Genomic DNA, 192,265 nt, shown 5'->3' with positions numbered 1-192,265 from the left:
ACCAGTGACCTTTTCGTCACACTACGCCGCCGTTCCGGCAAGCAGGGAGGATGCCGAACACTATTGGCATCTTGCCCCAGTTTGTTGTGGGGGCGTCTCGCCCCCACTCTCGAAGCACCTGGGCGAGACGCACCGGCAACGGACTGGAGCGAAACGCTCCGGCCACGATTAGCCTCACCGCTTCCTTGCCGCCGCACTGATCTCCGCCACCAGCCGATGCAAGATCAGCCGGTGATCCAGCCCCGTCGTCACCAACGAGCGGTCCGCCTTCAACGCCGACTCCATCGCACCGCGCAGGCCATCCAAGGTAAACTGCTCGGCCCCGCGCAAGCACAGGAACAGCGGGTAAACATTCACCCCGCCGGCCTTCTTCTGCGGCAGCCACAGCCGCTCCATCTCCGGCAAGCGATCGATCGCAGAGGCAAAGTCACGGTAGTTCCGCGTCGGCAGCTTCTTGTCCGATAGCACCTTCGCCATGAAAAGATTCCGCACCGTCGGAATGATCGACGCGCGCATCAGGCCGATAGCGTTCTCCCCGCGCTCGAGCTGCTGGTCGATCAACTCGATCGCCCGCGCGGCATGGCCGTTTTGCAGGGCATTGCCGATCTCGAAAACCACCCCGGCACGGCTGAGTGGGACCATCCGGCGGACATCGTCGGGGGTCACGTCGCGGCGGTCGGGACCGAGGTAAAGGTCGATCTTCTCCAGCTCGTTGCCGATCTGCCGCGTCGCCTCGCCAGCGAGCATCACGAACAACTCCAGCGCGTCCCCCTCGAATCGCAGGCCGAGTTCCTTGGCCTTCTTTTCGACCACCGCAGCGACTTCCTCCTGCCACCCTTCGCGGGACGTATCGATCTTGTCGAAAGCCTTCACCTGGGCCCCCTTCTCGAGGAACTTCCAGAAGGCGCGGCGCTTGTCGATGCCGGTCGCGCTCAGCAGGAAGGTAATGCCGTTGGGAAGGCCCGACTCCAGGCAGCTCTTGAGCGACTCCACGCCGGACAAGGTCCGCTCGGAGCGGCCGGTCACATCGTCCAGCAGGAAGCTCGCGTTCTTCAGCCAGACGACCTTCTCCCCGAAGAAGGGCAAGGTCAGCAGCGCCTCCACGACCGAGCGGCAGATCTGGAAAGCCCCTTCGGAATTGTCCGCGGTGCCCTCGATCGTCTCGTGTGTAAAGCCATCGTCATTGCCGCCCGTGAGTTCGCGGTGGAGGCGCAGGGCCTCCTCTTTCACGCGCCCGTCGTCGCTGCCGACGATGGCGTAGATGTTCGTGCTCGCTTTGACGGCCACGCCGGAGGTGTAGGCGGCCGGCGCGGGGGCGGGAAACAAAAAGTGCGCCTCAAAGGTCGCGCGAAAACCCTGGCGGACGCGGCTTTTCCTCCCCGGCTTTCTTGCGTTCCCGGGCCTCGCGGAAGAAGCCCTGCACCAGCGCCAGGCACTCGTCTCCCATCACTCCGGCGACGATTTCGCAGCGGTGATTCAGCGGCGGACACGCATCCAACAGATTGATCCAGCCACCGGCGGCCCCGGCTTTCGGATCGGCGCAGCCGAAGACGACGCGCTCCGGCCGACAGTGCACGATCGCACCGGCACACATCGGGCACGGCTCCTTGGTCACATAGAGCGTACACTTCTCCAGCCGCCAGTCGCCGATCGAGTTCTGGGCAGCGGTGAGGGCGAGCATCTCCGCGTGCGCCGTGGCATCGCGGAGCGTCTCGACCTGATTCCACGCGCGGGACAGGATCTTCCCTTCGCGGACGATCACGCAGCCGATCGGCACTTCGGTGGCGGCGTAGGCCTTGCGTGCCTCCCGCAGCGCTTGGCCCATGAAGTATTCGTCGCTGCCGAGGTCGATGATCCCGCTCACCGCGCGAGCAATAGATCCCGGGCGAAAAGTTCCAAGCGCCAAGAAGACACCGCCCTCAGCCCTGCCACGTCTGATCAATGAACGAAATAATCGTCGGAATCGCCAGGTCCAGCGTCTTGCCGGTGTCCTCGTAGGCCTTGCGGCCCATGCCGATGGGGTCCGGCACATCCGCTGCCACGCCGCGGCCGGGGATCTCCACAAACTCGCAGACGAGGTAAAATTTGTCCGAGTATTCGGGGAAGAGATTCTCCAAAGCCTCAAGGTGCCCCGAGGTCATGGCGAAGACGTGGGTCGCGGCTTCCAGCAGCTCCGGCGAGACCGGCTGGCTGGAAAAGCCGTCGAGGGTGATCCCGCGGGCAGCGAGGAATTTCACCGTCTCCGGATTTGCCTGATCGCCGGGGTAGGCGGCCACGCCGGCGGAGGCCACCTCGAAGTCGCCGCGTTTCTCGATCGCCTTGCGGAACAGGCCTTCGGCCATCGGGCTGCGGCAGGTATTTCCCGTGCAGACGAACAGAACCGATTTGCTAGCGGACATCGCGCGCACCCTGCCGCCTCGGCGGCGTGCGGTCAAGACAGGGCCTCCATTCGGACGGGCGCGCTGCACTGTTAGTCGTTTTCCCGGAAAGTGCCCTTCCCCCGCCGCCGCCTGACTGCTACAGCGCCGGTGGCATGACCTTGGAGGAAGCACGGCGCACACTCGGATTGTCCGCGGAAGAAGACGTGAAGAACCGCCTGGGGGAATTCGCCGCCGCGCGGAACCAGATCGCGGAACTGGTCCGCAGCGCTCCGAATGAGACGCTGGCGCTGCGCTACCAGGACGGCCTCATCGAGTTCGACAAGGCCCTCGCCGTCCTCCGCGAGGAGTCCGAAAAGGAGCCGGAGCACGTCGTGAGAGCCCGTGAATGGATGGTCGCGGCGCGCGGATCCCCGCCCGAGGAACCCAAGGCCGAAACTCCGCCCCCTGCGCTTACCCCGCCTCCCCCTTCGCCGACCCCGCCACCCCCTCCACCGGTCGCGACGACGCCCGCCCCCGCTCCGTCCCCCGCTCCCGCAGTGGAGCCGCTGGACGAGGACGAAGATTTCCCCGAGGAACCCAGGCGCGGCCTCGCCGCCCGCGTCGCAGCGGTTTTCCTGATCCTGCTGGTAGCGGTCGCCGGTGGCGGCGCGATTTACCTGAAGCACCTGGCCGATCAGAAACTGCGGGTGAACGAGCGGCTGGCCTTTCTGGAGCGACTCGGCGCGATGATGATCGAGGCCCGCCGCTGGCCCGAGGCCACCTCGGCCTACAACGAGATCGACCAGATCCGGCCCGGCACGAAGACCTCCGAGATCGGCCGGCGCAGCATTGAGGCCGGGATGGAGGAAGAGCAGCGGCAATTCGTCGGCTACTGGTCCGGCGAGGCGACCAATGCCTTCGAACTCGGCCGCCTCGAGGATGCGATCAGCGCGGCCCGCAAGGTGCTGGAGAAGTATCCGAACCAGAAGGAAATCGCCGAGCTGCTCCAAAAGGCCGAGCAGGCACGCAGTACCCAGGCGCGCGAGGAACTGGTCACCGCCACCTCCGCCGCCATCCAGAAGCGCCGCTGGGACGAGGCCGACTTCAAGGCGAAGCAGCTCGCCGACTCCTTTCCCGGCGATCCGGAGGGGAATGCCCTGCTCGCCGAGATTCGCGCCGGCCGGGACAAGGAAGCGAAGGACCGCCAGCGCGCCCGCCAGCTCTTCGATGCCGCCAAGCAGCGCGACACCGGCGCCTTCGACCGGAACGCCTACGAGTGGCTGCGGGAAGCCGCCGCCCTTGCCCCGGAAGACGCCGAAATCGCCACGCTCTACCAAAAGATCGCCGCCTACACCCGCACCATCCAGGTGCCGGCCGACTACCCGAAGCTGGCCGACGCCATCGCCTCGGCGCGCGACCGCGACCGCATCGTGGTCGCCGAGGGAACCTTCACGGGCCCCTTGATCATCGACAAGGCGATCTCCCTTGAGGGCGCGGGCCGCGACAAAACCTTCGTGGAAGTGGAGGCCTCCGAAAGCACCGCCGCCACCTTCGGACGCCATTCCGGCGGCACCCGGGTCAGCGGCATCACCTTCCGCCACCGCGGCTTCGAGGCCGGGAATGACCGCTTCTCCGCCGTGCTGGTCCGCGGCGCGGAAATCTCGCTCAGCGATTGCCGGGCCGCCGATGCCGCCGGCCACGGGCTCGCAGTCGTCGAGGCCGGCCGGGTGACTGCCACCCGCTGCCTGTTTGAGAACAATGGCTGGGACGGCGTGGCCGTCCGCGGGGCCGGCAGCCGCATCGAACTCTCCGAATGCGAGGCCACGAGCAACATCGGCCACGGTTTTGACCTGTGGGACGGTGGCTCCGCGGCCATCCACCAGAGCGTCGCCCGCGACAACAGCGGCAATGGCATCGTGGTCGGCACCACCGCCGACAACGTGGTCATCGGCAACTGCGACCTGCGCGCCAACCGCGAGTACGGCATCGTGGTGGCCGCCGCCGGCTCCGGCCGCGTCCACGCCAACCGCTGCCGGGAAAACCTGCTCGGCGGCATGGCCGTCCGCACCGCCGCCGCCCGCCTGATCTTCGAGAACAACATCCTCGAAAAGAACCTCGGCCCCGGCCTGGCGCTGGAGAAAGGCCTGCTGCCTACCGCCTTCTCCACCAACACCGCCACCGGCAACGCCGCCGGCCAGAACGTCGTGGCCAATGGCGACTTTTCGAGCGGTGATTGAGACGACTCCTACAACTCTCCCCTTTCCGTGAATATCATCCTCCGGTTGCTGTTGTGCCTGTCATTCCTCACCCCGCTCCGGGCCGAGTTCGAGTTGAAGACGTGGATTGAGGACCTTGAAAAAACCGCTGCCCAGATGGAAGAGATGGCAGCCGATGATGGCACCATCGAGATCCTCTCCCTCTACCCATCGCAGCTTTCCAAACCGCCAGCCGGAGAGGGAGAGAAGGACGCCAAGGAGGCGCCGCCGAAGTTTCACCGCTATCCCATCTTGGGCCGCGCGAAGGTGACCGATGCCATAGCGAGGAAGGAGCTTCTCACGGAACTCGCAAAGTCCATCCGCGCGAGCATTCGCAAGGACGGAGCCGTCGAGGCCTTCCTTTGCTTCAATCCACGGCACGGCATCATCTACACCAAGGGCGACAAGAAACTGGAACTCCTCATCTGCTTCGAATGCGAGAGTGTTCATTCCTATGATGGGAAACAAGAGCGGCCCGTAGCAACATTCTCGGTGAAGTCGTCGATCGGACCCGACGTTTTTAACGCCTTCCTCGACAAGAATAGGGTCGAGCGGAACGTTCCGAAGCAGTGACCGCGGCAAGCGGTCCCGACTCCCCCCGTCCGGAGATTTTCACAAAACCGCGGTCCCCCCGCTTGACCCCCGCCCGGCGTCTCCATACCTCTCCCCCATGGAACCGCTCTACGAGGGAAAGGCGAAGCGTCTCTGGGCCACGGAGGACCCGAACGTCCTGCGCATGGAGTTCAAGAATGATGCCACCGCCTTCAACGGCGAGAAGAAGGCGCAGTTCGAGGACAAGGGCCGCCTCAACAACGCCATCAGCACCCTCATCTACGGTTTCCTCGAGAAGGAAGGCGTGCCGACGCACTTCGTCCGCCAGATCGACGACACCAACGTGGAAGTCCGCAAGGTGGACATCCTGATGGTCGAGGTGATCATCCGCAACCTCGCCGCCGGCAGCTTCTGCAAGCGCACCGGCGTCGCCGAGGGCACCCCGTTTTCCCAGCCGATCATCGAGTTCTGCATCAAGAGCGACGAACTCGGCGACCCGCTCATCAATGACGACTACATCCGCGAGCTGAAGCTGGCCACCCCGGAGGAGCTAGCCTTCCTTCGCACCTCGGCGCTCAAGGTGAACGACATCCTCGGCAAGTTCTTCGCCGAATGCGGTCTCAAGCTGGTCGACTTCAAGCTCGAGTTCGGCCGCCTCGCCACCGATCCGACGACCGTGGTGCTGGCCGACGAGATCAGCCCGGACGGCTGCCGCCTGTGGGACCTCAAGACCGGCGAGAAGATGGACAAGGACCGCTTCCGCCGCGACCTCGGAGGCGTCATGGAAGCCTACGCCGAAGTGCTGGAACGGGTGAAAGCCGCGACCGCGGGCTGAAGCTTCCGCACAAGACAGGATGCAGGCGCTCGCGATCATCGGCCTTTCGATTCTCGCGGCCGTCCTCTACGGGATCGTCCATGATCAGATCACGGCGCGTATCTGCGTGGAGTACTTCACGATCGGCCACGCCCGCCTGATCGACAGCGATTCCCCGACTGTCCTCGGGTTCTTCTGGGGCGTCGTGGCCACTTGGTGGGTCGGCCTGTTTCTCGGCATCGGCCTGGCCATCGCGGCAAGAGCGGGTCGCCGAAGGAAGCTTATGGTGAAGGACTTGATTCCTTCGCTCCGGAAGCTGCTCATCGCCATGTTCGCCGTGGCACTAATCGCCGGGTGCATCGGCTATTTTGGGGGGAAGGCCGGAGTCTTTATCCTGATTGAGGAGCTTGCGTCACGCATGCCCGCCTACCGGCACGTCGCCTTCCTCACCTGCGGCTGGGCCCATTCCGCCTCTTATCTGGCGGGCCTTGTCGGGGGAATCACGCTGTGGATCCGCACTTGGCGGCGGAGGGGGGCCGCAAGTGCCGGTTGACTCGAACGGCTCGGGGTTAAGCCTGCCTTCTAACATCGGCTGTAACCGCAGAGCCGCAAAGGTTGCAGAGGAACGCGGAGTTCCGGAAGGCATGGATCAAGGGTGATTGCGGGATCGTTACAATCCCCCCTCTGCGTCCCTCTGCGACCTCAGCGCCTCTGCGGTAAACTCCACCGAGCCGGGAGATGACGAGCCGGGCCTCCGAATGAGGCCTGATCCTTGTACTCACCGCCCCATCTTGCTCTTCGTCTCCTCGAGCGTCACCCCGTTCTGCTGCTGCCATGGGATAACGTCGGGGTCGGAGAACATATTGTCCCGGCGGGTATTCTCGGCACTCGCGGCCTTGGAAAGGCGCTCCGAGCCAGCCTCGCGCGCTCCGCCGGCCGCATAGGCACCGGTGTCGTAGGTCTTGCCGGCATCGCGGGCGACCTGAACGCTTTCACCCGCTGCATTTCCTTCGAAGCGGGAAGCCTTGCGCAGGTTGTTGGCGTCGGTGTCGCCGCCGTAAACCTTCCTCGCGTAATCGCGATCGCCCCAAAACGACTTCTTCTTGAACTCCCCCGCCTGGTACTGCTTGCCCTGATAGCCTCGGTCGAACTGGGTATTCGCCCGGTCGAACTCGGACGCGACCTTGAACTCGCCCATCGGCTTGCCCTTGTCGTCGGTCATGAAGGGACTGCGGGAACCGTATTTCTCCAGCAATTTGCCCTCGTCGTGATCGCCCGTCATCGGATCGCCCGACTTCATGCGGAAGCCTTCCGCCGCCGGAGTCGCCGCAGGCGTCGGCACCGCGGACGCCGACTCGCCGCCAGTACCCGAGCACGCCCCCAGCCACAGGGCCGGAAGCAGCAGGAAAAGTCGGGTAAAGCTCCTCATCAGGGCGCGCACGCTGGCAAATCCCCGTGGGCAGGGCAACCCGTAAACTCTAACGAGCCCCCGCCGGCTCGACGAATTCCTCCACCGCGCGGTAGTCGACCCGGTCCGTACCCGGCTTGTTGAAGAAGAACATGTAGGTCCGGAGATTGGGATCGACCGGCCAGTTGGTCTCGCTCAGCACGCGCTCGCGTTTTTCCTCACGGACTTTGAAGGACACGGCGTAGAGCTTCTCCTGCGACGCTCCCGCGGGCGTCACGACGCTCCCCTTGCCGGGATTCAGGGTGAATTCAGAAGTGCCGACCTTGCCGAGGATCGTCTTCGTCGAGCTATTGTGGAAATACACGTCGCCCGGCTTGAAGGCCTTGCCATCGGCGGCGATCACCACCGGTTGGAAGACCTTCTCGGAGGAAAGCAACAGGACGAGAAACGAGTCTCCGACCTCCGGCAACACCACCTTCGCCAGCGCCGCATCGCCTGCCGCCGCCTTCACCTCGAAGGCCCGGGCCGGTGCCGGCAGTCGTTCGGAGGGCGCATTCAGCGGCAGCGCAATCGGCGCAGAGCGTTTGTCGCCGGCCACCAGCATGATCTCACCGGTGCCCTCCGGCGCGCGGTCGGCCAGGAGCCGGACGGTGGCATCACCGGCCAAGGACAAGGACGGAGCGGCAAGCAGCAGGGAAAGAACCAAGGGTCGGATCATGGCGGAAGCTGCCGCTGGGACGGAAACAGTGGCACTATCCTTTCTCTCAGGCCCCGTCCGCCGCGTCAACTACGCCAAACGCCGGGAGCGCCCTACACCCGGAACAGCCCTCCCCGTTTCCCCGCCAGCGCGGCCGCCCCGGCGATGGCGATCGTCAAAAACACCATCGCCCAGGTGCCGAGGGCCGCGGCCAGTTCGTGGCCGTTGCCGAGCGAGGAGAGCAGCGCGTAGATCGTCTTGGTGATCGGGTAATACTCCACCTGCTGCGCGAGGATCAGGCTGTCACTCACCTCCAGCATCGCGAAGGCGAAGGCGAGGATGCAGCCGGCGGCAAGATTGGCGCCGATTAGCGGGAGCGAGATCTTGCGCAGCGTATTGAACCAACCCGCGCCCAGCGAACGCGCCGCTTCTTCCAACGCCGGATTGCTTTGCTGGAGGCCCGCGACCGCCGAGCGCACCACGTACGGCAAACGTCGTACTGCATACGCCACGATCAATAGCAGCGCGGGATTGCCTCCGGAGCCGATGAGGAAGTGCAGCGGCCGGCCTTCCTGCGACAGCGCGAGGTAGCCAAAGGCGAGCACCAGCCCAGGCACCGCCAGCGGCAGCATCACCAGACCATCCAGCAAGGCCCGCCCCCGGATGGTGCTGCGCACGATCACCCAGGCGATGGCCACGCCGAGCACCAGATCCACGAGCGTGGCGCAGGAGGCGTAGAACAGGCTGTTCTTGATCGAGGGCACCACGAAGGGATCGCCTAAGGCTTCGAGGTAATGATCGAACTTCAGCGCGACGGGAAAGACCGTCTTGTACCAATCATCCGACAGCGAAAGCAGCACCACGCCGAGGTGTGGCAGCGACGCGACCAGAAACACCGTGCCGAAGATCATCGCGCAGCCAAGCGAGCGGAGGCCGGTCAATTTCACTTCCGCTCCCCTGCCCTTCGGCCGCGGCTGGGCACTCGAGGTCTGGCGGCCAAACAGCGCCTTGGTGATGCCGAAGACCAGCGCCGAGATCACGAGGATGACAGCCACCAGCGCATACGGCGCCGGGTTGCCGGAAAGGTCCTTGATGCCATCGAAGACCTGCACCGGCGCGACCCGCGTGTAGTCGAACACCAGCGGCACCCCGAGCTCGGTGAAGGCCCACACGAAGACGATGGCGGACCCGGCGAAGATGCCGGGCATCGCCAGCGGAAGCGTGATCCGCCACAGGCGCCGCGCCGGCGGGCAACCGAGGTTCTCCGCCGCCTGCTCCATCGCGGGGTCGAGATTCGACAGCGCCGCGGTGATATTCATATAGAGGATCGGGTAGAGGTGCAGCGCATTCATCGCCACGATCCCCCAGAAGCGTCCCTTCGCCAGCCAATCGACCGGAGCCTGCGGGTTCATCAGGCCGATCTCTGTTAGAAGCGCGTTCAGCGAGCCTTCCACCCCCAGCATGTGCTTGATGCCGATGGCCCCGACGAAGGGCGGCAGCACCAGCGGGATCAGGATGAGAATGCCTAACAGCCCGCGGCCGGCGAAGTCATAACGGTGCGACAGCAGCGCCAGCGGAAACGCGAGCATGAAGGTGGCAAGCGTGCTGGTCAGACCGAGTGCGAGCGCATTCCTCAAGCCCTCGAGGTAGATTGGGTTGCGGAAAACATCGCCGATGAAATCCAGCGTGAAGCCGCCACCCGGCGCGCGGAACGCCTCGCCGATGACCGAGAACGCCGGGTAAAGGAAGAACATCGCGAACAGCGCGGTGACGATGGCCGTCACGGTGATGGCGGTGCCGCGGTTCATGGCGCACCTCCTTCCTCCGCGAGCACCGCGGCTTTCTGATAGTTCGCACGGAAGATCGCGGAAATGCGGGCCATTTCGCGCGCAGTCACCAGCGGATCCTTCCTGCCGATCAGCGGGACGACCTCATCCATCAGCCGGCGATAGGAAAGGTGGGAGACATCGAAGAAGACCGCGCCCGCCGCGGTCTCCCCCAGCGGCTGCTCGCCCATGTTGTCTCGCATCGCCAGCCAGGCGCCCCTCATTTCCTGATGCGGGTCGATCGCCATGGAGCGGAAGATTTGCGCGAGCGCCCTGAATGCGGGCCCGGTCAGCTCGCGCTGATACTGGAAGCCGCCGCTGCGCTCGTAGGGCAGCGCGTCCGGATCGGCAAAGCGCGCCAGATTCTCCGTGGAGTAAACGTCGCGCCGCAACGGCAGCCGCCGCGGCGAAGTTTCGCGCGGTCCTCCGGCCAGGCCGGCCTTCACGTTCCACAGGAGCTGGCCCTCCATGCTGAGCACAAACGAAACGAACTCCTGCGCGATCGCTTCATTCGGCGCACCGCGGAAGATCGCAATGGGATCCACGCTGATCGAGGTGCCACCGAGCGGCGCGATCCAGACCAACCGCGAGGCATGGCCCGCACGGGCGAGCTTCTCCTCGTAGGACCGGCCGTAGAAGTCGATGCACGTGCCCGCCGCGGCATCGCCCTGTGCCACATCATGTGGCACCTTGCTCGCGGAGTCGGTGAAGTAGCGCGCGTTCGCCGCCATCGCCTGCAGCAGGTTGAGCCCGCGCTTCCAGCCTTCCTCCCTGGCTTCGGGCGTATCGCCTTTTTCGCGGATGACCTGCTGCATCTGCTCCTGGATCATCATCTCGAAGGCGCGGCCCACCGAGCCGCTCTTGGTGGGATCCGCCAATGCCACATAGCCGGCGAAGGCCGGATCACCCAGATCCTCCCAGCGCCGCGGCGGCGGAACTCCGAGCCGTTTCACCGAGTCCACGTTGTAGCAAATGCCCATCTGCGAGAGACAGGTGCCCACCCACCTACGATGTTCCTCGTAGAAGGTCTCGCCGGTGAAGCGCTGTGGGATCACATCCTCGGCAAACCACTCCGGGTGATCCTTGAACACCGTCAGCTCGATGAAGCGTCCCTTGGTCGTCTGACCGACGAACTCCGGCTCTCCCCCACCGAAGAAAATGTCGATTCCCACGCCCGGCTTGCCGATTTCCTCCGCCGCCTTGAAGCCGCTGTCGAGCACCCGCACGATGTCGGAGGTGCCACCGGGAAATTGCCAGTTGATGTTTAGCGTGCGGCCGGTCTTTTCCTTCCAGTGCTTCGCGAAGGCCTCGCCGAATTCCGAGCGGATGGTCTGGTTGTGCGGGGTGATGATCACCAGCCGGTCATCTCCCTGACCGACTTCCGCGAGTTCCGACCGCTCGCGCAGCAGGATCGGCGCGGCGATCACCGCGGCAAGCAGCAGCAGGATGGGCAGGAAGCGGCGCATGGAAGGTGTGATCAGCTCAGGCTTGCAATACCGCCACGTCGCCATGACGGGCAGACAGCTTCACCGCGGTCTCGCCGGGATCCCGCACGACATTCGGATTGAGCTCCACCACCTGTTGGGGCCCGGCCGGGGTCTCCACGACATACTGGATGCGCTGGCCCAGGTAAGAACGCTCGGTGATCTTTCCCACCAAGCCGTTTTCGCCGGTGCCAGCATCCACCTGCCAAGCCTCCGGCCGCACGGAAAGGATCACCTCCTCGCCGCCCGTGGGCAGCCACTCGGTCTTTGTCACGCGGCCGACCAGGGGACCCGAGGCGGTCTCCACCATCGCGAATTCGCCGCGCACCTCGATCACCCGGCCCTTGAGCAGATTCGTCTCGCCGATGAAGCCGGACACGAAGGCCGTGTGCGGGTTCCGATAGACATCCTCCGCTGTGCCGACTTGCTCGATCCGGCCGCGGTTCATCACCGCCATGCGGTCAGCCATGGAAAGCGCTTCCTCCTGGTCGTGGGTGACATAGACCGCCGTCAGCCCCCCCTCCTTCACGATCCGCCGGATCTCCCGCCGCATCTCGATCCGCAGCTTCGCGTCCAGGTTCGACAGCGGTTCATCCAGCAGCAGGCACTTTGGCCGCACCACCAGTGCACGGGCCAGGGCGACGCGCTGCTGCTGGCCGCCGGAAAGCTGGTCGATCCCGCGGTCGCCGAGGCCGGCGAGGTGGACCAGCTCAAGCGCCTCGCCGACGCGCCGCTTGATCTCCCCCTTGTCGATTTTCCGTTCCTCTAGGCCGAAGGCGACGTTCTTTTCCACACTGAGGTGCGGCCACAGCGCGTAGCTTTGGAATACCATCGCCGCTTCGCGCTTGTGGGGCGGCAGCTTGGTCACGTCCCGGTCGCCAAAGGAAATCGTGCCGGAAGTCGGCGTCTCCAGCCCCGCGATGCAGCGCAGCAGCGTGGTTTTCCCGCAGCCGGACGCGCCGAGCAGGAAGAAAAGCTCACCCGCCGCGACTTCCAGGGTCACCCCGTCGAGCGCCCTGACATTGCCGAATTGTTTGACGATCGAATCGGCTCTGATGGCATCCATGAGACAGGGGACAAACGCTTTCCTCGGAGAGCCGCCATGAAAGCGGGAAGCATGCCCGGAAGGAAATCGAATTTCGGGCAAAGATTCGCTTGCCAACCCGCGGCCCGCCCCATAAATCCGCGGCCCACCAATCACAACCTGCTCGGGTGGCGGAATTGGTAGACGCGCTAGACTAAGGATCTAGTGGAGTAATCCGTGGGGGTTCGAGTCCCCCCTCGAGCACCATCCCTTTACGAACAAGGCCCGGAGCAATCCGGGCCTTTTTCGTGGGTGGGTTTCAGACCGGACCAAGTACCAACCGGTCCCAATTTTCGGCACCCCTTCAATCCGGCAGTCACGGAGCCTTGATTTCGCCACCTAGTCCGACCTGATCCAACAACCTCTGGCGAATCCCGGCATATTCTGCGGCAACAGATTCGACTTTCGCGGGAAAGGCCACGGCATCGAACAGCTCATACCAGTTCCCCGCTTCGGAAAGCGCCGCGATGTTCTTCGGACCCCCTCCCTGCTCTGGCTTGAAATCCGCGAGGTCGAGGTCGTTACGCCGATCGATCTTTACTTTAACGGAGTTCTTCTTTTCGCCACTGAAGCAGCTTAGAACCCATTCATACTCGACTCCGGCTTCCAGCCGGATCTTCTGGCCCTTCCCCACTTGCGCCAAGTCGATCGCGTTGAACCCGGCTGGCAAAGCACCCAGCTTGATGGAAATAACGTTCTTGGCCGGTTCCTCGGTCCTTTCCAGCTCGAACAACATTTCTTGTGGCTCCGTGGCTGCCGATTGCCACCACCAGATCCGGGGGCTTTCCAGATGAGTCACTCCCACTGCTTCCGGCGCGATGGCCACCAATTTGATCATCGGTTTCCCCTCACCACGGGTGACCCCGCGGGTTCGCTGGCCGCCCGGCTTTCCCGACCGCTTGGCCATGAAGCGGTACATCGCCGCGCGCTCCGGCGAGACCTGCGGTGCCGCTGGCACGGGTTCGGGTTTCGGCTTGGCCGGAGGCGCTGCCGGCTCCGCGAGGACGGCGGTCGCGAGTGCCGCCATGCAGGCGACCGAGGCAAAGAAGGATCCGGGGGCATTCATGGTGGATTGCAAACAAGCTCAAGGTTCTGACGCGCCGGATCCAGCTTCTTGCAAAAGATCCGGCGGAAAAACCTGCCAAACCCGCTCCGGCGGCAAGCGCTTGTCGAGCTCGACCGGTCCGTCCCCAAAGGCGACTGCCAATCCAGGCTCCGCCAGCAAGCTTCTCGTCGTGTCGCCTATCAGGATTCGCACGGGATGTTCCTCGGGGTTGAAGGTCTCCTTGCGCAAGGCCTGCAAGCGCGCGGCCTTGTTGATCGTCGGTCCCAGGAACGAGTAGTCGGCATGTCGCCCGCCTCCCACCGCACTCGCGTGAACCTCGCCGGTGTAGATGCCCACCCGCATGTGGTAGCGTGGCTGTTCCTCCGGCAAGCTCTCGTTGAGACGGGGCACCAGGGCCGCCAACTCCAAGGCGCACTCCACTGCCCGCCGCGCGTGGCCGCCGTCCGACTCGGCCGGAAATCCAAAGACCACATAGATTTCGTCGCCCACGAATTGTTTGACGAATCCGCCGTGCCTGCCGGTGATTTCCACCGCGGGCCGCAACAGGTTGTTGAGCCAGGTGAAGAACTCCTCGACCTGATGACGCTCGTCGAACCACTGCGAGGCGGCGGAATAGCCGCGAAGGTCTCCGAACATCGCCGTGGCCACGAAGGACTCCGGCGGATTGCTCATGCCCGCGATGAGAAGGTCGTTCCGTGCGAGCACCCGCGCCGTCACCTCGGGGCCGAGATGGGATGACATGACCCGAAGATACGTCGCCCGCTCTCGCACGCTGGTCCGCCATGCCAGCACCATGCCTCCTAGACCCGTGGCGGTGCCGGCCACCCAAGGTGCCGCGATGGGCAACCAAAGCCCCTCTTTCAAGGCGAGCGCTCCCACGGCGACCATCAGCGCAGGCCATGCGACCAACACGACAAGCGCTCGTCCGACCTGGCCGATCCGCGGCAGTGCCAGCGCCAAGGCGGCCAGCAACGACGCCGCCCAGACGACGGCGTCCTCCTTGCCGTCCTCCCAATAGCGGATCGGCGCTTCGCCCTCCAGTTCCCGCAGGAGCTGCGCGGTGGCCAGCGCGTGGACCTTGAGACCACGTAGCGCGACATCGCCCACGACCGTCATCTCATCCGCCGCGAGATTTTTATCATCGACTCCGACCAATACGATTTTCCCCGCGAAAGCCCGCCGGAGCGCCTCCGGATCGTCCGATCGCCGCAAAACGTCCGACAACGCGAGCACCGGGATGTTATCGTCGCTTCCGGATTCGGCGAGCCCATCCACCGTGGTCTCGCGAAAGCGCGAGGCCGGTGCCTTGACGGGCTTGAGGAGAAAGTCCGGGAGGGGCTCCATCTTGCCCGACAGCTCGTCCGGCAGCCAATAGCCTCCGGCGGACGGGGATAGCCACAGGGAATCCAAATCCGCCAACGCTCGCTCAAGGCCTTCGACCGACGCCCCTCCGACATGACGCCAACTCAACAGCGCGGGAAGCGAGTACTGACCTATGAGCCCGTCATCTTCCCAGGTCAAGACGCCACCGCGCCGGATCACAATGCCCCCCGCTGTTTCATCGTCCGGAAAGGTCGATGAGGCGACCTTTCGCAGCCACGGATCCTTCTTGCGGAGTTCCATCATGAACTTGGGCGGATCGAAGGATTCCAGCCGTGGGGTTTTTTCTCCCATCATCCAGATCACCCGGTCATCGAGCCCGACCTCGCGAAGCCTTGTTCCGCCGCTCAAGTCCTTGCCCCGCTCCTCCTGATCCCGGATCAAGTCGACACATACCAGACTGGGATCGGCGGAGAGCAGCGTCGTCAGCGTTTCAGCCAGCGCGTCATCCGGCAGCGGCCAACCGGAGCGGATCTTGTCTTCCACCCGGATGCAGACGAGGACCACATCGGGATGCCCTGCTTTCCACGGCCAGGTGAGCCGCGTGACCATGTCGTAAGCGGGTAGTTCCGCATGGGCACTGAACCAAGCGGTGCGGCGCAGCCCGCAAGTTGCAGCGGCCACGATCAGCGCGAGACAAGCCGTCTGAGCCACGGGATGCCGGAAGAACTTGGAAAACGTCAGCCGGTTCATGAGAGTCATCGCCAAGAACCCACCAATACGAAGGGCGCCCATCGCGAGGGATGGACGTCACGGTCCCGTCGCAAGACTTCGAGTTGCGCGTGCCTGAGCGCATCTGCCTTCGCCCGGCCTTTCGGGTGATCGCGCAGGTATCGATGGAATCCCGTCATGACCTCCGCCGCAGACTGGTCTTCCACATACCACAGGGTGGCCAGCACGCTTCGCGCACCGGACTTCACGCTCGCGCCCGCCAAGCCGAGCGCGGCCCGGTCGTCCCCGGCGGCGGTACGGCACGCGCTCAGGCATAGTAGATTCACCGGCGTTCCAACAAACTTGCGCGGGCGGATCATCACCTCCAGATCGTCGAGGGTGATTCGACCGTCATGGGTCAGCAGGAAGCAGCCCCCGGCACGGCCGAGAAATTCGCCATGGGACGCGAGATGGACGATGTCCGCAGGCGTGTCCACCAGGCTGGCACGGATCGCTTCCGAAGTGAACTCACCGTTCATCAGCACCCGCCGTGTCGCATACATGTCCGACACCCGCTCAAGTTCCCCCGTCACTCCGGGGATGGCAGGGAACCCTTGGACCGCCTCGCTGAGACCGCCGGCGAACAATGGCGAAACCTCCGCGCTCGCCTCCGAGGGTTCAAGCAGCGACAAGTTCGGCGCCACCGACACCGAGAACTCTTCCAGCAGGAAGCGCTTGTTCCGCATGTCGTAAAGCGCCCCCAAAGGCACGTTGCCCAAGGCCCCGTCCGGCACGAACACGAGATGGCGCACCCCGCGCTCGCGCAGCAGGTCCACCACCGGATCGATCAATTGCCGGTACAGCCATCCCGCTTCCTGGAAGAGCCGGGACTTGGCACCATCGTTCTCAAGATGATACCGGAAGCGACGGGCGGAGGCGTGCAATTCCTCGCCGGCCACCGGCGAGGTGAAGCGCCGCAAGCCGCGGTCGTGACCAATCAACAGCTCGATCCGATCTTCCAGCGGGATCACATAGACCACCGCCACCTCCTCATCCCCGATCCGGTCGAGATCGCGTGCCTTGGAGAGCGCGAGGTTCACGCAGTCGTCCCGGTAAAAGTCGTTCACCTCCCATGTTCGGAATGATTCCATCGCGTCGCGGGCCTCGCGCAACGCCTTGCCCTCCGCCTCCGCGCTACCATACGGCCCTCGCAACAGATGATCGGCCAGGAGCAGATAAGGCCGGCCTGCGAATTCCCTGAAGCCTCGTCCGAGATCGGACACCAATTGCGATCGAGCAAGATCGCTGCGGATATTTTCGACGGACGAAACTGCCCGGCGGATCGCGTCGCCCGTGACTTGGGCACCGGGTTCGATGGCGTGACGGCTGATGGCCGTCAGGACTTCCAGCTTGGCGACGTCGGCCTCGTCGAGTTCACCCTCCAGTGCTCGCGTCGCGTCGAGCAGTCGCAGCGTCTCGGCGAATCGACGGTCACCCACATACTGCTCGGCCAGTCCTAACAGAGCCGACGCCTCGAGCTGCGGGTTGCCAGCCTCGCGCGCCAACGAGAGTGCCCCGGCATACAACTGGTTCGCCGTGGCAACCTTGCCGCAGCGGTGCGCCGCCATGGCGGTGGTCAAGCGGGAGTGGAGCGCGAGATTACCGAAGGCATTACCGTCGATGATTCCGATCGACGCCTGCAGACTCTCTTCGAGGACCTTCAAGGAAGCCGCAGCACGCACCGCGTCGGCCCCGGGCCACCCGTCGACCTCTTCGATCTTCCGCACCGCTTCCACGCACTCCTGCCAAAGTTGAAACGACGCCACCAGATGGTTCTGGCGGGCCTTTAGCAGCCCAGCTCCCCCGCCCTGCTGCCGAGCAATCTCAGCCGCCTGCGCGAATTGTTGGAGCGCTGCCTCATGCGCGCCGCCGGATGACAGCGCGATGCCGAGGTCGTTGCGAATGTCGACCACCAGGGAAGGATCGGAGTTCGCATCGACCAAGTCCAGTGCCTGGGTTAATGGCACGATCGCTCCTGCCGGGCGCTTGCCCAGCGACAGGACCGAGCCCTTCAAGGCCCACCACTCGAGCAACACTTCGCGCCGGGGTTCCTTGCCAAGCAAAGGCCTGGCGCGTTCGACATGCAGCGCCGCAGCGCTGACATCTCCGCTCATCTTCAGACACGTGGCGGCATTCATCAATGAGGCCGCCGCTGCCATCCCGCGATCTCCCTTCATGGAAGCCTCCGCCGTTTCCAAATAAAGGTCGGCCGCCTTCCGGAATTCGCCACGCGCCGCCAGTTCATCGGCCTCGCCGGCTAGCAACCGGCCGGCAATCGCCACCAAGATGACCCATCGTGTCAGCATATGCTAGAATCGGGCAAGGCCGACCCGGAAGTGAATCCCGTGGTCCTGAAGATCGGAGTCTTGGTCGCTGCGGTTCCGCAAGGGAAGCCCGAAATACAACTCTCCCTCGAACCAATCCGACACGGTTCCTCGCAGGCCGACGCCACAGGACAGGAGCGCCTCCCTGTCGGATTCCTTCCGGTCCCATCCCATGCCGCCATCGACAAACGGTGCCAGCCACAAGCTCCAGTTCGATTCCGCCGTGCCGGTCCGCAATGGAATCTGATACTCTACGCCGGCAAAGAATCCCTGGTCCCGCACCATGTAGTTCTCCCGATATCCACGCACCGTGTAACGTCCTCCCATCCGGAACTGCGCGGGCGGCGGCAAGGCGTCATTCGTCATCTGGAAGCCGGCTTGGACCACCAAGACATCGTCCCTCTTCGAGAGCCGCTTCGAATACTGCACGCCCGCCGACCAAAGCAGAAATTCACTATCGGGCTCGCTGGGTTGCTGCGTCGCGCCCAAGGCATCGATGCCTGCCGTCACCGCGGTTCGCGCCGCCAAGACCGAGCTCTGCGTCCGCCGGGTCCACTCGGCCCCCAGCGACAGCCGGGTCAGGTCGAGCTCTCCATCGACCGACCCGGGCGAGACCGTGAACGGCCTGCCGAGCACGAACGTCTTGTCCTCGCTCTTTTCTAACAGCAACGACAGCCACACCTCGTCGTTGAGCGACCGGTAGAGCGGATGCCGCAGTCCTCCCGTCACGGTCCAGCTCTCGCCATCGATCGCCAGGCCGCGGAACGGTTCCTCAAGGATCGAATAGTCCTCCCTCGATCCGCCAATCACCAGGCTGGTATCGTCGGCTAGAATCGGACGCTGGTAGTAGAGCGACGTATTCCCCAGCCCGGCGAAGTCGAGTTCCTCCGGCTCCCCCGAAAACAGTCCGAGCCGCACCCGCAGGTTGTCGCTGAATCCGGTCAAGCTGCGGTCCTCGAACCACACCTCCGCTTGTTCCCCGCCGACCGAGGGACTGCGCTGGTTATGGAAGTCCATCCCATATCCCCACCGCGGCAGCTCCTCCAGGTCCATCACCATCAGGGCCTCGCCCGGCGCCAACCCCGGCTTCAATTCCGCATTGATGCGCGCGATGTTGGGGTTCTCCTGGAGAACCTGGAGCTGGCGCTGCAGCGTCGGGAAATGCAGCGGCACGCCGCCGCTGCCGATCATCTTCATCGCGAGATAGCCGTCGGACAGCGAGTGGTTTCCCTCCACGATCAGGTCCGTGACCTTCCCCTCCGTGATCTGCACCGTTAGGGTTCCATCCGGTGCAGCACGATCGGGAACCGTCGCGCCGGAGTTGATATATCCGCGATCGACATGAAGGCTCGTCAAGCCATGGCAGAGGCGGTCGAGATCCTCCGGGCTGAGCTCCCCTCCCATGAATGGGGCGACCTCGGCCGCGAGCTCGCGATCCGCGATCGCCGTATTTCCTTCGAAGCGCACACGGTCGACACGCACCAGGGGAACGACCGTCGCGCGGGCAGGCAAATACTCGTCCACCGGCGGCAACACGTAGGCCTCCTTGGGCACCAGCGACACCGAGGGAGCCGAAGGCGGATCCACAGGCTGCGCGAGGAAATCCAACGAACCCGGCGGCGGCAGTACCGGCTCAGCCACTCCTTCACCAGCCGGGACGACCTCCGGGGAATCCGGTTCTTGCCCGAGCATCGCCATTGCCAGCGCCAGCGGAATGCCGGCCAAGACAAGCCGGCCAAGGGGGACGAAACCGGCAAATGACGGTCGAGGGAGGATCACGGGGAGGGGGACTGCGCGGGCAACATTGATGCCACCACATTGGCGGAATCATGACAAGCTCGCGGCGAGCATCCGCACCGGACTTTGTGACATCGATCGCCCTCACGCATGTCGCTCGCGTTTCCACATTCGATTCATGTCACCGCACTTCGTTTGACATTGCCCTGACTTCACCGTTCTGGGAGCCTGCGGACTATGGCGCTCGAAAACATGGACGGGCTGGGCCGGCTGGCGATTCTCGCACTCGCGGCGACCACCGTCCCCCTCACCGCCGACGTGACGTTCGACGGGACCATGACCCCGGGAAACATCAAGCCCCCCGTCCCCATCAACGGGAAGAACTATCAGATTCCCCACACGCTCGGCACCACCGCCGGCAAGAACCTCTTCCACAGCTTCGACCAGTTCAGCCTCGACTCCGGCTATTCGGCCACCTTCACCGGCCCCGCCGGCTTGAAGAATGTCATTGCCCGCGTTACCGGCGGCCACACTTCGCAGATCAATGGCGCCATCCTCTCGGACATCCAGGGCGCGGACGTCTATCTGATCAATCCCAGCGGGATCATGTTCGGCCAAGGTGCGAGCGTCAACGTGAAGGGAGCCTTCACCGCCACCACCGCCGACTACCTTTCCTTCTGCGATCCGAAAACCGGTGCCGAACTCTGCCGCTTCTGGGCCTCGCGCGACCGGGCCCTCACCCTGTCGTGCGCGGCGCCGTCGCGCTTCGGCTTCCTGCCTTCGACCTCGCCAGGGGCCATCGAGTTCCGGCTCGCGAACTACGGGACTGGAAGCGCGTTCTCGCAGAATTCCTTCTCCGCTGTCGGCAAGTCCATTGAAGCCATCGACTCACGGTTCCGACGGGGAACAGACGTATCGTTGCAAGCCTTGAACTGCGGCGAAGTCGCCTTGAACGGCACCATCCATCCCATCGGGGCCCAGCACCCGCAGGCAGGAGACATCACCTTCAGCCATGTGTTTGTCTCGAATGCCTCCGGTAGCACCCTCTCCCTGCGGGCCGGAGGAAACTTGAAGATCCATTCCGACAGCGTCTTCACCGCTGGATCCGGAGACGGGAGCAAACCGGGCGGCGTTTTCCTGCAATCCGGGGGCGACATCTCGATCTCCGACTCCGAGATTGCCTATGCCCATCGTGGCAGCGACCTTGCGGGAAGGGTCGAAGTCACCGCCGGGGGCAACCTGACGCTCGAAGACTCCTCGACGATATCGAGCTTCATTGAGGGTCTTGGATCGGGCCCCAAGATCAACCTTTCCGCTGGCAGCGACTTGCTAATCCAAGGGGGTAGCGCGGTGATTTCAGACGCTTCATCGGGGGCCACGGGCGGGGACATTTCGATTTGCGCAGCCGGCCGAATTCATCTCAGCGGATCTGGTTCGGTCGTGAGCTTTGCCGGCGATTCCCGCGGAGGCGATATCCACGTGGACGCCCGAAAAGGCCTGTGGCTCTCCGACTCCGGCTTGTTACAGAGTTCGGCCACCGGCGATGCCACCGGCGGCGATCTCATCATCGAATCCGGGGGCACCACCCGGATCGAAGGATTCAGCCTGATCCAAAGCTTCGCCGGTCCTTTCGCCCAAGGCGGCTTGATCGATCTCAAGACGAAACACCTGTGGATCGACGGGCCGCAGCAAGCGGTCAATGCGAAGGAAGACCGGTCGGTGGGCCTTGAATCCGTGATCGACGCCAAGCCGGGCAACGCGCCCCCCAATGACAACGTTCCTTCGCCGGGAAAGGGAGGCAAAATCCTGGTGCATGCGTCCGGCGACATCTCGATCTCCAACAGCGGAGGGATCTTCTCCTCCACGAATGGACCGGGCACGAGCGGCTCGATCCAAGTGACCTCATCCTCGCTGAAAATCACCGGCGGCAGGAACTATCTGCCCGGCGAGGAAGCGATCCGGCCACGGAACTTCTTCATCACCGGCATCTCTAACAAAAGTTCTCCGAACTCCACCGGTGATGTCGGTGCTATCGACGTCCAGGTGGATGGCGAGATCCGCTTGCTCCGCGGCGGATTCATTGACGCGACCACCTTCTCAGACTCCGACTCCGGAGACGTCACCGTCACGGCTAAATCGATCGAGGCACACCGGGGCGGGTCCGATTATTTCACCGGCATCGGTGCCGGAACCGTCGCTGATGACGACGAGGAGACCGACAACGGCGGCAGGGGTGCCAACGTGAAGGTCAACGCCGGTTCGATCCGGCTCTTGAACGGCGCGCAAATCACGGCAAGCAGCCGTGGCAGTGGCGATGCCGGATCCGTCCGCGTCAACGTTCGCCAGCTATATGCCTCCGGCGTCGGAACGGAGACGCCATTCCTGTTCACCGGTGAATCTGGAATTGCCGCCGCCACCATCGGAGCCGGCAGCGGGACAGGCGGCGATGTCTACGTCAGCGGGCGGAACATCCGCATCCTCAATGGAGCTTCCATCAGCAGCACCAACCGCTCCCCCGCCCCCAACGGTGGATTTGCAGGCAGCGTGATCCTGGATCCGACTCGTCTCATCGTGGATGGCGGTCGCATCGAAGTTTCGTCCGCGGCGGGTAACGCCGGCGAGCTGCGAATCGAGGGCGGAAGTTTGCTGGACTTCCGGAATGCCGAAATCGTCGCGGAGGCCGACAACGAAGGCGGCGACATCGTCATCAGCAAGGCGTGGAACGTGCTATTGGACCACTCCCGCGTCAGCGCCAATGCCGAAAGAGGCGATGGCGGGAGTATCCAGATCGGTTCCGCAAGCTTCCTCTCCAACCAGTCGACCGTGACCGCGTCGTCACAGTTCGCCGCGGATGGACAAGTTAGCATTGACTCACAGGCCGCACTCTCCGGTGCCGAGGGTCAGTTGGAAATCGCACCCATCGATGTGACCGATTCCTTGCAGCCCGAGTGTACCGATTGGATCGACGCCAATGGCGGTAGCGCGCCCGGCAGCTTCATACGCTCCGGACGCGGTGGAGCTGCCAGACTACCGGGAGGCTATCTTCCCTCGCTGCGACTTCATCGCACCGATTAGTTGTCGAACTCGACCCTGACCCGGAAAAACCCGCGGGCGGCACCCGGCCCGAGTTCGTCCAGCGGAATCCGGACATGCTGCCAGGGATCCGACGAATCGCCGGTCAGGATCGAAGTCCCAACATGAGGCCACCCGGCTTCAAAAGTCCATGGCCATGGCCACGGCCCCGAGAGGTTCTCGCAGGATTCCACAATGTAGCGCAGGCTGTCATCCTTCCGCCGCAGGAACTCCATATAGTTCCGGCCGTCGGCCCCGCGGCGCAGGATGGGATACCCCGGCTTCAGGCCGCTGGGATCGCACGCCCACGTCAACTGCTCGCCCGGATCGAAGCCAAACGCATAGGCCATCACGTTCTCCACCCCCAGGAAGGTGCTTCGTGAATTGGGAGCCGTCACCGCCGGATCCTCCTGCTCGGCATCACGGAAGTAGGTGGCTACCCAATTGGTGTATTTCGCCGCCGGCTCGCGAACGTATACCTCCGGCAGATACCACTCGTCGTCCCGGCCCACCCAGGACTCCAGCTTGCGCCATTCATCCGGATCGTCGGCATTCTCCGAATCGAACTCGATCTCCTCATTGAACACGAAGCCTTCCGGCGGCCTCCTGAAGGTCACAACAAATTCCCCCCCAGGTACGCTCGCCGTATCCAAGCCGGACAAAACCAGCGGAGGATCGTTGCTGTAGCGTCCATTGACCACCTCCCATTTGGCCTCTCGCGGAAGCGACTCCGAAAAGATGTGCCCGCGGTTCGCGTCCAGCGTACCCGCCAGCTTTGACTCGATATAATACACGCCCCCCTTGATCAGCTCCTGGGTGCTGCTCAGTAGGCGCTGGAACTCATTGGCCTGATAGATAGCGCTCGCCACCGACTCGTCGATCGCACGGAACCGGGGCTGGCCGGAGGCCGCTCCCACACAAATCGCCGCCGGCACATAACTCAAGTCTGCCTGCCGCACGAACAGCGGTGCCCCCTCCGATCCCGGCGGCACCTCCAGCCCGCTCGCCACCTGCCGCAGCGTCGTCGAAAGCGTGCTGAAGGTCGGCGAGGACACATCCCTCCGGTGCAGCCGCCCGTGATTCTCCTTCGCTACCCCCGCCATCGGGAAGGACGTCAGCACCCGCGTCTGCCCCGGGCCCGCCCACGTCGCCGTCCCCAGATCCACCGCGAAGCCACTGTATCCCCCCTGCCCAGGCGCATTGTCATGATCCGGCAGCGTCATCGGCCGGAAAGCCAGCACCGCCAGATCCACCTCATCCGCCGCCGGCGTCCCCGCACTCGCTTCTAACAGCACCGGCGCATAGCCCGTCAGCAGCAGGATGCTCGCCGGCTCATTGATGTCCGGCACCGCCGTGCCACCGCCCCCCGGGAGCCGCCACACCACCTTCGGCACGAAGGCCAGCTTCGCCGGATCGAAGACCAGCCGCGCCGTCGTCAGCACCGCATGATCCGCCACCACCACCCCGCTGCCAAATCCCAGGTCGCTCTCGATCTGCCCCGTGAAGGCCAGCGGTGCATCATCCGGATGCGGCAGTGGCCCGCGGATATTGGAAACCGCCAATCGCCCCTGCACATTTCGCAGGATCAGATAGCGGATCTCCGTCACCCCGGCCTTCCGGAAAGGCGCATCCTCCGTCATCACCACCGGCGGACCGTTCTCCGGCTGCACCGTGGCCCTGAACCGCTTCGTCGTCATATCCACCACGAACTTCAGACGATAGCTCCGCCCATCTACCACCGGCGCTGACCCCTGCGCGCTGAAGGTGCTCGAGCCCGGGCCACCCGTGTGTGCGTCCCACACCCCCACGCCCGAGGAAGACAGCTTCGCCCGCAAGGTCACCGGCACATTCGGCCAGCCATTCGCGATCGTCACCCGCGCATCGCCCAGCCCGACGATGCTGTCGATCAGGTCCCCCGTGCCCACCCTCTCCCCGTTCGTCGTCACATCGCACTCGAAGGAAAATCGCGACGTCTCCCCCTGTGGATCGATCGGGATGTGCAGCCAATTCTCCGGCACATAATTCGCACTCACATTCCCCGACGGCGCCACCGCATGCGGCGGCAGGGACATGTCGATCACCGCCTCGATCGGCTCCCCGTCATCATAGCTGGCCCGCACATGCAAGCGATCCGCCCGCGTAAATGACGCGGGCAAGGTCCCGCTCACCGATTCATCCCCTTTCAAGTTTGAAATCGTATACGTGTGATTCGCCAGATCCACCTGCAGCGAGAGCTCGACCTTGCTCAGGTAGATATCGCCAGAAAGCGGAAGCTTGATCTCGATCTGTTCAAGCTCCACGTCCGGGGCGATCTTTCCATCCGACAGCCCCAGATCCGCGTAGAAATAGCCCACGTCATCCTCCACGCTGAAAAGCCCGTTGACCGTCAGTGCCAGATTGAAGTCCCCGGTCTGGGCCGGAAACTCACGCGTCCACCACGAAGGCTTCGTCGGAGTCCAGGGCTCCACCCGCAGGTTCCGCAACCGGTGGCTGCCATCCTCCGAGTGCGTCACCAGGTACCGCAGCTCGCTCGCCGGCGTGGCACCGGCCGATGCCACGCGAAAGCTCGCCGAACTCAGCACCGTCACCGCCGGACCATCCGGCGGCGTCACCACCAGATCGTACTTCGCGCCCGCCACATCCACCAGGAATTCCACGAAGTACCACTTCCCCGACTCGACCGTCAGCCTCGGAGTCGCCGCCGTGAATTTCGGGCTCGTGCCCAGCGCCTCCTCCCATCCCTCGAAGTAGTTCTGGTCGGAATGCGTCCTCATCACCGCGGACATCTGGCTGAAGTTCGTCACCTTGTTCGCCGACAGGCCCACCAGCGTGTCCAGGTCGCCGCTCGAATCCGCCTGCGGCGAAAACTCAAAGGACACCGAAAAAGTCCCCCGCTGCTCCTGGATCGGGATGGCCTGGAAATCCGGGATCGAAGTCGTCGAGGTCTTCAGGCTCGCATCTGCCACCACCGTCGGCAGCGCCGCAGTCCCAGGCCGCGTGCGATACGCGGTCGTCACGCTCGCCGTCTCCCCGCCCAGCACCTCCACCGGACGCAGGGCCGGTGCCATATAGCCGGACAGTCCGTCCTTGAATTCGATCAAGTGCTTCCCTTCCGGCAGCGTCGCCGTAGCCCCCGAGATCCGCCAATCACCATCATCCTCACCCAGCAAGCGCCACCGCCCGGTCGCGGGTGCCGCCGGACTGAAGGTCACCTTCAGGAAGCCATCGGGCGACACCGGCAGGTCCCCATCCTCCCATTGATACATCTCCGGAAAGAAATCCTGCCAAGCGACATCCAGCGCATACAAGGGGCTGGACATCCCTTGGTCCACATAAAACGGCGGCGCCATGAACACGTCGAACCCCTGCCTGAACTCAGGATTCGAATCCTCGAATTGCTCGACTCCAATGCCCGCGGGTGCCCGGAATTGGACGCGGTGCAGCCCCTTGCGGACGTTCCACGCATTGGTCCCGCTGGCACGCCACGCCGGCTCCCCGGTGAAGCGCCAGACCTTGCCAAGATGCTCCTCCCCGAATTCCTCCGGATCCAGTGCCAACCGCAAGCTCTTCCCGGACGGAGTCATCGTCACGAAGCGCTGCGTCAGCGGCGTCCGCATCGGCCCCGTCGCATCCGCGATCCTTACCTTCGCCACCGAGGCAGGCCCCAGCACCGCACCCGACGACGGATTCACAAGCAGCACCTCGAATTCCTCGATCCCATTCGTCCCCTCCTTCATCCCGTCCGCCAGGATCGGAATGGCAATCGACGCCCGGCCCTCGTGGAACTGCAACGTCTGCCGCCGGAACAAATAATCCGCAGGCCCCGCCGCAGAACCGGTTGTCACGCTCGCCACCTCGCACGCCACCGTCGCCCCCGGCTGGGTGGCCGTCACCACCAGTTGGGCGATCTCCCCTTCCTTCACGTCCACGGTCTGCCGGGAAAACCCGATCACCGGGCCGCTTGCATTCCCATCCAGATCCATCGTCGTGGACCCCAGCGTCGTCCCCGTGCCCGTGACCGCCTCCACCTTCACCTTCATCCCCGGCGAGGACGCCATCAGACCCGCCGCACCCGTAGGCAGCGTAATGATCGCGCCCGGTGCCAATACCGTCCCCGATCCCGGCACGGACAGCGTCCCGCCCTCGATCGACACGATCCGGAATCCCGTGATCCCCGCCGCGCTCCCTCCCGGCGGCGTGATCTTCAGGCGATTGCCCGCCAGGCTCACCCGCGGCACCCCTCCCGGCTGCGCCGCCGTCGCATCCGTGATCCACACCCGCGCCTCGCCCAGCACCCACTCCGGCTGCCCCACTGCCGCCACCCGCAGCGTGAAGTATTCTTCGCTCTCCGCCATCGCATCCGCGATCAGCGGAATGGTCACCGACACCGTGGTGCTCCCCGCCGGAATCACCGCCACCTCCGCAGGCGCGGAAAAATCCGAGCCCGCGATCGCGCTCCCACCGATCGCTGTCACCCGCAGCTCCAGCGCCGTTCCCGCCGTCGCCGGACGCCGCGCCTGCAACACCGCATTGCCCGCATTCTCCGCCACCACCACATCCTTCATCACCAGTTGCGACGCCGAGAAATCCCTCTCGTCGTCCGGCTCATAGCCATTGAAAAGCCCCACCTTACCCCCCTTGAAGGTCGTCCCTAGGTAGGAAAGGCGGATCCAGCCGTTTGCAAACAACTCCACTTGGCAGATCCCGTCATGCCCTCCGGAGCCGCTCTCGACACTTCGCCCGAGGCCGTAGTCGAACTGCACCGTGGTCTTTCCCGGCACGGTCTTCACCCGGGTCCGGCTGATGGAATTATTGAGCTCGAAGCCGCCCAGCACCCGGATCTCCGGCACCAGGAGATCGCCCCCGCTGCTCCGGAAGCGAATGACCGCTACTTCCTCATCAGGATCCACCTGGGCAGGGACCTCGCCAAAAATCTTGAAGCCCGCCGGTAGCGTCTTTAGGGCATCCGTATTACCGGAGTAATCTTCCAGCGGCTTGACCTTCGACAGATCCTCCGGAAGTTCCCGCATCCGCGCCGTGGTATAGCGATAGTGGGTTTCCGGAAATCCGCCCACCTGCACCTGATACGGCATGAAAAGCACCGAACACCCATCCAGGTCGAAGGCATCCGCGCCCCCTTCGAACATCTCCATCGGAGTCGGGCTGCTCGCCGGAAACACCCCCGCCGGCGAACCATTCACCGTCGACTGGTGCGGAGTCGCGGCCAGGTACATCGTCGCCGTCCCCGTCTCCCCCATGTAGCCATCCACCGCCAGGTAGTAGTCCTGCGCCGGTCCCGCCGGCACCACAAAGCTCACTTCCTCCTGGTGCCACCCCGCCACCGGCACCAGCTGCGCAAATCCCGCCCCAGCCGGCCCGCGGAACACCGACACCATCGGAGCGTAGCTGTCTTCAGTGCAGCCGATCGTGAATGGCGTCCCCGCCGCTGGCGCGGGTATGCGATACCACACTGAAGCCGTCGGCGACGGCAAGGACGCATGGGAAGACTCGCCCCCTTCGATCGACGCCAGCGCATTCGACACCTGGAAGCTGCCATAGCCTGCCAACCTGCTCGCGTTTCTAAGATGGTCATTCGAAGGAGAACTCGCCAGGGACAATTCGAAGTTCAGGGCCATCCCCTGGTAACCGTCCACCGCGATGAAATAATCGAGGGTGTTGGATGCCGGGACACTGAAGGTCACGCGGCTATTCCAGATGGAACCGTAATCGTCATTCCCAGCGACCGGTTGCAATGTGGCGACTCCTCCGGCGGCGGTCCCCCGGTAAACCGAAAGGATCAGATTGTCCGACGTCCAATACCCCCTCACATCCACCGTGTGATAACTGTTCCCCGGGGGCGCCTGGATCCGGTACCACACCGACTTGTTAGGCCCCTTTGAAGCCAGTACCGCCGGCACGAATTCACCCGGCTCCTTGGTCGCGGAGTAATTGTTCCCGCTCACCTCCATTCCCGCACCGCCGGGCCCCAGCAATATCGCTTCCGCAAGCCGGTTGTTCCAAGGAGAATTCCTCCGGAACTCGCATTGCAATGACCCCGACCTCCCGTCGGCGGAGTCCACCGCAAAGTAGTAGTCGAGAGTGTTCCCCTCGGGGACCATGAAGCTAACACGACTATCCGTCCCATCGCCCGAGTCATTGTCACCCGTCACCGGCACGAGTTGCGATACCGTCGCGCTTGCGCTGCCTCGGTAAACCGACAGGTTCGTGTCGAACGCGTCGGATTCAGCATCCACCTGGATGGTCATTCCGCCCGGTGCGGCCGGGATGCGATACCACACCGACCGCGTCGCCGATCCCAGCCCGGAATAGGGGGATTCTCCAGCCTGCCACGTCGCCAAGGTATTGTTTGAAGAGAAGGAGTCATATCCATCCTTGAGATCGACGACCGAGGCCGCGGCGAGATGGTCGTTCTCAGGCGTTGCAACGAGATTCAAATTGAAGGACCCCGACGCACCTCCCACGCCTCCGACCGCAATGAAGTAGTCGACATTGCCGGCGCCGGTCACCACGAACTCCACGCGGCTTTCCAAGCCGTCGCCCGAGTCATTGTCGCCCGTCACCGGCACCAGTTGTCCCACGCCTCCCACCGCGCTGCCCCTATAAGCTGATACCACGGGATCGAATTCGCTGCCGGAAGTGGTCAGCCGGAAACGCCTCGCAGTTGCTGGCGCCGGCAACCGGTACCACACCGTCCGGGCCGCTGCCGGGAGCCCCGCAGGGGAAAGCTCCCCCGCTTCCACCGTCGCCTCGATATTGCGGCCCTCTACCGTCAAGTCTAGCTGCTCGAGCGTTTGGGCCGCCGCCAGATTGTCGTTCTCCGGCGCAGAGAAAACATCCAGATACACCCACCCCGCGGTCGCGACCTTGGTGCTCACGGCGATGAAGTAGTCCTGCCCACTCGGCCCGGAGACGGCAAAGCTGGCGCGGCTCCACACGTTCCCCTGCCAGTTGTCATTCCCCGTCACGGGCGTCAGCGATGCCACTCCCGCGCTCGCATTCCCTCGGTACACCGAAATCACCGCATCGGCCAGGCTGTAACGTTTGCCGGCCACCACCGTGTAAGATGCTCCCTGCGGCGGCGATGGAATCCGGTACCACACCGACCTCACCGGCGCCGGCAATCCCGGATTGGCAAACTCGCCCGTCTCGACCGTGGCATACGGATGGTATCCCGAATCATACGCATAGCCGTCCTGGAACGACAGGCTGAAAGCATCCGCCAGACGATCATTCTCCGGCGGCGAGTCAGGCTCCTCGGTTCCCACCGGATTCAGGTTCAGCCTGAAATTCCCCATGTCCCCGTCCTTGCCATCGATCGCGATGAAATAGTCCGAGAGATCTCCCGCTGGAATGGTGTACACCAACTCGCTGCAGAATCCCTCCCCACCATCATCATCGCCAATCACAGCCCCCACCCCCGCAACGCCTGCCGTCGCAGTTCCGCGGTAGAGGCTGATCTTCGTGTCGAAGTCACTGCCGTTCGTGTTCAGCTCGATCCTCGTGCCTCCCGCCGGAGAGACGAAGCGATACCACACCGACCGCGCCGGCGAGCCCATGTCCTCCGGGCAAAACTCCCCCTCCTCCACCGTGCCCAGGAAGTTGTTCGAAGTGATCGTCACCCCCTGCGCCGTCGGGTTGAGCGTCACTGCGCTCGTGAATTTGTCATTCGCCGGGGCCGCGCACAATACGCCTCCCACCATCACGGGCATCATCAGGAAGAGCGCAAGCCGCAAGATCCGGGACAGCAGGCCGCGCCGGATTTCACGCGGGGCTTGAGGAGTGGGGGGGGGCATGGGCGGGGGGGGCATGGGCGCACGCGCGCCGTCTCGGCCATGGGCCGATTTTTCGGGGAGGGCAGTCATGACTAGGGAGGTGTGCGGTTCTTTTCTTCAGCGCGGCATGGTGCTGGAAATACCTGCTCCTTCTCTGTGAAGGCTTCACTGGATTAGTACCCAAGAAAAGCGGCATTTCACACCATCTCCGGCCTTGTTTGGAATAAGGTTTGTTGACGATCAAATTTCCGGAAGTCCGCTTGGCGACCTTGGGGCGAGTAGCCTTCCAGTTGCCGGGGGCGGGTTTCCGAGGCGGTGAAGAAGTGCCCTGATCCGGCACCCTGATCTACAGACGCGAAGCTTCGGCATTCTTGCGAAGGCTGGAGAAATTTTTTCGCGCTAACGGGACGGGAGATTCCCACTGACTTGACGCCCTCCTCCCGATTTGATCGGATAGGCTATGAAGATGGTATCCTCCCTGCATACACTGACCAATACCGGCTAACATGCTCTCCAAGCGCCAGCGTGTTGGAACCACGGGATGACCTTCAAGGCATCGGTTCCTTCCCGGATTCAGGCGTGAGCTGAATTTCCTCCGGTCCAATCCTCCTCCTCCGGTCCAATCCTCCCAGACCAAGACGGTGACCCGCCAAGCATTCTTCGAATTTGCCCAATCAAGTCCTCTCCTCACGGTGGGAGTGGTGGGGGGAGTGGTCATGACCGGTTACCTCGCCACCCAGTGGTGGGCGCTCCTTAGCCGCCAGCGCTTTGAGGCGCGGCGCAATCGACTCGAACTGGCGGCCTTGAGCAAGCGGATCGAAATCCTCAATCGCCAGGCGCAGGCAGCTCCCGAGACCGCATGGAACGGCTACCGGAAGTTCTCCGTCGCGAAGAAGGTCCAGGAGTGCCCGGACACCTATTCCTTCTACCTCACTCCCCACAACAGCCGGCCCCTGCCGCCATTCAAGCCCGGCCAGTATCTGACCTTCCAACTTCATCCGCCCGACGCGGAGAAGCCGTTGGTCCGGTGTTACTCGCTCTCGGACGGCTTCGTCACCGATAGCCACTACCGGGTGACCATCAAGCGCGCCCTGCCCCCCGGCAACGAACCGGGTGCCCGTCCCGGAGTCATTTCGAGTTTCTTCTGCGACCAAGTGTCGGAAGGCGACATCCTCGACGTCAAGGCACCGACCGGGCACTTCTATCTGGACGTGGACGAGGACCGGCCGGCGGTCCTGATTTCCGGCGGCATCGGCGTCACCCCCATGCTCGCGATGGCCCGGGCGCTGACCCACCTCGGCGACACGCGGGAGATATACTTTTTCTTCGGTTGCCGGAATGGCGAGGACCACATGTTCCGCGAGGAGATGCTCGCGCTTCAGAAGGCCAACCCGAACCTGCGGCTCCATGTCTGCTACAGCCGCCCCGCGAATGGCGACGTACCTGGCAAGTCTTACAACCACGAGGGGCGGGTCACCATAGACCTCATGAAGCAAGTCCTGCCCTCGTCGAACTATATCTTCTACCTGTGCGGACCCGGACCCTTCATGGACACCCTCGTCCACGGGCTGTACGAATGGGGAGCTCCGAAGAAGGACGTGAAGTTTGAGGCCTTTGGTCCGGCGACGGTCAAGACCGGTCCGAAGGAAACCCCGGAGCCGAAGGGCAACCAGCCGGCGATCGAAATCGAATTCGCCAAGACCGGCAAACGTCTCGTTTGGGATCCCGCCCTAGGCAACCTGCTGGCTTTCGCGGAAAACAACGGGATCCGATCGATCGAAGGGGGATGCCGTGCGGGCAGTTGCGGATCATGTCTCGTGGCCATCAAGGAGGGCGGGGTCGACTACGAAATCGCACCGGGCGATCCGCCGGAAGAAGGCAGTTGCCTGACGTGCATCTGCCGCCCCAAGGGAAACCTCGTGATCGACGCCTGAACCGAACACCATGGCCGACTCCGATAGCACTCTTGACAGTCTCACCCGCAAGGCCACCCGCCCGAAGCGCTGGGACGACCCTCTCGATCCGGCGATGAGTGACGCCACGGTGGACATGCTGATGAAGGAGGAGCCCTTCGCCAGCATGAACGAGGCTGGCTTCCCCAAAGGGACGCCCCTGCGTGGCATCCTGAAGGCAGACTCGGCCGTGCGCAGCTTCGATGCGGGTGAGATCGTCTTGCGACGCGGCGACTACGGCACCTCGGCCTATCTCGTCCTCTCGGGCGAGGTCCAGGTAGTCCTGAAGCCGCACCTCGATCCCAAGATCCTGGGGCGCTCCCCGAGCGAGAAGCGGAAGAACCTCTTCAGCCGCTTCGCCCAACTGTGGACCAACCGCAGCGAAGCGGAAGAATGGAGCCAGAATTCCCTGCGCGTGAGCGATGACTTCAGGGAGTCGGTCGATGCCTCACGCAACGCGGTTTATCTTCAGGATTTCCCCCAGACGATTTCCGGGGTCCAGACCGACCCGGTCCGGAAAGGCCAGATGTTCGGCGAAATTTCCGCGCTCAGCCGGATGCCGAGAACCGCCACGGTGATCGCCACGGAACCCGGCACGCAGCTGCTGGAGTTCAGTTGGGAAGGGCTGCGGGACTTGATGAAATATGACGCCGCACTCGGCCGGCAAATCGATGCGAACTACCGGAAGTACTCGCTGCGCGCCTTCATGCGGGACATCCCGCTGTTCGCCCACCTCGACGCGAACAGCCCCGAGTTCGAAGCCCTCTGCAACGAAGCCCGCTTTGAAACCTTCGGTGCCTACAACTGGTCGGGGGACTATCGCAGTATGGCCTCCCGCGACCGGGCTACCTTGGCGAGCCAGGAACCGGTGGTGGTCAAGGAAGGCGATTACCTCAATGGCGTCCATTTCGTGCGCGCCGGCTTCTGCCGGGTCAGCCAGCGCCACGGCAATGGCGAGCGCACCTTGAAGTACATCGGTGCGGGCAGCATGTTCGGATTCGACGAGATCGCCGCGCATTGGAACGACCCCAGCCAGGAGATGACTGCCCAGCATTCGCTCCGAACGTTGGGCTATGCACACTTGATCTTCATTCCGACCGCCGTGATCGAAAAGCACGCTCGCCGGGAGATCAAACGGTCCGCAAAGACGAATGCCCCGCGACCGCCCGGGGGCCGTTCCGCTGGTAATGGCGTCCTCCCTCCAGCCAACCTGATGGAGTTCATGGCCGAGCGCCGGTTCTTCAATGGTACCCAATCCATGGTAATCGACATGGACCGTTGCACCCGCTGCGACGATTGCGTTCGCGCCTGCGCGGCCACCCATGACGGCAACCCGCGCTTCCTGCGACATGGCCCGATGGTCGACAACCTGATGGTCGCGAACGCCTGCATGCACTGCGTCGATCCCGTGTGCATGATCGGCTGCCCCACCGGCGCCATCCACCGGGTGAGCGTCGGCGGCGAGGTGGTCATCAACCCCTCCACATGCATCGGCTGCGGCATCTGCGCCGCCAACTGCCCCTACGACGCGATCCGCATGGTCGAAGTCCGCTCCAAGGGCGGAAGATTCTGGGTCGATGATCAACAGCAGCCGATTCTGAAGGCGACGAAGTGCGACCTGTGCATCGAGCAGACGGGAGGCCCCGCCTGCCAGCGCGCCTGTCCGCACGATGCCCTCGTCCGTACCGACCTCACCCGGGAAACCTCGCTCATGCAATGGCTGAAGGAACGTTAGGCTCCCCGCGGAGAAAGCTCGGTGGCGTGCTGGTGACCGCAGTGGTGATCGCCGCCCTTCTGGCGGCTGCCATCGTGCTGATTCCGCAGTATCCGCGCCATGCCTACCTGAGCGGCTGGGTGCTGTTCGCGCTGATGCTAATCCTGACGTTTTTCAACCTGCGCAAGCGGGTTCCATTCCTGCGCCTCGGCAGTGCCAGTTTCTGGCTGAAAATGCACCTGTTCCTCGGGGTCGTCTCCGGCCCTCTCTTCTTCGCCCACATGGGATGGACCTGGCCCGCGGGCATCTTCCATCAGCTCCTCGCCTGGTGCTTCGTGGTGGTCTTCGTTTCAGGTCTGGTCGGCTGGTGGATGAGCCGCACCTTCCCGAGGAAGCTCACCATCTCCGGATACGAGACTCCCTACGAACGCATCCCCCACGCCCGGGCGCATCTGCGCGAGGCGGCCGAGGCGCTGATGCTGGCGAGCACCGACGGCCAGACCTCCCCCGTTACCACCGGCTTCTACACCGAAGACCTGGGCCTGTTCTTCACCAAGCCCTGCAATTGGTGGGCTCATCTGAGACAGTCCAAGGCACCGCTGGCGGCCCATGCCTCGCGTTTCGATGAGGTCGAACGCTACGCCAAGGGAAGCGAACGCGAGATGCTCGGCCGCTTGCGGGAACTCGTCAGCCGCAAGCACCTGCTCGACTACCAATACTCGCTTCAGTCCGCCCTGCGGCTCTGGCTGTTCGTGCACATTCCTCTCAGCTACGCCCTTCTGGTCTTTTCCGTGCTGCACATCGTGCTTGTCCACGCCTTCTCCGCCGCCGTGTTATGAGTGACCCCCACCCCACCCCGGAGTTTCCTGAAAAGGACTACATCCGGCCGAACCATGACTGGGCCTGCGGTCGCACCTGCCAGGGAGGAAGCTGCTCGGTCGGACCCTCGCCGCGAGGGAAATGCCGGGCCACCTACGAGTGCGCGCCCCGCTTGGAAACCAAGCCCGGCGAATCGAAGGGGCATTGGATGTGCACCCGTGCGAAGTCCGCCGGCGGCACGTGTGACAAAGGTCCCTTCCCCGACGGCACCTGCTGCAACGCAGTTCCCAAGTGCCAGCCGCGCCTGACGCTCCGCGGCATCCGCAAGCGGGTCACGCTCGTCACCATCCTCGCCAGCCTCATCGCGCTCTACATCGGCATCGGGGGCTCGCGACGCGATGACTTCATCAACCCGGGACCGATTTCCAGCGTGCATGCCAGCGATCACTTCACGAAGCGGCACGCCGCGATGTCGGGCGATCAGAGTAGCTGCGCCGCCTGTCACGCCAGCGCCGGCAAGGATGGCGGGCAATGGCACGTCCAGGCAGTCGAGGCGTTCAAGCAAGGATTGGCTCCCCACGACTGGACCCGCAAGGGCCCGCTCGAAGCTTCCCCGATGGATCAGAGCTGTCTCGCCTGCCATCAGGGGATGGACTTCCACCAGGCGAACATGCCTTCCCAGTTCGCCTGTCATGCCTGTCACAAGGAGCACGTCACCGATGGCGCCATGCCCGAGGTCGACAGCGGCCTCTGCATCTCCTGTCACGGCGATGCCACGCTCATGGCCAAGGCCCGCGAACAGGCAAAGGGTGCCCACTCCACTCCGGCGGAGGACTCCGGCTCCGTGGCCCCACCACGGCAACGACCGGCAACCGGCTACACGGAAGTGATCAACAGCTTTCACACCGATCACCCGGAGTTCCGGCAGCTCCGTGACCTCGAGCCCGGACAAGTGCGCGACACGAATCCGCTGAAGTTCAACCATGCCTACCATTTGAAGGACGGAGGCCTTCCCTTTCCACCGCCCAGTACCGAGCAACTCGACTGCCGCCACTGTCACGAGCGCGACGCCCGCGGCGAGTATCAAAGGCCGATCACCTACTCCCAGCATTGCGCCACTTGCCACCCGCTGAAGTTTGATCCCGGCACCAGCGATGAAACCCACCTTGGCCTCCTCCTGCCACACGGCGATCCCTATTATGTCCGCGCATTCGTGCGAAGCCTCCCCATCCAGTATGCGGAGTACGCCCGTACCCAGGAAGGAATCACGCAGGCTGAAGCTCTCAAGAAATATGTGGATTCGAAGGTGGCCAACCTGGAAGGCAGCTATCAACAAAGCGGCGAATTCCTCGAACGGGCGGTGTTCTTCGCGGACCACGAAAGCAAGTTGCCCGATGGGCGCCAGACTCCATTCAATGGCTGCGCCACCTGCCATGAAGTCACCGACCCCAAGGACACGAACGGCACCCCTGGCATCGCCAAGCCTGCAACTCCCGAGCGCTGGATGACCCTCGGGAGCTTCAATCACGACCTCCATAGCAAGGGCTTCAAATGCGCCGACTGCCACAATGTGACCGTCAGCGAGAAGACCAGCGATCTCAACCTCCCGTCGATCAAGCGGTGCGTCGATTGTCACAGCCCCAAGGGTGGCATTGATCACCGCTGCACCAGTTGTCACACCTATCACCACGCCAAGGGCTCCCTGTTCGGGGACCCTGTGAAAGCCGCGCCCGCCAAGTGATTGCCTCGTCGCTGATGATCCACCACCGGTTACCCGTTCTCAGCCTTGCCACGCTTTGTCTCGTGCTGGCTTCCTGTTCCGAAGAAAAGATCCGCACCTACCGGGTCGCGGTCGTCGACTTCGATGAGAAGCCGGCACCATCCGCTCCGGCCGAATCTCCGAAGTCGATCCGTTGGCAGGTCCCGGAGAACTGGGGCGCGCAAGAACCGGGACAATTCCAGCAGGCCCGTTATCGCCTCCGCCCGGAGTGCGAGGTGTCGATTTCCGCTCTGCCGGGAGACGCCGGTGGTGCCGATGCCAACGTGAACCGATGGCGCGAGCAGATTGGGCTTCCCGCGGTGACGAAACCGGAGGGCGAACGCATCGAGATTAAGACCCTCGCCGCCCACGCCACCCTCTATGAGTTGCGCGGCGCGTCCAAAGGAATCCTCGCAGCGATCCTTTCCCACGGCGATCAGACGTGGTTCTTCAAGCTCAACTCACCGGTCGCAGAGCTCGATTCATGCCGGGGCGAGTTCCTCACTTTCCTGACGGGGATCCAGGGTGGGCCAGCGACTCCGCCCCCGCCGCCGAAACTCCCTCCGACCCCCGAGAAACCCCGGATCAACCTCGACGTTCCCGACGGCTGGGTGAAGAGCGAGGGTAGCTCGATGAGGGTCGCGAGCTTCAGCATTCCGGGATCCGGCGGCGTGGACGGCGATGTTTCGGTCATCCCCTTGATGGGTGACGGGGGCAACACGCTCGACAATGTGAACCGCTGGCGCCAACAACTCAAACTGCCAGAATTGAAAGCGGACGACGATCCGGCGACATGGCCAACCCTTGAGACTCCCTCCGGCCCAGCGATCATCACCCACATGGTCAGCGAAGAAGCGATCTCCGAGGGCAATCGGCCGGGCGCCACCAGCGCCGCGATCCTCCGCGCAGGCGGCGTCACCTGGTTCTTCAAGCTGACTGGCGATGCGGAGCTCGTCCGCCAGAACAAGGAAAAGTTCGAGGCCTTCGTCCGATCGGCCATCCTCCCATGACGTTGGATTCCACGATGGTCCATACCGTTCGCTCCATCACCCGTGCGCTCAGCTCGCTGCGTCTCACCGTGGTGCTCCTGGCGCTGTGCATGATCCTGGTGTTCGCCGCTACCTTGGCGCAGGTCGAATTGGGAATCCATGAGGTCCAGCAACGTCATCTCCGCGCCTGGATCGCGTGGTTCGATCTCGCTCCCGGCGAGGGCAAGACATCCATTCCATTTCCTGGAGGAATGCTGCTGGGCTCGCTTCTCCTGCTCAATCTGGTGGCTGCCCACGCCACCCGCTTCGAGTTCCATCGGAAGAAGGCGGGTATTGTCTTGGTCCACCTCGGGATCATCCTGCTGCTGCTCGGGGAACTGTTCACTGCTGTCCTCGCGGAAGAGTCGCAGATGACTCTCGATGAAGGCCAGGCCCGCAACTATTCGACGGCGTCCCGAGAGATCGAGCTGGCGATCGTGGACGCGAGCGAGCCCGGGGTGGAAGTCGTCACGGCCATCCCCATGAGCCGCCTGCGCGACGGTGAGCGGTTCGACCTCGAGGGCTTCTCACTGAGGATCGTCCGCTTCTTCCGCAACAGCGAGGTCGTCGCCGAAAGCTCGGCTGGCCCCAACTTCGGTCCAACCCGGGCCGACCGCGGCCCAGGAACCGGCCACGCGGTGCGTGAGCTGCCACACGAGACCGCCATGGACCGGATCGATCACAGTTCCGCCTTCGTCGAGGTCTTCGGTGCCGACGGGAAATCACTCGGCACCTGGCTTCTCTCCAGCGGCTTTCCGACGACCCAAAACTTCGGCCCCGAGGGGCGCCCGCGGGGCATGGCGCTCCGCCAGCGCCGGCACTACTACCCGTTTTCCATCCGCCTGCTCGACTTCACCCATGACCGTTATCTCGGCACCCAGATCCCCAAGAATTTTTCCAGCCGGATCCGCTTGGAAAACCCCGCGGCTGGTGAAAACCGCGAAACGCTCGTCTACATGAATCATCCCCTGCGCTATCAGGGCCTCACCTTCTATCAGTCCGGCTTCGCGAACAATGACCGGACCAGCATCCTCCATGTCGTGCGCAACCCGGTGTGGACCTTGCCCTACCTCGCCTGCAGCATGGTCGGCTTGGGCCTCCTCTGGATCTTCTCCCAGCATCTGGCCAAGGCCGTGACCCGCAAGCGCCCCGCACCTTCCCCTTCCCCATGACATTCCCGATGCGCCGCCTGGGTTGGCTGCTCCCGTTCCTCTGCCTGCTCGTGCTGGGGACCGGGGCGTGGCGTGGTTTAAAGAAACCGCCGGGACCGGATCTCCGTGCCTTCGGCAGCCTGCCCGTGGTCGCCAATGGCCGGGTCCAACCGATCGATTCCCTCGCTCGCAACGCGCTCCTTTCCATCCGCGGCAAGCAGCGGGTTTCCGGCAAGGATGCCCCCCCCTCCCCCACCGCCTGGCTGGCCGAACTCGCCTTCCAACCCGATGCCGCGGACCGGCGGATGGTCTTTCCGGTGCTGCACGACGAAGCCCTCGGGCTGATGGGTCTGACGGTCGATGAGGAGAAATACTTCTCCTTCGAAAGCCTGGTCCCCCGGCTCGGGAAATTGTCGGAAGAAGCCTCACGGATCGCCGCCAAGGAACCTCAAACCTGGAGCACCTATGAAAAGGCGGTGATGAAACTGTGGCGGGATCTCGAGCGCTACCAACAGCTGAAGTTCGCATTCGGCCATCCGGCGACGAAGCAACTTGAGTTCGACTTGGACCAGCTCGTGGCGGGAGCCAAGAGCGCCGCCGAGGCAACTGCCAAACGCGAGCGCGGCGAGGACTACGATGCCACCGTCATTGAGGCTGCCGAGGCACGCCTGCGAGTGCTTGGCGAGTGGTCCGCACAAACCAATGTTCTAACGGAGCCACCCTCACCGGCGGCGAGCCCTGGCGTGTGGCGCACCTTGGCCGACTCGGCTCTGGCAGCGGCCTCGGACGGCCGACTGAATCCATCCACCTCGGCCTATGCCCGGCTCGGCACCGCATGGCGAGCCGGAGACACCACCACCTTCGATTCCACCGTCGGGAACTTGCGCAACCAACTGCAGGAGGAGCGCCCGGGCGACCTGCGAAAATCACGCGCCGAATGGATTTTCAATCAGCTCGCGCCGTTCACTTCCTGCATGCCGGTCTACATCGCCAGCTTCGTGTGCGCGTTCCTTTCGTGGCTATGGCCGCAGGGCGGGTTGCGAACCACGGCGTTCCGCGTGCTCCTCCTCGGCTTCGTGATTCACACGGTCGGGTTGATCACGCGGATGATGTTAGAAGGCCGGCCTCCGGTCACCAACCTCTATTCCTCCGCCATTTTCATCGGCTGGGGTGCCATCGTGCTGAGCATCGTGCTCGAGCTCTTCCACAAGAACGCGATCGGGACCGCCGTCGCGGCCCTCACGGGCTTTGCCACCCTGCTCATCGCCCATCACCTGTCGCTCGGCGGCGACACGCTCGAGATGATGCGTGCGGTGCTCGATAGCAACTTCTGGCTCGCCACCCATGTCATCGTCATCACGCTTGGCTACTCGGCGACCTTCCTGGCGGGAGCCATTGCCATCCTCTTCCTGGTGCGTCACGCCCTGGTGGGCGTTCCGAAGACGGAGGCCGTTTCGATGCGGGGCATGGTTTACGGAACCCTCTGCTTTGCCACCCTGGCGAGTTTCGTCGGCACGGTCCTCGGTGGCATCTGGGCCGACCAATCCTGGGGGAGGTTCTGGGGCTGGGATCCGAAGGAGAATGGGGCCCTTTTGATCGTGATCTGGAACGCGCTCATCCTGCACGCCCGGTGGGGGGGCATGATCCGCGAAAAGGGCATGATGGTGATGGCGGTGTTCGGGAACATCGTCACCAGTTGGTCGTGGTTTGGCACTAACATGTTGGGCATTGGCCTGCACTCCTACGGCTTCACCGACCGCGCGTTCGTGTGGCTTTCCGCGTTCGTCGCGAGCCAGCTTCTCGTGATGGCGCTGGCCATGATCCCGCGACGCGTGGCCGCCTGACGGGAAACTTGCCCTGCGGGTGAACATAGCGCATCGCAAGTTGTCCGATGAATTGTTAACCTCTTGGCCAAGTAAAATGGCTCAAGGGATGCTTCAGCTAACAGCCATTCGGGGCCTCTGGCGCCGAGAATCGCCTTGCCAGCAAGCATGCCCGCAATTCAGAGTAACAGATGAATGAGACTAGGCTCCCCCCTACTTGTTGTCTCGGTCGCAGCCTTGTTCCTGAGGGTCGTACTCGCGGAGCCGGAGGCGCCATCCAAGGTGCTCGCGCCCCAGTCCTGCAGCACCAGCGGTTGTCACGGCGGAGCGGGCTTGAATCGCGGTGCCTACCTGATCTGGCGTGACTACGATCCTCATCACAATTCCGCCGCCACTCTCGACAATGGGCAGTCGCGCGCGCTCGCCGGAAGACTAGGCATCGCGGATGCCGCCCAATCTTCCAGTTGCACGGCATGCCATGCCCCGATGCGGCAAGTGGACCCCGCGGTCTTCGCCTCGACAGTCAAAGAGCAGGACAAGCTGGACTGCGGCAAGCACGTCTCCTGTGCCAACTGCCACGGTGGAGCCGAGAACTGGCTGCTTTCCCACACCCGGCCTCGCTCGGAGTTCCCCAAGGATGCCCTCGCCCGGCTTGGCATGAGGCCTCTGGAAACCGCCTACGAGCGGGCCAACAACTGCGTCGCTTGCCATCAGAACCTCGCCAACAACCTGCTGGAAGCGAATCATCCCCCCTTGGTTTTCGAACTCGACGGCCTCTTGGTTGCACAGCCGAAACACTGGCAAGAGGCGGATGGTTTTTCCCATGGCCGGACCTGGCTCGTGGGCCAAGCGGTCGCCTTGCGCGAAGCCGCCGCCCAAGACCGCCGCGAACCAGCCGAGCGTCGCCGCGCCGAGATCGTGGCGATCCAGGCCCTGCTCCAGGCAACCGGCACCAACTGGCCTGACTCCCCGGAAGACCTGGTCCGCCGCGCGGATGAATACGCCAAGCGGATCTCCAGCGAACCGATGAGCGTGGAGAAGGAACGGGCCATCTTGGAGAAACTTCTCAACGACCGGACGCCATTCCAACCCGCTGCCTTCGGCGAGGTGACCCCGGAAATCCGTTTCCTCGCGATCGGACACTATGCCGAGCGCCTCGCCCTGGCGATCGATCGACTGAATGAATCCACCGCCGGGCCGAAAAAGCCGAGGCCGATCACGGACGGCGCGATCGAGGGCCTCTTCGCCGCAGCCAAGCCGCCAAGGAGCTTCGATCAAGCGGCGATCGACCGCTTCCTGCAGAAGCTCGACTCGGTCGCCGCCGCGGCGCTCCCTGAGAAATAACGGCTCACCAGGTTTCCCGACCGATTGAAGTTTTGGAGAAGATGAATCGCAGACGATCCAGACCAAGAGGGCGAATTCCGAGCGCCTGTCTGTGTGTCGTGCTGGCCACATGCTATCATCCGCCTCACCGGCGCACCCCGGAAGCCGATCTATCACCCGGCGAGAAACGACCGGACCGCCTGACCCTTCACCAGAAGCCCGCTGAGGGGGAGCCGGCGAGCCCGGAACTCTTCTCGCCGGACTCGGGAACCCCGCTCCCGATCGAGGCCGGCAGGCCGGTGGTGGAAATCCGCGAGGAGATCATCCGTACCGAAGAGATCCCGCTGCCGCCGGCGCAATTCAATCCCGATACCGGGGACCTGACGACCGGACTTCTTCCCGCGCGCAAGGAAGATGCCGATGCCGGAAGCGCACGGCCCGACGGTGAACGCGCCCCCGGGACCGGAGAAATCAAGCCAGGCGGTGATGGGTTTTTCAGGGATCTCGGCGGGGCAGGAGACGAGGACTTCTTCAAGCGCGATGCGGGCGCGCTGAAAGCAGGGCCAAGTTACGCGCCGATGATTCCCGAGGACTTGCAATTGCCGCGTGCGGATGTGGAGCAGCGCGTGCTCGAGGCCCAGGTGCTGCCAGCACGGGATGAGTGGGAACCCTTCGAGCCGGAAATCGCCGGGGAATTCCAGCTTCCCCGCGACGAGGTCCGCTATGAGGAACACATCTACGAACACTGGCATGCCGGCCACTATCAGGACGTCGAATACCCGCCATTCACCAAAGCCGTCGCGGACCGCTGGCGCATACCGCCCGGAAAATGGGATCGCTATCCGGACGATCGCACCGCCGAGACTCCCTACGAAGAACCCACGCCGTATCTCTGGCATCCCTATTTCCAGAGCACGCTCAAGGGCGACGTCCCCATCATCGGACAAGACATCTTCGCATCGCTGACGCTGCAGAACACCACCGATGTCGAAGTGCGCGACCTTCCCACGCCGTCGGGCGTCAGCACCGCGCGCCCTTTCAGCTCCGAGTTCTATGGCCGCGGCGACCAGACCGTCATCAACTCAAACACCGGCATCACTTTCGAAATCTTCCGCGGTGAGACCTCGTTCCGGCCCGTGGATTGGCTCTTCCGGATCCAGCCGGTCTTCAACGTAAACTATATCTCCGCGCATGAAACCACGCTGGTCGCGGCGGATCCGCGCGGCCTCGGCCAATCCTCCAACCCTGCGCCCGACTTTTTTGATCCCGACCTGATCGGCGACCTGGACCCGAGCGATATCGATGACTTCCTCGATCCGCTGTTGATGCCCTCGCTGACCGATCTCTATCAGACCCGGGCCACCGAGCGGACGGAGACCCGCGTGGCCCTGCAGCAGTTCTTCTTCGAATCCCACCTGCTCGACCTCTCGGAGAACTACGACTTCGCGGCCGCGCGGATCGGAACCCAGATCTTCAACGCGGACTTCCGTGGCCATGTCTTCTTCGACGCCAACTGGGGGTATCGGCTCTTCGGCAATCTCGGCAAGAACCGCCTGCAGTATAACCTCGCCTTCTTCGACCTCTTCGAGAAGGAGTCCTTCTCGGAATTGAATACCTGGGACGACCGGAACCAAAACGTCTTCATCGCCAACCTCTACTGGCAGGACTTCCTCTTCAAGGGCTACACCACCCAGTTCAACTTCCTGGCCAACTGGGACCGCGGCAGCGACCTGATCTTCGACAGTGCCGGCAACATCGTCCGTCCTTCACCCATCGGCACCATCGCGCCCCACGACGTCAGTGCCTACTACCTCGGCTGGAATGGCGAGGGACACATCGGGCGGGCGAATATCAGCCATTCGCTCTACCACGTTTTCGGTGAGGATGATTTGAACGGCATCGCAGGACGAGAGGTCGATATCAGCGCGTGGATGGCAGCCCTCGAACTATCGGTCGATATCGACTGGATGCGTCACAAGCTGGTGCTCTTCTATGCTTCGGGCGACGAGGATGCGACCGATGGGAAGGCGGAGGGGTGGGACTCGATCATCGACAATCCGAACTTCATCGGAGGCCCCTTCAGCTACTGGCAGCGGCAGGGGCCGAATCTGGGCGGCACCGCGGTCTTGCTCACCCAACGCCTGAGCCTGCTCCCCAATCTTCGCTCTAACAAGTTCCTCGGCCAGTCGAACTTCGTGAACCCCGGCATCTTCATCGCCGGCCTTGGCGAGGAGTGGGAAGTCACGCCGAAGACGCGCTTCTTCGCCAACCTCAACTACCTCATGTTCATGGAGACGGACGCAATCGCCACCGCGCTGGTGACGGAGGACATCGACCGTGAGATCGGCTGGGACCTGAGCTTCGGGGTCGAATACCGGCCCTTTCTCACGGAGAACCTGAAGCTGAATGCCGGCGTCGGCCTGCTGTTCACCGGCGCGGCCTTCGAGGACATCTACCGGAAATCAACGCCGGCCGTGCCCGGATTCACCCCGTTCCCGGATGGCGGGGATGATGACCTTCTTTACAGCGGCTTCATCACCGCCACGTCGACCTTCTGACCTTCTGAAAATGGACAATTATTCTCCACGCCTGCGGATCGTCACCACGCTCATCGTCAGCCTGTGGGTACCGCTGGCGCTTGCCCAGCAACCTCCGGAGGGCAAAGTGGAAGGCGGCTTGTTTGGTCCCGCGATCGCCGTGCCCCAAGTGGGCGGAAAATCAAACGCGCCGATTCCCGCGGCAAGCAAGGTCGATCAATCCACGATCACCGTCATGGCAAACAGCCGCGGCTGCCTGGAATGCCACACCGGATCCCACGACCCGCACGACAGCCCGAATGTGCGGCTCGGATGCATCGACTGTCACGGCGGAGATCCGACACCGGGATTGACCATGCGGCAGGCCCACGTTGCCCCGCGGAATCCGGTCTTCTTCGAGAGTTCGGCCAATCCGAGCGGCAGTGACGTCCTGCTCAATCACGAGTCGCCAGAGTTCATCCGCTTCGTCAATCCCGGCGACCTCCGGGTGGCGAAGACGACGTGTGGCGACTGTCATGCGGAATCCGTGGACCACGTCAATCACAGCATGATGCGGCATGGCGCGATGCTGTGGGGTGCGGCGGCCTACAACAACGGAGCCTATCCGCTGAAGGACTCGATCTTCGGGCAGGCCTACGGAGCCAATGGCGTGCCTTTGGCCCTGCGCAGCCCGATCAATGTGACCGACGAAATGAAGAGGAAGATGGCGATCGTGCCGGAGATCATGCCGCTGCCGCGCTTCCATATCGGGCAAACCGGCAACGTGTTCCGGATCTTCGAAAAGGGCGGAGCCAAGCCCCTTGACCTCGGCAATCCCGATCCATTCGAGCCCCCCGGCCGTCCGCTCCGGCGACTGTCGGAGCGTGGCCTCGGCACGCTGTCGCGGATCGACCCCGTCATCATCGGCGCCCACAAGACGCGGCTTCACGATCCGTTGTTAGACTTCTTCGGATCGAACGATCGGCCCGGCGACTACCGCTCCAGCGGCTGCACTTCCTGTCACGTCGTCTATGCGAACGACCGCTCGCCCTCGAATTCGGGATGGTACAGCGCCTACGGGAACCAAGGCTTGTCCTTCAATCCGGATCCCATGATCTCCAAGAAGGAAAAGGGTCACCCGATCGCCCACAAGTTCACCCGCAGCATCCCCTCCAGCCAATGCATGACCTGCCACATGCACCAGGGGAACCTGTTCGTGAATCCTTATCTCGGATACACTTGGTGGGATCAGGAGTCGGATGGCGAGCACCTCTATCCGAAGGAGCAGAAGGACCCGAGCGACGAGGAGATGGCGAAGTCGCTGCGAAACAATCCCGAGGCCGCCGCCGCGAGAGGGCTCTGGGGAGACATCAATTTCCTGGAGAAATCCGCGGAACTGAATCCCAAGCTGAAGCACACCCAGTTCGCCGATTACCATGGCCATGGCTGGATGTTCCGCGGGGTGTTCAAGAAGGACCGTGAGGGAACCCTCCTGACCCGTGCGGGCGATCCCATTGCCCACGACGACAAGGACAAGTTCAAGAAGGCGGTCCACTTGAAGGATGTCCACCTCGAGCGCGGGATGCAGTGCGTCGACTGCCACTTCCTCGACGATGTCCATGGGAACGGGCTGCTCTACGTCGAGCCGCGAGCGGCCACCTCGGTCACCTGCGTGGATTGCCACGGCACCGTCAGCCAGCGCCCCTCCTTGATCACCTCAGGCAAAGGCGGCACGCTGTCGAAGGCCGGCAAGGTCGAACCGGTTGACCTGCTGCGCGCGAGCAACACTTCCTTCGGACCGCGCTTCCGGTGGAGTGCCGATGGCAAGCAGCTCTTCCAGCAGTCGGCGATGGAGGAGAAACTCGAGTGGGAGATCCCGCAGACGATCGACACGGTCAATCCGGACTCCGAACACTACAACGCCATGAGCGCCTACGCGAAGACCCTGAAGCGCGACGGGCGCAACTGGGGAACCGTCCCCGACGACCCGGCGAAGTGTGGGAAGGAACTCGCGCACAGCAATCAGGAAATGGACTGCCAGACCTGCCACACGTCCTGGGCCACCTCCTGCTTCGGCTGTCACCTGCCCATGGAGGCGAACTACAAGATGGCGACTAACAAGTTCGAAGGCACCACCTCCCGGAACTACACCTCTTACAATCCCCAGGTAGTGCGCGACGACGTCTTCATGCTCGGCAAGGACAGCACCGCCAAGGACAACCGGATGGCCGTCTTGCGCTCCTCAAGCGCGGTGGTCGTCGGTTCGCAGGGGCCGAATCGCGAGTGGTTCTATTCCCAGCAGCAGACGGTTGCCTCGGAAGGTCATTCGGGGCAGGCCTTCAACCCTCACTTCGCCCACACCACCAGTGGCAAAGGCACGACCAAGAACTGCAGCGACTGCCACCTCTCGGAGGACAATGACAACAACGCGATCATGACGCAGTTGCTCGGCTTTGGCACGGGAACGGTCAATTTCTTCGGGCGCTATGCCTATGTGGGCACCGATGATCACGGGCTCGAGGCAGTCGCCTGGACGGAGCAAAGCGAGCCACAGGCCGCGATCGGAAGCCACCTCCACCGCATCGCCTATCCCGACAACCATCGCCAGCACGAGGCGAACAAGAACCTTCTCAAGACCGCCTACCATCACCACGCTAAGGGAGGCGCCCTCGATCTCCAGGCTCGTGGCGAATACCTTTACGCCGCACTCGGGAAAAAGGGCTTCGGCGTCTTCGACATCGCCAATGTCGACAACAAGAACTTCTCGGAGCGGATCGTGACCGCGCCGGTCTCGCCCCTGGGACAAGACACCTTCTTCGACACTCCCTTTGCCACCTCGGTGGCGCTTCCCAGCACCTTGATCAACGATCCCGCGCGGACACGACTTCCCCAGAACGAAGAACCGCCGATCGAGAAGTATCATGGCTACGCTTTCGTGACCGACCTCGAGGAGGGGCTGGTCGTGGCGGATGTGGTCACCTTGCTCGACGGCAATCCGGCAAACAACTTCGTCAAGAAGGTGGCCACCTTCAATCCGAACGGAGCACTCACCGGCGCACGCCATGCATGGATGGCCGGCCAGTGGATCTACATCACGACGGCGAATGGGCTGTCTGTGGTCGATGCCTCGGAACCCACCGCTCCACGGCTGGCGGGAGGATATTCGGGCCCGAAGCTTCGCGGGGCTCGTCAGTTCACCTTGCAGTGGCGCTATGGTTTCGTGACCGATGAGGAAGGGTTGAAGGTGTTCGACACCTCCGATCCCACCGCTCCGCGTTTCGTTGCCTCCGTCCCCTTGAATCACGCGGAGGGCTTGTACGCGGCACGGACCTATCTCTATGTCGCCAATGGAGCGGACGGCCTCGCCATCATCGACATCGAGAATCCGGAGAAGCCCAAGCTACTGGATCACATCACCGCCGGGGGGCAGCTCAACGATGTCAGGGACGTGCAGGTCGGCTCGGTCAATGCCTCGATGTTTGCCTTGGTCGCTGACGGCCACAATGGCATGCGGGTGCTGCAGTTGATTTCGCCCGAGAACGTGCCGGGGCACATGGGCTTCTCGCCGCTGCCCCAGCCCAGGTTGATCGCCGGATATCCGACCAAGGGCATCGCCGTGACGGTGTCCCGTGGACTCGATCGGGACCGGGTGGTTGACGAGAGCGGCAACCAGACCGTGGTCTTCGGCCGGCGCGGCTCACGGCCGTTCAATCTGGAGGAAATGAGGGCCTTTTTCCGACACAGCTCCCCCGCACCGGAGGACGCGAAGAGTTCCCCCCATGACGGTCCGGTCTACAAGGTCTCCGACGTTCGCCATGGCGAGGCAGGCGCGCTCCTCAATGCCAGCAAGCAGGCACTTGCCCCCACCGGGGCATTCAAGGTCCCGGCTTCCGCCGCAGGCAAGGAGGTCGAGATCCAACGTGACGAGCGGAGAAGAAGAGCTCCGGAGGGGGTAGAACGATGAAATGGCTTTCTTACATCACCTTGCTGCTCGCCACCTGCCCGCTTGCCTTTGGGGTGGATCCGGTCTCGCCGGTTTCGGGAGTGAATGGCGAAGCCGGACATCGGGACGGAATGGGAGGCCAGTCGCTTTTCAACGATCCCTTGGGAATGGCGCGGGACGCCGCGGGCAACCTGTTCGTCTGCGACGGCCGCAACCATGTGATCCGCAAGATCTCGGCGGCCGGGGTGGTCACCACGCTGGCCGGTGCGGCGGGAGAGCCGGGAGCCGTCGACGGCGTCGGATCTGCCGCGCGATTTCGTTTCCCCACCGACATTGCCCTGTCAACGACGAGCGGCACCCTCTACGTGACCGACAGCGGGAATCACTGCATCCGCAAGATCACACCGGATGGCACGGTGACCACGATGGCCGGAGATCTCGGCGACGCTGATGACATCACGCTGAACTATGGAACGACCGCCTACACGACCGTGCCCGTGAGTATCGACGGCAAGGGCAAAAACGCCCGCTTCAATAGCCCGGGCGGGATCGCCTATTCACCAGCGGGATACCTGTATGTCAGCGATACCGGCAATCAAGTCATCCGCAGGATCGACGGTAGCGCGAACGTCGTCACGATCGCAGGTTCACCCGGAGCCTGGGGAAAGACGGATGGAAGCGGCTCGGCCGCACGGTTCTGCTCGCCCCAGGGACTCTGTGTGGGAGCGGATGGCAGCATCTACATCGCGGACACTCTCAATCACTCGATCCGCCGCATGACTTCCGCGGGCGTCGTCACCACCTTCTCAGGAAACAGCTCCGAGTCTGGCACCGCGATGGGACCTCGTCTCGAAGCGCGCTATGGCGAGCCGACGGACATCACTCCCCACCCCGACGGAGGCTTCATCATTTGCGACTCCCTTCGCAACTCGCTGTTCCGGCTCGACGCGACTGGCGTGGTGTCCCGATTCGCGGGAAACGACCAGATCGAGTCCCCGCCCGCGCCCAACGAGTTGTCCGGTCCTACATCGGCCGTCAGCGATCCTCAGGGAAATGTGTATGTGGCGGACACCTTCAATCAAGAGGTCCGGCTGATCCTTGCGAAGTTCGACATCTTCATTTCCATGAACGGTCCCACCCGGGAAATAACCCTCACCTGGGACAGCCTGCCGGGTCGCGACTACGAGCTTCAGACCTTGGGAGCGCAAGGCTGGGAAAGCGGACCGCATGCCCCGGTCCGGGCGATCGGCGAGCTGACATTCATCAAGTTCTTTGTCCCCGCGCACCAAGCCAACGGCATCTATCGAATCGTGCTCCTCGGCTTTTAAAGGAGAGCGCCCTTGAGGGAAAAGCCTGCGGCTCCAAGCAACCCGCGTCAGAAGCCTGAGGCCACGCGCGGGAACCTCGCATAAGGAATGCGCGCGCGCTCATAGACCATGTTGTCTGCGCGAGCCGCCGGCGGAGGAAGGAAGTCCCGCGCACCGCTGGCCGCGATGATGTCGTCTTGCTCGATCCCGTCTCCGGAAACCCCGATGGCACCGATCAGCACCCCATTCCGATAGAGCGGAAAGCCCCCCGGGAAAATCGTGATGCCGTTTGGGACGTTGTAATTGGGCGGCTCGAAGGGGTCATTCCCGGTCGGTGTGGAGAGGAGTTTCTGAAGCCCCTCAAGCGGGCCCGCGGCTGTCCCAACAATGCCAGGAGGATACATCGTCTGGGCAAGAAATCCCACCGAGCGACAGGAGAACGCTCGCGGTTCGCCCCGTTCCCGGCCCCTGGAAAAGAAGATCGCAGTTCGCGCCTTCTGAATGGACACGTCCCAACTGAAAAACGTGGCTTCCGGAGTTCGATAGGTGCCAAGAACGGGCGGCTCTATTCCGGGCGAGTTGGGATTGCCCACCACCGTGATCCACACCCGCGCGACCTGGCCTCGTGGCAGGCGGATTCCAGCCCGCGTAATCTTCGAACGCTCGACGGCGAGCCGGAGAATCGACTGCACTTCGGCCGCCGAAAGGCGGGCTTCGGAGTGGATCATACCACCCATGGGATCCGCGCGGATCGCCGTGCGAAGCTCGCCGGGAATACCATTCCGATCGGTAAGCCCGAATGGATTCGGATAGGTCACCGGAACGGGCGAACCTTTAGGCGAATAATCGACGGGGCCATCATCCAGAGTTCCAGCAACGCCATCGATGTCAGTTAAAACCACCGCATGCCCGGCGGCCACGTTCATTAGATAGTCCGCCGGGTTGAGAATGGTCGAGCTGGAGCCATTGCCGACCTGATAGGCGAGGCGGATGCCATCGATGAGAACATTGCTCCCGGCGAACAGGGGGTTGGGGCGAAAGCCCGCTTGCCCGCTCAGGGCGATTTGTTCCCTTACGCTCGGTGCGAAGGCGATCTCAAAATCCTCCAGCGGGACTTCGTTGAAGCCAGCGACTCCGATCCCGCCAATCAGCACCCCTTCCTTGAACAAGGGAACGCCGCCGGGATCGCCCGCGAGACTGACATAGGGCACACTTCGGAACTCCTTCGCCGGCCGTGCGCTCCGAATGTCCTGGGCGGCATTGATCCCAGGAACCGCGGGCAAAGGGAAGCTGCCGCCAACCTCCGGAGCCTTGAAGGTATTCGTGTCGGTGAATGAGAGATTCGAAAAACCCACGCCTACCAGCGGCCCGTTCGGCCTGTTAGCCACTCCCGGAGGGAAATTCTGCTGGATGATGAAGCCGGCGGTTCGCGTGGTGAAAGCATTCTGATTGCTGCTGAGATACGCTGCCGTCCCGGCCCGGGAAACCGCGGCACCTACGGTTACGGCGAGTGTCTTTTCGCTGATCGTGGAAGTCGCCCCCACATCAGCAAACCAAACCGCCAACGTATGCCCCTCCCGGTCCACCACCGCGATCACGCGGTCGCCCGTCGAAGTTACCGATGACGCTTGGACTCCTTGGGCCAAGACCGTCTCGACTTCGCTCTGAGTCATCCGTTGAGCCCATAGCGGGGCGAACGGAAGCAGGAAAAGTGCGGCAAGAACGCGGCCCATCGACATGTTCTCCTATCTTGAATCCAAGGCGGTTGGCAAGAGAATAGGCCCCTCCATGCTCGCTGGAACGGGAACCTCAATCGGAAGGGTTCCCATGAAAATGGAGGGCATCTGGAGAATCCGTGCAAGATCCGGACCCTCGCTCGTCATGGTTCCATGAAGGCAAAGATCCTCACCTGGAGCATCCTATTCGGACTGTTTCTCATCGATCTGCTCATGCCGTCCCCGACCTCGGCCTCCACGGGCTTCGCGACAGCGCTCGATGACATCTTCACTCGGCTCGTTTCAGGAGGCCCCTAGCGGGACTTGAGGCATCCCCCCCCGGCCCGCGGACTACACGACGAACCTCCTGTGAAGCGCGCGGATCCGGCGCGATAGGTCGCGAGCCAGATTCACCACCAGAATTCCATGCTGGTCGGGTCGAGCACTGTGCAGCCGGTAGAATGCCATCGACTTCACTCCCACGAGTTCGCAGTCACCGACCGCTTGCACGGTGGCGGCGCGTGGCAGCGTCTCCAGAATGCACATCTCGCCAAAAAAATCGTTCTTCTTAAGTAGGTCGAGTTCCATCTGCTGGGGGGTGCCGAAACCCTTCCAAATCCGTACCGACCCTTCGGCAATCACGAACATCTCATTGCTCGACTCGCCCTCGCGCACGATCACGTCGCCCGCCTGGCAACTGAAGCTCCGCGCGCCCTCCATGAGCAACTCCAGCGCCGAGTCATCCAGCCCGGCGAAAATCGGAACGCCCGTGGGAATCTTTTCCACTCGTCCCGTCTAGCATGTCCATCATGCCTAGGCAAGTTGACCCTTACATTCCCAGGCCACGCGGCCTTGTCTGGGCCGCGTTCAAGCCCCGCTCTTGAGCAGGCTGGCGAGCAGCTCGATGGCATTTTCATTGGTGGCGAGCACCGGCAGCAGCGAACTCCGTTGCTCGGGAGTGAGCTGACCTTGGGCGAGTCCTTCGATCTCGCGCTTTTCCTCGTCGGTCAGGTCCGCGCGGGCATGGGCCAGGGCGGATTGATCGAAGGCTCCGAGGAAATCGTGAAGGACCTTCAAGTCGTCGTTGGGTGGGTGTTCAGCATTCATACACGGGATTACGCGGGACTTGCGGGATCTTGTGAAATGAGTCGGAAAAACTCCATTCACGCGCAGTTGCGAAGGTAGCGAAAACCTCTCTCCCCGGCAATCCGGAAGAACTTCCGGAGACGTCGATCAATCGCGCCGGCGCGGCTCTCGAAAAAAGTTTCCGCGATTTCCGCAAGTCACCCGGCGGACCGCGTCTTGGCCATGTCTGCAAGCGATCACCCCGGATCGCCCGGACTTCAACCAGCCAACAACTCCCCGTTCCACTTCGATGAAAACAAAGTCCCTCCTGGTCCCCCTCGCCGCCCTCGCTTTCACCACGCTGCCGTCGTGCGACATGATCACGCCCGAAACCATCACCGCCGTTACCAAGGGGTACAGCGAATACCGGCAGCAAGAGATCGAGCAGGAGCAGATCCGTTACCAACAGTATCGCGAAAGACTGGAGGAAAAGCGGGCGCTCGAATCGAACCAAGCGCCGACCTACACGCCGGCGACCTACGCTCCGCCGACTTATGCTCCGCCGGCCTACGCGCCGTTGACCTACGCTCCGTCGCCTTATCCCTATGGTGGGATGAACTGAAGCCTTCCCTCCCCGAGAAGAAAAGATGTCCGCCGGGGTTCCTCCTGACCCGGCGGGCATCGACTTTTGTCACGAGGCGAAAAGATCGATCGACTCGCCACAGAGCGAGAGGAAGTCGTCCCATTCAAGTTGTAGCCACGGATCCGCGCGGCGGATTTCAGCGATGATCGATGTCTTCAGATCCTCGCGCAACGCATCCAGCGCCCGGCTGGTTTTCGACTCATGCCATCCCCAGACCGCACCCACGCGCTTCTGCGGGACGCCATACGAGTGCACCAGCCGGAACACGACCATCCTTTCCACATCGACCGCTTGAAAGGCCCGCACCACCGCGTCACGCAGCAGAGGGATAAGGGTCTCATCCGCCGCGTTCCCGGAGGCGGGAGACGGCACGCGATCGATCGGATCCTCATCGTCGTCGGTTCCCTTGCTCGCCTCCGGGCGCAGCGCTTGCTTGCGCTTGAGAGTGATCAGCCGGTTGACGGCCACGTGGCGGAAAAAGGCAGGCAGCGGGCAGGCGCCATTGTAGCGTCCGAGCAAGCGATGAAGGCCACCCTTGGCACGCTCGCCGCCGAAACAATCGCCCGCGAGATCCCCGAGAATATCCGCGGCCTCCGTCTCACTGGCACCGCGAGAACGCAACGCGGCGACCAAGTCGTCGGAGCGCAACATCTTCATGACGGCTTCGGTCGCTGTTGGATCGCCCTCAAGCGCGAGCTCCGCCCATTCAAGGTGCTCGATCAGTTCATCCGAAATCGCGGGGGAACGATTCATAGTTCTTCAGTCTTGCCGGATGCTAACTGCCACGGTGAGATGGAGGCAATGCGAAAACCGGTCTGATGCCGCGTGATCCCGCAGTCATAAGATGGAAACCCTTTCGCATGTCGCCAAGGAACGGGTGGAAGCCCGGATGCTCGAGTTCGCGCGCGAGATTGGCGCCAATGGCATCACCCTGTGGATCGCGGAGGACGATCATCTTGTGGCCATCGCCAATCCGATGGAGCCCGGTATGATCGGTATGCGCCAACCCTTGGACCGCGGCCTGATCTCGAAAGTTCATCTCACCGGCCAGGCGATCCTGGAAGATTCGCTCAAGGACCAGCCAGGCCATGATCCCGCGATCGACGCGAGACTTGGCACCCATGGCGTGGCGATGATGGCCGTCCCCGTGCGGGACAGCCTGAACGAGGCTCATGAAGGAGTGCTCTCCACCGTGGTCTTTCACGGCAACCTGGAACCGAGGGATTTCTCGCTGGCCAGCTTGTCGCGACTTTCCGCCTTGGCACGGGAACTTGCAAACGCATGGAACGATCTCTGACGCGAATGCACCGGCCCTGGCCGATCCGGGAAGACTGCCTGCGTGCGTTTGACGAAGGGGATGGAGCTGGTGTCACCGTAGCGATTCTCGACACCGGTGTGGATCCCCGACATCCGGACTTCGCGCGGCTGGAGCCAATGGAATCTTGGCGGGTGGCCATGGACGGAACCTCGCCCTCCGTCGTACCAGCGCACGATCACGATCCGGTGGGGCACGGCACGGCGATCGCCGGCATCATTCACGGTCTGGCACCCGCCGCGCGGATTCTCGGTGTGGCGGTCCTCGGTGCCAACCAGCGGCAAAACCGCCATGAGGTCATCCGCGCGGGAGCGGACTTCGCGATCGATCGAGGAGCGGCGATCCTCAATTGTTCCTTTGGGGTGCCCGGCATGAACTACACCCTCCCGTTCTACAAGAGTTGGACCGACGAGGCATTTCATCGCGACCGGATCGTCGTGGCGGCCTCATCGAACCTGGCGGCTGACGTGGCGGAATGGCCCGCGTTCTTCGCCCAGGTGCTCGGCGTGACGGCGTGTGAAGGGACCGGCTGCATGGCGATCCAGGCGGAGCCCCGGCACCATGTCACGATCGCGGCTCCGGGCTCGCGCATCCGCGTTCCGGAGCCGCGGGGCGGACACGCGAGCGTCTCCGGCAGCAGCTTCGCCGCCGCGCATGTCACGGGCCTGCTGGCGCGGCTGCTCTCACGATTTCCCGCAATGACCCCCTCGATGGCGAGGGAAGCACTGGAACATCTCACGGATAGGGAATCGTGAAACATCTCGCCGATGCCCCTCAAGGGAAGATCGCGCGGTAGAACCGCTTCTCCGGAAGAGGGACCGAGTCGATCAGTTCAAAGCGTCCTTCTTCATCCGCTTGGATCGTCTCGCGGTCCGCCCAGCTTTCCGGATCGCTCATCGTTTCACTGGACTGGACACGGTAGATGCGGCCGGGGATGCCAATGAAGGCGACGCGGCGCGATCCATCCACCAGGGAGCCAAAGGACTCGACCTTCTGCACCGGTGCATCCGCGGGAATGATCCCGACATTCACGGTGAAGCTGCGGATGCCGCCCTCGGAATCGCGCACGGTGTAGGCGAAGGTGTCCGGTCCTTCGTTGCCGGATTGGGGAGTGTAGGAAATCCAGCCGTCGATCACCGCGAGTGAGGCTCCGTTCACACTGAGCTCGTCCACGGAGAGGAATTCGAGACCGCTGCCGTCATTCGCCATCAGGGTCGAGATCCGCATCTTCAGCGGGGCCTGTGGATCCCGGGCAGAGGTATCGCTGCCGGGAGCCGGGGTGCCGGTGGAGAAGCGGTAGCGACCGGAGACCACGTCGAAGACCGCGGCCCCACTCTCCATGCGCAGGAAGGTGACCCCGGCAACGCTGTTGGCGAGCAGCCCCGACTCCATCACGTCGGCAGCGCTGGCGGCGGGCACATGGACCTCCGCGGTGGTGTTGGTGGGAATCGTGACGTTCAGCGCGAAGCCACCCGCATGCGCGCTCCACGAACTGGCGATCTCGCCGTGAATGGAGTCCAGCGTGCCGCTCGCATCGGTCAGCGCGGCACCGGGACGGGGACGGATCAGGATCTTCTTGTAGGCCGGGACGGAGGGATGGAGATCGATGCCGGCGACCGTGCCGTAGAGCCACTCACCGCAGGAACCGAGCGAGTAGTGGTTGAAGGAATTCATGATGGTGCTCTGGAAGCCGTTCTGCGGCGTCCATCCGTCCCAACGCTCCCAGATGGTTGTGGCGCCCAGCTTCACGGAGAAGAGCCAGGAGGGAAAGGTGTCCTGCATGAGCAGGTTGTAGGCGGTGTTATTCTTGCCGCCTTCCGTAAGGACCGGCAGCAGGTAGCTCACGCCGACGAAGCCGGTGGAGAGATGGTTGCCCTTCGCGATCACGTCGTTTTCCAACAGCTCGGTCACCTCATCGCGAAGCGAGAGCGGGAGCAGGTCGAACTTCAGCGCCAAGGCATAGGCGCACTGGGTGCTCGAGCCGGTGCCGATGAAAGCCCCGGTGCCCTGATTCACATACTTGTTGTTAAAGGCGATCTTGATGGTCTGGAAGAGCGCCTCATAGGTCGCGGCATCGGCCGTCTTGCCGAGGACGGCGGCGGCCCTGCCGAGGAGCCTGGCGGAATAGGCGTAGTAGGCCGTTCCGATCAGTTCCTTGTTGGTGTCGGCATTGATTGAAAGCCAATCGCCGTAGTCTGCCCCGCGGCCACGGTCGCGGATCGAGCCGGTGCTATTCGTCCGGCAGTATTCCACCCACGCTCTCATGGCGGGGTAGCTCTTCTCCAGGATCCGCTTGTCGCCATAGGCCTGATAGATGGTCCACGGACAGATCACCACCGCATCGCTCCACGCTGGCGTCCCCGAGCTCGGCGCGGCATTCGGTGCCACGTCGGGCAAACGGCCGTCGACCAACTGGCTGTCGGTCACGTCCGTCATCCACTTGGTGAAGAAAGCGGCGATGTCCGCATTGTAGGTGGCGGTGCGGACGAAGACCTGCGCGTCACCCAGCCAGCCGAGACGCTCGTCCCGTTGCGGGCAATCCGTCGGCACGCTCAGGTAGTTCCCGCGCTGTCCCCACACGATGTTCGACTGGAGCTGGTTGATGAAACCGTCCGAACATGTGAACTCGCCGGCCTGCGGCGTGTCGGACGCGAACACGATGCCGGTGATCGCATCCAGCGGCGGTTGGCTGCTCACCCCCGTGAGCTCGACATAGCGGAAGCCATGGAAGGTGAACCTGGGCGTCCACGTCTCCTCCCCTCCCCCCTTGCAAGTGTAGGAATCAATCGAAGGAGCGCCGCGCAGGTTGTCGGTGTAGAGCGTGCCATTGGGGTTCAGCATTTCGCCGTGGCGGAGGATGACCTTCGTGCCGGCGGGAGCCGTGATTCTGAGACGCAGCACCCCGACCATGTTCTGGCCGAGGTCGTAGGTCCACTTGCCGGGAGCAGGTTGGCCAAGCGACTTCGGCGTCATCTCCATCAGCTTGCGCACAGGCTCCATCACCTGGCTATCGATCGGACGCTCCGGTTCGATACGGAGCAGGACGCTCTTCCACCCGGAGGCATCAAAGCCCGGCGCACTCCAGTCACCCACCTCACGGCGGGCATCGTAATCCTCGCCGAACATGAAGTCGGTATAGGTCGTCGGGCTCGGGGCCATTTTCCAGGAGCCATCGGTGCCAATCGTCTGGCGGGTGCCATCGGTGAAGGTGATCTCCATCTGCGCGAGGAGCGCCGGACTGGATCCCCAGTAGGTGAAGCCGCCATTGCCGATGTGACCCGAATACCATCCCGGCGCGACTTGCGCTCCCCACACATTCTCGCCAGCGACAAGCTGGGCGGTTACATCGTAGGCTTGGCAGCGCAGGCGCTTGGAGTAGTCGGTCCACTCGGGCGCGAGAATGGAATCGCCGACACGCTGGCCGTTCAGCATGAGTTCATAGATGCCGAGCGCGGTGGCGTGGAGCGTGGCCTTCCTCACCGTCTTCTCCAGCGTGAAGGACCTGCGCAGCAGCGGAACGTTGGTCGGCGCAGTGAGATCGCCGGGGTAGTTCAGAGTGGCCCGCTCATCGATGTATTTGACCAGCGACTCCCCGCCAAAGGCATATTCCAAGCGCAGACGCTTCACCTTGTTGGGTGCCGGATCGCCGCCAAAGGCGGCATTGTTCACCACCAGTGAGAAAGGTCCGCTGGAGGCGCGGCTATTCAGATTCCCCAGGACATTGGCAGAGCCGGTGCCGTCAATGGCAGCGTAGGTCGCTGCCGTGAGTGTTACCGCGATCGGCTTTGGAAGGTCGGCCGGATAATTGAAGGTGGCATTCTCATTGATCAGCCGCACGGAGCTGACGCCGTCAATCTGGTAAACCACACGGAGTTGCTTGACCTGCCCCGGTGAGGGGTCGCCACCGAGGTTGCCGTTGTTCACCACCACGCTGAAGTCCCCTCCCTGCGCGCTGCCTTGCAGCGACGCCGTGACATCGCGGAAGGTCGAGGGATTCGCCACCGATTCGTAGCGGGCGCTTGTGATGGTCGGGAATACGATGGCGGGCAGATCCGCTGGAAATCTAACAGCCTTATTCTCGGCGTAGGTTCTCGTGATGGTCTGTGTTCCCCGTTGGTACTGGATCCTTAGTTGTTTCAGGTGATTGTAGGAAGGGTCGCCACCGAAGGTCTCGTTGGTCACCTCCACGACGAAGCCTCCTTCGGCAGCCATCCCCGCAAGCAGATCCGTCGCGTCGATGGGAGTGCCGGTGCCATCGACTGCGCGGTAGGAAGCGGAAAGGATCGTCGGCGCCGGGCCGCTCTCCTCGGAGCCGAAGTTTGTGCCGTCGATCCACTTGGCGGTCCAATCGGAGTTTTCGAGCAGGCCGACACTCCACTTCCCCGGGGCGCTCCATGGCGATGCCTGGTTGTCCTTGTCCCAAGCACGGATCTTCCAGTGGCACTCGCTGCGGGAGCCGAGAGTGGCACCTTGGTAGGCAATCTGACTGGTGGCATCGCCCACGACCTTCCCGCTGTCCCAGAGATCGCCTTGGCTAGCGGCGAGGGCCTCCGGGGTGGACGCGACCAACACTTGCCAGGCCGTTTGCTTCTCGCCCCGTTCGGGTGACGATACTACCCAGGAAAGACGCGGCTGGACCTCATCGATGCCGATGGGATCAACGAGATACTCGCAGCGGAGCTTCGACACCGCCAGATCGGCCCGACTGTGGGCCGACGAGAGGACGCCGAGAACGAGGATGGCCAGGAGATCTCTCACGCCCGAAAATTAGCGCGCCGCGAATCGGGAGCGATTCCAACCCATTCCCAGATCGTGCCACTATTTGACGGTAAAGTGTCACAATCCAGGCGGTTTACTTTGCGAAGATGTCAACGTTCGGCAAGTCGTTGCTGGCGAAAGCCTCGTCTTGGCACGCTGCGAGCGAACGACTCCGTCATGGAAGCATTGGAGGGAAAGGGAGTCCTGATCGCTGGCGGGACGACGGGGGTGGGGCGTGCGACTGCCTTGATGTTCGCCGCCCAAGGTTGCCGCGTCTTCGTCTGCGGGCGGGATCCGCAGCGCTTGGCAGAGGCAATCGAAACCGGCCGGCAGCAAGGAGCGGAGATCGGTGGCGTTGCCGCCGACATCGGCAAGGTCGAGGGCGTCGAGGCGCTCTTCAAGGGCGCCGAAGAGTGGCTGGGAGAGATCGACATCGCCATCCTCAACGCCGGCCTTGGCGCCCACGGTGAACTCACCACGATGTCCCATGAGGAGTGCCGCGAAGTGGTCAATGTAAACCTCCTCTCCTACATCGCGTGCTCGCTGGAATCGATCAAGCGAATGCGGGAACGCGGCGGCCAGATCATCATGACCGGTTCCATGAGTGCGGCCGTCTTCGACAAGAACGCAGCGGTCTATACGGCGACGAAAGCCGGCGTCCGCGGCTTCGCCCGGTCCCTGCGCAAGGAGGCGAATCCCCTCGGCATTCGCGTCTGTCTCATCGAGCCCGGCTCCATTGCGACGGATATGGTGGACGAGACCGAAGAAGAGCAACGCGCCATGCAAGCAACTTTCAGAATGCTCCATGCCGACGACGTGGCCCGCGCGATTCTCTTCGTCGCGAGCCAGCCGAAGCGCAGCGACGTGATCGAACTGCAAGTCCGCCCTCACCTGCAAGTCGTCTAGCTCGTTGACCATGGTGGGATGTCTCCAATCCCAGGCGCAAGTCCCCGCCATCGATCAAAGAGTATCGTCGGAGCGACGCCTAGCCGTTAATGATCTCGCCGCCATTGGGATGGAGGACTTGGCCGGTCATGTAGTTCGCTGCTTCGCTGGCGAGGAAGACGTAGCATTCCGCGCACTCCCACGGCTCTCCCGCGCGGCCCAGCGGCGAGTCGGAGCCGAAGGTGGCGACTTCATCCGCAGGAAAGGTAGCCGGGATCAATGGCGTCCAGATCGGACCGGGTGCCACTGCATTCACGCGGATCTTGCGATCGGCCAGTTGTCCCGCGAGCGACCGGGTGAAACTTACGATCGCCCCTTTCGACGCAGAGTAGTCGAGCAGCTTCGGACTTCCCCGATACGCGGTCACCGAAGTTGTGTTGATGATCGCCGGGCAAGGTGAGGCCTCCAAGTGTGGCAAGGCCGCCGCCGTGAGGAAGAACATCGAGAAAAGGTTCGTGCGAAAGGTGCGCTCCAGCTGCTCCTCGCTGATGTCCACGATCGACGGCTTCGGGTGCTGCTCTGCGGCGTTGTTGACCAGGATGTCGAGGGGTCCGAAGACACCGATCGCCGCTTCGATGGTTTCCTCACACTCCCCTTTCCTGCCGATGTCACCGCAGTGGAGCAGGCAGCGCCTTCCCTTCTCCTCGATCAGCCGTGAGGTCTCCCGGGCGTCTTCCTCCTCCTCAAGATAGACGATCACGACATCCGCGCCCTCCCGCGCGAACGCCACCGCCACCGCTCGGCCGATGCCGGAGTCACCTCCCGTGACAATAGCGACCCGGCCCTCAAGACGACCGCTCCCTTTGAAGTCCGCATTCTCATACTTGGGCAACGGCGTCATCTCGCTTTCACGGCCCGGCTGATGGGACTGCGATTGTTCCGGGCGCTGCGGCTTCTCATCGCTCTCGTGTTTCGATTTGTTTCCCATGGGGACACTCCTCGCAGGCATCACGCCACGCGGAGTTTGCCGCGGATCCTTTGCTTGGCTTCAGGGATTCCATGCAGATTGCCCGTGAAGCCAGCGCAGCTTGCACAGGCGACGCCATTTCACGCGATCTCGTCGCGCACGCCGTTGAAGTATTCCACGTCCGAAACCAACCCGCGGGGAATAATCATGGGATCGCCGTAGTTCACCCCGTGCATCTGGGTACAGATGAAGAACGCCACGTCGGACGCCAGGATACAAATCACCACCTCCGGCTCGCCGGGAGGATGCGGGATCCCGATTTGCGCGAGGTATTCGCTTTCGCGGAAACGATAGCGGAGGGCAAAGACTCGATCCAAATTCAGGTCGATGCCACTGCTCTCCACGCAGCGCCTGGCCACCTTGCGGTAGATCAGCTCCGCAGCGGAATCGTCTTGGGCAAAGGGGACGAAGAACTTCATGACAATTTCTCCCGGCAACCTGCGTGCCAGTTTGGAGGCACTCTCCGCAGCCTCACTGGCACGCTCCACGCGAAGGGATCCCATGCATCCACCCCTGCGCTACGGACTCATCGGCTGCGGAGGATTCGGCCGGTTTTGCTTGAAGGAGTACTCGCAGATGGAGGAAGTCGTCTGCGTCGCCGTGGCCGATGACCAGCCGGACCTGGCGGCGAAAACCGGGGAGGCCTTCCAACTGCACGCCTGCGCCACGCCCCAAGAACTGCTTGATCGCACCGACATCGACCTCATCCACCTCGCCACGCCGCCATTCACCCACGCGAGCCTTGCCACCGCCGCGCTGGAGGCGGGCTTTCACGTGCTCTGTGAAAAGCCACTGGCCACCACCATGGTCGACGCGGAGAAGCTCGTCCGGCTCGCGGCCGAGAGAGGACGCATTCTGGCGGTGAATCTGATCATGCGCTACAACCCACTCTGCCAAGCCGTGAAGGCATTGGTGGAGTCCCGCATCCTTGGCGATCCGCTGCACGCCCAGCTCGTCAATGCCGCCCAAGACGAGACTCTCGGTGCCGGCCACTGGTTCTGGGATCCGGAAAAGAGCGGCGGCATCTTCATCGAGCACGGCGTGCATTTCTTCGACCTCTTCGAATGGTGGTTCGGAGCAGGTGAAGTGCTGTCCGCCCAGCAAATGACCCGTCCCGGGACGGACATCATCGACCAGGTCCAATGCGCCGTGAAATACGGCGACACCACGCTGGCGAACTTTTACCACGGCTTCCACCAGATGCTTCGCCGCGACCAGCAGGCGTGGCTGATCCTCTTCGAGCAAGGCACCCTCCGCATGCGCGAGTGGGTGCCGACCCAGCTTGAACTCGATGCCACCTTGAGCGAGGCGGGGCTGGAGGCTTTGGTCGCCCTGCTTCCCGGCGCGAAGGTCGAGATTGTCGAGCGCTACGGCGAGTCCGAGCGACAGGCCACAAGTCGCCATCGCTCGCGCACCGTCGATGTGCGCATCAATCTCGTCGATCAGCCCGGCTTGGCGAAGCACGACCTCTACGGGCAGATGCTCCGCGATTTGCTGCGCGACCAGATCGAAGCGATCCGGGATGCGACCCATCGGCGTACGGTCAGCGAGGCGAATGGGCTCTCCTCCCTCGCCTACGCCACCGCGGCGCAGGCCTTGGCGGATCGCCGGTAGCCCGCCATCTCAAGAGTCCTTCAGGCATTCCATGAAGGTCCGCGAGGATAATGAGCGCGCTTTCAGCCGCGTCTTCATGTGCTCGATCGCCGCCCGGTTCCCCGCCGCGCTTTCCGACGCCACGCAGTCATGAATAAAGATCAACTCGAAGGCGCGCATGTAGGCGTCATTCGCCGTATAGAGCACGCAGATGTCACCGGCGAAGCCCGTGAGCACGATCGTGCGGACCTTCAGGAAGCCCAGCAGCACTTCCAGCGAGGTGGAGTAGAAGCCGGAGTGAAGGGGCTTCAGCACGAAGTAGTCGTCCTTCTCCGGCGGCAGCAAGCTCGCCATCGGATGCCCGGGACAATCGGCCGCCATGCAGCGCTCGATCTGTTCTTGGAAAGTCGACTGCCACCGGCCGAAGTTGTCGTTCACGTAAATGACCGGCAGGCCCGCGTCCTTGGCAGCATGCTTCAGCCCGGCCAGCCGCCGCGCCGCCGGGATGGCGTGGCGAAGCAGTTGCTTACTGTCGGGGAACTCGAAGTCGTTGATAACGTCGATCAGCAGCAAGGCGGAGTGAGGTGGCAGCCGCGACATGTTAGCGGTCTTTGACGAGGATCTGGAAGAAGAGCAGCAGCGCTCCAGCCGCGGCCAAGAGGAACAGCACCATCGCGAAGCCGGGGTAACCGAAGAGCCGGAAGGTGGTATCCACCCGCGCGAGCATCGAGCTGCCGACGATCAAGGCCGCCAGGATCAAGCCCATGGTGATGCGGTTGGCCACCTTCTGCAGACCTTGGATCAAGGACTTCTCATCGATCGAATCGACTTTCACCTTCAGCTTGTTGTCAGCCACCAGATCGAAGATCCGGTTCAGCCGCAAAGGTAGCTGCCCCACGAATTGCTTCGTTTCGGTCAGCATTCCCATCAGGTTGGCGGAGGTCAGCGTTTCCCGGATGCGCGCCTGGCTGATGCCCGTCAGATTCCGGCGAATCGACTGCTGGGGATCGAAGCTGGGACTGAGCACGGCACCCACGCGGTCGAGATTCAGCAGCGCTTTCCCGATCATGTTCATCTCCTGCGGAATTCGCAGGCCCGCTTCAGCGGAGGCGCGGGTCACTTGCAGGACGATCATCCCCATGTTGATGTCGCCCAGGCTCCGCGACTTCGCCGTGCCTACGATTTCTTCCACCGCGTTCGTGAAGCCCGCCCGATCAATCGACTCTTCCCGGGCCGAAGCGATGCCCATGGCGGCCTCCGCCGTCTGCACGCCATTGCCTTCGCTGATGCCGGCCAGCAGATGCACCAGTTGATCGCGCATGCGTTGCTGGATCCGGCTGGTCATGCCCAGGTCGAGAATCGCGATCCGGCGATCATGGGTCAGCAGCAAGTTGCCCGGATGGGGATCGGCGTGGAAGAAGCCATCGACCAGGATTTGCTTCAGGTAGGCATCGAAGAGTTCCTCCGCGAGCACGCCACCGTCCAAGTCGGTCATCACCGCGCCCGACAGCGAAGTGATCTTCGTGCCGGGCAGGTAGTCCATCGTCAGGACCCGGCCGGTCGAGTAATCCGCCACTACTCCCGGCACAACCAGCCGCGTGAAGCCCGCGAGATTGCGTTGCAGCTCTGCCAAGTTGGCGGCTTCGCGCAGGTAGTCGAGCTCGTGGAGAAGGCTGCCGCGGAAATGCTCCACCAGCCGCGCCAGCTCGTACTTCCTCCCGAAGTCGGTATGCGCGTCAAGGAATCCGGCAACTTCTCCCAAGCTATCGAGATCCGCCGCGATCTCTTTCCGGATGTCCGGGCGCTGGACTTTCACCGCCACGCGCCTGCCGCCGCGCAAAACCGCGACGTGCACCTGACCCAAGGACGCCGCCGCCAAGGGCTTGTCATCGAACTCATCGAAGGCCTTGGAAATCCTCACCCCGAGTTCCTCCTCGACGACCGCCCGGATCTGCTCCGTCGGCACCGGCTCCACCTGATCCTGCAAGCGCCCGAGTGCCTCGAGAAACGGGGGCGGCAACAGGTCCGCCCGCGTTGAAAGCAATTGCCCGATTTTCACGAAGGCCGGACCTAGGCGCTCGAGATCCGCCGCGAGCTGGGTCGCATCCTCGGCTGCCGCCGGGGCGTCGCCGTCGAATGCCTCGGAGAACCTCGCCTCGGCCGCGAGACCGCGACCTCCATACTTCATGAAAAGCCACGCAACATCCTTGTATCGTCTCAGGTTCGCCGGCGCGATCTTCATACCTAACAATTCGCAATTCGCATGCCACACCCTTATGGGCGGACCACCCTGCAAGTTGCAAAAGGCTTGATCCGGAAACGGCGTCCCTTGGAGAGGCTCTTCGATTTGCATTCTGCAAGCGCTCCACGCCCGGACCCTGCCGATTGCAAGCCGAAGTATTACCCGCAGGACGGCCCGGGGGATCGAGACCCAGTAGCCGTTGCGGAACCCGTGGATGCGGCATGCCGCCTGCGATGGAGCCTCCACGCCACCGAAACCACCACCATGGACCACAACCTGCAACGCTACCTCAATGACCACCTCGCCGGCTCGGCCGGTGCGATCCGATTGATCGACGAACTCGCCACCCGCCAGGATGATCCCGCTGAAACCGCCTTCTTCGAGTCTCTCAAAGCAGAGGTGGAAGGGGATCAAGAGCGGCTCCGCCACCTGCTGGCCAGCGCGGGCTTGGAGGAAAGCGCCGCCTTGCAAGCGACCGGAAAGCTCACCGCCAGCGCGAGCAAGTTGAAGCTGCTGTGGGAAGGCCTCAAGCCCGGCGAACTCGGCATGTTCGAGGCGCTCGAAATGCTGACGCTGGGCATCCAAGGCAAACGCCTGCTGTGGGTCATGTTGATGGAGATCGCACCGGCCTATCCTGAATGGGACGAAATCGACTTCGCCGAGCTGGAACTCGAAGCCATCCGTCAACGTGACGCGATGGAAGAGCGGCGGATCCTCCACGGCCGCGAGTCCTTGATCGATTCGGAGCGACGCACTGCCACAACCTCGGTCGCCCGATAAAAGCCAAATGCGAGATCCTGCAGGAGAAGACTACGCCGGTTGCCATCGATACGTCGCGGTACCGCGCTCGACACGGCCCAAACAGTAGCGCCCCAACAACACCGGAACCGGCCGTCGCGTCGATGGTGAACTCTCATCCACGTAGAGGCTGATATCGTCCGTGATCTCACCTTCACTCGCACACAGCTCGTCCAACATCGGGCGCGTCAAAACGCGACCGTCCTCCGGACCATCCTCCAGTCGAATGCGGCTGATGAATTTCATAGGGCTGAGAGAGAATGAACGTTTGGCGGTGAAGGGAAACCCGCGGCCGGCCTGGGTTTGGCATTCCGGCCACGGGCTCTTGCTACCATGATGCACACTACTCCTGGAAAGGGGCGAACGCATGCTAAGCGTTGCCCCACTGATCCTCCTTCCGGCTGTAAAAGCAAACCACAGCACGGTCGGGAAATTACGAGCGTCGCCGCAACTCTGACATCACCCACACCGCTTCGTAATTTCCGCACCTAGTATCACTTGCGGCACACCAACTCCGGCGTATGTTCTCCTCAACAGCGCTAGCTGGGTGCCCGTAGCTTTGGGAGGAGTTGCGGGCACCTCCTTTTTCCAGGTGCGTATCGTGAAATGGTATGCCCGCGGCTGAAACCCAAGTAAGCCGCGGGCAGTTCACTGCCTCACTTGGCACTGACCGAGGCATTCAGCGCCACCGCCAAGGCGGCCTCGCCGCTCGTCAGATCCTCCCACGACAATTCCACTCCGTTGCGATGCCCCTTCTCGGTGAGCTTCAGGCCGTTTGGGTCGATCCGGAGCACGTAGGGCTTCTTCGAGATCTGGATCTCCCGCTTCAGTTCCTTCTCAAGCTTCGTCGGCATCCCGCCAATCTCGCTGGGGCAGAATCCCCTGTCGAACGAAAGCTGCCTAGGCCGACCCCGGTATCATCTGGCGGTGCCGTGCCAGGTCTCACGATCACGGATGATCGCGCTCGCGGCGGCCAACAGTGCGGCGAGATTGAAGGTCTGCTGCATCGAATCTGCAGATCGCTTCAAGGCATTGACGATACGGTCCTCGGCTTCCTGCGGGAACTGCGTCTTGAGCTGCTTTACAAGCGACTCCTCCACCCACCTTGGAAGCTGATTGGGAGAGTTCGTTGGAATATCCTGAGGCATTGTCGGGGAAGAGGATGGGAGCCGGTAGTGGCCACTTCAATCACCCCCCCCGGCATGGGGAGGGGCTCACGAAACTTGAATTAAAGCATACGCCTCCGCGCTCAAAATTCTCCCGTAACCTGGCGTACGTGATCCGCTTAGTCCGAAGCGATGAGTCGCCCGAAAGTCTCTCGAGTCCATAGCCGCGGCAGAGAAGCCTTCAGACCTCTTCCAGCCCCTCAAGGAGCTTGTCCAGCTTCACCGGATAGTCCCTCACCCGCACGCCGGTGGCGTTGTAGACTGCGTTCGCAACCGCGGCGGCCACGCCGCAGATCCCGAGCTCTCCCACCCCCTTCGCCTTCATCGGCGATGAAATGGGATCGGTTTCATCAAGGAACACCACCTCTTGCTGGGGGATGTCCGCATGCACCGGCACCTCGTATCCGGCGAGGTCGTGATTCACAAAGAACCCAAGCCGCGTATCCACCGCTAGTTCTTCCATCAGGGCGGCACCCACGCCCATGGTCATCGCGCCGATCACCTGGCTGCGTGCCGTCTTGGGATTGAGGATGCGACCCGCTGCACAGACGGCGAGCATCCGGCGCACCCGCGTCTCGCCGGTAAAGGCATCCACAGCGACCTCTACAAAGTGCGCGGCGAAGGTCGATTGCTGGTACTTCTTGTCGAGGTCTCCATACTCGATCCCGTCTTCCGCGACCAAGCCCTCCTCGCCAGCGGCCTTGGCGAGCGCCACGCTCTTGCCGCCTTGTCGCACCTCGCCGTCTGCGAACTCCAGATCGTCTCCATCGAAGCCGGCCTTCTTCGCGATCAGCTCGCGCAACTTCACGCACGCCGCATACACGCCGGAGGTCGAGTTATTGCCGCCCCACTGGCCCCCGGAACCGCAGGATACCGGAAAACTCGAATCGCCCAGCTTCACCACCACCTTTTCCAACGGCACGCCTAACATCTCTGCCGCGGTCTGGGCGATGATGGTGTAGCTGCCGGTGCCGATGTCGGTCATGTCGGTCTCCACCGTGACCACGCCCTTGTCATCGAGGCGCACCCGCGCTGCGGAGGGCATGAGAAGACTGTTGCGAAACGCCGCAGCCACGCCGTAGCCGATTAACCAATTCCCTTCGCGCGTCTGGCCAGGCTTGGCCTTGCGTTTCTCCCAACCGAACCGCTCCGCGCCGTCGCGGAGGCACCGGACGAGTTGACGTTGGGAAAAGGGCGGATGTTCCGGCGGTTTGGCTTCCCCTTCTTTCTTTGGCGGGGCGTCGGCAGATGCCGGCGGGGCGGGCTTGTCCGGCACCACCTGGGTGTCGTTGAGAATGCGGAACTCGATCGGATCCATGCCGACCTTTTCTGCCGTCTCGTCGATCGCGATCTCCAGAGCGGCCAGGCCTGGGGCTTCGCCCGGTGCCCGCATCGCATTCGCTTCCGGCAGATCCAGCACGGCCAGCCGATGAGAGGTGAGCCGGTGATCCCCGGCATAGAGCGCTCTCGTTTGCATCGCTGCCGCCTCGGGCCCGCCGCCGGGCTGGTCGCCCGACCAAACTTCATGCCCTATTGCAGTGATCTTGCCGTCCCGTGCGGTCCCGATGCGGATGCGCTGGATGGTGGCACTGCGGTGGGTCGTGTTGTTCGGCATCATCGCACGCGGCAAGGTCACCTTCACCGGTCGCTTGGCCGCCCGCGCTCCCAGCGCTGCCAGCAGTGCATCCGCCCGCAGGAACAACTTCCCGCCAAAGCCGCCGCCAATGTAGGGCGACATCACCCGCACGTTTTCCTTCGGGATACCGAGCGTTTCGGCCATGTCCGCCACGTTCCACGCGATCATCTGATTGGAGGTCCACAACGTGAGCCGGTCGCCCTCCCACGCCGCGATCGTCGCGTGCGGTTCCATCATCGAGTGAGACTCATGCGCCGTGGTGTAGGTCGCATCGTGCTGCACGGGTGCCGCGGCGAAAGCACCGGCGAAATCGCCGACCTTGCTAGCCGCAGCCTCGCCATTGACTTCGCTGGCCATCGGCGCTCCATCCTTCACCGCCGCCAGATCAAACGATCCTTTTTCCTTCGCGTAATCCACGCGCACCAGATTCGCCGCCGCCCGGGCTTGCTCGAACGACTCTGCCACCACCAATGCGATCGCCTGGTGGTAGTGCCGGATCTCCGGCCCGCCCAGCAGCGGCGCAGTATTGCGCTTCGCCTTCTTGAGCTTGCCAGCCGTCTCCGCAGTCACCACCGCGATTACTCCGGGAGCGGCCTTCGCCGCGGCCAAGTCGATGGAAACGATGCTGCCCTTGGCAATCGCCGAGCCCACGACCCAGCCATAGGCCTGGTTCGCGACCACGTCGTGGCGCTCATAGGCATAGGGGGCGGTACCGGATACCTTGAGCGGTCCGTCTATGCGGTCCACCGGTTTGCCGACGATCTTTCCCTGGTCGATCGGATTCTCCTTGGCGGGTGTGTCGAATTTCATGGCTCAGGCTCCTTTCGCTTCTGCCAGCACCGCCGCCAGCGTGCGCTCGATGAGTTTCAGTTTGAATTTGTTTTCGGCAGTGGGCTTCGCGCCTTCCAGCAAGCGCGCCGCAACCGCCTTCGCACCCTCCGGCAAGAGCGCCTCGGCTGCCTCCACACGCCACGGCTTGGCTGCCACACCGCCCAGGGCCACGCGGCCGCTGCCATCACGCTGGATCACCGCCGCCACCGAAATCAGAGCGAAGGCATACGAGGCGCGGTCGCGCACCTTCCGGTAAAGGTGGATGCCACCCAGCGACTTCGGCAAGGTCACCGCCGTGATCAGTTCGCCCGGTGCCAGCACCGTCTCGATCTGCGGCTCATCACCTGGCAGTCGGTGAAACTCCGCGATCGGGATGGCGCGCGTCTTGCCATCGGCTCGAATCGTTTCGACCGTGGCGTCGAGCACCCTCAACGCCACCGCCATGTCGCTGGGATGGGTCGCGATGCAGGCGTCGCTCACGCCGAGGATCGCGAGTTGCCGGCTGACCCCGCCGATCGCCGCGCATCCGCTACCCGGCTGGCGTTTGTTGCAGGCCTGGTTCGTGTCGTAGAAATAGGGACAGCGCGTCCGCTGCAGGAGATTGCCCGCGGTGGTCGCCATGTTGCGGAGCTGCCCGGAGGCCCCTGCTAACAACGCCCGCGACAGCACGCCGTAGTCACGGCGCACCCGTGGGTCCGCGGCGAGGTCGGTATTGCGCACCAGCGCGCCGATGCGCAGCCCGCCGTCGTCGGTGGTCTCGATGGTGTCGAGCTTCAGGCCGTTCACATCGATCAGATGGGGCGGCGTTTCGATCTCAAGCTTCATCAGGTCGAGCAGGTTGGTCCCCCCCGCCACGAAGCGGGCACCGGGATGCTTGGCTGCTGCGGCCGCTGCCTCCGCCGGCGTGCTGGCGCGTTCGAAAGTGAAAGGTTTCATGATCGGGCGTTCGCAACCTCGGTGATCGCTTCGGCGATGTTCGAATAAGCTCCACAACGGCAGAGATTGCCGCTCATGCGCTCTTTTAATTCGGCGATATTGAACTCTGGTGCCGCCGTCAGGTCGGCGGTCACGTGGCTGGGAATGCCGTCCTTGATCTCATCCAGCATCGCCACGGCGGAACAAATCTGGCCTGGCGTGCAGTAGCCGCATTGAAAGCCGTCGCATTTTACGAAGGCACGCTGCAGCGGGTGCAGTTTCTCCGGCGTGCCCAAGCCCTCGATCGTCGTGACTTCATCGCCCTGATGCATCACCGCCAGGGTCAGGCAGGAATTGATCCGCCGTCCGCCCACCAGCACGGTGCATGCGCCGCACTGTCCCTGGTCGCAGCCTTTTTTGGTGCCGGTCAGGTGCAGGTGCTCGCGCAAGGCATCCAGCAAGGTAGTGCGGGTGTCCACCTCTAGTTCCACGGCCTTTCCGTTCACGGTCAGGGAAACCTTCGCCATCACCGGCTGTGGTCGCGGCTCATGCGGACTTTTCGTCGGCGTTTGCGCGGCGACCTGCCAGGACAAGCCGCCCGCAGCCACTCCGGCAGTGCCGGCGATCATGAACTTCCGCCGGGTGAAGTCACCGCGCGAAGCTCCGGCCTCTTCGGATTCATTCATGTCCGCGACATCTCGCAGAAAAAGTGCCAGCGCTCGAATCGCCTAACCCTTACGTGAAGCCGTTGGTGTCTTCGCAAACGCCCGCGAGGCATCACGGCAAATTGCAAGCGTCTCGCGCAATCGGCACACAGCCAAATCCTGCCCGTCGGATGAGCTCGGCCCAAAACTGCGTCAAGAACCGCGATCCGGCCGCTGCTTCCTCCCGGAACACGAATTGCGGTGAAAATTCAAATACCTGACCACCCACCACCATGAAACCATTGCCATCCTTGCTCGTCGTGACCGATCGCGGTCGATTGCTCGCCTATCTCACCGACGAAGCCGGCCGGCCTCGCCTGCTCTCCACCACCGAGTTCAAGGAGGGCAACAAGAAGATCTCCGAACTGGTGACCGACCAAGCGGGTGCCTTTCCGAACACGGGCAGCGTCGGCACAAGCTCAGCCGAGCGCATGCCGCTGGTGGCGGAAATGGAAGTCCGCTGCTTCCGCAAGATCGCCGAGGAAGTCGACAAACTGCTGAAGAGGGAGGGCGTCACGACTTGGGGCCTCTGTGCTCCGTCGGAGATCCACGGTGCGCTCCTCGACTTCGTCTCCCGTGACGCGCTGGAACGGCTGGGCTCTCAGGTGCGGCGCGATCTGGTGAACTCCTCGCCGCAAGACGTGAAGGAAGCGTTTGAGAACGCGACAGGCTGATCAAGGAGGCGGGCACGATGGATTGGCACGGCATCCGCGAAAGCGGGTTAGCCATGAAGTCACATTACCGCTTATTGCCACCGTCCGTCCGCCTGCTGACCACCGCCATGATGGTGGGAGCGTCGATCGCTCAGACCGAGGAACTCGTGCCCGATTCCGAGAGCGCCGCGCGAAAGCTCGAACGCGAAACCGAAATCATCGAACCATCTCCCGGCGCGGCAGCAGCCCGCCCCGTGGGCAAACCCGATGCCCAGATGCAGGCCGTGCTCGATGAGCTCGCCGCGCTGGGAGGGAAGCCCCTTGTTTCCCTGAAACCCGAAGACGCCCGCGAACAACCGACGCCGGCCAACGCAGTCAGGAAAGTGATGGGAAAGCAGGACAAGAAGGGGCCGGAAGAGGTCGCCAAGGTCGACGACATCGACCTCGAACTCACCGGCCACGATGTGAAAGGACGCATCTACAAGCCGGAAGGCGACGGCCCGCATCCCGTCATCCTCTACATCCACGGCGGCGGTTGGGTGATCGCCGATCTGGACACCTACGACGCCACTCCTCGCGCCCTATGCAATGCCACCAACGCGCTGGTGATTTCCACCCACTATCGCCAAGCACCCGAGCACAAGTTCCCGGCGGCGCATGAGGACGTCTTCGGCGCCTACCAGTGGGCGATGAAGAACGCTGGGCGCTGGGGCGGCGACGCCTCACGCATTGCCGTCGTTGGAGAAAGCGCGGGTGGCAACATGGCCGTCGCGCTTTCCATGATGGCTCAGGACAAGGGCATGCAGATGCCGGTGCACCAAGTCCTCGTCTATCCGGTGGCGGACACCTCGATGTCCTCCGAATCCTACCGGCAGCATGCCGACGCCAAGCCGCTGAATGCCGCGCTGATGAAGTGGTTCTTCGACCACACCCTATCGAAGCAGGAAGATTGGAAGAACCACCAGATCAACCTGCTGGCCGCGGAGAGTCTGAAAGGTCTGCCATCCACCACGGTGATCACTGCAGACATCGACCCGCTGCGATCAGAAGGAGAAGCCTTGGCCAACAAGCTTGAAAAGGACGGCGTCCCGGTGGAGCGCCGTAACTTCGAAGGCGTCACCCATGAATTCTTCGGCATGGGCGCGGTCGTGGACAAGGCAGGCGAAGCCATGGGATTCGCTGCGGAGAATTTGAAGGAAGCGTTTGCCGGCAAGCAACCCGGCGTCGCCGCTCCCAAGCCCGCTGCCGAGGCACCCCCGGTGGATTAAGGCAACAAACCTGCCTCTCTTCCCGGGGTCACTGTCGTGGCCTCGGGAATGCCTTTGTGGCAGACTCGTCCGGATTCGAATCCTCCACCACATGCACCGGCGACGGACCATCAGCGGTCTCCTCAATGTGGCAGTGGACACCTTTCCTCCTCAACTCCGCAACCTCGTTCGCGGCCTCTTCGTGAGCGACGAGATTGCGATCATCCGTGGCGGGCTTGGCCTTCATGCTCACCTTCCTAGCAGGCGGCATTCCGGCTTTGCCATTTTTCCCCGCACATTCCGTTTGCGCCATCGAGCTTCAGTGCGAATGTCTTTCCAGAGCCGGACGATTCCGAGTCCTACATGATCGAACTTCTCACGACTTCGATCAGGACAAAGTTTTTCGCCCGGCTCACTTCTTTGCTCACGGAGAGCCTTCGGTCGCGCCATTCCTCCCGCTTTCATCGATCCAGGCGGCGACCCGCGCGATCCGAGGACCATAGACCGGATGGCGGACGAGTTCCGCGAGCGGCTGCTCCAGGCGATCGCTCCACGTTCCACGACCGTAGCTGCCCGGCAGATTGAATCGCAGTGGCACGCCGAGGAGATCGCTCGCCATCAAGACCGCCAGACGCCCCCGCGTCTCTAACAGGCCCTTCTGCAGTTTCCCGAGCAACTCGTCATCCAACGCCGCGGGCCACGGGCCGTTCCATCCCGCGAATTCAAGCAATGCCCCGACATCCTCCGCCGTGCGGCTGTCCGGCTCTGCCTGGGCCTGCACATAGAGGGATGCCAGCGGCGCGTTGTCGTGATTGGCGTAAGTCACCAGGCTCAGCTCGCGGAATTGCGATGGCGGGATGATCGCACCATCGGGATTCCTCAGCAGTTGGGGAAACGAGAGATTGGCGAGCTGGAGATCCTCGAGCGTGCGGTGCATGTAGTCCGGCATTTCCCCCATGATCTCGGCGACCAAGTCCATCTCGCCGGCAGCCTCGATCAAGTGACCGATGATTTCCCGTCCCTGGAGTTCGTTCATGCCGGCGGCAGCAGGCTCGTCGTCCGGTCCCGGCACGAAGCGTGGCAGCAAGCCCCCGGTGCGTTCCGCGGCCTGTTGCTCGGTGAGCGCGGAGAATTCGACATGACGTGCGCCGCCAGGCCAAGGGAACATGTAGGCGCGGAAGTAGCCACGCAGGTGATCGAGCCGGCAGGCGTGGAAGAACTCCCTTTGCCATGCAATACGACCGCGCAGCCACGCGAAGCCGCTTGAGCGATGGTTCTCCCATCGGTAGGCGGGAAGTCCCCAGTTCTGGCCCCACTGGCGGGCATCCTGCGTGGTGTCGAAGTGAGCAAGCGGGCGGGTGCCGAGGCTCCAGTCGGTGTCGAAGAGCGACGGGTTTGCCCAGACGTCGGCGCTGTTGAGGCCCACGCCGAAGGACATCTCGGCCATAATCCTCACGCCTTTGATTTCTGCGTGAGCGCGCACCGCCTTCCATTGCCGCCATGCGATCCATTGGATGAAGGCGAAGCCCGCGCGCAGGGACTCCAAGCTTTCCCGCGCAGGGTGCTGGAGCAACCACGCTGCCGCACTTTCGTAGCTGCGGTGCTCCGGCCGCCAATCCGCCCACTCCGTGTTTCCTTCATACTCGCGGACCAGCAGGCGGAACAGCGTGTAGCCATCGAGCCAGCTTGCCTGCCTCTGGCGAAACTCCGCGAACTCCGCCTGAGACTCCGGTGATTCCAGCTCCCGGAATTGAAAGTACGCATCCAGCAGGATGTGGGTTTTGAGCGCGTGCACCGCCTGCTGGCGGACATTCCCGCTGCGGAGCTGCAGCAGCCAGGACTCCGGCGCGGCCTGCTCCAGCATCGCGTGCGTCAAGCCCGGCACCTCATTGGGCGCGAGCGTGAGCAGCGCCGGCGAGAGTGCCCGTGAGCTGATCGGATTGTAAGGACTATGGTCGCCGAAGGTTTCGTGAACCGGCAGCAACTGCAGCACGGAGAAGCCGTGCGCGGCGGCAAAGTCGATCGCTTCCACCACCGCCGCGGTGTCGCCGATGCCGAGGTCGTGGCTGCGCCGCAGTGCGTAAACCGGAACCAGCAGCCCGGCTCTTGGTTTATCCAATACCGTGGTATTCATGCTTGGAGTTACTCGGAAGCGTTCATGCCTGGCGGACCCAAACCGTCACCTCCGACCCCGAGTCGCCGGGCACGCGCTCGCGGTGAAAGGTCCAGCTCATGAGGGGCACCGTCGCCGGCAGTTGCTGCATGGGCTGCACCATCACTTGGCCGGGCAGGACATAGGCGTGGATCTCGGCGTCTTCAGGCCAGTCCGGCACGTCCTGCGGCTCGACCCAATCTCCCGGTTCGCATTCCGAAGGCTGGGAACAATGTTTCGGTGGTTGATCGATCGCATTCATGATGAAGAGGAGTGGGTGGGGAAGATTCCGGCACAGTCGCGCGCGACGCCCGGACAGCAATAGCGGAAGACGTGCCGCCGCTTTGCCTGCCCTCCCCCCGGCCCGCCACGCATTCCCCGGGACGGGAACCTTCACCGGCATGCAGAAGTCGGCAGGGATGATTGCATTTTGCTTCCACAAGAAGCCATCCCGCCGCCTCCTTTCCTCATCACACCGGGGAAAAGTCCCGGGCATGCGATTTGCAAAATGGCGGGCACCTTATGCCTGAATCAACTATCGACCTCGGGGTGCTCGCCGGCTCCGACGTGGAATTCCGAGCTGAAACCATCTACTTTTTGGTGCTCGATCGTTTCGCCGAGGGAAATCCCGGCAAGGACCGCGAAGACGATGAAATGTTCGACGCCTCTCGCCAGGATTGGCACAAGTACTGGGGCGGGGATCTCCAGGGACTGATGGACAGGCTCGACTACCTGCACTCCTTCGGAATCTCGTCCGTCTGGACCACTCCGCTCTTCGACCAAGTCGAGGCGATGGCCCTCGGCGACGTGCCCCGGGCTCCTATCCACGGATACTGGACGCGCGACTTCAAGCGCATCAACCCGCGCTGGATGAATCATCCCAACGAAAAGCGCCTCTTCACCCGCGACGACACCACCTTCGACAAGCTGCTGAAGAACCTGCACGCACGCGATATGAAGTTCGTGCTCGATATCGTTTGCAATCACAGCTCCCCCGCCACCGAGCGCGGCAAGGGAAAGCTCTACGACGATGGCAAGCTCATCGCCGACTTCGACAACGATCAGGCCCACTGGTACCACCACTATGGCGAGGTCACCGACTGGAGCGATGACTGGCAGGTGCAGAACTGCGAACTCGCCGGGCTAGCCACGTTCAACGAAAACAACATCCTCTACCGCAACCACATCAAGGAAGCGATTAAGCTCTGGATTGGCAAGGGAATCGACGCGATCCGCATCGATACCGTGAAGCACATGCCCTTGTGGTTCTGGCAGGAATTCACCTCCGACATCAGCGTGGCCAATCCAAACGTGTTCCGCTTCGGCGAATGGATTTACAACAGCCCCGATAACGCAACCTCGGTCGAGTTCGCCAACAAAGCCGGCATGTCGCTCCTCGACTTCGGCTTCTGCCAGGCCGTCCGCGAGTGCTTCACGGGTGCCGGGGACGGCTTCACCTGCGTCCAGAGGATCTTCGATCTCGACGGTCACTACGCCGGAGCCACCGAGTTGGTGACGTTCTTCGAGAATCACGACATGCCCCGCCTGCAATCGCTCGGGGTATCCGACCGGCTGCTGGAACTCGCGCTCGTCCTGCTCCTCACCACCCGCGGCATTCCCTGCCTCTACTATGGCTGCGAGCAGTATCTTCACGATGACACCGATGGCGGGGACGACCCCTACAACCGCCCGATGATGAATGCGTGGGAGCCGACGGAAGCGACCCGCATCATCGGCATTCTTGCCGGGGAGCGCCGGAATAACCAAGCCGTGCAACTCGGTAACAACTGGCCGAAATGGGTGGATGCCGACTCCTACGTTTTCACGCGCTGCTACCGGGATTCGCGTTGCCTGGTGATGTTGAATAAAGGTCCGGCGCGCCAGCTTGACTTGGAGGGGCTGGAGCTGCCCGACGGCGACCACACCTGCCTGCTTTCCGGCGAGACACTCCATTTGCAAGACGGCCGCGCAACCGTGGAGCTTCCCGAGCAATCCGCGCGGGTCTTCGCCATCCGCGGAAATCCAGTGGAAGCGAAGGCTGTGATCCGACTCCAGATCAATGGTGCTCCGACGAAACCCGGCGATCGGCTCGCCGTGATCGGCGATTGCGAGGAATTGGGGCAATGGGATCTCCGAGGAGCCTATCACCTCGACTGCATTAATTCGAACACGTGGTTCGGCGAGATCCCCTTCGAGGCCTCAGCAGGCTCTGCAATCGGCTACAAATACGTGATCTTCCCCGGGGGCGAGATTGAAACCCCGCAGCGCGAGAACCGCGTGGTGCGCCGCCGGCTGGTGACACCGGAAGGCGCGGCCAAGTGGCGCGACCGCTGGGAGGAATAAGAGCCGACCATGACCCGGGAATGACCAGCACCTTGAGAGGGCACGGGTTCTGCAAGACTGCAAACCGATGAGCAAAAACGTCAGCTTCGATTTTCGCGACAAGTCAGCGGTGATCACCGGTGGAGGCTCGGGAATTGGCAAGGCCGCCGCGGCCTTGTTCGCCCAAGCGGGAGCGCGAGTCGCGATCATTGGTCGAGACCTCAGTGATCTGGAGAAAGCGGCTGAGGAGATGTCCTTCGGCGCCGAGCACAAGGTCTACTGTGTGGCCGCCGACGTAAGCGATGCCACCGAAATGGCGGACGCCATCCAAGCTATCGGGGGGAAATTCGGCGGCATCGACATCGTGGTGGCCAATGCTGGCATCAACGGCGTGTGGGCGCCGCTCGAGGAGCTGGAAGTCGATGAGTGGAACACCACCATCGGCATCAATCTCCGCGGCACCTTCCTCACCGTGAAGCTCGCCCTGCCCTTCCTGAAACGCCGCGGCGGCTCCGTGATCGTGATCTCCTCCATCAATGGCACCCGCGTCTTCAGCAACTCCGGGGCCACGGCCTACTCGTGCTCGAAGGCCGCGCAGGTGGCCTTCTGCAAAATGACCGCCCTCGAACTCGCCAAGGACAAGATCCGCGTCAACGCGGTGTGTCCCGGTGCGATCGAGACCAACATCGACGACAGCACCGAGCGACGCGGCCTACAAGACTTGCATCTCCCGGTGGAATTCCCGGATGGCGATGTGCCACTGACGGGCGGCGGACCGGGCCGGCCGGAACAAGTCGCCCAGTTGATTGCCTTCCTTGCCTCCGACGCGTCAGCCCACATCACCGGCACCGAAATTTACATCGAGGGAGCCCAATCCCTTCTTCAGGGATAAGGCACCGCGACTTCAAGTGTCCATCGTCGCAGCGCAACTCCCCGCCACGATGCCGAGCCCGAAGGCAAGGCCGACGGAGAGGACAGGATGCTCCTTCACAAAGCGGGTCATCGATTGGCAAACAGGAGGCACGCTAGGATCGCGGCCTTCCCTCACGCTGGCAATTCGGGCGGAAGTATCCGCGCGTGCAGCAGCTTCTCCGGGCGATTCGCGCTCCACCGAGCCCGCCTGATCGAACAGGGGCGGCACGGGTGCTTGAGATGGATTCGAAGGAAAGGGATCGTTCATGCTAACACCCCCCTCGCAGCAAAGGTGCCAAGCGCCATAAACGAACCCTGGTCATCCCATTGCTCGCCGGAAGCCATCTGGATCACGTGGGAGGCGATGCAGTTTGAGTCCAACCCCTGCAAATCGCGCGGTAGGATGACGATCTCACCGGTCAAATCGGAACGCCTTGGCCCACGGGTGCACCTTCCCCACCAAGTCGTCGCAGATGATCTCCGCCGCGATCACGGAGAAGACGATGCCGTTTCCGCCGAACCCCAGCGCGAAGTAGCACAAGGGATGATCCCGGCAGCTCCCGATATACGCCAAGCCATCGCGGGTCTCCGCAAAGGTGCCGGCCCACGAGAAGGCCGGTTCCCACTCCAGCGCTGGCATCATCCTGCGGAAACGCCGCTCCAAGCGGCTCGCCTTCGCCTTAATCATCGCGTCGCGGGCTGCCGGCGTGCGGAATGGGACGTCGTCCCCGCCCACCAAAATCCTCCCGTCGCTGACCTCGCGGCAGTAGAGATACGGTCGCGAACTCTCCCAGATCATGGCGCCGCGCCACCATCCGGCGCCCGCTGCCAAAGGTTCGCTGGCGATCGCAAAGCTGCTGTTGAGATCCACCCGCCCCCGCAGGTCGATGAATTTCCCGGCCTCGTAGCCCGCCGCGACCACCAATCGCTTGGCCCGCACCACCGGCCCGCGGTCGGTGCGCAGGGTGACCCCGCTGCGGGTGACCTCCACCGAACTGACGGCGGTGCGGTCGTAAACGCCGCTGCCACGCTTCACCACCTCCTCCAGAAGCCCATGCGCCAGCAGGTAGGGATCGACCTGCGCCCCGCGGGTGGAGTGCAGGGCACAAGACCGGTCCACGGCCAGTCGATCCAGCAGATCCGCCCGGTGCCAGATCTCCACGGGAATCCCGGCACGCTCGCGAGCCGCCGCCTCCGCCTCCAACACCTTGGCGTCACGCGGGCGCGAGGCGAGATAGATGCTGTCCCGGCTCACGAAGCCAGAGTCATCGAGCCCCAGCCGCTTCACCCGCTCCTCCAGCAGGGAGACGCTCTCGTAGCACGCGAGGTAGGCGGTGCGGGCGAGTTCTTCGCCATACTGCTCCTCAAGCTCGATCAGGTGGCGATCGATCTCATACTGAAGCAGCGCCGTGCTCGCGCTGGTGCTCCCCGTCGCCACGTCCCGGCGATCGAGCACGATCACCTTGTGCCCCGCGCTGGTCAGCTTTTCCGCCATCAGCGCCCCCGTGATCCCCGCGCCGATCACCGCCACATCGCAGCGTTCGTCCCTTTCCAAAGGAGGGTAGAGTTCCGGCAGGCCATTTTTGAGAAGCCAGAAGGGCTGCGAGGAAACCAGATCCATGCGCCAGCATCCGCCAGAAGCGGCGGATTTCCAACAAGACCAAGGGATTCGCGCTTACTCCTAGCGCGCGGTAGGGCTCAGTATCTCGTCATTTCAGGCGTAAAGGCATCCCATCCGCAGGACTAACATCCTTCGTCGGACACCCGGTAGTGGTGTCGATCGATTCAAACGAAAGGCCCTGTAAAAAAGGAAGAAAATGCGATGGCCGGATCTTCAATGCAGTGCTATCCAGCATTTCCGAATGCGATTTTTAGTCTTTCTCGTCTCCTTTGTTGTCATAGGAGCCTGCAAGCGGCCCCAGCCCCCGCCCTCAGCCTCCGAAATCACAGCCGCCGATCGGGAAATTAGGGACGCGGCATACGAATATGCACAAGCTGAGATTGCCTTGGGCGAAGCAACTGCCGCTGGCGAAGTCGCGGTTCGCACCGAAACTCTGCGTGAGCAAAAAGACAAGCTGGAGAAAGTGAAGGCCCGCCACGCCGCAATTTTTCCGGCCGCCGCCGCCGATGCGCTCGCCGAAGAGTCTATCGAAATGATGAGAGGCACAATGAAAGAGGAAGAGCGGCGTGCAAATGAATTCTTAAGGAGCCTTGAGAAGCGATAAATCTTTTGAGGCTTCCCTCGAAGCTGCGATTCAGTGCGGTCTCGCACTCTCCCGGTAAAAAAATGCCGATGATTGCAGGAGCCATTCTTGGCAAAGGTCTCGGGAGAGATCCAGAAGATCATGCCGGAGCGTCAAAGCCAGCTACCATGCCCATCCCATCGCGGAAAGCAACGCGCCGTTACGCGGGTTTTCCCAAAGTCTTACAGGCCGTCCCACAACCGCGGATTGACAGAAACCCGCGACCGGATATCCGCTGGCTTGTGCTTCAACGCATAACCCATCTAACGGCCGCGCTGATCCTGGCCCCGCTCGCCTCCGGGCAGGATTGGGAGCGCGAGGATATCACCTTCGAGAAGATCGACCAGCGCGCCCGCGAACTGGCCGCCCAGCCGTACGCCGCTCCGAACAAGGAAGCGCTGCCGGACTGGATGAAGAACCTCTCCTACGACCAGTATCGCGACATCCGCTTCGTGCCGGAGCGGGCGCTGTGGGCGGCGGAGAACCTGCCTTTCCGGGCCATGCTGTTCCATCCCGGCTACCTGTTCCGCGAGCCGGTGGGGGTGCATGAATACACCGATACCCACGTTCAGCGGATCCGGCTGACCGACGCCTTTTTCAATTACGGCTCGCTGGTCGGCCAGCGCGGCGACCTGCCGCCGGACGCGGGCTACGCCGGGGTGCGGCTCCACCACCCGCTCAACCGGCCGGACTACTTCGACGAGCTGGCCGTCTTCCAGGGCGCCAGCTATTGGCGGGCGCTCGGCAAGAACCAGCACTATGGGATCTCCGCCCGCGGCATCGCGGTGAACACGGGGATTGAAGGCACACAGGAGGAATTCCCGCGCTTCCGCGACTTCTGGATGCGCAAGCCGGTCCCGGAGGACAAGGCGTCGATGCTATTCGCGGTGCTCGACGGGCCATCGTACACCGGGGCCTACGGGTTCATCATCCAGCCCGGCGACAATACGGTCGTGACGGTCCGTGCCGCGCTCTACGCGCGGCAGGCGGTGAAGCGCCTCGCCCTCGCCCCCATGTCCAGCATGTTCTGGTTTGGCGAGAATTCGCGCCGCCGCTTCGATGACTTCCGCCCGGAAGTCCACGATTCGGACGGGCTGGCGATCCGGATGGGCAGCGGCGAGCGCATCTGGCGACCGATTTCCAACGACACCGGCCGGCTCGAGTTCAGCGTCTTCCCGATGGAAAAGTGCGGCGGCTTCGGCCTGCTCCAGCGCGACCGCCGGTTCGCCGCCTACGAGGATGGCGAAGCGGCTTACGAAAAACGGCCTTCCCTGTGGATCGAGCCGACCAGCGATTGGGGCTCGGGAAAAGTGGTCCTGATGGAAATCCCCACCCACAATGAGCTCGCCGACAACACCGTGGCGATGTGGGAGCCCTCGCACATCCCGGAGCCCGGCGAGCGCATCGAATTCACCTACAAGCAGCACTGGACCATGGCGGAAGATCCCGCTGACGCGGGTGGCCGCGTGGTGGCGACCCGCACCGGCCTGCACGACTGGCAGCCGGAGCAGCGGACCATGGCGATCGAGTTCGCTGGCGGCCCTCTGGAGAAATGGGAAGGCGATCCGCCCGTGGCCGTCATCACCGCGCTCGGCGAGGCCGGCACCAAGATCAAGATCCAAGGCACCGCAGTTCAGCCGCTACCTGAAGGCCGCTGGAGGGTTGCCTTCCAGATCGCCCCCGCCGCGGAGGGCGGAAAACTCGCGGACGTGGGGCCGCAGGAGTTGCGTTGCAGCCTGAAAAAAGGCGAGGATTTCCTGACAGAGACATGGGCCTACCGCATCATCCCCTAGAAACGCTGCGGCCGCTGAGCGAATCCGAGCTTTCGGAGTGGGAAGAAGCCTACGCGGCGGTGGAGGCCTATCTGCAGGCGCTGCGGCTGCGCAACCGCCTGCTGGTCGCCGAATTGGTGCGCGCGATCCTGTGGCGTGCCTCCGCCCGCGGTGCGAGGGAACCCGGCGTCCCGGCCCGCGTGCTGGCGATGGAGGAGACCCTCACAGAAATCGCGAGCTGGACCCAGGAAGTGCTGGAGGAGCCGCTGGAACACCGCCGCCTCGCCGCCCGCGGTCGTCTCGCGCTGCTGCTCGCCGACATGCCGGGAAAGTGGCAGGGCGTCTTCCTCACCCCGCAGCCATGGCCGCCGGCATTCACCGAGGCGATGCGCAAGTCCTACCTCGCCGCCGGTCCCCAGTTCGCCCAGCTTACCATGCTGCCCCAGCCGCTTGAATTGAATGTGATCGGCGAGGGTGCCGCCCAGTGGTGGGAAACCATGGACCGCCGTCCGATCGTGCGGAGAATGTTCGCCCTATTCCTGCTGGCGCTGGTCGGGGCCACCCTGTGGTTCTTCTTTTTTGAGTGATGGCCGAGACCTCCCCAGATTCGCCCAAGCAGGTCCGCCCGTTTTTCAACCCGTTCCGGGCGGGGCTGCGGCGGCTGGTGTTCTTCGGTAGCGTGGTCGTGGTCAATATCGCCGCGACCTACTGGCTCTACACCATCTTCGAGCGGATGGGACTGCACCGCGCCCACGGGCTGCTGCTGATCGTCTTCTTCATCCTGAATGGGCTGCTCGTGCTTGGTTCGTTCCATGCCATCTTCGGCGCTTGGGACATCCTGCTAGGAAAGAAGCAGGCGGTGCGCATCACCAAGCTCGCCGAGGAGGCGGGCGACGCTCCCCTCACCCGCCGCTACGCGGTGGTGATGCCGGTTTACAACGAGGACAGCAGCCGCTTCTGCGCCCGCATCGAGGCAATCTACCGGTCGATCGAGGCCACCGGCCATCTGGAGTCCTTCGACTTTTTCATCCTCAGCGATACCCGCGACCTCGACCTGTGGGTGCTGGAGGAAACCGCGTGGACGAACCTCTGCCGCAAGCTCGGCGGCTTCGGCCGCATCTACTACAGGCGTCGTAAGATCAACTCGAACCGCAAGGCCGGCAACATCGGCGACTTCGTCCGCACCTGGGGGGGCGGTTACGAAGCCATGGTGGTGCTGGATGCGGACAGCCTCATGGACGGCGGGGACATCCTCAAGATGACCCGCGTGATGGAAGCGTATCCGAATCTCGGCATCCTACAGACCCCGCCCAAGCTGATCCGCGGCTCCTCGATCTTCACCCGCCTCCAACAGTTCGCGATGCGGCTCTACGGTCCGCTCTTCATCCGCGGGCTGAACTGGTGGCAGCTCGGCGGTGGCAGCTACTGGGGTCACAACGCGCTGATCCGCGTGAAGCCCTTCTCGGATTTCTGCGAGCTGCCCGACCTTCCCGGTCGCGAACCCTTCGGCGGCAAGATCCTCAGCCACGACTTCGTGGAGTCCGCGCTGATGGTCTCGCAGGGCTGGGAAGTCTGGCTCGCCTGGGACATCGAGGGCACCTACGAGGAAGCCCCGCCGACCCTGATCGACCACCTCAAGCGCGACCGCCGCTGGTGCCAGGGCAATCTCCAGCACCTGTGGCTGATCTTCGCCCGCAAGCTGCCGCTGACCGTTCGCGCCCACCTTTTCATGGGCATCATGGCCTACCTCGGCAGCCCGCTGTGGTTCCTGTTCCTCATCTTCGGCACTTGGATCGCCTGGGACCGCGCCGGGAGCCAACTGAGCAACCTGCCCTTCGACGGCACCCCGGTGGACCGCTGGCTGAAGATCGATGGGAATACCCAGAGCCTGATCCTTACCGTCTTCATTTTCTCGCTGCTCTTCCTGCCGAAGATCCTCGCGGTCATCGGGGCCATCCTCGTCCCGCGGGTGCGGCGATCATTCGGCGGCATGTTCCCGCTGGTGATCGGCTCGCTGCTGGAAACGATCCTTTCCATGCTGCTCGCGCCTTGCGTGATGGTCGCTCACACCATGATCGTCGCCAGCATCGTGCTCGGCCACGCCGTCGGCTGGGGCAGCCAGAACCGCGAGACCGACGGCACCTCTTGGAGCGAGGCGGCCACCGTCCATGCCATGCCCACGATCCTCGGCCTCTGTTGGGCGGCACTCGCCTGGTACATCAGCCCGGTCTTCGCCGCGTGGATGTCGCCCATCCTGCTAGGCTTGATCCTCAGCATCCCGGTCTCCGTGTGGACCAGCCGGGCGCGTTGGGGAAAGGCCCTGCTCAGGAACAAGATCCTCGCCACGCCGGAAGAACTCAACCCGCCGGACGTCCTCAAGCTCGCCGATGTAGCGAAGGCCTCGGTCGATCCCGCGCTGGATGCCACGGCTCCCGGACGCCACGGTGTGATCGCCGCAGTGGTGGACCCCTACGTCAATGGCGTCCACGTTTCCCTGCTAGAGCCCGGCGAGATGACGTCCGGGCAAGAAGCCGTCGTCGAGCGCTGCCTGATGGATGGCTGGCAGACACTGTCCAAGCCGGAGCAAAGCGAACTCCTCTACGACGCGCCCGGCATGCTGATGCTCCACCGCGCCGTCTGGCTGCGCCCGGCGGAAGGCATCCACGCGACCTGGACCCAAGCAGTCGAAAGCTATCGCCACCGCCTCGACGCGGGATACGATGGCGAGTAGCGGAACGAAGGCTTCGCTTGCTTCCTCTTCCTCCTCAGGCTTCTTGATGCTATGAGCGTTTTGCTGCGCGTCTTCAAACTCGCCCTCGCCTACCCGTGGCGAGCGCTCATCTCCCTCCTGATGGCGGTCGTCTGCACGGTGCTGGTGCTGGTGCTGCCAACGGTCACCAAAGTGCTGGTGGACGAGGTGATGGACAAGGGCCGCCGCGACCTGCTCTTCCAGACCGGGGCCTTTGGCATCGGGGCCATCTTCCTGCGTCAGGTTCTTTTCACGCTGCGCACCTACGGCAACAACGCCATGGAGCAGCGCCTGATCCACGATCTGCGCACCGCGCTCTACAACAAGCTCCAGCGGCTGCCGATCAAGTGGTTCGATACGAACTCGTCAGGCGAAATCATGTCGCGCGTGGCGAGCGACGTGCCGACCACCGACCGCGTGATCGTGGAGACGATCGACCAGGCCATTCCCGCCGTCCTCCAGTTCGCCATCATGGCCGGCTGGATGTTTTATAACAGTTGGCAGCTCACCTTGGTCACGCTTGCACCGCTGCCAATCATCGGACTCATCACCACGATCTACTCGCGGCGCGCCGAGCCCCGCTGGCGTGAATCGTCCGAAGCCTCCGCCGATCTGAATGCGCTGCTCCACGACAACCTCGCCGGCATTCGCCAGATCAAGGCCTACACCGTGGAACCCGAGGCGCTCAACCGCTTCGATGCCGCCAGCCGCCGCGTGGGCGAGAAGCACATGCGCGTCATGAAAGGCCAGGCCATCGTTTGGCCCGGCGTCTCGCTGCTGGCCGAGTCAGGCATCATCCTCATGCTCGGCTGCGGTGCCCTATGGTTTCTCGACGGCTCGGTCAGCAAGGGCACGGTGATGGCCTTCCTCATGGCGTGGCCGTTCCTGTTCGATCCCATTTCGCGGATCAACAATCTCACCCAGATCTTCCTCGGTGGCAAGGTGGCGGCGAAGCGCGTCTTCGACATCCTCGACCTGCCGGATGAGATGAACCTCACCGAAGGCGAACGCCCGGCCAAGTTCGCCGGACGCGTCGAGTTCAGGAACGCCGGCTTTTCCTACGACACCGATTCGACCGCGGTGCAGGGCATCTCCCTGATCGCCGAGCCCGGCATGACCGTAGCTTTGGTCGGCCCCACCGGTGCGGGCAAATCCACGGTGCTCAACCTGCTCACCCGCTTCTACGAAACCGACCGCGGCAAGATCCTGCTCGATGGCCACGAGATCGAATCGCTCTCCAAGGAATGGCTCCGCGACCACACCGGCTACGTCACCCAGGAGAGCTTCCTCTTCAACAGCAGCCTCCGTGAGAACCTGCTTCTTGCGAAGCCGGATGCCACCGACGACGAGATCTGGTTTGCGCTGGAGAATGCGAATGCCGCCCGCTTCGTCCGCGAGCTGCCGGAGCAACTCGACACGGTCGCCGGCGAACGCGGTGTGCGCTTCTCCGGCGGTGAGAAGCAACGGCTCTCCATCGCGCGCGCCCTCCTCAAGAACCCTCCGCTCCTTTTGTTAGACGAGGCCACCTCCGCGCTCGATAACGAAACCGAACGCCTCGTCCAGCAAGCGCTCGAGACCCTGCGCGCCGACCGCACCTCCTTCGTCATCGCGCACCGCCTCTCCACCGTGCGCAAGGCGGACCTCATCTGCGTGCTCCAGGACGGCGCCCTCGTCGAGAAAGGCCGCCACGATGAACTGCTAGCCCAAGGCGGTCTCTATGCGCGTCTCTGCGAAGCCTCGATCCGCGAGTAGATCGCCGAAGTAACGAGGCCACTGGGAGCGCGGAATTCATTCCGCCCGAATGGTCCCCCGAGCCGGCCACACCAAATAGAGGCGGAATAAATTCCGCGCTCCCAGTTTCTCGCTCAGTTGCTTGCCCTGACGTGCCACACGCGGAGCAACCCGGCGCACACCAACACCGCAACAATCGCTATCCCCGTGTCGCCAGCCGCGGGCGAATCCTTCCAACGCTCAAACGAAGACCTCCTGTCCCAGGACGACTCGTCCCATGAACTATAATCGTCCGGGTCGTTCCCTTTCGAATTCGAGATGCCATCCGGACCGAATGAGTAGAGGCCCATGCCATCGAATGTCCACGAAGGTGGCCGATCTATTTTCGTTGAATCGCCAATCGCCGCGTATTGGTAGGGACGATTCCAAGGATCATGCGGCACCCGGTCCATGATCCTCTGCCATCGCTTGTTCTCCGGATAGGTCGCGGGCTTCTCGATCAGCGCCATCAGGCCCTCCTCTTCCGTCGGATACCTCCCGGCATTCAGCTTGAACATCTTGAGGGCTGATGAAGTGGACCCCATGTCGCCGATGAAGAAACTTCCGCTTGCCACAGCAGGGCTACTCAGAATCGCCGCAAGCAAGAGCAACGTTAAGAACTTACCCATTGCATCTTGAACACCGGCCCCCCGGTACTTTGTCGGTGGCAATCTCAAAGTGACGCCAACGAAAAGCCGCCCGCATTTTCACCAGAAAGACCCGGCTTGTATTCGCGACAATGTGAAGCTTCCATTCCCAAACAATCCTGTCCACGCTCGCTGCCCGCACATGGAAACCGTCCTGCAACTGCCCGAGTCCGAAGAACCCTGCACGATCAAGGAAGTCGTCGATGCGCTCCGCAAGGAGAAGCTCTACCCGCGCCACGAGTCAAAGAACTGGGGCGATTGGATTCACTTCGAAGGGTCACGCACGGTCATCAGCATCGAGTCGATGCGCGGGCTGACCAGCTCCGCCACCGTCGAACACGCGGAAGATGAAGACGAGGAACTCGCCCCCGCGATCCTGCGCGCCTTCGGCCGGCTGAAGTGGGTAGGCATTGGCGAAGACGGCGAGTTTCCGTTGGATTAAATCGTTCCTGCCTTGGCGATCCGGCCAATCAAGGTTGAGCGACCCCCACGCACAGGCGGAAGAAGGCCGCGGGAGATTCGCCCGGCGGGATATCCACGGCGAAGACATCCACCTCGTCATCGCTGTCGAGGATCACAGGCTCACCTTCCAGGGCAGCCCAATCGTCCAGCTCGCGGCCGGATTGCGGCGTCACGGTCAGACCCGTGAGCTCGATTTCCTTGCGCCGTGAGAAGATCAGGCTCCATCCCCCCGCCGTCCGGACCAGGTCCGGCGCGCCGCGGGTGACGCCGCCTTCCACACCAGCGCGAGCCGACTGCGGCACCAGTGGATTTGTCCCCACCACGTATTCCAGCACGTTGGCCAGCCCGTCTTCATCGGCATCCGCTTCCGCGCCGCTGATGAATTCGTTGCCAAGCTGCTCCGGGGGAAAGACCGCTTGCCGCCACAGCTCGAAGGTCAGGTGCGGGGGCTCCACCGTCGGCGGAGGGTCCGCGCCACCAGGCGAACCATGGACATTTGAACTCGGCCGCCAGCCTTCGGCGGACTCGAATGCGGAAAGAGCGGCCAGTGGATCCACCGGCACCAGCGAATGACCTTCGCCATCGGTCCCCGGGTGCCAGGCGTCGTCGTAGGTAATGTCGAAAAGCGTGTTCCCGGCAGCGCTCTTCAGGCGCAAGCGCTCGCCGCTATTCTCAAGAGAGCCTTCATAGACCCCGTCCACCGCGATCCCCGTGTCGTAGCGGGCGACGAATGCCGCCGCGTTCTTCACCAGCAACACCGAGCCACCCGGCGGCAGCATTTTTTCACCGAAGGTGAACGTCAGTCCGCTGGTGAAAGTCGCGCCGGTCAGGTCGAGCCCCTGCGTCCCAATGTTGCGGAACTCGAGGAACTCGAAGTCGTCGCCATCGGCGAAGCCCTCGGCGAGTTCTCCCGGACTCGGCGGAGCGGGATGATACATGATCTCGGTCACGCGCAGCGGAGCCGGGCCTTCCGAGATGAAAGTCCGCTCGTTCAGCGCGCTCCATGTGGAGCCCTGCCTCACGCGGGCTTTTACCCCCAGCGTGTAGTCGATCTCCACCGGCCTCGTGTAGATGGCGGCGGATGGCGCGATTCCCCCGCCGGACTTCCTCGGATCGGTGCCGTCCAGCGTGTAGTAGATGACGCCAGTGGCATTCGGATTCACCATCTCCAGCAGGTAATCCTGCGGCACCTCCCCGCCCTCCTGGCTGAAAGCCGGTGGATTGATCGAGGGAAAGAAGCCCTGCACGCGCATCGCGTTCTTGAGGATTGTCCCGTTGTCGGTGGTCCCCGTGCCGGCCGCCGTCCCCGTGAGCATGAGGTTGCGCACGCGGTCCACCTCGTTCTGCCATTCCACGGTCGGGCGCGTCGGCGGCTCCTGCATCGTATCGCCCCAGCGAGCGCAGTCGGCATAGATCGCGTCCTTCACATGGTTATTGATGCGGTTCCAGCGATCGACCGCCTCCGTGGTGCTGAGCGCACCACCCGCGGAGAGGTGCTTGTGCAGGCGGTCTCCGATCATCGCGATGAAATCGGGATTCGCCCTGGCCGCTTGCCAGATCCTCACGGCGGGCGCATCGCTGGAGATCGGGTTGACGGAGCGGAAGGTCGGATGCACCCACGCCGTCAGGTTCGAGCCGTTGCCGGTGCCCCACGCGGTCTCGCCATCCCAGGTGAAGAATTCGAATGGCCCGGCGGGATTGTTACGATTGCCGCCCCACCAGTTGTTCGCCGGCCAGTCGTCCATGCCGCTGTAAAACGAGCACAGCAGATAATCGACGAACGCAGGCAGATCGACGTACTGGCCGAGCTCGGCGTAGTTCGCGGCATTCGCCATGTTCTTCCCGGTCAGCGTGGTCGTCAGGTAGTCCCAGCGCGCGCTGTCGCCGCCGTGAACCCCGCCGTGGTTCACGCTGAACCAATCGGCCTTCTCTCCACCGAGCGAACCGGCGGCAAAATCGGCATCCGGCCGCTGCACCGCATTGTAGAGGCCCCAGTAAATGCCATTGATGAAAAGATGCACGTAGCGCCCCGGCGAACCCGGCCGGCCCATCGCGATCTGCGTGGCACGATACCATTCGTCTTCCGTGCAAGTGCTCGTCGTCGGGTTCCAGTGTCGCGCAAAGCTGTGGTTATTACCGGCGCGCAGCACGATGTTGTCCACCTCTCGGTTGCCGCTCGCGCCGCCCCACGGCACGCCCGTGAACATCGCGGAATCGAATTTCTTGTCGCCGTAGGCCGCCTTGAAGGAAAGGCGCAGCGACCGCTTCATCCGGTCGTGGCTGTGGCCTTGGATGCCGCAGTCGGCCTGCGTGTTTTCGCCGGGATTCCCGGGATTGATGTATTCGACCGATGCGGCGCGCTCGAGGTCGGTGCCCCGGTAGAAGCCGCCCTCCCCGAGCGAGGTCCACATGTCGGACTTTTTCACCACCACCGAGACCGTCGGGATCTGGGAAAAGCCCTCGATCATCTCCTCGCGGAAAGCCGGATCCGCCGTCAATGTCGGGTCCATCTCATAGTCGTGCACCTTGTTGACGACGCCGGTGCTGATCTGCGGATTCGGCCAGCCCGCGATGGTGGCCGGCTGCTGGATGATGTCCGGCAGATAAAGGTAGGTCCGAGTTTCCGGCCGCAGCGAGGTGTAGCCGGTGCGGTAGGCACAGGCGCGGACCGTGGTGGTCGTCGTCACGGGAATCGGCGCGGTATAGACCAGCCCCGTCGTCACGGTCGGAGCAGTGCCATCCAGCGTGTAGCGGATCTGCGCCTCCGGCATCGCAGACGATAGCGTGAGGGAAAACGGCCCGCTGAAGTAGCCGCGCTCGGCACTGAAGGCGACCTCCGGCACGATGCCGAGCGTGCTCGTCAGGTTCGCTGCCGCGGGAGTGGGGCTGGTGTAGTATTCCTCCTTCGTCGTCACCCCGGTGGCGGCGACCAGTTCCGGCATGATGAGGAAATCATCGTCCGTCACCGAACGGTTCAGCCCTTGGATGGCCAGCACGTTGACCGAGCCTGCCACCAGCAAGTCAAGATGGCCACTTACGTCGATCGTCTCCACGTCCGTGCCCACACCCGCCGCGGTGGCCGCGGAATTCCACGCCAAGCTCAACGGAGCATTGCGACGGGCAATCTCCACGCCATTGAGCCACGCCACGTAGCCATCGTCGCAGCGCATCTTCAGCAGCATGGCGCGGAGCTGCGAGACCGACTCCGGCACGAAGGTGAACCTCATGCAGGCGGACGACCTCACTCCATGCATCGACGCGGTCAGATCGTGGCCGATCAGACTTTGGTACGGCGGCGGCGGCACGAAAGCGCCCAGCGCATGGAGGATGCAGGCGTCGAAAAGCGCCAGGCCGTTCGCATTGAGCGCAGCCACGCCGTCATCGCCGAGAAAGGTATGGATGCGGGCGGCCGGGGCGGTCGCGGTGCCGCGAAGCTTCTTCCCGGCCGCGACTTCGACGATGACCGGCTTCCCGCCATCAGCCGTCGCAACGACCACGGCATCCTCTGCGAGGTTGGAGAGATCGGCCGCATTCAGGGTGCCGGAGGCGTTGCGCACGGTCAGGGGTCCCGGGACAAAGCCCGCCCCCATCGGATGAGCGGAACCGGCAGTGGTCACGTGAATGCTCTGGGAGGTCACTGCGGAGCCGACGCCGCTTAACAGGAAGTCATCGGTCAGGCCGCGTTCCCAGTTCACCACCGGCACCGGCACATCCTTGAGCTTGGTGCTCACCGCGCTGGCCACCACGCTAGATGACACCAGCACCAGATCCTTCCCCGTCGCGCTCGTCGCCTGCACCGCATTGTCATCCACAGTGGTGACCACGTGTCCGAAGGTGTTGGTCAGGCGGGCCACCACGGAATCATCGCCGGCACGCGCCGCGGCAGTCGCGTTGGTATCCACCACGAACAGGATCTTCGCCCCCCCCGCAGCCACCGGCGTAACATCGAAGCCAACGCCCGAGAGCCCATTCGTCCAGGCCGCATCCGGCGTGAAGGTGGGCAGCTTCCAATTCGTGGGAAGAGTGCCGGACGGCACCAGCACATCCGCCGGAGAGCCCGCCGCCAACAGCACCGAAGGTTCGCCAGCCACGGGCGTAAGGCCATACGAGATGTCCGAGACTTGGGCGGGAAAGGTCGGATTGAACTCCGACACCACCGTGGTCCCATCCGGCTTCACCAGCGCGAGGTATTCGCCGGAGGCCCCGAGCTTGAAATTCGTGTGCAGCGGATTCGCCGTGACCTTCAGGTCGCGATTCGAGGCGAACACCACCATGTAGCCGCCTGCGGGCAGCGTCACCGCGGGAATCTTCCACTTCTTCAGGTTGGTGATATTCGCGGTGAGATACCACCCGTTCAGGTTCACCACCGCCTTGGTCGGATTGTGAATCTCGAGCCAGTCCTCGCGGCTGCCGAACTGATCGGTAAGGCCGCTGCCATTCGACGCGAGGAACTCGCTGATTACCGGCGCGGTCCCGTACTCAGGGATCGCGGCACCAGCCGTCACCACGGCCGCCGCAAGGCTAGCCGCGACACCACGGACAGGGAGGGAAAGCCAATTCATTCGCAAGGGGGGATTGCGGCGCAAGCCGACTCGGGGGAGTCAGCGCAAGACGCGGGGGAGAGCAGGAACGCGTCCAGCTATCCCCCCACCCCCACCGGCCATCAATTAGAAACCCCCTTATCACCTTTCAAGTTGGGGATTCCCCTACAAAACCCTCAGGGGGTTCCCCGCATGAATGGGTATTTCGCACGATATACGGCATCGTCGCCGTGCTCACGGGGCGGCCAAGGTCACCACCACGCGCCCGAAGCGGGAGGCCCCACCACTGCTATCCAAGATCGTCACGCGTTCCCACGAAGCATCGATGCTCTCGACTACAGCCGTGCCGGTCGCATTCGCGAAATCATCCAGCGACGAACCGAATTGCGCCGTGTAACTCAGGCCGGCCACCCCCTTCCGCCGCAGGTACTGCAGCGAGAGCGCTGGCCCCTCGCCGACAATCATTCGAGGCAGGCCCGCCCCCGGAATAACGGCCGGATCATAGGTCGCACGATCCGACGACGCGGGGTCGAGATTGAAGGCGAACTCCAGCAGCTTGGCGATCCCATCGACATCCTCGTCCGCGAGCTGTGAGGCCGCGGAGCCGTTGGTCTCGTGGTCCAGTGCCCAATCCTCATAAGGCGTCCGGAAGCCCACGGTGTAGGTTTCCGACGCATGATTGCCGCTGCCCGCTGAGTCGAGGACAACGTTTTGGGGAAGCGTCAGCGCGACCGTCGCGGCGTTGGACTGGACCTGCAGGAAGTAGGTGTCGCCCGTGCCGGTCAGGGAAAGGATCTGTCCACCGGTGATGGAGACATCCGCGGCAGTGAGACCGGTGACGGCCTCGGAAAAGCTCAGGGTCGCGGTGAAGGGTCTGCCGATCACCAGCGCCGGACCACTCCCGCTCCACAGCGGCAACGGGCGCAGCGGACGGATTTCCAAGCGGTCGATCCGCGTCCCGTCGTCGCGACCATAGAGCTCCAGCGTGTGAGCCCCGGCGGTCAGGTTGAAAATGGTCGGGTTAGTCGCAGGTGCCCGCGAGCTGTTGGCCACGTCCCAATGGAACTGCCCCGTGCCCACTTGCCCCGCGATTTGATTGGTGTGCCACTCGGACGGCGTCCCGCCGTCGAAGCCGATGAAAAACGAATCGCTGCTCGCATCGTCCGCTCTCACCAGGCCGTGGACAAGATACTCCCCGGTCCGTGGGATGATCACGCTGTAGCTCACCTTTAGGGCGGTATTGAGCGTCACCGCATTGTTTCGGCTACCCTGCGGCACCCACAGGCATCTCCCGCCGGTCGCAGTCGCGTTCGGATCTTCGATGACGAAGCCACCAGTGATGGTCCCCTCCTCCGCATCGCGGGCGAGCTGCCACGGCACACGCATCGTCGAAATGAAGGCACCCTCTCCCATCCGGTTGGCGGAGAGATCGGTCACTGCCCCGTCACGCAACTCCAATCCCACCGTACTGGCGGCCGACGGAGTCACCGTGATCGTGTAGCCGTTGCCATTGGGAACGATGCTGCCGAGCGTGCCATTGAAGACCCTGAAGTCGGCGGCATCCAGCCCGGTCACGAGCTCGCCAAACTCCAGGCCCACCTGGAACGAACCGCTCACCTGCACCGGCACTCCGGTGAAGACCGGCACCGGCGGCGCGGTGTCCGCGAAATCCACCCCCAGCGTGGCAGACGCGCGGCTGCCGAAGCCCCCGGGATTCACCGCATTTGCCGGAACCGAGACGCTCACGTCCGCCGCCGTGGGCGAAATACGAGCCACATAGTAGTAACCCTTGCCGCGTAGCCCGGTGACCGTGCCGCCGGCGACTTGCAGATCGCTCTCCGTGAAATCCGTCACATCGTAGTCGAAGACCACTGTGACATCGAAAGGCCCACCCACGGTTCCCGATGGTCCGGCAATCTCGCAGCGGGCCTTCCGGTGACCGACCAAGGCGTCGTAGGTCTTGGTCACCGTGTCATTTCCCCACGTGCCGGAAGTCATGGGGATCCAAGTCGCAGCATCAGTGCTATAGTGGACCTGGTAGTTCGCGATGCGGCCATTCTGGCTCCCCTGCCGCGGGACATACACGAAGCCGCCGATGCTCCGGATCGATCCCACGTCGATGGTCAGGTGATGCGGCATCGGATCCACATTGTTGTTCGCGTACGCGGTGTGCCAATGGGTTGCCGGGTTACCATCGATCGCTCGCGTGGCTGGCGAGACCTCGGCGACCACTTCCTGGCTGTCGAAATCATGTACCGACACCTCCGAAATCGGAATCTGCGCCCCGTTTCCATCCAAGATCGAAAATTCTCCGACAGCGGTCCACGGGCCGTTTGCCACGGCCGACGTCGCGGTCAGCCGGACGTAGCGAGCCACCGGCGACTGAGGGGTCAGAACGAAGTCCGGCTCGCTCAGGCTTTCCAGATACTCCTGCAACAAGTCCACCGCCTCTTGATCCACCACGTTCTTCGCCAGCGGCGGCATCGCGGCTCCATTCCCGACATTTGCCAGGCGGACATGGACAGCGGACAGGTCCGTATCGCCCGGCTTCATGTAGCGGCCGTCGGGGCCGAGATTGAAGTGCCCCTGGATGACGCCGTTGATCAGTCCCTGCACCTTCAGCGGCGTGCCAAGCCGCGCATCGAAGTGCGAGACCGTCGCTCCCGGTTGGTGGCAGTGCGAACAATTCGAGTCGAGATACGAGCGCACGCGGTGCTCGATCGGCGCGCTCTCGTCATCCAGCGCGCGGGCTTCAATAAAGTCCTCGATCTGCGCCGCGGTCAGCGTCACATCGAACATGCCGAGCGCATTGAAGGTCGCGAGCTGGTTCGCCTCGCGACCGGTGGCAGCATAGTGGAAGTTCTTGTTCAGCGCATGGGTGCGCACGCCGAGCGCTTGGCCCGCGGCGTCATTGTGGCAGAGCAGGCAATCGGCGCGCGAGGGATAGTCCCAGTTGCGCGTCTCCACACCGCCGCCGGCAAGGGTCACGTCATAGCTTTCCGCGAGTCCGCTGGTGAGAAGCTCGGCATCGGTGCCCGCGGCATTCCACTTGTAGGTCACGCCGTACTTCCCGCCGCCCTCGGTGCAGATCAGGAAGCGTGTCTCGAGCCGCTTCACCGACGCGGGATTGGCTTCATCCAGCGCCACCTCGAAGTGCTTCACGAAGACGGTGCCGGCCGGGAACGTCCAGTTTCCCTCCTCGCTGAAGACGATTTTCTCCGCGGCACTGTCGTGGACGCCGTTGTTTGGCAGGATGATCCAGCGCTTCTTCGCCGCGGCATCGGACCACAGTGGGTTCGCCACGTTGTAGGGCACCACTCCCGGCGCGGTGGTCAAGGTCGCGAGATTGGAGAAGACGCCGGTCTGCGAAAGAAGCGCAGGCGGCTCATTCGCCACGCCGGCCGTGGTCAGCTTGAAGATGGTGCCGCCAGGCTGGTCCGTGCCATTGACCATGGGCATGTAGATCTCGCCCGTGGAGTCCGTGCAAAAGTTGGCGATCCCCACTTTCCCGCCGGTCTTCAAGCCGCTGAAGATTTCGTCGATCACTGGTGCCCCGCCACCGCTGTCCAGCGTGGCGGTCCAGATGCGCCCGCGTACGTGATCGGCATAGAGCAGCTTGCCCCCGAGCTGCTCGGACCACTTCGCGCCGCGATAGCGCATGCCACCGATGATGCAGGTGCCGGTGGCGCGATTGTAGTCGAGCAGCGGCGGCTCGCTGGTGCCGATCATCGTTCCCGGCACGGCACCCGGCCCGGCGATATTGCCCTCGCGGAATCCCCACTGACCGTTGCTGCCCTTCGGCGCACGGGTCATTTCCTCGCGCGCGCCTTCACCCACGTCTCCGATCCAGATGTCGCCGGTCTCGGCGTCGTAGTGCATCGTGTGCGGGCTGCGCAGGCCGAGCGACCAGTATTCCTCAAGGATCGAGCCACCCGTATCGAGCCACGGATTGTCATTGGGAATGCCATAGCCCTGGGTGGCACTCGCCGGCCAGCCCGCCGGCTTGTTGGCCGGGCTTTGCGGCTGGCGGCGGATCGGGTGCGACTTCGCCGGGTCGTTGTCCACGTCGATGCGGAAGACCCCGCTGAAAAGTCCCCCGTTCAGCTTCTGCGTCCGGCTCAGCGCGCCATCGGCGCCGGTGAGACCACCGCCCTCGGTACTGTCCCCGCCATCGCCACAATTGATGTAAAGGAAGCCGTCATTTCCGAAGAACATCGCGCCGCCATTGTGCCAGCGGCACCGGTCATACTGGTTGATTAGCACGAACTCGCTTCCCGCATCCAGCCTCCCGAATTCCGGCTCCCACGTGAACCGCGAGACCCGCCAATAGCTGCGATTGCTGTCTTCCACCCCGACGACCGTCCGGCGGCTGTAGCAGACATACGCATAATTCGCGTTCGGCGAACCCGCTTGGCCGAATTCCGGATGAAAGGCCAGGCTGTAGAATCCCTGGTCGTCCGCCGTCTCGGTATTGGCCGCCCATTCCAGCACTTTCACCGCCTGCGCCTGGGTCACGGCGGGATTGTTCTCAAAGCGCCAGAGCTGACCGTTCTTCCCGACCAGCAAGAACTCGTTTGTCCCCGGGATCTCGGTCAGCCACAGCGGATCGACGAAGGTCAGGTTCGGGAACGCGTTCACCGCCTGCCAACCGCTGGAGGAGCCCGGAGCCGCTTGCGGGAAGGCATTGTTGAAAAAGGCACCGACCGCTTGGGGAGCATCCAGCCCACCTGCCTGACCGGATGCACGAAGCGGGAAGCCCGCCCACAAGCATGCCAAAACCAGGAGAGTGGTCCGTGCGATCCCCCGGCACTTGGGTTTTTCCGGGTTCATGGGTAAGGGCCTATCGAACCCTAGGTGACCTTTCAAAGGATTTCGTGAGTTTCCCCGCCACCCAATGGAGTGGTGTTCAAAGGCCTGCAACCTCCGCAGCACCCGCTGCTGGTCACTTTCCCTCCCTCAGGAAGGCGCCCAGCGCACCCAAGGTGACGAAACCGTCACCCAGACCACGCCCCTCTTTTCCACTGCCCCTTCTTCAACTGAACACTGATCACTCGGCACATCCCCTCTTTTCCCCGAAAACGAAAAACTGAACACTGGCAAACTCCCGCGGAGGGTACATCATGCCGGATTCCCGAAAAGTTTCCTGCCATGATCTCCCTCAAAGTGAACCAACAGGATCACGCGGTGGACGCGGATCCCTCCACGCCCCTGCTATGGGTCCTGCGCGACCTGCTGCACCTCACGGGCACCAAATTCGGCTGCGGCATGGCCCAGTGCGGTGCCTGCACCGTCCACCTCGATGGCGAGGCCATCCGCTCCTGTGTCACGCCCGTCTCCCGCGCCCTTGGGAAAAACATCACCACCATCGAGGGCATGGCCGCCGATCCTTTCGGCAAGGCCTTGCAGGAAGCATGGACCGCCGAGGACGTCCCGCAGTGTGGCTACTGCCAATCCGGCCAGATCATGTCCGCCGCCGTGCTGCTGCGCGAAAAGGCCGACCCCACCGACGACGACATCGACCTCGCCATGAGCGGGAACATCTGCCGCTGCGGCACCTACCAGCGCATCCGCTGCGCCATCCATCGCGCCGCGGAAACGAACGCGAAGGCGAAAGGAGGTGCCAAGTGAACGCGAGCACTGACACCAATGCCTCCCCCCTCGGCCGCCGCCGCTTCCTCGCCACCACCGGCGGACTCGTGCTTGGTTTCGTGGTCCCGCTGCCCAAGCGCGCTGCTGCCGCTGAAGCCGGTGCTCCCGCTGGCAAACCCGGCCCGCTTCCCGCGCCAAATGCCTTCCTGCGCATCGGCACCGATGGCCGCGTGACCGTGCTCCTCGCCCACGCCGAAATGGGCCAGGGCATCTGGACCACACTGCCGATGCTCATCGCCGAGGAACTCGATGCCGATTGGTCGAAAGTTTCCGCCGAGCACGCCCCCACCGCCCCCGTCTATGCCCATACCGCCTTCGGCATGCAGATGACCGGCGGTTCTACCACCACTCACTCCGAATTCGACCGCTACCGGCAGGTCGGTGCCATGGCCAAGGCGCTGCTCGTCCAGGCCGCCGCCACTAAGTTCGGCGTGAAGCCCGCCGATTGCCGCACCGAGAATGGCAACGTCATCGCCGGCAACAAGCGCGCCTCGTATGGCGAACTCGCCGAGGAAGCCGCGCGCCTTCCCATCCCCGAAAAAGTCACGCTCAAGGACCCCAAGGACTGGAAGCTCATCGGCAAGGGCACCAAGCGCCTCGACTGCCCGGAGAAGATCAACGGCACCGCGAAGTTTGGCATCGATGTCCATTTCAATGGCCTGCTCACCGCCGTCATCGCCCGCCCGCCGGGCTTCGGTGGCTCGGTTAAATCATTCGATGCCACCGCCGCGAAGAAAGTCCCCGGCGTGCGCGAGGTCGTCCAAGTTCCCAGCGGCGTCGCCGTGGTGGCCGATCACTTCTGGGCCGCCAAGCTCGGGCGAGACGCGCTGAAGGTCGCATGGAACCCCGGCCCCGCGCTCGATAGCGCCGCCCTGTTGGAAGAATTCCGCAAGCTCGCCGCGACTGAAGGCGCCGTCGCCGCGAAAGCCGGTGACCTGCCCTCCGCGAAAGGCACCAAGACCATCGAGGCCGAGTACTACGTCCCCTACCTCGCCCACGCGACGATGGAGCCGCTCAATGCCACCGCCCGCATCGCCGATGGCAAGTGCGAGGTCTGGGCCGGCACGCAATTCCAAACCATGGACCAACAGCTCGCCGCCAAGGCCGCTGGCGTGGAGCCATCGCAGGTCGAGATCCACACCACCTTCCTCGGCGGAGGCTTCGGCCGCCGCGCCAATCCCGTCTCCGACTTCATCGTCGAGGCCGTCCATGTCGCCAAGGCGGTGAAGCAAGCGGTCAAGGTCATGTGGACCCGCGAGGACGACATGCGCGGCGGCTACTATCGCCCCGCCTTCCTCCACCGCGCCTCGATCACGCTCGATGAATCCGGTATGCCCGTCGGCTGGAAGCACACCCTCGTCGGCCAGTCCATTCTGGCCGGCACGCCCTTTGAAGCGATGATGGTGAAGGACGGCGTCGACGCCACCTCGGTCGAAGGCGTTTCCGATTCGCCCTACCTCAAGTCCGTTCCGAATCGCCGCGTCGATCTGCATTCGCCCAAGCCCGGCATCCCCGTCCTGTGGTGGCGCTCGGTCGGCCACAGCCACACCGGCTTCGTCATGGAATGCCTCATCGACGAACTCGCGCACGCCGCCGGCAAGGACCCTGTCGAGTATCGCCGCACCCTGCTCAAGGACCACCCGCGCCACCTCGCCGCGCTCAATCTCGCTGCCGAGAAATCCGGCTGGGGCAAGCCCTTGCCCGATGGCCACTTCCACGGCATCGCCGTGCACGAAAGCTTCGGCAGCACTGTCGCCGAAGTCGCCGAGGTCTCCGTCTCCAAGGAAGGCGCGCCCAAGGTCCACAAGGTCACCTGCGCCATCGACTGCGGCCTCGCCGTCAATCCCGATGGCGTGAAGGCCCAGATGGAATCCGGCATCGTCTTCGCCCTAGGTGCCATCCTCCACGGCGAGATCACCTTCGAAAAAGGCGCGGTCAAGCAACGCAACTACCACGACTACCAGGTCGCCCGCATGCACGAGAGCCCGCTCATCGAGACCCACATCGTCCCCAGCACCGAGAAGATGGGCGGAGCCGGCGAATGCGGCGTCCCCCCTCTCGCCGCCGCCGTCTGCAACGCCATCCACGCCGCCACCGGCAAACGCGTCCGCGAGCTACCCGTCCGCCTCAATGCCTGAGAGCCCGCCGCGAAAACAGTAGCTGGGGCATCTTGCCCCAGTCCGTTGGAGGGGCGTCCCGCCCCTCCTTGGTTCCATGGGAAACGCCAAACTCTGCACCTCCCCAAATCTCACTCTTCCACTGATCACCGATCACTGATCACCCGGCACAATCTTATCCGCCATGAAAACCATCACCATCCTCTGCGGGTCCGCCCTCGCCCTCACCGCGTTCTCTTTCTCCCAAGCCCAGGATGAGCCGAAGGAGAAGCCGAAGAAAGCCGACCCCGCCATCTCCAAGGCCGCCTTCCGCGAGGTTTACAAGGTCCTCATGCACCCGCGCTGCATGAACTGCCACCCCGCCGGCAAGTCCCCCCTGCAAGGCGACGACAGCCATCCGCACGACATGAACGTCACCGCCGGCCCCGAGGGCAAAGGAATCTACGCACTCAAGTGCGCCAACTGCCACCAGCACACCAACCTGCCCGGCGAGAACATGCCGCCCGGCAACCCCAACTGGCACCTCCCCCCGCCCGACATGCCGATGGTCTTCGAAGGCAAATCCCCCGCCGAACTCGCCGCCCAGATCAAGGACCCGAAACAAAACGGCGGCAAGGACCTCGAGCAACTCTTCCACCACATCGCCGAGGACAAGCTCGTCCTCTGGGGCTGGGACCCCGGCGACGGCCGCACCCTCCCCCCCCTCACCCACGAGGAATTCACCAAGCAATTCCGCCTCTGGCTCGACCACGGGGCAGAGGTTCCGGATGCGTAATATTGCCCCGGACATAAACGGGTGTTAGGAAGGCCTTGAACTCATGGAGTCCGTCCTTCCCGAGCAAATCGAAAGCGAACGCCTGATCATCCGCGTCGCGCGGCCGGGGGATGGTGCGGTGTTTAATGAGGCGATCAAGGAATCACTGGAGCAGCTTTTGCCCTGGCTGGGCTGGGTGACACCACCACGGACTCCGGCGGAGTCCGAGGCATCGTGCTGCCGAGCGCATGAGAGGTTCCTGCGCAATGAGGACTTGATGGCGTTCTTCTTTCTCAAGGACGGCGGGACGCTGGTTGGGGGCAGCGGACTCCACGATGCGGATTGGGAGCTGCGGCAGTTCGAGATCGGCTACTGGGGACGTAGTAGTTTCTTGGGAAAGGGATTGATCACGGAAGGCGTGCGCGCCTTGGCCGATCACGCACTGGAGGTGCTCGGGGCGACGCGGGTATTCCTGACCACCGACACACTCAATGTCGCGAGTTGGAGATTGGCGGAGCGCGCGGGCTTCGAACTGGAAGGGATCTTGCGAAAAGACCGGCGGAATCTCTCCGGCGGCTTGCGGGACACACGGGTTTATTCGAGGATCAGTCTCCCGTGACCACCTCCGCTCCGCATGTCCCCACCTCCCACGACCTGAATGCCCTCGGGCAGCCGGTCGGCTTCCCCGTGCCCGATTGGCAGCCGCCTTCCTCGCCTTCCGGCGAACCGATGAAGGGGCGCTTCTGTCGCCTGGAGAAGCTGGATCCGGTACGTCATGCCACCTCCCTCCATGCCGCCAATGCGCTGGATGCCGAGGGGTGGATGTGGACTTACCTCGGCTACGGCCCCTTCGAATCGGAAGAGGCCTACCGGGCTTGGACCGCTGAAGTGAGCGAGGGCAACGATCCGCTGTTCTTTGCCATCCTCGACCGCGCGAACGGAAAGGCCATCGGCGTCGCGAGCTATCTGCGGATCGACCCGCAGGTCGGGTCCATCGAGGTCGGCCACCTCGCCTATTCGCCGCTGCTGAAACGCAGTCCCGCGGCAACCGAAGCGATGTTCCTGATGATGGCGCGCGCCTTCGATCTCGGCTATCGCCGCTACGAGTGGAAATGCGACGCGCTCAATGCGCCCTCGCGCGCCGCAGCGCGGCGGCTCGGCTTCACCTTCGAAGGCAACTTCCGCCAAGCCACCATCGTCAAAGGCCGCAACCGCGACACCGCGTGGTTTTCCATCACCGATCAGGAATGGCCGGCACTACGCAAGTCGTTCGAGCGCTGGCTCGTCCCCGCAAACTTCGATGACGAAGGAAACCAACGCGAGCGACTCTCGGAGCTGACCGTCCCACGCGCACCGGTCATCCGCCGCGCCTCGGCCGCGGAAACCGGAATCGTTTCCGCGATCCTGACCGAAGCCGCGCAGTGGCTGTCCGAACGCGGTGAGCCTCTATGGAAGGCAGGCGAACTTTCGCCCGAAGCGGTGGGGTCTGGCGTAAGCGACGGCCTCTTTCACCTCGCGTGGATCGGCGATGAAGCCGCCGGCGTCTTCAAGATGCAGGACGAGGACCAGCTCTTCTGGCCCGACGTCCCGCAACGCGAAGCGATCTATCTCCACCGCATCGCCGTCCGGCGCGAGCACGCCGGCAGCAAGGTAATGGACGCGATGATCGGCTTCGCCCGCCAAGCCACCATGGCAACGGGCCGGCGTTACCTGCGCCTGGACTGCGAAGCATCCCGCCCGAAGCTCTGCGCGCTCTACGAAAAGCGCGGCTTCGTGAAACACAGCGAGCGGCAAGTCGGGCCGTATTTCGTGGCCCGCTATCAGTGTGAGGTCGGCGCATGAACCGGCAACCCGGAATCGGGACGATTCACCTCCACTCCTTCAAGATCTCCAAGAACCGCGGCAGATACCGCTGTGCCTTCGATTCCCCGATACCGGGAACCGCAAGCCCCTCCTCGATGGTTTTCGGCCGGTAGCGGCACAGGGCTTCGAGGGTCTTGTTGCTGAAGATGACATACGGCGGCACATCCTCGCGCTTGGCAAGGCGGGCGCGCAGGTCGCGGAGCTGCGAGAAGAGCCCGGCATCGAAGCCTTGGTCGGCAAGCGACTCGACATGGCCGGAGGCCACCGGCGGCGGCCAGGCGAGGCGATACTTCGCGGCACCGCGCATGGCCTTCTCGCCGAGGTCGGTGAGCGTGAGCAGCGGGTATTCACCGGCATCCACGCGCACCAGCCCGACATCGCCCATCGAGCGGAAGAGCGCATTGAGATAACCCGTGCCCTGGTTCTTCAGGATGCCATAGGTGCTGAGCTGATCGAGGCCGCCCGAAAGAATCTCCTGCGAGCGGCTGCCGCAGAGCATCTGCACGATCTTGCCGCGGCCAAACTTGCCTTCCCAGCCGGACGCCGTCTTGCGGGACATCCGGGCAACACCGCTGAGAGCTTTCCTCACGACGATGTCTTCCTCCGCCGTCGGTGCACGGAGCTCGTGGCTTTCGCCACTGCGGCAGATGTCGCAGGTGCCGCAGGTATCGGCATCGTCCTCACCGAAGTAGGCGAGGATCCACTGCTGCCGGCAGACGCGGGCATAGCAGAGATCGATCATCGACTTCAGCTTGTCGCGGTCGCGCCGGTCCTTTTCCTCCAGCGCCGCCTCGTCGATCTCCAGCGCGCGGGCGAAGACATCGGGCTTCTTCAGCCGGGTGCCGCGCATCCGCTTGCCGGGGACATCGAAGCGCTCGATATAGCCCGCGCGACCGAGCGTGGCGAGCGCGCTGCTGACCGCCATCGAGTTCTTCAGGCCGGCCCCTTCGGTGATGTCCTCGATGCTACGATGAATCTCGTACTCCTTGTCGGCAGTGTTGAGGAGATATTGGTAAACCTCGCGGATCGTCTGTGCGCCGGGATTCGCACCCTCGATGAAAAACTCCTGCGTCCGGGTGTCCGCGTAGTTGAAGAGCAGCTCACAGGCCGCGGCCTCGCCATCGCGGCCCGCACGGCCGGCTTCCTGATAGTAGGCCTCCACGCTGCCGGGCACCTCGAAGTGAATCACGAAGCGCACGTCGGAGCGGTCGATGCCCATGCCGAAGGCATTCGTCGCCACGGCCACATCGGCCTTCTTCGCGAGGAAGATATTCTGAGCATCGCTTCGTTCTGCATCGCTCATGCCGCCATGGTAGGCAACGGACTTGATGCGCCAGGCGGCGAGCGTTTCGGCGACTTCCTCCACCTTCTTCCGTGTGGCGCAATAGACGATGCCGGTCTTGTGCGCGCCGATGATGTCGCGGATGCGGTCGTACTTCTGCTGCTTCTTTTCGACCTGCGTGATTGCTAGCGAAAGATTCGGCCGCGAGAAACCGCTGACCACCTCGAAGGGATCGCGCAGCTTCAACACCTCGAGGATGTCGTTTCTAACAATCGGCGTGGCGGTGGCGGTCAGCGCAATGCATTGCGGCCGCCCGATCTTCTCGAGCGCCTTGCCCAGCCGCATGTAGTCCGGCCGGAAATCATGACCCCACTGGCTGAGGCAGTGCGCTTCATCCACTGCCAGCAGCGAGACCTCCACGCCCTTCAGCGCATTGAGAAACGACTCTGCGCGAAAGCGCTCCGGCGCGACGTAGACGAGCTTCCACTTGCCCGACCGCATGCCGTCCAGCCGGTCCTTCTGCTCCTCCCACGCCACGGTGGAATTGATCAGCGTGGCGGGGATGCCTTTCGCGACCAAGGCATCCACCTGATCCTTCATCAACGCAATCAGCGGCGAGACCACGAGCGTCACGCCCTCGAAGCACAACGCGGGAAGCTGGTAGCACAGCGACTTGCCGCCGCCGGTGGGCATCACCACCAGACCATCGCGGCCGCTGGTGATCTGCTCGATCACCCGGTCCTGGCCATCGAGGAAGCCGCCGTGGCCGAAGTGCTTCTTCAGCGCATCGAGCGGCGTCTGGATCAGGACTTTGGCGGGCGCAGCAGGCACGGAATGTGTTCAGATGAACGAATCCCCGGCACCGGGTCAAGCCGGGGTTGTCGGCTGCGGACCTTCTCCGTAAGGTGAAGCCGAGATGACCAACCCGCACGACAACCCCGCCGCGCTGAAGGAACTTCAGGACGCGATTTACCGGGACAAGGTGCTTCGGGCGCGGGCCATGACGTCGGGCCAACGCTGCTCGGATGTCTTCGAGCTTTCGACCTTCCAGTTTCACCTGATGCACGGCGGGGCAATGAAGCGACTCGGCACCGATGACGCCGAGGCCGGTTGGCAAGAGGTCCGCCGGTCGCTCGACCGGCTCGCCAAGGTCCATGACGCGACGCTCTACACCACCACTCCTCCGGCCTCCCGATGAAGCTCGAAGAACTCGCAGGCCGCCTCTTTGAGATCGCCGAAGAAAGCGGAGTTCCCCACATGGCTGTGGGGGCGATCGCCGCTGGCACCTACGGCATCCCCCGCGCGACCAAGGATGTCGATTTCCTCGTCGCCACCGATGAAGATCGTGGCATCCGCCAGCTCATGGAGGCATTCCAGCCGCTTGTGAAATTCGATCCTCAGGTGCAATTCGACACCCTCACCTGGGGCAAACGCTGGGTCGGAGTGTCGGCGACCATCCCGGCTTACAAGGTCGAGCTTTTCGAGATTTTTGATGATCCCTTCGTTCAGTCGGAATTCTCCCGCCGCACCCGAACTTACGTCCCGATTCTCGGGCGCGAGATTCATGTCCCCACCGCCGAAGACATCGTCGTCCAAAAGCTCCGCTGGGCCCGTCCGAAAGACCTCGATGACGCACGGGACGTGCTCGCCGTGCAGGGCCCCGAAAACCTCGACATGGCCTACATCGAAAAGTGGTGCGAAACCCACGCCACCACGGAACGCCTGCGCCGTGTCTTGGCGGAGATCCCGCCGCTATGAGACATCTGCTTTCATTTCCGTAGGTGCACCTGGTGACAGTGCGGAACGGTCCCTGATTGCCCGCAGTTCCAGTGCTTCAGCGGTGTCACCACCGCGCCTACCCTGACGAAGCAAAGGGAAGATGCCGCCCACCAATTCGCGTCGCCTTTCGTTTCCCGTAGGTGCACTGGTAACAGTGCGGAGTGGTCCCCGAATGCCGGCAGTTCCAGTGCTTCCGCGGTGTCAACACCGCGCCTACTATCCACCCCTACCCGATCAAATCCCCGATCGACCCGAAGTCCGGGGTGAAAAGACGCTTGTACATCCGCGCCGCGTAGCCATCGGACATGCCGGCGAGGAAGTCGCAGACGAGCCGGGCTTTCTTCTCCTCGGTGTCCGCCTGCTCGATCTCGCTGGCGGCGTCCTCGGGGAGGAGCTGGAAGGTCTGGCCGTCGATGTCCTTGCCGGTGACGTAGCGTTTCACCAGAACGTCCCACAGCCCGTGGAGCAGGTGATTGCCCTTGTGCTCAAGCTGCTTGAGCTGCGGGGACAGGAACACCACCTCGAAGGCGAGCTTCTTGAATAGCTTCGACTCCGCCTTTAACGCGGGGTCCACAAGGAGCCGGAAGCGGTAGCGATTGCTCGCACCGCTGAGGAAGTTGGTGTCAGTGGTGAGAGTGGTGGCGCGGATGTACTTACCGATGCGCGAGCCGACGAAGGGATCCACCTTGCGCTTGCGGATCGAGGCGATGAGTTCGCCCAGTGGAGTGCCATCGCTCACCTCGGCCCCGTTCTTCTCCGCCCACGCCTCGATGCGCTCGATACGCAGGAAGCCGGCGCGCACGCTATCGGCGAGGTCGTTGAGCGAATACGCCGTGTCGTCCGCCCAGTCCATGACCTGGCACTCGATCGACTTGAAGGAATCGCGCTCCTTGCCCGGCGGCAGCTCGGCAGGGAAGTCATTGCCGCCCATCGCCCAGTCCAGCCACGCGTGCTGGAAGTCGTAAAGGAAGTGGTGCTCGGGCAGCTTGTCGGCGTTCTTCAGCTCGCTCCACAGCGACTTGTATTTCAGCACCGCATCGAGAAAGGCGCGGCTAGGATCCATGCCGGTGCGCTTGGCGGAGAAGATCCGCTCGGTGAGCAGCCGCAGCGTCTGCGCATTCCCCTCGAAGCCACCGTAGGGAGCCATCAGATGGTTCAGCGTCCTCTCCCCGGCGTGGCCGAAGGGCGGGTGGCCGAGGTCGTGGGACAGGCACGCCGCCTCGACCAGATCCGGGTCGATGAAGAAATCCTCGGAAAGCGATTCGCCCCGCGAAATCAGCCAGTGGCAGATCGAGCGGCCGATCTGGGCGACTTCCAGCGAGTGGGTCAGCCGGGTCCGGTAGAAATCATACTCCCCGCTCCAGAAGACCTGCGTCTTGTTCTGCAGGCGCCGGAAGGCGGGCGTGTGCAGCACCCGGTCGCGATCAATCTGGAACGGCGTGCGGAAATCCGCGGCGTCGGCTTTCCCGGAAAATCGCTCGGTGTCGAAGGCGCCGTAGAAGCGGTTGGGCATCGACGGCTTTGCTAAAGCCCGCGGCGGGCCTTGGCGAGCCTTTCAATCCTGCTCGATCACTGCCGTGGCGCGGAGTTTGGCGGCGAGGTCCTTCAGCACCTGCAGGCGGCGCTCGCGCTCCACTTCCTCGCGGATGCTGTCCGCGACTTCCTCGAAAGGCTGCACCGAGGCGGCCCGGGCCTCGGTGACCTTCACGAGATGGTAGGCCTGTTCGTAGTGGAAGACCGGGCTGACTTCGCCCTCGTGCAGGGAGAACAACATCGCCTCGAAGGGATTCAGCAGACGCTGCTGCTCGATCCACCCGAGATCGGTCTCGCCCCCCTTCTTCTGTGTGTGGGCCGTCGCCAGCGTCGCGAAATCCTCGCCCTCCAGCGCACGGCGGCGGAAGTCGAGCATGGCAGCGTAATCGTCCCACGGGTCCGGGCTTTCCGGGAAGCGGACAAGGTGAAGCACATTCGCCGCGGCGGGCGTGCGGAAGCGGGTAAGGTTCTCACCGTACCAATTACGAAGATCCTCGTAGCCCAGCTCCGGCAGCTCTTTCCACAGGCCGCCGGTGAAGCGCTCCATCCGAAGCCTCGATATCGTTTCGGCACGCAGCGATTCGCGCTGGGCATCCAGCAAGTCCCACGAAGCACCGTGGCGACGCCATTCGCGCAAGGTATCCTCAAAGGCCGTACGGGTCTCGTCGGCCGGAGGCTCCGGCACGCGGCGCTCCGCCTCCTGGGCAAGAAGAATGCCGTCGATGACTTCCTCTTCGGCCCGCTCGCGGAATTCGCCATCGCGCTCGCAGCAGGAAACCTCGCTGGCCATTTCCGCCTCGGCCTTCAGGCGGATAAAAGTGTCCTCGATCAGCGTGGGATCGATGGGTTCGCCATTGACGCGCGGCATGTCTCTCAGCGCGGCGGGTTGAGCGGGGGCGGGGTAAACGCCTCCATCATCGAGGAGCGCGCTTCCAGGGTGGCGCGGTACTGCGCGAGCTGGCCGGGGGTCAGGATCGCGGTCAGCGCGGAAACTCTCGCGCCAGCGGTGGCCCGCTGGGCCTCAATCAGCCGGCGCTGAATCTCCTGCGGGTCGTTCATGACCGCTGGATCGTTCATCACGCCACCGAGGTCTTCGAGCACCGACACCTGATTATTACCAAGCATGCCAAAGGACTCGTTCATCAGCGACCAGCCCGCGGGGCGATTGCTAGCCGCGGTCGTGCTCAGCCGGCGCATCACCTCCAGCGCCTGCTCGCGCTGCTCCTCGGAGAGATCGACTTGCCCGATCAGGTCGGCGACGTCGCGCTGCGCCTTCGCCTCGATGTCGTTGTCCTTTTCGCGCTGCTTGAAATCGTCCAGCGCGGCCACCTGCTCGGGATCGAGCAGCTTTTTCACGTCCTCCATGAACCGCTGCTCGGAAAGGCTGGCCTGCTGGACGGATTCAGCCGGATTGCTGCCGCCGCCCTGTAGCTCGCGGAAGCCGTCGCGGCGGTTGGCCAATAGCACCGCCAGCGTCTCCCGCTGTTCGGCGCTCAGGCCGAGGGCTTCCGCCAGACGGGACAGCCGGGCATTGTCGGCGCGGCCTGAAGCATTGCCGAAGGTTTCCTGAAAGCGAACCTGAGCCGACACGGTGGCCGCATCGGGCTCAACGGCACCCCCGCCGCGCGCCGGAAGCACCAGCGGGCGCTTGGCGCGAACGTGGGATTTCCCATCCAGCGATCCATCCCCTTCCCCTCCGCGACCGCTGCCGGTCGACTTGGTGGTGCCGTTCTCCGCGGTCGATCCGTCCGGGACCGCATCCGGTGTGGGCTTGAGCACCCAGCCGGCGGCGAAACTCAGCAGGGCGGTGGCGATGGCGACAACGGGTTTCATGAGATCAAATGGACACGATAATAGCGCCGCCGGGCGAAAAATTCGTCCGTTTTCAGGCTTCGCGGATTTCCTTCACCGCCAGCGACATATCGGGCGCGCGGAAGGTGGAGGAACCGGCGACCATGACGTTTGCCCCGGCTTTCCCGCAGCGGGCGGCGGTCAGGGCGTCGATGCCGCCGTCCACCTCGATGTGATACCCGAGGCCGCGCTCGTCCCGGTATTTTGCCGCCATTTCGATCTTCGGCAGCACTTCCGGCATGAAGGATTGCCCGCCGAAGCCCGGCACCACGGTCATGCACAGCAGCAGGTCGATGTTCTCCAAATGCGGCACCACGTGGTCAAAGGGGGTCGCCGGGTTCAGGGCCAGACCGGCCTTGCAACCGGCGTCGCGAATCGCACGGAGGGTCGCGGCGACATCGTGGTGCGCCTCGACGTGCACCGTGATCATATCCGACCCGGCGGCCACGAAGCGCGGCAGGAAATGATCCGGCCGGGAGACCATCAGGTGGACATCGAGGTAAATGTCGTTCGTTTCGTGGACCGCCTGCACCACCGCCGGGCCGAAGGAAATATTGTCCACGAAGTGGCCGTCCATCACGTCCAGATGGAGCCAATCGGCCCCCGAATGGATGGCGCGGGTCACTTCCTCGCGGATGCGGGAAAAATCGGCAGCTAGCAGGGAGGGAGCAATGACGCGGTCGCGGCAGGTCGGCGGAATCACGGCCGGAAGGTGGAGTCCCCCGGAGGGAGTGCCAAGCGCCAAGAAAGGCAGGCATGACAGCGCGAATTCGGGAATGCCCGCCCGCCACCGGGCCTTCCCTTGGCCCTTTCCGCGTCATCCGGCGCATGATCCGGTCACGGGAGGGATTCTGGTTCTCTCGGGGGTTGCATTTCCCGGCCCCTCGGTCCATTTCCCTCCCGCCCCAAGCCGACCACCATGAGCCAGAAGTCCCTGCGTATAGCCCTCGGCGCCGATCACGGCGGAGTTGACCTCAAGGATGCCCTCGTTGCCCACCTCCAGGCCGCCGGCCACGAGGTCACCGACTTCGGCACGCACGGTCCCGACTCGGTCGATTATGCGGACTTCGCCAATCTCGTCGGCCGCTCGGTTTCCGACGGCACCCAGGATTTCGGCGTGCTTTGCTGCACCTCTGGCGTCGGCGTTTCCATAGCCGCCAACCGCCACCGCCACGTCCGGGCCGCCAATGTCCGCACCGTCGAGGAAACGATCACCACCCGCCAGCACAACGACGCCAACGTCCTCTGCCTCGGCGGCAAGACCGTCGATGTCGCCACCGCCACGGCGATGACCGATGCCTTCCTCGCCACCGGCTTCGAAGGCGGCCGCCATGAGGCCCGCGTCTGCAAGTCCTCCGGGTCCCGCATCGCCGAGACCGACCCCGAGATCTACGCCGCCATCGTCGCCGAGGAAAAGCGCCAGCGGAACAACATCGAGCTGATCGCCTCGGAAAACTTCGCCTCGCCCGCCGTCATGGAAGCCCAAGGCTCCGTGCTGACGAACAAGTATGCCGAAGGATACCCCGGCAAGCGCTGGTATGGCGGCTGCGATAACGTCGATGTCGTCGAGCAACTTGCGATCGACCGCGCCAAGCAGATCTTCGGCGCAGAGCACGCGAACGTCCAACCGCACTCCGGCTCGCAGGCAAATACCGCCGTCTATTTCTCCGTGCTGAAGCCCGGCGACAAGATCCTCACCATGGACCTGTCGCACGGCGGCCACCTCACCCACGGCCACAAGGCGAACTTCTCCGGCAAGTTCTACGACGTGACCCACTACGGCGTGAGCAAGGATGACGAGCGGATCGACTACGATCACCTCGCCGAGCTCGCCCGCGAAGTAACGCCGGCGCTCATCACCTGCGGTGCCAGCGCCTACTCCCGCGTGATCGACTTCGAGCGCATGTCGCAGATCGCCCGCGAAGTCGGTGCCTACCTGTTCGTGGACATGGCCCACATCGCCGGCCTCGTCGCCGCTGGGGTCCACCCGAACCCGGTGCCGCACGCCGACTTCGTCACCTCCACCACCCACAAATCCCTTCGCGGCCCGCGCGGCGGCATCATCCTGTGCAAGGAAGAGTTCGCGAAGAAGATCGATGCTCAGGTCTTCCCCGGCATCCAGGGCGGCCCGCTGATGCACGTCATCGCCGCCAAGGCCGTCTGCTTCGGCGAAGCGCTCAAGCCCGACTTCAAGAGCTACCAGGAGCAAGTCGTGAAGAATTCGCAGGCCCTCGCCGCGCGCCTCACCCATCACGGCCTCCGCATCGTTTCCGGCGGCTCCGACAATCACGTCATGATGGTCGATCTCCGGCCGAAGGGTCTCAACGGATCGGAAGCTTCCCACGCCCTCGATGAAGCCGGCATCACGGTGAACAAGAACACCATCCCCTTCGACACCGGCACCCCGATGAAGCCGAGCGGCATCCGCATCGGCACCCCGGCCGTGACCACCCGCGGCATGAAGGAAAAGGACGTCGAGCAAGTCGCCGACTTCATCGCCGAAGCGCTCGCCGCCATCGGTGACGAAGCCAAACTCCACGCCATCCGCGACAAGGTCTTCGCCTTCAACCGGGCGTTCCCGATGCCGCGGTGAGCCGCCTAAGGATCATCTGAACTTCATACGCCCCCTTGGCCCGCCCAGCCTCGGGGGCGTCTTCTTGCCTCGTGAAGGCCGGACACCCATGCTTGGAGCGCATCCCGTCCGTGGCCGGTTCCTAATGATCTTATCTGATCGCAATCGGAAGGCGTCGTGGAGCGGTGCCTTGCGGAGCGTGATTGAGAAAGCTGACTGTCTGGATCACCACGCCGTTCGAGCTGGCGAGAGCCGTGAACTTGTGATCGCTGCTGGTGAAGGACCCCTCGGTGCCTTCCCACTTAACTCCCGCCGGATTGTCTGTTAGGAAGGACTGGATCTGTTCCTTTGTGAGCTTGCCCCGGTTCATCCCGAAGTTCTTCGTGTTGTCCTGGGGGGAGATGACCGGACTGAAATGGATCAGATGGCAGCGATCCTTCCACATGACCGTGGTGATAGAGATGCCGTCCTTTTCGTAATAATTACTGTTGTGAGTGGTTCGGACTGGTTTGCCGTAACGCCTCTCGAGTTGCTCGGCGGTCTCCCCGATGCGGCCTGAAGCCAAGGCATTCGAGGCGGCCAATACGACGAGAATGGTTTTCATGGGCTACCTGTGTTGATGGATCATCATTGGAGGACAAGCAATCAATCCCTTCACCTCCCATCCACCATCCGGTCCAGAAACGCATCCACCTCGCGCTTGTACTTCGCCGGGTCACCCGCCCGCAGGTGATAGTGCGTTCCCCGGGAAATCGGGACGAAGCGGTAGTTGGAGCCCTTCGCATGGCTGGCAATGCGCCAGCCTTGGGAAATCGGGATCAGCTCGTCCGCTTCACCATGCAGGTGGAGCACGGGTGCCCGGACCTTCTCGATCGCCCGCTCCGGGGCGACCTCGCTGGGGTCGAAGGAGGCCAGCTTGCCGGCTTCATTGACGAAATAGGGACCGAGTCCGCTGACCGGCAGCGTGGTCCGCATGGTGACCTGATCCCGCGCGATTTCACGCAGGTCGGCGAACGTGCTCTCGATGATGGCGAAGTCGAAATTCTCGTCCGCGCCCATCGCCTGCAAGGCGACCGCACCCCCATACGAAGTGCCCCATAGTCCGACCGGGATGCCGGGAAACTCCTTTTCGACGACCTTGCGCAGCAGGGTGAGGTCCTTCTTCTCCAGATAGCCGTAGGTGGCGAACTTACCGCCGCTGTCGCCATGGGCCCTGAAATCGGGCGCCAGGGCAAAAACACCCCGGCGGGCGAGGTAGCGCAAGGTTTCCACCTGGCTGGCTTTCGAGTCGGAAACGCCGTGCAGCACCAGCATTGCCGCCTTCGGCAGCTCATTCGGGCGGGCTTCCCAAACGCGCATCTCCACCTTGTCCGGCAACACGAAAGTTCGGGCGGCCAAATCCTCCGGCAAGGGGGCTGCGACGCCCTTTCGCGCCGGTTGCACGATTGCTTCCGAAACGAGCCGCGTGGTGAACCCGCATGAAACCACGCCCAGCACAGCGAGCACGACTCCGGCAATCGCAAGCCGTCGCTTGATCCTCCTGCGCTTGGTATTTCCGGGCCGGTTCATTTCCTCACCATACCCTACATAACGCCGGGAAGCTGGCAATCTGTCGCAAGCCTCAGCCTTCCGGCCGGAGCGCCATCTCCTCGTGCATCTTCCCGTCGATCAGCTTCCGATTCCGGTAGAGCCCGATGATCTTGCCGTCGGGATCGACCACCGGAGAAAGCCCGCAGGTCAGGGAGGTGTAGCGCGTTGGCAGGAATTCCGATTCCTCGCCGAACCAATCGTCGATTTTGCTCTCCTCCTTGAAGTCCGCGAACTTCATTCCCACCATCACACCCAGAGCCGCGAGATCCAGCAGCATCTGCTCCTTTGAGCGGCGGGAATAGAGCACGGTATTGATCCGGTTCGCCATCACCGGCCGGTAGGGATCGAGCTCCACCTCCGCCGGCGGCGGGTTGGGCTTCAGGCCACCACCGCAGGCAGCGAGCAGGGCGGAAAAGGCGATGTAGGAAAAAGAGCGGCGCTTCATGTCACTCGATGACCACCGATCGCGGGTCCCAATTCACCGTCGGGAACTCCATCTTCAAGCCCCGCAGAACGTCCACCATGATGCGGGCCACTACGAGGTTGCGGTACCACTTGCGGTCGCCGGGGATGATGAACCACGGCGCCTGGTCGGTGCTCGTTTTCTCAATGAGATCCTCGTAGCCCTTCTGGAAATCATCCCAGCGGGCGCGGTCGGAGAGATCGTCGGGATTGAATTTCCAGTACTTCGCCGGGTTGGCGAGGCGCGACTCCAGCCGGCGCTTCTGCTCGTCCTTCGAAATGTGGAGGAACAACTTGATGATCGTGGTCCCCTCCTCCGCCAGCATCCGCTCGAACTCAATCACATGGCGGTAGCGGCGTTTCCAGACCTCGTCGCCGAAAAGCTTCTTCACCCGCACCGCGAGGATGTCCTCATAGTGGCTGCGATTGAAGATGACGATCTGGCCATTCCCCGGCACGTGCTGGTGGACGCGCCACAGGAAATCGTGCGCCAACTCCTCCTCGCTCGGCTTTTTGAAGGCCTTCACGTTCACGCCCTGCGGGTCCACGCGGGAGAAAACGTGTTTCACGCAGCCGTCCTTCCCACCGCTGTCCATCGCCTGGAGCACGATGAGGACGCGGTGCTTGTTCTGCGCGTAGAGAACCTTTTGCAGTTCCTGGAGCTCGTCGCGCAGCTCGTCAAACAGCTCCAGCGAGGCCGATTTGCCGCCCTCGTAGAGCGAGGCGTCGGCCGCATTGATGGCGGAAAGGGCCACCTTGTCGCCAGGTTTCACCCGGTAGTGTTTCAGCGCGTCGCCGATTTTCATCGGGCTGCATGTTCCGGGCGAGCTGCCACACTGGCAAGCATGGACTCGTTTTCGGAAAGGTCCGTCACACATTCGTCATTGAAAGCCGGGGATTCCCGCGCTGTCTTCGGGCGATGCCTGCCACGCCCGTCTCCGACGCCCCCGGTTCGCTCGTCACCGCGATCCACGTCGGAGCGAGTTCCGTGTCGATGATGGTCGCGGAAACCCTGCCGGACGGGACCCACCAGGCCGTGGATTTCCTGGAGCAGCCAGCCCCCCTCGCCCGCGACGTCTTCCGCCACGGAAAAGTCAGCGCGGAAACCACCGAGCGCATCGTCGAGATCCTCCACGACTATCAGCACGCGCTCTCGGAATACGGGGCCGATGGCCGTCAGGTGACCCGCGCGGTGGCGACGAACATCCTGATCGAGGCCACCAATCACGATATTTTCCTCAACCGCATCCGCATCGCCTGCGGGCTGTCGATCAATCCGATCGACGACGGCGAGATGACCCGGCTGATCTATCTCAAGACCCGCCGCCGCCTGAAAGACACCCCGGCGATGAAGCGCCGCTGCGCGCTGGTGGTCCACGTCGGCCCCGGAAATACCCGCGCGCTGCTGTTCCAGGATGGAGCGATCACCCGCTACACCAGCTACCGGCTGGGCACGCACCGCACCAGGGAGGCGACCGACGCATCCCACGCCGAAGGCCCATCCATGCTGCGCGTGATCCGCGAGCACACCTCCGGCAACCTCGCCCAGATGCGCTTCGACTACCACGACGTGACGCTCGAAGGGCTGGTCGTCATCGGCTACGAAATCCAACAGATCGCCCGCCAGCTCACCAAAGGAGCCGCCGGCACCGCGGTCTCCACGAAGGCGCTTCAGAAGCTCGCGGTCGAAGCCTCGCAGATGAGCGAGCTGGATTTGGTCAATCGCTACCAGATCGACTATCAGACCGCCGAGGCGCTGCTGCCGGCGCTGGAGACCAACCTCGCCATCGCCGAAACCTTCGGCCTGAAGGAACTTCACGTCCCTGCGAGCGACTACGAGCAGGGCATCTTGTTAGACCTGCTGGTCTCAGGCAGCCTCGCCGGCACCTTGGACCAGGAAGTGCTGCGCTCCGCGAAAATCCTCGCCTCCCGCTATCAGTCCGACCCGCGGCACGGCGAGCATGTCGGGAAGCTTTGCCACCACCTCTTCACCGAGCTGCAGGACCTGCACGGCATGACCAAGCACGATGCCATGCTACTGCAAGTCGCCGCGATCCTCCACGAGGTCGGCACCTTCGTCAGCCCGCGCGCCCACCACAAGCACTCGGAATACATCATCCTCAACAGCGAGATCTTCGGGCTCGACCGGCTCGATATCAACATGATCGCGATGATCGCCCGCTACCACCGCCACTCCGGCCCGCGCACCGATCACCCGAACTACCGCGACCTCGACACCGTCGATCGTATCCGCGTCGCGAAGCTGTCCGCCCTGCTCCGCGTCGCCGATGCCTTGGAGCGGACGCACGACCAGCGGGTGCATGAAATCATCGTCCGCCGCGACGACCGCCGCCTGCGACTCGCCCTTCCCGGTCTGCATGACGCGGCAGTGGAGCGTCTCGCCATGGCGTCGAAGGCGGACTTGTTCGAGCAGGTCTTCGGCCTCGAAGTCGTGATCGATGACGCGGGGTAGCCAAAGATGGCAGATGGGAGATGGCAGATCGTAGATGAAAATGCCAGAAGCCCCCTGCCAGCGCCCCGCACGATTGCCTTTCATCTACCATCCACGATCTCCCATCTACCATCTATGCAGCTTCCCTTCATCAACCGCGAGCTGTCCTGGCTGGAATTCAACCAGCGCGTGCTGAACGAGGCGCTGCGGAGCGACCTTCCGCTGTTAGAGCGGGTGAAGTTCCTGGCGATCTCCGCTTCGAACCTCGATGAGTTCTTCCAGGTTCGCGTGGGCAGCCTGATCCTGCTGCGCCGCAGCGGCCGGAAGAACCCCGACCCCTCTGGCCTCACCCCGGTCCAGCAGCTTGCCGCGATCCGCAAGCGGGTGCAGCAGATGACCGAGGACCAGTATGAGCTTTTCACCAAGGTGCTCTGCCCCGCGCTCCATGAGTCCGGGATTCGCCTGTTAGACACGAAGGATCTTTCCCCGGCGCAGACCAACAAGGTGGCCGAGGCCTTCCACGATTCGATTTCGCCGCTGCTCACGCCGCTGGCAGTGGTCTCGGGCGAGGAGCCGCCGCTGGTGCCCGCGCTGCAACTCATCGTCGCCTGCCGCATCGCCGATGGCGAGACCGGCGCGATCCGCCACGCCCTGATCCCGATCCCCGACGGACTCGGTCGCCGGGTTTCCGTCGGAGATGCCGAAGGCGTCGCCTTCGTGCTGATCGAGGACGTGGTGGCACGCCACGCCGGAGAGTTGTTCCCCGGCGAGGTTGTCGAGGCGACCGCCTGCTTCCGCGTCACCCGCAATGGCGATATCGCCGTGCAAGAAGAAGACGCCGACGACCTGGCCGGAGAGATGGAAGATGTCCTCGCCGCGCGCAAGCTCTCCGGCACCGTGCGGTTGGAGCTTCCCGCCACACTGCCTCGCGACTTGGCGAAGGTGATCCAGGAAGTCTGCGGTGCGCCCTCGGAAGGCACCTACCGCCTTGCCGGGCCGCTGGCGCTCTCCGGCTTCATGGATCTCGCCTTCACCCCCGGCTTCGATCACCTGCGCGATGAGGACTGGCCCTCCCAACCCTCGCCGGATCTGGAACCGGGCGATTCGATCTTCGACGCGATCGGCCGCCGCGACCTGCTGCTGCACCATCCCTACGAGAGCTTCGAACCCGTGATGCGCCTGGTCGAGGAAGCCGCCAATGACCCACAGGTCGTCTCGATCAAGCAGGTCCTCTACCGCACCGCAAAGCAGTCGCGGATCATCGACGCCCTGATCCGCGCGGCGGAGAACGGCAAGGCCGTGACCGTGCTGGTCGAGCTAAAGGCCCGCTTCGACGAAGCGCGCAACCTGCTCCGCGCCGAGGAACTCCAGCGCGCCGGAGCGCAGATCGTGTATGGCGTGAAGGGCCTCAAAACCCACGCGAAGATCTGCCTCGTGGTCCGCCGCGAGGACGGCCGCCTGCGCCGCTACGTCCACCTCGGCACCGGCAACTACAACGAGAGCACCGCCCGCCTCTACACCGATATTTCCCTGCTCACCTGCCGGCCGGAATACGGCTCCGACGCCTCGCTGTTCTTCAATGCCGTCACCGGTCGCTCGAAGCTGCTGCGCTTCCAGCGGTTCGTCCCCGCACCCACGGCGATGAAGCCGCGCCTGCTCGACCTGATCGCCTCCGAAGCCGGGCGCGCCCGCCAAGGCGAACCCGCACGCATCCTCGCGAAGGTGAATTCACTCCAGGACCCGGACATCATCGCCGCGCTCTATCAGGCGTCGAAGGCTGGCGTGGAAATCAAGCTGAACGTCCGCGGCCTCTGCTGCCTGAAGACCGGCGACGCGAGGCACTCGAAGAACATCCGCGTCGTCTCAATCATCGACCGCTACCTTGAGCACGCCCGGATCTTCTACTTCCACCACGGCGGCGATCCCGAGATCTTTATCGCCTCCGCCGACTGGATGGGCCGCAATCTCGACCGCCGCGTCGAGCTGATGGTGCCGGTCGAGGACAGCCGCGCACGCCGCCGCCTGCTGCGCCTGTTAGAGTCGTGCTTCCAAGACAACACCCAGGCCTCGAAGATCCTGCCCGATGGCTCGTCGGAGCGTCTGAAGCCCGCCGACGGAGAAAAGAAATTCCGCGCCCAGGATTACTTCTTCAGGGAAGCCCGCCGCGCCGCCAAAGCCCGCGACCACGAGCGCGCCATGACCTTCGAGCCGCACCGGCCGAAGTAGAGCCCCCCCCGCTTATGACCAGCTCACCAGAAATCGACCTGCTCCGCGCAGCCTACGCGGCCTTCAACGCGCGGGACATTGACGCCGCCCTCCCTCTCATGACGCCCGACGTGGCTTGGCCGCGAGCGTTCAAAGGCGGGTTCGTCCGTGGCCCCGATGAGGTCCGTGCCTACTGGACGGAGCAGTGGAGCGAGATCGACCCGAAGGTGGAGCCGCTGGCTTTCTACCCGCAGGACTCGGGGCAGATCCTCGTCGAGGTGCATCAGGTCGTGCGCGACCTGACAGGAACCGTTCTAGCCGATGAGCGGGTAGGACATCGCTTCACCATGGCGCAGGGATTGATCCAAGGCATGGAGGTCTGCCCGCTTCCCTCGGCCACGGCGCTTTGAAGCAAGGCGCCGGCAGTCCGGCAAGACGACCCGCACCTCGAGACCATCTCAGGGCTGCTTGGTGGCTACGACGCGGCCGAAGAGCTTTCCGTCGACTCCGGCGTTGCTACGCGGAATCCGGACCACCACGGCATTCAACGGGGAACCGTCGGTGACATCGACAGCCGGCAGGTCATCGACCGTGCCGATGGTGCGGAAGTCATTCCAAGCTCCCACGTCACCCCGCAGTTAGGGGCAGCCCGGCTCCCGCGCGCTCGGGGGAAGCCTCCAGCAACGCCATGTTAGCCTGTTTCCGGAACGTCCCGGAACGCCGGGAGTCGCCAGTCCTGCCCAGCGGAATGAATTGCGAGTTCCCCGCAAATCACCGCATCGCGTGCGCCCGCAGGTCGGCGAGATCGACGAATTCGAGCGCCGATTCGTGGGTTGCCTCCAGCACCACGGCGGGCGCATGGCCCTGATCCAGCGCCTCCTTCCAGCGGGCGGCACACAGGCACCAGCGGTCGCCGGGCTTCAGGCCGGGAAAGTCGAACTCCGGGCGCGGCGTGCTGAGGTCGTTCCCGCGGGCCTTGGACCACGCTAGGAATTCCTCCGTCACGCTCGCGCAGATGACGTGGACGCCGACATCGCCGCGACCGGTGCGGCAGCAGCCGTCGCGGAAGAAACCGGTCATTGGCTTGGTCGAGCAAGCTTGCAGGACTCCGCCGATCACATTGCGTCGCTCCGTCGCCATAGGAGCCACCCTAACCGCGACTGGCGTTTCGTCCAATGCAGGCTTCGTGACATTAAGGAGTGTCGACGTTCCGTCGACGCAGCGTGGACAGAATGTCCACACTCCATATCAGCCCCCCGTCCGCGGCGGGCGCTTCTTGGACGGGCCGGGATCCTCGGTATTGGGGTCCACCACCCGGCCGCGAGCCTGGCGCATGCGCTCCATGTCGGCTTGCTTTTCGGCCATCCGTTCGACCCAGCTCTTGCTGGAGCCACCGGCCTTTGCCTTCAGCTCGGGCTCGGGCAGGCGGTTGGACAGCCAGGTCTGGCCGATCGAGAAAATATTCGAGACGGTCCAGTAGAGGGCCAGCGCCGAGGCGAAATTGTAGCAGATGAAGAGGAAGAAGAACGGCATCATCTTCATGATCGCCATCTGCGTCTTGTCGCCGCCGGTATTCGGCATCATTGCCATCTGGGCGAAGCTGGTGAACGCCATTACGATCGGCAGCGGATTGATCGGAATGCCCGCGAGGTGGGCGATGGTATCCGGCTGCGACAGATCGGTGACCCAGAGGAACTCTTGGCCGCGCATCTCGACGGCGTGCAGGAGCATCGAGTAGAAGCCGAAGAAGATCGGCAGCTGGGCGAACATCGGCAGACAGCCACCGAGCGGGTTGATGCCGAACTTGCGGTACATCCCCATCATCTCGGTGTTCATCTTCTGCGGATCGTCCGGATACTTCTCCTTCAGCTTGTCGATCTCCGGCTTCAGCTTGGCCATCCGCTTCATGGTCCGGTTGGAGCGGTTATAGAGCGGCCAGATGACGGTGCGCAGGAGGATGGTCAGGACGATGACGGAGAGGCCCCACGCCCACTTGCCGGAGATCTTGTCGAGACCGGCGTGGACCCACCACAACGACCAGTTCATGAACCGGCTGAAGGGGCTGAAAAAGCCGTAGTTCATCAGCTTGCCCCAGTCGTCGCCCATCTTGCGGAGCACACGGTTTTGCTTGGGGCCGGCAAAAACGACGTAGTTCATTACCTTCGGCTCGCCGGGGGCGAGGGTCGCGGCAGGGAGCTGGAGACCGGCACGGACCGCCTTGAGCGGCTTCGCGCCGGGCTTGAGGGTCACGTCGGCGACCTTGGCCCAGACCAGCGACTTGCCCGGTTCGTTGAGCTTGATCGCGGTGGCGAAGAACTGGTTCGCCACACCGGCGATCTCGGCCTTCTCCAGGCTCTCGGTGATCACCGAGCGCTCCTTGCTGAACCAGCCGCCAGCGAAGGCGGTGGCCGCCGTGAAGGTGAAGCTGCGGTCATTCAGCCAGACGAAACCGGTCTGCGCGGCGGTCTCGACCGTGTCGAGCGGGGAAGCGACGCCGAGGAAGAGGCTGAAGTTCTCCAGATTGACGGTGGCCTGCGTGCTGTTCTCCAGGTGGAGCTTGAAATCGAGGGTGTACGGGTCGCCCTCGTTGCCGGTCTCGCGGAGCGACCAGGTCTTCTTGGCCCACAGGCCAGACGGCAGCTTGCCGCGGAAGACGATCGACTTGTAGTGCGTGGAGTCCGGGAACTTCACCGACTCGCCCTCGACGAATTCGTAAGCGGTCGCCTCCAGCCGGTCCGGGCTATCGGCAATCGCGCCGATCGGGCTGCTGCCGTGGCGATTGAGCAGCACCGGGCCTTCCAAGCCGGGAGTCTGATTCTTGAACTCGGCGGTCTTCAGGCCACCACCGATGGAGGTGAAAGTGAAAGTCGTCTCCGAGGTCTCCATCGTCACAAGCTGCTCGGCCATCTGGGCCGGCGGCTCGGACTCGACCAGCGTGCCCACCTTGTCTTCAGGCGCAGTCGGCGTGGCGGCGGGTGTGTCCGCGGGCTTTTTGGCGGCCTCGATGGCGGCCTGCTCGCGCTTCTGCTCGGCGAGTAGCCGGCCATTCTTCTGTTGAAAGAAGATGTTTACCGCGAGCAGCAGGCTGCAGGCGATGACGACGATCCAAGTCTTGCGGTCGTACATGGGAGATGTGGAAAAGGAAAAGTCCCGCGTTCAGGCGTCCGGCCCGGCGGGATGGTGGGCATCGGCAGTTGCAGCGCCCGGTTTCGGCGGGACGGGGTCATAACCACAGCCCCCCCACGGATGACAGCGGAAAATCCGGCAGACCCCGAGCCACGAACCTTTGATGGACCCGTGAGCTTCGACCGCCTGCAGGAAATAGTTCGAACAGCTCGGCGTGAAACGGCAGCCGCTGTTCGGCCCGCCCAGCGCCTTGAGCACGGGGTTGAGAAAAATCTGGTAGCCGCGGATGGCGATTCGGATGAGGCGCTTCATCGGAGCGGGCGATTCCTTTACCCCCTGCGGGGACAAACGGCAGGTGGAACTTTTCGCTAGGAAAGTAAGCCGAGACGTTTCGCCTGCTTCAGCCAATCGGCCTCCAGCTCGGCGTAGGTGGCGGAGGAAGAGCCGGGCCGCGGGATGGTGACCAGCAGGCGCTTCGGATCGGCGATGCGCTCACCATGGAGCTGTAGGATCGCGCGGATGCGGCGGCGCAGCAAATTGCGGTCGTGCGCCTTCCCCACTTTCCGCGTGGTGATGACGGCGACCGTCAGGCACGGCAGCGCCGGATCGGCGAGAGTACTGAGCACGACAAAACGGCCGGCTTTCGCCTGGCCGTCTTTCCGCGCGCGGGCAAAGTCCGCGCGCTTCGTCATGCTGTGCTTCCGCGGGAGGCGCATGGGCCGGGCGCGGCGCGCAGGCAAAAGAATCAGACCCCGTGCTGGGTGGTGTGACGCTCGTAGTGGATCTCGGCACCCTTCGGGATGAGGCGCTTGCGGCCCTTCTGACGGCGGCGCTTGATAATGTCGCGGCCGGCCTTGGTCGCCATGCGAGCACGGAATCCGTGCTGGCGCTTGCGGGTGCGCTTGGATGGCTGGAAGGTGCGTTTCATGGCAATCTCGGGAAAAAAGCGGTTCTGGGATCCGCACCGGGCGTCCGGCTCGGGCGGGCGCGCACTCTAGGAGTCGGTCCCCGCTTGTCAATCCGCCAAATACCCCTGATCGCGGAAATTTTTCGATGATGCCCGGGAAATGGCGTGCCGCTCCCCGGAGCGCGTGCCACTTTGCCGCCGTGAGCCAAGGACCGTCCTCCAGCGCCGTCGCCAACCGACCCAAGGTCATCCCCGCGACCATCGAGGACCTTCCCGCGCTCACCGATCTGGTCGTGGAGCTGTTTGCCGAGTCGGACGAATTCACCTCGAACCACGAGGTTCAGGAGCGCGGTCTCGCGCTGATCCTGGAGCAACCCAGCCGCGGGCGCATCTTCGTGGTGCGAAACGAAACGCGGATCATCGGCATGGTGAACCTGCTGTTCACCATTTCCACTGCCATGGGCGGATTCGTGATCCTGATGGAAGACGTGATCGTTCACCCGGCCCACCGCGGCCAGGGCTACGGCTCCATGCTGCTCGATTACGTCATCGATTTCGCCAAGCAGAAGGACTTCAAGCGCATCACCCTGCTGACCGACAAGATCAGCGCCGAATCGCAGAACTTCTTCCGCAAGAATGGCTTCGAGTATTCCAACATGATCCCCATGCGGCGGATCGTCACCGGCTAGACTGCCAAACCGCCATGAACCCCGGCCTTGCGATCCTCCATGCCGCGGATGGCTTTGCCATGGCGATGGTGGTCATCCTGATATTCAGCCTGGGCATCGTGGGCCTGCTCGCCGCCGGCATCTACCGCAGCGGCAAACGCCGCGAGAACGAGGTGGAGAAGCTGCTTGAGGAACTTCGCCGCGAGGAGGAAGAGGAGCAACAAAAGCACCCCGCCCCCCCAGCAGGCGCCAACGAGACCCGGGACCCTTGGGAAAAGGATCCCGACTGGTGGCAGAAGTGACGTAAGGAGAGGTGACGTCACTGTCCCCCGCACGGGTCGGGCACCACTCCGACCGATAGCCTACAAACGAGGCGACAACCTTAAGCCGGTGCTATCTTCAGCCCCAACGGGGCAATATCCCTCAGCCCGAGGTCATCTTCAGCCCCAACGGGGCGACATCCCTCAGCCCGGGGCAAGCGCAGCGTCGCCCCGGGTGAGGAGATGCCGAGCACAGCACCCTGAAGGGGGGCGAGATGTTCGAGGCATGAAAAACCAACGCCGCCGGTTTCACGAATCCCGTCTGCATGACCACCCTCGCCGATATCGCGCCCCTACAGGGCGCCATCGATCTGGCCCGATAACCCGGGACGACGCTGCGCTGCCCCGGGCTGAGGAATTCCGCCCCGTTGGGCCTGCCGATGATCCTCAAACCCCTCCCAGCAGATACTTCGCCGCCTGCTCCACATCCTTGTCCCCACGCCCCGAAAGGTTCGCGATGAGGATGGAAGTCTTCGGGAGACTCCCCGCGATCTTCGAAACATAGGCCATCGCGTGCGCACTCTCCAGCGCCGGCAGGATCCCCTCGGTGTGCGCCAGCTCCTTGAACGCGGCAAGTGCCTCGTCGTCGGTCGCGTAGGTGTATTCCACCCGGCCAATGTCTTGCAGATACGCGTGCTCCGGCCCCACCGCAGCGTAATCCAGACCCGCAGAAACCGAATGCGTCAGCTCGATCTGGCCGTCGTCGTTCGCGAGCAACCACGTCTTGGTGCCCTGCAGCACGCCGAGCTTGCCGCCTTGGAAGCGGGCCGCGTGCTTCTCCGGCAAGATCCCGAGACCACCGGCTTCCACACCGACCATGCGGACGTCATCGTCCTGCAAGAAGGGATGGAACAGGCCGATCGCATTCGACCCGCCGCCCACACAGGCGACGAGCAGGTCCGGCAAGCGGCCTTCCTTTAGCAAAATCTGCTCGCGAGCCTCGACTCCGATCACCCGGTGGAAATCGCGTACCATCATCGGGAACGGATGCGCCCCCAGCGCCGAGCCCAGGATATAGTGCGTATGATCGACGGTGGCGACCCAGTCGCGCATCGCTTCATTCACCGCTTCCTTGAGCGTGGCCTGCCCGGCAGTCACCGCGCGGACTTCCGCACCCATCAGCTTCATGCGGGCGACATTCAAAGCCTGCCGCTCCATATCCACGGCACCCATGTAAACCACGCAGTCCATCCCGAAGCGTGCACAGACGGTCGCGGTGGCCACGCCGTGCTGGCCGGCCCCGGTTTCGGCGATGATCCGCTTCTTCCCGAGCCGTTTCGCCAGCAGGATCTGGCCGATGGCGTTGTTAATCTTGTGCGCGCCGGTGTGTAGCAGGTCCTCGCGCTTCAGGTAAATCTTCGCGCCGCCGAGTTTCTCGGTCCACCGCTCGGCGAAGTAGAGAGGCGTGGGACGACCGACGTAGTTCGTCAGCAGGTCATCAAGCTCGCGCTGGAATTCCGGGTCCTTGCGGGCGGCGTCGTAGGCGGCCGACAGCTCCTGCAAAGGGGCCATCAGGGTCTCGGGCACGAACATGCCGCCAAATTTGCCAAAGTGGCCGGTGGCATCGGGAAGCGTGGGAACGGGCATCGCGGCGGGAAGAAACCACAGCCGCTCCCCGATGACAGCGGAAAAATCCACCATCGCTCCCCGGCGAGCCTGCGAAATCCGCCGGGGCAGAAAATTTATTCACACCCCTTTCCCAAGCAATTCGGGTCCCCGGATGACCCGTGTTGCCGAAATTCCAACCCATAAGCTTCCCGTTTGGGACATGCAGAAGGCCTTTCGCAATACCGTCTGGCGGAGATGTTTCTAATTTCCGCTTAGTATCAGCAACACTGATTCATCGAAATGAGTTATTCATCCGCCTTGGTTTGAAGTTCACTTACCCAATCTAATAAGCTCTTGATCAAGGACTTACGATCGTGCTTTCTAACGGAAGCATGACGTTCGCCCCCCCCGTTCCGTTAATCGCTGCCACCCCCGCCCTCCGACCAGTCTTCCTGATCGTGATGGGTGCGTTCCTTCTGCTCACCGCTTGGCGGATGACCCGAGGAACCCACGGCTGGACGCCCCGAATCATCCTGACTGGTGCCTCGCTGCTGGCGTTTGGCTACTCGGTCCTAACCCCGCTTTACCAAGCCGGCATTTTGGTCCCGCTGAGCAAGATCGGCATGATGGGCATCAATCCGGACGCCGTGATCATCTGGCACGGAGTGCGATTGCTCGCGATGAATGGCGGCTGGCTGATGTTCGGCCTCGGCCTCGCCGCGCATGCCGGTCTCTTCGAGACGGTCAAGTCTTCCGCCCCGGTCCAAGCCCCTCGCCCCCGCACCTCCCCGCTTCATGAGCCTGTTGCTTGAGATCCTCGTCAAAGGCGGATTCCTCCTGGATGCCCTCGGCGTGATCGGCCTCGGAATGGTCGGCATGGCCGCCGTGCGCCTCGCCAACCGCTACCGCTCCTGGGGTGGCTCGCTCATCGCCAGTGGCGCGCTGATGCTGCTGCTAGGCCGCATCTGGGTCATCGCCGCGGAACAACTGCTCACGCCCGACACCGGACGGATGATGGGCGAAACGTGGATCACCATTTTTTCAATCGTCCCCATGGCCCTGCTGACCATGGGACTTGCCGGCATCGTGTGGGGACTCTGGGGCCACGAGCAGTGGCTCCGTGAGGAACGCTGAGCAAGGGATCGAACCGGATTTTCCCCCGGATAGGGCGGCACCTGTCTTTCATGGCGGGTGCCGCCTGCTTTTTAGGTTCCGGGAGCGCCCGTCTTCAGACCGGTATCGAAGGGCACCAAGTTTTGGAGGTCCCCAGTCTTCTGTCTGTCGTCTGGAAGTCTACTGTCTCACTAACGGGCCGCACGGATCATCACGACCTTCGTCATGGGGATCCAGTTCTCATGGTAGCCATCGCGGAGGACGACCCATTGCTCATCGAGCCGGATCAAGGTGCCGCGGGCGGTATCCGGCGCAAAGAAGCCGGAGATAGCGTTCGCCTCGCCGGGGTATTCCGGCTTGGGACCCACGCGCGGGTCCACGGTGACGATGCAGGTGCAATTCATCGGCAGATCGACCTCGGAGGCCGGGACGCCGGGGACCGGGGCGCTGTTCAAGGAGCCGGCCGTCCACGCCGAGCCCGTGACCAACAGCGTCACACACCCGGCCACAAGCAGGGTTGCTTTCATGTTCTGAGGGGATTGGGGTTGAATGCCGCCGCCGGGGGTCGGTTGCGGTCAATCGGCAACCGTAGCACTGATTTTCAAAGGGCTAGCAGAATTTCCCACCCTGCCCGATTCGCCCCATGATCGCGGCGCAGCCGCCCTCGGACTGCTGCGGTCATCCGCAGCTCTCCGAATGCACGGACAGGCGATCCTCTCGCGCGGCATGAAGCGACCCGCCATGCTCTCTTCCGTCCACATGAACCGCCCCGCCCCACCCTTCCTCAAAAGTTGCGAATGCAGGAGATGGCAGGCTTGCTCCGGTGGGATGCAGAGGTCCGGCGCGTTCGCTTCACTCCGAGTTAACGGCGGTCTCCACCCTCCACTCAAAAGCTGCGGATGACCGCAGCTGTCCAAGGGCCTGCGGCTTTCATCGGGCGAAAGCGTTAGACCAGCGAGCCCTCCCGGCCTGATCCCCTCACGACGGCCAGTGGACATCCCACTCCAAATCCTGCCAGACGATGTCCTCCTCGCCATCGAAGATGAAGCGGCCGAAGAACTTCCGGCCGTCTAGCATCTGCGGCAGCCAGTGGATGTCGTCTTTCCACATCCGGTCGTAGGGAATGTCCGCCAGCCGGCACCACAAGGGCTTTGCCTCCACCGTCTCGACCGGCCGGCCCTCGAAATCACGGGCGAAGAAGACGTGGCAAAGGATGTCCGGGATCGTCCCCATCGCGAAATGGAGTTCGCCCATCTTCACCGGTCTCAGCGCGGTGATGCCCAGCTCCTCCTGGGTCTCCCGCACGGCGCACTCCAGCGGCGTCTCGCCCGGATCAATCTTGCCGCCCGGGCCATTGATCTTGCCCGCGCCGAGCCCACGCTTCTTTTCGATTAAGAGGATCTCCCCGTCCCGGACGATGAACATCAGCGTGGCGTGGATTTCCGCGCGCCAACTGGCCCAATCGATCGGGGATGGAGACATGCGGGGAAGGTAGCGAGTAGCAGGTAGCGGGTAGCGAGGGAAAAATCCCCATCGGCGGAAGTAGCGAGCAGCGAGCAGCGAGCAGCGGGTAGCAGGCAGCCAGGGAGGATGAGCTCCGTAGGCTTCCCGAAGTTCAGAACCTCAGCGCCCCCCTTGGTACTTCGAAACCAGTTCCCGCGTATCGTCGTAGGCATCGCTCAGGCACTCCTCTGCAATCCACTCCGGTAAGGTCGAACGTTCCGCCATGATCTCGACCGCGTGATACCGGCAAATGCGGCACGGGCTGAATTCATACATCCACACCGACAGACGCGGGTCATTCATCTTCCCGTTCTCCTTCACCAGGTCGCGCAAGGACCCGACCACCTCGTGGGCCTCATCGGCATCAGCCAGAATCGATGGTGCACACATCGCTGCCAGCAGCGGCTCCGTGTCTTCCGGTAAACCACTGCTGCGGAGGAGCTTCACAAAGAACGCAACCTCCCCCCGCGCCAGTGCCTCGTAGGCGGCCTCCCTCACCTGCGGCTCTACATGATGCGACAGGGCCGAGTGCGCCCACCATCGCACCCGTTTCTCCGGATGCCGCAGCAGAGGTAGATACTCCTCCCGGAATTCCGGGAAGCCCGTGCGGTGAAAGTAGCACAGGTAATTCTCCAAGGGCACGGGCTCCATCTTCGTGAAGTCCAGTGCCGCAACCTTCAAGCGCTCCTCAGGTGTCGCTTCCTTTCCGAAGAACGGAAGCCGCGGGATCCGCTTCGTCGAAGCAAGGATCAGCCCAACCAACTTGTCCACTGCCGGCGGCGTCCGGTCCGGCTTCGGTCTTTGCTTGGCCTGCCCCGCCACGATGGCATCGCGATAGGCGGCGACGTGCGGATTCCCCGGGCTCTCCCGATCCAGAATTGCCATCGCCCGGCCCTCTCCAGCCTTCTCATCCATCATGCAGAACAGGGACGAATCCGCCCAATATTCCTTGTCCGTTAGAAGCCTCTCGCCGATCCGGTCCGCCGCGAAGATGAAGCCATCCTCGCCCTCGACTTCCACGATCTCGAAGCACGCGAGCAGATCGCCGCTATTCTCGTCGTAGCGGCACATTTCCCGAAGCGCAGGCCGCGCCGCCTCATGACCCTGCAAGACGAACTCTTTCAGCAGGGCGCAGCGCAATGGGCCGTCGTCTCCATCGATCCCGTGATCCCGAGAAATGATCGTGTCGACCAACTCTGCCAAGGTGCACAGCCGGGCCAGCCACGCTTCCCCCAAGCCATTGCACTGCGCGTCGTAGACCTTCGAAAAGAGCGCCGCCTCCAGGATCTCCTTACGAAGACCCTCCGTGCCACAGCGCTCGGCGTGAATCAAGGCCCGCCCATGCCCCGTCATCAGAGCCCGGGTGAACTCCGCTTTCGAAAGGGGATAAACGGGCTCCGTGATTTCAGGCATGTCTGAAGAAAGCGGGGGCGGCACCTTGCCTCACCCCGCTACCGGCTACTGTGCCGCTGCAGCTGCATAAGCCTCCACGCTATCGCAGGTGCAGACGAGGTTGCGGTCGCCGTGGACGTTGTCGACGCGGCCGACCGACGGCCAGAACTTGTGCTGGCGCAGATACGGCAGCGGGTAGGCGGCCTGCTCGCGGGTGTAGGCATGCTTCCAATCGTCCGCGACCACCGAGTCGGCGGTGTGCGGGGCGTTCTTGAGCACGTTGTCGTTCGCGTCGGCCTCGCCATTCGCCACGGCCATCATCTCGCCGTGGATGGAGACCATCGCATCGCAGAAGCGGTCGAGCTCGCCCTTTGCCTCGGACTCGGTCGGCTCGATCATCAGCGTGCCGGTAACCGGCCAGCTCATGGTCGGCGCGTGGAAGCCGTAGTCCATCAGACGCTTCGCCACGTCCTCGACGGTGATGCCGCTTTTGTCGGAAAGCGGGCGGACATCGATGATGCATTCGTGCGCCACCAGACCATTCGGCGCGGTGTAGAGCACCGGGAAGAAACCGGACAGGCGCTTGGCCATGTAGTTCGCGTTGAGGATTGCCAGCTGGGTGGCTTCCTTGAGGCCATCCGCACCCATCATCGCGATGTACATCCACGAAATGGTGTTGATCGAGGCGCTGCCCCATGGCGCGGAGCAGACGGCGCCTTCCTTGTCGGAAAGCTCGGCATGTCCCGGCAGGAAAGGCACCAGCTGCTTGGCCACGCCAATCGGGCCGACGCCGGGACCACCGCCGCCGTGAGGGATGCAGAAGGTCTTGTGAAGGTTCAGGTGGCAGACATCCGCGCCGATGCGGCCGGGGCTGGTAAGGCCGACCTGCGCATTCATGTTCGCGCCGTCCATATAGACTTGGCCGCCCGCACCGTGGATGGCCTCGCAGATCTCGACGATGGTCTCCTCGAACACGCCGTGCGTGGACGGATAGGTGACCATCAAGCAGGAAAGGTTTTCGCGATGCTCCTCGATGCGCGCCTTGAGGTCCGGCACGTCGATGTTGCCCTGGTCGTCGCACTTCACGCCGACGACCTTCATGCCAACCATCACCGCGGAGGCCGGATTGGTGCCATGGGCGGAGACGGGAATGAGGCAGACATTGCGATGCTCATCGCCGCGCGAGAGGTGATAGCGGCGGATCGCCAGCAGGCCGGCATATTCGCCCTGCGAACCGGCATTCGGCTGCAGCGACACGGCGGCGAAGCCGGTGATCTCCGCGAGCCAGTCTTCTAACAAGCCCAGCATCTCGCGGTAGCCCTGGCTCTGGTCGGCGGGCACGAAGGGATGAATCGAGGAAACTTCCGGCCAGCTCAGCGGCAGCATTTCGGAGGTCGCATTGAGCTTCATCGTGCACGAGCCCAGCGGGATCATTGACTCGTTCAGCGCGAGGTCCTTCGACTCGAGGCGCTTGAGGTAGCGCAGCATCTCGGTCTCGGAGTGGTAGCTGTTGAAGACCTTCTGCGTGAGGAAATCGGTGCCGCGGGAAAGCACTGCATCCCAGCCGGTGCCCTGCGCCTCGACGACCGTCGCGCCGAAGACATCGGCGAGGGCGGCGACGTCCTCGCAGGTCGTCGTTTCATCGAAGGCAATGCCGACGAACTCACCCATCGGGCGGAGATTGTAGCCCCGGTCGGCGGCCTTGTTGATGATCGCAGCCACATCGGGAACGATGACGGTGAGCGAGTCGAAGAAGCTGTCATTGGCGACTTTCACCCCGGCGGCCTTCAGCGAGGCGGCGAGCGTGGCGGTCTTCTTGTGCACGGTGCTGGCGATGTGCTTGAGGCCTTCCGGGCCGTGATACACCGCATACATCGAGGCCATCACGGCCAGCAGCACCTGGGCGGTGCAGATGTTAGAAGTGGCCTTGTCGCGGCGGATGTGTTGCTCGCGGGTCTGGAGCGAGAGGCGGAAGCCCGGCTTGCCACGCGAGTCCACCGACACGCCGATCAGGCGGCCCGGCATCTTGCGCTTGAGCGCGTCCTTGCACGCCATGAAGCCCGCATGCGGACCGCCGAAGCCCATCGGCACGCCGAAGCGCTGGCTGGAGCCGACGCAAATATCGGCACCGAATTCACCGGGGGCCTTCAGCAAGGTCAGCGCCAGCAGGTCCGCGGCGACGATCGTGACCGCCTTGGCCGCGTGGGCCTTTTCAAAGAAACCCGCGTAGTCATACACCGAGCCACAGGTCGCAGGATACTGAACGATCACCGCGAAGAGACCTTCGCAGGAAGCGGGGTCGAAGGTCTGCCAGTCGCCGACCTTCACCTCGATCCCCAGCGGCTCGGCGCGGGTCTGCACCACGGCGATGGTCTGCGGGTGGCAGGCATCGGAAAGGAAGATCGCCTTGCCCTTCGGCGCACCGGCCAGCGCGAGGCTCATGGCCTCCGCTGCGGCGGTGCCTTCATCGAGCAGCGAGGCATTCGCCACGTCCAGCCCGGTCAGCTCGGTGATCATCGTCTGGAAATTCAGCAGCGCCTCGAGGCGCCCCTGGGCGATCTCGGCCTGATACGGCGTGTAGGCGGTGTACCAGCCGGGATTTTCCAGGATATTCCGGCCGATCACGCCAGGGACGTGGGTGCCGTAGTAGCCCTGGCCGATGCAGGACTTCTTGAGGACGTTCTTGGAGAAAATCGACTTCAGCCAGGCGAGGGCTCCCGGCTCGCTCTTCGCGTCCGGCAGGATGAGCTCGTGCTCCAGCCGGATGCCTGCCGGCACGGCCGCATCGGCGAGGGTGTCGAGCGTTTCGTAACCGATGGCGCGGAGCATTTCCTCGCGGTCGGAACCGATGGCTCCCAGATGGCGGCTGCGGAAGTCGGAGTGGACGGACATGACGGCGCGACCTCCATAGTGGAAATCCCCCGCCACGCAATCCCCGCGGACAAATCCGTCACCGGAGGCGGTCTTTTTTGACCGGATGCGGCAAAACGATTGCCGGGGGCGGCCAAGAATCAACCTCCCAATCGTCTTCCGGGCACCCGCTCAGTCTGATAGTAGCAGCAGTGAGATCCATGCCTCATCCACCCACCCCACCGTCCTTTAACGCCGACGAAGAACTACTGATCGCCATGTGTCGTCAGCAAGGACCGGCCCGGCAGACTAGCGGCCTATCCTACGACCTAGCTACCCTTGTGGTCGCCACGGGAATTTTCGGCTACGGACTCTTTTCCGAGCAGCCCGCCTGGATGATGGCCGGTTTCGGCCTAGAGATCTACCGGCTCGTCCAGTGGCTGCGTTCCAGCTTCCGGTGGGCCCACGTCTACAATGGCATTATCCTGAAGTACGACCACGCCTTCCGCGAACCTAGCGAACCCGAGGTCGAAAAGGCGTGAAAAGGAAAACCCCGCACCGTTTCCGGGGCGGGGCTTCGGGAAGGAGCGGCGGATCGCTCAACCGATCAGCGCCTCATACCCTGCGGCATCGAGCAGCGCTTCCACTTGGGCGGCGTTCTTGACCTTCAGCTTGAAGATCCAGCCCTTGCCGTAGGGGTCGGTATTGACCAGCGAGGGGTCGGCTTCCACGGCGTCGTTCACTTCCACGACCTCGCCGGAGACGGGCGCGTAGATGTCGCTGGCGGCCTTCACGGATTCCACCACCGCGGTCGGGTCGCCGACATCCACGGTCTTGCCGACCGGCGGGAGTTCGACGAACACCACGTCGGTGAGTTCTTCCTGGGCGTGATCGGAAATTCCGATCGTGGCGACGTCACCATCAAGGAGGACCCATTCGTGGGACGTATTGTAGCGGAGGTTTTGCGGAACGTTCATCGGGCGTTAAGAGCTTATGCTTTCGCGGTGGCGGGCTTGTAAAACGGTTTCTTCACGACCTTGGCCGGGAACTTGCGGCCGCGGACATCGACGAAGAGGTCGGTGCCGGGTTTCGCCAGCGCGGCGGGCACGTAGGCCATGGCAATGCCCTTGCCGAGGCTCGGGGAAAGCACGCCGGAGGAAAGCTCGGAGATCACGTTCCCGTCGGCGTCTTCCAGCGGGTAGTGCGACCGCGGCGGCGCTCCCTTGTCGGTGTATTCCAGCGCGACGAGTTTCTGCGCGGTACCCTCGGCCTTTTGCTTGGCCAGCGTCTCGCGACCGATGAAGTCGCCCTTTTCTAGATCCACGAAGAATCCGAGCCCAGCCTCGATCGGCGTGCGCTCAGGCGAGAGGTCGGAGCCATTCAGCGGGTAGCACATCTCCAGCCGCAGGGTATCCCGCGCACCGAGGCCGCAGGCTTTCGCGCCGTGCTCGATGAACTTTTCGAACCACGCCTCACCCTTTTCCGCCGGGCAGAAGAACTCAAACCCGTCCTCACCCGTGTAGCCGGTGCGGCAGACGACGGCATCGCCACCCTCGACCGGGAAACGCACGATGCCATTGCGCGGCGGCAGCGTTTGGCCGGGGCAGACTTTCGCGAAGGTCGCGGCGGAATCAGGACCTTGCACGGCCATACCGGCCCACGCGGTGCTTTCATTGCGCAGCTCGACGTCGTCCGGCTGGTGCTTGGCCATCCACTCGAAATCGATGTCGATCATCGAGGCATTCACCACCAGGAAGAAGTCGCTCTCGCCGGTGCGATAGACGATCAGGTCATCGATCACGCCGCCGGCTTCATTGAGCAGGAAGGAATACTGGCCTTGGCCGTTGGCGAGCTTGGCGACGTTGTTCGCGAGCATCTTGTTCAGCCACGCCAGCGCACCGGGGCCGCTCACGAGGAACTGCCCCATGTGCGAGATGTCGAAGATTCCGGCAGTGCCGCGCACCGCCCCGTGCTCGTCCATGATGGACGTGTACTGGACCGGCATGTTCCACCCCGCGAACGGCACCATGCGGGCGCCAAGGCGGACGTGGAGGTTTTCCAAGGGCGTGCTCTGGATGGTGCTCACTGGCGCGCAGCGTGGGAAGCTAGCCGGAGGGTGTCAAACTACCGGCAGGGACGGGCGGACTTTTGACCGATTCGGACGCCCGGCGCGGGCTTCACGTCATCGCACTGCCCGCCGCATCAACGTTTCCGCAAATCCTCCCCGATGTGGAAAAGGCACAAATTGATCATGGGTTGCGGGAGCAACAGGAGCGTCTCCCCCTTGGCCTCCAGATCGATAACGATCCGCTTTTGCTTCGCCCGCATGTCGAGAACATGAACCCGCGCACCACCGGTCTTCGGCTCGATGAAATCCGAGGTGCTGCTCATCGGCATCTGCTCCTCCTTCCACTGCTGCGTCGGGATGGCAGGGTCGTTCTTGTTCTCGGACTTGGCCTGGAGCGCGACCACCTGCTGGGCCTGGTCCACGATGATGAACATGCGGTTGAAGACTCCGCTGCGGATGTCGTACTCGTGGACCTCCATGCCGGGAGGAAAGCCGGGGGCGACCGCCGGCCGGCGCGATGCGGGGCCGGGGCGCTTCACCAGCAGGGCCAGCGCCTGGTCCATCGGCATGAGATAGGGAATGGTGATCTGCGGGCCGCCGTCGTACCATGCGGGGCCCTTGTAGATCAGGGCGTCGGGGTGCGGGTCGGTGTCTTCCTTGGGGGTCCCGTATTTGGAAAGCACGCTCCTCAGGTCTTCCATCACGCGGCTCTTGCCGCCCTCGGCCTGGGCGAGCGGATTGGAGCGACCTCGCACGATTCCTTTCGGGGCTGCGACCGGAGACGTCCATTTCGCGACGTAGTCCCGGTCCGCCTGAATCAAATCCGCGGTCTTCACCGTCACCTCGCGTCCGTCGGCCATCTTCACGACGATGCTGGCATTGTCCGGGCTCTTGCTAACCAAGGTCCCCGGATTGGCCTTGCCGGTTTTGGCAACTGTCCAAGCACGGGACGGCTCGGCTTTCGCTTCCTGGCCGACGGCCACGCCGGCGGCAAGCATCGCAGCGACGATCAAAAACGGGGGGAGGAACGTTTTCACCGCTATCGCCTAATCCCAACAGGGCAGAAACGGAAGCCCGAAGCTATCAGCATGGATCGATTCCTTGGCTCCGGCTTATCTTCCGGCGAGGATTCTTCTATCGCTTCACCTTCGGCTCGTACGCCTTTTGCATCGTGTCCAGCACCTCGGTCAGGCGGTCCGTGCGCTTCGGGCGAGGCCGCTCTTCGAGTTCCTTCTTCAACTTCATGTAGTCGTCGAACTCGCCGCTGAGGTCGCGGGCCCGCGAGATCTCGAAGAAGTCGAGGTAATCGCGGGCGTGGGTCGCCCGCTGGGCGCGGATCAGGCGCTGCTCGGAAAGCTCGGCCAGCCGTTCCTCAAGCTTGCTGTCCTTACCCGCCACGATGTCGCGCAGGATCTGCTGATACTCCTGAATGATCGGCCGGTAGGAGGGAAAGCAGCGGTAGGACAGGCGCACCAGGCCGTCCTCGGCGGGCCGCACCGCCTCGGCTCGCTGGGTTTCCTCGAGCGCGGCGATGTCTTTCCAAGTCTCCAGCCCTTGGTCGAGCGCGTTCCCGTCGGCATCGCGGGTGTGGAATTGGAGCGCGGCGGAAAGGTCGCGCTCGGTCTCCAGCACCGGCAGCACTTCGGTGAGCGCCGGCTGGACGAGCTTGGCCAGCGTGAGCGCCCACCACTTTGCCAGGCTCTTCTCCGAGAGGTTGAGATCCGGGAAATGCTTGCGCATCAGCACCGGCATCTCGCCGGAAAAGCGGGCGGCCTCGCCGCAGAAGTTGCGGAAGGCTTCCTTGCCCTGCGGCTGCTCTAACAGCGCCATCACCAATGCACCGGACAGCGCCCGGAAGGAGAGCCGCGAGGCGCTGTCGAGCTGTTCGAAGCTTCGGTCGGACAATTCGAACATCTCGTCCATCGTGAAGCCGCCACCCCGGCGGAAGACACCTTCGTAGAGACGCCGGTCGGCGCTGCCTTCGCGCCACTTCCGCGCTTCGACCAGGCCTTCGACGAGCCACGGCCGGACGACCAGCGGATCCTCGAGATCGCCCGGTTTCGCGGTGCGCAGCGCCCGTTCATAGAGCAGCACGGTGAACGCCGCGCGCTCCAAACGCTCTTGGTCGATGCCCGGATCGGAATGGATGCGAATGCTGAGCGAAAGCTGGCCCTCGATGTTGAAGAGTCCGAACTCGATCCGCCGGGCGGGTGCGGGGCCGTCGCCGGGACTGATGATCTCGACATTGACCGGCACCTTGAAGTTGTCCGTGGCCTTCGCTGAGGGTTCCTGGAACCCAGCGCGCTTCGGCTTGTCGGCATTGGCCGTCTGGTCACGCAGCAGGTCGAGAAACTGCTGCCGGACCTGCTCAAGCCCGAGCACGACGGACGAGCGCCTGAGGGCATCCCCCCCGCGGACACGGAACATCCCCGACTCGCTGACCGACTGCTCCGTTGGCTTCGGCCGTGGCACGTTCCCTCCGGGTGCGACAGGCACCGGTTGCTGATCCGGCACCACCGGCGTCGGCTCTTGCTCCGGCTCCTCCACCGGGATAGCCGGCGGCGGCGGCGGCTCCTGGCCGCGGAGCACCGCGCAGGAAAGCAGGCACAGGCTAACGGCGCGGGGAAACATCATATCGGGATTGTCAGAACGATTCGCCGGGGATCACGGACGAGCCACCGTCGGCGCGCGGGTCGAGCACCAGCTTGCCTTTCTCCAGCCGGATCCGGGACATCTCCTCGAAACCGAGGTGAAGCTCCTTCTCGTACGCCTTCGCGAGTTTCTCGAACTGCGGCATCACCAGCAGCAGGAAGCCCTGTGGCACTACGAGCTTGCCGAAGCGGCCGCCCTTCGCGAATTTTTCGGTCCGCTCCACCTGCGGGAAGAAAGGTCCGCCTTCGCGCGCGATCATCGTGCGGGTCTTGCCATGCACGTCGATGTGCTGCTCGACCCGGACATACATCGAAAGCGTGAGCGGGCGGCCGGCGATGGTGCGCTCGGTGATGATCTCGGCGCGGCCTTCCTCGATGCGCACGCTCACGGCATCGAGCGAAACCTTCGAGCCGAGGACGCCGCCCTGCTTCGCGACGAGGGTCTGGCGGAGGTAAAGGTTCACCTCCTCCTCGGTGAGCGTGAGCGGGTAATTGCGGTCCACCGAGTTCTGCAAGACCGCGCGCAGATCACGGGTCTTAGGCGGCGGAGTCAGGCCGGACGGGCGGCCCTTGATATCGCTCAGATCCTGCGGCTGGGTGATGAAGAATACCGCAACGCCGAGCCCCGCCACGCCGCCGAAGGAAAACAAGGCCATGAGCTTGCCGAGGCAACTGCCCTTGGGCTTCGTCGGAGGGAGCGGGGGTTTTTCTTCGGCCATGCGGCGAGCGGTAGCAGAGGCTTCCGGATTTGGGAAGGGCGCTCACTCGGCCGCCTTGGCCGGAGCCGCTGCGGGCGCGGCCGGAGCGCTGGTTTCAGCGGGTTTGGACGCGGCCGAATCGCTCTTCGCCCCGGCTTGGTAAGAACTGGAACGGTAGTCGGTCTGGTAAAAACCGGCACCTTTGAAAAGCAAGCCGGCACCGGCGCCGAGCAGGCGCTTCACCTTTCCGTCGCAGCTCTCCTGAGGGCAATCCTGCAGCTTCGCATCGTTCATGCTCTGGAAGACTTCGAAGCGGTGGCCGCAGGTCTCGCAGACGTAGTCGTAGTTTGGCATGGGGCGGCACCCATAGCATGCCAGCGCCGGGGCGCAAGTCCCGGAACCCTAGGGATCGCGGGGGCTCGCCGGATCGAGATCGTCGCCCCGGTCCTTGACCCGTAGGGGGTTTCGCGGTTTATAGTCCGCGCAACCGAATCACCATGAGAGCCTGCATCGCCATTTCAGCCCTTGTTCCCCTCGTCGTCACTTCGTGTGTCGACCTCGACAACTCCATGTCCAGCATGCGCGGTGAGTCGCGCTATATGGCTGGCTACAACCAGAAGCGCGAGCATGACTGGAAATCCAGCCCGATCCCCGACGACGTCTCCTACTGGGACGGCGACCACCTCACGGGGCCTGCCTCGATCCGGATCAATCTGACCCAGCAAAAGGCCTTCTTCTACAAGGGCGGCCAGCTCGCCGGCGTGTCGCGTATCTCCACCGGCAAGGAAGGCCGCGGCACTCCCTCCGGCACCTACAAGGTCAACCAGAAGGACAAGTACCACCGCTCCTCCAGCTACGGCGTCTTCAAGGAAAAGGGCACCGACCGCATCGTGGATGACGATGCCGAGGCGCACAATGAGCCGGTCCCGCCGGGCTGCTACTACGAGGGCGCGCCGATGTTCAACTACCTGAACTTCGCGCCCGCCGTGGGCATGCACACCGGCTACCTGCCGGGCTACGCCGCTTCCCACGGCTGTGTGCGGATGCCCGAAAAGATGGCCCTGAAGTTCTTCGACAATGCCGTCATCGGTACCCCGGTCACGGTCGAGCGATGAACGGCACGCTGCCCGACCCGGAGACGGGCATGGAACTCACGCCGGCGCAGGTCGCTGACCTGCTGCCGGCCATTCAACGCGGCGAGATCGCCTTGATCGATTGCCGCGAGGATGACGAGTGGCGGTTCAACCGCATCGAAGGCGCACGGCTGGTGCCGCTGTCGCGCTTCGGCGAGGCCGTGCCTCCGGAAACGCCCGCCATCGTCTACTGCCACCACGGCATGCGCTCGCTGCGGGCGACAAGCTACTGGCGGCAACGCGGCGCCGAAGCATGGTCGATGAGCGGCGGCATCGACCGCTGGTCAGCGGAGATCGATCCGTCGGTGCCGGTGTATTGAGACCCCTTCTGAGATCGCATGGATGTTCCCCCCACCCGCTTCTCCCTCGCAGTCAGCGACATCGGATTCTCCGCCTACGATTCGATCATTGAAGACTTGGACAAGGAGATCCAAGGCGGCCTGCGGGAGTCAGAAAAAAACGGTATTTTTCTAGGCCATCTGGCTGCCCATCTACACGCCCTAGCCACCTTGGGCGAGGGAACCGGTGGCTATGCCACAACGAACCTGGACATCGCGGATCTGGAACGCCGGACGATGGCAGCTTTCCAGAAGCACATGACGAAACACCCGAATGCGCTCCCGGAAGAGATCGCCGATGAGATCGCTTTCCTGAAATCGCTCTTCGCCCGCTTGCACGCTTTGGCGCAATAGCAACACCACCCGGCATGCGCGCCGTCATCCAACGGGTCTCTTCCGCCTCCGTGACGATCGATGGCGAGGTCGTTTCATCAATCGGCACCGGCCTGTTAGTCTTGCTCGGCATCGAGGATGGCGATGGCGACGACGACATCGCCTGGCTCGCGCCGAAGATCGCGAAGATGCGGATCTTCCCCGACGAGGCCGGCCTGATGAATCTCGCTCTCACGGACTGCGGTGGCGAGGCGATCGTGGTAAGCCAGTTCACGCTCCATGCCTCGACGAAGAAGGGCAATCGCCCCTCCTTCATCCGCGCCGCCCGGCCGGAGATTTCGGAGCCGCTCTATGAGCGCTTCTGCGAGGCACTCGGCGCAGAACTCGGCAAGCCGGTGGGCAAGGGCCGCTTCGCCGCGGACATGAAGGTCGCGCTGGTGAACGACGGCCCGGTGACCATCGTCATCGACACGCGAAATCGCGAGTGAGGTGGTAAAGCGTCGCTGGGGGCGCGGGCCGCTGGCCCGCTGAACGGTCCCTGACGGCATTCCTCTTCCCGTGGCTCGCAGCGGGCCTTTGTCCCGGGAGCGCCGGTCTTCAGACCGGCTTGAATGGTCCCTCGCTGCCCAAACACACGAGGCGGAGTTTGTTGGCCTGAGGGGAAGCTCAATCAGGTATTTCCCCGCAGCAGGGCTGCTGGCATCGGGCGGCAGCAGGGCTGCGCGCAGTCCGGGTCTCCGACGACTTGGGCGGAGCGTGAAGGCAGTCGGTGCAGACCGCGGAACCGCCGCAGACTACCTTGAATCTCCATGATGGCCCGCCCGTCGGTGTCCGCCTGCAAGGTTACTTCTGCGGGCCGGAGCCTCCGCGTTCCCAGCTTTACCCTACTTCACCGGCTCGCGATGAATCACCGCCTTCAGCGGACGGCGCGGCTGCACGCCATCGGCGCGGTAGATCACCACCAGACTCCGTTCGCCGGGATTCTGGAAAATCGAGCCGGAATGGAATCGTTGCAGGTCACCGGCGCGGTCCACCGCGCCGAGCTGAAACTCGGTGTCCTTCCCGACCGGCACGGCGCGCTGATAGAATTTGCCGGCCTCCAGCTTGACCCGCTCGCCGCCGAATACGACGCCGACCGTCACCGGCGAGAGATTGACGATGCGGACCCGGCCGGCGGGCGCGGCCTCAGCGCTATCCGGCAACACCAGCGAACGGGTGGTCGTCCAATCGCCCTTCGAGGAATCCCGCCACAGCAGCACCAGAAAGTCACCGGTCTCGGGGCGGTTCACCTTCATCCAAGGCTCCGCGTCCTCTGCATCGTCGCGCCGGCGAACCAGCATCGGGCCTTCGCCATCGGGCGCGGACAGCGGCTGGGTGACCTGGCCTAACAGCAGCGGCACGGCGTCCTTCTTCTCCTCCCCGAAGCCGACCATCACCTGCCGCGGGGGAATGCTGCCGGCGGGAGGTTCAAGCTCGTAGGCCACACCATTGCGAATCTCCTGCCGATAGGGCGGCAAGTCACCGACGGGCAAAAAACGCACATGGCGACCGGCCACGACGGGCGGCTTCGCCGGCTCGGCTTCCTGCGCGGCGAGCGGGATTCCGCAGGCCAACGCGACCAGACCGGCGACAAGCGACAACTTCATGCCGGTCACTATCAGATCTCTGCGGGCGAAAGCCAGCGGAAGGACACGATCACAAAACGGCGGCCGAAATCACCGGGCTTGCCCGCATCGAGCGAATCAAGGCCGCTTTCGTCCGGCACCAGCGGCTCGGGGGTGCGCTGCACGGTGGCCTCGCACCACGCGCGGGCCTGCACGTTGCCAGCATCATCGACCGAATCGCCATAGGCGCGGATCACGAAGGTATCCGAGCGGGCCGAGAGCGCGGGGCCGATGACTTGCAGCACGTCGGCCTGAGTCAGGTAGGACGGCGCGCCCCATGCCTTCGAATCGGGCTTGAGCGTCTGCTCCAGCCCGGTGGCATCGCGCAGGTTGTCGGGATGCCGGTAGTTCGGCAGTGAATTGCTGTTGTCGAGCCGGTAGGCTTGGACGTGGGTGGCATTCAGCCCGGCTTTCTCGATCGCCGCCTGCAGTGCTCCCATCTTGCCGGTCTCATTCTCCGCCAACCGGCGGTTCACGAAGTCGGCCATCGAAATGAACGGCCCGCGCAATTTCACCTCCGCGACGATGGCTTCGGCCAAACGCTGGATCTCCTCATCGGTCAGTTCGCGGTAGCCATCCCACGCGCTGTCGTCCCACGCCTGATCGCCGGTCTTCCATGCTTCCCCCGGTGGATTGAGCACCCGCGGGAAGGGCGTGCCACCGGAGCCATAACCGGTGATCTTCGAGGAACCGAGCAATGCCTTCCAAGCTTCGACCCGGGTCGAGTTCACATTGAAAGCGCCATCGACCATCAGTTGGGACGCCGCGCGGTGGAAGTCGGACAGGCGCTCCACGTCGATGGGAGCCCCTGGGACCGGACGGAGGCGGGAATTCGGCAGCGGATCTTTCAGCGGATCATCACCAAACAGCTTCTTCTCCTGCTCGGTGCCGCTCGATAGGAAGAAGCGATCCCACAGCGTCTGGTTCGCCTCGAAGGAAAGGTCATACACCAGGTTGTCCGTCACCGGCGTGTCGCCGAGGATCGCGCGCGCGGTCATCGCCCATTCGCTGCGGGTTTTCGCGCGCTGGGAATCGCTCGACCAGCCGAGATCGTCTTCGTGGAAGCCACCGAAACCAGCGCTCGTTTGGTCGGCGGCGACTGCCGCGGTGTGGTTCAAGCCACCATTCCCGCCGGTGCCTAGGCGCGGGTCCGCCAGCGAATTCGCGACGGCGAAGGACGGATGCCAGACCAGCTCCGAGAGCTTGGCATGCTGGAACTGGGCCAGGGAGATCACCCCGGTTTCATTGCGCGGAACATCGAAGAGCACGTAGCGACCGGCACCTTCCTGAGGCGGACCGAATGGATTGCCGTGATAGCGGCCATTGCGTGGCACCGGAGCCTGCTCGTCCCAACTGACCGCTTGGTCAAACAGGTCCCGGGTGTAGGCCCCGAAGAACCACGGCCCCCCGGCGCTGCCATTGCCCGGCAGGCTTCCGCCCACATTCTCCCACGGCGAGCGCACGATGTAGGTCGCCCGTGGATTCCAATTTGCCAACAAGGCATCATCGAAGTGTGGAGTGCCCGCCAAGGCGCCGGAACCAAGACGGTTCGACGGGTGCTCGGTGAACCAACGCAGCCGGAGTCCTTCCCGGGTACGGACGTTGGGCACGATGGTCGGCCTCGGACTCACCCGGGAAAGCAACTGCACCGGCATCCGCTCGTTGGTGTTCCAAGCGAGCCGCGGTTCGCGTCCCGCACCGAATTGCAAGGAACCCGAAAGCACCGACAACTGCGGGAACTTGTCGAAATTCTCGAATTGGATTTTGCCGTTGGTGGATCCCACGCGCTTGAGAATCACGCGGGTATCGTCGCCTTGGTTTTCGACTCCATAACGACCGCCTTGGGACCAACCGGGATAGGGGGTCGGTGCATACCAGAAGGCAGTCGGCAGGAAACTGATACCACCGCCAATGTCCGAACCGGAAATGTAGTAGGAGCGCGAGGGATCGGGAGCGACCTCACAACTGAGTTCATTCGAATCCAGATTGTAGTTCGTATCGTTATTGTAGGGAGTGATGCAGTCGTACTCGGCCGACTTGGCCGGCGAGAATACGAGACATTCGCCAGGGCCGAATTTCGTCGCGGGAATCGAGAAATAGTAGGATCCGAGGTAGGGGTCGTTATAGCCCGACGAATCCATGATGTTCGGGCGGTCGTAGAAGGCAGAGTAAGGGAGACGCCCCCCTTCAAAGGAAAGCCACTGCGAGGTCGAAGTGAAAGTGGTATTGCCCAGCATCTGCGCGTTCTGGGTCCACATCTCCTGGCGACCATTGCCTTGGATCATCACGATCGCCCGCTCGGTCTGGAGGTCGACGTTGTAGGGATTCCACAACACCACACGGGGGTAGTGCAGAAAGCGGAGTTGATACTGGGCGCGAGTGGTTCCCGGCTGCAGCTCCTGCTGGAAAGCGCTCAACTGGGTGTAAAGCGTTGCCTCGGTGAGAATGGGCTGGAGATCGGCATGCTTGTTTCCAGCAAGCTTCACCGGCTGTTCATTGGACAGTGCCAGACTCTTGGAAGTGGAGGCGTCCCCGTTTCCGATCTCCGAAGACCGCGCCGTGGCCTCCCCTTTGGCAAAGGGGACCGTTTGCTTGGCCCAGTCACGCAGCACGCCAAACCTCGGTCCCGTCTTGCGATGCCGGGAATCCGCGATACCACCGGTGCCGGGCAATCCTCCGCCGGCGAGCGCATCGTCGTCCGACAATCCCGGGCGTCCGTTCAACTCCGGCTCCGCGCCGGTGCCGGTGAGATACGCCGTGAGGTCGCGCTTCAGCCCGCCTTCCGCGACATCCACCAGCACGCCCTTGGAAGCCACCGTGAAATCAAAGCCGTGCTGCCGGCTCCACTCCGGTCCGTCCATGGCGAGCGACGCGGTCCCGGCGCTGACAAGGCGCTCGGTGTGCGTCTTCTCCAACGACTTCGCACCATCCATCATCGCCACATCCGGCGCCGCCCCCGCCATCATCCGGAACATGCCGCCGTCCGATGGCGACTCGCGGCTGGCCCTGACGTCGGCACGGGGATCGGTCGTCGCGATGTTCGCACGCACGCCCAGATCGCCGGTCCACCAGCCGTAGCGTCCGGAAAGTTTTCCTCTCTCCGCCACCTTCACCAGCGGCACCTTCAAGGGCTCCTCCTCCGTCGAGGTCAGGGCTTGACCGCTGGTATCGGAGCTCATCAGGGACACCGTCTCGCCGCTGAGATCGGCCTGCGGGTCTCCCTCGCCACTGATGAGCCATGCCAGCGCCTTCTCTTTTGCCTGCTGGGCAGCGCGGCCGTCGTGAAGCCCCCCATCGAGATCGTTCCGGGTGAACCACGAGCTCCCGTCGGCCTGGCGGGTCCGCCAGACCCCGGTCCAGTGCGGCTGCTTGACCCCCTCGCCGAGGATTTCCGCAGTGGCCGACACGCGCTGGTCCGGGCCCAGGGTTTCCTGCAATTGACCGATCGCGGCGATCAAGGCCATCCGCGCATTGGCCCGCGCTACCGCGGCATATTCATCGCGGGTCGAGCGCCTCAATTCGATGGTCGAGAGGCCCATGAGACCCAGCCCAAGCACCATCAAAAGCACCATCATGAACATGCACGCCACCAGCGCGAACCCGCGTGCAGGTTCCCGGGGGATGGTGATTCGGCGACGGCGTGATGCGGTCACGAAAAGGTAGTTACAACGTAGACGCGGACTTCGCGAGCGAGAATTTGTGAACAAATGGAGCGGAAACCTTGCCAGATGCTCGTTTTCCGTCGGAAACGGTGCGGAGGTTACTGGCGTTTTCCCGTGGATTTTTCTTCCTCTGCGGCCACGGCCCGAAGTTCCGCCACAAATACCGCGGTAACCGCCGAGGTTTCCTTCCCCGCGGCAAATCCCGCTGACACGCAAACCGGCTCCGGATCGGGGTCGAGCCCCAGCACCGCCACCCGCTCGATGCGGCTGCCAGCGGCGATCAAGGCGACCCCCAGCCCGGCCTCGACCGCCGATCCCAGGCTGGTCACGCCGTCGAATTCCCCGGCGACCTTCGCGTCGATCCCGTGGTCGCGGAACAGCCGCGCCACCGACTGCCAGTATTCCGGGTAGTCGGTGCGGGAAAACAGCAGCAGCCGCTGGCCGTTCAGTTCGGAAAGCTTCACCTTTTCGCGCCCGGCGAACGCGTGCGACATGGGAACCGCCAGCCGCATCGGGTGCTGGCGGACCTGCGTCCATTGGACCGCCCCGGCGTCACCCTCCCATGGCACGGTCACCACCACGTCGAATTTCCCGGACAGGAGCCCCTCCCGCATTTCCGCGCTGGAGCAGTCGTAAAGCTGCACCCGCGCCCGGGGATGGACTTGGGAAAAGCGCTCCAGCGCCAGGCCGAGCAGCGGCCCCGCCAGCGATGGGGCGTAGCCGATCCGCAGCGGCTCGCCGGCCGACTCCGCGCGCACCGCCTTCACGACCCGCTCCGCCCGCTCCACCAGCTTCTTCCCCTCCTCCACCAGCACCCGGCCCGCGGCGGTGAGCGCCACCGAGTGCGCCCCGCGGGTGAAAAGCTCCACATCCAGCTCCTCCTCCAGCGCCTTGATCTGACGGCTCAGCGCCGGCTGGGTCAGGTTCATCTTCCGCGCTGCCGCGGTGATGCTCCCCTCCTCCGCCGCCGCGAGAAACAACTGCACTTGCCGCAATTCCATGCCCCCCTCTAGCAGGTGGCGGCGCGGCGGTCACATGATTGTCACGATCCGGGTTGCGCGCCGCATGGCGGCCGGTAGCCTCGCCCCGTGAAAACGAAGGCGATTTCCCTGCTACAGGAACTGACGGAGGCCCACTCGGTGCCGGGCCATGAGGACGAAGTCCGCGCCATTTTCATCAACGAGCTCGAAGACTGCGGCGAGCTCTCCGCCGACCGCTCCGGCTGCGTCTTCTGCGAGCTGCCTGGGGAAGGACCGCGCGTGCTCGTCGCCGGTCACATGGACGAGGTCGGCTTCCTGGTGCAAAACATCACGCCCGATGGCTTTCTCCAGTTCCTCCCGGTCGGCGGCTGGTGGGAGCACAGCCTGCTTTCCCAGCGCGTTGAAATCCGCACCCGCTCGGGTGAAAAGATCACCGGCGTGGTCGCCTCGAGGCCCCCGCATTTCCTGCCCGAGGCGCAGCGCCGCCAGGTGATGACCATCGACCAGATGTTCATCGACGTCGGCGCGACCTCGCGCTCCGAGGTGGAGGGCGACTTCGGAATTTCGCTGGGGGATCCCATCGCACCGGCTTCCGATTTCACGCCGATGAAGCGCGAGGATTGGTTTATGGCGAAGGCCTTCGACAACCGCGTCGGCATGGCAGGCACCATTCAGTCGGGCCAGCAGCTCGCCGCCGCCGCCCGGCCGAACAAGATCCTCCTCGGCGGCACCGTGCAGGAGGAAGTCGGCCTACGCGGCGCGAAAACCGCCGCCGTCCACTCCCGCCCGGACGTCGCCATCATCCTCGAAGGCCCGCCGGCCGACGACACGCCGGGCTTCAACCGCTCGGAAAGCCAAGGCCGTCTCGGCGGCGGCGTGCAGATCCGCCTCTACGACCCGAGCGCCATCATGAACCCCCGCCTCGCCGAGCTGGCAATCACCACCGCGAAGGAAGAAGGCATTCCCCACCAGGTCACCGTCCGCCGCAGCGGCGGCACCGATGCCGGTTCCTTCCACCTCGCGGGCGAGGGCATCCCGTCGGTGGTGCTCGGCGTGCCGGCCCGCTACATTCACTCGCACAACTCGATCATCGACGTGAACGACTACCTGCATCTGGTGGCGCTCACCACCGCACTGGTCCGGCGGCTGGATGAGGGCACGGTGCGCGGACTGACGAGGTTCTTGTGAGAAGTTCAGCCGCTTCAGCAGGTCTTTTCAATTTCAGAACAGTTCCGAGATGGAAGTCGAAGTGACGAGGGGGATCGATTGCAGCGAGCAAGACGAATACTATTACGAATGCGATTTGTTTCGATTCACCAGTTCAGGCGTGACCCTTAATGCCCGAAGCTACACCGACTCCGCGGAAGAGGTTCATTTCCTGAGCATCGAGGAGGGTCGACGTAAAAGATCCATCGCTGAAGCCGATTTCAATCTGCCGCTGTGGTCCGACGCGGTGCAGCACTTGCGCGAATCGGGAAAGAAATCGATCAACTGGCTGTCAGACTGCGGATACAAACCGATCTGACCCCCGCTTTCGGCTTCAAGCGAGGATGTCCTTCACCACGTGACCGTGCACGTCCGTCAGGCGGAACTGGCGGCCTTGGAACCGGTAGGTCAGCCGCTCGTGGTCGATGCCTAACAGATGCAGCACGGTTGCCTGGAAATCGTGCACGTGCACGGGGTCGCGGACGACATTGAAGCCGAATTCGTCGGTCTCGCCGTACTGGATGCCGGGCTTCACTCCTCCGCCGGCCATCCACATGGTGAAGGCATAGGGGTGATGATCGCGGCCCCAGTTTTTCACATCGTTGATGTCGCCCTGGAGGAACGGCGTGCGGCCGAACTCACCGCCCCAGATAACCAGCGTGTCGTCTAACAAGCCGCGCCGCTTGAGATCCTTCACTAGGGCGGCCGATGGCGCGTCGGTGTCCTGGCACTGAATCGCGAACTGAGTCGTGAGATTGCGGTGGTGGTCCCAGCCGGCGTGGAAGCACTGGACGAAACGCACGCCGCGCTCGATCAACCGGCGCGCCATCAGGCAATTGTAAGCGTAGCTGCCGGGCTTCTTCACATCGGGTCCGTACATCGCCAGCGTCTCCTGGGTTTCCTGCGAAAAGTCGGTCAGCTCCGGCACGCTGGCCTGCATCTTGTAGGCCATCTCGTACTGCGAGATTCGCGTGGCAATCTCGGGATCGGCGAACTCGGCGTAGTGTTTTTCATTGAGCTGGGCGAGGTGGTCGAGCAGGCCGCGCCGGACCTCGCGGCTCATGCCATCGGGATTTGACAGGTACAGCACGGGATCGCCACCGCCGCGGAAGCGAACGCCCTGGAACTTCGAGGGTAGGAAGCCACTTCCCCAATAGTAGTCGTAGAAGATCTGGCCGCACGACGCCTCCTTGTCGCGCGAGGTCATCACCACGAAGGCGGGTAACTGCTGCGAATCGCTGCCCAAGCCGTAGGTGGCCCAAGCGCCCATGCTCGGGCGGCCCGGCTGCTCCTCACCGGTGAGGAGATACGAAATGCCGGGCGAGTGATTCACCGACTTGGTGTGCATCGACTTGATGAAGCACAGCTCGTCCACGATCTCCGCGGTCTTCGGCAGGAGATCGCAGACCCAAGCACCGGACTTTCCATATTGCTTGAACTTGGCGAAGGCAGGCAGGATCGGCTTCTTCGTCTGGCCGGACGTCATGGTGGAGAATTTCTTCCCCGCCAGCACCGAGGCCGGCAGCTCCTGGCCGCGCAACTTCTCGAGGCCGGGCTTGTAGTCGAAGGTATCGATGTGCGGTGGCGCGCCGTTTTGCAGCAGGTAGATCACGCGCTTCGCCCTCGGCGCGTAGTGCGAGATCGCCGGCTCGGCGGAGAGGAGATCGCGATCGAGCAGCGAAGCCAGCGCGGCGGAGCCGATTCCGACGGACGACCTCGAGAAGAACTCGCGGCGGGTGAGGTAGGCGGCGCGTTGTTGCTGCGGGTTCATTCGTTGCAGAGGGTTTCGTCGAGATTGAGGAGAAGGCTGGCCATACCGGTGAAGGCGGCGAGCTCGACGGAATCGAGCGCGGCATCCGGCTTCGATTCACCGGCAGCAATCAGCTTCCTCGCAGCTTCGGGGTCGGCTTGGTACTGCTGTCGTAGTAGTTTCAGCGCGGAGAGCAGCAGGCGGACGTCGGCTTCATCCGGAGCCCGCGAGGTGCAGAGGCGGAAGCCGTGGGTGAGGCGCAAGTCGTCGCTACCCCCGCCTTCCTTCATCATTCGCTGGGCAAGCACGCGGGCAGCCTCGGTGTAGGTCACGTCATTGAGAGTCACCAGCGCGTGAAGCGGGGTATTGGTGAGGCCGGTCCTGACGGCGCAGCTTTGCCGGCTCGCCACATCGAAGAACATTGTGGGCCCGACGATGCGCCGCCAGAAGGTGTAGAGGCTGCGGCGGTAGAGCGCGTCGCCGTGATCCTGGACGTACTGGATCTGGCCGAAGGTCGCATCCTCCCACACGCCCGCGGGCTGGTAGCCCTTGACCGGCGGGCCGCCGACCTTTTCGACGAGCAGCCCGCTGGCCGCGAGCGCTTGGTCGCGCAGCATCCAGCTCGGCAGCCGGTGGCGCGGGCCGCGGGCGAGCAGGCGGTTGTCGGGATCGCGCTCGGCCATGCCGGGCGGCACCACCGACGACTGCTTGTAAGTCGCGCTGGTGACGATGAGGCGCAGCAGCTTCTTCACGTCCCAGCCGCTCTCGCGGAACTCGACGGCCAGCCAGTCAAGCAACTGCGGATGCACCGGTCGCTCCCCTTGCACGCCGAAGTCCTCCGCCGTTTTCACCAGGCCGGTGCCAAAGAACATCTGCCAGTAGCGATTCACCGTGACACGGGCGGTCAGCGGGTGCTCCGGCGAAACGAGCCACTTCGCGAGGGTCAGGCGATTGGGAGGTTCGCCGGCAGGCAACGGCGGCAAGATGGCGGGCACGCCGTAACCAACCTTGTCGCCGCGGGCTTCCCAGTTCCCTTTGATCAGGATGTGCGTGTCGCGCGGTTTGGCCCGCTCGCGCATGATCATGGTCTTCGGCAATGCCTGCTCCGCCGATTCGCGGGCGGACGTGGCGGCGGCGAGGCGCTTGTTAGAAGCGACCAAGCGCGGCTCGGTCGCGTGATGAAAATCCCGCACGGTGTTCTGTTGGGCGGCGTTTCGTTGCTCCGCGGCGACTGCGAGCGCGGCCTTGACCGCATCCGGCACCGGTCGCAGAAGCGTCCGCGGTGCATTCGTGATGGAGATCCGGAAGCGCCCTAGCGTGTGCTGCTTATTAGAGGTGCGGAAGCGCAGGCGGAAGGACAGCGTCTCCGGCTGCCTGCCAGGGACCGGCGCGTCGAAAGCGATCACCGCTTCGTGCGCCTTGCCGAAAGCCGGCATCACCGCCCAGCCGGTGTCGTCCTTGCCATCGGCGACATGGCGCAAGGGCCAGCCCCCTTGCTCGAAGTCCGCGCTCACCGGTTCGAGTCCGAGCGGCTCGCCGCCGCCGAGCACGACGAGTTCGCCGAGCACGAAATTGCCGTTGTTGGCGCGGCCGGGGCCGCCATTGCCGAAGGAAGGATCGGGCAAGGCTTCCAGTTTCATCGCCGTCACGCTTTTCAACGCGTTGCGAGCAAGGACGAGATATTCATCGGTCTCGGCATTGGTGCCACTGACGAGGATCGATCCGTCCGGCTGCGGCATCAGCGTGGCACCAGCCTCGCTGGTGGCGGACTCGGGATGCAGCACGGTCCACTCGACCGGCGCGGCCGAGGTGACCGCAAGCGATTTTTCCCACGATGCCTGGTCTCCGGCGACGGCCTTGGCGAGGGCATCGCGCTCTTGCCGGGCGGTGCTCTCGGCGAGCTTGAGCGACGCGATCCGCTGCGTTTCCTCAGGCGTTGCGAGGGTCATCACCGGATGCGCCAGGCCGCCGGCATCATTGCCGCCGCTTTCATCGATCGAATTGAAGAAGGCCGAAAGCTGGTAGTAGTCGCGCTGGCTGATCGGGTCGAACTTGTGATCGTGGCAACGGCTGCACTGGAAGGTGAGCCCCATCCAGACGGTGGCGGTCGTCTCGGTGCGATCCATCACGTAATCGACGCGCGATTCCTCCGGGATGCGACCGCCTTCGCCATTGATCATGTGATTGCGGTGAAAGCCGGTGGCGAGGAGCTGGTCCTGCGTCGGATTCGGCAACAGGTCACCGGCGAGTTGCTCGACGGTGAAGCGGTCGTAGCTCATGTTTTCGTTGAATGCGCGTATGGCCCAGTCGCGCCAGTACCACATCGCCCGGGTCGGGTCGCCTTGGAATCCGTTCGTGTCGGCGTAGCGAGCGGCATCGAGCCAGTCCCAGACCATGCGCTCGCCGAAGCGCGGCGAGGCGAGCAGGCGGTCCACCGCTTTGTCGTAAGCGTCCGGCGAGTGATCGGCGAGGAAGCCATCCAACTCCGCGGCGGTGGGCGGCAACCCGGTGAGGTCGAGCGATACCCGGCGCAAGAGCTTTTCCTTCGGTGCCTCGGGCGCGGGAGAGAGCTTCTCTTTTTTCAACCGCTCACCCACGAGAGCTTCGATCGGGTGAGGCAAACCACCCGGCACCTCGGGCCTCTTTGGAGCGACGAATGCCCAGTGCTCACCCCACTTCGCGCCCTCGTCCACCCAGCGCTTGAGCAGTTCCTTGTCGGCCGCGGGAATCACGCGCTTCGACTTCGGCGGCGGCATCACGACCTCCGGGTCGTCGCTGAGGACGCGCCGGATCACCTCGCTGGTGGTACTGTCGCCCGGGTGGATCGCTGCGAGGCCGTCCTTCACCCGGTAGGCTCCCTCCTTCGTGTCCAGCCGAAGTTCCGCCTCGCGCGTGCCGGCATCAGGGCCGTGGCAGTGGTAGCAGTACTCGGAAAGGATCGGCTGGACCTGCGTCGCGAAATCGACCTCTTCCGCCGCGGCGGAGAGGACGACTGCGAGGGCCAATGCCAGCCGGGGAGAAAACAGCATGACGGGATTGATACACGGCGAGCCCCATGACGTCTTGCATCGGCTTTCTCGCTTTTATAATGTTTTGACCATGGAAGATCCGCTCGCTTTCCAGACCGCCTACTTCGACCGACATCCGGGGGCTTGGAGCGTACTGGAGCTGTTTGACGCCCTTCCACACGTGAGCTTTTACGCGAAAGACAAGGAAAGCCGTTACGTGCGGGTCAACCGGCTGTCGCTCGAAACTCACGGAATGACCGATGAGCGGGAGATGCTGGGTCGCAGTGACCGCGATTTCCATCCGCCGGTGATGGCCGAGGCCTACATCGCCGAAGACCGGCGCGTGATGGCCGGACGCAAGCCGATTCCCGGCCAGGTGTGGCTGGTCTTTCACGCCAATCGCCTGCCGCAGTGGTATGTATCGACCAAGGTTCCGCTCTTTGATCCCGGCGGCACCGTGGTCGGCATCTCCGGGGCGATGTATCTCATCGAACAACCCGCCGAACACGAGCGGCACTTCCGCGAACTGTCGCCGGTGATCCAACACATCGACCGGCATCATGCGGGCAATATTTCGATGGAGGAAATGGCGGCCTTGAGCGGGCTGTCCGCCACCCACTTCAACCGTCGCTTCCAGCAGCTCCTGAAGATGACGCCGAGCGCCTACCTGCGGTCGGTACGGGTGCAGGGAGCGCGGCGCTTGCTTGGGGCCACCGACCGGCCGCTGGCGGAGATCGCGCAGCAATGTGGCTTCACCGACCAGAGCCATTTCACCCGTTGCTTTCGCGAAGCGACCGGGCTGACACCACGGGGATACCGCCAGCGCTTCCGAAAATGAATTGTTCATTTGAACATTTCATTTGCACACCCTGACCTATTCCGCGAGCCTTCGCCATGGACCCGCATCGCGGCCGGGGCGCGCAGGAAAATCCCGTCAATCGCTTCGAGGCACTGAGCTTCGAGACCGATGATGACGCGTGGATCGATGACGACCCGCGGCCGCTGAAGACCACCTTCCTGCGTGACGATTCGCAGAGCATCCTCAACCGCAATAACGCCGAGGACCTCTCCTTCGACTTCAGCGTGAATCCGTATCGCGGCTGCGAGCACGGCTGCTCCTACTGCTATGCGCGTACTTACCACGAGTATCTCGGCTTCTCCGCGGGCCTCGATTTCGAGTCGAAGATCGTCGTGAAGGCCGACGCGCCGGTGCTGCTGGAAAAGGAACTCGGCCGCCGCAAGACCAGCCCCGGCATGATCGCGATGAGCGGGGTGACCGATTGCTACCAGCCGGTCGAGCGGAAGCTGGAGATCACCCGTCGCTGCCTGGAAGTGATGGCACGCTTCCGCCAGCCGGTCGGGCTTATTACCAAGAACGCCTTGGTCGCCCGTGATGTCGATTACCTCGGCGAACTCGCGCGCCACGGTGCGGCCTGCGTGTTCCTCTCGATCACCACGCTCGATCCGAAGCTCGCCCGCATCCTTGAACCCCGCGCCTCTTCCCCGAGAGCCCGGCTGGATGCAATGCGCGCCCTCGCCGACGCCGGCGTGCCGGTCGGCCCGAGTGCCGCACCGATGATCCCCGGGCTTAATGACCACGAGCTGCCGGCCATTCTAACAGCTTGCAAGGAGGCCGGTGCGACCTTCGGCCGCTACTCGATGGTGCGGCTGCCCGGAGCGGTCGCGGGTATCTTCGAGCAATGGCTCGACCGCCATTTCCCGGACCGGAAGGAGAAGATCCTCAACCGCATCCGCGCCGCCCAAGGCGGAGCGCTCAACAACACCACGCCGCGCGAACGTATGCGCGGTAGCGGCGAAGCGGCCGGCCAACTCCGTGCGCTGCACCACGCGACCTGCCGCCGCCTCGGTCTCGCGACGCGTCCGCCGGAGCTGAACACCGCCGCCTTTCGCCGCGTGCTGCCCGGACAGGGCGAGCTGTTCTGATGCGGAAAACCAAGCTTGAAGCGGCCTCCCAAGTTGCCACCCTTGCACCATGAATCAGCGCATCCAGATCGATCCCCTGGTTTGCCATGGCAAGCCGGTGATCCGCGGCACCCGGGTGCTGGTATCCACCGTCCTCGGTGCATTGGGCGCGGGCGATTCCATGGAGACCCTGCTGGAAGACTATCCTTCGATCGACGCCCGGGACATCGCGGCCGCCTTGGAGTTCGCCAGTCGCTTGTCCGACTATCAGGTGTCGTCCTACGAGACGGTCTCATGAGATTCCTGCTCGACGAGAATTTCCCGAATTCAGCCGTCGGGTTCCTTGAGGCGCTCGCACATGAGGCCCACGACTTCCGGGGCACCGCGGAGGAGGGCATGGAGGATGGCGGAGTCTTCGCAAAGGCCCAGGATCTCAATGCGGTCCTGTTGACGACCGACCGGGACTTCTTTCACACCGTCCCCCATCTCTTCAGCTCCCACGCCGGCGTGGTCGTCGTCGCCATGAAGCAGTCATGCCGTGCCACCATTCTTTCCCGGCTGGAATGGATCATCGCCAAGGTGAACGCGGAGGATTTTGCCAACCGCGTGTTCCAACTCCGCGACCGGAGCTGGCTGGCTTATCCGGCACTCGAGCGGCCAGCTTCGGAATAGATCTCCGGGGGGCCATGCGCTCCCGCCAATGAATCTGGGCATTCCGTCGATTTACGGCGCTGGACGGCGTGCGGCGACACCCGCCAATCTCCGCCATGACGCCAAGCGGCCCATGGATGAAATCGCTGCTCCGCGAGCCACTCTTGCACTTCACGCTAGTCGCCGCGCTGCTGGTCGGGGCGCACCGGCTGTACTCCGCCCATTCGCGGCCGGAAGTGACGGTCACCCCGGAGTGGCTCGACTCGCTCGCCCGCGACTTTGAACTCAAGTCCGGTCGGGCTCCCAATGAGACCGAGCGAGCCAACCTCGCCCATGCCTGGCTGGAAAACGAGATCCTCTGCCGCGAGGCGCTGAAAGCCGGCCACACCGATGACACGCGGGTGCGCGGCCTGCTCGCCGCCATCATGCGCGAGACGCTTGAGCCGGTGATCGCGGACCCATCCGATGCCGACCTTGAAGCGTTTCGCCGGCAACACCCCGAGCCCTTCAGCTACCCCGCGCAGGTCAGCTTCGAGCAGGCCACCTTTACCAAAGAGGACAAGATTCCCGCGGGCATGTTGAAGATGCTCCGCGCGGGAGAACCTCCCCCGCAGGCGGAGGCGCTGCGACTCCCGAACCCGATGCCGATGACCTGGCTGCCGCAGCTTGAGAAAACCTTTGGCACCGAATTCGCCGCCGCCGTGGTGGCGGCCAAGCCCGGCGAATGGACCGGCCCACTGACCTCATCGCGCGGCGTGCATTTCATCAAGGTCGTCCGCTACGATGCGCCTCGCGAAATGCCGATCGAAGACGTCCGGCCGGCCCTCGTTGCCAAGTGGCTGGAAGCCCAGCGCAATGCCGCCGTGTCCGCCAAGGTCGCGGAGATGCGCGCGAACTACCGCATCGAACTTCCACCCGGAATCCCCGCGCCATGAAGACCTTGCTCATTCTGCTAGGCCTGCTGTTGGCGCTGCTGCTGCCGACACACGGTCACGATACCAGCGTGCTGGTGTTCCGTTTCCAAGAGCTGGGCGACGAGCGCTATCAGCTCGACTACGTGGCACCGCCCGGCAGCCCGCAAGGAGAGGCACCGCCGGTCTTGCCCGCCCACGCGACGTGGGAGCAGGAGCCGCAATTGCCCGCCGGTCCGGTGCGACTGATCTTCGCCACCGATGGCAAGCCGCTCTCGGGCGAGGACCGCATCGTGCTGCCATGGCGGTGCAGCGGCGTGCTCGTCCACGCTTTCTGGCGCAGCGGCGAAACCGCCCGACGCTTCATTCCCCGCGGCGACGAAGGCATCGTGCTAACGATCGGCGAACTCCGCGCTGGCGTCGGCGGCACCGGCGAGGCGGCGAAGCGCTACACGCTGCTCGGCGTGGAGCACATGCTCACCGGCTGGGATCACCTGCTGTTTGTCGCCGGGCTGTTGCTGCTGGTGAAGGGATGGCGGCAAGTGGTCGCGACCATCACCACTTTCACCCTGGCGCACAGCCTTACGCTCGGGCTTTCGACCCTGGGCTGGGTGAAGTTTGAAAGCGGCGTGGTCGAAGTGCTGATCGCCTTCAGCATTGCCGTGCTGGCCGTGGAAATCATCCACGTATCCCGCGGGCAAGCTGGCATCACGGCCCGCAAGCCGTGGCTGGTGTCATTCCTCTTCGGCCTGATCCATGGCCTCGGCTTCGCCGGCGTGATGGAAGATCTCGGTTTGCCCCGGCAAGACCTTCCGGTGGCACTGCTGTTCTTCAATCTCGGTGTGGAGCTCGGGCAGTTGGCGATGATCGGGCTGTGGTTCGCCATCGTGAAAGCCCTGCGTGCGATGAAGCTAGCACTGCCATTACGCTTTGCCTGGGCACCGGGCTATGCTCTCGGCATCATCGCCATGGTCTGGTGCCTCGACCGCGCGGTGGGCTTGTTTTCCTAACAGCGATAAGGAGTGTCGACATTCTGTCGACACGGTGTGGACGGAACGTCCACACCCCCTATGGGGCTGCGACGCTTCACTCATTCGGATGCAACCCCCTCACGCAGCGGAAGCCATTCATCCCGTAGTCATCATCACCGATTGGCGGATAAGCCAGCCGCTGGTGATTGGTGGCCTGATCGACGTAGTTCCACCATGAGCCGCCGCGCAAGACGCGGAACTCACCGCTGTCCGGCCCGCGCGGGTCAATCTGCGCCTCGGCGGTGTAGGCACCCATGCGGTCCCACGTCCACTCCCAGGCATTGCCGGTCATGTCGTGCAGGCCGTAGGCATTCGCCGAGTCCGGTGCGGGGCCAGGCTGGGTGCTGTCGAAGAATCCAACGCGCTGCGTGTAAGGATAGACCTCGGATGGAGCACGGCCGATGAACAGCTCGTAGTTCCAATGATTCGCCCGGAGATCAGCGCTACCGCCGCCCCAGGGATAAGGTTGACCCTCCAGGCCACCGCGCGCGGCGCGCTCCCACTCGGCTTCGGTCGGCAGGCGGTAGCCGTTGCCAGCCCAGTTCACCTGCGCGGAGACTAGGTCAAGATCGCCGGTGCGATAGACCGTCGTGCCTGCCGCATTAGCATGATAGACCGGCACGCGACCTTCCATTTCGGAACGAGCGTTGCACCATTTCACCGCAGCATACCATGAGACCGCCACCGCCGGATGATCGGCGGGCACGTCGTAGGGCAGCGTCGCCGGCAAGTCATACCCATGGGCATTTCCCCAGATGGCGACCGCTTCCCAATCTCCGCGGGTCACCTCAAAGCGATCTATCTCAAACCCCGCCACGCGGGTCGGGTGAGCCGGCTTGCTGGTCTGCACGCCACCATCGTCGCCGCGCGTGGACCAGCCGGCCGGAATGCGCCGCATGTCGCGGAGCACCGCGCCGGCGGCCGCCTGGTGGCTGAGCGCCAGAGGGTCGGCATCGAGCGTGCTGCCAGGTGGCAAGAGCGCCTCGACCTGATAGAAGCGGCGGCTTCCCGTGGCCGCCACCTGCGCAGTCATCGACGGACGCTGTCCAGCCAAGGGACCTAGCAAATCGGCGAAGGGCGTGGCGAGATCCGGACTACTACGAATCACGTAGTCTCGTCCCATGTCCGCTTGCCACGCGAGTTGGAAGACCGGCCCCGGTAGCAGCGCCGATTGGGAAACCCGGAAAACGCGCGCAGGATCGCGGTCGTCCATTCCCGCCACGAACTCGTCGCGGGCGATCTGGCCATCTCCATCGGCGTCACGGAGATCGGCCGCCTCGTAGTCGCCGCCGATCACCTGCCCGTGGGCATCCAGCCACCACTGCGGCGTGCCGGAGGCCGTAGCCAGCGGGGAAAGGTCCGCCGTCACTGCGCGCGACTGATCCATCGTCAGCGTGATCTCGGGCGAAGTCGATCCCGCGGGGACATCGCCGCTCCAGCGGACAAAGTGGAACTTCTCCGCCGGCCGTGCTTCCAAAATCACCTGCGATCCGAGCGGTTTCCAACCCGCCACATCCATCGGCAGGATCGCACCTTCCAGACCAGAACTCAGCGACAGCAAGACCTCCTCGCTCCACGACCACGTTAGCGTCGCGTCACCATTCAAAATCAGCGAACCTTCCGGCACGGAGCCGCTCGCAGGCTGGCTACCGGTCACCGCCCATCCGGCCGGCACCTTGCGGGCCGATCCGCTCACATGCGGCAGCGCCGAGAAATGAACCACGCTGCCGTGCGGCAATATCAGTGGCCCGGGCACGGGTGTCACGGTGTCCTCCGTGGAAACGATCGTCAGTGTGTGCATGCCCACCGCGAAGGTCGCAGTGACCGGGCCGACCGGGCGATCCACCGCGGCAATACTGAAGCTGTTGCCATTCGAAATACCATCCACCGTGTCACCGGTCCACGACACCAGCGCAGCGCCACTTTCCGGAGTGCCCGTTAGAACATGCGACTCCCCCGCATCGATCCACGCGCTGGCGGGCTCGACCGATCCCGGGCCGCTGGCGCTTGCCGTCACCTGGTGCTGGGCCTTCCAGAGCCACGTCACCGTGAGATCGCCGTTAATGGTCACCGTCACCTCATCGTCGCCGCCGCTGGCAGTACTCGCGCCCGCCAATTGATACCCGGTACAGACGAACCGCGTTCCGCCATCGGTGAAAGTGGAGGCACTGAAGGTCACCTCGCTCCCTTGCTCATAGGAGTAGCTCGCCGGTGCGGGGCTGACGGAGGCATGATCCGAAACAACCTGCACTGCGAAGGTCTGCGTGCTGCCGGAGCTGAAGACCGCCGTGACCGGACCGCGCGGACGATCCATCGGCACCGTGATGCGGCCGCCATCGATCGAACAGCCGGCCACGTCTCCGCTCCATTGGAGGAAAGACGATCCGGCATCGGGTTGCGCCTGAATCGAAACGTTCGCGCCTGCTGCCTGCCAGCCATCACCGATGCTGACGATGCCGCCGCCTACCGTGGACGTATCAAGCCAGTAGTCGGTGGCCCAGCTCCACGTCAGCGTCGCGTCGCCCTTTTGTACCACGGTTGCCGTAGCTCCGCTACCGGAGGCGCTCTGCGCGCCGCTCAGGGTCCAGCCCGTCGGACGGTGACGTGTCAGGCCATTCGTTTGATTGCTCGCGCTAACGACCACCGGCGTGCCATCAGCGACCGCGTGGGCACCGACCGCCGGCGTCACCGACGCATGCGACGACGCGATGGTCAGCGTGTTGTCGAAGCGATGGTCGAAATCCAGATCGAGGACGAACTCACCGCCGTTCGGGTTGTGCAGGTCCAGCATCCCCTGGCGGTCCGCGGCGAGATTCGGATTCACGTAGCGCCCGAGCGTGGGCGAGTAGGTGCTGTTGTAGATCTTGTTCTCCGATGGCCGGAAATCCATGACGCGGAGGAAGCCATTGCCGCCATTGGGCAGCGACTGGTAGTCGCACAGCACCTCGTGAACCGTGTTCCCGGCGGTGTTGGTCTTCTCCAGGTTGTAGATCGCGAACATGTGCCCGCAGATCACCATGTAGACCTGGTTGAATGGCTTCACCAGCGCGTTGAAAACCTCCTCCGGCTTGTTGCGATCCGGCCCGATGCTGACGTTCGGCTGGGCGGTGTACCCACGCTCGCCGGTGCCGGTGCCGAAGATCCCGGTGCCGCCGGTTTCCGCAAGGTAGTTGTGGGTCGTGATCATCGTCAGCACCTGTGGGTGGGCGCTGAGCACGGAGGCCGCCCAGGCCATGTCCTCGTCCGGGCAATCGTGGTCGAGGTGCATGAACATGAAGTCGCGGCCATTGACGGGAACGATCTGATAGGAGCTGTAGCCACGCGGCGAGGAACCGCGATACCAGTCATAGACCTGGCTCGTCGCCGGATCGATCCAGCGGCCGAGCGACGACGCGTGTGTCGGGCTTGGACCGAAGCGTTCCAGGTAATGGTTGGAGCCAGTCGCGATGTCGTGGTTACCGGGGCAGGTCCCGTAGGCCAGCTCCGCGTTGAGCAGGTTCATCGCATCGGTCGCACGCGTCCACTGCGAGGAATTGGTCGGCGAGTTCACGATGTCGCCGAGATGGGTGAGGAACTTGATGTTGAGGGTATCCTTGTTCTCGATCACCCACTGGGTCTGGCGCGTGAAGGTGTCGGTAGGAGAAGAAAGGCTGGTGTAGTTCTGCGTGTCCGGCAGCGCGACCACGGTGAAGTTCTCATCCGGCGCGAAGTTTGCGGTGACGGTCGCGTAGGGCCGGTCCATCGGCAGCACGATGTTCTTGCCGCCGGTGACCGCACCCGCGGTATCGCCCGTCCAGCCCGCGAAGTGATGACCGGGAGAAGGAATGGCAGTGATCTGCAGCGGCTTACCCGCCTCTTGCCAGCCGGTGGTCAGGCTGACCGTGCCATTGCCGCTCGTCGAGGTGACCACATGATGCTCGGTTCGCCACTGCCAGGTGAGCGTGGAGTTGCGCGTGAGGGTCATCGAGAAGCTGTTAGCCGCGCCCGTGCCAGGGTCGTTGCCCGTCATGGTCCAGCCTGTGCAAAGGTGGCGCGTCTGGGCACCGATTTCATCCGTGGCCGAGAGAGAAAGCGTGGTTCCCGAAGGATGCGATTGGCTGCCGACCGGTGGATTCACGGTGCCATGCGCGGAGATCACCGTGAGCACCGGATCTGCCGTGGGATCGGCGACGGTGACCTGCACCGTGATGCTGTCGGTCGCCTGCCCGTCGGTCACTTCCACGACAAAGCTGTCCACTCCCGTGAAACCCGCCGCAGGTGTGTAGCCGACCTCGCAGGTGCCCGCGGTGGTTTCCAGGATCTGCGCCGTGCCATGCTGTGGCTCGGTGGCGATGATCCATGCCAGCGCGTTGCCATTCGCATCGCCCGCGGTGAAGACGGCCGTATGCTCACCGCCGTCCAGCGTGGCATTCAGCAGATAGCTGTCCCCTTCCGAAATCACCGGCGGGGTATTCTGCACCTGCAGCGTCACGGCCACCGTGTCCGACGCCTTTCCATCCGAAGCCCGCAGGACAAAGCTGTCCGGGCCTGTATAGTTGTTAGACGAGGTATAGGTCACCGTGCATGCCGTGTCGCTGGAGGTCGTGATCACCGCGCCGCCGTGTGAGGGAGGTGTTAGGACCGTCCATGCGATCGCATTGCCATCCGCATCGGTGAGATGGACGGTCACGGGCGTCGGCACTGCCATGCCGGCATTCGCGGAAACGGTGTCTCCCTCGGTGATCACTGGCGGATGATTCGGCGACGGCGGAGGTGCATCCACGATGAAGGCCCCGGCAGCTCCCAGCGCAGCGGCCTGCGTGGCATTCAGTGCGGATGACCACAGCGCGAGATTCGAGACGCGGATCGGACCGTCCTCGCCATCCTCATCGGCGAAGGCACGCAGCACCGCAGCCAGCGCTAAGCGGTCATCGAGCGTGCCCGCATTTCCATCGAGCCAAAGCTGGCCGTTCACATAGATGCGACGGTCGCTGCCGTTGTCGACGCTGACCACGATGCGATACCACGTGTCGGTCGTCGTGGCATTCGCCGAGTAGCCGCCGACCGCGGCGAGTCCGACCTTGCCGGACGGGTCGATGAAGATCTCGCCGTCGGTCGTGTTGGTGCCATCGGCCTGATAGAGGCACTTCCATCCGCTGGATGGATAGCTCACGTCAAAGAGCAACGTGTATTCGTTCACCCTCGTGCCGCCGCCAGTGCCAGCAGGAATGCCATGGCTTGCGAGGTAGTGGCTGCCCGATGCCACCAGCATCGCGCCGTCGCCCGTGGAAATGCCTGGCACATCCGTGAAGCCGGCGCCACTCGTGGTCAGATCGCTTCCGAGCGTCGCAAGCGTGTGATCGTAGCCGTAGTCAAATTGCCACCAACCGACCGGATTCGGATACGGCGGCGCGGACGGGTCCCGGACGAAAACATCCACCGTGCTCGTGGCGACATTGCTGCCATCGCTCGCTTGAACGATGTAGGCATCCGTACCGCTGTAACCGGCCTGTGGCGTGTAGCGCACGGTGCATTGCGTCGAGCTGCTCGCAGAGATGACCGCGGTGCCGTGCGCCGGCAGGGAGGTGAGGCTCCACGTGATGGTATCGCCATTCGGATCGCTGGCATTGAAGACGAGATCGACACCCGAACCGTTCTTCAACGCCTCAAGCGTGCGCGGGCTGCCATCCGTAATGACCGGCGGCAGGCTGCCAATCGAGGCTCCAGCCACTCCCAATGCAGTCACCTCCGCCGGGGTCAGTGCACCGCTGTAGATCCCCAGCGCGCCGACATTCAGCGCCCCGTTCTCGCCATCATTGTCGGCGAAGAAATGGATCACGCTGTCGAGTGCATAGCGGCCGGTGAGCCCGGCATTGGCTGTGCCGGTATGATTATGGAAAAGCGTGCCATTGAGGTAGGCCTTCACCTTCGGCGCGGCAGCACCGCCGGCCTGATTCAGATCGACGGTGATGACCAACCGCCTCCACAGCGTTTCCGGAATCCCGCTGCTGGAATAGACGATGTCCCCGCTGCCGAGCCTGTCGTTGTCACTGCGGATGAAATACTCGCCGTCGTTCGCCGCCGGCGTGGCTGCCGTCTGATAGAGGCAGCGCCACGATGACCGCGAAGCAACTGGCGAGAAGATGTCCGCCACGATCGAATACTGCGACACATAGGCACCGGGGCTGTCCGCTGGATTGATGCCAGGGGTTGCGGTGAGCGCATTCGCCGTACCTGCCACCGTCGTGATGACTCCGTTCAATGACGTCCCACCCGCGTCCGCCAGCGACGACGCGTGCGCCGGTGCCGTGCCCGCGATGACCAGAGGATTTCCAACCGCAGCCTTGCCCGGCTGCGCGGCATCGTCAAAGAGCCACAGGCCGCGGAGTTCCGCGGCGCGAAGCGGAACCGCCAACAACAAGCACGCGGCGAGACGGAGGAGAGGCAATTGCATGAATCTCTCTCATAGCGCCAGGCACGCCTTGGCGGCCATTGCTGCAACCCCAATTCCATTGGCATCTTGCCAATCCCAGCGTCACGATTTCGCCTCGGCGCGGATCTTCCCCGGCGTCTTTCCGGTCATCCGCTTGATGAACCGGCACACATCATCCGGCCCGGAAAACCCGCATTCCTCGGCGATGGACTCCAGCGTGTAGGTAGTACGATGGAGGTAGTCGCAGACCCGCAGGCAACGCAGGCGCTCGATCTCTTCCTTCGGGCTGCGACCCAGCGCGGCATGGAATCTCTGCCGCAGCAGCTCGCGCGAAACCCCGGTCCGCCGCGCGAGCGCATCCACACTGATGCCCTTCTGCACGATGTTCTCCCGCAGATGATCCAGCGCGCGCGTCACCACCGGATCTGACAAGATCACGCGACCGGTCGATTCGCGGCGTGCGAGCCCGGCAGGCGGCACGGTCACGCGGTGGCGCGGCGGAATCTTTTCGCCATTCATCATGCGGTGAAGCAACTCGGCCGCAGCACGACCGATCCGGCGACCGGGGTAGGAAATGCTGCTCATCGCCGGAGTGGTGGTATGGCAGAAGACAATGTCGTCCGACACGCCAAGCACCGGCATTTCCTCCGGGCAGCGCAGGCCGAGTGTCTTCAACACGCGCATCACCCACACGGCCATGATGTCGTCCTTGCAAAAGATCCCGCACGGCTTCGGCAGCGAAGCCAGCGGGACGGAAATGCAGCGCTCGATGCGCTTCGGCCGCACCGCCAGCGGGTAACTCGCTACCGGCACATCGATCCGGTGGAAACGTCCGCCTACCTCGGGCACCGCCGCCTCGAATGCCTCGAGCCGTTCCAACGAATAGCGCCGCGTCGATTCGTGCACATAGGCGAAGTCGCGCAAGCCGAGCGACGCGAGATGCTCCACCGCCATCCGGCCGACGCGCACATTGTCCATCGTCACGCGGGGGAAGTCCGGATCCTCGCCGGGGAATTCCGTACTGAGATTCACCACGGCGATCTTCCGCTCCTTCCACTCTGCCGCTTCGGCCGCGGTGTAGCGAAACACCAACAGCCCGTCACCCTGCCAATGCTCGTCGATCGGCGCCGCCGGCAGATCGCCGCCGCTTGGCTGGTCGAAGTGCATTTCCACATAGGCTCCGTGGCTGCGCTGGAAGTCGATGAGGCCCTCGAAGACGCGGAACACGAAGCCGGTGGCCCACTCCGGCAGGCGCACTCCGATACGTAAGTGACGCTGGAGTGCGACATCGGGAGCGGTGGCAATCTTGCGTGCGGGCATCTCACAGGTTCGTAGCAGGGATCTCGCGAAAATGCCAAAGAGATTTGCCCGGCGGCCATTGCGATTCCGGAACGAGGCAGGCACTCCTTCATCACGGCGCTCAGCCGACCTCCTCATGAAGATCCGTTGTCTGCTTGTTCTCAGTCTTTCCTCGCTGCTTGCCTCGGGAGTTTCCCACGGTGCCGTCGCCGCCGCCTTCGGCCTCAATTTCACCACCACCAGCAACGGAAACCCAACGTCCGGCACCTTCGATGGCGTGCTCTTCTCCGACTGGACCGCGAAGAACGTCCAGACCGCCGCCAATACCACGGTGGCCTCTCACGCAGCCGGCACCTTCACCCTGCCGCAGAGCGATGGCGCGCAGTTGACCGGCTGGGTCGCCAAGCAGGACTACTGGAATCCGGGCACCACGGGCATGCCCGCCAACAGCATCTTCGGCGGCACGCTGGGCGGCAATCAGACTGGCACCTCGACTGGCCTCAGCGGCTTCGCGGGACTGGTGCAATTCACCAATGTCTCCGAATGGCTCACGGCTAACAGCTTCACCTCACTCAGCATCACCGTCTACTACTCCGCCTACAAGACCTACAACGGCGGGGCCACCGACGAGAAGACCGCGCTGGAAGCAGGCTACGCAAATATCTTCTCCGGCGAGGTCACCGTCGGGAATGCGGCGACCTACACCAGCACCGCCACCTTGATCGGCAGCTCCACGGGTACCGCTCTCGGCGGCTCGGGCACCAATCCCTACTACCTCATCGGCTCCACCGTCACCGGCATCACCGATGACTTCCTAGTCGCCGAGCGACTGACTCCGGACCTCGGCGGACAGGACTTCAGGGGCGGCATCGCGGCCATCAAGATCGAGGGAGTGCCTGAACCTTCCACCGCTCTTCTCGGCGGCCTCGGTGCACTTGTTCTGCTCCGCCGCCGCAGGCGTTGAGCCAGCTCTTTCCAGCACGCCTCCCGTACTCGTCAAAAAAATCACCATGAAAGCACTCCTCTGCCCCGCGCTCTTGGGCGCCCTCGCCACGGTCTCCCACGCCGGCCTCGTCGGACTATGGAAGTTCGATGACAGCTCCAATCTCGGCAAAGCCACCTTCGGCACCGACCTCACGGTGGCCGGCACCGCACCCGTCTGGTCCGCTGATGCCACCTACGGCACCACCACCCTGACCGGCGTCATCACCACAGTCTCCGGCATCGCGAATCGCCTGGTCGCCACTCACGGCATCGGCGCGAACGGCGGCAATGCGAACCGCGCCGCGGAATACACGCTCGTCTATGACATCCGCCGCCCCACAGGGAACCTGTGGCGGACCTTCTATCAGACGGATCTGACGAATGGCAACGACGCCGAGTATTTCACCCGTGGTTCCGGCGGCACCGTCAATAGCCTCGGTCGTAGTACCAGTGCCTATACCTCCTTCGCGATGCCCGAGGACCAGTGGCTGCGGATCACCATCGCGGTGAAGCTCGGCACGTCGTTCACCACCTACATGACGAATGCCGCTGGTACGACGTCCACCTTCCAGCACAACATCCTGACCAGTGCGAACACCGAGTATTCCCTCGATCCCTCACAGGTCTTGCTGTTCGCCGATAACACCGCGGCTGAGACGAATCCACTGACGATCGGCCAAGTGGCGATCTATTCCCATGCCTTGGCCGCCAGCGAAGTGGCGACGCTGGGCACCCCCGGCACCGCCATCCCGCTGCCGGGAAACATCGCTCCGGCCATGGTGATTCAAAATGCCGGCAGTTCCCCGGTCGCGCCCGCGGTGGCTGCCAACTACAGCTTCTCCGCCACGGATACCGAAGGAGACCAGGTCCAGTTTGAGATCAACTGGGGCGACGGCCAGACCGACGCATGGAGTCCCTTGCAAGCGGTCGGCACTCCCTATCAGCAGGCTCACACCTATGCCTTCCCCGGTTCCTACGTGATCCAAGCGCGGGTGAGGGACAGCGCGAACAACACCACCAGTTCCGTGGTCATCCAGACCATCTCCGTGGAAGGCAAGGCCCTCACCTGGACCGGCTCGCTTGGCTCCGAGTGGAGCACCGGCACGCTGAATGCGCCGAAGAACTGGCTGCTCACCTCGGACGGCATCACGACAGCCGACTTCGCCACCGGCGATGACGTGACGTTTGGCGATGCGCCCTCCAGCTCGACCATCGCCATCAATGGCAGTGATGTCATCCCGCACGTCGTCACGGTGAATCGTGAGACAGGCAGCTACACTCTCACCGGCGACCACGGCATGGCCGGTCCCGGCACCCTGGTGAAGACCGGAGGGAGCACCCTGGTCCTCGCAAATCCGAACCCGCTCCAGGGAAACACCACGATCACCTCCGGCACCCTCCGGCTCGATCACCCGCTCGCCCTTTCGAATAGCGTCATCGCGAGCTCCTTTGTGAACGGCGGTCTCCTCGCTTTCGGAAACATCACCGCAGCCACCATCGGCGGACTTGCCGGCAACAATGACGTCAGCCTTTCCAATCCCTCGAACCAAGCCGTCACCCTCACGGTCGGGAAGGACCCTGCCGACTTCACGGCCGCCTACGCAGGGCCGATCGCCGGCAGCGGTTCGCTTGTGAAAGCCGGCACCGGCACCCAGGTGCTCGGCTACCATAGCACCTTCACGGGCGGCACCACATTGAATGCTGGTGCCCTCCGCATGGAAGCCCCGGAAGCGCTGGGCACCGGAGCCATCACCCATGCGGGTGGTTCGCTCGCGTTCTCGTTCGGTTCGGGCGAGGTCGCCAATAACATCACCCTGCCCGCCACTGCCTACCAGACCTTCATCGTCCGCGCCGCCAATAATGCGGCACCGACCACCCTCACCGAGGTCGCCCTGGCCGGCAAGCTGAGCGGCGGCACCGCGGGCCTCACCTACCGGCTCGTGGACAGCAATGTCGGCTCGAACCACTTTAACGTGCTGTCGCTGGTCAATCCGGCGAATGACTTCTCCGGCACCATCGAGCTGTGGCGCGGTTTCCTCGCCTTCAACTCTGATGCCGCCTTGGGGAATCCGGACAATGACCTCCGCATGGACTGCAACAACGGCAACGGCGGACTGCGCTTCGATGCCGATGGGATCACGCTGGGTGCCACTCGTTCGATCACCCTGGTCGCCACCAACAGCCAGGAGGGCTTCACCGTTCCCACCGGCACCGGCACCATCGCCGGCCCCGTGACCGGCGTGGGTGCGATGATCAAGCGCGGCGAGGGCGAACTCGTCCTAGCCGCCGCAAACACCTTCACCGGCAGTGCCGCGGTGGCCGCCGGAAAGCTCACCGTGAATGGCAGCATCGCCACTTCGGCCAATCCTGTGACGGTCACCACCGGCGGCACCCTTGGCGGATCGGGCACAATCAATCGCACGATCACCGCAGCGGGGACCATCGCGCCGGGCTCCGGGACCGGAGTCCTCAGCGCCAGCGCCGCCACCATCACCGGCACGCTCGCGGTCGAAATCAACGGCCTTTCCCACGACCAGCTCGCAGTGACGGGGAGCCTCAACGTCACCGGCGCGACGCTCGATGTCTCGCTGCTAGGCGACGGCTTCACACAGGGCTCCTACGTCATCGCCACCTGCACTGGCACGCCGGTCGGCACCTTCGCGACCGTCACTCCCGGCTACAGCGTCAGCTACGAGGCGGGCCAGATCGTGCTCCACCAGCAAACCGCCACCGGCTTCGAAAGTTGGGCGACGAGCAAAGGCGTCAGCGGCTTCGACATCGACTCGGATGGCGATGGAATCCCGAATGGCATCGAGTTCGTGATCGGCGGAGAACCGGCACCCGGCGCGGGATCGAACTCCGCGGCACTATTGCCAAAGGCATCCTACGACAAGCTCACCGGCAATCTGGTCATCGTCTTCCGCCGCATGCCAGGTTCTCTCTATCTCGCGCCGGTCGTTGAGCATTCCCCTTCCCCGTCCGGTACGTGGACCGACGGCCCCGCTGGATCGGTCGTAGGCAATGAAGGCGGTGCGGATCTGGTGGAAGTAAGGCTTCCCTCCTCGCTCGCCACCGGCGGCAGGCTCTTCGCGCGACTCAAGGTCGAAGAGTGATTTCTAACAAATTTCGAGCTCAGAGGTCGCGGCCGTCCCTTCACAGGGGGCGGCCGTTTTCGTTGTATGCAGTACGCAAAAAGCCGCCGCGCCCTCTGGGCAGCGGCGGCCAATGGCGGCGCAGTTTAGCAGCCGCAATCGTTGGAGTCCTTGATCGCCTTCTCGACCTCCTCGCGGGTCTTCCCGGTCCTCTTCTGAATCCGGCCGAGGAGTTCGTCCTCCTTGCCTTCCACATAGTCGAGGTCGTCATCGGTGAGGTCGGCCCACTGCTGCTTGAGCTTACCCTTGGCGATGTTCCAGTTTCCTTTGATTTGAAGCGTGTTCATTGGTTTGTCGGTTGCGGGTTAAAACAGCCGCCACCCGGAATTCGGGCAGCCAGCTACTGCCAATCTCTTAAACGCGTATCATGCCAACGCCCGTTACCCTCCCGCGAGCGTCGCCCGATAGCGCCGCAATCCCTACAATCACGAGGCTTCCCGCCCGCTGGAAGACGTTCAGAATGCCGGCCGGGTCGAGGGCCCGGCCGGCACCCATCTTGCAAGAATCCCGCCGTCAGAGTGCGACCTGCAAGGCAGGCTTCAAATCAATTGGTGTGGAAGGTCATGACGCCGGAATCCACATCCGCGGTGATCACTTCGCCGTCCTTGAATTTGCCATCCAGAATGTCCAGCGACAGCGGATCGAGCAGGTAATGCTGGATCGCACGCTTGAGCGGACGGGCACCATAGACCGGATCGTAGCCCTGGTTGCCGACGAACTCCTTGGCGTTCTCCGTAAGCGCAAGGGCGAGGCCTTGCTTGGCGAGGCGCTTGCGGACGCGATCGAGCTGGATATCGACGATGGTCGTCAGCTCCTCGCGCTGCAAGCGGTCGAAGATGATCGTTTCATCGATGCGGTTGAGGAATTCCGGGCGGAAGTGCTGGCGCAGCGCCGCGGTGACCTTGGCCTCGCGCTGCTCGGCATTCTCCTCATCGAGGATGTACTGGCTGCCGATGTTCGAGGTCATGATCAGGACGGTATTACGGAAGTCCACGGTACGGCCCTGGCCATCGGTGATACGGCCGTCATCGAGCACCTGGAGAAGCACATTGAAAACGTCCGGGTGCGCCTTCTCGATCTCGTCGAAGAGAACCACCGAGTACGGCTTCCGTCGTACATGCTCGGAAAGCTGGCCGCCCTCATCGTAGCCGACATAGCCCGGAGGCGCACCGATCAAGCGGGAGACGCTGTGCTTCTCCATGTACTCGGACATGTCGATGCGGATCATCGCGCCTTCGTCATCGAAGAGGAACTCGGCGAGGGCCTTGGACAGCTCCGTCTTGCCAACCCCGGTCGGGCCGAGGAAGAGGAAGGAACCGATGGGTCGGTTCTCATCCTGCAGTCCGGCGCGGGCACGGCGGACGGCATTCGATACTGCCCTGATCGCTTTCTTCTGGCCGATGACGCGCAGGCCGAGCCGCTCCTCCATCTGAACGAGCTTCTCCTTCTCGCCCTCCTGCAAGCGCGACACCGGGATGCCGGTCCACGACGAGACGACGCGGGCGATGTCTTCCTCCGTGACCTCCTCCTTCAGGATCGCGCCGCTCTTCTGAAGTTCGACGAGGCGATCGTTCGCGGCCTCCAACTCGCGATGGGCTTCTGGAATACGACCGTAAGTAATCTCGGAGGCACGGGTCAGATCCCCGATGCGCTGGGCCTGCTGAGCCTCGGTCTTTAGCGAATCGATCTTCTCTTGCGCGGCGCGGACTAGGTCGATGACTTCCTTCTCATTCCGCCACTGGGCCATGAGACCGGCGGACTGCTCGCGCAGGTTCGCTTGCTCTTCCTTGACCTTGTCGAGGCGGGCGAGGCTGGCCTTGTCGGTCTCCTTCTCGAGCGCCTTCTTCTCCATCTCGAGCTGCATGATCTGCCGTTCGATCTGGTCGATCTCAGTCGGCATCGAGTCGAGTTCGATCTTCAAGCGCGAGGCAGCCTCATCCATGAGGTCGACGGCCTTGTCCGGCAGGAAACGGTCGGCGATGTAGCGATCCGAAAGCATCGCCGCGGAAACCAGCGCGCCGTCCTGAATGCGCACGCCGTGGTGGACTTCATAGCGCTCCTTCAGGCCGCGCAAGATGGCGATGGTGTCTTCCACCGAGGGCTCGCCCACCATCACCGGCTGGAAGCGGCGCTCGAGTGCGGCGTCCTTTTCGATGTACTTGCGATACTCATCGAGCGTGGTCGCGCCGATGGTCCGCAGCTCCCCGCGGGCAAGCTGGGGCTTCAGCAGATTGGAAGCATCCACCGCGCCCTCGCTGGCACCGGCACCCACGATGGTGTGAAGCTCATCGATGAAGAGGATGATCTCGCCCGCGCTCTCGGTGACCTCCTTCAGGAACGCCTTGAGACGTTCCTCGAACTCGCCGCGATACTTCGCACCGGCGAGCATGCCGCCGAGGTCCATCACGATGACGCGCTTGTCCTTCATCGAGTCCGGCACGTCACCGGAGACGATGCGGCGGGCGAGGCCTTCGACGATGGCGGTCTTGCCCACGCCGGGCTCGCCAATGAGCACGGGATTGTTCTTCGTGCGGCGGGAGAGCACCTGCATCACACGGCGGATCTCGTGATCGCGGCCGATGACCGGGTCGATCTTGCCCTCACGGGCGCGGGCAGTCAGGTCGGTGCCATACTTCTCAAGCGTCTGGTATTTCCCCTCGGGGTCCTGGTCGGTGACCTTTTGCGGACCGCGGACACCCTCGATCGCCTTGCTCGCCTTCTTTTCATCGAAGCCGGCTTCCTTGAGCAACTTGCCCTCGGGGGCATCGGCCTTCAGCGCGCCGATCAACACGTGCTCGACGCTGAGGTAGTCGTCGCCCATCGACTCGCGGACCTCGTCGGCGGCATCGAGGGTGGCGCGCAGGCCATAGGAAATCTGCGGCTGCGTGGTGCCGCCCTGCTGGGTCGGCTCGCGGTCGAGCGCGGATGCCAGGGAGGCTTTGAGGCGGGTGAGATCGACGCCGGCCTTTTGCAGGATGGGCGTGACGATGCCGCCCTCCTGCTGGAGCAGTGCGAGCAGGAGGTGCGTGCCCTTCAACTCGGGGTGAGCGGACTTCGAGGCCAGCCGCTGGGCGGCTTGGAGGGCTTCCTGAAGTTTGGTGGTGAGCTTGTCGAGTCCCATGGATGTAGCGGATTGCGAGGCAAATTAATGCCAAGACTGTCGGTCTGCCATGCTTGGCTTGGGTTTTGTTGCGCATGGGGGCCGGGCCGCCTCCTTCCCCACCCTATATCTTCCCATAGGTCCCTGCACATCAATCGGTAACGCAGCAACATCCGCGCGTCCCGCCGTGTCATGCGCCAACAAATCCCCCCAGGACGCCACCATGGACATTCGTTGGTAGCTTCAGACCATGAGCGAAGAACCCGTCCAGACTCGTCCAGCCCGCCGCTTCGGAGCCGGGGCATTCAGCATCTCGGTGCTCGTCCATCTCCTCTTCATCCTGCTCGCCGTCTTCTACTTCGTGAAGTGGGTCGACCCGCCACCGGAGGATCTCAAATTGCTCCCCGGCGGCGGCGGTGGCGGCGGCAATGAGGACCCCACCCCACCAGCACCGCCCTTGCATTCCCATTGTCCCCCCGCCGGATATCCCTCAGTATCACCCTATCACGGATACAGCCGAACATCCCTTGAACACCCCGCCCTCGACTCCCGCCAAGCGGAGATGGCTCCGGGTCGTCCTCGGACTGATCCTCCTGGCGGTCCCGGTTTCGGCCGTCGGCTACCGCTTCTGGTGGATCCCGGCATGCCAGTCGGCAGAGTGCTCCTTGCAATTGAGCCACTACAACATCGCCGTCCATAGCTGCGGGATCGATGCCGACGCGCACGAAGCCTGGAAATCGCCGGAAGCCACCCGGCAGATGGTCTTGAAGAACTTCGACCAACAGCTCCCCGACTGCCCCGCTGGCGGCAAATGCCAGTTGGTTCACGGTCGGGGCGCTCACCCCTGGCTTCCGCGGGCCGTGTGTTCCCTGGAGAAATCCCGCGGTCACGTCGATCGCTCCCTCCCGCCCGAAGAAGACGGTAAATCCCCCTGAAAAAGAGCGCTTGGACTCGGGTTTCTACGAAAGCAGGGGTCTGCGCTAAACCAAATCACCCCCCGGCCCCGTTGTACTGGCATGAATGTGACCACGTACTGCATTCGCTGCCTCCGGCGCTCCTGCGCCGAGTGCCGCGTCGGCGATGCCGTGGAAGCGTCACGCATCCCCGAGTGGAACTCCGACTCCCAGCAGGAAGATCGCGAAACCCGCTCCTTCTACCCCGCCCGCCCGTCCGGCCCCGATGCCAAGCCATGGCAATTCTGCCGGACCTCCCTCCCTGGCCTCTACGATGCCATGGACTGGGTATGGGTGCGGGTCATGTAATGGAAGTGAGCTGGAATGATGCAATGTGACGTAACCCAAGCACGCGAAAACCCCAATAAACCCAACCCGAGGCGGTTCCACCCACCAAAGTAGTCCGCACTTTCCGAGTGCGGCTGCCCCGCTGGGAGCGCGGGCCGCTGGCCCGCCGAACCGTCCCCGCGCCCCGCCGCCAAATGTAGTCCGCACTCCCCCGAAATGTTCTCCGCACTCTCCGAGTGCGGCCGAAGCACCGCGCGGCCCCGACCACACCCCGCGCTTCCCGCCACCCATAAAAGCGCTCCACACGCTCCCTCTGCGGAAACCGAAGCACCTCCGCGGCCTCGACCCCACTGCGCCCCACCTCCCCCGGCCCCAACGGGGACACATCCCTCAGCCCGGGGCAAGCAACGCGTCGCCCCGGGGGTCACCCCATCTAACAACCGCCACCCTGAAAGGGGGCGATACCGGCGCCGCCCAACCCACCACGCAACGCCACTCCAACTGATGATGGAAGATAGATAACATCGTTTCCCGCTCATCCGGGAGCTCCCCATCCAGGCACTCTCCAGCACGATGACCGCGCTATCTTAATTTCCAGCCCGAGCAGATATTCTCGACCCAGCGGGCTTCATTATTCTGCCGTAGATCCTTTCTCCTTCCCCACTCCGTCCACGAAACTAAGATCTCATGCGATTTAGAGAAAGGATATCGCATGGAAGAGGAACGGACACGACTCGGAGCTTTTGCCGTAGGGGTGGCGCTCACGGGCATCATAGCAGCAGTCCTGTCAGCCACATCTCCCGCCATCGGCGTCACAGCGTTTGGCTTGACCTCCATCTCGACCTTTCTGGGCAAGAAAGTCGGCGAGATCCGCAAACGCTCGCGAGGGATGGCCAGTGCGCTGAAGAACCATCACCTCGCAGAGGTCACCGCCACGGCGCTGGAACTGGTGATCCGCGATTCTCCGGAACTGACCAAGCATTGCCCGGACTTCGCCACCGTGGCTCGCAAGCACTGGCTGGATCTGCTGGAGCAAGGCGATCCTCGCATCGATTCCTTCAAGGAGGACGAGCTCGACGAGCGCATGACGGTACTGCTTTCCGAAAAGCAAGCGGGGGAACCGACAGGAGAAAGGATGCTCGCGTACCAGTGGATCGCGATCCTGAAGGAAGTGAACGTGCAACTCCCGGCCGGGGAGCGGATGGATCGTCATTCGCTGCAGCAGCTTGCCGCCCATCTCGTGGCCAAGTTTCCCGATCGCATCTATCGCGCGTTCAAGCAGGATGCGGCCGATGGAGGCGAGGCCTTCGGCGGAGTGGTCATGCGAATGCTGGCAAGCATCCGCACGGACATCCGCGAGCTTCAGGCCGGTGTTCCTGCCGGCGCGGTTGACGATGGCCTCTGCAAATGGCTGGACGATGTCTCCGGGCGAATCGACGAAAACTCCCGCAAGATCGACGGAGTCCGGGACGCCGTCGAGACTTCCCGGGAGGACTTGAAGGCGCATGTCAGTGCGGAGAACGACGCCTTGGATCAAAAGCTCGCCATCCGTCTCGATAACCTCGAGGCGCTCTTCAAGGAGCATGCCGACAAGTCCCCCCCGGAAATCCCTCCAGCCGTCCCCCACGTTGCCGCCGTCACCACCTTGTGGATGCCCCCGGCGCGGCCGAATCCTCTCTTCTGTGGCCGGGACCGCGAACTCGACGCGATCAGGAAATGCCGTGACGAACTCCGTTCGTCACGCGTGGTCCTGTGCGGTGCACCTGGCATTGGTAAAACCGCCCTCGCCATTCAATGGTGCGCGTCAGTGGATCCCAAGCCGTCGCGCGTGCTATGGATCGATTGCCTGTCGCCGCAGACGATCGACGATAGCCTCCGGGCGCTCGTCGGATCCGGTGCTGCGGCCGGGGGAGCCGCGGAGCCAACCCCGCATATGCTGGAGCAAGCGCTTCGTGTAGCCATCGACTCGCTGCAGCGGGAGCAGGATTGGGTGTTGATCGCCGACCGTTGCGACACCGAGGAATCCTTGGTGGCCTTCCGCAGCCGCTTCAGCGCGATCACCCAAGGTTATGTGATTGTCACCTCCCGGCTCCGCAGTTGGCCTGCGGAGGACCTTCCTTTCGAGGTCGACGAGTTGGCAGTGGAACACGCCTCCACCTTGCTCTTCCGCCAGACCGGCGGCACCACCAAGGAACCCGCGGCCGATGCGCGGATCGTCGCGGATCGCCTGGTGGTGGAACTCGGATGCCTGCCGTTGGCGATCGTGGAATCCGCGAACCTGATCCGGCAGCGTGCGATCTCACCCGCGGACTACGAGCAGATGCTGCTGGCGAAGCGCAGGGAATTCTCCGCGGCGGCCCCGGATGCGGGCACAGCCGCGCGCTCCGGCCTCACCGCGACCTATGCCATCGCCTTCGAGGAGCGGTCCGGAGATGCCATGGGGCTCCTCACCTGCTTTTCCTTCCTCGACTGTGAGAACATCCCGCGCCGATTCATCAACCACTACGAGTCATTCGTCAGGGCACATCTTCCCGAGAGCGCGAGCATCGAAGGGTTTCTCTTCGAGTTGAGGGATCATTCATTGGCGGAGATCGGTGCGGATGGGATCATCCGTGTGAACCGCATTCTCAGGGACGTGCTACGGGAGCTTTGCCCCCGGGAACAATATCTCCTGATGCTGGGCGTGGCGGCGCTCCTCTGCGCGAATTTCGAGTGGAACTCCCGCAAGGAAGCCGAGCCCCATTTCCGGCGCATCTCGGAACAACTTTTCCTCGTTCCGCTGGAGCAGCAAAGCGACAAGCTTTGCGTGTTCGGAGCCATGTTCCAGATCACGTTCGCCGACCTGCTGCACAAGCGCTGGAAAATGGCGGACGCCGTCCAGGTGGCGCAAAGTGCTTTCCGGACCATCGGCAGCCGTCCCACCGTCTTTTTCGATTACATCTCGAAGGACGCCACGGGGCTGATCCTGGTGCATCGCTTGGGCGAGCTTTTCAAACGGTATCATTGCATGGCGGAGGCGGGGCAGTGCTTCCGATGGGCCGAGGAAGCCTTCCGCGCCCTGCCGAATCCTTCGACTCCGGAAATCCTGGACCATCATCTGGGAGTCGGAATCAGGTTCATTTCCCGCCTCGTCGAAGCCGGAGAATACGACCGGGCCGCGACACTGGCCCAGAGCCAGATCGGACGGGTCCAGACCCTGAGGGCGGAGTTACCGGACAACCGGGATCTCCTGGTCTTGGAGTTCCTCGCCGAGCGGAGCTTGGGAGATGTGTATCATGGAAAGGAAGACTGGATCCCTGCTTGCGCCGCGTACCGTCGCTCGTGGGAATTGCTCATGAGCTGCGCGAACCATGAGGCCACGCCGGAACAGAAACACAGCATCATGATCGGGGGGCTGATGCGTATGGCCGGGGCGGTCTACCGTGTCGAGGGCAAGAAATCGAGCGCCTTGGCCATCCGGACCGGCTTGGAAGAAGCTCGCCGGAACAACTTCCTGGATCAGGCCGGGGTGAAAAAGCCCGCTTGGATCAAGAGCCTGACAATCTCCAACGAGAAATCCGAATTCATCCAAGGATTCCTCACGGGGGAGATCGCCAGCGCCTGCTCCAGGCTGGATCCCGGAAACAAATCCCTCAGGAAAATGGCGATCTTTTTCCGGGGCGTGCAGATGCTTGCCTCGGCGAGACGACACGCAGTGGTCAAGTTCGCCGGTCGCGGCTTCGAGGCCATGCTCAAACCCGTGCTCAAGCTGTTCTTCGCCGTCGCTACCAGGGTCACCAAGAACGAGCAAGTGAAGGAGCTTTTCACCTTCCGCGGTCAGGCAAAGGCCATGCGGGCATATGGCGACGAGGAACTGGCCGATATGTATGAGGAGGCGGACAGGCGTTCTCCAAAGGGATGGTATTGAGAAGGGACTCGGTTGCTCGCGATGAGAATTCGCAGCCTCCTTCCACCCCACCTTCACCGGTCCCCATTCCCCCGCTCCCACAGATAGTGGTACCGCGGAACAAACCTCCCCTCCTTCGTATCATTGACGTTCAGACTTCCGCTGGAAGAAGAAGCGCCCTGCAGGATCATCCCCTGCGCGTCCGTCATGTACGACCCGTCCTCGTTCGTGTTCACGCCGATCTTGAAGTCGTGCATGCCCTCCAACATCGCGCGGATCTCCGGCGGCGCATTGTCGGCCACGGTATTCTCGCGCCACTTCAGGCTGTAATTCACATGCCGCGGGAACTCGAACTCCCGATACGCCTGGTCGATCGAAAGCTGTAACGCCGCCGCCACATCCCGCCCGAAGACCTTCCGGACCTCCTCGCCGAACTCTGCCCGCTGCGCCTCCGCAAAACCCGGATCCGCCGGCACATCGAAAATCATCCTATCCTCGGACGCCTCGCGGATCTTCGCCAGCGACTGCTCGTGATCCTCCCGCTTCCGCAAGCGCTCGCGCCCCATCTCCTTCATCGCCTCGAATTCCTCGTCGCTCAGGTCGAAGAACTCCTTCACCTGCTCTCCCGGCTGCAAGCTATCGCCCCGGAAATCCACTCCGGGAATCGTGAGCTTCCCGTCGCTCATCATCCCCACGACCCGCCGCGAAAGCGCCTGCTCCTGGCTCACCGTCCGCGTCCCCGACTTCGTCGCCGCACGCCCGTCCGCCGTCCCCGCCCCACCCCGCGAACCCTGCTTCCCCTCTCCCGCCGACGCATGATGAGCATCACCTTCACTCGCATCATTCGCATCTGCCGACCGCCCCGCCAGATATCCCAGCCCGAAGAATCCCAATCCCGCGATCCCGGCGAAAACCAAGCGGCCTCTTCCCATGGCTACCGATATAATCCGGCCTCCAGCTCCCCATCAAGGCGAAGTCACTGCCCGCCCTCCACCAAAATCACCTCACCGGCGGAACACCCGCCCCACCCTGACCGGCCACCCGCTTGCGAATCGCTTCCCGCTCCACCGCCGTCGCCGAGATCCGATCTAACAGCTTCGCCACCCCCTCCTCACCTTCCATGTAACGCGCGGAAACCGCCATCCGCACAAAGTCGCCCTCCTGCTCCGCCGCCGGCAAATACTGCCGGACCAGCTTCGCATAGGCCGCCTGGCTCTGCGGCATATCATTCCCTCGCAATGCCAGCGCCCGCGAGCCCTCCGGCAATGCCTCCAGCCGCGCACCCGCCTGGTCCGGACGGCTCATCAACAAGCTGCGGATCAACCCACGCTCATAGAGCACGCGAACCGGAACCTCACCCTGTCCACTACCCCCGTCCAGCGATCCATCCTCAATCCGCGCATCCAGCCACAGCTCCGCCTTCACCGGCGATTTCACCGCCCAGTCATTGAAGCCTGCGATCAAGAGCGCCCCCGTCTCGCCCGAAGGCTCGCGCAGATAGTCGGAGAATCGCTCCAGCGCGAATTCCGTGTCCCGTCCCACCAGCTTCCCGATGAGCTGCGCCTGCAGGCGAATCTTCACGTCTCCCGGCACGTCCGAGTCGACGAGTTCATCATACGCCGCGATGAGCTGCGGCCCGCTCATCTTCTCCACCTCGCCGAGAAACCGCCCGTAGTCGCTCGTCTCGTCGATCCGTCCCGTCGGCGATCCAGAAAGGTGGAGCTGTGCCCCGATCTGATCCCACTGCATGCCCCGGCGGCGGCGCAGCAAGCGGTCGAGCACCGCCCTTCTCCTCCACCCGCGGGGCCCCCGGCGACGACGACTCGCTCACAGGCTTCCGCGAAGCCTGATAAAAAACCACCAGCCCGAGAATCAGCAACGGAAGGATGACCAGACCCGCTTTCAATCCCCGCAGGATTGTCCCGCTGGAGGATTCCGCAACGCCCGAAACCCTTCACCACTCACCGTCTCCAAAACGATTCCTGTGTCGCGTTGAGACGGATTTACGAAAGCGGCCTCGTTGACACATCGTAGAAGCTCCAGTCAATTTCCCCCAGCAAACCTGAGCTTTTCACCCAAATACCGAGATCCATGAGCACGTCCCGCCGCAATTTCCTGAAGAAGACCGCCCTCCCGGGCATCGGCGTGAGTCTTCTGGGCTCCGCTCTCGGCGCGGCTGGCGCGAGCCCGCCAGCGCGTCTCCCCGGTGCCAAGTCCGTGCACGATCTACAAGCCCGCCCGCTCGCAAAGGTGCGCGTGGCGGTGATCGGCTTGAGCCGTGGCATCGCGCTGTTGCAGGGTGCCCTCGCCAGCGGCTTCGCGGAAGTCACCGTCGTGTGCGACCTCCGCCAGGACCGCTGCAACAACGGCGTCAATCAGGTGAAACAAAAGACCGGCAAGGAGCCGGCCGTCATCTGCGGCGATGTCGATGCGTGGGAAGCCATCTGCAAGCGCGACGATGTCGATGTCATCGTGATCGCCACCCCATGGGGCTGGCACGTGCCCATGGCCTTGGGCGCGCTGAAGGGCGGCAAGCACGCCATGGTGGAAGTCAACGCCGCGGTCACCCTCAAGGAGTGCTGGGACCTGGTGAACGCTTCCGAGCGCGTGCAGCGCCACTGCATCATGCTCGAAAACTGCTGCTACGGCGAAAGCGAGCTGATGGTCCTCAACATGGCGCGCGAAGGAGTCTTCGGCGACATCACCCACGGCGAGGCCGCCTACATTCATGACCTTCGCTCGATGCTGTTCCAGCTCGGTACCGAAGGCGACTGGCGCCGCGAATATCACAAGCAATACAACGGCAATCTCTACCCCACCCACGGCCTCGGTCCGGTGGCCCAATACATGGGCATCAACCGCGGCGATCGCTTCAAATTCATCGTCTCCGTTTCCTCGCCCGAACTCGGCCTCACCAAGTGGCGCGACGAGAAGAAGCCGAACGGCGGCAAGCACGCCTCGGAGAAATACGTCACCGGCGACATGAATACCTCGATCATCAAGACCGAGCTCGGTCGCACGATCATGGTGCAGCACGACATCATCTCGCCTCGCCCATACAGCCGCATCAACATGCTCTCCGGCACCGGTGCCACTTTCGTCGGCTACCCGGATCGCCTCGCTCTCAACGATCCCGGCCAATACGGCGTCAAGACCGGCAGCCACGAATGGCTCCCGGCCGGCGAATTCAATGCGATGCGTGAGAAATTCAAGCATCCGCTCCTGAAGCGCTTGGAGGAAGCAGCCAAGGGCGGCGGCCACGGCGGGATGGATACCGTCATGATGATCCGCCACCTTGAGTGCATTCGCGACGGCAAGACCCCGGACAGCACCGTGTATGATGCCGCCGCATGGTCCTCGGTGCTCGAACTCTCCGCGAAGTCGGTGGCCGCCGGCAGCGCGCCCGTCGAATTCCCCGACTTCACCCGCGGCGCATGGAAGGCCCTCAAGCCCCTCGAAGTCGTGGCCTGACACTGGGAACGCGGAAGTTGAGCGCAGCGGAAGTGGCCCGGGCCATCTACTTCCTCCCGGGCAATTTATTCCGCCTGGAAAACCCGGCGAACCTACCCTCTAGGGGGAATAAATTCGGATCTCCGTCAGATCTGCTGATACTTGCCCGTCGCTCCGCGCCTCCGACCTCGCGTAAGGAGCAGCGACCTTACTGTCGCTTTGGACAGACGGGGTCCCTTGCCTCGGCTGGCCTCAAGAGGTCGTTGGGGAAGTGTGTACGGGAATGAACGGGACAGTAAGGTCGCGGCTCCTTATGGCAGAAGGGCCCCGCCTTTACTATATCGCTAGCGCCCGGGAGATCCTGCCCGAACCAGAGCACGCGGCCTCAGCATATCTGACAGAGAGCCATCAACTCAGCGCTCCCAGCGTGACGTGGCGCCCCGATCACAGGCTTGATCCCGCGCCATTCGGGACTCATCGACTGACTTTCCTCTCCTGCTCTCTCTAGTTCCTATGCCTCTCGAAACGACGCGGAAACAAGAGCCGATCTAACAGAATCCCGGAAAGAAAGCCTCTCCGCCGTCAGGAGAAGATGTTCCTTCTAACAAATTTCGGGTCGTTTCGCGTTCTTTCGCGGTTCACTCTCTCCCCCCGAACCCAGCTTCGACAGCCACGCTCCAAGCAAAGCAAAGGCAAAACAACGCACCCTAGTCCACCACATCGCCAGCTTCGATCTCCAGTCGGAAGAACCGCCGTGGCTCTGCCTCCAGCGAGAAGTCATCGCGGACCCGCCACGTCGAGATGCCATTGACCGTGCCGACGCGGACCGGCGCGTTCGCCAATGCCTGCCACTGCTCATCCAGTCCGGAGCACGCGGTCAGCCGCGGGGTCAGGCCGCTGTCATCCGCGGTGCGGTATTCATACTCCACCCACGTCTGCCCGCCATCGACCACGCGATGGATCTCCACCGCGGCCGGCGCATTCGGCACCGAGGGATCCGAACCCAACAGGATCTCGCAGGCATTCACGATGCCATCGCCGTCCGGGTCCGCATCGAAGTCGATCAGCGCCGGATTGCCATGCCCCGGATAAGTGCCTCCGGCACCCGTGAGCGACAGGTGCACGGATTCGCCATGCGTCTCGATCACATTGCCCACCCGGATCACCAGCTCGGTGGCCGCTCCGCGCACCGGACTTCCATTGTCCGATGCGATCACTTGCAGCCGATACAAGCCCCGCGTCTCGAAATCCAGCGGCTGCGCGAGCGTGAGCGCACCCGAGGTCGGATCGATCGCAAACCACCCGCCGCTGTTGCCAGTGCCGAGCGACCAGGTGAGGGATTGCCCCACATCAGCATCGGTCGCCTGAAGCTGCGCAACCGGTGTTCCCGCCGGGAAATTCTCGATCACCGTCAGTGGTCCGGGCGCAGCGATGACCGGCGCTTGATTGCCCGCCCCGCCACTCAGCGTGATGTTTTTCCAGCTCAGGTTGTTGGCGAAGGTGCCGCTGCCGAGTTGCGTCCAGGTGCTGCCATCGTTGGATCCGGAGAAGGTCCAGTCCTTGGTCACGCCGTTGCCCTGGCCATCGTAGCGCGGCAGCTGTTGGAAGCCCGAGATGCGCTTCGCATCCGGCAGTTGCACGATGAAGTCGTGCGGGAATGAGGTGTTAGGCGGGCTGCTGCCGGTGTAGCGGGTATGCCAGAAGGTCGCCTCATTGCCATCGGTCGCATTGGTGTAGGGGTGGTTGCCCTCGGCTTGGGTTCCACTGAATGCCCAGCCGCTGCGATCCAGCCGCTGGCCATCGCCACCGAGCAGATGGAACTCCGTCAGCACCATGAAGAACCCGCCGTTGTGCGTGTTGTTAGAGCGGAGCCGCAGGTAGCGCCACGCCAGCGGGTCCGTGATCGTCCACCAGAATGCGATTGAAGAAACCCGGTCCGTTCCATCGCGCACCGCCACCGTGGCGCGATACCGGCCCGCGACCTCGGAAGCCCCTTGGAATTCCCCCGTCGCGGCATCGATGGCGATTCCCGGCGGCAGCCCCAAGGCTTCCCATTCATACGGCGCGGTGCCGCCGCTCGCGCTTGCGGTGAAGGCGACCAGACTGCCTAGGTCGCTCGTGCGGTCGGCGATTGGCGAGATCGATGGCGGAGTTCCCGCCCCGCCCGGAGCGGACGTTTCCAGGTCATCGATGGAATTCAAATACGCCACGAGTTGATTCACCTCCGCATCGCTGCGGGCGAATAGACCGGCGTGCTTTCCGGACAGATCGCGATCCCGCAACACCTCCTCCAAGGTCGCCGCGGAGCCGTCATGCAAGTAAGGAGCAGACTTCCACAAGCCCCGCAGCGTCGGCGTGTCGAGGCCATCGAGCGTCCCGCCGAGCCGTTCCCCGGAGGCACTCGTCAGCGTGCCGACATCGTGTCGCTGCAGCGACGCGCTATCCGTGAAGGTCGCGCCGCCGTGGCAAGTCGCACAGTTCTCTGCGACGAAGATCTCCCGGCCCGCGGTAGCCTCCGCCGTGAGCGAGCCATCGGCATTCCGGTGGGGGCTGCGACCGGCGCTGGTCAGCGAGGCCAGATAAGCGGCCAGCGCATCGAGATCCCCGTTGACCCCGGCCTTCGCCTGGCCGAGCGGCAGCGCCCGGTCGCCGGCATGAAACGACCCATCGGCCATCAGCCCCACTCCCTGCGCGAAGTCGCGGATCTGGCCCTCGAAGTCCTGCGCCTCATCGAAGTTCGCACTCCAGTGGTAAGGCCCGTGGCCGGTGCCGCGGCCGTTGAGGTCGATCGTATTGCGCAGCCCTTCGCCCATGCTGGTGAAGTCCCACGTGCGCCCGTCATGGCTGCCATCCAGGTGGCAGGAGGCACAGCTCATGTAGCCCTCCTGGGCCAGCCGCGGATCGTTGGTGCCGTAGAACAAACGCTTGCCTGTTAGAACCTGCGCCGGCAGCGCCTCGCTCGCCACGGTGGCGATCGCCGCCAGTTGCGGCGTGGTCCCGCAGACTCCCCCGCAGGAGGCGGTGCTGCGCAGCACCGTGACCTTGCGCTCGAGGAAATTGTGCACGAACAACCGCGCACCATCCTCGCTGAAGGCGATGCCATCGGGTGCCGCGCCACCACTGGAAATGCTATACCGGTTCGCGGAATTCCACGCATCCACCACCCAGATCGTCTGCGAGCCGCTGGTGGCGAAATAGACGTAGTTGCCGAGCGGGCTGAAGGCAGCACCCGTTGGGAAGTCGCTGTTGTCGAAATCGACCGACTCGCTCACAGCACTGGCCTGCGTTTCCAGATCCAATCTCGCCGCCATCGAGCGCACCGTGGACTCGAAGGTCAGCGCCTGCCCGTCGCGCAGCCCGCCGCGGAAAATGTTATCCTTCTTCGCCGGTACCCAGCCTTGCGTCAGGTCCGGCGAAAGCGCGGGAGCCATCAGGTAGTTCGGGATGCCGCGACCGTTCACCAGGCTCTCGGGCGTCATCACCGCTGCCAGCCCGATCGGGCTCTCCACGCTGAAATCAGTGAGGTCGATGCGGTACACCACGCCGCCTTCATCCGGGGAAATAAATCGCGAAACGTAGAGCATCCCGCGCTGGCCATCGAGCGCCAGGCCACGCGGATGCGGCCCCACCGCTTGCGTGGCGAGGATGGTTCCAGCAGCCAGATCGAGCTTCGCGATCTGCCCCGTGCCTTCGAGACTCACGTAGCCGATGTTCGCTCCACGATCGATCACCAGCCCATGGGGATCGCTCCCGGCCGGCAGCGCGAGCGTGCCCAGCACCACCCCATCGGCGCGGCGCAGGCGCGTGAGCGTGGCGGTGTTCTTGTTCGCGATCCACAGGTCATCACCCGCGCCGATCGCGAGGGCCACGGGATGGTCACCCACCGCCACTTCGCGCAGCTTCGCCAGACTCGCCGTATCGATCGCGGTGATCGTGTCCTGGTCGGGATTCACGTTCCAGACCACCGCGCGATCGGGATCTACGGTGATCGTCGTACTGCTGACCGGCCGGACCGCCGCCAGCGGCAGATGAACCACCTGCACACCACTCGACGCCGTGGCATAGCCGGATCCGGCCACCCGTGTGCGCAGCGTGGTGGAGAAATTCCCACGGGTATTCCACGTGTGGCTGGCCGCCGGCGAGGAGGTCCATGCAGTGGTCGGAGTGCCGTCGCCGAAGTCCCAGGAAAACTCCAGCGCCAGATTGCCCGGATTGGTCACCGTCGCATTCAGCGCGGCAGCACTTCCCTCGACCACCGGACTGCTCGCATCCGGCTTCGCCGAATAGACGGTCAACGTGCTGCCTGTGGAAAACGCGCCGACCCGCGTCGTGCTCGGAATCGCGTTGCCACACTGGTCCGTCACCCCACCCGCGGTGAGGATGATCTCATACGTCGAGCTCGCCTCCAGCGGCGCGTCCGGCACGAAATTGACGATCCCGAGCATCGACGAAAAACTCCCCGCGACCAGCGCGCCGTTGGCCACGTTCCGGACCTGGAAGCTGTCGGTACCGAGCGACTGCGGATCGATCGTATCGGAGAACGAAATGCCCACCCGGGACAGCACGTGCTGGTTCAGCGCGCCATCGGTCGGCGACACGAAGCGCGCGACCGGCGGCGTGGTATCTGGCGTGGTGGTCGCCACGCCCACGATCATTTTCAGCGGATTGTTGTGATCCGTGCAGAGCAGCGAGAGATTGCCGATCGGATTGAGGAACGCGTGATCGTCCACCAGCCCCGAATTGATCCGCGGCTGTTGGACCGCCGCCGTCGGCGCGGCAGCGTCATTCAGTTGCCAGCGGGTCGCCCCCGGGTAGTGGCCGATGAAGATATGATCGTCCTGTCCGTAGCCATACTCGGGATTGGTGAAGCCCGGCGAATTGAAGAGCACCCGCCGCACCGGCGCGGCCGGATTCGTGAAATCGTGCGTCACCACCGGCGAACCCGCGCCATGAAACTGGTTCCCGTGCACGAAGCCGAAGTATCCCATCTGCGCATTGAATTCCCCACCGGGGATCGCCACCGGGCTGGCCGGATTCGAGATGTCGAAAAACTTCACCCAGCTCGTGCTGTTGATGTCGCTCAGGATCAGCAAATTGCCGATCGGCCATGCACCGAGGAAGGTCCGGTTCCCCAACGCGGAGCGCGAGACATGCGCCATCTGCGTCATCGCCGCCGGATTGGTGGTATCCACGATGTAGAGCCCCTGCGCGCCGGTCGGGGCATACGCATAGCGGTTCCCCTGCCAACCGACCGCGAAGCAATACCCCTCGTAATTCGTCGGCGCACCCACCCCGGCGTAGGACATCCGGCCGAGCGTCTCCGGCAGCGTGGCGGGATCCGTATCGTACACCGGCGCCATGTCGAAAACCGCCAGCCCGTTCGAGCTGCTCCGGCGTTCCGAGATCAACACGCGGTCGCCGGAAATCCAGTTGTGGTGCATCTCCGCCCAATTGCCCACGTAGTTCAACTGCCCCGTGGTCTGGTAGCGCGCCGCATGATCGCGCGAATCGAGCACCAGTTGCGGTGCCGCCGGATTGTCCAGATTGTAGAAGGCAAAGGCTCCCGCCCCCTGGCCACCGCCGTGGTCGAACCCCATCGGCACGAACAGCAGCCCCCGGTGGAAACTCGCCTGCGAAACCGCCTTGCCCGTGTTGATCGTCGACAAATGGGTCCCCACCGCATTCGCCGGCCGGACCTGATTCAGCGCCGGCGGCAGCGCTTGCGCCTGCGCGAGAAGCACGCTGCCCAGCCATCCCGCCACACCTGCGGCCATCCCCGTCCAGCGCGGAAGCTTCTTCGGCAACGCGGGCGAGAACGGAGTATTTAAGGCAAAAAGAGACGTTTTCATGATAGCCTGACACCCAAAGACAGCAGAAGGCCGTACCAACTTACCGGAAATCGCAGGAAAAGTAAAAACAGCGCGAAATGCAACATGCATCCGCGAGGGACCTGCTTTCAACTTTGAGACTAGCGCCAGATTGCCGTTCCGCCATCCATCAATCCGCCGAACCTGTTGTTCCTTTTACAAGTCCGGTGGCAGTGGGAGACCGCCCGATGGCTTCCCCCCATAAGGAGCCGGGACCTTACTGTCCCGTTCATTCCCGTTCACACTTTCCGCCGGACTCTTGAGGCGAGCCGAGGACGCCGGTCTGTCCAAAGCGACAGTAAGGTCTCGGCTCCTTATGCGAGGTCGCCGAGGGGGAAGGCAGTGAGGGTGATTGAGATTCTCTCCCTGCCTTACTTTGTGACCTCCTGCCTTTCCTCTGTGAGCACTGCGTAAAACAAGCCCGCAGCGACCGGGCCGGCCTCAGCAAACCTGCCGGAGCCTAAAAAAGAGCGGGAGGCCAATCAGCCTCCCGCCCCTCTTCTCGCCTCAGAAACAGGGATCCGACCTCGAATCGCACCCTGCCCCAGAGAAGTTGTTCAATCTCGCTGCCTCACGATCAAGGCACCTTCACCGCGCTCAGCCGGCCGAAGAGCTTGCCACCCACGGCCTTCGCCGCGGGGATGGTGATGGCGATCGTGTCCGTATCCGCATCCGGCGCATCCTCGGTCACATCCACCGTGATGGTGTCGGTGGTGGAATCCACCTGGCCGACCGGCACATCATTGGCGGGCGACGGGAAGACCAGGTTCGTCGACCACTGGAATGTCAGCACCACACCCGACTCGGACAGATCCTTGCGCTTGAAGGTGAAGGTCAGGTTGCCGCCGGTTTGCGAAACCGTCGGCAGCAGCGCCGTCGAGCTCGAGCCCGGGTTGGCGGGGTTCGGCTCGCCGCCCAGCACGAATTCCAGACCATTGTCGATGCCATCGAAATCCGGATCCGCATCGAAGGCCGCATCGCCACCGGCCAGGCCCTTGGAAGTAGCCCAGGCATCGAAGCCTCCGGAGACGGTGGTCATCGTGAGCACCCCGGTCGCTTCATCGAAGGAATAGCTCTTGGTGCCGACCGTCTTCGTCCACACGTCGCCGGTGGCGGTCCACGGTGTGGTGCCGCTGAGCACCTGGAAGGTCGTATCATACACCGAAGAAGCGCCGAGGGTCTCCAAGTTCCACGTGCCCGAGGTGGCCGGTCCCGCTTCGCTGACGGTGGTGTCGATGTTGAAGTCGCCATTGATGAATGCGGAGCCCGTGCCGCTGATGCTGTTGCTGACGACCCCAATGCTGAAGCGGAGCTGCGCATTGTCCGACAAGGTCAGGCCCGCGCCGGTGCCGATCGTGGTATTGCCCGTGTAGGTGTTGACCCCGCTGAGCGTGAGCGCCCCGCTGCTGACGGTGAGCCCCGTGGTCCGCGTGCCGCCGCTCACCGCATTCGCGATCACCCCGTCGAAGACCGACGTGCCGGTGGTCGTGAGCACCGAGTCCGTGGCGGTCGAACTGTTGCCGATGGTTGCGGCGAATGGGTTTGGCGTGAAGCGGGTGATTCCGACCAGCGTCTGGTTAAAGCCGGCGAGATCCAAGGTGGATGCACCACTCTGTCCCATGGTCAAGGTGGCCGTGGGCGAGAGACCATTGTTCGCGGCGAGGCGGGCAGTTCCCGCTGTCACCGACATCGCGGTGTAGCTGGTACCGACGGCACCCCAGTAGGTGATGGTGCCACTCCGGTGAGTGACCGGGACCGTGGAAGTGATGACGCTCTTCACATCGAAGGTGCCGACTCCCGAATTGACGAAGTGGCCGCCGCCGGCCGCCGCGCTGGTGATGCTGATCGGGCCGGTCACGGTGGTCGTGCTCGACGCCGCGGGGAAGGCCGTGATCAAGCCGTTCCCCTGCGGGCTGCTGTTCGCACCCACCGTGATGGCATTCGCCAGGGTCACCCCGTCACCAAGGCCGAGACGCTGGCCGCCATTGATGGCGACCGTGCCGCTGCCGAGGGCCGTGGAGCTATTCGCCTGGAGGATGCCGCCGGTGATCGTGGTGCCGCCGGTGTAGTCGCTGGTCCCGGACAGGGTCAGCGTGGATGGCGTGACGGTGCCTCCCTTGACCAATGCCATGGTGCCCGCGCCGTTGTTGATCGCGCCCTCATAGAGGCTGTTCGCCGCGGTGGAGACCGTCAGGACACCCGCTCCCGCGATGCCGCGGGAAATGACGCCGGTATTGAGCCCGCCAAGCGACGACTGGGTCACATTCATGTTCAGGTTCAGGATGCCATCCACGACCAGCGGACCGGATCCCAAGCCGCCGCTGTTCACCGTGAGCGTGCCGCCCGCCTGCACGGCGGCCGTGGCGATGCAGACGATGCCTCCGGTACTGAGCGTCGCGTCGGCACCAGGGAAGACGTCGATCCCGAAGCCTAAGTCATTCAGGATCGTGAGGGTATTGGCGCCTCCCACCGTGGCGGCTCCGCTATTCTCATCGAAGATGAGGCCATAGATGCTGGTATCCGCTCCGAGGGTGGTGTTCTTGTTGGCAGCGTTGGTGGCGGAGAAGTGCACCTCGGTGATCGCCCCGGCGATCTGGCCGGTATCGGAAGTCCCCGTGACGTCGGTCGCCCAGTTGCTGTTGGGAGCGGCGGAGGAGTCGCTCCACACCGAACTCACATCGCCGCGCCAGTAGGCGGTCAGGGGAGTGGCGGCACCGGTCACGGTCAGGACATAGCTGTTGCCTTGGATGGCCCCGCTGTAGGCGGTCGGGAAGCCGGAGGGCGTCACGCCGCTGGTATCCAGCACGAAGGTGCCGCTGAGGGCGGACTGCGTCGTGATCAGGTTATAGACGCCGGTGGGCACGCTGCCGTGCAACTTCAGCGTATTCGTGCCGTTGACCGTGGTGGTCCCCAGCGCCTCGATCTGGTCGGCGGAGGCATTGAGGCCGATGTTCAGCGTCGCGCCGGAAAGCGTCAGGTTGTTGACGGTCTGGGTCCGGTTGGCTGAGCCCTTGCGGAGATCGAGGGTGGCGTTGCTGATCGCGAGATCGCCAGTGCTGAGCGTGCCGGTGGTGCCCAGCGCAAGCGTCCCGCCATTGATCGTGGTCGAGCCGGTATAGGTATTGGCCCCGGTCAGGGTCTGTTTCGCTGCTCCCGATTTCACCAGGCTGATGTTACCCGATATCACTCCGGAACCGGATTGGTCTGACGAGGTGTTCAAGGTGAGTGTGGCGGCCCCGGCGAGGAGTCCCACCTTCACATTGCCACCCAAGCCGGCGATCGTCTGGTTGTAGGCAGTGGTGGCGAGCTGATTGTTCAGGAGCAGCGTGCCGGCCACGTTCGAATAAACCACCCCGCTGGGCGAGAGCGTGTTGGTCGCGCCGACCGTGGCGATGGCACCGGCGTGGCTGACGTCCAGCGTGCCCCAAGTATTGGAGGTATTGCTGAACTCCCATTTGGTGCTGTCCAACATCTGAAGGTATCCCTCGGCGAGGGAAATCGAGCCGGTCACTTTTCCAAACCGGTCGGTGGTGCGCAGGACGAGGCTCTGGCTGGTGGCACTTCCGGCCCCTCCCAGGACGCTGTAGCCGATATTGCCAGAGACGACGCTCGCCACTGCGGCGGAGTTTCCACCTGCCTGGATGGCGGCGAAGTTATTATTCACGGCGTTTGAATTATCCACCGTGATATTCCCGCTCCATGTGGAGCCGGTGTTGGTGCTGCCGAGAATGATCTGGGCTCTGCTGGCGGTACCGCGCTTCAGGGTCACCGCGTTGCTTACATCCAAGCTGGCATTGACCGTGACGGTAGCGCCGCCGTTGACTTGAACCGCGCCCGATCCCAGCGCTGTCGCATTGGAAAGCGCCACGGTGCCGGCATTGACGGTCGTGCCACCGGTGTAGGTGTTGGCGGTCGAGAGGGTCAGGGTGTTGGCCCCCTCCTTGACCAATCCCAAGCTGCCCTGCGCGGTATTGGCCAAAACCACGGCATAAGCCCGGCTCGCTGCGGTGGTGTCGAAACCGATCGCCGATCCCCCCGCGAAATTCGTGGTCCCGAGCATGCTTGCAATGTTCGCATCGGTGACCGCATTGGCCACCGCCAGGCCGGCGCCACTGGCAACTGAGTAGCTGCCGTTCGTCGCAAATCCGGGGATCGCTCCGGTCGTGGCGATCGAGACCACTCCATTCGAAATGGAGGTGGTGCCGGTGTAAGTATTGGCCCCGCCGAGCGTCAGCAGTCCGGGACCCGTCTTGACAATGCCGACTCCCGCGCCACCGCTGATGATGCCGGTGTGGGTCACCGCGCTGTTCACGGCGAGCGTGCGGGTGGCCGCCCCGAGGGAGGTGTTGGTGTTGAAGGTCAGCGCGCCGTTGCTGACAGTATCGCCGAGGGTGACATTGCCGCCCAGCGTGATGGAGGAGAACTTGCCGCCGAGGTTGCGCGCGGTGCCGTCATTGGAGCGAATCGTCCCGCCGTTGATGACCAGCGCGCCGCCCGAGCCCAGCGCGTTCGCATTCCCCACGGCCACGGTGCCGGCATTCAGCGTGAAGCCGCCGGGATAGGCACCGGCATTCGCCAGCGACCAGATGCCCGCACCGTTCTTGACGAAGCCGGTGCCGGCCGCGGTGGATATCGCCTGTGCGGCAAAATTGAGCGTCTTGCCGCTGGCTACGTCCACGATCGCCATCGTGCCGCCAGTGCCGAGCGTGCCGCCCGGCGTCACCGTCACGTTTTCATTCGCGGTGATGGAGGCGAAGTCGGTGGCTGCTCCCGTGATGGTCAGCGCGGTGCCGAGATTGTCTTCGAAGATGACATCGGAACCCGCCACCCATGGCTGGTCATAAGTGCCGCCGGGCGAGGTCGCCCACGTCGCGCTGGTCCACGCGGCGGCGGTGCTGGTTTTCCAATAGAGCGGCGCGGCGCAAATCGAGGTGAGCGAGGCGACCGAGAGCAGCGAGGCGACGGTGAAGGGATTATTTCGAGGATTCATGAGGGAGTGTTTTTTTTGAGGCGAGTGGAAACACGGGTTCGGGGATTCACGAGGTATACCCCGATAGACCCCTGCCGTACTGAGGCAAAGGGGTTAGTTCTTACTCCCTGTCCTAAAAAACAGGACGGTTTGACTTGCCCTGATTTCACTTTCCATCACTTCTCCTTAAGCGTGCATCCCTTCCGCCAACGGTCGGTCATCGAGCAAATCGCGGACCACCTGCGGGTGGGATTTCACAGCGGACACTGGTGCGGACAGCTTCCCGGCATCCGCGAACTGGTCCGTGAGCTCGGCGTCTCCAAGTCCACCGTGGAGAGCGCGCTGCACCTCCTCGAACTCGAGGGCAGCCTCCAATCCGGTGGCCCCGGCCGTCGCAAACAGATCGTTCTTTCCCGCGATTCCCAGCGGAAGGGCAAGGTCCTGCGCGTCGGCATCCTGCTCTCCAGCCATCTGGACGAGATCAACCTCTACTCCCAGCAAATGATGCTGGGCGTCAGGCGCCGAATCGAGAATGCCGGGCACATCTGCTTCTTCGCCGATCGCTGCATGGCCGAACTCGGCTACAAGCTCCCGCGCATCTCGCGCATGGTGGAAGCCGCCAAAGCCGATGCCTGGGTCGCTTACTCGGCGACCGAGCAAGTGCTCGAGTGGTTCGCCAAGCGCGCCCTCCCCGTGATGGCCGTCGGCGGCCGATTCTCCGGCCAGCCCGTCGCCAGCAGCGCCACCACCATCGCGGAAGCCATCCTCGCCTCCGTCCGCACGCTGAGCGAACTCGGCCATCGCAGGATCGTCACGATCTCGCCGGACAGTTGGCGCCTCCCCTCCCCCAGCAAAACCGGACAGGCCTTCCTCTCCGCCATGGAAGAATGCGGCCACACCCCCACCAGCTACAACCTGCCCGCATGGGAACAAACCCCGGCAGGCTTGGAAAAGCTGTTAGAGTCGCTGTTCCTCCTCACCCCCCCCACTGCCCTCATCTTCGTCGATCCCGCCTCCTACGTCGCCGCGCTCGTTTTCTTCGGGCTCAAGGGCATCCGCGTCCCACGCGATGTCTCGCTCATCTGCATGACCGCGGGTCCGCTATTCTCGCTGCTGCCACTCGCCCCCGCGCACTTCAAGTGGCCTGTCCACGAACACATCCGCCGCGTCGACCGCTGGGTCAAGTGCCTCGCCAAGGGCGGCACCGACCTCGCACAACCGGTGTTCCCCGCCACCTTCGAACCCGGCGAAACCATCGCCCCCGCCAAAGGCCTCGCCCCCGCCGGCCGGTGAAACGAACGCCAGTCCTCGGCGCGACATCCCGACCGCCAGTCCTCTCCAGCGCCAACGGCGCGACATCTCTCAGCCCCGGGGGCAAGCGCAGCGGCGCCCCGGGTCACCTCATCTAACAAACGGAGCCCTGAAGGGGCGCGATGAAGCCGGTCACATCCCGCGGACACAAGGCAACCAATGAAAGCTCAACTACTGGAGCGCCTTGCTTTGAAACGCAGCCATCCAGCCGGGTCCGGGCAAAGAAATCGAACCGCGAAGAGACGCGAAACAGACGAACTTCGAAGAACCCTGGAAGACATCGCCATTGTCCACTGGGAGCGCGGAATTCATTCCAATGCCTTTAAGGACCTGTTAGATCGAGATGGGCGGATGATGCAGGTTGCACTGGTACTTTCCTAAGAGATGTTT

General features: G+C 63.6%; 141 protein-coding genes, 1 tRNA gene and 1 pseudogene. 69 read left to right on the top strand and 74 right to left on the bottom strand.

Features of this window, described 5'->3' with window-relative positions; translation table 11 throughout:
* Positions 1–174: 174 nt before the first annotated feature.
* The 3 genes from holA to OKA05_RS21800 form a co-directional block, all read right to left on the bottom strand.
* Entirely contained in the window at positions 175–1,287 is a 1,113-nt protein-coding gene (holA, locus tag OKA05_RS21810; RefSeq protein WP_264489314.1) for a DNA polymerase III subunit delta, read from the bottom strand.
* A 49-nt stretch (positions 1,288–1,336) separates the two neighbouring features.
* A complete protein-coding gene (gene tadA, locus OKA05_RS21805; protein ID WP_439331382.1) occupies positions 1,337–1,855 on the bottom strand; it encodes a tRNA adenosine(34) deaminase TadA in 519 nt (172 codons plus the stop codon).
* Between the two features lie 64 nt (positions 1,856–1,919).
* Entirely contained in the window at positions 1,920–2,399 is a 480-nt protein-coding gene (locus OKA05_RS21800) for a low molecular weight protein arginine phosphatase (protein WP_264489312.1), read from the bottom strand.
* A gap of 134 nt (positions 2,400–2,533) precedes the next feature.
* On the opposite strand from OKA05_RS21800, the gene OKA05_RS21795 reads away from it, so the two are divergent.
* The 4 genes from OKA05_RS21795 (at position 2,534) to OKA05_RS21780 (ending at position 6,534) form a co-directional block, all read left to right on the top strand.
* Entirely contained in the window at positions 2,534–4,597 is a 2,064-nt protein-coding gene (locus OKA05_RS21795) for a right-handed parallel beta-helix repeat-containing protein (RefSeq protein ID WP_264489311.1), read from the top strand.
* Between the two features lie 27 nt (positions 4,598–4,624).
* Positions 4,625–5,188, top strand: a complete 564-nt coding sequence (locus OKA05_RS21790; RefSeq protein ID WP_264489310.1) for a hypothetical protein — start codon at positions 4,625–4,627, stop codon at positions 5,186–5,188.
* A 97-nt stretch (positions 5,189–5,285) separates the two neighbouring features.
* Positions 5,286–6,002, top strand: coding sequence for a phosphoribosylaminoimidazolesuccinocarboxamide synthase (purC, locus tag OKA05_RS21785; protein WP_264489309.1), 717 nt, complete (start codon positions 5,286–5,288; stop codon positions 6,000–6,002).
* 19 nt (positions 6,003–6,021) lie between these two features.
* Positions 6,022–6,534 (top strand): hypothetical protein, encoded by a 513-nt coding sequence (locus OKA05_RS21780; protein WP_264489308.1) that lies wholly within the window; start codon positions 6,022–6,024, stop codon positions 6,532–6,534.
* Between the two features lie 225 nt (positions 6,535–6,759).
* Here OKA05_RS21780 and OKA05_RS21775 read toward each other — a convergent pair whose 3' ends face one another.
* The 5 genes from OKA05_RS21775 to OKA05_RS21755 form a co-directional block, all read right to left on the bottom strand.
* Positions 6,760–7,410: a hypothetical protein gene (locus OKA05_RS21775; protein ID WP_264489307.1), complete on the bottom strand. Its 651-nt coding sequence runs from the start codon at positions 7,408–7,410 to the stop codon at positions 6,760–6,762.
* Between the two features lie 49 nt (positions 7,411–7,459).
* On the bottom strand, positions 7,460–8,107 hold the full coding sequence (locus OKA05_RS21770) for a hypothetical protein (RefSeq protein WP_264489306.1): 648 nt from the start codon (positions 8,105–8,107) through the stop codon (positions 7,460–7,462).
* A 92-nt stretch (positions 8,108–8,199) separates the two neighbouring features.
* The gene (locus OKA05_RS21765; RefSeq protein ID WP_264489305.1) at positions 8,200–9,894 is read right to left on the bottom strand and encodes an ABC transporter permease; all 1,695 of its coding nucleotides are present in this window, start codon (positions 9,892–9,894) and stop codon (positions 8,200–8,202) included.
* Positions 9,891–11,378, bottom strand: a complete 1,488-nt coding sequence (locus OKA05_RS21760) for an ABC transporter substrate-binding protein (protein ID WP_264489304.1) — start codon at positions 11,376–11,378, stop codon at positions 9,891–9,893. Before OKA05_RS21760 ends, OKA05_RS21765 begins: the two co-directional genes overlap by 4 nt.
* Positions 11,379–11,394: 16 nt before the next feature.
* The gene (locus OKA05_RS21755; RefSeq protein WP_264489303.1) at positions 11,395–12,462 is read right to left on the bottom strand and encodes an ABC transporter ATP-binding protein; all 1,068 of its coding nucleotides are present in this window, start codon (positions 12,460–12,462) and stop codon (positions 11,395–11,397) included.
* Between the two features lie 140 nt (positions 12,463–12,602).
* Here OKA05_RS21755 and OKA05_RS21750 point away from each other — a divergent pair.
* Positions 12,603–12,687 (top strand) — tRNA-Leu (locus tag OKA05_RS21750).
* Between the two features lie 109 nt (positions 12,688–12,796).
* Here OKA05_RS21750 and OKA05_RS21745 read toward each other — a convergent pair.
* The 4 genes from OKA05_RS21745 to OKA05_RS21730 are packed head-to-tail and all read right to left on the bottom strand — an operon-like array spanning position 12,797 to position 19,740.
* On the bottom strand, positions 12,797–13,546 hold the full coding sequence (locus OKA05_RS21745) for a DUF928 domain-containing protein (RefSeq protein WP_264489302.1): 750 nt from the start codon (positions 13,544–13,546) through the stop codon (positions 12,797–12,799).
* 18 nt (positions 13,547–13,564) lie between these two features.
* Entirely contained in the window at positions 13,565–15,619 is a 2,055-nt protein-coding gene (locus OKA05_RS21740; RefSeq protein WP_264489301.1) for a CHASE2 domain-containing protein, read from the bottom strand.
* Positions 15,620–15,624: 5 nt separating this feature from the next.
* A complete protein-coding gene (locus OKA05_RS21735) occupies positions 15,625–17,943 on the bottom strand; it encodes a CHAT domain-containing protein (protein ID WP_264489300.1) in 2,319 nt (772 codons plus the stop codon).
* A 3-nt stretch (positions 17,944–17,946) separates the two neighbouring features.
* Positions 17,947–19,740: a ShlB/FhaC/HecB family hemolysin secretion/activation protein gene (locus OKA05_RS21730; RefSeq protein WP_264489299.1), complete on the bottom strand. Its 1,794-nt coding sequence runs from the start codon at positions 19,738–19,740 to the stop codon at positions 17,947–17,949.
* A gap of 195 nt (positions 19,741–19,935) precedes the next feature.
* On the opposite strand from OKA05_RS21730, the gene OKA05_RS21725 reads away from it, so the two are divergent.
* Positions 19,936–22,773 carry a two-partner secretion domain-containing protein gene (locus OKA05_RS21725; protein WP_264489298.1) on the top strand — a complete coding sequence of 946 codons (2,838 nt, stop codon included), beginning with the start codon at positions 19,936–19,938 and terminating at the stop codon, positions 22,771–22,773.
* Here OKA05_RS21725 and OKA05_RS21720 read toward each other — a convergent pair.
* Positions 22,770–30,584, bottom strand: a complete 7,815-nt coding sequence (locus OKA05_RS21720) for a Calx-beta domain-containing protein (RefSeq protein ID WP_264489297.1) — start codon at positions 30,582–30,584, stop codon at positions 22,770–22,772. The two genes, OKA05_RS21725 and OKA05_RS21720, sit on opposite strands and share 4 nt — an antisense overlap.
* A gap of 620 nt (positions 30,585–31,204) precedes the next feature.
* On the opposite strand from OKA05_RS21720, the gene OKA05_RS21715 reads away from it, so the two are divergent.
* The 11 genes from OKA05_RS21715 to OKA05_RS21665 all read left to right on the top strand — a co-directional run bounded on the left by OKA05_RS21715 (position 31,205) and on the right by OKA05_RS21665 (position 49,919).
* Positions 31,205–32,497 carry a 2Fe-2S iron-sulfur cluster-binding protein gene (locus OKA05_RS21715; protein ID WP_264489296.1) on the top strand — a complete coding sequence of 431 codons (1,293 nt, stop codon included), beginning with the start codon at positions 31,205–31,207 and terminating at the stop codon, positions 32,495–32,497.
* Positions 32,498–32,507: 10 nt separating this feature from the next.
* Entirely contained in the window at positions 32,508–34,250 is a 1,743-nt protein-coding gene (locus OKA05_RS21710) for a cyclic nucleotide-binding domain-containing protein (RefSeq protein ID WP_264489295.1), read from the top strand.
* Positions 34,232–35,068, top strand: a complete 837-nt coding sequence (locus OKA05_RS21705) for a hypothetical protein (protein ID WP_264489294.1) — start codon at positions 34,232–34,234, stop codon at positions 35,066–35,068. Before OKA05_RS21710 ends, OKA05_RS21705 begins: the two co-directional genes overlap by 19 nt.
* Positions 35,065–36,789, top strand: a complete 1,725-nt coding sequence (locus tag OKA05_RS21700; protein WP_264489293.1) for a cytochrome c3 family protein — start codon at positions 35,065–35,067, stop codon at positions 36,787–36,789. Before OKA05_RS21705 ends, OKA05_RS21700 begins: the two co-directional genes overlap by 4 nt.
* Positions 36,790–36,803: 14 nt before the next feature.
* The gene (locus OKA05_RS21695; protein ID WP_264489292.1) at positions 36,804–37,817 is read left to right on the top strand and encodes a hypothetical protein; all 1,014 of its coding nucleotides are present in this window, start codon (positions 36,804–36,806) and stop codon (positions 37,815–37,817) included.
* Complete coding sequence (locus OKA05_RS21690; RefSeq protein ID WP_264489291.1) at positions 37,814–39,007, top strand: cytochrome c biogenesis ResB family protein; 1,194 nt, start codon at positions 37,814–37,816, stop codon at positions 39,005–39,007. Before OKA05_RS21695 ends, OKA05_RS21690 begins: the two co-directional genes overlap by 4 nt.
* Positions 39,004–40,830, top strand: coding sequence for a cytochrome c biogenesis protein (locus OKA05_RS21685; protein ID WP_264489290.1), 1,827 nt, complete (start codon positions 39,004–39,006; stop codon positions 40,828–40,830). Before OKA05_RS21690 ends, OKA05_RS21685 begins: the two co-directional genes overlap by 4 nt.
* Positions 40,831–41,004: 174 nt before the next feature.
* Complete coding sequence (locus tag OKA05_RS21680) at positions 41,005–42,153, top strand: multiheme c-type cytochrome (protein ID WP_264489289.1); 1,149 nt, start codon at positions 41,005–41,007, stop codon at positions 42,151–42,153.
* Between the two features lie 98 nt (positions 42,154–42,251).
* Positions 42,252–44,690, top strand: a complete 2,439-nt coding sequence (locus tag OKA05_RS21675) for a hypothetical protein (protein WP_264489288.1) — start codon at positions 42,252–42,254, stop codon at positions 44,688–44,690.
* Positions 44,691–44,700: 10 nt separating this feature from the next.
* Positions 44,701–48,612: an LVIVD repeat-containing protein gene (locus OKA05_RS21670; protein ID WP_264489287.1), complete on the top strand. Its 3,912-nt coding sequence runs from the start codon at positions 44,701–44,703 to the stop codon at positions 48,610–48,612.
* Positions 48,609–49,919, top strand: coding sequence for an NHL domain-containing protein (locus tag OKA05_RS21665; protein WP_264489286.1), 1,311 nt, complete (start codon positions 48,609–48,611; stop codon positions 49,917–49,919). The genes OKA05_RS21670 and OKA05_RS21665 overlap by 4 nt, the downstream gene beginning before the upstream one ends.
* Positions 49,920–49,966: 47 nt before the next feature.
* Here OKA05_RS21665 and OKA05_RS21660 read toward each other — a convergent pair whose 3' ends face one another.
* On the bottom strand, positions 49,967–51,571 hold the full coding sequence (locus OKA05_RS21660; RefSeq protein ID WP_264489285.1) for a GlcG/HbpS family heme-binding protein: 1,605 nt from the start codon (positions 51,569–51,571) through the stop codon (positions 49,967–49,969).
* A gap of 216 nt (positions 51,572–51,787) precedes the next feature.
* Here OKA05_RS21660 and OKA05_RS21655 point away from each other — a divergent pair, with 216 nt between their 5' ends.
* On the top strand, positions 51,788–51,931 hold the full coding sequence (locus tag OKA05_RS21655) for a hypothetical protein (RefSeq protein WP_264489284.1): 144 nt from the start codon (positions 51,788–51,790) through the stop codon (positions 51,929–51,931).
* A gap of 33 nt (positions 51,932–51,964) precedes the next feature.
* Here OKA05_RS21655 and OKA05_RS21650 read toward each other — a convergent pair whose 3' ends face one another.
* Complete coding sequence (locus OKA05_RS21650; RefSeq protein ID WP_264489283.1) at positions 51,965–52,399, bottom strand: cyclic nucleotide-binding domain-containing protein; 435 nt, start codon at positions 52,397–52,399, stop codon at positions 51,965–51,967.
* An 81-nt stretch (positions 52,400–52,480) separates the two neighbouring features.
* Positions 52,481–52,720, bottom strand: coding sequence for a hypothetical protein (locus tag OKA05_RS21645; protein WP_264489282.1), 240 nt, complete (start codon positions 52,718–52,720; stop codon positions 52,481–52,483).
* Positions 52,721–52,988: 268 nt separating this feature from the next.
* Here OKA05_RS21645 and OKA05_RS21640 point away from each other — a divergent pair, with 268 nt between their 5' ends.
* Positions 52,989–53,300: a hypothetical protein gene (locus OKA05_RS21640; protein WP_264489281.1), complete on the top strand. Its 312-nt coding sequence runs from the start codon at positions 52,989–52,991 to the stop codon at positions 53,298–53,300.
* Between the two features lie 69 nt (positions 53,301–53,369).
* Here the strand turns inward: OKA05_RS21640 and OKA05_RS21635 are convergent, their stop codons facing one another.
* The gene (locus OKA05_RS21635; RefSeq protein WP_264489280.1) at positions 53,370–54,074 is read right to left on the bottom strand and encodes an RNA polymerase sigma factor; all 705 of its coding nucleotides are present in this window, start codon (positions 54,072–54,074) and stop codon (positions 53,370–53,372) included.
* 91 nt (positions 54,075–54,165) lie between these two features.
* Between OKA05_RS21635 and OKA05_RS21630 the strand changes: the two genes are divergently transcribed.
* The gene (locus OKA05_RS21630; protein ID WP_264489279.1) at positions 54,166–54,618 is read left to right on the top strand and encodes a GAF domain-containing protein; all 453 of its coding nucleotides are present in this window, start codon (positions 54,166–54,168) and stop codon (positions 54,616–54,618) included.
* 5 nt (positions 54,619–54,623) lie between these two features.
* Positions 54,624–55,391, top strand: a complete 768-nt coding sequence (locus OKA05_RS21625; RefSeq protein WP_264489278.1) for a S8 family peptidase — start codon at positions 54,624–54,626, stop codon at positions 55,389–55,391.
* A 19-nt stretch (positions 55,392–55,410) separates the two neighbouring features.
* On the opposite strand, the gene OKA05_RS21620 is transcribed toward OKA05_RS21625, so the two are convergent.
* A complete protein-coding gene (locus tag OKA05_RS21620) occupies positions 55,411–59,394 on the bottom strand; it encodes a family 78 glycoside hydrolase catalytic domain (protein ID WP_264489277.1) in 3,984 nt (1,327 codons plus the stop codon).
* A 177-nt stretch (positions 59,395–59,571) separates the two neighbouring features.
* Here OKA05_RS21620 and OKA05_RS21615 point away from each other — a divergent pair, with 177 nt between their 5' ends.
* Positions 59,572–60,300 (top strand): SDR family oxidoreductase, encoded by a 729-nt coding sequence (locus tag OKA05_RS21615; protein ID WP_264489276.1) that lies wholly within the window; start codon positions 59,572–59,574, stop codon positions 60,298–60,300.
* A 79-nt stretch (positions 60,301–60,379) separates the two neighbouring features.
* On the opposite strand, the gene OKA05_RS21610 is transcribed toward OKA05_RS21615, so the two are convergent.
* Both OKA05_RS21610 and OKA05_RS21605 read right to left on the bottom strand, forming a co-directional pair.
* Positions 60,380–61,267: a glucose 1-dehydrogenase gene (locus OKA05_RS21610; protein ID WP_264489275.1), complete on the bottom strand. Its 888-nt coding sequence runs from the start codon at positions 61,265–61,267 to the stop codon at positions 60,380–60,382.
* A 119-nt stretch (positions 61,268–61,386) separates the two neighbouring features.
* A complete protein-coding gene (locus OKA05_RS21605) occupies positions 61,387–61,725 on the bottom strand; it encodes a hypothetical protein (protein ID WP_264489274.1) in 339 nt (112 codons plus the stop codon).
* Between the two features lie 82 nt (positions 61,726–61,807).
* Between OKA05_RS21605 and OKA05_RS21600 the strand changes: the two genes are divergently transcribed.
* Positions 61,808–62,920, top strand: a complete 1,113-nt coding sequence (locus OKA05_RS21600) for a Gfo/Idh/MocA family protein (RefSeq protein WP_264489273.1) — start codon at positions 61,808–61,810, stop codon at positions 62,918–62,920.
* A gap of 9 nt (positions 62,921–62,929) precedes the next feature.
* On the opposite strand, the gene OKA05_RS21595 is transcribed toward OKA05_RS21600, so the two are convergent.
* Both OKA05_RS21595 and OKA05_RS21590 read right to left on the bottom strand, forming a co-directional pair.
* A complete protein-coding gene (locus tag OKA05_RS21595; protein WP_264489272.1) occupies positions 62,930–63,499 on the bottom strand; it encodes a cysteine hydrolase family protein in 570 nt (189 codons plus the stop codon).
* A 1-nt stretch (position 63,500) separates the two neighbouring features.
* Positions 63,501–65,141, bottom strand: coding sequence for an ABC1 kinase family protein (locus tag OKA05_RS21590; RefSeq protein WP_264489271.1), 1,641 nt, complete (start codon positions 65,139–65,141; stop codon positions 63,501–63,503).
* Between the two features lie 210 nt (positions 65,142–65,351).
* Between OKA05_RS21590 and OKA05_RS21585 the strand changes: the two genes are divergently transcribed.
* Entirely contained in the window at positions 65,352–65,921 is a 570-nt protein-coding gene (locus tag OKA05_RS21585) for a hypothetical protein (protein WP_264489270.1), read from the top strand.
* A gap of 674 nt (positions 65,922–66,595) precedes the next feature.
* On the opposite strand, the gene OKA05_RS21580 is transcribed toward OKA05_RS21585, so the two are convergent.
* The 5 genes from OKA05_RS21580 to paoA form a co-directional block, all read right to left on the bottom strand.
* Complete coding sequence (locus tag OKA05_RS21580) at positions 66,596–66,793, bottom strand: hypothetical protein (RefSeq protein WP_264489269.1); 198 nt, start codon at positions 66,791–66,793, stop codon at positions 66,596–66,598.
* Positions 66,794–66,856: 63 nt separating this feature from the next.
* The gene (locus OKA05_RS21575; RefSeq protein ID WP_264489268.1) at positions 66,857–67,087 is read right to left on the bottom strand and encodes a hypothetical protein; all 231 of its coding nucleotides are present in this window, start codon (positions 67,085–67,087) and stop codon (positions 66,857–66,859) included.
* Between the two features lie 199 nt (positions 67,088–67,286).
* Positions 67,287–69,551 carry an aldehyde oxidoreductase molybdenum-binding subunit PaoC gene (paoC, locus tag OKA05_RS21570; RefSeq protein ID WP_264489267.1) on the bottom strand — a complete coding sequence of 755 codons (2,265 nt, stop codon included), beginning with the start codon at positions 69,549–69,551 and terminating at the stop codon, positions 67,287–67,289.
* Between the two features lie 3 nt (positions 69,552–69,554).
* Positions 69,555–70,508, bottom strand: coding sequence for an FAD binding domain-containing protein (locus OKA05_RS21565; RefSeq protein ID WP_264489266.1), 954 nt, complete (start codon positions 70,506–70,508; stop codon positions 69,555–69,557).
* Positions 70,505–71,173 (bottom strand): aldehyde dehydrogenase iron-sulfur subunit PaoA, encoded by a 669-nt coding sequence (gene paoA / locus OKA05_RS21560; protein WP_264489265.1) that lies wholly within the window; start codon positions 71,171–71,173, stop codon positions 70,505–70,507. The genes OKA05_RS21565 and paoA overlap by 4 nt, the downstream gene beginning before the upstream one ends.
* A 251-nt stretch (positions 71,174–71,424) precedes the next feature.
* On the opposite strand from paoA, the gene OKA05_RS21555 reads away from it, so the two are divergent.
* Together OKA05_RS21555 and OKA05_RS21550 are read left to right on the top strand one after the other, a co-directional pair.
* A complete protein-coding gene (locus tag OKA05_RS21555) occupies positions 71,425–71,865 on the top strand; it encodes a host attachment protein (RefSeq protein ID WP_264489264.1) in 441 nt (146 codons plus the stop codon).
* A 53-nt stretch (positions 71,866–71,918) separates the two neighbouring features.
* On the top strand, positions 71,919–73,112 hold the full coding sequence (locus tag OKA05_RS21550) for an alpha/beta hydrolase (protein ID WP_264489263.1): 1,194 nt from the start codon (positions 71,919–71,921) through the stop codon (positions 73,110–73,112).
* Between the two features lie 28 nt (positions 73,113–73,140).
* Here OKA05_RS21550 and OKA05_RS21545 read toward each other — a convergent pair whose 3' ends face one another.
* From OKA05_RS21545 to OKA05_RS21535, 3 genes are all read right to left on the bottom strand, one after another.
* Complete coding sequence (locus tag OKA05_RS21545; RefSeq protein ID WP_264489262.1) at positions 73,141–73,338, bottom strand: hypothetical protein; 198 nt, start codon at positions 73,336–73,338, stop codon at positions 73,141–73,143.
* Between the two features lie 177 nt (positions 73,339–73,515).
* The gene (locus OKA05_RS21540) at positions 73,516–75,225 is read right to left on the bottom strand and encodes a 4-alpha-glucanotransferase (RefSeq protein WP_264489261.1); all 1,710 of its coding nucleotides are present in this window, start codon (positions 75,223–75,225) and stop codon (positions 73,516–73,518) included.
* 22 nt (positions 75,226–75,247) lie between these two features.
* Positions 75,248–75,505, bottom strand: a complete 258-nt coding sequence (locus OKA05_RS21535) for a hypothetical protein (protein WP_264489260.1) — start codon at positions 75,503–75,505, stop codon at positions 75,248–75,250.
* Between the two features lie 260 nt (positions 75,506–75,765).
* On the opposite strand from OKA05_RS21535, the gene OKA05_RS21530 reads away from it, so the two are divergent.
* On the top strand, positions 75,766–77,586 hold the full coding sequence (locus OKA05_RS21530) for an alpha-amylase family glycosyl hydrolase (RefSeq protein WP_264489259.1): 1,821 nt from the start codon (positions 75,766–75,768) through the stop codon (positions 77,584–77,586).
* A gap of 67 nt (positions 77,587–77,653) precedes the next feature.
* Positions 77,654–78,457 carry an SDR family oxidoreductase gene (locus OKA05_RS21525; RefSeq protein WP_264489258.1) on the top strand — a complete coding sequence of 268 codons (804 nt, stop codon included), beginning with the start codon at positions 77,654–77,656 and terminating at the stop codon, positions 78,455–78,457.
* Between the two features lie 12 nt (positions 78,458–78,469).
* Here OKA05_RS21525 and OKA05_RS21520 read toward each other — a convergent pair whose 3' ends face one another.
* A complete protein-coding gene (locus OKA05_RS21520) occupies positions 78,470–78,706 on the bottom strand; it encodes a hypothetical protein (RefSeq protein ID WP_264489257.1) in 237 nt (78 codons plus the stop codon).
* A gap of 183 nt (positions 78,707–78,889) precedes the next feature.
* On the bottom strand, positions 78,890–80,098 hold the full coding sequence (locus OKA05_RS21515; protein WP_264489256.1) for an NAD(P)/FAD-dependent oxidoreductase: 1,209 nt from the start codon (positions 80,096–80,098) through the stop codon (positions 78,890–78,892).
* Between the two features lie 241 nt (positions 80,099–80,339).
* Here OKA05_RS21515 and OKA05_RS21510 point away from each other — a divergent pair, with 241 nt between their 5' ends.
* The 5 genes from OKA05_RS21510 to OKA05_RS21490 all read left to right on the top strand — a co-directional run bounded on the left by OKA05_RS21510 (position 80,340) and on the right by OKA05_RS21490 (position 86,993).
* Positions 80,340–80,702, top strand: coding sequence for a hypothetical protein (locus tag OKA05_RS21510; protein WP_264489255.1), 363 nt, complete (start codon positions 80,340–80,342; stop codon positions 80,700–80,702).
* Between the two features lie 260 nt (positions 80,703–80,962).
* Complete coding sequence (locus OKA05_RS21505) at positions 80,963–82,513, top strand: OpgD/OpgG family glucan biosynthesis protein (protein ID WP_264489254.1); 1,551 nt, start codon at positions 80,963–80,965, stop codon at positions 82,511–82,513.
* Positions 82,489–83,079 (top strand): hypothetical protein, encoded by a 591-nt coding sequence (locus OKA05_RS21500; protein ID WP_264489253.1) that lies wholly within the window; start codon positions 82,489–82,491, stop codon positions 83,077–83,079. Before OKA05_RS21505 ends, OKA05_RS21500 begins: the two co-directional genes overlap by 25 nt.
* The gene (gene mdoH, locus OKA05_RS21495; RefSeq protein ID WP_264489252.1) at positions 83,079–85,223 is read left to right on the top strand and encodes a glucans biosynthesis glucosyltransferase MdoH; all 2,145 of its coding nucleotides are present in this window, start codon (positions 83,079–83,081) and stop codon (positions 85,221–85,223) included. Before OKA05_RS21500 ends, mdoH begins: the two co-directional genes overlap by 1 nt.
* 51 nt (positions 85,224–85,274) lie before the next feature.
* Complete coding sequence (locus OKA05_RS21490; protein ID WP_264489251.1) at positions 85,275–86,993, top strand: ABC transporter ATP-binding protein; 1,719 nt, start codon at positions 85,275–85,277, stop codon at positions 86,991–86,993.
* A 113-nt stretch (positions 86,994–87,106) separates the two neighbouring features.
* Here OKA05_RS21490 and OKA05_RS21485 read toward each other — a convergent pair whose 3' ends face one another.
* Entirely contained in the window at positions 87,107–87,556 is a 450-nt protein-coding gene (locus tag OKA05_RS21485; protein ID WP_264489250.1) for a type II secretion system protein GspG, read from the bottom strand.
* 244 nt (positions 87,557–87,800) lie between these two features.
* Between OKA05_RS21485 and OKA05_RS21480 the strand changes: the two genes are divergently transcribed.
* The gene (locus tag OKA05_RS21480; RefSeq protein ID WP_264489249.1) at positions 87,801–88,100 is read left to right on the top strand and encodes a hypothetical protein; all 300 of its coding nucleotides are present in this window, start codon (positions 87,801–87,803) and stop codon (positions 88,098–88,100) included.
* A gap of 28 nt (positions 88,101–88,128) precedes the next feature.
* Here the strand turns inward: OKA05_RS21480 and OKA05_RS21475 are convergent, their stop codons facing one another.
* Both OKA05_RS21475 and OKA05_RS21470 read right to left on the bottom strand, forming a co-directional pair.
* Positions 88,129–92,682, bottom strand: coding sequence for a chitobiase/beta-hexosaminidase C-terminal domain-containing protein (locus tag OKA05_RS21475; protein ID WP_264489248.1), 4,554 nt, complete (start codon positions 92,680–92,682; stop codon positions 88,129–88,131).
* 213 nt (positions 92,683–92,895) lie between these two features.
* Positions 92,896–97,491 (bottom strand): Ig-like domain-containing protein, encoded by a 4,596-nt coding sequence (locus OKA05_RS21470; RefSeq protein ID WP_264489247.1) that lies wholly within the window; start codon positions 97,489–97,491, stop codon positions 92,896–92,898.
* A gap of 318 nt (positions 97,492–97,809) precedes the next feature.
* Between OKA05_RS21470 and OKA05_RS21465 the strand changes: the two genes are divergently transcribed.
* The 5 genes from OKA05_RS21465 to OKA05_RS21445 all read left to right on the top strand — a co-directional run bounded on the left by OKA05_RS21465 (position 97,810) and on the right by OKA05_RS21445 (position 103,023).
* A complete protein-coding gene (locus OKA05_RS21465; protein WP_264489246.1) occupies positions 97,810–98,289 on the top strand; it encodes a (2Fe-2S)-binding protein in 480 nt (159 codons plus the stop codon).
* Positions 98,286–100,448 (top strand): xanthine dehydrogenase family protein molybdopterin-binding subunit, encoded by a 2,163-nt coding sequence (locus OKA05_RS21460; protein ID WP_264489245.1) that lies wholly within the window; start codon positions 98,286–98,288, stop codon positions 100,446–100,448. Before OKA05_RS21465 ends, OKA05_RS21460 begins: the two co-directional genes overlap by 4 nt.
* A 163-nt stretch (positions 100,449–100,611) precedes the next feature.
* Positions 100,612–101,202 (top strand): hypothetical protein, encoded by a 591-nt coding sequence (locus OKA05_RS21455; RefSeq protein WP_264489244.1) that lies wholly within the window; start codon positions 100,612–100,614, stop codon positions 101,200–101,202.
* A 43-nt stretch (positions 101,203–101,245) separates the two neighbouring features.
* A complete protein-coding gene (locus tag OKA05_RS21450; protein ID WP_264489243.1) occupies positions 101,246–101,800 on the top strand; it encodes a GNAT family N-acetyltransferase in 555 nt (184 codons plus the stop codon).
* A complete protein-coding gene (locus OKA05_RS21445; protein WP_264489242.1) occupies positions 101,797–103,023 on the top strand; it encodes a GNAT family N-acetyltransferase in 1,227 nt (408 codons plus the stop codon). The genes OKA05_RS21450 and OKA05_RS21445 overlap by 4 nt, the downstream gene beginning before the upstream one ends.
* A 25-nt stretch (positions 103,024–103,048) precedes the next feature.
* On the opposite strand, the gene OKA05_RS21440 is transcribed toward OKA05_RS21445, so the two are convergent.
* Positions 103,049–105,157 (bottom strand): RecQ family ATP-dependent DNA helicase, encoded by a 2,109-nt coding sequence (locus OKA05_RS21440; protein ID WP_264489241.1) that lies wholly within the window; start codon positions 105,155–105,157, stop codon positions 103,049–103,051.
* A gap of 85 nt (positions 105,158–105,242) precedes the next feature.
* Between OKA05_RS21440 and OKA05_RS21435 the strand changes: the two genes are divergently transcribed.
* Positions 105,243–105,524 carry a hypothetical protein gene (locus OKA05_RS21435; RefSeq protein ID WP_264489240.1) on the top strand — a complete coding sequence of 94 codons (282 nt, stop codon included), beginning with the start codon at positions 105,243–105,245 and terminating at the stop codon, positions 105,522–105,524.
* Positions 105,521–106,084 (top strand): hypothetical protein, encoded by a 564-nt coding sequence (locus tag OKA05_RS21430; protein ID WP_264489239.1) that lies wholly within the window; start codon positions 105,521–105,523, stop codon positions 106,082–106,084. The genes OKA05_RS21435 and OKA05_RS21430 overlap by 4 nt, the downstream gene beginning before the upstream one ends.
* 247 nt (positions 106,085–106,331) lie before the next feature.
* On the opposite strand, the gene dgt is transcribed toward OKA05_RS21430, so the two are convergent.
* The 4 genes from dgt to rpe are packed head-to-tail and all read right to left on the bottom strand — an operon-like array spanning position 106,332 to position 110,192.
* Entirely contained in the window at positions 106,332–107,618 is a 1,287-nt protein-coding gene (dgt, locus tag OKA05_RS21425) for a dGTP triphosphohydrolase (protein WP_264489238.1), read from the bottom strand.
* Positions 107,619–107,660: 42 nt separating this feature from the next.
* A complete protein-coding gene (locus OKA05_RS21420; RefSeq protein WP_264489237.1) occupies positions 107,661–108,506 on the bottom strand; it encodes a peptidylprolyl isomerase in 846 nt (281 codons plus the stop codon).
* Between the two features lie 5 nt (positions 108,507–108,511).
* Positions 108,512–109,471, bottom strand: a complete 960-nt coding sequence (locus OKA05_RS21415; RefSeq protein WP_264489236.1) for a hypothetical protein — start codon at positions 109,469–109,471, stop codon at positions 108,512–108,514.
* Between the two features lie 52 nt (positions 109,472–109,523).
* Positions 109,524–110,192 carry a ribulose-phosphate 3-epimerase gene (gene rpe, locus OKA05_RS21410; protein ID WP_264489235.1) on the bottom strand — a complete coding sequence of 223 codons (669 nt, stop codon included), beginning with the start codon at positions 110,190–110,192 and terminating at the stop codon, positions 109,524–109,526.
* A gap of 216 nt (positions 110,193–110,408) precedes the next feature.
* Here rpe and OKA05_RS21400 point away from each other — a divergent pair, with 216 nt between their 5' ends.
* The gene (locus OKA05_RS21400; RefSeq protein ID WP_343226987.1) at positions 110,409–112,082 is read left to right on the top strand and encodes a serine hydroxymethyltransferase; all 1,674 of its coding nucleotides are present in this window, start codon (positions 110,409–110,411) and stop codon (positions 112,080–112,082) included.
* Positions 112,083–112,212: 130 nt separating this feature from the next.
* On the opposite strand, the gene OKA05_RS21395 is transcribed toward OKA05_RS21400, so the two are convergent.
* Genes OKA05_RS21395 through OKA05_RS21380 form a run of 4 tightly spaced genes read right to left on the bottom strand, consistent with a single transcriptional unit; the run spans position 112,213 to position 114,919 of the window.
* Positions 112,213–112,665 (bottom strand): hypothetical protein, encoded by a 453-nt coding sequence (locus tag OKA05_RS21395; protein WP_264489234.1) that lies wholly within the window; start codon positions 112,663–112,665, stop codon positions 112,213–112,215.
* Positions 112,666–112,715: 50 nt separating this feature from the next.
* Positions 112,716–113,630: an alpha/beta hydrolase gene (locus OKA05_RS21390; RefSeq protein ID WP_264489233.1), complete on the bottom strand. Its 915-nt coding sequence runs from the start codon at positions 113,628–113,630 to the stop codon at positions 112,716–112,718.
* 52 nt (positions 113,631–113,682) lie between these two features.
* Entirely contained in the window at positions 113,683–114,096 is a 414-nt protein-coding gene (locus OKA05_RS21385) for a hypothetical protein (protein WP_264489232.1), read from the bottom strand.
* A 1-nt stretch (position 114,097) separates the two neighbouring features.
* Entirely contained in the window at positions 114,098–114,919 is an 822-nt protein-coding gene (locus tag OKA05_RS21380; RefSeq protein WP_264489231.1) for a polyphosphate kinase 2 family protein, read from the bottom strand.
* A 113-nt stretch (positions 114,920–115,032) separates the two neighbouring features.
* Between OKA05_RS21380 and OKA05_RS21375 the strand changes: the two genes are divergently transcribed.
* The 3 genes from OKA05_RS21375 to OKA05_RS21365 all read left to right on the top strand — a co-directional run bounded on the left by OKA05_RS21375 (position 115,033) and on the right by OKA05_RS21365 (position 119,180).
* Positions 115,033–116,586, top strand: a complete 1,554-nt coding sequence (locus OKA05_RS21375; protein ID WP_264489230.1) for a Ppx/GppA phosphatase family protein — start codon at positions 115,033–115,035, stop codon at positions 116,584–116,586.
* Positions 116,587–116,700: 114 nt separating this feature from the next.
* Entirely contained in the window at positions 116,701–118,791 is a 2,091-nt protein-coding gene (gene ppk1 / locus OKA05_RS21370) for a polyphosphate kinase 1 (RefSeq protein ID WP_264489229.1), read from the top strand.
* A 14-nt stretch (positions 118,792–118,805) separates the two neighbouring features.
* The gene (locus tag OKA05_RS21365; RefSeq protein WP_264489228.1) at positions 118,806–119,180 is read left to right on the top strand and encodes a nuclear transport factor 2 family protein; all 375 of its coding nucleotides are present in this window, start codon (positions 118,806–118,808) and stop codon (positions 119,178–119,180) included.
* A 48-nt stretch (positions 119,181–119,228) separates the two neighbouring features.
* Here OKA05_RS21365 and OKA05_RS21360 read toward each other — a convergent pair whose 3' ends face one another.
* From OKA05_RS21360 to rpmH, 6 genes and pseudogenes are all read right to left on the bottom strand, one after another.
* Positions 119,229–119,396 (bottom strand): hypothetical protein, encoded by a 168-nt coding sequence (locus tag OKA05_RS21360; RefSeq protein ID WP_264489227.1) that lies wholly within the window; start codon positions 119,394–119,396, stop codon positions 119,229–119,231.
* Between the two features lie 145 nt (positions 119,397–119,541).
* On the bottom strand, positions 119,542–119,910 hold the full coding sequence (locus tag OKA05_RS21355) for a DUF2237 family protein (RefSeq protein WP_264489226.1): 369 nt from the start codon (positions 119,908–119,910) through the stop codon (positions 119,542–119,544).
* Positions 119,911–120,018: 108 nt separating this feature from the next.
* The gene (gene yidC / locus OKA05_RS21350; protein ID WP_264489225.1) at positions 120,019–121,896 is read right to left on the bottom strand and encodes a membrane protein insertase YidC; all 1,878 of its coding nucleotides are present in this window, start codon (positions 121,894–121,896) and stop codon (positions 120,019–120,021) included.
* Between the two features lie 30 nt (positions 121,897–121,926).
* Entirely contained in the window at positions 121,927–122,208 is a 282-nt protein-coding gene (yidD, locus tag OKA05_RS21345; RefSeq protein ID WP_264489224.1) for a membrane protein insertion efficiency factor YidD, read from the bottom strand.
* 56 nt (positions 122,209–122,264) lie between these two features.
* Positions 122,265–122,612, bottom strand: coding sequence for a ribonuclease P protein component (gene rnpA, locus OKA05_RS21340; protein ID WP_264489223.1), 348 nt, complete (start codon positions 122,610–122,612; stop codon positions 122,265–122,267).
* A gap of 80 nt (positions 122,613–122,692) precedes the next feature.
* Positions 122,693–122,824, bottom strand: a pseudogene (gene rpmH / locus OKA05_RS21335) (50S ribosomal protein L34); the annotation flags it as partial.
* A gap of 179 nt (positions 122,825–123,003) precedes the next feature.
* Between rpmH and OKA05_RS21330 the strand changes: the two are divergent.
* Positions 123,004–123,492: a GNAT family N-acetyltransferase gene (locus tag OKA05_RS21330; RefSeq protein ID WP_264489222.1), complete on the top strand. Its 489-nt coding sequence runs from the start codon at positions 123,004–123,006 to the stop codon at positions 123,490–123,492.
* A gap of 14 nt (positions 123,493–123,506) precedes the next feature.
* Positions 123,507–123,773: a hypothetical protein gene (locus OKA05_RS21325; protein ID WP_264489221.1), complete on the top strand. Its 267-nt coding sequence runs from the start codon at positions 123,507–123,509 to the stop codon at positions 123,771–123,773.
* Positions 123,774–124,178: 405 nt separating this feature from the next.
* On the opposite strand, the gene trpB is transcribed toward OKA05_RS21325, so the two are convergent.
* Complete coding sequence (trpB, locus tag OKA05_RS21320) at positions 124,179–125,378, bottom strand: tryptophan synthase subunit beta (protein WP_264489315.1); 1,200 nt, start codon at positions 125,376–125,378, stop codon at positions 124,179–124,181.
* A 422-nt stretch (positions 125,379–125,800) separates the two neighbouring features.
* Here trpB and OKA05_RS21315 point away from each other — a divergent pair, with 422 nt between their 5' ends.
* Positions 125,801–126,151, top strand: a complete 351-nt coding sequence (locus OKA05_RS21315; RefSeq protein ID WP_264489220.1) for a hypothetical protein — start codon at positions 125,801–125,803, stop codon at positions 126,149–126,151.
* Positions 126,135–126,473: a hypothetical protein gene (locus OKA05_RS21310; protein ID WP_264489219.1), complete on the top strand. Its 339-nt coding sequence runs from the start codon at positions 126,135–126,137 to the stop codon at positions 126,471–126,473. The genes OKA05_RS21315 and OKA05_RS21310 overlap by 17 nt, the downstream gene beginning before the upstream one ends.
* 170 nt (positions 126,474–126,643) lie before the next feature.
* On the opposite strand, the gene OKA05_RS21305 is transcribed toward OKA05_RS21310, so the two are convergent.
* From OKA05_RS21305 to gcvP, 4 genes are all read right to left on the bottom strand, one after another.
* On the bottom strand, positions 126,644–126,979 hold the full coding sequence (locus OKA05_RS21305; protein WP_264489218.1) for a hypothetical protein: 336 nt from the start codon (positions 126,977–126,979) through the stop codon (positions 126,644–126,646).
* Between the two features lie 451 nt (positions 126,980–127,430).
* A complete protein-coding gene (locus tag OKA05_RS21300) occupies positions 127,431–127,934 on the bottom strand; it encodes an 8-oxo-dGTP diphosphatase (protein ID WP_264489217.1) in 504 nt (167 codons plus the stop codon).
* Between the two features lie 141 nt (positions 127,935–128,075).
* Positions 128,076–129,368 (bottom strand): hypothetical protein, encoded by a 1,293-nt coding sequence (locus OKA05_RS21295; protein WP_264489216.1) that lies wholly within the window; start codon positions 129,366–129,368, stop codon positions 128,076–128,078.
* Positions 129,369–129,413: 45 nt separating this feature from the next.
* Positions 129,414–132,239 (bottom strand): aminomethyl-transferring glycine dehydrogenase, encoded by a 2,826-nt coding sequence (gcvP, locus tag OKA05_RS21290; RefSeq protein ID WP_264489215.1) that lies wholly within the window; start codon positions 132,237–132,239, stop codon positions 129,414–129,416.
* A 179-nt stretch (positions 132,240–132,418) separates the two neighbouring features.
* On the opposite strand from gcvP, the gene OKA05_RS21285 reads away from it, so the two are divergent.
* Complete coding sequence (locus OKA05_RS21285) at positions 132,419–132,739, top strand: hypothetical protein (protein WP_264489214.1); 321 nt, start codon at positions 132,419–132,421, stop codon at positions 132,737–132,739.
* Between the two features lie 57 nt (positions 132,740–132,796).
* Here the strand turns inward: OKA05_RS21285 and gcvH are convergent, their stop codons facing one another.
* The 6 genes from gcvH to OKA05_RS21255 all read right to left on the bottom strand — a co-directional run bounded on the left by gcvH (position 132,797) and on the right by OKA05_RS21255 (position 137,968).
* Positions 132,797–133,174, bottom strand: a complete 378-nt coding sequence (gcvH, locus tag OKA05_RS21280; protein ID WP_264489213.1) for a glycine cleavage system protein GcvH — start codon at positions 133,172–133,174, stop codon at positions 132,797–132,799.
* Positions 133,175–133,188: 14 nt separating this feature from the next.
* Positions 133,189–134,283 carry a glycine cleavage system aminomethyltransferase GcvT gene (gcvT, locus tag OKA05_RS21275; protein ID WP_264489212.1) on the bottom strand — a complete coding sequence of 365 codons (1,095 nt, stop codon included), beginning with the start codon at positions 134,281–134,283 and terminating at the stop codon, positions 133,189–133,191.
* A 116-nt stretch (positions 134,284–134,399) separates the two neighbouring features.
* The gene (locus OKA05_RS21270; protein ID WP_264489211.1) at positions 134,400–135,302 is read right to left on the bottom strand and encodes a hypothetical protein; all 903 of its coding nucleotides are present in this window, start codon (positions 135,300–135,302) and stop codon (positions 134,400–134,402) included.
* A gap of 97 nt (positions 135,303–135,399) precedes the next feature.
* Complete coding sequence (locus OKA05_RS21265) at positions 135,400–136,899, bottom strand: hypothetical protein (RefSeq protein WP_264489210.1); 1,500 nt, start codon at positions 136,897–136,899, stop codon at positions 135,400–135,402.
* 10 nt (positions 136,900–136,909) lie between these two features.
* Positions 136,910–137,635 (bottom strand): hypothetical protein, encoded by a 726-nt coding sequence (locus tag OKA05_RS21260; RefSeq protein ID WP_264489209.1) that lies wholly within the window; start codon positions 137,633–137,635, stop codon positions 136,910–136,912.
* Between the two features lie 42 nt (positions 137,636–137,677).
* A complete protein-coding gene (locus tag OKA05_RS21255; protein ID WP_264489208.1) occupies positions 137,678–137,968 on the bottom strand; it encodes an FmdB family zinc ribbon protein in 291 nt (96 codons plus the stop codon).
* Between the two features lie 143 nt (positions 137,969–138,111).
* Between OKA05_RS21255 and OKA05_RS21250 the strand changes: the two genes are divergently transcribed.
* The 4 genes from OKA05_RS21250 to dtd are packed head-to-tail and all read left to right on the top strand — an operon-like array spanning position 138,112 to position 139,906.
* Entirely contained in the window at positions 138,112–138,729 is a 618-nt protein-coding gene (locus OKA05_RS21250; RefSeq protein WP_264489207.1) for a L,D-transpeptidase family protein, read from the top strand.
* Positions 138,726–139,067 carry a rhodanese-like domain-containing protein gene (locus tag OKA05_RS21245; RefSeq protein WP_264489206.1) on the top strand — a complete coding sequence of 114 codons (342 nt, stop codon included), beginning with the start codon at positions 138,726–138,728 and terminating at the stop codon, positions 139,065–139,067. The genes OKA05_RS21250 and OKA05_RS21245 overlap by 4 nt, the downstream gene beginning before the upstream one ends.
* A gap of 18 nt (positions 139,068–139,085) precedes the next feature.
* A complete protein-coding gene (locus OKA05_RS21240) occupies positions 139,086–139,439 on the top strand; it encodes a hypothetical protein (protein ID WP_264489205.1) in 354 nt (117 codons plus the stop codon).
* Positions 139,440–139,453: 14 nt separating this feature from the next.
* Positions 139,454–139,906, top strand: a complete 453-nt coding sequence (gene dtd, locus OKA05_RS21235) for a D-aminoacyl-tRNA deacylase (protein WP_264489204.1) — start codon at positions 139,454–139,456, stop codon at positions 139,904–139,906.
* 396 nt (positions 139,907–140,302) lie between these two features.
* Here the strand turns inward: dtd and OKA05_RS21230 are convergent, their stop codons facing one another.
* From OKA05_RS21230 to OKA05_RS21220, 3 genes are all read right to left on the bottom strand, one after another.
* A complete protein-coding gene (locus tag OKA05_RS21230; protein ID WP_264489203.1) occupies positions 140,303–141,064 on the bottom strand; it encodes a hypothetical protein in 762 nt (253 codons plus the stop codon).
* 11 nt (positions 141,065–141,075) lie between these two features.
* Positions 141,076–144,657: a hypothetical protein gene (locus OKA05_RS21225; protein ID WP_264489202.1), complete on the bottom strand. Its 3,582-nt coding sequence runs from the start codon at positions 144,655–144,657 to the stop codon at positions 141,076–141,078.
* Positions 144,658–144,842: 185 nt separating this feature from the next.
* Positions 144,843–145,745, bottom strand: coding sequence for a LysR family transcriptional regulator (locus OKA05_RS21220; RefSeq protein ID WP_264489201.1), 903 nt, complete (start codon positions 145,743–145,745; stop codon positions 144,843–144,845).
* Between the two features lie 87 nt (positions 145,746–145,832).
* Between OKA05_RS21220 and OKA05_RS21215 the strand changes: the two genes are divergently transcribed.
* Both OKA05_RS21215 and OKA05_RS21210 read left to right on the top strand, forming a co-directional pair.
* Complete coding sequence (locus tag OKA05_RS21215) at positions 145,833–146,912, top strand: M42 family metallopeptidase (RefSeq protein WP_264489200.1); 1,080 nt, start codon at positions 145,833–145,835, stop codon at positions 146,910–146,912.
* 49 nt (positions 146,913–146,961) lie between these two features.
* Complete coding sequence (locus tag OKA05_RS21210; RefSeq protein ID WP_264489199.1) at positions 146,962–147,249, top strand: hypothetical protein; 288 nt, start codon at positions 146,962–146,964, stop codon at positions 147,247–147,249.
* Between the two features lie 15 nt (positions 147,250–147,264).
* Here OKA05_RS21210 and OKA05_RS21205 read toward each other — a convergent pair whose 3' ends face one another.
* Together OKA05_RS21205 and OKA05_RS21200 are read right to left on the bottom strand one after the other, a co-directional pair.
* Complete coding sequence (locus OKA05_RS21205) at positions 147,265–148,701, bottom strand: DUF1501 domain-containing protein (protein WP_264489198.1); 1,437 nt, start codon at positions 148,699–148,701, stop codon at positions 147,265–147,267.
* Positions 148,698–151,709: a DUF1553 domain-containing protein gene (locus tag OKA05_RS21200; RefSeq protein WP_264489197.1), complete on the bottom strand. Its 3,012-nt coding sequence runs from the start codon at positions 151,707–151,709 to the stop codon at positions 148,698–148,700. Before OKA05_RS21200 ends, OKA05_RS21205 begins: the two co-directional genes overlap by 4 nt.
* Before the next feature lie 70 nt (positions 151,710–151,779).
* Between OKA05_RS21200 and OKA05_RS21195 the strand changes: the two genes are divergently transcribed.
* From OKA05_RS21195 to OKA05_RS21170, 6 genes are all read left to right on the top strand, one after another.
* A complete protein-coding gene (locus OKA05_RS21195; RefSeq protein WP_264489196.1) occupies positions 151,780–152,526 on the top strand; it encodes an AraC family transcriptional regulator in 747 nt (248 codons plus the stop codon).
* Between the two features lie 56 nt (positions 152,527–152,582).
* Entirely contained in the window at positions 152,583–153,632 is a 1,050-nt protein-coding gene (locus OKA05_RS21190; RefSeq protein WP_264489195.1) for a PA0069 family radical SAM protein, read from the top strand.
* Between the two features lie 49 nt (positions 153,633–153,681).
* A complete protein-coding gene (locus OKA05_RS21185) occupies positions 153,682–153,909 on the top strand; it encodes a DUF433 domain-containing protein (protein ID WP_264489194.1) in 228 nt (75 codons plus the stop codon).
* On the top strand, positions 153,906–154,283 hold the full coding sequence (locus OKA05_RS21180; RefSeq protein WP_264489193.1) for a DUF5615 family PIN-like protein: 378 nt from the start codon (positions 153,906–153,908) through the stop codon (positions 154,281–154,283). The genes OKA05_RS21185 and OKA05_RS21180 overlap by 4 nt, the downstream gene beginning before the upstream one ends.
* A gap of 116 nt (positions 154,284–154,399) precedes the next feature.
* Positions 154,400–155,197: a peptidylprolyl isomerase gene (locus OKA05_RS21175; RefSeq protein WP_264489192.1), complete on the top strand. Its 798-nt coding sequence runs from the start codon at positions 154,400–154,402 to the stop codon at positions 155,195–155,197.
* Complete coding sequence (locus tag OKA05_RS21170) at positions 155,194–156,183, top strand: HupE/UreJ family protein (RefSeq protein ID WP_264489191.1); 990 nt, start codon at positions 155,194–155,196, stop codon at positions 156,181–156,183. Before OKA05_RS21175 ends, OKA05_RS21170 begins: the two co-directional genes overlap by 4 nt.
* 76 nt (positions 156,184–156,259) lie before the next feature.
* Here the strand turns inward: OKA05_RS21170 and OKA05_RS21165 are convergent, their stop codons facing one another.
* Positions 156,260–162,637 carry an SUMF1/EgtB/PvdO family nonheme iron enzyme gene (locus OKA05_RS21165; protein ID WP_264489190.1) on the bottom strand — a complete coding sequence of 2,126 codons (6,378 nt, stop codon included), beginning with the start codon at positions 162,635–162,637 and terminating at the stop codon, positions 156,260–156,262.
* 81 nt (positions 162,638–162,718) lie between these two features.
* Complete coding sequence (locus OKA05_RS21160) at positions 162,719–163,936, bottom strand: AraC family transcriptional regulator (protein ID WP_264489189.1); 1,218 nt, start codon at positions 163,934–163,936, stop codon at positions 162,719–162,721.
* Between the two features lie 115 nt (positions 163,937–164,051).
* Here OKA05_RS21160 and OKA05_RS21155 point away from each other — a divergent pair, with 115 nt between their 5' ends.
* Together OKA05_RS21155 and OKA05_RS21150 are read left to right on the top strand one after the other, a co-directional pair.
* Positions 164,052–164,879 (top strand): PEP-CTERM sorting domain-containing protein, encoded by an 828-nt coding sequence (locus OKA05_RS21155; protein WP_264489188.1) that lies wholly within the window; start codon positions 164,052–164,054, stop codon positions 164,877–164,879.
* A 46-nt stretch (positions 164,880–164,925) separates the two neighbouring features.
* Entirely contained in the window at positions 164,926–168,012 is a 3,087-nt protein-coding gene (locus OKA05_RS21150) for an autotransporter-associated beta strand repeat-containing protein (protein ID WP_264489187.1), read from the top strand.
* A gap of 125 nt (positions 168,013–168,137) precedes the next feature.
* On the opposite strand, the gene OKA05_RS21145 is transcribed toward OKA05_RS21150, so the two are convergent.
* Together OKA05_RS21145 and clpB are read right to left on the bottom strand one after the other, a co-directional pair.
* Positions 168,138–168,338, bottom strand: coding sequence for a CsbD family protein (locus OKA05_RS21145; protein WP_264489186.1), 201 nt, complete (start codon positions 168,336–168,338; stop codon positions 168,138–168,140).
* 257 nt (positions 168,339–168,595) lie between these two features.
* The gene (clpB, locus tag OKA05_RS21140; protein ID WP_264489185.1) at positions 168,596–171,172 is read right to left on the bottom strand and encodes an ATP-dependent chaperone ClpB; all 2,577 of its coding nucleotides are present in this window, start codon (positions 171,170–171,172) and stop codon (positions 168,596–168,598) included.
* Positions 171,173–171,678: 506 nt separating this feature from the next.
* Here clpB and OKA05_RS21135 point away from each other — a divergent pair.
* The 3 genes from OKA05_RS21135 (at position 171,679) to OKA05_RS21125 (ending at position 176,299) form a co-directional block, all read left to right on the top strand.
* Complete coding sequence (locus OKA05_RS21135; protein WP_264489184.1) at positions 171,679–172,086, top strand: hypothetical protein; 408 nt, start codon at positions 171,679–171,681, stop codon at positions 172,084–172,086.
* A gap of 81 nt (positions 172,087–172,167) precedes the next feature.
* Complete coding sequence (locus OKA05_RS21130; RefSeq protein ID WP_264489183.1) at positions 172,168–172,413, top strand: hypothetical protein; 246 nt, start codon at positions 172,168–172,170, stop codon at positions 172,411–172,413.
* Between the two features lie 805 nt (positions 172,414–173,218).
* Positions 173,219–176,299, top strand: coding sequence for a tetratricopeptide repeat-containing protein (locus OKA05_RS21125; protein WP_264489182.1), 3,081 nt, complete (start codon positions 173,219–173,221; stop codon positions 176,297–176,299).
* A gap of 53 nt (positions 176,300–176,352) precedes the next feature.
* Here OKA05_RS21125 and OKA05_RS21120 read toward each other — a convergent pair whose 3' ends face one another.
* Together OKA05_RS21120 and OKA05_RS21115 are read right to left on the bottom strand one after the other, a co-directional pair.
* Positions 176,353–177,210: a hypothetical protein gene (locus OKA05_RS21120; RefSeq protein ID WP_264489181.1), complete on the bottom strand. Its 858-nt coding sequence runs from the start codon at positions 177,208–177,210 to the stop codon at positions 176,353–176,355.
* A gap of 67 nt (positions 177,211–177,277) precedes the next feature.
* A complete protein-coding gene (locus tag OKA05_RS21115; protein ID WP_264489180.1) occupies positions 177,278–178,060 on the bottom strand; it encodes a hypothetical protein in 783 nt (260 codons plus the stop codon).
* A gap of 309 nt (positions 178,061–178,369) precedes the next feature.
* Here OKA05_RS21115 and OKA05_RS21110 point away from each other — a divergent pair, with 309 nt between their 5' ends.
* Positions 178,370–179,749, top strand: a complete 1,380-nt coding sequence (locus OKA05_RS21110) for a Gfo/Idh/MocA family protein (protein ID WP_264489179.1) — start codon at positions 178,370–178,372, stop codon at positions 179,747–179,749.
* 686 nt (positions 179,750–180,435) lie between these two features.
* On the opposite strand, the gene OKA05_RS21105 is transcribed toward OKA05_RS21110, so the two are convergent.
* The gene (locus OKA05_RS21105; protein ID WP_264489178.1) at positions 180,436–185,577 is read right to left on the bottom strand and encodes a cadherin domain-containing protein; all 5,142 of its coding nucleotides are present in this window, start codon (positions 185,575–185,577) and stop codon (positions 180,436–180,438) included.
* Between the two features lie 595 nt (positions 185,578–186,172).
* Positions 186,173–190,585, bottom strand: a complete 4,413-nt coding sequence (locus OKA05_RS21100; protein ID WP_264489177.1) for a beta strand repeat-containing protein — start codon at positions 190,583–190,585, stop codon at positions 186,173–186,175.
* A gap of 171 nt (positions 190,586–190,756) precedes the next feature.
* Here OKA05_RS21100 and OKA05_RS21095 point away from each other — a divergent pair, with 171 nt between their 5' ends.
* A complete protein-coding gene (locus OKA05_RS21095) occupies positions 190,757–191,857 on the top strand; it encodes a substrate-binding domain-containing protein (protein ID WP_264489176.1) in 1,101 nt (366 codons plus the stop codon).
* Positions 191,858–192,265: the final 408 nt, after the last annotated feature.

This window comes from Luteolibacter arcticus, from assembly GCF_025950235.1.
In the GTDB taxonomy this organism is placed as follows: Bacteria; Verrucomicrobiota; Verrucomicrobiia; order Verrucomicrobiales; family Akkermansiaceae; genus Haloferula; species Haloferula arctica.
This window is presented reverse-complemented; position numbering and strand designations above follow the sequence as displayed.

Bases quoted from the DNA above. Each gene is read 5' to 3' on its own strand.
- OKA05_RS21800 (WP_264489312.1), bottom strand. From the start codon at position 2,399: ATGTCCGCTAGCAAATCGGTTCTGTTCGTCTGCACGGGAAATACCTGC.
- OKA05_RS21795 (WP_264489311.1), top strand. From the start codon at position 2,534: ATGACCTTGGAGGAAGCACGGCGCACACTCGGATTGTCCGCGGAAGAA.
- purC (WP_264489309.1), top strand. From the start codon at position 5,286: ATGGAACCGCTCTACGAGGGAAAGGCGAAGCGTCTCTGGGCCACGGAG.
- OKA05_RS21780 (WP_264489308.1), top strand. From the start codon at position 6,022: ATGCAGGCGCTCGCGATCATCGGCCTTTCGATTCTCGCGGCCGTCCTC.
- OKA05_RS21775 (WP_264489307.1), bottom strand. From the start codon at position 7,410: ATGAGGAGCTTTACCCGACTTTTCCTGCTGCTTCCGGCCCTGTGGCTG.
- OKA05_RS21770 (WP_264489306.1), bottom strand. From the start codon at position 8,107: ATGATCCGACCCTTGGTTCTTTCCCTGCTGCTTGCCGCTCCGTCCTTG.
- OKA05_RS21765 (WP_264489305.1), bottom strand. From the start codon at position 9,894: ATGAACCGCGGCACCGCCATCACCGTGACGGCCATCGTCACCGCGCTG.
- OKA05_RS21760 (WP_264489304.1), bottom strand. From the start codon at position 11,378: ATGCGCCGCTTCCTGCCCATCCTGCTGCTGCTTGCCGCGGTGATCGCC.
- OKA05_RS21755 (WP_264489303.1), bottom strand. From the start codon at position 12,462: ATGGATGCCATCAGAGCCGATTCGATCGTCAAACAATTCGGCAATGTC.
- OKA05_RS21745 (WP_264489302.1), bottom strand. From the start codon at position 13,546: ATGAATGCCCCCGGATCCTTCTTTGCCTCGGTCGCCTGCATGGCGGCA.
- OKA05_RS21740 (WP_264489301.1), bottom strand. From the start codon at position 15,619: ATGAACCGGCTGACGTTTTCCAAGTTCTTCCGGCATCCCGTGGCTCAG.
- OKA05_RS21735 (WP_264489300.1), bottom strand. From the start codon at position 17,943: ATGCTGACACGATGGGTCATCTTGGTGGCGATTGCCGGCCGGTTGCTA.
- OKA05_RS21725 (WP_264489298.1), top strand. From the start codon at position 19,936: ATGGCGCTCGAAAACATGGACGGGCTGGGCCGGCTGGCGATTCTCGCA.
- OKA05_RS21720 (WP_264489297.1), bottom strand. From the start codon at position 30,584: ATGCCCCCCCCCACTCCTCAAGCCCCGCGTGAAATCCGGCGCGGCCTG.
- OKA05_RS21710 (WP_264489295.1), top strand. From the start codon at position 32,508: ATGGCCGACTCCGATAGCACTCTTGACAGTCTCACCCGCAAGGCCACC.
- OKA05_RS21705 (WP_264489294.1), top strand. From the start codon at position 34,232: ATGGCTGAAGGAACGTTAGGCTCCCCGCGGAGAAAGCTCGGTGGCGTG.
- OKA05_RS21700 (WP_264489293.1), top strand. From the start codon at position 35,065: ATGAGTGACCCCCACCCCACCCCGGAGTTTCCTGAAAAGGACTACATC.
- OKA05_RS21695 (WP_264489292.1), top strand. From the start codon at position 36,804: ATGATCCACCACCGGTTACCCGTTCTCAGCCTTGCCACGCTTTGTCTC.
- OKA05_RS21690 (WP_264489291.1), top strand. From the start codon at position 37,814: ATGACGTTGGATTCCACGATGGTCCATACCGTTCGCTCCATCACCCGT.
- OKA05_RS21685 (WP_264489290.1), top strand. From the start codon at position 39,004: ATGACATTCCCGATGCGCCGCCTGGGTTGGCTGCTCCCGTTCCTCTGC.
- OKA05_RS21680 (WP_264489289.1), top strand. From the start codon at position 41,005: ATGAGACTAGGCTCCCCCCTACTTGTTGTCTCGGTCGCAGCCTTGTTC.
- OKA05_RS21670 (WP_264489287.1), top strand. From the start codon at position 44,701: ATGGACAATTATTCTCCACGCCTGCGGATCGTCACCACGCTCATCGTC.
- OKA05_RS21665 (WP_264489286.1), top strand. From the start codon at position 48,609: ATGAAATGGCTTTCTTACATCACCTTGCTGCTCGCCACCTGCCCGCTT.
- OKA05_RS21660 (WP_264489285.1), bottom strand. From the start codon at position 51,571: ATGACTCAGAGCGAAGTCGAGACGGTCTTGGCCCAAGGAGTCCAAGCG.
- OKA05_RS21655 (WP_264489284.1), top strand. From the start codon at position 51,788: ATGAAGGCAAAGATCCTCACCTGGAGCATCCTATTCGGACTGTTTCTC.
- OKA05_RS21645 (WP_264489282.1), bottom strand. From the start codon at position 52,720: ATGAATGCTGAACACCCACCCAACGACGACTTGAAGGTCCTTCACGAT.
- OKA05_RS21640 (WP_264489281.1), top strand. From the start codon at position 52,989: ATGAAAACAAAGTCCCTCCTGGTCCCCCTCGCCGCCCTCGCTTTCACC.
- OKA05_RS21635 (WP_264489280.1), bottom strand. From the start codon at position 54,074: ATGAATCGTTCCCCCGCGATTTCGGATGAACTGATCGAGCACCTTGAA.
- OKA05_RS21630 (WP_264489279.1), top strand. From the start codon at position 54,166: ATGGAAACCCTTTCGCATGTCGCCAAGGAACGGGTGGAAGCCCGGATG.
- OKA05_RS21625 (WP_264489278.1), top strand. From the start codon at position 54,624: ATGCACCGGCCCTGGCCGATCCGGGAAGACTGCCTGCGTGCGTTTGAC.
- OKA05_RS21615 (WP_264489276.1), top strand. From the start codon at position 59,572: ATGGAAGCATTGGAGGGAAAGGGAGTCCTGATCGCTGGCGGGACGACG.
- OKA05_RS21610 (WP_264489275.1), bottom strand. From the start codon at position 61,267: ATGGGAAACAAATCGAAACACGAGAGCGATGAGAAGCCGCAGCGCCCG.
- OKA05_RS21605 (WP_264489274.1), bottom strand. From the start codon at position 61,725: ATGAAGTTCTTCGTCCCCTTTGCCCAAGACGATTCCGCTGCGGAGCTG.
- OKA05_RS21600 (WP_264489273.1), top strand. From the start codon at position 61,808: ATGCATCCACCCCTGCGCTACGGACTCATCGGCTGCGGAGGATTCGGC.
- OKA05_RS21595 (WP_264489272.1), bottom strand. From the start codon at position 63,499: ATGTCGCGGCTGCCACCTCACTCCGCCTTGCTGCTGATCGACGTTATC.
- OKA05_RS21590 (WP_264489271.1), bottom strand. From the start codon at position 65,141: ATGAAGATCGCGCCGGCGAACCTGAGACGATACAAGGATGTTGCGTGG.
- OKA05_RS21580 (WP_264489269.1), bottom strand. From the start codon at position 66,793: ATGCCGACGAAGCTTGAGAAGGAACTGAAGCGGGAGATCCAGATCTCG.
- OKA05_RS21575 (WP_264489268.1), bottom strand. From the start codon at position 67,087: ATGCCTCAGGATATTCCAACGAACTCTCCCAATCAGCTTCCAAGGTGG.
- paoC (WP_264489267.1), bottom strand. From the start codon at position 69,551: ATGAAATTCGACACACCCGCCAAGGAGAATCCGATCGACCAGGGAAAG.
- OKA05_RS21565 (WP_264489266.1), bottom strand. From the start codon at position 70,508: ATGAAACCTTTCACTTTCGAACGCGCCAGCACGCCGGCGGAGGCAGCG.
- paoA (WP_264489265.1), bottom strand. From the start codon at position 71,173: ATGAATGAATCCGAAGAGGCCGGAGCTTCGCGCGGTGACTTCACCCGG.
- OKA05_RS21555 (WP_264489264.1), top strand. From the start codon at position 71,425: ATGAAACCATTGCCATCCTTGCTCGTCGTGACCGATCGCGGTCGATTG.
- OKA05_RS21550 (WP_264489263.1), top strand. From the start codon at position 71,919: ATGAAGTCACATTACCGCTTATTGCCACCGTCCGTCCGCCTGCTGACC.
- OKA05_RS21545 (WP_264489262.1), bottom strand. From the start codon at position 73,338: ATGAAGGCCAAGCCCGCCACGGATGATCGCAATCTCGTCGCTCACGAA.
- OKA05_RS21540 (WP_264489261.1), bottom strand. From the start codon at position 75,225: ATGAATACCACGGTATTGGATAAACCAAGAGCCGGGCTGCTGGTTCCG.
- OKA05_RS21535 (WP_264489260.1), bottom strand. From the start codon at position 75,505: ATGAATGCGATCGATCAACCACCGAAACATTGTTCCCAGCCTTCGGAA.
- OKA05_RS21530 (WP_264489259.1), top strand. From the start codon at position 75,766: ATGCCTGAATCAACTATCGACCTCGGGGTGCTCGCCGGCTCCGACGTG.
- OKA05_RS21525 (WP_264489258.1), top strand. From the start codon at position 77,654: ATGAGCAAAAACGTCAGCTTCGATTTTCGCGACAAGTCAGCGGTGATC.
- OKA05_RS21515 (WP_264489256.1), bottom strand. From the start codon at position 80,098: ATGGATCTGGTTTCCTCGCAGCCCTTCTGGCTTCTCAAAAATGGCCTG.
- OKA05_RS21510 (WP_264489255.1), top strand. From the start codon at position 80,340: ATGCGATTTTTAGTCTTTCTCGTCTCCTTTGTTGTCATAGGAGCCTGC.
- OKA05_RS21500 (WP_264489253.1), top strand. From the start codon at position 82,489: ATGGGCCTACCGCATCATCCCCTAGAAACGCTGCGGCCGCTGAGCGAA.
- mdoH (WP_264489252.1), top strand. From the start codon at position 83,079: ATGGCCGAGACCTCCCCAGATTCGCCCAAGCAGGTCCGCCCGTTTTTC.
- OKA05_RS21490 (WP_264489251.1), top strand. From the start codon at position 85,275: ATGAGCGTTTTGCTGCGCGTCTTCAAACTCGCCCTCGCCTACCCGTGG.
- OKA05_RS21485 (WP_264489250.1), bottom strand. From the start codon at position 87,556: ATGGGGTCCACTTCATCAGCCCTCAAGATGTTCAAGCTGAATGCCGGG.
- OKA05_RS21480 (WP_264489249.1), top strand. From the start codon at position 87,801: ATGGAAACCGTCCTGCAACTGCCCGAGTCCGAAGAACCCTGCACGATC.
- OKA05_RS21475 (WP_264489248.1), bottom strand. From the start codon at position 92,682: ATGAATTGGCTTTCCCTCCCTGTCCGTGGTGTCGCGGCTAGCCTTGCG.
- OKA05_RS21470 (WP_264489247.1), bottom strand. From the start codon at position 97,491: ATGAACCCGGAAAAACCCAAGTGCCGGGGGATCGCACGGACCACTCTC.
- OKA05_RS21465 (WP_264489246.1), top strand. From the start codon at position 97,810: ATGATCTCCCTCAAAGTGAACCAACAGGATCACGCGGTGGACGCGGAT.
- OKA05_RS21455 (WP_264489244.1), top strand. From the start codon at position 100,612: ATGAAAACCATCACCATCCTCTGCGGGTCCGCCCTCGCCCTCACCGCG.
- OKA05_RS21450 (WP_264489243.1), top strand. From the start codon at position 101,246: ATGGAGTCCGTCCTTCCCGAGCAAATCGAAAGCGAACGCCTGATCATC.
- OKA05_RS21435 (WP_264489240.1), top strand. From the start codon at position 105,243: ATGACCAACCCGCACGACAACCCCGCCGCGCTGAAGGAACTTCAGGAC.
- OKA05_RS21430 (WP_264489239.1), top strand. From the start codon at position 105,521: ATGAAGCTCGAAGAACTCGCAGGCCGCCTCTTTGAGATCGCCGAAGAA.
- dgt (WP_264489238.1), bottom strand. From the start codon at position 107,618: ATGCCCAACCGCTTCTACGGCGCCTTCGACACCGAGCGATTTTCCGGG.
- OKA05_RS21420 (WP_264489237.1), bottom strand. From the start codon at position 108,506: ATGCCGCGCGTCAATGGCGAACCCATCGATCCCACGCTGATCGAGGAC.
- OKA05_RS21415 (WP_264489236.1), bottom strand. From the start codon at position 109,471: ATGAAACCCGTTGTCGCCATCGCCACCGCCCTGCTGAGTTTCGCCGCC.
- OKA05_RS21400 (WP_343226987.1), top strand. From the start codon at position 110,409: ATGAGCCAGAAGTCCCTGCGTATAGCCCTCGGCGCCGATCACGGCGGA.
- OKA05_RS21395 (WP_264489234.1), bottom strand. From the start codon at position 112,665: ATGAAAACCATTCTCGTCGTATTGGCCGCCTCGAATGCCTTGGCTTCA.
- OKA05_RS21390 (WP_264489233.1), bottom strand. From the start codon at position 113,630: ATGAACCGGCCCGGAAATACCAAGCGCAGGAGGATCAAGCGACGGCTT.
- OKA05_RS21385 (WP_264489232.1), bottom strand. From the start codon at position 114,096: ATGAAGCGCCGCTCTTTTTCCTACATCGCCTTTTCCGCCCTGCTCGCT.
- OKA05_RS21380 (WP_264489231.1), bottom strand. From the start codon at position 114,919: ATGAAAATCGGCGACGCGCTGAAACACTACCGGGTGAAACCTGGCGAC.
- OKA05_RS21375 (WP_264489230.1), top strand. From the start codon at position 115,033: ATGCCTGCCACGCCCGTCTCCGACGCCCCCGGTTCGCTCGTCACCGCG.
- ppk1 (WP_264489229.1), top strand. From the start codon at position 116,701: ATGCAGCTTCCCTTCATCAACCGCGAGCTGTCCTGGCTGGAATTCAAC.
- OKA05_RS21365 (WP_264489228.1), top strand. From the start codon at position 118,806: ATGACCAGCTCACCAGAAATCGACCTGCTCCGCGCAGCCTACGCGGCC.
- OKA05_RS21355 (WP_264489226.1), bottom strand. From the start codon at position 119,910: ATGGCGACGGAGCGACGCAATGTGATCGGCGGAGTCCTGCAAGCTTGC.
- yidC (WP_264489225.1), bottom strand. From the start codon at position 121,896: ATGTACGACCGCAAGACTTGGATCGTCGTCATCGCCTGCAGCCTGCTG.
- yidD (WP_264489224.1), bottom strand. From the start codon at position 122,208: ATGAAGCGCCTCATCCGAATCGCCATCCGCGGCTACCAGATTTTTCTC.
- rnpA (WP_264489223.1), bottom strand. From the start codon at position 122,612: ATGCGCCTCCCGCGGAAGCACAGCATGACGAAGCGCGCGGACTTTGCC.
- OKA05_RS21325 (WP_264489221.1), top strand. From the start codon at position 123,507: ATGAACCCCGGCCTTGCGATCCTCCATGCCGCGGATGGCTTTGCCATG.
- trpB (WP_264489315.1), bottom strand. From the start codon at position 125,378: ATGCCCGTTCCCACGCTTCCCGATGCCACCGGCCACTTTGGCAAATTT.
- OKA05_RS21315 (WP_264489220.1), top strand. From the start codon at position 125,801: ATGGGTGCGTTCCTTCTGCTCACCGCTTGGCGGATGACCCGAGGAACC.
- OKA05_RS21310 (WP_264489219.1), top strand. From the start codon at position 126,135: ATGAGCCTGTTGCTTGAGATCCTCGTCAAAGGCGGATTCCTCCTGGAT.
- OKA05_RS21305 (WP_264489218.1), bottom strand. From the start codon at position 126,979: ATGAAAGCAACCCTGCTTGTGGCCGGGTGTGTGACGCTGTTGGTCACG.
- OKA05_RS21300 (WP_264489217.1), bottom strand. From the start codon at position 127,934: ATGTCTCCATCCCCGATCGATTGGGCCAGTTGGCGCGCGGAAATCCAC.
- OKA05_RS21295 (WP_264489216.1), bottom strand. From the start codon at position 129,368: ATGCCTGAAATCACGGAGCCCGTTTATCCCCTTTCGAAAGCGGAGTTC.
- gcvP (WP_264489215.1), bottom strand. From the start codon at position 132,239: ATGTCCGTCCACTCCGACTTCCGCAGCCGCCATCTGGGAGCCATCGGT.
- OKA05_RS21285 (WP_264489214.1), top strand. From the start codon at position 132,419: ATGCCTCATCCACCCACCCCACCGTCCTTTAACGCCGACGAAGAACTA.
- gcvH (WP_264489213.1), bottom strand. From the start codon at position 133,174: ATGAACGTTCCGCAAAACCTCCGCTACAATACGTCCCACGAATGGGTC.
- OKA05_RS21265 (WP_264489210.1), bottom strand. From the start codon at position 136,899: ATGATGTTTCCCCGCGCCGTTAGCCTGTGCCTGCTTTCCTGCGCGGTG.
- OKA05_RS21260 (WP_264489209.1), bottom strand. From the start codon at position 137,635: ATGGCCGAAGAAAAACCCCCGCTCCCTCCGACGAAGCCCAAGGGCAGT.
- OKA05_RS21255 (WP_264489208.1), bottom strand. From the start codon at position 137,968: ATGCCAAACTACGACTACGTCTGCGAGACCTGCGGCCACCGCTTCGAA.
- OKA05_RS21250 (WP_264489207.1), top strand. From the start codon at position 138,112: ATGAGAGCCTGCATCGCCATTTCAGCCCTTGTTCCCCTCGTCGTCACT.
- OKA05_RS21245 (WP_264489206.1), top strand. From the start codon at position 138,726: ATGAACGGCACGCTGCCCGACCCGGAGACGGGCATGGAACTCACGCCG.
- OKA05_RS21240 (WP_264489205.1), top strand. From the start codon at position 139,086: ATGGATGTTCCCCCCACCCGCTTCTCCCTCGCAGTCAGCGACATCGGA.
- dtd (WP_264489204.1), top strand. From the start codon at position 139,454: ATGCGCGCCGTCATCCAACGGGTCTCTTCCGCCTCCGTGACGATCGAT.
- OKA05_RS21230 (WP_264489203.1), bottom strand. From the start codon at position 141,064: ATGAAGTTGTCGCTTGTCGCCGGTCTGGTCGCGTTGGCCTGCGGAATC.
- OKA05_RS21225 (WP_264489202.1), bottom strand. From the start codon at position 144,657: ATGATGGTGCTTTTGATGGTGCTTGGGCTGGGTCTCATGGGCCTCTCG.
- OKA05_RS21220 (WP_264489201.1), bottom strand. From the start codon at position 145,745: ATGGAATTGCGGCAAGTGCAGTTGTTTCTCGCGGCGGCGGAGGAGGGG.
- OKA05_RS21210 (WP_264489199.1), top strand. From the start codon at position 146,962: ATGGAAGTCGAAGTGACGAGGGGGATCGATTGCAGCGAGCAAGACGAA.
- OKA05_RS21205 (WP_264489198.1), bottom strand. From the start codon at position 148,701: ATGAACCCGCAGCAACAACGCGCCGCCTACCTCACCCGCCGCGAGTTC.
- OKA05_RS21200 (WP_264489197.1), bottom strand. From the start codon at position 151,709: ATGCTGTTTTCTCCCCGGCTGGCATTGGCCCTCGCAGTCGTCCTCTCC.
- OKA05_RS21195 (WP_264489196.1), top strand. From the start codon at position 151,780: ATGGAAGATCCGCTCGCTTTCCAGACCGCCTACTTCGACCGACATCCG.
- OKA05_RS21190 (WP_264489195.1), top strand. From the start codon at position 152,583: ATGGACCCGCATCGCGGCCGGGGCGCGCAGGAAAATCCCGTCAATCGC.
- OKA05_RS21185 (WP_264489194.1), top strand. From the start codon at position 153,682: ATGAATCAGCGCATCCAGATCGATCCCCTGGTTTGCCATGGCAAGCCG.
- OKA05_RS21180 (WP_264489193.1), top strand. From the start codon at position 153,906: ATGAGATTCCTGCTCGACGAGAATTTCCCGAATTCAGCCGTCGGGTTC.
- OKA05_RS21175 (WP_264489192.1), top strand. From the start codon at position 154,400: ATGAAATCGCTGCTCCGCGAGCCACTCTTGCACTTCACGCTAGTCGCC.
- OKA05_RS21170 (WP_264489191.1), top strand. From the start codon at position 155,194: ATGAAGACCTTGCTCATTCTGCTAGGCCTGCTGTTGGCGCTGCTGCTG.
- OKA05_RS21165 (WP_264489190.1), bottom strand. From the start codon at position 162,637: ATGCAATTGCCTCTCCTCCGTCTCGCCGCGTGCTTGTTGTTGGCGGTT.
- OKA05_RS21160 (WP_264489189.1), bottom strand. From the start codon at position 163,936: ATGCCCGCACGCAAGATTGCCACCGCTCCCGATGTCGCACTCCAGCGT.
- OKA05_RS21155 (WP_264489188.1), top strand. From the start codon at position 164,052: ATGAAGATCCGTTGTCTGCTTGTTCTCAGTCTTTCCTCGCTGCTTGCC.
- OKA05_RS21150 (WP_264489187.1), top strand. From the start codon at position 164,926: ATGAAAGCACTCCTCTGCCCCGCGCTCTTGGGCGCCCTCGCCACGGTC.
- OKA05_RS21145 (WP_264489186.1), bottom strand. From the start codon at position 168,338: ATGAACACGCTTCAAATCAAAGGAAACTGGAACATCGCCAAGGGTAAG.
- clpB (WP_264489185.1), bottom strand. From the start codon at position 171,172: ATGGGACTCGACAAGCTCACCACCAAACTTCAGGAAGCCCTCCAAGCC.
- OKA05_RS21130 (WP_264489183.1), top strand. From the start codon at position 172,168: ATGAATGTGACCACGTACTGCATTCGCTGCCTCCGGCGCTCCTGCGCC.
- OKA05_RS21120 (WP_264489181.1), bottom strand. From the start codon at position 177,210: ATGGGAAGAGGCCGCTTGGTTTTCGCCGGGATCGCGGGATTGGGATTC.
- OKA05_RS21110 (WP_264489179.1), top strand. From the start codon at position 178,370: ATGAGCACGTCCCGCCGCAATTTCCTGAAGAAGACCGCCCTCCCGGGC.
- OKA05_RS21105 (WP_264489178.1), bottom strand. From the start codon at position 185,577: ATGAAAACGTCTCTTTTTGCCTTAAATACTCCGTTCTCGCCCGCGTTG.
- OKA05_RS21100 (WP_264489177.1), bottom strand. From the start codon at position 190,585: ATGAATCCTCGAAATAATCCCTTCACCGTCGCCTCGCTGCTCTCGGTC.